Annotated in this window: 241 protein-coding genes, 3 tRNA genes and 3 pseudogenes (1 of these 247 cut by a window edge); 136 read left to right on the top strand and 111 right to left on the bottom strand. The window is 72.9% G+C overall.

Going from position 1 to position 222354, the window contains the following annotated elements:
- A protein-coding gene (locus V6U82_RS07550; protein ID WP_420901027.1) for an ABC transporter ATP-binding protein crosses the window boundary here: on the top strand, nt 1-689 show its 3' portion. The gene continues 1267 nt to the left of window position 1, outside the view; the window shows 689 of its 1956 coding nt (coding positions 1268-1956); its start codon lies beyond the left edge, outside the window; the stop codon is at nt 687-689.
- 70 nt (nt 690-759) lie between these two features.
- Here V6U82_RS07550 and thrS read toward each other — a convergent pair whose 3' ends face one another.
- The 5 genes from thrS to V6U82_RS07525 all read right to left on the bottom strand — a co-directional run bounded on the left by thrS (nt 760) and on the right by V6U82_RS07525 (nt 5706).
- On the bottom strand, nt 760-1974 hold the full coding sequence (thrS, locus tag V6U82_RS07545) for a threonine--tRNA ligase (RefSeq protein WP_334460058.1): 1215 nt from the start codon (nt 1972-1974) through the stop codon (nt 760-762).
- 658 nt (nt 1975-2632) lie between these two features.
- Complete coding sequence (locus tag V6U82_RS07540; RefSeq protein WP_334460056.1) at nt 2633-3097, bottom strand: type II toxin-antitoxin system VapC family toxin; 465 nt, start codon at nt 3095-3097, stop codon at nt 2633-2635.
- A complete protein-coding gene (locus V6U82_RS07535; protein ID WP_334460053.1) occupies nt 3084-3911 on the bottom strand; it encodes a hypothetical protein in 828 nt (275 codons plus the stop codon). Before V6U82_RS07535 ends, V6U82_RS07540 begins: the two co-directional genes overlap by 14 nt.
- Before the next feature lie 107 nt (nt 3912-4018).
- Nucleotides 4019-5245, bottom strand: coding sequence for a tyrosine-type recombinase/integrase (locus V6U82_RS07530; protein ID WP_334460051.1), 1227 nt, complete (start codon nt 5243-5245; stop codon nt 4019-4021).
- Between the two features lie 17 nt (nt 5246-5262).
- Nucleotides 5263-5706, bottom strand: coding sequence for a hypothetical protein (locus tag V6U82_RS07525; protein WP_334460049.1), 444 nt, complete (start codon nt 5704-5706; stop codon nt 5263-5265).
- A 219-nt stretch (nt 5707-5925) separates the two neighbouring features.
- Here V6U82_RS07525 and V6U82_RS07520 point away from each other — a divergent pair, with 219 nt between their 5' ends.
- From V6U82_RS07520 to V6U82_RS07285, 48 genes are all read left to right on the top strand, one after another.
- Nucleotides 5926-6228 (top strand): hypothetical protein, encoded by a 303-nt coding sequence (locus V6U82_RS07520; protein WP_152748242.1) that lies wholly within the window; start codon nt 5926-5928, stop codon nt 6226-6228.
- 1 nt (nt 6229) lies between these two features.
- Nucleotides 6230-6436 carry a helix-turn-helix transcriptional regulator gene (locus tag V6U82_RS07515; RefSeq protein ID WP_334460048.1) on the top strand — a complete coding sequence of 69 codons (207 nt, stop codon included), beginning with the start codon at nt 6230-6232 and terminating at the stop codon, nt 6434-6436.
- Between the two features lie 191 nt (nt 6437-6627).
- On the top strand, nt 6628-7020 hold the full coding sequence (locus tag V6U82_RS07510) for a hypothetical protein (RefSeq protein ID WP_334460047.1): 393 nt from the start codon (nt 6628-6630) through the stop codon (nt 7018-7020).
- The gene (locus V6U82_RS07505; protein WP_334460046.1) at nt 7017-7454 is read left to right on the top strand and encodes a hypothetical protein; all 438 of its coding nucleotides are present in this window, start codon (nt 7017-7019) and stop codon (nt 7452-7454) included. The genes V6U82_RS07510 and V6U82_RS07505 overlap by 4 nt, the downstream gene beginning before the upstream one ends.
- A complete protein-coding gene (locus V6U82_RS07500; RefSeq protein ID WP_334460043.1) occupies nt 7454-7747 on the top strand; it encodes a hypothetical protein in 294 nt (97 codons plus the stop codon). The genes V6U82_RS07505 and V6U82_RS07500 overlap by 1 nt, the downstream gene beginning before the upstream one ends.
- A complete protein-coding gene (locus V6U82_RS07495) occupies nt 7744-8385 on the top strand; it encodes a sigma-70 family RNA polymerase sigma factor (protein WP_442933426.1) in 642 nt (213 codons plus the stop codon). Before V6U82_RS07500 ends, V6U82_RS07495 begins: the two co-directional genes overlap by 4 nt.
- Nucleotides 8382-8846: a hypothetical protein gene (locus V6U82_RS07490; RefSeq protein WP_334460041.1), complete on the top strand. Its 465-nt coding sequence runs from the start codon at nt 8382-8384 to the stop codon at nt 8844-8846. Before V6U82_RS07495 ends, V6U82_RS07490 begins: the two co-directional genes overlap by 4 nt.
- The gene (locus V6U82_RS07485; RefSeq protein WP_334460039.1) at nt 8839-9048 is read left to right on the top strand and encodes a DUF6011 domain-containing protein; all 210 of its coding nucleotides are present in this window, start codon (nt 8839-8841) and stop codon (nt 9046-9048) included. Before V6U82_RS07490 ends, V6U82_RS07485 begins: the two co-directional genes overlap by 8 nt.
- A complete protein-coding gene (locus V6U82_RS07480; protein ID WP_334460038.1) occupies nt 9045-9293 on the top strand; it encodes a hypothetical protein in 249 nt (82 codons plus the stop codon). Before V6U82_RS07485 ends, V6U82_RS07480 begins: the two co-directional genes overlap by 4 nt.
- Nucleotides 9294-9298: 5 nt before the next feature.
- Nucleotides 9299-9697, top strand: a complete 399-nt coding sequence (locus V6U82_RS07475; protein ID WP_334460037.1) for a DUF6085 family protein — start codon at nt 9299-9301, stop codon at nt 9695-9697.
- Nucleotides 9690-10235 carry a hypothetical protein gene (locus V6U82_RS07470; RefSeq protein WP_334460036.1) on the top strand — a complete coding sequence of 182 codons (546 nt, stop codon included), beginning with the start codon at nt 9690-9692 and terminating at the stop codon, nt 10233-10235. Before V6U82_RS07475 ends, V6U82_RS07470 begins: the two co-directional genes overlap by 8 nt.
- The gene (locus V6U82_RS07465; RefSeq protein WP_334460034.1) at nt 10232-11539 is read left to right on the top strand and encodes a helix-turn-helix domain-containing protein; all 1308 of its coding nucleotides are present in this window, start codon (nt 10232-10234) and stop codon (nt 11537-11539) included. The genes V6U82_RS07470 and V6U82_RS07465 overlap by 4 nt, the downstream gene beginning before the upstream one ends.
- Nucleotides 11532-12440 carry a hypothetical protein gene (locus tag V6U82_RS07460; protein ID WP_334460032.1) on the top strand — a complete coding sequence of 303 codons (909 nt, stop codon included), beginning with the start codon at nt 11532-11534 and terminating at the stop codon, nt 12438-12440. The genes V6U82_RS07465 and V6U82_RS07460 overlap by 8 nt, the downstream gene beginning before the upstream one ends.
- A complete protein-coding gene (locus tag V6U82_RS07455; protein WP_334460030.1) occupies nt 12437-12634 on the top strand; it encodes a hypothetical protein in 198 nt (65 codons plus the stop codon). Before V6U82_RS07460 ends, V6U82_RS07455 begins: the two co-directional genes overlap by 4 nt.
- Nucleotides 12631-12813: a hypothetical protein gene (locus tag V6U82_RS07450; protein ID WP_334460028.1), complete on the top strand. Its 183-nt coding sequence runs from the start codon at nt 12631-12633 to the stop codon at nt 12811-12813. Before V6U82_RS07455 ends, V6U82_RS07450 begins: the two co-directional genes overlap by 4 nt.
- Nucleotides 12814-12837: 24 nt before the next feature.
- Nucleotides 12838-13155 carry a hypothetical protein gene (locus tag V6U82_RS07445; protein ID WP_334460026.1) on the top strand — a complete coding sequence of 106 codons (318 nt, stop codon included), beginning with the start codon at nt 12838-12840 and terminating at the stop codon, nt 13153-13155.
- Nucleotides 13155-13580, top strand: coding sequence for a hypothetical protein (locus tag V6U82_RS07440; RefSeq protein WP_334460024.1), 426 nt, complete (start codon nt 13155-13157; stop codon nt 13578-13580). Before V6U82_RS07445 ends, V6U82_RS07440 begins: the two co-directional genes overlap by 1 nt.
- Nucleotides 13573-13941, top strand: coding sequence for a hypothetical protein (locus V6U82_RS07435; RefSeq protein ID WP_334460022.1), 369 nt, complete (start codon nt 13573-13575; stop codon nt 13939-13941). Before V6U82_RS07440 ends, V6U82_RS07435 begins: the two co-directional genes overlap by 8 nt.
- A gap of 114 nt (nt 13942-14055) precedes the next feature.
- Nucleotides 14056-15282, top strand: a complete 1227-nt coding sequence (locus tag V6U82_RS07430; RefSeq protein ID WP_334460019.1) for an HNH endonuclease — start codon at nt 14056-14058, stop codon at nt 15280-15282.
- Nucleotides 15275-15553, top strand: a complete 279-nt coding sequence (locus V6U82_RS07425; RefSeq protein ID WP_334460017.1) for a hypothetical protein — start codon at nt 15275-15277, stop codon at nt 15551-15553. The genes V6U82_RS07430 and V6U82_RS07425 overlap by 8 nt, the downstream gene beginning before the upstream one ends.
- Nucleotides 15550-16263 (top strand): DUF7341 domain-containing protein, encoded by a 714-nt coding sequence (locus tag V6U82_RS07420; RefSeq protein ID WP_334460015.1) that lies wholly within the window; start codon nt 15550-15552, stop codon nt 16261-16263. The genes V6U82_RS07425 and V6U82_RS07420 overlap by 4 nt, the downstream gene beginning before the upstream one ends.
- A complete protein-coding gene (locus tag V6U82_RS07415) occupies nt 16260-16586 on the top strand; it encodes a hypothetical protein (RefSeq protein WP_334460013.1) in 327 nt (108 codons plus the stop codon). Before V6U82_RS07420 ends, V6U82_RS07415 begins: the two co-directional genes overlap by 4 nt.
- A gap of 597 nt (nt 16587-17183) precedes the next feature.
- Nucleotides 17184-17519: a hypothetical protein gene (locus V6U82_RS07410; RefSeq protein ID WP_334460011.1), complete on the top strand. Its 336-nt coding sequence runs from the start codon at nt 17184-17186 to the stop codon at nt 17517-17519.
- 57 nt (nt 17520-17576) lie between these two features.
- Complete coding sequence (locus tag V6U82_RS07405) at nt 17577-18065, top strand: phage terminase small subunit P27 family (RefSeq protein ID WP_334460008.1); 489 nt, start codon at nt 17577-17579, stop codon at nt 18063-18065.
- Nucleotides 18034-19851 carry a terminase large subunit gene (locus V6U82_RS07400; protein WP_334460006.1) on the top strand — a complete coding sequence of 606 codons (1818 nt, stop codon included), beginning with the start codon at nt 18034-18036 and terminating at the stop codon, nt 19849-19851. The genes V6U82_RS07405 and V6U82_RS07400 overlap by 32 nt, the downstream gene beginning before the upstream one ends.
- Before the next feature lie 16 nt (nt 19852-19867).
- Entirely contained in the window at nt 19868-20152 is a 285-nt protein-coding gene (locus V6U82_RS07395) for a hypothetical protein (protein ID WP_334460003.1), read from the top strand.
- Between the two features lie 2 nt (nt 20153-20154).
- Nucleotides 20155-21459 carry a phage portal protein gene (locus V6U82_RS07390; RefSeq protein WP_334460001.1) on the top strand — a complete coding sequence of 435 codons (1305 nt, stop codon included), beginning with the start codon at nt 20155-20157 and terminating at the stop codon, nt 21457-21459.
- Complete coding sequence (locus tag V6U82_RS07385) at nt 21456-21593, top strand: hypothetical protein (protein WP_334459998.1); 138 nt, start codon at nt 21456-21458, stop codon at nt 21591-21593. The genes V6U82_RS07390 and V6U82_RS07385 overlap by 4 nt, the downstream gene beginning before the upstream one ends.
- On the top strand, nt 21590-22282 hold the full coding sequence (locus V6U82_RS07380; protein WP_334459996.1) for a hypothetical protein: 693 nt from the start codon (nt 21590-21592) through the stop codon (nt 22280-22282). Before V6U82_RS07385 ends, V6U82_RS07380 begins: the two co-directional genes overlap by 4 nt.
- Before the next feature lie 104 nt (nt 22283-22386).
- Nucleotides 22387-23643: a phage major capsid protein gene (locus V6U82_RS07375; RefSeq protein ID WP_334459993.1), complete on the top strand. Its 1257-nt coding sequence runs from the start codon at nt 22387-22389 to the stop codon at nt 23641-23643.
- Complete coding sequence (locus V6U82_RS07370) at nt 23643-23945, top strand: hypothetical protein (protein WP_030270624.1); 303 nt, start codon at nt 23643-23645, stop codon at nt 23943-23945. The genes V6U82_RS07375 and V6U82_RS07370 overlap by 1 nt, the downstream gene beginning before the upstream one ends.
- A gap of 21 nt (nt 23946-23966) precedes the next feature.
- Entirely contained in the window at nt 23967-24374 is a 408-nt protein-coding gene (locus V6U82_RS07365) for a hypothetical protein (protein WP_030270622.1), read from the top strand.
- Nucleotides 24375-24460: 86 nt separating this feature from the next.
- Nucleotides 24461-24760, top strand: a complete 300-nt coding sequence (locus V6U82_RS07360) for a hypothetical protein (RefSeq protein ID WP_334459989.1) — start codon at nt 24461-24463, stop codon at nt 24758-24760.
- Between the two features lie 8 nt (nt 24761-24768).
- On the top strand, nt 24769-25167 hold the full coding sequence (locus V6U82_RS07355) for a hypothetical protein (protein ID WP_334459986.1): 399 nt from the start codon (nt 24769-24771) through the stop codon (nt 25165-25167).
- Between the two features lie 16 nt (nt 25168-25183).
- Nucleotides 25184-26041 (top strand): hypothetical protein, encoded by an 858-nt coding sequence (locus tag V6U82_RS07350; protein WP_334459984.1) that lies wholly within the window; start codon nt 25184-25186, stop codon nt 26039-26041.
- The gene (locus V6U82_RS07345; RefSeq protein WP_334459982.1) at nt 26038-26889 is read left to right on the top strand and encodes a hypothetical protein; all 852 of its coding nucleotides are present in this window, start codon (nt 26038-26040) and stop codon (nt 26887-26889) included. The genes V6U82_RS07350 and V6U82_RS07345 overlap by 4 nt, the downstream gene beginning before the upstream one ends.
- Nucleotides 26890-26900: 11 nt before the next feature.
- Nucleotides 26901-27269: a hypothetical protein gene (locus V6U82_RS07340; RefSeq protein ID WP_334459979.1), complete on the top strand. Its 369-nt coding sequence runs from the start codon at nt 26901-26903 to the stop codon at nt 27267-27269.
- A 3-nt stretch (nt 27270-27272) separates the two neighbouring features.
- A complete protein-coding gene (locus tag V6U82_RS07335) occupies nt 27273-27692 on the top strand; it encodes a hypothetical protein (RefSeq protein WP_030270605.1) in 420 nt (139 codons plus the stop codon).
- Between the two features lie 3 nt (nt 27693-27695).
- The gene (locus V6U82_RS07330) at nt 27696-28448 is read left to right on the top strand and encodes a hypothetical protein (protein ID WP_334459976.1); all 753 of its coding nucleotides are present in this window, start codon (nt 27696-27698) and stop codon (nt 28446-28448) included.
- 27 nt (nt 28449-28475) lie between these two features.
- Nucleotides 28476-28886 (top strand): phage tail tube protein, encoded by a 411-nt coding sequence (locus V6U82_RS07325; protein ID WP_030270601.1) that lies wholly within the window; start codon nt 28476-28478, stop codon nt 28884-28886.
- A gap of 2 nt (nt 28887-28888) precedes the next feature.
- Nucleotides 28889-29383 carry a hypothetical protein gene (locus V6U82_RS07320; RefSeq protein ID WP_187690005.1) on the top strand — a complete coding sequence of 165 codons (495 nt, stop codon included), beginning with the start codon at nt 28889-28891 and terminating at the stop codon, nt 29381-29383.
- The gene (locus V6U82_RS07315) at nt 29384-29809 is read left to right on the top strand and encodes a hypothetical protein (protein WP_334459974.1); all 426 of its coding nucleotides are present in this window, start codon (nt 29384-29386) and stop codon (nt 29807-29809) included.
- 134 nt (nt 29810-29943) lie between these two features.
- Nucleotides 29944-32586, top strand: coding sequence for a hypothetical protein (locus V6U82_RS07310; RefSeq protein WP_334459973.1), 2643 nt, complete (start codon nt 29944-29946; stop codon nt 32584-32586).
- Complete coding sequence (locus V6U82_RS07305) at nt 32586-35951, top strand: hypothetical protein (RefSeq protein WP_334459972.1); 3366 nt, start codon at nt 32586-32588, stop codon at nt 35949-35951. Before V6U82_RS07310 ends, V6U82_RS07305 begins: the two co-directional genes overlap by 1 nt.
- A gap of 147 nt (nt 35952-36098) precedes the next feature.
- Nucleotides 36099-36455: a hypothetical protein gene (locus V6U82_RS07300; RefSeq protein ID WP_030270592.1), complete on the top strand. Its 357-nt coding sequence runs from the start codon at nt 36099-36101 to the stop codon at nt 36453-36455.
- Nucleotides 36455-38110: a hypothetical protein gene (locus V6U82_RS07295; protein WP_334459970.1), complete on the top strand. Its 1656-nt coding sequence runs from the start codon at nt 36455-36457 to the stop codon at nt 38108-38110. The genes V6U82_RS07300 and V6U82_RS07295 overlap by 1 nt, the downstream gene beginning before the upstream one ends.
- Nucleotides 38111-38151: 41 nt before the next feature.
- Entirely contained in the window at nt 38152-38406 is a 255-nt protein-coding gene (locus V6U82_RS07290) for a hypothetical protein (RefSeq protein ID WP_198039654.1), read from the top strand.
- Nucleotides 38407-38441: 35 nt separating this feature from the next.
- Nucleotides 38442-38663: a hypothetical protein gene (locus tag V6U82_RS07285; protein WP_334459969.1), complete on the top strand. Its 222-nt coding sequence runs from the start codon at nt 38442-38444 to the stop codon at nt 38661-38663.
- A gap of 141 nt (nt 38664-38804) precedes the next feature.
- Here the strand turns inward: V6U82_RS07285 and V6U82_RS07280 are convergent, their stop codons facing one another.
- The gene (locus V6U82_RS07280; protein ID WP_157551468.1) at nt 38805-38978 is read right to left on the bottom strand and encodes a hypothetical protein; all 174 of its coding nucleotides are present in this window, start codon (nt 38976-38978) and stop codon (nt 38805-38807) included.
- 127 nt (nt 38979-39105) lie between these two features.
- Nucleotides 39106-39324, bottom strand: coding sequence for a hypothetical protein (locus V6U82_RS07275; RefSeq protein ID WP_030270579.1), 219 nt, complete (start codon nt 39322-39324; stop codon nt 39106-39108).
- Nucleotides 39325-39405: 81 nt separating this feature from the next.
- On the opposite strand from V6U82_RS07275, the gene V6U82_RS07270 reads away from it, so the two are divergent.
- Complete coding sequence (locus V6U82_RS07270) at nt 39406-39690, top strand: hypothetical protein (RefSeq protein WP_030270577.1); 285 nt, start codon at nt 39406-39408, stop codon at nt 39688-39690.
- 199 nt (nt 39691-39889) lie between these two features.
- Here the strand turns inward: V6U82_RS07270 and V6U82_RS07265 are convergent, their stop codons facing one another.
- Genes V6U82_RS07265 through V6U82_RS07255 form a run of 3 tightly spaced genes read right to left on the bottom strand, consistent with a single transcriptional unit; the run spans nt 39890 to nt 41030 of the window.
- Entirely contained in the window at nt 39890-40309 is a 420-nt protein-coding gene (locus tag V6U82_RS07265; RefSeq protein ID WP_030270575.1) for a hypothetical protein, read from the bottom strand.
- 5 nt (nt 40310-40314) lie between these two features.
- A complete protein-coding gene (locus V6U82_RS07260; RefSeq protein WP_198039653.1) occupies nt 40315-40719 on the bottom strand; it encodes a hypothetical protein in 405 nt (134 codons plus the stop codon).
- Nucleotides 40707-41030: a hypothetical protein gene (locus V6U82_RS07255; protein ID WP_084588803.1), complete on the bottom strand. Its 324-nt coding sequence runs from the start codon at nt 41028-41030 to the stop codon at nt 40707-40709. The genes V6U82_RS07260 and V6U82_RS07255 overlap by 13 nt, the downstream gene beginning before the upstream one ends.
- Nucleotides 41031-41158: 128 nt before the next feature.
- On the opposite strand from V6U82_RS07255, the gene V6U82_RS07250 reads away from it, so the two are divergent.
- The 5 genes from V6U82_RS07250 to V6U82_RS07230 all read left to right on the top strand — a co-directional run bounded on the left by V6U82_RS07250 (nt 41159) and on the right by V6U82_RS07230 (nt 44808).
- The gene (locus V6U82_RS07250) at nt 41159-41911 is read left to right on the top strand and encodes a GntR family transcriptional regulator (RefSeq protein WP_030270565.1); all 753 of its coding nucleotides are present in this window, start codon (nt 41159-41161) and stop codon (nt 41909-41911) included.
- Nucleotides 41912-42018: 107 nt separating this feature from the next.
- Nucleotides 42019-42429: a winged helix-turn-helix domain-containing protein gene (locus V6U82_RS07245; RefSeq protein WP_030270563.1), complete on the top strand. Its 411-nt coding sequence runs from the start codon at nt 42019-42021 to the stop codon at nt 42427-42429.
- A 318-nt stretch (nt 42430-42747) separates the two neighbouring features.
- Complete coding sequence (locus V6U82_RS07240; RefSeq protein WP_030270561.1) at nt 42748-43047, top strand: hypothetical protein; 300 nt, start codon at nt 42748-42750, stop codon at nt 43045-43047.
- Nucleotides 43048-43434: 387 nt separating this feature from the next.
- Nucleotides 43435-44058: a DedA family protein gene (locus tag V6U82_RS07235; RefSeq protein WP_128136732.1), complete on the top strand. Its 624-nt coding sequence runs from the start codon at nt 43435-43437 to the stop codon at nt 44056-44058.
- A 96-nt stretch (nt 44059-44154) separates the two neighbouring features.
- Nucleotides 44155-44808 carry a DUF998 domain-containing protein gene (locus tag V6U82_RS07230; RefSeq protein WP_334459963.1) on the top strand — a complete coding sequence of 218 codons (654 nt, stop codon included), beginning with the start codon at nt 44155-44157 and terminating at the stop codon, nt 44806-44808.
- Nucleotides 44809-44834: 26 nt separating this feature from the next.
- Here the strand turns inward: V6U82_RS07230 and V6U82_RS07225 are convergent, their stop codons facing one another.
- Entirely contained in the window at nt 44835-46238 is a 1404-nt protein-coding gene (locus tag V6U82_RS07225) for an NAD(P)H-quinone dehydrogenase (RefSeq protein ID WP_334459962.1), read from the bottom strand.
- A 165-nt stretch (nt 46239-46403) separates the two neighbouring features.
- On the opposite strand from V6U82_RS07225, the gene V6U82_RS07220 reads away from it, so the two are divergent.
- Nucleotides 46404-46859, top strand: a complete 456-nt coding sequence (locus V6U82_RS07220; RefSeq protein WP_013284020.1) for a gamma-glutamylcyclotransferase — start codon at nt 46404-46406, stop codon at nt 46857-46859.
- 74 nt (nt 46860-46933) lie between these two features.
- Here the strand turns inward: V6U82_RS07220 and V6U82_RS07215 are convergent, their stop codons facing one another.
- The 4 genes from V6U82_RS07215 to V6U82_RS07200 are packed head-to-tail and all read right to left on the bottom strand — an operon-like array spanning nt 46934 to nt 50281.
- The gene (locus V6U82_RS07215) at nt 46934-47896 is read right to left on the bottom strand and encodes a GNAT family N-acetyltransferase (RefSeq protein WP_334459961.1); all 963 of its coding nucleotides are present in this window, start codon (nt 47894-47896) and stop codon (nt 46934-46936) included.
- A 42-nt stretch (nt 47897-47938) separates the two neighbouring features.
- Nucleotides 47939-48679, bottom strand: coding sequence for an SCO6745 family protein (locus V6U82_RS07210; protein WP_334459960.1), 741 nt, complete (start codon nt 48677-48679; stop codon nt 47939-47941).
- 43 nt (nt 48680-48722) lie between these two features.
- A complete protein-coding gene (locus V6U82_RS07205) occupies nt 48723-49649 on the bottom strand; it encodes a hypothetical protein (RefSeq protein ID WP_334459958.1) in 927 nt (308 codons plus the stop codon).
- A gap of 2 nt (nt 49650-49651) precedes the next feature.
- Nucleotides 49652-50281, bottom strand: coding sequence for an MBL fold metallo-hydrolase (locus tag V6U82_RS07200; RefSeq protein WP_334459956.1), 630 nt, complete (start codon nt 50279-50281; stop codon nt 49652-49654).
- Nucleotides 50282-50405: 124 nt separating this feature from the next.
- Between V6U82_RS07200 and V6U82_RS07195 the strand changes: the two genes are divergently transcribed.
- Nucleotides 50406-51404: a DUF4349 domain-containing protein gene (locus tag V6U82_RS07195; RefSeq protein ID WP_334459954.1), complete on the top strand. Its 999-nt coding sequence runs from the start codon at nt 50406-50408 to the stop codon at nt 51402-51404.
- Here the strand turns inward: V6U82_RS07195 and V6U82_RS07190 are convergent.
- Entirely contained in the window at nt 51361-52620 is a 1260-nt protein-coding gene (locus tag V6U82_RS07190; protein WP_334459953.1) for an amidohydrolase, read from the bottom strand. The two genes, V6U82_RS07195 and V6U82_RS07190, sit on opposite strands and share 44 nt — an antisense overlap.
- 472 nt (nt 52621-53092) lie before the next feature.
- Nucleotides 53093-54676, bottom strand: a complete 1584-nt coding sequence (locus V6U82_RS07185) for an acyl-CoA mutase large subunit family protein (RefSeq protein WP_128138622.1) — start codon at nt 54674-54676, stop codon at nt 53093-53095.
- 203 nt (nt 54677-54879) lie between these two features.
- Here V6U82_RS07185 and V6U82_RS07180 point away from each other — a divergent pair, with 203 nt between their 5' ends.
- Together V6U82_RS07180 and V6U82_RS07175 are read left to right on the top strand one after the other, a co-directional pair.
- The gene (locus V6U82_RS07180) at nt 54880-56892 is read left to right on the top strand and encodes a serine/threonine-protein kinase (protein ID WP_334459952.1); all 2013 of its coding nucleotides are present in this window, start codon (nt 54880-54882) and stop codon (nt 56890-56892) included.
- A 49-nt stretch (nt 56893-56941) separates the two neighbouring features.
- Nucleotides 56942-58606: a phospho-sugar mutase gene (locus tag V6U82_RS07175; protein ID WP_334459951.1), complete on the top strand. Its 1665-nt coding sequence runs from the start codon at nt 56942-56944 to the stop codon at nt 58604-58606.
- A gap of 55 nt (nt 58607-58661) precedes the next feature.
- On the opposite strand, the gene V6U82_RS07170 is transcribed toward V6U82_RS07175, so the two are convergent.
- Together V6U82_RS07170 and upp are read right to left on the bottom strand one after the other, a co-directional pair.
- Entirely contained in the window at nt 58662-59348 is a 687-nt protein-coding gene (locus V6U82_RS07170; protein ID WP_120571671.1) for a GOLPH3/VPS74 family protein, read from the bottom strand.
- A gap of 168 nt (nt 59349-59516) precedes the next feature.
- Nucleotides 59517-60149, bottom strand: a complete 633-nt coding sequence (upp, locus tag V6U82_RS07165; RefSeq protein ID WP_091415454.1) for a uracil phosphoribosyltransferase — start codon at nt 60147-60149, stop codon at nt 59517-59519.
- 136 nt (nt 60150-60285) lie between these two features.
- On the opposite strand from upp, the gene deoC reads away from it, so the two are divergent.
- The 10 genes from deoC to V6U82_RS07115 all read left to right on the top strand — a co-directional run bounded on the left by deoC (nt 60286) and on the right by V6U82_RS07115 (nt 71621).
- Nucleotides 60286-61245 (top strand): deoxyribose-phosphate aldolase, encoded by a 960-nt coding sequence (gene deoC, locus V6U82_RS07160; RefSeq protein WP_334459949.1) that lies wholly within the window; start codon nt 60286-60288, stop codon nt 61243-61245.
- Nucleotides 61246-61250: 5 nt separating this feature from the next.
- Nucleotides 61251-62681 carry an aldehyde dehydrogenase family protein gene (locus V6U82_RS07155; protein ID WP_334459948.1) on the top strand — a complete coding sequence of 477 codons (1431 nt, stop codon included), beginning with the start codon at nt 61251-61253 and terminating at the stop codon, nt 62679-62681.
- Nucleotides 62674-63498 (top strand): aldehyde dehydrogenase family protein, encoded by an 825-nt coding sequence (locus tag V6U82_RS07150; protein ID WP_334459946.1) that lies wholly within the window; start codon nt 62674-62676, stop codon nt 63496-63498. Before V6U82_RS07155 ends, V6U82_RS07150 begins: the two co-directional genes overlap by 8 nt.
- Before the next feature lie 55 nt (nt 63499-63553).
- Complete coding sequence (locus tag V6U82_RS07145; protein ID WP_128137681.1) at nt 63554-64000, top strand: BlaI/MecI/CopY family transcriptional regulator; 447 nt, start codon at nt 63554-63556, stop codon at nt 63998-64000.
- Nucleotides 64001-64010: 10 nt separating this feature from the next.
- Nucleotides 64011-64916 carry a M56 family metallopeptidase gene (locus V6U82_RS07140; RefSeq protein WP_128137680.1) on the top strand — a complete coding sequence of 302 codons (906 nt, stop codon included), beginning with the start codon at nt 64011-64013 and terminating at the stop codon, nt 64914-64916.
- Nucleotides 64917-65018: 102 nt separating this feature from the next.
- A complete protein-coding gene (locus V6U82_RS07135; RefSeq protein ID WP_128137679.1) occupies nt 65019-66266 on the top strand; it encodes a cytochrome ubiquinol oxidase subunit I in 1248 nt (415 codons plus the stop codon).
- A gap of 11 nt (nt 66267-66277) precedes the next feature.
- Nucleotides 66278-67285: a cytochrome d ubiquinol oxidase subunit II gene (locus V6U82_RS07130; protein ID WP_334459944.1), complete on the top strand. Its 1008-nt coding sequence runs from the start codon at nt 66278-66280 to the stop codon at nt 67283-67285.
- Complete coding sequence (gene cydD, locus V6U82_RS07125; protein WP_334459943.1) at nt 67282-68964, top strand: thiol reductant ABC exporter subunit CydD; 1683 nt, start codon at nt 67282-67284, stop codon at nt 68962-68964. Before V6U82_RS07130 ends, cydD begins: the two co-directional genes overlap by 4 nt.
- A gap of 72 nt (nt 68965-69036) precedes the next feature.
- Nucleotides 69037-70875 (top strand): thiol reductant ABC exporter subunit CydC, encoded by a 1839-nt coding sequence (gene cydC / locus V6U82_RS07120; protein WP_442933425.1) that lies wholly within the window; start codon nt 69037-69039, stop codon nt 70873-70875.
- A 62-nt stretch (nt 70876-70937) separates the two neighbouring features.
- Nucleotides 70938-71621, top strand: a complete 684-nt coding sequence (locus V6U82_RS07115; RefSeq protein ID WP_334459942.1) for a permease prefix domain 1-containing protein — start codon at nt 70938-70940, stop codon at nt 71619-71621.
- Nucleotides 71622-71665: 44 nt separating this feature from the next.
- On the opposite strand, the gene V6U82_RS07110 is transcribed toward V6U82_RS07115, so the two are convergent.
- Nucleotides 71666-72007, bottom strand: a complete 342-nt coding sequence (locus tag V6U82_RS07110; protein WP_128138958.1) for a PadR family transcriptional regulator — start codon at nt 72005-72007, stop codon at nt 71666-71668.
- A gap of 145 nt (nt 72008-72152) precedes the next feature.
- Here V6U82_RS07110 and V6U82_RS07105 point away from each other — a divergent pair, with 145 nt between their 5' ends.
- The 3 genes from V6U82_RS07105 (at nt 72153) to V6U82_RS07095 (ending at nt 76891) form a co-directional block, all read left to right on the top strand.
- Nucleotides 72153-73103, top strand: coding sequence for a DNA primase (locus tag V6U82_RS07105; RefSeq protein WP_334459941.1), 951 nt, complete (start codon nt 72153-72155; stop codon nt 73101-73103).
- Nucleotides 73104-73143: 40 nt separating this feature from the next.
- Nucleotides 73144-75549 carry a transposase gene (locus V6U82_RS07100; RefSeq protein WP_334459940.1) on the top strand — a complete coding sequence of 802 codons (2406 nt, stop codon included), beginning with the start codon at nt 73144-73146 and terminating at the stop codon, nt 75547-75549.
- 121 nt (nt 75550-75670) lie between these two features.
- A complete protein-coding gene (locus V6U82_RS07095; protein ID WP_334459939.1) occupies nt 75671-76891 on the top strand; it encodes an ABC transporter substrate-binding protein in 1221 nt (406 codons plus the stop codon).
- Between the two features lie 124 nt (nt 76892-77015).
- Here the strand turns inward: V6U82_RS07095 and V6U82_RS07090 are convergent, their stop codons facing one another.
- The 4 genes from V6U82_RS07090 to V6U82_RS07075 all read right to left on the bottom strand — a co-directional run bounded on the left by V6U82_RS07090 (nt 77016) and on the right by V6U82_RS07075 (nt 82140).
- A complete protein-coding gene (locus V6U82_RS07090) occupies nt 77016-77609 on the bottom strand; it encodes a GTP-binding protein (RefSeq protein WP_030501201.1) in 594 nt (197 codons plus the stop codon).
- A gap of 1 nt (nt 77610) precedes the next feature.
- On the bottom strand, nt 77611-77985 hold the full coding sequence (locus V6U82_RS07085; RefSeq protein ID WP_073827018.1) for a DUF742 domain-containing protein: 375 nt from the start codon (nt 77983-77985) through the stop codon (nt 77611-77613).
- 100 nt (nt 77986-78085) lie between these two features.
- Entirely contained in the window at nt 78086-78490 is a 405-nt protein-coding gene (locus tag V6U82_RS07080) for a roadblock/LC7 domain-containing protein (RefSeq protein WP_013283992.1), read from the bottom strand.
- Entirely contained in the window at nt 78487-82140 is a 3654-nt protein-coding gene (locus tag V6U82_RS07075) for a nitrate- and nitrite sensing domain-containing protein (RefSeq protein WP_334459932.1), read from the bottom strand. The genes V6U82_RS07080 and V6U82_RS07075 overlap by 4 nt, the downstream gene beginning before the upstream one ends.
- 532 nt (nt 82141-82672) lie before the next feature.
- Between V6U82_RS07075 and V6U82_RS07070 the strand changes: the two genes are divergently transcribed.
- A complete protein-coding gene (locus tag V6U82_RS07070; RefSeq protein WP_334459929.1) occupies nt 82673-82939 on the top strand; it encodes a hypothetical protein in 267 nt (88 codons plus the stop codon).
- On the opposite strand, the gene V6U82_RS07065 is transcribed toward V6U82_RS07070, so the two are convergent.
- The 4 genes from V6U82_RS07065 to yczE are packed head-to-tail and all read right to left on the bottom strand — an operon-like array spanning nt 82940 to nt 85660.
- Complete coding sequence (locus V6U82_RS07065) at nt 82940-84016, bottom strand: adenosine deaminase (protein WP_128139094.1); 1077 nt, start codon at nt 84014-84016, stop codon at nt 82940-82942. It lies immediately after the preceding gene.
- A 50-nt stretch (nt 84017-84066) separates the two neighbouring features.
- Nucleotides 84067-84480 (bottom strand): PPOX class F420-dependent oxidoreductase, encoded by a 414-nt coding sequence (locus V6U82_RS07060; protein ID WP_013473968.1) that lies wholly within the window; start codon nt 84478-84480, stop codon nt 84067-84069.
- Complete coding sequence (locus V6U82_RS07055; protein ID WP_123109771.1) at nt 84477-85046, bottom strand: NADPH-dependent FMN reductase; 570 nt, start codon at nt 85044-85046, stop codon at nt 84477-84479. The genes V6U82_RS07060 and V6U82_RS07055 overlap by 4 nt, the downstream gene beginning before the upstream one ends.
- Nucleotides 85034-85660 (bottom strand): membrane protein YczE, encoded by a 627-nt coding sequence (gene yczE / locus V6U82_RS07050; protein WP_334459926.1) that lies wholly within the window; start codon nt 85658-85660, stop codon nt 85034-85036. The genes V6U82_RS07055 and yczE overlap by 13 nt, the downstream gene beginning before the upstream one ends.
- Before the next feature lie 57 nt (nt 85661-85717).
- Between yczE and V6U82_RS07045 the strand changes: the two genes are divergently transcribed.
- Nucleotides 85718-86203 carry a MarR family winged helix-turn-helix transcriptional regulator gene (locus tag V6U82_RS07045; protein WP_334459925.1) on the top strand — a complete coding sequence of 162 codons (486 nt, stop codon included), beginning with the start codon at nt 85718-85720 and terminating at the stop codon, nt 86201-86203.
- Nucleotides 86204-86206: 3 nt separating this feature from the next.
- Nucleotides 86207-87058 carry a putative RNA methyltransferase gene (locus V6U82_RS07040; RefSeq protein WP_334459924.1) on the top strand — a complete coding sequence of 284 codons (852 nt, stop codon included), beginning with the start codon at nt 86207-86209 and terminating at the stop codon, nt 87056-87058.
- Nucleotides 87059-87063: 5 nt separating this feature from the next.
- Here the strand turns inward: V6U82_RS07040 and V6U82_RS07035 are convergent, their stop codons facing one another.
- From V6U82_RS07035 to V6U82_RS06980, 12 genes are all read right to left on the bottom strand, one after another.
- Nucleotides 87064-87744, bottom strand: coding sequence for a DUF4272 domain-containing protein (locus V6U82_RS07035; protein WP_334459923.1), 681 nt, complete (start codon nt 87742-87744; stop codon nt 87064-87066).
- A gap of 101 nt (nt 87745-87845) precedes the next feature.
- Nucleotides 87846-89126 (bottom strand): thymidine phosphorylase, encoded by a 1281-nt coding sequence (locus V6U82_RS07030; protein WP_334459921.1) that lies wholly within the window; start codon nt 89124-89126, stop codon nt 87846-87848.
- A 159-nt stretch (nt 89127-89285) separates the two neighbouring features.
- Nucleotides 89286-89987: a cytidine deaminase gene (locus tag V6U82_RS07025; RefSeq protein WP_334460314.1), complete on the bottom strand. Its 702-nt coding sequence runs from the start codon at nt 89985-89987 to the stop codon at nt 89286-89288.
- Nucleotides 89988-90092: 105 nt separating this feature from the next.
- Nucleotides 90093-91373 carry an ABC transporter permease gene (locus tag V6U82_RS07020; RefSeq protein ID WP_128136721.1) on the bottom strand — a complete coding sequence of 427 codons (1281 nt, stop codon included), beginning with the start codon at nt 91371-91373 and terminating at the stop codon, nt 90093-90095.
- 2 nt (nt 91374-91375) lie between these two features.
- Complete coding sequence (locus tag V6U82_RS07015; protein WP_435121695.1) at nt 91376-92563, bottom strand: ABC transporter permease; 1188 nt, start codon at nt 92561-92563, stop codon at nt 91376-91378.
- Between the two features lie 173 nt (nt 92564-92736).
- Nucleotides 92737-94392 (bottom strand): ABC transporter ATP-binding protein, encoded by a 1656-nt coding sequence (locus tag V6U82_RS07010; RefSeq protein WP_334459919.1) that lies wholly within the window; start codon nt 94390-94392, stop codon nt 92737-92739.
- A 122-nt stretch (nt 94393-94514) separates the two neighbouring features.
- Nucleotides 94515-95585, bottom strand: coding sequence for a BMP family lipoprotein (locus V6U82_RS07005; protein ID WP_334460312.1), 1071 nt, complete (start codon nt 95583-95585; stop codon nt 94515-94517).
- A gap of 276 nt (nt 95586-95861) precedes the next feature.
- Complete coding sequence (locus V6U82_RS07000) at nt 95862-96203, bottom strand: hypothetical protein (RefSeq protein WP_128136717.1); 342 nt, start codon at nt 96201-96203, stop codon at nt 95862-95864.
- Nucleotides 96204-96371: 168 nt separating this feature from the next.
- Nucleotides 96372-98183, bottom strand: a complete 1812-nt coding sequence (locus V6U82_RS06995) for a glycoside hydrolase family 13 protein (RefSeq protein ID WP_334459918.1) — start codon at nt 98181-98183, stop codon at nt 96372-96374.
- Between the two features lie 143 nt (nt 98184-98326).
- Nucleotides 98327-99226 carry a sugar ABC transporter permease gene (locus V6U82_RS06990; RefSeq protein ID WP_128136715.1) on the bottom strand — a complete coding sequence of 300 codons (900 nt, stop codon included), beginning with the start codon at nt 99224-99226 and terminating at the stop codon, nt 98327-98329.
- Entirely contained in the window at nt 99223-100866 is a 1644-nt protein-coding gene (locus tag V6U82_RS06985) for an ABC transporter permease subunit (RefSeq protein ID WP_334459917.1), read from the bottom strand. The genes V6U82_RS06990 and V6U82_RS06985 overlap by 4 nt, the downstream gene beginning before the upstream one ends.
- On the bottom strand, nt 100866-102119 hold the full coding sequence (locus V6U82_RS06980) for a sugar ABC transporter substrate-binding protein (protein ID WP_334459916.1): 1254 nt from the start codon (nt 102117-102119) through the stop codon (nt 100866-100868). Before V6U82_RS06980 ends, V6U82_RS06985 begins: the two co-directional genes overlap by 1 nt.
- 200 nt (nt 102120-102319) lie before the next feature.
- Here V6U82_RS06980 and V6U82_RS06975 point away from each other — a divergent pair, with 200 nt between their 5' ends.
- Nucleotides 102320-103405, top strand: coding sequence for a LacI family DNA-binding transcriptional regulator (locus V6U82_RS06975; RefSeq protein ID WP_334459915.1), 1086 nt, complete (start codon nt 102320-102322; stop codon nt 103403-103405).
- A 531-nt stretch (nt 103406-103936) separates the two neighbouring features.
- Nucleotides 103937-105571, top strand: coding sequence for a glycoside hydrolase family 13 protein (locus tag V6U82_RS06970; RefSeq protein ID WP_334459914.1), 1635 nt, complete (start codon nt 103937-103939; stop codon nt 105569-105571).
- Between the two features lie 153 nt (nt 105572-105724).
- Here the strand turns inward: V6U82_RS06970 and V6U82_RS06965 are convergent, their stop codons facing one another.
- From V6U82_RS06965 to V6U82_RS06940, 6 genes are all read right to left on the bottom strand, one after another.
- Complete coding sequence (locus V6U82_RS06965; protein WP_181726644.1) at nt 105725-106168, bottom strand: hypothetical protein; 444 nt, start codon at nt 106166-106168, stop codon at nt 105725-105727.
- A 73-nt stretch (nt 106169-106241) separates the two neighbouring features.
- On the bottom strand, nt 106242-106616 hold the full coding sequence (locus V6U82_RS06960; protein ID WP_120571706.1) for a GntR family transcriptional regulator: 375 nt from the start codon (nt 106614-106616) through the stop codon (nt 106242-106244).
- A complete protein-coding gene (locus tag V6U82_RS06955) occupies nt 106613-107554 on the bottom strand; it encodes a YhjD/YihY/BrkB family envelope integrity protein (RefSeq protein ID WP_128137889.1) in 942 nt (313 codons plus the stop codon). The genes V6U82_RS06960 and V6U82_RS06955 overlap by 4 nt, the downstream gene beginning before the upstream one ends.
- A gap of 56 nt (nt 107555-107610) precedes the next feature.
- On the bottom strand, nt 107611-108198 hold the full coding sequence (locus V6U82_RS06950; RefSeq protein WP_128137888.1) for a 2'-5' RNA ligase family protein: 588 nt from the start codon (nt 108196-108198) through the stop codon (nt 107611-107613).
- 22 nt (nt 108199-108220) lie between these two features.
- On the bottom strand, nt 108221-109246 hold the full coding sequence (gene trpS, locus V6U82_RS06945; RefSeq protein WP_334459913.1) for a tryptophan--tRNA ligase: 1026 nt from the start codon (nt 109244-109246) through the stop codon (nt 108221-108223).
- Between the two features lie 33 nt (nt 109247-109279).
- Nucleotides 109280-110296, bottom strand: coding sequence for a hemolysin family protein (locus V6U82_RS06940; protein ID WP_181726643.1), 1017 nt, complete (start codon nt 110294-110296; stop codon nt 109280-109282).
- 177 nt (nt 110297-110473) lie between these two features.
- Here V6U82_RS06940 and galE point away from each other — a divergent pair, with 177 nt between their 5' ends.
- Complete coding sequence (gene galE / locus V6U82_RS06935; protein ID WP_128137886.1) at nt 110474-111460, top strand: UDP-glucose 4-epimerase GalE; 987 nt, start codon at nt 110474-110476, stop codon at nt 111458-111460.
- Nucleotides 111457-112611, top strand: a complete 1155-nt coding sequence (galK, locus tag V6U82_RS06930) for a galactokinase (RefSeq protein ID WP_334459912.1) — start codon at nt 111457-111459, stop codon at nt 112609-112611. Before galE ends, galK begins: the two co-directional genes overlap by 4 nt.
- Before the next feature lie 48 nt (nt 112612-112659).
- On the opposite strand, the gene V6U82_RS06925 is transcribed toward galK, so the two are convergent.
- The 9 genes and pseudogenes from V6U82_RS06925 to V6U82_RS06885 form a co-directional block, all read right to left on the bottom strand.
- Nucleotides 112660-113961 (bottom strand): sulfate adenylyltransferase subunit 1, encoded by a 1302-nt coding sequence (locus V6U82_RS06925; protein WP_334459911.1) that lies wholly within the window; start codon nt 113959-113961, stop codon nt 112660-112662.
- Nucleotides 113961-114872 carry a sulfate adenylyltransferase subunit CysD gene (gene cysD / locus V6U82_RS06920; protein WP_334459910.1) on the bottom strand — a complete coding sequence of 304 codons (912 nt, stop codon included), beginning with the start codon at nt 114870-114872 and terminating at the stop codon, nt 113961-113963. The genes V6U82_RS06925 and cysD overlap by 1 nt, the downstream gene beginning before the upstream one ends.
- Before the next feature lie 79 nt (nt 114873-114951).
- The gene (locus tag V6U82_RS06915; protein WP_334459909.1) at nt 114952-115785 is read right to left on the bottom strand and encodes an inositol monophosphatase family protein; all 834 of its coding nucleotides are present in this window, start codon (nt 115783-115785) and stop codon (nt 114952-114954) included.
- A 65-nt stretch (nt 115786-115850) separates the two neighbouring features.
- On the bottom strand, nt 115851-116441 hold the full coding sequence (gene pth / locus V6U82_RS06910; protein WP_116503868.1) for an aminoacyl-tRNA hydrolase: 591 nt from the start codon (nt 116439-116441) through the stop codon (nt 115851-115853).
- A 100-nt stretch (nt 116442-116541) separates the two neighbouring features.
- Complete coding sequence (locus V6U82_RS06905; protein ID WP_128137008.1) at nt 116542-117237, bottom strand: 50S ribosomal protein L25/general stress protein Ctc; 696 nt, start codon at nt 117235-117237, stop codon at nt 116542-116544.
- 286 nt (nt 117238-117523) lie between these two features.
- A complete protein-coding gene (locus tag V6U82_RS06900; RefSeq protein WP_013283956.1) occupies nt 117524-118504 on the bottom strand; it encodes a ribose-phosphate diphosphokinase in 981 nt (326 codons plus the stop codon).
- 56 nt (nt 118505-118560) lie between these two features.
- Nucleotides 118561-120084, bottom strand: a pseudogene (gene glmU / locus V6U82_RS06895) (bifunctional UDP-N-acetylglucosamine diphosphorylase/glucosamine-1-phosphate N-acetyltransferase GlmU); the annotation flags it as partial.
- Between the two features lie 116 nt (nt 120085-120200).
- Nucleotides 120201-120272: transfer RNA gene (locus tag V6U82_RS06890), tRNA-Gln, on the bottom strand.
- A 15-nt stretch (nt 120273-120287) separates the two neighbouring features.
- Entirely contained in the window at nt 120288-121148 is an 861-nt protein-coding gene (locus tag V6U82_RS06885; protein WP_334459906.1) for a helix-turn-helix domain-containing protein, read from the bottom strand.
- Nucleotides 121149-121220: 72 nt separating this feature from the next.
- Between V6U82_RS06885 and V6U82_RS06880 the strand changes: the two genes are divergently transcribed.
- The gene (locus V6U82_RS06880; RefSeq protein WP_334459905.1) at nt 121221-121889 is read left to right on the top strand and encodes a TetR/AcrR family transcriptional regulator; all 669 of its coding nucleotides are present in this window, start codon (nt 121221-121223) and stop codon (nt 121887-121889) included.
- 45 nt (nt 121890-121934) lie between these two features.
- Here the strand turns inward: V6U82_RS06880 and V6U82_RS06875 are convergent, their stop codons facing one another.
- From V6U82_RS06875 to V6U82_RS06850, 6 genes are all read right to left on the bottom strand, one after another.
- A complete protein-coding gene (locus V6U82_RS06875) occupies nt 121935-122402 on the bottom strand; it encodes a DUF4383 domain-containing protein (protein ID WP_128137011.1) in 468 nt (155 codons plus the stop codon).
- Between the two features lie 120 nt (nt 122403-122522).
- Nucleotides 122523-122978, bottom strand: coding sequence for a DUF4383 domain-containing protein (locus V6U82_RS06870; protein ID WP_128137012.1), 456 nt, complete (start codon nt 122976-122978; stop codon nt 122523-122525).
- Nucleotides 122979-123075: 97 nt separating this feature from the next.
- On the bottom strand, nt 123076-124875 hold the full coding sequence (locus V6U82_RS06865) for an ABC-F family ATP-binding cassette domain-containing protein (RefSeq protein WP_334459904.1): 1800 nt from the start codon (nt 124873-124875) through the stop codon (nt 123076-123078).
- Between the two features lie 65 nt (nt 124876-124940).
- A complete protein-coding gene (locus V6U82_RS06860; RefSeq protein ID WP_334459903.1) occupies nt 124941-125894 on the bottom strand; it encodes a 4-(cytidine 5'-diphospho)-2-C-methyl-D-erythritol kinase in 954 nt (317 codons plus the stop codon).
- A gap of 86 nt (nt 125895-125980) precedes the next feature.
- Nucleotides 125981-126850 (bottom strand): 16S rRNA (adenine(1518)-N(6)/adenine(1519)-N(6))-dimethyltransferase RsmA, encoded by an 870-nt coding sequence (gene rsmA, locus V6U82_RS06855; RefSeq protein WP_121686217.1) that lies wholly within the window; start codon nt 126848-126850, stop codon nt 125981-125983.
- Between the two features lie 13 nt (nt 126851-126863).
- Entirely contained in the window at nt 126864-127766 is a 903-nt protein-coding gene (locus V6U82_RS06850) for a TatD family hydrolase (RefSeq protein ID WP_128139120.1), read from the bottom strand.
- Between the two features lie 81 nt (nt 127767-127847).
- On the opposite strand from V6U82_RS06850, the gene V6U82_RS06845 reads away from it, so the two are divergent.
- Together V6U82_RS06845 and V6U82_RS06840 are read left to right on the top strand one after the other, a co-directional pair.
- The gene (locus V6U82_RS06845; RefSeq protein WP_334459901.1) at nt 127848-129092 is read left to right on the top strand and encodes a hypothetical protein; all 1245 of its coding nucleotides are present in this window, start codon (nt 127848-127850) and stop codon (nt 129090-129092) included.
- A 61-nt stretch (nt 129093-129153) separates the two neighbouring features.
- The gene (locus tag V6U82_RS06840; RefSeq protein WP_334459900.1) at nt 129154-130005 is read left to right on the top strand and encodes an alpha/beta fold hydrolase; all 852 of its coding nucleotides are present in this window, start codon (nt 129154-129156) and stop codon (nt 130003-130005) included.
- 58 nt (nt 130006-130063) lie between these two features.
- On the opposite strand, the gene metG is transcribed toward V6U82_RS06840, so the two are convergent.
- On the bottom strand, nt 130064-131866 hold the full coding sequence (gene metG, locus V6U82_RS06835) for a methionine--tRNA ligase (protein WP_334459898.1): 1803 nt from the start codon (nt 131864-131866) through the stop codon (nt 130064-130066).
- Between the two features lie 127 nt (nt 131867-131993).
- Here metG and V6U82_RS06830 point away from each other — a divergent pair, with 127 nt between their 5' ends.
- Nucleotides 131994-132824, top strand: coding sequence for a hypothetical protein (locus V6U82_RS06830; protein ID WP_334459897.1), 831 nt, complete (start codon nt 131994-131996; stop codon nt 132822-132824).
- A 12-nt stretch (nt 132825-132836) separates the two neighbouring features.
- On the opposite strand, the gene rsmI is transcribed toward V6U82_RS06830, so the two are convergent.
- Complete coding sequence (rsmI, locus tag V6U82_RS06825) at nt 132837-133676, bottom strand: 16S rRNA (cytidine(1402)-2'-O)-methyltransferase (RefSeq protein ID WP_435121692.1); 840 nt, start codon at nt 133674-133676, stop codon at nt 132837-132839.
- 92 nt (nt 133677-133768) lie between these two features.
- Here rsmI and V6U82_RS06820 point away from each other — a divergent pair, with 92 nt between their 5' ends.
- From V6U82_RS06820 to V6U82_RS06810, 3 genes are all read left to right on the top strand, one after another.
- Nucleotides 133769-135439, top strand: a complete 1671-nt coding sequence (locus tag V6U82_RS06820; RefSeq protein ID WP_334459895.1) for a dolichyl-phosphate-mannose--protein mannosyltransferase — start codon at nt 133769-133771, stop codon at nt 135437-135439.
- Between the two features lie 305 nt (nt 135440-135744).
- Nucleotides 135745-137037, top strand: a complete 1293-nt coding sequence (locus V6U82_RS06815; protein WP_128138406.1) for a VWA domain-containing protein — start codon at nt 135745-135747, stop codon at nt 137035-137037.
- A gap of 2 nt (nt 137038-137039) precedes the next feature.
- Complete coding sequence (locus V6U82_RS06810; RefSeq protein WP_334460311.1) at nt 137040-137813, top strand: peptidase; 774 nt, start codon at nt 137040-137042, stop codon at nt 137811-137813.
- Nucleotides 137814-137865: 52 nt separating this feature from the next.
- Here the strand turns inward: V6U82_RS06810 and V6U82_RS06805 are convergent, their stop codons facing one another.
- A complete protein-coding gene (locus V6U82_RS06805) occupies nt 137866-138141 on the bottom strand; it encodes a hypothetical protein (RefSeq protein WP_334459894.1) in 276 nt (91 codons plus the stop codon).
- A 127-nt stretch (nt 138142-138268) separates the two neighbouring features.
- Here V6U82_RS06805 and V6U82_RS06800 point away from each other — a divergent pair, with 127 nt between their 5' ends.
- The 5 genes from V6U82_RS06800 (at nt 138269) to V6U82_RS06780 (ending at nt 142062) form a co-directional block, all read left to right on the top strand.
- Entirely contained in the window at nt 138269-138925 is a 657-nt protein-coding gene (locus tag V6U82_RS06800) for a 4'-phosphopantetheinyl transferase family protein (RefSeq protein ID WP_334459893.1), read from the top strand.
- A 75-nt stretch (nt 138926-139000) separates the two neighbouring features.
- Nucleotides 139001-140200 carry a hypothetical protein gene (locus tag V6U82_RS06795; protein ID WP_334459892.1) on the top strand — a complete coding sequence of 400 codons (1200 nt, stop codon included), beginning with the start codon at nt 139001-139003 and terminating at the stop codon, nt 140198-140200.
- A gap of 128 nt (nt 140201-140328) precedes the next feature.
- Nucleotides 140329-141045 (top strand): bleomycin resistance protein, encoded by a 717-nt coding sequence (locus V6U82_RS06790; protein ID WP_334459890.1) that lies wholly within the window; start codon nt 140329-140331, stop codon nt 141043-141045.
- A 245-nt stretch (nt 141046-141290) separates the two neighbouring features.
- Entirely contained in the window at nt 141291-141482 is a 192-nt protein-coding gene (locus V6U82_RS06785) for a general stress protein CsbD (RefSeq protein WP_120571734.1), read from the top strand.
- A gap of 115 nt (nt 141483-141597) precedes the next feature.
- Nucleotides 141598-142062 (top strand): hypothetical protein, encoded by a 465-nt coding sequence (locus V6U82_RS06780; RefSeq protein WP_334459887.1) that lies wholly within the window; start codon nt 141598-141600, stop codon nt 142060-142062.
- A 6-nt stretch (nt 142063-142068) separates the two neighbouring features.
- Here V6U82_RS06780 and V6U82_RS06775 read toward each other — a convergent pair whose 3' ends face one another.
- The 3 genes from V6U82_RS06775 to V6U82_RS06765 form a co-directional block, all read right to left on the bottom strand.
- Nucleotides 142069-142932, bottom strand: a complete 864-nt coding sequence (locus V6U82_RS06775) for an alpha/beta fold hydrolase (protein ID WP_334459886.1) — start codon at nt 142930-142932, stop codon at nt 142069-142071.
- Between the two features lie 110 nt (nt 142933-143042).
- Nucleotides 143043-145163, bottom strand: coding sequence for a cellulase family glycosylhydrolase (locus V6U82_RS06770; protein WP_334459884.1), 2121 nt, complete (start codon nt 145161-145163; stop codon nt 143043-143045).
- 121 nt (nt 145164-145284) lie between these two features.
- Nucleotides 145285-146295, bottom strand: a complete 1011-nt coding sequence (locus V6U82_RS06765) for a saccharopine dehydrogenase family protein (protein WP_334459882.1) — start codon at nt 146293-146295, stop codon at nt 145285-145287.
- 94 nt (nt 146296-146389) lie between these two features.
- Between V6U82_RS06765 and V6U82_RS06760 the strand changes: the two genes are divergently transcribed.
- The 3 genes from V6U82_RS06760 to rox are packed head-to-tail and all read left to right on the top strand — an operon-like array spanning nt 146390 to nt 149153.
- A complete protein-coding gene (locus V6U82_RS06760) occupies nt 146390-147328 on the top strand; it encodes a helix-turn-helix domain-containing protein (protein WP_334459880.1) in 939 nt (312 codons plus the stop codon).
- Nucleotides 147329-147380: 52 nt separating this feature from the next.
- On the top strand, nt 147381-147704 hold the full coding sequence (locus tag V6U82_RS06755; RefSeq protein WP_128137798.1) for a hypothetical protein: 324 nt from the start codon (nt 147381-147383) through the stop codon (nt 147702-147704).
- 21 nt (nt 147705-147725) lie between these two features.
- A complete protein-coding gene (gene rox, locus V6U82_RS06750) occupies nt 147726-149153 on the top strand; it encodes a rifampin monooxygenase (RefSeq protein WP_334459878.1) in 1428 nt (475 codons plus the stop codon).
- 25 nt (nt 149154-149178) lie between these two features.
- Here rox and V6U82_RS06745 read toward each other — a convergent pair whose 3' ends face one another.
- On the bottom strand, nt 149179-149724 hold the full coding sequence (locus V6U82_RS06745; RefSeq protein WP_334459876.1) for a hypothetical protein: 546 nt from the start codon (nt 149722-149724) through the stop codon (nt 149179-149181).
- Between the two features lie 411 nt (nt 149725-150135).
- Here V6U82_RS06745 and V6U82_RS06740 point away from each other — a divergent pair, with 411 nt between their 5' ends.
- The 5 genes from V6U82_RS06740 (at nt 150136) to V6U82_RS06720 (ending at nt 152804) form a co-directional block, all read left to right on the top strand.
- Nucleotides 150136-150483: an ArsR/SmtB family transcription factor gene (locus V6U82_RS06740; RefSeq protein WP_334459875.1), complete on the top strand. Its 348-nt coding sequence runs from the start codon at nt 150136-150138 to the stop codon at nt 150481-150483.
- Nucleotides 150480-150959 carry an SRPBCC family protein gene (locus V6U82_RS06735; protein WP_334459874.1) on the top strand — a complete coding sequence of 160 codons (480 nt, stop codon included), beginning with the start codon at nt 150480-150482 and terminating at the stop codon, nt 150957-150959. The genes V6U82_RS06740 and V6U82_RS06735 overlap by 4 nt, the downstream gene beginning before the upstream one ends.
- A 56-nt stretch (nt 150960-151015) precedes the next feature.
- Nucleotides 151016-151798: a methyltransferase domain-containing protein gene (locus V6U82_RS06730; protein WP_334459873.1), complete on the top strand. Its 783-nt coding sequence runs from the start codon at nt 151016-151018 to the stop codon at nt 151796-151798.
- Nucleotides 151799-151823: 25 nt separating this feature from the next.
- Entirely contained in the window at nt 151824-152003 is a 180-nt protein-coding gene (locus tag V6U82_RS06725; RefSeq protein ID WP_258545052.1) for a DUF6461 domain-containing protein, read from the top strand.
- Between the two features lie 105 nt (nt 152004-152108).
- On the top strand, nt 152109-152804 hold the full coding sequence (locus V6U82_RS06720) for a proteasome protein (RefSeq protein WP_128137791.1): 696 nt from the start codon (nt 152109-152111) through the stop codon (nt 152802-152804).
- A gap of 120 nt (nt 152805-152924) precedes the next feature.
- Here V6U82_RS06720 and V6U82_RS06715 read toward each other — a convergent pair.
- The 6 genes from V6U82_RS06715 to V6U82_RS06690 form a co-directional block, all read right to left on the bottom strand.
- Nucleotides 152925-152998, bottom strand: a tRNA-Ala gene (locus V6U82_RS06715).
- A gap of 199 nt (nt 152999-153197) precedes the next feature.
- Nucleotides 153198-153980, bottom strand: a complete 783-nt coding sequence (gene sepX / locus V6U82_RS06710) for a divisome protein SepX/GlpR (protein WP_334459872.1) — start codon at nt 153978-153980, stop codon at nt 153198-153200.
- Between the two features lie 170 nt (nt 153981-154150).
- On the bottom strand, nt 154151-154792 hold the full coding sequence (locus V6U82_RS06705) for a GNAT family N-acetyltransferase (RefSeq protein ID WP_128138207.1): 642 nt from the start codon (nt 154790-154792) through the stop codon (nt 154151-154153).
- A gap of 108 nt (nt 154793-154900) precedes the next feature.
- On the bottom strand, nt 154901-156214 hold the full coding sequence (locus V6U82_RS06700) for a molybdopterin molybdotransferase MoeA (RefSeq protein WP_334459871.1): 1314 nt from the start codon (nt 156212-156214) through the stop codon (nt 154901-154903).
- The gene (locus V6U82_RS06695; protein ID WP_120571750.1) at nt 156211-157200 is read right to left on the bottom strand and encodes a UTP--glucose-1-phosphate uridylyltransferase; all 990 of its coding nucleotides are present in this window, start codon (nt 157198-157200) and stop codon (nt 156211-156213) included. The genes V6U82_RS06700 and V6U82_RS06695 overlap by 4 nt, the downstream gene beginning before the upstream one ends.
- Before the next feature lie 9 nt (nt 157201-157209).
- Nucleotides 157210-159399, bottom strand: coding sequence for a sensor domain-containing diguanylate cyclase (locus tag V6U82_RS06690; RefSeq protein ID WP_334459870.1), 2190 nt, complete (start codon nt 159397-159399; stop codon nt 157210-157212).
- Between the two features lie 82 nt (nt 159400-159481).
- Here V6U82_RS06690 and V6U82_RS06685 point away from each other — a divergent pair, with 82 nt between their 5' ends.
- On the top strand, nt 159482-160129 hold the full coding sequence (locus V6U82_RS06685; RefSeq protein ID WP_128139205.1) for a 5-formyltetrahydrofolate cyclo-ligase: 648 nt from the start codon (nt 159482-159484) through the stop codon (nt 160127-160129).
- Between the two features lie 27 nt (nt 160130-160156).
- A pseudogene (locus V6U82_RS06680) lies at nt 160157-160285 on the top strand (FmdB family zinc ribbon protein); the annotation flags it as partial.
- Nucleotides 160286-160347: 62 nt separating this feature from the next.
- On the opposite strand, the gene V6U82_RS06675 reads toward V6U82_RS06680, so the two are convergent.
- The gene (locus tag V6U82_RS06675; protein ID WP_334460334.1) at nt 160348-160557 is read right to left on the bottom strand and encodes a hypothetical protein; all 210 of its coding nucleotides are present in this window, start codon (nt 160555-160557) and stop codon (nt 160348-160350) included.
- Nucleotides 160558-160822: 265 nt separating this feature from the next.
- Between V6U82_RS06675 and V6U82_RS06670 the strand changes: the two genes are divergently transcribed.
- Nucleotides 160823-161299, top strand: coding sequence for a flagellar biosynthesis protein FlgA (locus V6U82_RS06670; RefSeq protein ID WP_334459868.1), 477 nt, complete (start codon nt 160823-160825; stop codon nt 161297-161299).
- Nucleotides 161300-161313: 14 nt separating this feature from the next.
- On the opposite strand, the gene V6U82_RS06665 is transcribed toward V6U82_RS06670, so the two are convergent.
- Entirely contained in the window at nt 161314-161490 is a 177-nt protein-coding gene (locus V6U82_RS06665) for a hypothetical protein (protein WP_174361685.1), read from the bottom strand.
- Nucleotides 161491-161667: 177 nt separating this feature from the next.
- Between V6U82_RS06665 and V6U82_RS06660 the strand changes: the two genes are divergently transcribed.
- Complete coding sequence (locus V6U82_RS06660; RefSeq protein WP_334459867.1) at nt 161668-162360, top strand: hypothetical protein; 693 nt, start codon at nt 161668-161670, stop codon at nt 162358-162360.
- Nucleotide 162361: 1 nt separating this feature from the next.
- Here V6U82_RS06660 and V6U82_RS06655 read toward each other — a convergent pair whose 3' ends face one another.
- A complete protein-coding gene (locus V6U82_RS06655; protein ID WP_128138229.1) occupies nt 162362-162844 on the bottom strand; it encodes a DUF2231 domain-containing protein in 483 nt (160 codons plus the stop codon).
- Nucleotides 162845-163005: 161 nt separating this feature from the next.
- On the opposite strand from V6U82_RS06655, the gene V6U82_RS06650 reads away from it, so the two are divergent.
- Both V6U82_RS06650 and V6U82_RS06645 read left to right on the top strand, forming a co-directional pair.
- Nucleotides 163006-163434: a Fur family transcriptional regulator gene (locus V6U82_RS06650; RefSeq protein ID WP_030501115.1), complete on the top strand. Its 429-nt coding sequence runs from the start codon at nt 163006-163008 to the stop codon at nt 163432-163434.
- 94 nt (nt 163435-163528) lie between these two features.
- Entirely contained in the window at nt 163529-164380 is an 852-nt protein-coding gene (locus tag V6U82_RS06645) for an oxygenase MpaB family protein (RefSeq protein ID WP_334459864.1), read from the top strand.
- A 13-nt stretch (nt 164381-164393) separates the two neighbouring features.
- On the opposite strand, the gene V6U82_RS06640 is transcribed toward V6U82_RS06645, so the two are convergent.
- The 11 genes from V6U82_RS06640 to V6U82_RS06590 form a co-directional block, all read right to left on the bottom strand.
- On the bottom strand, nt 164394-165227 hold the full coding sequence (locus V6U82_RS06640) for a RecB family exonuclease (RefSeq protein WP_258545188.1): 834 nt from the start codon (nt 165225-165227) through the stop codon (nt 164394-164396).
- 129 nt (nt 165228-165356) lie between these two features.
- Nucleotides 165357-165971 (bottom strand): MarC family protein, encoded by a 615-nt coding sequence (locus V6U82_RS06635; RefSeq protein ID WP_120571759.1) that lies wholly within the window; start codon nt 165969-165971, stop codon nt 165357-165359.
- Between the two features lie 31 nt (nt 165972-166002).
- Complete coding sequence (locus V6U82_RS06630; RefSeq protein ID WP_334459861.1) at nt 166003-166869, bottom strand: PHP domain-containing protein; 867 nt, start codon at nt 166867-166869, stop codon at nt 166003-166005.
- Nucleotides 166870-166879: 10 nt separating this feature from the next.
- Nucleotides 166880-168097: a hypothetical protein gene (locus V6U82_RS06625; RefSeq protein ID WP_334459859.1), complete on the bottom strand. Its 1218-nt coding sequence runs from the start codon at nt 168095-168097 to the stop codon at nt 166880-166882.
- 56 nt (nt 168098-168153) lie between these two features.
- Nucleotides 168154-168855 carry a SigE family RNA polymerase sigma factor gene (locus tag V6U82_RS06620; protein WP_334459858.1) on the bottom strand — a complete coding sequence of 234 codons (702 nt, stop codon included), beginning with the start codon at nt 168853-168855 and terminating at the stop codon, nt 168154-168156.
- Between the two features lie 93 nt (nt 168856-168948).
- Entirely contained in the window at nt 168949-169800 is an 852-nt protein-coding gene (locus tag V6U82_RS06615) for a PH domain-containing protein (protein ID WP_128138837.1), read from the bottom strand.
- A gap of 6 nt (nt 169801-169806) precedes the next feature.
- Nucleotides 169807-169965, bottom strand: a complete 159-nt coding sequence (locus tag V6U82_RS06610) for a hypothetical protein (protein WP_013283898.1) — start codon at nt 169963-169965, stop codon at nt 169807-169809.
- Between the two features lie 118 nt (nt 169966-170083).
- Complete coding sequence (locus V6U82_RS06605; protein WP_334459856.1) at nt 170084-170770, bottom strand: DUF6758 family protein; 687 nt, start codon at nt 170768-170770, stop codon at nt 170084-170086.
- A 103-nt stretch (nt 170771-170873) separates the two neighbouring features.
- Entirely contained in the window at nt 170874-171497 is a 624-nt protein-coding gene (locus V6U82_RS06600; protein ID WP_334459854.1) for a TrmH family RNA methyltransferase, read from the bottom strand.
- A gap of 35 nt (nt 171498-171532) precedes the next feature.
- Nucleotides 171533-172024, bottom strand: coding sequence for a hypothetical protein (locus V6U82_RS06595; RefSeq protein ID WP_334459853.1), 492 nt, complete (start codon nt 172022-172024; stop codon nt 171533-171535).
- A gap of 95 nt (nt 172025-172119) precedes the next feature.
- Nucleotides 172120-172635 (bottom strand): MaoC family dehydratase, encoded by a 516-nt coding sequence (locus V6U82_RS06590; protein WP_013283894.1) that lies wholly within the window; start codon nt 172633-172635, stop codon nt 172120-172122.
- 547 nt (nt 172636-173182) lie between these two features.
- On the opposite strand from V6U82_RS06590, the gene trxA reads away from it, so the two are divergent.
- From trxA to V6U82_RS06575, 3 genes and pseudogenes are all read left to right on the top strand, one after another.
- On the top strand, nt 173183-173545 hold the full coding sequence (trxA, locus tag V6U82_RS06585; RefSeq protein WP_013283893.1) for a thioredoxin: 363 nt from the start codon (nt 173183-173185) through the stop codon (nt 173543-173545).
- 183 nt (nt 173546-173728) lie between these two features.
- Complete coding sequence (locus V6U82_RS06580) at nt 173729-174169, top strand: hypothetical protein (RefSeq protein ID WP_128138894.1); 441 nt, start codon at nt 173729-173731, stop codon at nt 174167-174169.
- Nucleotides 174166-175053: pseudogene (locus tag V6U82_RS06575) on the top strand (MFS transporter permease). Before V6U82_RS06580 ends, V6U82_RS06575 begins: the two are co-directional and overlap by 4 nt.
- Before the next feature lie 15 nt (nt 175054-175068).
- Here V6U82_RS06575 and V6U82_RS06570 read toward each other — a convergent pair.
- Nucleotides 175069-175488, bottom strand: a complete 420-nt coding sequence (locus tag V6U82_RS06570; protein WP_334459852.1) for a thiol-disulfide oxidoreductase DCC family protein — start codon at nt 175486-175488, stop codon at nt 175069-175071.
- 83 nt (nt 175489-175571) lie between these two features.
- Between V6U82_RS06570 and V6U82_RS06565 the strand changes: the two genes are divergently transcribed.
- On the top strand, nt 175572-177626 hold the full coding sequence (locus V6U82_RS06565; RefSeq protein ID WP_442933424.1) for an intein-containing Rv2578c family radical SAM protein: 2055 nt from the start codon (nt 175572-175574) through the stop codon (nt 177624-177626).
- Between the two features lie 40 nt (nt 177627-177666).
- Nucleotides 177667-178074, top strand: coding sequence for a CoA-binding protein (locus V6U82_RS06560; RefSeq protein ID WP_128136861.1), 408 nt, complete (start codon nt 177667-177669; stop codon nt 178072-178074).
- Here the strand turns inward: V6U82_RS06560 and V6U82_RS06555 are convergent.
- Nucleotides 178031-178687, bottom strand: coding sequence for a TetR/AcrR family transcriptional regulator (locus tag V6U82_RS06555; protein ID WP_128136860.1), 657 nt, complete (start codon nt 178685-178687; stop codon nt 178031-178033). The two genes, V6U82_RS06560 and V6U82_RS06555, sit on opposite strands and share 44 nt — an antisense overlap.
- A gap of 87 nt (nt 178688-178774) precedes the next feature.
- On the opposite strand from V6U82_RS06555, the gene V6U82_RS06550 reads away from it, so the two are divergent.
- Nucleotides 178775-179428 carry a hypothetical protein gene (locus tag V6U82_RS06550; RefSeq protein WP_334459850.1) on the top strand — a complete coding sequence of 218 codons (654 nt, stop codon included), beginning with the start codon at nt 178775-178777 and terminating at the stop codon, nt 179426-179428.
- 9 nt (nt 179429-179437) lie between these two features.
- On the opposite strand, the gene V6U82_RS06545 is transcribed toward V6U82_RS06550, so the two are convergent.
- Nucleotides 179438-180634: an acyl-CoA dehydrogenase family protein gene (locus V6U82_RS06545; RefSeq protein WP_334459849.1), complete on the bottom strand. Its 1197-nt coding sequence runs from the start codon at nt 180632-180634 to the stop codon at nt 179438-179440.
- A 172-nt stretch (nt 180635-180806) separates the two neighbouring features.
- Here V6U82_RS06545 and V6U82_RS06540 point away from each other — a divergent pair, with 172 nt between their 5' ends.
- Nucleotides 180807-181208, top strand: coding sequence for a DUF4190 domain-containing protein (locus V6U82_RS06540; protein WP_128136858.1), 402 nt, complete (start codon nt 180807-180809; stop codon nt 181206-181208).
- Nucleotides 181209-181211: 3 nt separating this feature from the next.
- Here the strand turns inward: V6U82_RS06540 and V6U82_RS06535 are convergent, their stop codons facing one another.
- Nucleotides 181212-182102 (bottom strand): SDR family NAD(P)-dependent oxidoreductase, encoded by an 891-nt coding sequence (locus tag V6U82_RS06535; RefSeq protein ID WP_128136857.1) that lies wholly within the window; start codon nt 182100-182102, stop codon nt 181212-181214.
- Nucleotides 182103-182218: 116 nt separating this feature from the next.
- Between V6U82_RS06535 and V6U82_RS06530 the strand changes: the two genes are divergently transcribed.
- Complete coding sequence (locus V6U82_RS06530) at nt 182219-182752, top strand: DUF4190 domain-containing protein (RefSeq protein WP_334459848.1); 534 nt, start codon at nt 182219-182221, stop codon at nt 182750-182752.
- Between the two features lie 43 nt (nt 182753-182795).
- On the opposite strand, the gene V6U82_RS06525 is transcribed toward V6U82_RS06530, so the two are convergent.
- Nucleotides 182796-183752 (bottom strand): HpcH/HpaI aldolase/citrate lyase family protein, encoded by a 957-nt coding sequence (locus V6U82_RS06525; protein WP_128136855.1) that lies wholly within the window; start codon nt 183750-183752, stop codon nt 182796-182798.
- Between the two features lie 124 nt (nt 183753-183876).
- Between V6U82_RS06525 and V6U82_RS06520 the strand changes: the two genes are divergently transcribed.
- The 3 genes from V6U82_RS06520 to V6U82_RS06510 all read left to right on the top strand — a co-directional run bounded on the left by V6U82_RS06520 (nt 183877) and on the right by V6U82_RS06510 (nt 185736).
- Nucleotides 183877-184701: an SDR family NAD(P)-dependent oxidoreductase gene (locus V6U82_RS06520; protein ID WP_252452347.1), complete on the top strand. Its 825-nt coding sequence runs from the start codon at nt 183877-183879 to the stop codon at nt 184699-184701.
- An 18-nt stretch (nt 184702-184719) separates the two neighbouring features.
- Nucleotides 184720-185007, top strand: coding sequence for a hypothetical protein (locus V6U82_RS06515; RefSeq protein ID WP_128136853.1), 288 nt, complete (start codon nt 184720-184722; stop codon nt 185005-185007).
- Nucleotides 185008-185091: 84 nt separating this feature from the next.
- Entirely contained in the window at nt 185092-185736 is a 645-nt protein-coding gene (locus tag V6U82_RS06510; RefSeq protein ID WP_334459843.1) for a hypothetical protein, read from the top strand.
- A 3-nt stretch (nt 185737-185739) separates the two neighbouring features.
- Here the strand turns inward: V6U82_RS06510 and V6U82_RS06505 are convergent, their stop codons facing one another.
- Together V6U82_RS06505 and V6U82_RS06500 are read right to left on the bottom strand one after the other, a co-directional pair.
- Nucleotides 185740-187875, bottom strand: a complete 2136-nt coding sequence (locus V6U82_RS06505) for an APC family permease (protein ID WP_334459840.1) — start codon at nt 187873-187875, stop codon at nt 185740-185742.
- Between the two features lie 119 nt (nt 187876-187994).
- Entirely contained in the window at nt 187995-188951 is a 957-nt protein-coding gene (locus tag V6U82_RS06500; protein WP_334459838.1) for a DMT family transporter, read from the bottom strand.
- Nucleotides 188952-189059: 108 nt separating this feature from the next.
- On the opposite strand from V6U82_RS06500, the gene V6U82_RS06495 reads away from it, so the two are divergent.
- Nucleotides 189060-189755, top strand: coding sequence for an HAD family hydrolase (locus V6U82_RS06495; RefSeq protein WP_435122638.1), 696 nt, complete (start codon nt 189060-189062; stop codon nt 189753-189755).
- Nucleotides 189756-189776: 21 nt separating this feature from the next.
- Here the strand turns inward: V6U82_RS06495 and V6U82_RS06490 are convergent, their stop codons facing one another.
- Nucleotides 189777-190310, bottom strand: a complete 534-nt coding sequence (locus V6U82_RS06490) for a hypothetical protein (RefSeq protein ID WP_334459837.1) — start codon at nt 190308-190310, stop codon at nt 189777-189779.
- 190 nt (nt 190311-190500) lie between these two features.
- The gene (locus V6U82_RS06485; RefSeq protein ID WP_128139028.1) at nt 190501-191370 is read right to left on the bottom strand and encodes a PhzF family phenazine biosynthesis protein; all 870 of its coding nucleotides are present in this window, start codon (nt 191368-191370) and stop codon (nt 190501-190503) included.
- Between the two features lie 33 nt (nt 191371-191403).
- On the opposite strand from V6U82_RS06485, the gene V6U82_RS06480 reads away from it, so the two are divergent.
- The 3 genes from V6U82_RS06480 to V6U82_RS06470 all read left to right on the top strand — a co-directional run bounded on the left by V6U82_RS06480 (nt 191404) and on the right by V6U82_RS06470 (nt 194514).
- Nucleotides 191404-192690, top strand: coding sequence for a magnesium transporter MgtE N-terminal domain-containing protein (locus V6U82_RS06480; RefSeq protein WP_334459836.1), 1287 nt, complete (start codon nt 191404-191406; stop codon nt 192688-192690).
- Nucleotides 192683-193291, top strand: a complete 609-nt coding sequence (locus tag V6U82_RS06475) for a DUF1003 domain-containing protein (RefSeq protein WP_334459834.1) — start codon at nt 192683-192685, stop codon at nt 193289-193291. The genes V6U82_RS06480 and V6U82_RS06475 overlap by 8 nt, the downstream gene beginning before the upstream one ends.
- A 74-nt stretch (nt 193292-193365) precedes the next feature.
- Entirely contained in the window at nt 193366-194514 is a 1149-nt protein-coding gene (locus V6U82_RS06470) for an Mrp/NBP35 family ATP-binding protein (protein WP_334459831.1), read from the top strand.
- Nucleotides 194515-194676: 162 nt separating this feature from the next.
- Here V6U82_RS06470 and V6U82_RS06465 read toward each other — a convergent pair whose 3' ends face one another.
- Both V6U82_RS06465 and V6U82_RS06460 read right to left on the bottom strand, forming a co-directional pair.
- A complete protein-coding gene (locus V6U82_RS06465) occupies nt 194677-195093 on the bottom strand; it encodes a preprotein translocase subunit TatB (protein ID WP_252452359.1) in 417 nt (138 codons plus the stop codon).
- Nucleotides 195094-195165: 72 nt separating this feature from the next.
- A complete protein-coding gene (locus tag V6U82_RS06460) occupies nt 195166-196470 on the bottom strand; it encodes a S1C family serine protease (protein WP_181726605.1) in 1305 nt (434 codons plus the stop codon).
- 290 nt (nt 196471-196760) lie between these two features.
- Here V6U82_RS06460 and V6U82_RS06455 point away from each other — a divergent pair, with 290 nt between their 5' ends.
- The gene (locus V6U82_RS06455) at nt 196761-197333 is read left to right on the top strand and encodes an O-methyltransferase (protein WP_018788951.1); all 573 of its coding nucleotides are present in this window, start codon (nt 196761-196763) and stop codon (nt 197331-197333) included.
- Between the two features lie 10 nt (nt 197334-197343).
- Here the strand turns inward: V6U82_RS06455 and V6U82_RS06450 are convergent, their stop codons facing one another.
- Nucleotides 197344-198840 (bottom strand): leucyl aminopeptidase family protein, encoded by a 1497-nt coding sequence (locus V6U82_RS06450; protein WP_334459827.1) that lies wholly within the window; start codon nt 198838-198840, stop codon nt 197344-197346.
- Between the two features lie 145 nt (nt 198841-198985).
- Nucleotides 198986-199153, bottom strand: a complete 168-nt coding sequence (locus V6U82_RS06445) for a DUF3117 domain-containing protein (protein WP_013283866.1) — start codon at nt 199151-199153, stop codon at nt 198986-198988.
- A gap of 190 nt (nt 199154-199343) precedes the next feature.
- On the opposite strand from V6U82_RS06445, the gene V6U82_RS06440 reads away from it, so the two are divergent.
- The gene (locus tag V6U82_RS06440; RefSeq protein ID WP_018788949.1) at nt 199344-200162 is read left to right on the top strand and encodes a PaaX family transcriptional regulator; all 819 of its coding nucleotides are present in this window, start codon (nt 199344-199346) and stop codon (nt 200160-200162) included.
- 3 nt (nt 200163-200165) lie between these two features.
- A complete protein-coding gene (locus V6U82_RS06435) occupies nt 200166-200957 on the top strand; it encodes an enoyl-CoA hydratase/isomerase family protein (RefSeq protein WP_128137500.1) in 792 nt (263 codons plus the stop codon).
- 22 nt (nt 200958-200979) lie between these two features.
- Here the strand turns inward: V6U82_RS06435 and V6U82_RS06430 are convergent, their stop codons facing one another.
- Genes V6U82_RS06430 through V6U82_RS06415 form a run of 4 tightly spaced genes read right to left on the bottom strand, consistent with a single transcriptional unit; the run spans nt 200980 to nt 203424 of the window.
- Complete coding sequence (locus tag V6U82_RS06430) at nt 200980-201603, bottom strand: hypothetical protein (protein ID WP_013283863.1); 624 nt, start codon at nt 201601-201603, stop codon at nt 200980-200982.
- Nucleotides 201604-201639: 36 nt separating this feature from the next.
- On the bottom strand, nt 201640-202224 hold the full coding sequence (locus V6U82_RS06425; RefSeq protein WP_334459818.1) for a DNA-3-methyladenine glycosylase I: 585 nt from the start codon (nt 202222-202224) through the stop codon (nt 201640-201642).
- Between the two features lie 37 nt (nt 202225-202261).
- Nucleotides 202262-202762 (bottom strand): SRPBCC family protein, encoded by a 501-nt coding sequence (locus V6U82_RS06420; protein WP_128137497.1) that lies wholly within the window; start codon nt 202760-202762, stop codon nt 202262-202264.
- Nucleotides 202759-203424 (bottom strand): DivIVA domain-containing protein, encoded by a 666-nt coding sequence (locus V6U82_RS06415; RefSeq protein WP_334459817.1) that lies wholly within the window; start codon nt 203422-203424, stop codon nt 202759-202761. Before V6U82_RS06415 ends, V6U82_RS06420 begins: the two co-directional genes overlap by 4 nt.
- Nucleotides 203425-203576: 152 nt before the next feature.
- Between V6U82_RS06415 and folP the strand changes: the two genes are divergently transcribed.
- Nucleotides 203577-204446 carry a dihydropteroate synthase gene (gene folP, locus V6U82_RS06410; protein ID WP_128137496.1) on the top strand — a complete coding sequence of 290 codons (870 nt, stop codon included), beginning with the start codon at nt 203577-203579 and terminating at the stop codon, nt 204444-204446.
- 17 nt (nt 204447-204463) lie between these two features.
- On the opposite strand, the gene V6U82_RS06405 is transcribed toward folP, so the two are convergent.
- Complete coding sequence (locus V6U82_RS06405) at nt 204464-204841, bottom strand: NADH-quinone oxidoreductase subunit A (RefSeq protein ID WP_030273665.1); 378 nt, start codon at nt 204839-204841, stop codon at nt 204464-204466.
- Nucleotides 204842-204965: 124 nt separating this feature from the next.
- On the opposite strand from V6U82_RS06405, the gene V6U82_RS06400 reads away from it, so the two are divergent.
- The 3 genes from V6U82_RS06400 (at nt 204966) to V6U82_RS06390 (ending at nt 209449) form a co-directional block, all read left to right on the top strand.
- Complete coding sequence (locus tag V6U82_RS06400) at nt 204966-206378, top strand: hypothetical protein (RefSeq protein WP_334459814.1); 1413 nt, start codon at nt 204966-204968, stop codon at nt 206376-206378.
- A 196-nt stretch (nt 206379-206574) separates the two neighbouring features.
- Nucleotides 206575-208422, top strand: a complete 1848-nt coding sequence (locus V6U82_RS06395; RefSeq protein ID WP_334459812.1) for a 2-oxoacid:acceptor oxidoreductase subunit alpha — start codon at nt 206575-206577, stop codon at nt 208420-208422.
- Nucleotides 208415-209449 carry a 2-oxoacid:ferredoxin oxidoreductase subunit beta gene (locus V6U82_RS06390; RefSeq protein ID WP_334459810.1) on the top strand — a complete coding sequence of 345 codons (1035 nt, stop codon included), beginning with the start codon at nt 208415-208417 and terminating at the stop codon, nt 209447-209449. Before V6U82_RS06395 ends, V6U82_RS06390 begins: the two co-directional genes overlap by 8 nt.
- Before the next feature lie 15 nt (nt 209450-209464).
- On the opposite strand, the gene V6U82_RS06385 is transcribed toward V6U82_RS06390, so the two are convergent.
- Complete coding sequence (locus tag V6U82_RS06385) at nt 209465-210166, bottom strand: FMN-dependent NADH-azoreductase (protein WP_334459809.1); 702 nt, start codon at nt 210164-210166, stop codon at nt 209465-209467.
- An 86-nt stretch (nt 210167-210252) separates the two neighbouring features.
- Here V6U82_RS06385 and V6U82_RS06380 point away from each other — a divergent pair, with 86 nt between their 5' ends.
- Nucleotides 210253-210735 (top strand): MarR family winged helix-turn-helix transcriptional regulator, encoded by a 483-nt coding sequence (locus V6U82_RS06380; protein WP_334459808.1) that lies wholly within the window; start codon nt 210253-210255, stop codon nt 210733-210735.
- 25 nt (nt 210736-210760) lie between these two features.
- Here the strand turns inward: V6U82_RS06380 and V6U82_RS06375 are convergent, their stop codons facing one another.
- Nucleotides 210761-211774 (bottom strand): potassium channel family protein, encoded by a 1014-nt coding sequence (locus V6U82_RS06375; RefSeq protein WP_334459807.1) that lies wholly within the window; start codon nt 211772-211774, stop codon nt 210761-210763.
- Nucleotides 211775-211945: 171 nt separating this feature from the next.
- On the opposite strand from V6U82_RS06375, the gene V6U82_RS06370 reads away from it, so the two are divergent.
- The 3 genes from V6U82_RS06370 to V6U82_RS06360 all read left to right on the top strand — a co-directional run bounded on the left by V6U82_RS06370 (nt 211946) and on the right by V6U82_RS06360 (nt 214592).
- The gene (locus V6U82_RS06370; protein WP_334459806.1) at nt 211946-213130 is read left to right on the top strand and encodes a hypothetical protein; all 1185 of its coding nucleotides are present in this window, start codon (nt 211946-211948) and stop codon (nt 213128-213130) included.
- 104 nt (nt 213131-213234) lie between these two features.
- On the top strand, nt 213235-213876 hold the full coding sequence (locus tag V6U82_RS06365; RefSeq protein WP_334459805.1) for a helix-turn-helix domain-containing protein: 642 nt from the start codon (nt 213235-213237) through the stop codon (nt 213874-213876).
- A gap of 125 nt (nt 213877-214001) precedes the next feature.
- Nucleotides 214002-214592, top strand: a complete 591-nt coding sequence (locus tag V6U82_RS06360; RefSeq protein WP_013283850.1) for an ATP-dependent Clp protease proteolytic subunit — start codon at nt 214002-214004, stop codon at nt 214590-214592.
- 47 nt (nt 214593-214639) lie between these two features.
- Here V6U82_RS06360 and V6U82_RS06355 read toward each other — a convergent pair whose 3' ends face one another.
- Together V6U82_RS06355 and V6U82_RS06350 are read right to left on the bottom strand one after the other, a co-directional pair.
- Nucleotides 214640-216427, bottom strand: a complete 1788-nt coding sequence (locus V6U82_RS06355) for an adenylyl cyclase (RefSeq protein WP_334459803.1) — start codon at nt 216425-216427, stop codon at nt 214640-214642.
- Nucleotides 216428-216547: 120 nt separating this feature from the next.
- Entirely contained in the window at nt 216548-217324 is a 777-nt protein-coding gene (locus V6U82_RS06350; RefSeq protein ID WP_334459802.1) for an HAD-IIB family hydrolase, read from the bottom strand.
- A gap of 202 nt (nt 217325-217526) precedes the next feature.
- On the opposite strand from V6U82_RS06350, the gene V6U82_RS06345 reads away from it, so the two are divergent.
- The 3 genes from V6U82_RS06345 (at nt 217527) to V6U82_RS06335 (ending at nt 218851) form a co-directional block, all read left to right on the top strand.
- Nucleotides 217527-217652 (top strand): hypothetical protein, encoded by a 126-nt coding sequence (locus V6U82_RS06345; protein WP_334459800.1) that lies wholly within the window; start codon nt 217527-217529, stop codon nt 217650-217652.
- Between the two features lie 288 nt (nt 217653-217940).
- Complete coding sequence (locus V6U82_RS06340) at nt 217941-218114, top strand: hypothetical protein (protein ID WP_334459799.1); 174 nt, start codon at nt 217941-217943, stop codon at nt 218112-218114.
- Between the two features lie 74 nt (nt 218115-218188).
- Complete coding sequence (locus V6U82_RS06335; protein WP_334459798.1) at nt 218189-218851, top strand: DUF6882 domain-containing protein; 663 nt, start codon at nt 218189-218191, stop codon at nt 218849-218851.
- Nucleotides 218852-218859: 8 nt separating this feature from the next.
- Here V6U82_RS06335 and V6U82_RS06330 read toward each other — a convergent pair.
- Nucleotides 218860-218935: transfer RNA gene (locus V6U82_RS06330), tRNA-Arg, on the bottom strand.
- 394 nt (nt 218936-219329) lie between these two features.
- On the opposite strand from V6U82_RS06330, the gene V6U82_RS06325 reads away from it, so the two are divergent.
- Both V6U82_RS06325 and V6U82_RS06320 read left to right on the top strand, forming a co-directional pair.
- The gene (locus V6U82_RS06325; RefSeq protein WP_046569661.1) at nt 219330-220835 is read left to right on the top strand and encodes a helix-turn-helix transcriptional regulator; all 1506 of its coding nucleotides are present in this window, start codon (nt 219330-219332) and stop codon (nt 220833-220835) included.
- Nucleotides 220832-221713: a PfkB family carbohydrate kinase gene (locus tag V6U82_RS06320; RefSeq protein ID WP_051611164.1), complete on the top strand. Its 882-nt coding sequence runs from the start codon at nt 220832-220834 to the stop codon at nt 221711-221713. Before V6U82_RS06325 ends, V6U82_RS06320 begins: the two co-directional genes overlap by 4 nt.
- The last annotated feature ends 641 nt before the right edge of the window (nt 221714-222354 follow it).

Raw genomic sequence — 222354 nt, 5'->3', positions numbered from 1 at the left:
GCAAGACCACGCTGGTGAACCTGGTCATGCGGTTCTACGAGCTGGACGCCGGGCGGATCACGCTGGACGGCGTGGACATCTCCACGATGCGCCGCGACGACCTGCGCGGGCGGATCGGCATGGTGCTCCAGGACACCTGGCTGTTCGGCGGGACCATCCGGGACAACATCGCCTACGGCCGGCCGGACGCCACCGAGGAGGAGATCCTCGCCGCCGCCCGGGCGACGTTCGTGGACCGGTTCGTCCGCAGCCTGCCGGACGGCTACGACACGGTGATCGACGAGGAGGGCAGCAACGTCAGCGCCGGGGAGAAGCAGCTCATCACCATCGCCCGGGCGTTCCTGGCCGAGCCGTCGCTGCTGATCCTGGACGAGGCGACCAGCTCGGTGGACACCCGGACCGAGGTGCTGCTCCAGCGCGCCATGGCGGCGCTGCGCTCGGACCGGACGAGCTTCGTCATCGCGCACCGGCTGTCCACCATCCGTGACGCCGACCTGATCCTGATGATGGAGCAGGGCCGGATCGTGGAGCAGGGCACCCACGAGCAGCTCGTCGCCGCCGGTGGCGCGTACGCCCGGCTCTACCGGGCGCAGTTCAGCGGCGCGGTGATCGAAGACGAGGTGCCGGCACCCGCTCCGGCCGGCCCGCCGGGAATGCGTGCCGGCGCCGGCACGCCGGTCGGGAACTGACATGGACCCGGCCACAGGTCCGACACCGGGCCCCGTCCGGGTGCCTCACCGGCACCCGGACGGGCCGGGGTCAGGCCGGGAGCAGCCCCGCCGACCGGCTCGCGACCACCGCGCCGACCAGGCCCAGCGCCTGCTCGGCGGGCATCGGGTCGAGCACCCGGCCGTCGCGCAGGCGCAGCGAGACCGACCCGTCGGCCGCCTCCCGGGGGCCGAGAACCCCGGTGTACGGGACGCGGCGGCGGGACGCGTCCCGGATCCGCGCGCCGAGCGAACCGGCGTGGTCCACCTCGGCCCGCAGCCCGGCCGCCTCGGCCCGTCGGGCCAGCCCGACAGCCGCGCCGGCCTGCGCCGCGTCCACCGGGAGCAGCAGCAACTGCACCGGGGCGTACCAGGCGGGGAAGGCACCCTCGTGCACCTCGATCAGGTACGCGAACAGCCGCTCCATGCTGCCGACGAGGCTCCGGTGCACCATCACCGGCCGTTTCCGGCGGCCGTCCGAGTCGGTGTACGACAGGTCGAACCGCTCCGGCTTGTCGAAGTCGAGCTGGACGGTGGAGATGGTCGACTCCCGGCCGGCCGCGTCCACGATCTGAATGTCGATCTTCGGGCCGTAGAACGCGGCCTCGCCGGGCGCCTCGACGACGTCCACCCCGTCGAGCGCGGCGCGGAGCAGTTCCTCGGCGCGTGCCCAGCCGGCGTCGTCGCCCACGTACCGATGGTCCGGCCCGCGCAGCGACAACCGGAACCCGGCGGGACGGACGCCGAGCGCGGCGTGCGCCTCGCCGATCAGCCGCAGGATCTCGCGGACCTCGTCGCCGACCTGCTCCAACGCGCAGAAGTTGTGCGCGTCGTTCAGCGAGATGGCGCGCACCCGGGACAGTCCGCCGAGCACACCGGAGCGCTCCGCCCGGTACATCCCGCCCAGTTCGGCGATGCGCAGCGGCAGTTCCCGGTAGGAGCGGCCGCGGGCGCGGAACACCAGCGCGTGGTGCGGGCAGAGCGCCGGGCGCAGCACGAACTCGTCGTCGGCGCTCAGCCGCATCGGCGGGAACATGTCGTCGGCGAAGTAGCCCAGGTGCCCGGACAGCTCGAACAGCTCCCGCTTGCCCAGCGGCGGCGAGTAGACGTGCCGGTAGCCGGCCCGGCGCTCCAGTTCCCGGACGTACTCCTCGACGGCGTGCCGGGCGGCGGCGCCGGCCGGCAGCCAGATCGGGAGTCCGGCGCCCGCGAGCGGGTCGGAGACGAAAAGCTCCAGCTCCCGGCCGAGCCTGCGGTGGTCGATCATGTCGCTCTCCTTGATCGGGTACGACCCGGAGGCGAGCAGGCCCGGAACGCCGCGAGGCCCCGGAGCGGATCGCCCCGGGGCCTCGTCGACGGAAACGTCAGTGCGGCACGCCGGGAACACCCGGCGTCGTGGTCACTACCGCGCTGCGCACGCCCGAACGATAGGCACGCGGACATCGACGGCGCATCTGAGTTTCGGAGAGTGGGTGCGGGTCGCCGGCACGGGACCTGCCGGCGAGGAGCCGGTCATCAGCACCATCTACCTGCGGCGACACGCCGCCAAGATCGTTGGGAACACGGCGGGTACAACTTGGAACAGATCCGCCGGTCGGCACCGAGCGCCGTCGCTCGTCCGTGAGTACGCCGAGGGCATGTGGTGGGGCTTCTGCAACCCCGGCCAGGCCGTGCGCGAGGCGTGGTTCGACTGGCGCCGCTCGCAGGGCCCGCGCCCTCCTGTCGTCGAGCCGACGCCGCCAACGGCGAGCACTCCCGGCAGCGCTCGCGCCAGGGTTCTCGACGCGGCCAGGCGGGCGCACGACAGTATCTGCGCGTGCGACCCGAAGTACGTGATGTCGTGCCCGAGCATGGCGAGGGCGATCCTGGCGCTCGGCCCTCGGCCGAGCTGAACCGGGGGGAGCAGGCTCGGGCGGGCGGCGGGCTCAGTTCGAGTCGAAAAGGTCCGGGCCGCCATGCTTGTAGGGCTTGTCCACCCAGACACCCTCTACGTTGGTGCCGCACGGGAAGTCGCCGTCGAAGGTCATGAACGCATCGGCCCCGCCCACCACTGCTGAGGCAAGGTGGATGGCGTCTGCTGGCTTCAACTGGTAACGCCAGGTCAGATCCCGGGCCTTGAGCGCGACTGTCCGGTCGAACTCAACGAGGAGCAGGCGCGGGTTGTCGATGAGCCGCCGAACATAGTTCTCCCGGCTGACGTCGAAGGCCGCAGACCGTTCGGCTCCGCGGACCTCGACCAGGATCAGCGGTGACGTCAGGATCGTCACTTGCCCGGCGTCGGCGATCCGCAGGAGGTCAGCGACCGGCTCGAAGCCCTTGGTGCCGTTCAGGACGTAGAGGAAGGCGCAGGAGTCAAGGTAGACGGTCTCGGGGGTGTTAGGCCGACCCACGTAGGCCCTCCAGGTAGGTGACAGGGTCTTGACCGCCGGTCAGGTCCGGGAACGCGCCAGCCAGCTCGACCAGTGGCTCCGTAGCCTCTGGGAGGGGCTCGATGCTGGAGGCCCGCAGCAGCAGGATCTGTCCCGCGTCGTTGCGTCGAATCCGTCCACGAACGGTCACGTCTTTGCCGAGTGCGTCCCGCGCGACGTCGACGAGGTCGTCGCTGGGCAGGTCTACCTGGATACGGCGTCCGCCGCGCTTGGCCCAGAGGCCTGCGTACGGCTTCTTGTGGACGCTCATGCTGTCGATGCGCCCGGTCACCGAGCCGATCGACTCGCGGCGGATCTGGAGCGCGCGCGTGAGGTGCACGGATGAGCGCCGCGTTACGAGGATCGTCTTCTTCGGCAGGCCATCGACGATGAGCGAGAGTCGCATGCCGGACTGCTCGGTCACACCGAAGTGCCGGGTGAGCGCTCGGGCCTTGCGCGCCGCGGTGACACTCCAGCCGTCCGGGACGATCTCCTCCTCTTCCGCCTGGAGGAAGCCGTCGACGGCACGAACGGGCACTTCATCCATTGCGTCGAAGGATCCGCCCGGGCGGGGTTCGAGCGGCGCAAGCGCGGCCCGGATGCTGCCGAGGCCGAGGTCGGAGAAGGTCCAGCGGCTTCGCGGGGCGGGTCGCCGGCGGCCGGCGGCGTCCTCGATTCGCTCGCCTGCTTCAAGCTCAGCGAGGAGGTCGAGGAGGCCTTCGAGCCGCAGCAGCGCACTGCGCGCGTCGACTGCGGCGTGGCCGCTGTCGAGCGTCACTTGCAGTTCGGTCCCCACGACCGCAGCGTCGCATATTCGAAACAGCGATGCACGCCCGAGTGGGCAAACACGCATTATGGCGCAAAACGCGAGATTGACATTCGAGGTATATCGGATTCAGTTCTTTAGCCCATAGATCTGCGTTGGCCGGCCGGTCGCTTGAGCGCGGCGTCGACGAGCGTCCGCACCTGCTCGGTCGCCTCGGGCCATAGCCCGGCGTAGGTGTTGAGCGTGATGGTCGGGTTGGCGTGCCCGAGCGCGAGCTGCACGGTGGTGACGCTCGCGCCGGCGGCGATCAGCAGGGTGGCGAAGTAGTGCCGTAGGGCGTGCATGGTGTAGTCCTCGGGCAGCCCGGCCGCCGCCACGGCGCGCCGCCACGGCTTGCTGAAGCTGCCGCGGTGGATCGGCTTCCCGCCGGCGTTCAGGAAGACGAGCTTCGCCAGCCGGGTGCGTGGGCGGCGCGGGTCGGTGAGGTCGTCGACCTCCACCTCCCGGATCGGGTACCGCTTCAGGTGCTCGGCGAGCGCCTCGGCGGTGACGTCGGGCAGGTCCAGGTCCCGGACGCTGGTCGACGTCTTCGGCGGCGCGAGGAACGGCTTGCGCCCTGAGACCACCTTGAGCTGCTGCACGACGTGGATGCGCCGGCGCAGGAAGTCGACGTGCTCCAGCTCCAGGCCCCAGATCTCGCCCTGCCGCAGGCCCGTGCCGGCGGCGACGTACACCTGCGCGCGGTAGTGCCCGCCCTGCGCGTACGGCCGGCCGGCCGGGGCGAAGCCGTCGGCCAGGGCGTGGACCTCGTCGGTGGTGGCGATGTACCGCTTGGCGACGACCAGCTCGGGCAGGGTGATGCCCTGGCATGGCGAGTGGCCGATGACCCGGTCGAGGACGGCGGCGCGGAACATGCCGGCCAGGTAGGCGTAGACCGGGTGCAGAGACGACGGCTCCAGCACCTTGGCGCGGTCGAGCACCCACGCCTGGACGTGGCTGCGGCGGGCCTGCGCGATCGCCATCCGGCCGAGCGGGGTGGGCGCGATGTGCAGCCGGTGTGCCCACTCGGTCTTGATCTCGGTGGAGTCGGCGTGCAGCTGGAGCTTGCGCCACTCGGCGAAGTAGTTCGCGACGGTGACCTTGCCGGCGGTCGGGTCGATGTAGACGCCGCGGCTGACGTCGGCGCGCATCCGGGCGTCGTGCGCGTCTGCGTCGGCCTTGCGCTCGAACAGCAGCGCCTTGGGCCGGCCCTCGTCGTCGATGTAGCGGACGCGCCAGCGCTTGCCGCGGCCGTACCGGGCCGAGCGCAGGCGCTCGTCATTGGGGCCGCGCTTGGTGAGGTACCAGAGGTCGTCGACGGGCACGCCGCTCCCCCGTTCGGTCAGGTGGTCCGCGCGACCCGGCGAGCCATTGCCAGCAGCCGCTCGGCGAACGAGGCCCGCTCGTCGACGTGCTGCTGCTGGAGCCGGCGGATCTCACCGACCAGGTCGGCCTTCACATCCTCGGGCAGATCCGAGGCCATGATCATGCGGATCGACTCTTCGTCCTCGGCGGGCAGATCGCTTGGGGCAGCCACGCCCAGATCGTCGTGGCTATAGAAGCCGACGTCGATGAGCAGCTGCGTCGTATTCAGGTCGAAGACCTTGGCCACCTCGCGGACGCTTTCCTCGCTGACGTCGACCTCTTGGTCCAGCCAGCGACGGACGGTCTTGATGTCGACGCCGACGTCGCGGGCGAACTGTGCCTTGTTGCGGCGCGGGATGGTGTCGAGCGCGGCATTGACGATGCCGGCCCATGCCGCACGGTCGACTCCTCCTCGGCGCATAGAAGCACGATACCGGACACGTATGCCCTTAGAAATGGGCGGACGTGTCCGGGCGTGCGCGCCCGCTTTCACTCCTGGGCTCTCCGGCCGGGTGATCGTCATGCGTCGATGACTGGACATGTGGGGAACAGTAGCGGGGCACGCATGCCCTGTAAATGGCGCGAACGAATTCTGCCGGTGCACTGGACAGGGCATGCATGCCCTGTTTAGAGTGCCCTCATGAGTCAGGACATGGATGCCACGGAGCAGGGCGCGCAAGCCGCGATCCGGCTGCGGGAAGAGCAGTTCGACGCCATGACAAGCCTGCTCGGTTACGGCAACGACACCACCCGCGCCAAGCTGATCGGCGTCTGGCCGAAGACCGTGCGCCGTGCTCGCGAGGGCATCATCGGCGAGCGGTTCATGGCCCAGACCGTGGCGGCGCTGGGTCAGCACGCCGACCGGCTGGCCGAGTACAACCTGCGTCCGACCCTGAACGACCTCTTCGAGGTCGTCTCGGCGCGCGCCGACCAGGCGGCCTGAGATGCCGAAGACGACCGCGCCCCGCCGTGAGCGCATGGCGTCGGTGACCGAGGTCGCGGAGTACCTCGGCATCAACCCGCAGACGCTCTACAACTGGCGGGCCAAGGGCGTCGGTCCGAAGAGCTGCAAGGTCGGCGGCCGGGTCAAGTACCGCCTGGCGGACGTCGACGCCTGGCTGGAGTCCGGCGCTCGCGGTGATGCCGCATGACCGGGGTGTCGCTCGCCGCGGGCACCAAGCCAGGCCCGGCCCGGCCGGCCGACACTCGGCCGCCGGCCAAACCGGCTCAGCCCGCCAAGCCCGCCAAGCCCAAGCGCAACGAAGGGGTCACGCCCGCTGGAACGGCCGTGACCCCGGAATCCCGTACCCGCACCAACCCACTCAGGAAGGAACTGGTCGAGATGTCCAACGTACAGCCCGCGCCCGAGGTGGCGCAGCTCCCGCACGTCGACCGCGCTATGGCCGACGCCGCCGGGCAGGACGCCGTGCTCCGGATCGCCCGCGCCGGGATCCTCCGGGCGATCAGCCGCGAGTGCTACGCCGTGGACCAGGCCGCGCTGCCCGCGCCCGAGACGGTGACGGTCCACGGCGACAACCGGGTGTCGCTGCTGTTCGACACGGCCGCCGAGGTGATCGCCTGGGCGGAGCGGCACGGCAACGCCGGCGACGTCCGGGAGACCCACCAGGACGGCCCGGAGGGCCGCCGGTGGCACTTCACCGCGGCCCGGATCGCGTGGCGCGGTTTCAACGTGTCGCTGGGCGCCGCCGAGCGCACCTCGGCGGTGGCGGCATGACGGCGGCGGAGCGTCCGACGTACGTGCCGGGCGACCTGGTGGCGATCGCCATCCGCCAGGCAACGGTTCTGCAAGTCGGTCAGTCCGGCAACTGGATCCGCGTCTCGGGCGACGACGGGGCCCAGTACGAGATCCCGCTGCACCACCAGGACGTGACCGTCGAGCGGGTGGCGCCGGCGGAATGGCCGCCGGTCCTCGGTGACCTGTGGCGCGACTCCGGCGCCGACCTGTGGTTCGCGACGCTGAAGGCCGCCCGGGTCGGCGACGACGGCCGCGTCTTCGAGAGCGCCCGGCTGGTGATGGCACCGGCGCGGGAGACGCCGCACCTCTACCGCGAGCAGCGCATCGCCCCGGACAAGCTGCTCAGCCAGTACGGCCCGCTGGAGCTGGTCCACCGGGAGCCGCAGCCCGACGACGCGGACGGCGACGAGTGATGGCCGCCGAGATCCTGGCGGGCATCGCCACGGGCATCCGCGAGGCCGCGGGTGAGGTCGCCGGCCTGGCGCTGATCACCGCCGTCGTGGCCGCGCTCGCCTGGTACGGCCGCCGGCAGGAGGTCCGCCGCGCGGCCGAGCGCCGTGCTCGGGCGGAGGCCCGGCGGCGGCCGCCGGCGCTGGACCCGGCCGAGCTGCCCGACGCGGTGGACTTGTGGCCGGACGCCAACGACGACCACGAGATGTTCCGGCTCAACCGGTGGGACGTGCTGCTGCCGGCGGGTGTGTGGTGACCGCGCCGACGCTGGCGCGGGTGCCGGCCCAGCCGGGCCCGCCGCGCGCCGAGCAGGATCCGGAGGCCACGTGGCACCTGGTGACCGCGGCGCAGGCCGGTGACCGGGAAGCGTTCGGGCATCTCTACGCCCGCTACCGCGACGTCGTCTTCCGCTTCATCTACTTCCGCAGCGGCAACCGGTTGTTCGCCGAGGACCTCACGTCCGAGACGTTCATCCGGGCGCTGCGCCGGATCGAGACCGTGCAGTGGCAGGGCCGCGACATCGGCGCGTGGTTCGTCACGATCGCCCGCAACATCGTGGCCGACCACTACAAGTCCGGCCGCTACCGGCGGGAGTACATCACCGCCGACGTGCACGACCCCGATTCCGGCATGGACCGCTACGACCGCAGCCTCGAAGGGGATCCGGCCGGGGCCACGGTCGCGCACCTCGTCAACGTGGAGCTGCTCACCGCCGTCAAGACCCTGACGGTCGAGCAGCAGGACGTGATCGTCCTGCGGTTCCTCCACGGCCTCTCCGTCGCCGAGACCGCCGCCGCGGTCGGCAAGAACGAGGGCGCCGTCAAGGCCATCACGTACCGGGCCTGCCGCACCCTCGCGCGGCTGCTGCCCGCCGACCTCCGGGAGACCTCGTGATCGACCTGACCATCACCGCCGGGACCATCGTCGCCGTCTTGGCCGCCGGCCTCATCGTCGGCGCGATCCTGGCCAGCCTCGCCCACCGCAGCCGCCAGCTCGACGACGACGAGCGCCACGGCCGCGCCTTCCGCGCCCTGATCGCGCTCGCCCGGGAGTGCGCTGACCCGGTCCACCTCGCCCGGCTGATGCGCGACGCCGGACAGATCTGGGACAACGTCCGCCCCGACGGTCTCGCCCTGGAGGTAACCGCTGCGCCGCCGCTCACCCCGGCGTACGCGCACCGGCTGCTCGACGCCTACGCCACCGGCGACCCGCTCGACTTCTCCGGCTGCTGGGTGCCCCCGGACATCCAGGGCCGCGTCCGGGCGATCGTCGCCGGCGCCAGCGAGACCACCGCCCGCATCCCCCGCCCCGCCGGCGACGACCGGCTGGCCCGGACGAGGACCACCGATGGGTGAGCCCCCGCGCTGCTCCGAGTGCGGGCGCCGCCTCCGCACGGCAGCCAGCCGCGCCCGGGGCATCGGCCCGGTCTGCGAGGCGAAGATCCGCCCGCCGCAGCCCGCGCCGGCCACGCTGCCCGGCCTGTCCGGGCAGCGTGGTCCGGCTGGCCAGGACGGCCCGGACCTGCTCGACACCGACGACGAGGACGGTCCGCAGTGAGCGCCGCGAAGATCACCCCGGCGCCGCGGCCCTGCCCGACGTTCGATCCGGACCCGGACCTCGGCGCCGACTGGCGCGGCAAGGAGATCTGCCGCAACTGCCGCCGCCCGGGCACGGCGGACGACGCGGCCCACCGCCCGCCGCCGCCCCCGCCCGTCCCGCAGCCCCGCATCTCGCCCGCGCTCGCCGCGGCCGCTCAGGCCCGCGACGCCGCGATCCTCGGCGAGCACGACCCGGAGGAGTGATACCGGTGAGCGACGAAACCCCGACCCCCGTCGACCCGGCCCGCGTCCGCGCGGTCCTTACCGTGATGGGCTGGCCCGACGACAGCAAGCTACGGCGCGCAGCCTTCCCGGGGCCGCGCTTCTACTGGGAGTTGGCCGAGGAGATCATCCGGGCGGCCGACGCGGCCAGCTCGGAGACGCACGTCATCGAGATCCGGGCCGACGGCTGGACCATCCAGCACCCGCTGTCGTGCCGGCCGGACCTGTTCAACTGCCCGGTGAACCGGGTGGGCGAGGCCGAGATGGCCTCGCTCGACTGCCCGCCGGCCCCGCCCGGCCGCTACGAGTGCGGCATCAACGACCTCGGCGACCGGTTCCTGCTCGGCGACCGCGTCGACCAGGAGGAGGTGCGTACCGATGGGTGAGCGCCTGACCGACGACGAGTGGCGCGCGGCGACCGCCAGCCGGCCCGGCTACGCCACGTACCCGGACGGCCGGCCGGGCCAGCGCGAGCGCCTCGGCCAGCTGCCGCCACTGCGGCGGCCCCTGCCGGTGTGTTCGCACGGCTACGTGGCGCTGGTAAACCGCAACGCCGTGATCGTGCACCCGGACGGCGTGCAGTGCCACAACCCGAGGCCCTGGCGCAGCACCAGCACCAGCACCGAGGCCGCCGCGGAGCAGCCCGCGCCGGCCGCGCTCCCCACGGTCGAGCGCGTCGTCGAGGTGCTCGACGCCCGGCCACCGACCACGGCCGCCGCACCGCCGCCGGCCACGCTGGCCGCGCTGCCGCCCGCTCCGGTGTTCGATTTCCAGCCGAAGCGGGTCGCCCACCGCCGGTGGTGGCAGCCCAGATGGCATTGGGCCGTCATCGCCGCGGACAACGGCGTGCGCCACGGCTACGCGTGGACCGAGGCCGGCGCGCGCCGCCGCACGGCACGGGCGGCCCGGAGGGCAGCGCGGTGACCGTCGACGAGCTGACCGAGCGGTCCACCGAGCCGGCCGCCCGCGAGCGCGCGGAGCGGATCCGCGCCGGGATCCACAACTACCTGGAGACCCTCGCCGAGATCGCTCTTGCCTGGGAGCGCCGCGACTGGCAGGTCCTCGGGTACGCGGACTGGCAGGCGTACGTCGACGGCGAGTTCGGCGCCGAGCGGCTGCGCCTGCCGGTCGAGCATCGGCAGCGTGCCGTCGCGGAGCTGCGCCTGGCGGGCATGGCCCAGCGGGCGATCGGCACGGTCCTCGGCGTCGACCAGTCGACCGTGCAGCGGGACCTGGCCCGAGGTGATGCATCTGCATCACCTGCCGTGGTGCGCGGCGCGGACGGCAAGGCGTACGCGCCGACCCGGCCGACGCCCGCCGCGCCGCCGCCCGCGGCCGGTCCGGAGCCCGGCGAGCGGGTGTGGGTCGCGGCCGCGCGTAAGGGCATCGCCGCCCATGCGATCAAGTCGTCGATGTTGACCCGGTGCAGCCGGGCGACCCGGACCGGGCTGACGCTGGCCGCCGAGCAGGCGGCCGACCGCTGGCAGGCGACCTGGTGCCCGATCTGCTGGCCGCAGGAGGAGACCACCCGTTTCGCGGCGGGTGAACCGGTCCACGCGGGGCCGGCCGACGAGACCCACGACCCCCGGGCCTCGCGGGAAGCCGGGGCGGAGCGTCGCGACTCCGCCCCGGCAAGCGCCACCGAGACGGCCGCCGGCGACAGGTTCCCGCCGGCGGATGGAGCGGCTGAGACCGACGGTGATACCAGGAGCGTCGCCGTCAGTGAGTCCGCTCCAGCTCCCGCCCCGCCGGCCGCTTCCCTGGCCGGTGGGGCGGGGGTAACCCCCGTCGACGAGCCGCGGCTGACCGTCGACCAGATCGGACGGCTCCGCGCCGCGTTCGACTGGGCCCGCGCCGGCCTGGCCCGGCACCCGAAGTTCGGCAACGCGCCGAGCCGCGGTGTGCCCCGGGTGCTCGGCCGCGAGTACCTCGGCGAGACCGCTCCCCGCGCACCGCGCGGATCCAGCGGCTCGGCCGACCAGGTAGAGCACGTCGAGATCGATTGGAACGACGACGGAGAGATCAGCCTGTCCTACCGCTCCGACCGGTACGTCATCGCCGACACGTCGATGTGGGTTCCCGGCGTCGACGAGGCCCTAGACGTGCTCTGCGCGCTCGGCATCCTCCCGGCCCGGCTCTCCCGCCAGTACGCCGCCGGCGTCCAGGACGGCCTGCGCCGCGGCGCGGCGATCGACGGCGCGCTCATCGAGGAGGACGAGGATGCCTGACCTGCCTATGTACGAGCGCTGGCGGGACGTGCCGGACGGCCTCTACACCAAGACGCAGCTGGCGGACCTGGACCTGCCCCGCCAGCCCGGAGGGCCGGTGGCCGCGCACGTGGTGATCCGGGACTGGCGGGACAGGAAGACCACGGTGCCGCTGTACGCGTGGCAGGAGTCCGTGCCGTCGCCGGCGAGCCTGGCGCAGCTGGAGGCAGCCCGCCGCCGCGGCGGCGCCGGCCGGGTGTGCGACGGGTGCGGGGCCCGGCCGGACCGGCCGACGATCGCCGGTGACGGCGACCGTCACTGGTGCCCTGCCTGCGCCCGGATCCAGCGGCTGCGCTCGGCCGTAGCGGCTGCGGCGGCTGGCCGGATCGACGCCGTGCTGTGGGCCGCCGACCTGCTCGCCCCAGACGCGCCGCCGGCGGTCGTGGTGCGCGTCCGGCAGATCACCCGGCCGCCGAGCCCGGCCGGCCGCCGCAACCCGGAGCCGATCGCCGCGCGCGTTGACGCGGTCGACACCACCGGCACCCGCCTGGTCGACGCCACGCTCCGCCTCGCCGGCCCGCGCGTGCGCGCGGTCCCGGACGACGCGGTGGACCCGGCCGGGCTCGCCGGACCGATGCGGCGGCTGCTGACCGAGCCGGTGATCGTCACCTGGTCCGGCGGCGAGATCGACTCGCTGTGGCGGCTCTACGACGTCGACCGGCCTCGGCTCTGGCCGCCCGCGTACATCGGCGGGAATCCCGACGCCCTGTGGCGACGGGCGACCTGCTGGCGAGGGGAGGTCGACGTCGACGATCCACGACTGGAGCTGCGCAGCGCGCTCGACCCGGGCAACGCGGAGCGGACACTGCTGATGCTGCGCCGCATGGCCGCCACCGACCTGACCGCAACAGCCAGCCCATGACCGCCCCGCTGCTCGCCCGTCGCGGTACGTGGCTGGTGGCCAGCGCCGCGCTGGGCCGCCCGGTCACCGCCGCCGAGAACCCGCACATCTGCGGGACCACGGTGTGGGAGACCTGGTCGGGTCAGCCATACCGCTACGCGAAGCGCGACTGCCCGGCCTGCCCGCCACGCGCCCCGACCGGCGGCCCGCGGTGACCCGCGACGAGCTGCTCGACGAGCTGCTGGTGGAGCGGTACGGGCCGCGCCAACTGCCACCGGTCGTCCCGGAGCCGCTCGTCCGGCCCGGCGTCGACCTGGCCACCCCGCCGTCCCCGCCGCGCCGCCGCGGGCACCTGGTGGTGCTCGACGGCGGCACCACCACCAACGCCGCCTGACCTCGCACGAACGGAGACACCCTGATGGAGATCACCCTGGACACCGACCAGGTGCAGCTACTGGTCGCCGTCGAGCAGAACCGCGTCCACATGGACCCCCGCTACACCCGGCCGGACTTCGAGCGGGACCCCGGCCCGCCCGTCGCCCTGAAGCGGGCCACGCAGCGCCTCCAGCCGCTCAAGCGCATGCGCCTCGTGCAGTTGGCCGACGAGAGCGAGACCGACGAGGGCGAGGCCGACCGATACGGCGTGCGCCTCTACCAGCTGACCGAGCGCGGCGAGCAGGTCCTAGCCCAGGTCCGCGACATGGAGGCCACCGCCCGCGCCGAGGCAGGTGCCTGATGGCCTCGCTCTCGCCCACCTACGGCGTGCTGGCCGAAGTGCTCGCCGAGCGAGGGCGGCAGGACGCTAAGTGGGGCCAGCAGAACCACCCCGACGCGGATCCCGACATCCTTCGCCGGCTCACGGACGGGCCTGGCGAGTGGTGGGGCGAGCCGACAGAGGTAGCGCGGCGACTCTCTGACTTCTACGAGATTCCGGTGGCCTCCCGCGCTCGCTACAACTGCCAGCACGAGGCAGGCCACCGCGGACCCACCTGGGTCGGCATCGCCATCGAGGAGATGGCCGAGGTCTTGGAGGCCACCACCAGCGACCCGGCCACGTTGCGCGCCGAGTGGGTGCAGCTCGCCGCGGTGGCGGTCGCCGCGGTGGAGGCCATCGACCGGCGGATGGAGAACGACGCCGCCGAGGAGGACAGCCGTGGCTGACTGCTACTCGATGCGGCTGGAGGTGCGCGACTGCGACTCGGGTCTGCTGCTCTCGGTCGATGTTCGGACGATCGAGTCGCGCGCAGAGTTCGACGCGGCCGCGGCCGCGATCGCGGACCGGCTGAAGCTCCGGCAGCTGGTGTCGAAACCCGTCCAGCAGCCGTGGGAGATCCGTGCGGCGGCGACCGGCGGCGGCCCGTGCTCGCGCTGCCAGCGGCCGTTCTACACCCACGTCTGCCTCGGCTGCTCACCCGACTACCAGACACCCGGACCCGGCTGCGTCAACTGCCGTAACACCGGCATGGACCAGACGCCCTGCTTGCCACCGAAGCAGCCGCGGCCTCCTGACGATCCGGTGTAGCGGCGCGTCTGCCGTTCCGCCGTCTGCTCAACCTCGGCGCGGCCACCCAGCGCGGTGGCCGCGCCGAGTGCTACCGGGAGAACCATAGATGTTGATCACTAAGGCGGTGGCTGGGTGACCTGGCTCAAGTCCAGCGACACGTCCGGGATGAACCCGCGCGTGCTGGCCCCGCTGGCCTGGCAACGCGGCCCCGACGACGACCTGGACGGCTGGGACCTGCGCCTGCCCGCCATCGCCGGCCTCGCCTGGCTCTGCGCCACCTACTCCGCCGCCCAGGAAACCGACTACGTGGTGCCCGACGCCACGGTCGCCCTCTACGGCGGCCCGCAGTGGCAGCACCTCGCCCGGTGGGTCGAGCGCGCCGGCATCTGGACCCGCGTCGACGGCGGCTGGCTGCTCGCCGACGACTCCGAGCACCTGTTCCACATCCGACTCAAGGCCGAGATCGCCTGGGAGCGCCAACGCAAGAACGACAACGGCAACCCGATCCTGACCGTCCCGGTCCGGCTCCGCGACGGTGACGCCTGCCGCTACTGCGGCCGCATCGTCAACTGGGACGCCCGCACCGGCGGGCTCGCCGGCACCTACGACCATCGCCACCCCGGCCAGGCCGCCCGCGGCCCCGACGACCTGGTGGTCTGCTGCAACCAGTGCAACGGCCGCCGCGGCCAGGACCCCCAGCCCAACCGCTGGCACACCCTGCCCGCACCCACCAGCCCCTACTACGGCAAGACCACCGTGGAGCACCTCGCCAACCACGGCCACCAGGTGCCCCTGAGTACCGGACCGCGGCCCCCGGTACCGCCCGGCGGCCCCCGCATCGACGCGCGACCCGACGACCAGCCGGACCCCGCGCCCACCCCGACCAGGCGACCCGGCAGCCAGCCGGACCACGCCACCGGCGACCCGGCACCCGGCCGGACCACGCCCACCCGCACCCACCGGGCGGCAGCCAGCCGCCCGGCACCCAGCGCGACCCCGGCCCCGGGACACCGCGCTCGCACCACCAGCGCGACCCCGGCGCCACCGCCGGGACACCGCGCTACCCGCGCGACCCCGGCCGCCGACCCGGGACACCGCGCACCGCGCGACGGCACCACCGCCACACCGCGCAAGCAAGATCAACACCCCCGGCCGGACCCCGGCCGGAAACCGGCCGGATCGTCAGGACCCAAGCCTCCAACGGCTAGGGCCCCGGGTCGGGTCGGGACGGGACGGGTCGGGTCGGGCGCTCCCGACCCCTCCCTCCCGACCAACCGCAAACGGGGACGACGGGCCCGCCGCGCACGACCCGGCCCCCCGCCCACTCCACCGCGACCCGAGGACCACCACCATGGCTGAACCACATCTGGACCACCCTGGAGAGATCCACTGGTTCGAGGGCGAGGGCCCCGCCCCGATCGTCGGCCCCTGTCCTCACACCGACTGCCGGCACCTCGGGCAGGGCGTCATCGCCTGGGGGCCGTCCCTCGACCGGTACGAGCTGGTGGAGTGCGGCATCCGGACGGACACCACCGGCTGCGCCGCCACGTGCCGAGCCTGGGTCGACGGGCACGGCCGTGTCCAGACCGACTGGCTCCAGGTCGCCGCCCCTGAAGGCGAAGCCGGATGACCCGCCACCTGGTCGTCGCCGAGATCGCCGGCTACGCCCACGAGCTGGCCGACACCTACCGCACCCAGACCCCCGCCTACACGAAGACCCGGGGCGGCCGGATCAAGCTCACCGGCGTCCACTCCACCGAGCAGGACGGGCTGCTCGTCCAGCTCGCCGAGGCGGCCGCGTACGGCATCACCTCACCCGACGACGTCCACGGCGCCCGCCCGGTCCCGCAGTCCCGGCCACCCGGCACCTGGGAGGCCCTCGCGCTGCACTCCACGATCAGCACCGACGCGGCCCGGTGGACGGCCAACCTGGAGCTCGCCCACCGCGACACCGTCCAGGCCACCGTCCGGCAGCTCGCCGCGGCGGCCGCCGAGCCCCGCGTCCTGGACGACACCGTGGCGGCCGCGCTCGCCGGGGCGATGCGACGGTGGCACGTCCGGGCGCAGGCCCTCATCGGATGGATCACCGAGCCGTACCGGCCGCGGGCGACGTGCCCGGTGCTGACGTGCGGCCGGCGGGACACCCTGCGCGTCAACGTCGCCCGGAAGGCGGCGTACTGCGCCGGCTGCCTGTCGATCTGGGACGACAGCGACGGCAGCATCCGCGTGCTCGCGCAGCACATCGAGGCGCAGACCAACAGCCGGGCCGTCCAGGCCGAGCGGGTTCGGTCCGGGTACGCCGGCCGAGGCGGCGCGTGGTCGGTACGAGAGGGCGAATGACCACCCAGCAGCTCGCGCTCGACGTCTTCGCCGCCGCGCGCATCCTCGGCGTACGCCACACCCTCAGTCCGGGGCAGCACCAGCGCGGCTGGATCACTCTGCCACGCTACCTCGCTGACTTCACGCCGCCCGGCACGGTCATTCCCGCCTGGCTGTGCTGCATCTGCGGCGGCGTCGAGATCAACAGCTACGGCGTCGAGCGCAGCCACGGCTGCTGCGACCCGAGCACCGTCAACATGCCCTGCGCCCGCCGCGACCGCTGGCCCGGCTGGACCCGCGACTTCGACCCGCACTGGACGCTCCACCATCCCGAGCGGCGATGACCCGCCCGGTCTGGCCGCAGCAACGAGTGATCTACGGCGCGCGTCCGCGAGCCGCTTGCGCAAATGTCCGATTCCGATGCATGATCGCGGTGCAGGATTCTGTCCTGCGCCACGATCTACCGTTTGCGCGTACGGCGCATGACAGTGCCGGGCACCAGCCCGGCCCGGCGAACGCCCCGGCCTTCCGTCCGGGGCGTTCGTCGTGTGCGGGGGTGAGTGGATGCCGACCCGGGCGCCGAGGCGGTGCACGACCACGGGCTGCCGGGGCAGGCCCGGTGATGACGGCGGGAAGTGCCCGGGCTGCCGGGCCCGGCTGGCTCGGGCCGCGGATCAGCGTCGGGGCAGCCCGTCCGATCGGGGCTACGACCAGCAGCACCGCGACGTCTTCCGCACGGCCGTGCTGGCCCGCGATCCGGTCTGCGTGTTGTGCGAGGCGCGGCCGAGTGTGGTGGCTGACCACTGGCCGTTGAGCCGCCGGGAGCTGGTGGTGCGGGGGCTGGACGCGAACGATCCGGATCGGGGTCGTGGGTTGTGCCAGCCCTGCGATCGGGTGGACAAGGCGAAGCGTCAGCCGGGCGGCTGGAACAGGAGGCGACCATGACTCATCCGCTGGTGCCGGCCGAGCAGTCGATCACGATGCTGCCGTGCTCGGGCCTGGTGGTTCAGCCTGGTGACAGCCTCGTGATCGGACTGGCGGGCAACCCGTCCAACGAGGTGGCGCACCAGGCGAGGAAACAGCTGGAGGCGCAGCTGCCCGGCGTCACGGTGGTGCTGGTGGCGAACGTCGCGACGATGGCGGTCTACACACCGCCCGTGCCCCTGCTCGCGGACGACTGGGTCGGCGAGCCGGGCATCCGTTCGGTCAGTGTCGATGCCCCGGTGGGAGGGGCGGGTCGAATCTCTGCTGGTGAAGGCCCGTCTACCCCGCGCTGAGGTGCCTTTTCACGCTGACGAGTTTCGACATTCGCCGTATCCGGGGAGGTGTCCACAGTGGGTAGTCGTGGTCCGAAGCCGGCGCCGACCGCGCTGAAGCTGGTCCGGGGCACCCGGGCCGACCGGGTGAACACCGACGAGCCGGTGCCGTCGCCGGCGGCGCGGGAGATCGAGCCGCCGGCGTGGCTGGGCGACGAGGCGGTGGCGATCTGGGAGGAGTACGCCCCGGACCTGATCCGGAAGGGCGTGCTGACGGCCTGGGACGTGGAGGCGTTCGCGGTGACGTGCGACGCCGCCGCGCGCCGACGCAAGGCCGCCGCGGCGCTCGCCACCGAGGGCGAGGTCGTGCAGCTGCCGGTGTTCGACAAGAACGGCAAGCAGACCGGCCACCGGGTCACCCGGAACCCGTGGACGGTGGTGCTCGGCCAGGCCGACCGGCAGCTGCAGAGCTGGGCGGCGCGGTTCGGGCTGACGCCATCGGACCGGGCGCAGCTGACGGGTGGGGATGGCCGGCGTGACCCGCACGAGGACCTCCTCACCGGCTAGCGCGCCGCGGTCGCGGTCGCGGGCCCGACCGGGTCCGGTCGACGATCCGATCCCGGATCACGACAAGCGGTGGCGGCCGCGTGACCGCAAGGGCCCGGTCTGCGCGTACACGTTCCGGGACACCAGCTGCGCGAAGAAGGGTGCCCACTACTGCCAGCCGCGGGCGGACCGTGCGGTGGCGTTCCCGGCCGAGCTGCTGCGCCACATCAAGGGCCCGTACCGGCGCAAGCCGTTCGTGCTGCGGACCTGGCAGGAACACGAGATCATCCGGCCGCTGTTCGGCGAGGTGATCTGGTCGACGGAGTGGCAGCGGTACGTGCGCCGCTACCGGCGGGCGTTCATCATCGTCGGCCGCAAGAACGGCAAGAGCGAGATCGCCGCGGCCATCCAGCTGCTGCTGTTCGTCGGCGACGACGAGGAAGCCGCCGAGGTCTACAACGCGGCCAAGGACACCAAGCAGGCCGAGAAGGTGTTCGGTCCGGCGCTGCGGATGGTGCAACTGTCCCCGGTGCTGGCGCGGCGCCTGAAGTACTACAAGAACGAACGCCGGCTGGTCGACGAGAAGTCCGGGTCGATCTACGAGGTCATCACCTCCGACGCGAAGGGCGAGCTGGGCCACAACCCGCACGGCTTCAACCTGGACGAGGTGCTGTCGCAGCCGGACGGGTCGCTGTGGGAAGCGATGGACACCGCCGACGGCGCCCGCGAGCAGGAACTGCTGTTCGCCACCTCCACGGAGACCGACGAGCCCCACTCGTTCGGTGCGTCGCTGATCGACGAGGCGGAGAAGGTCCAGGAGGACCCGCGCCGCGCGCCGCACGTGTTCACCTTCATCCGCAAGGCCCCGGCCACCGCGCAGGAGCTGGCGCGGCTGCACCGCGTCTTCAAGGGCCACCCGCACCTGCCGGTATCGACCGATCCGTGGGACGAGCGGAACTGGAAGTGGGCCAACCCGGCCCTGGATCAGTTCAAGAGCCGGGAGGCGCTGCGCCGGCACGCGCTGGCGGCGAAGACGAACGCCGCGAAGGAGAAGGCGTTCCGCCAGTTCCAGCTCAACCAGCGCGTCCAGCAGCTGTATCGGTACATCCCGCTGGACCTGTGGGACGCCAACGCGGGCGAGCTGGCGGCCAACCCGGCGTGGCGTGACGGGCAGCTGGCCGGCCGCAAGTGCTGGGCCGGTCTGGACCTGTCGAGCAAGCTGGACCTGACGGCGTGGGCGTTGCTGTTCGACGACGGGTCGATCCGGTGGCGGTTCTGGGTGCCCGAGGCGGTGGTGCCGGCTCTGTCGGAGCACACCGACGGGGCGTTCCAGCAGTGGTGCGACGCCGGGTGGATCACGGTGACCGAGGGCAACGTCATCGACTACACGTCGATCTACGACGGGATCGAGGACGACCACGCTCAGTTCGCGATCGCCGATGTCACCTACGACAAGTGGTCAGGTGAGCCGGTGCGGCAGGAGATTGTGGAGCGCACCGGTCTGGAGTGCTACGAGTCGTCGACCACCTACGACCGGATGACCGGACCGATGACGGAGTTCACCCGGGCGCTGCACGCCCGGGAGTACGCGCACGGCGGCAACCCGGTGGCCCGGTGGATGGCCGAGCACCTGAAGGGCAAGAGCCCGGCCGACGATCCGGACCGGGTACGGCCGGTGAAGCCGGACCGCCGCAAGGAGCACGTGCGTATCGACGGCATGCCGGCGCTGTTCTTCGCCATCGACGGGCAGATGCGCGGCGGTGAGGACGACGTCCTGGACTACCGCGGCCTGGCCACGGTCGGCTGACCCCTGGGAGGGATCTGTGAGCGAGGAAACCACGACCGAGGCCGTCCCGGCCGGCCGGGACGGCCTGGTGGCCACCGCGGCCCGGTCCGCCGGCGCCCGGGTCGCCGCCGGCGTCGACCGGGTCGACCTGGTGGTGCTGGCCGGGCTGGTGCTGCTCGGCGTGGGCCTGGCCCTGTGGTGGTCGCTGGGGGTGGCGCTGTCGGTCGTCGGCGCGCTGGTGTTCGTCGTCGGGATCGCCGCGGCGCTGCCCGCGGCCGCCGCCGGTGAGCCGGACGCGCAGCGGCGTGGGGCCGGGAGCTGACCGTGGGTTTCTTCCGCTCGGTGCTGTCGCAGCGGGCGTCCTCCACCGGCGCGTCCGGGGTGGCCACCCCGGAGAAGTGGGTGGAGGAGTGGTTCACCGGCGGCTCGTCGACGGCGTCCGGGCCGTGGGTGTCGGAGGACACGGCGCTGCACTACAGCCCGTTCTTCGCCGGGGTGAACGCGATCGCCACCGACGTCGGGAAGCTGCCGCTGCCGCTGTACGAGCGCCTGGATCGGGGCAAGCGGCGGGCCCGGGAGCACCGGGTCTACCGGGTGCTGCACGACCAGCCCAACCCGATCATGCCGCCGGTCGTGTTCAAACGGACGCTCCAGGGGCACGCGCTGACGTGGGGCACCGGGTACGCGCACGTGCTGCGCAACGGTCGCGGTGAGGTCACCGAGGTGTGGCCGATCCGCCCGGACCGGATCACCCCGGAGGTCACGCGCACCGGCCCGGGGAAGCTGAAGGTCACCTACCGGTACGCCGACGACGTCAACGGCATCTACACCCGGCTGTTCCCCGACGAGGTCCTGCCGATCGGCGGGCTCGGCTACGACGGCATCCGCGGCTACAGCGTGGTGAAGCTGGCCCGGCAGTCCATCGGGATGGGCCTGGCCACCGAGCAGTTCGGCAACTCGTTCTTCTCCAACGGCGCCCGCCCGGGCGGTGTGCTGAAGACGGCGAAGAAGATGTCGCCGGAGGGCCACAAGCGACTCCAGGCCGACTGGGAGAACCTGCACCGCGGCCTGGACCGCGCCCAGCGGGTCGCGATCCTCGAAGAGGGCCTGGAGTGGCAGGACATCGGCATCCCGCCGGAGGATGCCCAGTTCCTGGAGACCCGAAAGCTTCAGGTCAACGAGATGTGCCGGTGGCTGCGCCTGCCCCCGCACAAGATCGGTGACCTGGAGCGGGCCACCTTCAGCAACATCGAGTGGCAGTCGCTGGAGTACCTCCAGGACACCCTGCTCGGCTGGCTGGTGACCTGGGAGCAGTACACGAACATGCGGCTGCTCACCGAGCGGGAACGGCCGCGGTTCTTCGCCGAGCACATCGTCGACGCGATCACCCGCGGCGACCTGAAGTCCCGCTACGAGGCGTACGCGATCGGCCGGAACTGGGGCTGGCTGTCCGGCGACGACATCCGCGAGCGGGAGAACGAAAACCCGCTGCCCGACGGCCGGGGTGAGACGTACCTGGTGCCGCTGAACATGCAGCCGGCCCCGGCCCCGAACGACCCGCCGCAGCCGGGGCGGGCCTGCCCGGTGCACCCGGGCTGCACCTGCAACGCGACGGAGCACACCACGTGAGCGACGAGCAGCCCACCCACGACCAGGACCGCGACGACGACGTGCGCGGCCGCCGCCAGAGCCGGCCGCGGGCGGACCGGCAGCAGCCGGCCGCGCCCCGCGACCGCCAGGCACGACCGGAGGTGAACCGTTGAAGCAGATGGCCTTCCACCGGGCGTTCATGGTCCGCGACACCACCGCGGATCCGGACGGCCCGCTGCGGTTCATCGGCGCGACCGAGGGCGAGAAGGGCGACGGCATCTCGCTGAAGATGGACGGCGCCCGCCTCGACCGGTACCGCGCGAACCCCGTCTTCGGCTACGGCCACCGCTACTGGGGGCGGGACTCCCTGCCGATCGGCCGCTCGGTCAAGACCGAGGTCGACGACAAGAAGCGGCTGATGTTCGACATCGAGTTCGACCGCAAGGACGACTTCGCGGTCACCGTCGAACGCAAGTACCGCGACGGGTTCCTCAACGCCGTGTCGATCGGCTTCTCGGTCGTCGAGTGGGAGGACCCGAAGACCCAGGACTACTGGAGCGGCGGCGTCGCCGTGGACTGGGAGCTGTACGAGCTGTCGTCGGTGCCGCTGCCGATGGACGCCAACGCGGTGGTCGAGTCCGGCCGCGCCGGTCCCCTGGCCGTCGACGAGCAGCTGCTCGACAGCGTCCGCGGTCTGCTGCACCGGCTCGACGCCGACAGCATCGCCGCGCTGCGGCAGCTGCTCGACCGCACCGGCCAGCCCGCCCCGGCCGACCCCGCTCCGCCAGCGCCGGCCGCCGAGAGCAGCGGCCGCGCCCTGGACACCGTCCGCCGCCGCCTCCAGATGGCCGGCGCGCTGTAGACCGCCGGCGACGGCGGGGTCCGGGAAGCCCTCCGCCGTCGCCGGCCTGCACCACCTCCGCCCCTGCCGGGCGGCAGTCACCACACCCGAGAAAGGACCACGGCGTGGACATCAACGCCAAGCGGCAGGAGCGCGCGGGCCTCGCGAAGCAGGCCCGTGACATCCTCACCGCCGCGGAGAACGACGGCGGCCGGAACCTGACCGCCGAGGAGTCGTCCAAGTTCGACCGGCTCATGGAGCAGGTCGACGGCTGCGACGCCCAGATCGAGCGCGAGGAGAAGCTGCGCGCGAAGGAGCGGCGCATCGACGACGAGCCCGGCGACCAGCCCGGCCGCAGCGACGACGACCGCAACGGCGGGGAGCGTAACGGCCCCGACGGCAGCGGCGACGCGCAGATGCGCGCCTTCCGCCAGTACCTGATCGGCGGCCGCGCGTCGCTGTCGCCGGAGCAGTCCCGCACGCTGATCGCCGGTTCGGACCCGGAGGGCGGCTACCTGGTCGCCCCGCAGCAGTTCGTCACCGAGCTGGTCCAGGCCGTCGACGACGCCGTGCAGCTGCGCGGCCTGGCCACCGTGCACCGGCTCACCGAGGCCGCCAGCCTCGGCATCCCGACGCTGGACACCGACATGAACGACGCCGAGTGGACCAGCGAAGTCGGCACCGGCAGCCAGGACGACGCGCTGCGCCTGGGCAAGCGGGAGCTGACCCCCAACCCCCTGGCGAAGCGGACCAAGATCTCCCGCAAGCTGCTGCGGCTGACCGCGAACCGGGCGGAGAACCTGGTGCGCGAGCGGCTGGCCTACAAGTTCGCCGTCTCCGAGGAGAAGGCGTACATGGTCGGTGACGGCAACAAGAAGCCCCTGGGTGTGTTCACGGCGAGCAGCGCCGGCATCCCCACCTCCCGAGACGTGGAGATCGGTACCGGTGGCGCCATCCCTACCGCGGCGGGCAGCTTCACAGTCGCGGATCAGCTGATCGACGCGAAGTACGCGCTGAAGGCCGCCTACTGGCGGCGGGCCCGGTGGCTCTACCACCGCGACCTGGTCAAGACGATCCGCAAGCTGAAGACCACCGACGGGCAGTACATCTGGAAGGCCGGCCTGTCCGACCAGCCGGACACGATCCTCGAGGTCCCCTACGTGGTGTCGGAGTACGCCCCGAACACCATCACCGCCAACGGCTACGTCGGCATGATCGCCGACTTCAGCTTCTACCACATCGCCGACGCCCTGAACCTGGAGATCCAGCGCCTGGTGGAGCTGTACGCCGAGGCCAACCAGGTCGGGTTCATCGGCCGCCGCGAGGTCGACGGCATGCCGGTTCTGGCCGAGGCGTTCGTGCGCCTCAAGGTCAAGGCCTGATGCTGCCGTTCACGTCGCTGTCCCAGGCTACGACCGCCCCGGCGGTGGGCGTAGCCCGGGACCTCGAAGCCTCGCTCGGCAACCACACGATGCTCCTGACCGTGACCGGGTCACCGACGTCGTGGCAGGTCGCGCTGGAAGGTTCCCACGACGGACAAACGTGGTTCTTCCTGAACGCCGGCGGCAGCTCGTCCGGGCCCCTCGTTCACGCAACCCAGGTGGTCCGGCACATCCGGGCCAGACTCAGCTCCCTGACCGGCGGCGAATCACCATCGGTCAGCGCCACGATCGCCAGCGTTTAGGCGAGGAAGGAAAACGAGATCATGCGCAGTGACCTGAAGAACGACGTCGCCCTGGCGCAGTCGCTGAAGGCGACCAACCAGGCCGACCCGGCTGTCCCGGTCAACGGCAGCGGGGTGGACCTGGCCGGGTACGACGCGGCGGTGGTGTGCATCGACGCGGGCGCCATCACCGGCGCCGGAGCGTCGCTGACCTTCGAGGTGCAGCACTCCGACGACAACGCGGCGTTCACCGCTGTCCCGGCCGCCGACCTGGACGGTACGGCCCCGGTCGTGACGTCGGCGAACCACAACCAGGTCTTCAAGATCGGCTACCGGGGCATCAAGCGGTACCTGCGGGTGTCCATCACGGCGAAGGCCGGCACCACGCCGACGATGGCCTGCGCCGCGGCGGTCGTGCGCGGCAAGCCGCGCGTGCGCCCGGCGGCCTGACCGCCTGGCGGATCCACTACACAACGCTGACCGGAAGGCCCGGCCGATCACCGGCCGGGCCTTCCACGCGAAAGGGGAACACCGGTATGCGGATCACGATGAAGACCCTCTACGCCACCCCGGAGCGGTCGATCGCCGCCGGCGAGACCGCCGAGGTGCCGGACAAGGAGGCCAAGGATCTGATCGCCAAGGGCTACGCGGTGCCCGAGGGCGACGACGAGGCCGATGGGAAGGCGCCGGGCAAGGCGCCCGCCCGAGGCCGCGGCCGCGCGAAGCCGCCCGCGGGCGGCAAGAACGACGGCGGCACCGGCAATCCGGACGGCCAGGGAGACGGCGACGGCCAGGGAGACGGCGGCGCTGGCGACGACGCCGGCGGCGGTAAGTAGCCATGGCGGTGCGGCTGCCCGCGGCCTCGCGTAACGCCGCCGTCGACGCCGTCTGTGGGCGGCTCAACGGCGGCACCGTCGAGATCCGCACCGGGGTGCAGCCGGCCACCGCCGCTGACGCCGCGACCGGGACGTTGCTGGCCACGTTCACCATCAACAACCCGGCGTTCGATGCCGCAGCGAACGGCGCAGCGGCGCTGGTGGTGACTCCGCAGCTCCAGGCGGCGGGGGCGGCCGCCGGTGACGCGGGCTGGTGGCGTGCCAAGACGTCCGGCGGCGCCACGGTGATGGACGGGTCGTGCTCGGCGACGGGTGGCGGCGGTGACCTGACCCTGAACACCGTGGCGGTCAGCGTCGGGCTGGCGCTGCGGTTGACGGGCGGCACCGTGTCCATGCCCGCAGGCTGACCGGGCGAGCATCCTGGTGGCGGCCGTCGTCGTGGGTGCAGCCTCGGGTAACACCGGTGCCGGCACCGTCAGTACCCCGATCGCCACGGCGTTCCACGCTGACTGGCAGCCCGGCGACCGCGCGCTGCTGTTCGGGCACCCGTCCGGCGCGGCGCTGGCCCTGACCTCCTCGGCGGGCTGGTCGGCTCCGGCCGGCCCGTCGTGGCCGGTTTCTGAGGGCAGCAACTCGCGGCTCTACGCGTGGACGCGAGAACTTCAGAGCGGCGACGCTCCGCCGACCCTGACCCCGTCCGGCGCGATCACCTGCGCGTGGACGATGGTTGTGCTGCGCGGCGTCGGCGGCATCGCCCAGGTCGCAGTCAGCTCGGCGGCCGGCAGTCCGCTGACCTTGCCGACGCTGCCGGGCGTCGCCGCCGGCGCGGCGCTCGTGGCTGCCGCTCACTGCCGGGTCGCCTCCAGCACCATCCCGACCGTCATCACGCTGCCGGGCGCGTACACGAAGCCCGTCGACCACGCGACCAGCCGGCCCACGGCCAACGCGAACATCCGCGCGGCCGCCGGCCACCAGGTGGCCGCCGCGTCTGGCTCGTACGGCGGTGACCTGGTCACCTCGGATGTGACCGGGTCGATGCTGGCGCTGCTGGTCGAGCTGCCGGCCCTCGGCACCGACGCCGCGCTCACCGCGACGCTGCCCGCGCTCACCGGCCAGATCGCCGCGGCCGCCGCCGACGACGCCGCTTTCACCGCCGCGCTGCCCGCGCTGGGGGCGCGCTGGTGGGGGCAGGCCGGGTCGTCGTCGGGCGCCGCTGCCCGCATCGTCACGGACACCACGGGCGGGCGACTCACCACGGACTCTGCCGGGAGGTGGATGTGACCAGCCGCGATGTGGGTGACCGGATTGACCTGCGGCACCGGGTCCGCGACGCCGACGGTGCACTGACCGACGCGACCGTGACCGTCGTCGTGACCCGGCCCGACGGCACGCTGCTGTCTCCGGCTCCGGCCGTGTCCCGGGCCTCCCTCGGCGTGTACGACGCGTCGTTCCTGGCTGACTCGGCCGGGCAGTGGGCGTGGACGTGGACGGCGACGGGCCTCGTCGATGACGTCACGCACGGCAGTGTCGATGTCGGTGACCCGGCTCCGCCCACGTACATTCCGCTGTCCCTGCTCAAGGAGAGCTTGGGGATCACGCCCACCGACGCCACGCGGGACGTGCTGCTGGGGCAGAAGCTGGCCGCGGCGTGCCGCAGCATCGACGACCACTGTGGCCGCTTTTTCTACCGCGGCCGTACGGTCATCACCCGCAGCATGCCCACGGCGGGCCGGCTGCTCGACGACAACAACCCCGACGGGCTGCTGCTGCTAGTCGACGACATCGCCGACACCACCGGCCTGGTGGTACAGGTGCGCACCAGCCGCACCGGTGCCTGGACCACCTTCACCGACTTCGAGCCGGAGGAGCCGGTCCGGCCGGGGTGGCCCGTGACCGGGCTGCGCGGCAACTGGACCAGCCGCAGCCGGGTGCGGATCACCGCCCGGCCCGGGTGGCCGGCGGTGCCGGACACGGTCGCCGAGGCGGCGCTGCTCCAGGCGAGCCGGCTCAACAAGCGCAAGGACACCCCCGAGGGGGTGTTCGGGTCCGCCGACTGGGGCGGGGCCGTGCGCATGGCCCGCGTCGACCCGGACGTGGCCACCCTGCTCGTCCCGTTCACCCTGCGCTGAGGAGCCGCCACGTGAGCACAGACACCGATCCGATCCTGGCCGCGCTCGCTCGTCAGCGCGACGAGCACGCGGCCGCCGGACAGCTGGCCGAGGTGCACCGCGTCGACCAGCAGATCATCGCGGTGCAGACCCTGGCCCGGCTCGACGCCGACCGCGCCGCCGCCGAGCAGGCCGGCGACGCGGACGCGGTCGCCGCGATCGACGCGCAGGGCCGTTTCTGGGCCCGCCAGGTCGACCTGGCGGCCCTCGCGGAGGCCGCGGCCGCCGGCGAGCACGGCGGGACAGACGCCCGCCGCCGTGCTCCGCTGGCCACCCCGCCCGCCGAGGAAGAGGACAGCCCGCAGCTCCCGGGCGGCGCGGCGAAGCGCAAGGGCAGCTGACCGGTGGACTTCGCCGCGGTCTCCGAGCGCCTCGCGGACACCGGCAGGAAGGTGCCGGGGATCCTGCGCGCGGATCCGTTCGTGCCGGACTCGGTCGAGCCGCCGCACCTGTACGTGGGTGAGTGGGTCATCAACTACGACCAGAGCTTCGGCGGCCTGGTCGACGCCGAGGTGCTGGTGCGGCTGCTGGTCTCCCGCGCCGACGACCGATCCGGCCAGGCCCGGCTCCAGCAGTTCATGCGTCCCGCCGGGCCGGCCAGCGTCAAGGCCGCGCTGGAAGCCGAGCCGACCCTCGGCGGGCAGATCCACGACCTGCACGTGCGCCGATTCCAAGGGCACCGGCTCTACCGGGTCGGCGACGTCACCTTCTACGGCGGTGAGTGGCCGGTGCGGGTCATCGGGTTCGACAGCGGAGAGGGGTAGGCCGTGGCGGAGATCCTGAAGAACGTCCGGCTGTTCAACGGCGGCGTCGACCTGACCGGCCGCGCCAACAAGGTGGAGCCGCAGGCCGAGGCCGAGGAACGCGACGTGACCACGTTCGGCTCCTACGACCCCGCCACGGACAAGGTGTGGAAAGAGGTCATGGCCGGCACGAAGTCGGCGAAGCTGACCGCTTCCGGGTTCTGGGAGGCCGGTGACCCGTCGAAGGTCGACGACGCGCTGTGGGCCGCGCTCGGTGGCGTCGGCGCGTGGACGGCGTGCCCGCGCGGCGCCGCCGTCGGTGACACCGCCTACGTGATGGCCGCGATGCAGGGCCAGTATCAGCTGCTCGGCGGGCAGGGCGAGGTCGCGCCGTGGTCGGCGGCCTGGTCGTCGACGTCGCCGCTGGCGCGCGGGGTGCTGCTGCACCCGCCGGGCCTGGCCCGCACCGCGACCGGGACCGGCGCGTCGGTGCTGCACGTGGCGGTGCCTGCCGGCGGCGAGCTGGTCGCCGCGCTGCACGTCCTGTCCGTCGCCGGCACTGGCTCACCGTCCCTGGCAGTGAAGATCCAATCCGACGACGCGACCGGTTTCCCGTCCCCGACTGAGCGGGTCGCGTTCACCACCGCGACCGCGGTCGGTGGGGAGGCCCGCCGGGTGGCCGGCGCGAGCACCGACACGTACTACCGGGCCAGCTGGACGATCACCGGCACCGGCCCGTCGTTCCTGTTCGTCGTCTCGCTCGGCGTCTCGGCCTGAGCATCACCACCACGAAGGAGATACGCCATGCCGCTCATGGTGCTCAAGGCCGCGTACCTGGCCGTCAACGGTGTCGACCGCTCCGCCAACACCTCCAAGTGCGAGGTCACCGCGGAGGTCGAGGAGAAGGACGTGACCACGTTCGCGTCTCAGGGCTGGAAGGAGGTCCTCGGCGGCCTGGCCTCCGGCGGCGTCGCGGTCACCTTCAAGAACGACGTCGCCGCGTCGGCGCTCGACAGCGCGATGTGGGCGCTGTTCGGCCAGGTCGTGACCTTCGAGGCCCGGGCGACCAACGCGGTGGTGGGTACCTCGAACCCGAAGTACACCGGCAACATCCTGATCAAGAACTGGACGCCGATCTCCGGCTCGCCGGGCGACGTCAACGAGGCGTCGTACACGTTCCCGTCCTCCGGCCCGATCAGCCGGGCGACGGCCTGACGATGGACCACGTCGTCGTCGAACCCGACCACCGGTCGTTCGCGCGGGTGGCCCGGGCGCTCGACGACGAGGCCGGCGGCGAGGAATGGCGTACCGAGCTGGCCGCCGAACTGCACGCGGTGCTGGAGCCCGGGGTGGCCGCGGTACGCGGCGCGCTGATGGGCATGGCCACCGGTGGCCTGGACGACGGCCACGAGCCGCTACGCGCCGCGGTCGCCGCCGGCGTCGAGTCGCAGGTACGCGTGGACGGCCGCCGCGCCGGTGTCCGGATCCGCGCCCGGAAGATCATGCTGCGCAACTTCGCGAACGCGCCGAAGCGGCTGAACAGCCGCCGGGGCTGGCGGCACCCGGTGTTCGGCGACACCGAGACGTGGGTGACGCAGATCGGGCAGCCGGGCTGGTTCGACGACCCCCTGCGGCGCCTGCACGCCCGGCTGCACGCGGCGGCCGCCCGGGCGCTGGACAACCGTGCACGACGAATCGCGAGGAGAGGCTGAATGTTCCTGGTGTACCGGCCGGAGGACGGCGAGGAGCAGCGGTGGGAGTACCGGCCCGGCCGGCTGCGGGTGATGGAGATGGAGGCCATCGAGAAGCACACCGGCCTGGCGTACGCCACGGACTTCAAGGCGCAGCTGCTCAAGGGCCAGACCAGCGCCAGGCGGGCGCTGCTGTGGACGATGCTGCGCCGCCAGCATCCGACGCTGAAGTACGCCGACGTCGACTTCTTCGACGACGAGCTGCTGCTGGAGCGCACCAAGAGCGAGATCGAGGCCGAGATCGCCGAGGTGGAGAAGCTGCCCGACGGTGACCTGTCGCCCGAGGACCGGCTGCTGACCCTGGCGGTGCTGCGCCAGCAGCTGGCCGACGCCCCGGACGACCCGGGAAAAGCACCCTCGCCGAGCGACGCCACGCCTACGCCCTGAGCATCGCGTCGCTGCTGCACATCCCCCCGTCCGAGCAGGACCGGCTGACCGTCGACCAGTTCCTCGCCGCGTGCGACCAGGTCGACCAGGCGCAAGCCGAGCTGGCCAAGCAGAAGTAGGGAGGTGACCTCGCCGTGTCGGATACCAGCCTGGTGTTCAACACCGTCGGCCGCGACCGCGGCGTCAGCCAGCTGCTGACCCGCACGGCGGGGCAGGTGCGTGCGGCGAACCTCGCCTCGGCGGCGTCCACGGTCGTGCTCGGCGGGGCGATGGCGTCGGCCGGCGCGCACGCGATCGCGCTTGCCTCGTCGGCGGCTGGCGCGGCCGGGGCGATCTGGCTGATGCCGGCGGCGATCGCCGGCACCATCGCCGCTGTCGGCGCGGCCCGCGCCGTCACCTTCGGGCTGGCCGACGCGTGGAAGGCGACCGGCCAGGCCGCCACGGGCGGCGGCGGGTCGGCCGCAGGCGCGGGCCGCCGAGTCGCTCAGGCCCAGCGGGAGGTGAAAACCGCAACCGACGCCCTGGCCGACGCCCAGCGGGCTGCGCTGGCCGCGCAGGCAGCCGTGACCCGGGCCCGGCAGGAGGAAGCCGAACGCCTGGACGACCTGTCGCGCAGCGTCCGTGAGGCCCGCCTTGACGAGGAAGACGCAATCGCCGGGGTCGCCGACGCGGAGCGGGATCTGATCCGGGCTCGGCAGGGCGGGGTGCCGGAGGAGATCGCCAAGGCCGAACGCGCCTACGAGCGGGCGAAGTTGGCCGTGGAGCAGGTCAAGGACCGGGTCGAGGACCTGGCTGCTGAACAGGAGGACGGCGCCCGCAAGGGCGTCGAGGGCAGCGACGCGGTGCAGGCTGCGCTGGAGCGCCAGCGTGACGCACAGCGGCAGGTGGAGCAGGCCGCGCAGCGCCTCGCTGACGCGCAGGAGGCGGTGCGGGAGTCCAGCGCCGGCGCCGCGTCGGGCGGCATCGACCCGGCCGCCGAGGCGCTCGCGAGGCTGTCGCCGGCGGGCCGCGCCGTGATCCTGACGCTGCGGGCGCTCGCGCCGGCGTGGGCTGGCGCGGCGCGGGCCGGCCAGCAGGCGACCTTCCGCAACGTGGCCGGTGACCTGCGGGATCTCTCCGGCATCTACCTGCCCCGGGTGACCGGCTGGCTGGGGCGGATGGGCGGCAGCTTCAACCTGGCCATCCGGCAGTCGGGGGGGCTGCTGCGCACCAGCGCCGGCGTGCGCGACGTCGACCGGCTGCTCGACAACACCGCGAAGACCACCGACCGGCTGGCCCGGGCGGTGCGGCCGGTGGTCAACGGGCTGCTCCAGTGGGTGGCTGTCGGCTCCAATTTCCTGCCCGGGCTCGCCGGGAACGTCGGCACGATCGCTACTCGCTTCGAGCAGTGGTCGATCAACGCGCGCCGTTCCGGCGATGCCCAGCGGTGGATCTCCACCGGGCTGACGGCGCTGCGGCAGTTCGGTGCGCTGGCGTGGAACGTGGTGATGTCGGTCAAGGCGGTGCTCGGCGCCGGCGACAACGGCGGCGGCACCCTGGACGCGCTGGTGGCCGGGTCGGCGGCGATGCGGCAGTGGCTGGAGTCCGCCGAGGGTCAGGAACGCGTCGGGCAGGTTCTGTCGACGCTGCGGTCGATCCTGACCGGTCTCGGGCAGGTCATCCCGGTGGTCGCCGCGCACGGCGACGAGTTCAACGACGGCCTGAACGTCACCGGCCAGGTCGTGTCCTTCGCCGCGAGCCACCTGGACACCCTGGCCAAGTTGCTGCCGGTCATCGCCGCCGGCTACGTGATCTCGAAGACGGCGCAGACCGCGGCGAACATTGCCGCGGTGGTGGCCCTGCCCATCCGGGTAGCTGAGGTGGCCGCGAACTGGGGCATGCGCGCTGCCCTCCAGGCGCAGACGCAGGCGCTGATCGCGAACACCGCGGTGCACCGCGGCGCGACGGCGGCGGCTGCGGCTGAGACTGCGGCGACCAACGGCGGGATCCTGGCCCGGGCCCGCGCCGTGGTGGGCATGGCGGCGCAGCGGGTGGCGATGGTGGCGACCAGGGCGGCGACGCTGACGTGGGCGGCTGCGCAGTGGGTGCTTAACGCGGCGATGACCGCCAACCCGATCGGTCTGATCGTGCTCGCGGTCATCGCGCTGATCGGGATCATCGTGCTGATCGCCACCAAGACGACGTGGTTTCAGACCGCGTGGCGGGTCTCCTGGGGCGCGGTCAAGGCGGCGGCGGCCGCGGTCGGCGACTGGTTCGTCAACACCCTGTGGAGGAAGTGGATCCTGGGCGCGTACAACGGGATCGTCTCCGGCGGCGCCCGGTTCCTGAACTGGTACCTGTCCCTGCCGGGGCGGCTTGGGCGCGGCCTGGCCAACGTCGGCCGGATCATCCTCGCGCCGTTCCGGTGGGGCTTCAACCAGATCGCCTCGTTCTGGAACCGCACCGTCGGCCGGCTGTCGTTCCGGGCCCCGTCGTGGATCCCGGGCGGCATCGGCGGGATGGGCTGGAGCATGCCGACCCTGCCGATGCTGGCCCGCGGCGGCAACATCACCCGCGGCGGCGCGGCGATCGTCGGTGACGGCGGAGAGCCGGAGATCGTGGATCTGCCCACCGGCGCCCGGGTCACCCCGCTGTCGCAGGCCGGCGGCGGGGGTGTGACCACGCTGCGGCTGGAGTCTGACGGCACCCCGATGGCCGACTTCCTGGTGGAGATGCTGCGCGCCGCGGTGAAGGTGCGCGGCGGCAACGTGCAGGTCGTGCTCGGAAGGAGCGGCTGATGGCGTTCCCGGCGAGCCCCCTCGGTCTCACCACCGAGCTGCACCTCGGCCCGTCTCTCGGCTGGGTCGACGTCACTCCCGACGTGCGTGTCGGATCCGCCAGCTCCGGCGGCGGGGTGTCGATCAGCCGGGGCCGCCCGAACGAGGGCAGCGAGGTCGAGGTGGCCCGCTGCGGCCTGGTCCTGAACCACCGCGACGGCAAGTATTCGGGCCGGAACCCGGGCAGCCCGTACTACGGGCTGCTGGGCCGCAACACCCCGATCCGGGTCCGTGTCGCCGAAGCCGGCCCGGGCGGGGCGCTGGCTGTCGACGGGCGGCGCGGCGCCGGCGCTGCCGCTCAGGGCGCCGCCGTCACCGGCCCGCACACCTCACTCAACGGCACCGGTGATCTGGACGTGCGGGTGTGGCTGCGGCTGCCGCAGTGGACCGACCACACCCGCGCGTTCATCGCCGGGAAAGACGACGCCTGGGCATTCGCGGTCGGCGACGCCGGGAACCTGGAGTTCTACTGGGTCAACGGGTCCAGCGTGCTGACCGGAAGCAACTCCGGGCAGTTCCGGCCGGCGCCGCTGCCGGACGGGTCGCTGGCGTTGCGGGTGACCCTGACCGTGGCGACCGGCGTGCGGACGTTCTACACCGCACCCACGATCGCCGGGCCTTGGACGCAGCTGAGCCAGGGCACGTTCGGCGCCACCAGCGTCAAGGCCGGGCCGTACGGCGTCGAGGTCGGCCGGGTGTCGTCGTTCGGCGCGTGGGGCATGAACGGCGAGCTGTACGGCTTCGAGCTGCGCCACAGCGGCGTTCTGGTCGCCTCCCCGGACTTCACCACCCTGCGGGCCGGGGACACCCAGCTCGTTGATGCTCAGGGCCGCACGTGGACCTGGTCCGGTGGGGCCATACCCATCGACCGCGGCGCCCGCTTCCACGGTGAGGTGAGCGCGTGGCCGCCCCGCTGGGACGTGTCCGGCAAGGACCGCTGGGTGCCCGTCGAGGCGGCCGGCGTGACCCGCCGCATGTCGCAGGGCAACTCCCCGGTCATCTCGCCGCTGCGGCGGACGCTGACCGCAGCCAATCCGGCCGCGTACCTGCCGCTGGAGGACGGCGAGAACGCGACCCGGCCGACCAGCGCCGCCGCCGGCATCGGCGCGGGCAGCTCCTACAAGGTGACCTTCGGGGTCACGAGCGGGCGGCTCGGCGGGACAGTGGCTGCGGCCCAGATGACCGACTTCACGTCGTTCATCAGCTCGCCCGTCGTCGCCCGGCCCGGGTCGTCGACCTGGTCGCTGATGCTGTTCATGAAGCTGCCGTCGCAGCCCAGCGGCGGCGACGTCACCTACCTGCGGCTGCACACGAGCGGCGGCACCGTCGCCCGGTGGGATTTGCAGGCGTCCTCGGGCGGCTTCCGGTTCGTCGGGTACAGCCGCACGGGCGCGGTCGTCGACGACGAGGGCATCCTCAACGGCGGGGTGCTGCTGACGAGCTGGTTGCTGATGTACGTCGAGTTTTCCCAGGTCGGCGGGAACGTGTCCTGGCGGCCGTACTGGACGAACGCCGGCAACAGCTTCTACGCGTCGCCCGGCTCGCCGTTCACCTACGCGGGCACCTTCGGGTATCCGACCAAGGTCGAGGTCGTCGGCTCTGCCTACCTTCAGGACGGCCTGGTCTCCCACCTGGCCGTCGCCGACCAGCGGCTGTTCCTCGCCGAAAACCTGGCCCAGGTGTCCACCGGCTACGCGGGCGAGACCGCCGGTAACCGGATCATCCGCCTCGCCGCGGAGGAAGGCGTCCCCGTGACCGTGTGGGGCTACCCGCACGACACGGAGGTCATGGGGCCGCAGCCCATCGCGCCGCTGCTCGACGTGCTGAGGGATGCGGCCAAGGCCGACGGCGGCATCCTCACCGACGCCCGCAGCCACCTGGGCCTCACCTACCGGACCCGGGCGAGCCTCTACAACCGGCCGGCGGTGCCGCTCGACTACGCTGCCGGGCACATCAGCCCGCCGTTCGACCCGGTCGACGACGACGACGCGACCCGCAACGACATCACGGTCAGCCGCCCCGACGGCGGATCCGCGCGGGCCGTGCAGACCACCGGGCCGCTGTCGACCGCGAACCCGCCCGCCGGGGTCGGCACCTACGACACGTCGGACACCGTCAACGTCGCCACCGACGACCAGCTCCCCGATCAGGCGGGCTGGCGGCTGTGGCTCGGCACCGTCGACGAGGCCCGCTATCCGCGCATCCGGGTAGACCTCGCCGCGCAGGCGCTGGCATCCGATCCGGCTCTGACGCAGGCGGTGGCGCGGGTCGACGCCGGCGACGCCCTGTCGCTGACGACCCTCCCGCCGTGGCTGCCGCCCGGTCCGGTCAAGGTGCTGGCGCAGGGGTACGCCGAACAGCTCGACGTCTACGACTGGACGATCACCTACAACGCGTCTCCCGGCTCGCCGTGGGACGTGGCGGTGGTCGACGGCGCGGCCCGCGTCCCGGCCGACGGCAGCACCACCCTCGGCCTGGCGGCCGGGAACATGTCGATGCTGCTCGCGTCCACCGACGAGAACGGCCCGTGGACCGAGGACGCCGCCGATTTCCCGCTGAGCCTGCGGGTCGGCGCCGAACAGGTCGCCGCCTCGGCGATCGGCCCCGCCGCGGCGGACACGTTCACCCGCACCGTGTCGAACGGCTGGGGCGCGGCTGACACCGGGCAGGCGTGGACCGTGTCCGGCGGCGCGACGTCGGACTACAGCACCAGCGGCACCGTCGGCCGGATCTCCAACGGCACCGTCAACGTGCTCCGGTACGCCCTGGTCGACCTCGGCACCACCGACCCGACGCTGCTGGTGGAGATCACGAACCCGCTCGCCGGGCCGACCGGCGCGCCGGTGACGCACTGGGTGCTGTTCCGGGCGGCGGACACCAGCAACTACTACTGCGCGCGGCTGGACATCAAGGTCGGCGGCGGCGTCGACCTGGTCCTGCTGAAGCGTGTCGGCGGTGCCCTGTCCGGCAGCCTCGCGTCGGCGGCCGGCATCGGCACCCACGCGGCCGGCGCGACGTGGCGGGTGGCCGTGTTCGCCCGTGGCTCGCTGCTGCGCGCGAAGGCGTGGCGGACGACCGTCGCGGAACCGGGCTGGCAGGTCGAGGCGACCGACGGCGATCTGACGTCGGGCACCCTCGGCGGCCTGGCGACCCGCCTGGAGTCCGGCAACACCAACACGCTCCCGGTCGTGGTGTCGGTGGACAACGTCCGGCTGATCAGCCCGCAGCGGGTGACCCTGTCCGCCCGCGCCGTCAACGGCGTGACCCGGACCTGGCCCGCCGGCACCGAAGTCGACGTGTGGCAGCCCGCGGTGCTGTCGCTGTGAGAGAGGGGACCTGACGTGCCCATCACCGTGCGGTCGGGCATGCGGTTGACCCCGGCCCGGCTCAACGACCCTGCCCGCGGCCAAGCGTTCTCGCCGACGGCGCAGACGGGTGTCTCAGCGGAGGCAGTGTCCCTAACCGTCACGAACATGGTCTTCAAAGGCGGGTGGGCGTACCGGGCATACCTGAGGGGCCTGCTCTACGCGTCCGCCGCCGGCGTGCTTGCCCACTTCCGGCTGCGGCAGACCGGGCTGAGCGGCACCGACTACGGCGAATACGGCCGCGTCGAGGCGAAGGGGTCAACGGTCGGCACCTCGGTGATGGTGTCCGGCACCGTCGTGTTGACCCGCTCCGCGGCCTCCGACCTGACCACCGACGTGGCGCTGACGGTCGCGGCGTCCACCGGCACGGTCAACGTGCACGCCTCGGCGGCCTCGCCCCGATACCTGTCCATCGAACCGATCGGCCCGGCGTCGGAGTACCTCGGGCTGGGAGTGGATGTCTGATGACGCTGATCGGCTGGTGCCCGGGCGGCCGGAAGGTCGCCGACATGCTGGATACTTACCGGGGCACCGGGGTAGCCCGGATCTTCGTCGGCCGGGGCGATCCGCTGCCGGCGTGGGACAGTCTGGTACTTGGGCCGCTGGTCGCCGCCAGCGTGCCCGTGCACCTGTCGTACAAGACCAACCCGGTGCCGGACGTCGTGGCCTGGTCCAGGCGGAAGCCGCCCGGACTCCGGCTGTTCCTCACCGAGGACCACGAACCGGAGCAGGGCCCTGAGTCCGGCGACCCGACCCTCGACGAGTTCCACGCCGCCTGGGGCACGCTGGTGCCGGCGTTCGACGCCCACCCGATGCGGGACGAGATCTGGCTCGGGCCGGTGTTCACGCGCTACTGGTGGCAGAAAGTGGCCGGTGACCGCCGCCGGTGGCTGCCGAAGGTGCCGGTGGATTTCGTGGGCTGGGACGTCTACTCCGACGTCGGCTACCGCACCCCCGACGACCTGCTCACCATCCCCCGCGCGGTGGCCGCCGAGACCGGCGTGCCGTACCTGGTTGCTGAGTTGGGCGCGAAAGCCGGCCCGGGCCGGGCGGCATGGATGCGCGCGATGGTCGAGGCCATCGCGGCGGACGGCGCGCTGACCTGCTGCTGGTTCCACAAGGACGAGTGGGACCTGAGCAGCAGCCCAGACCGGACGACCTGGCAGACGATCATCCTGGAGGAGGCGCCGGTGACTACCACCGCTCCGAAGAACCTGCTCGACGCCCGCCGGCTGCTGCTGAACCACCTCGACATCCACCCCGGCAAGGTCGTTGCGGCCGACCTGGACCCGGCGGAGGTCGGCATCGTCGGCGACCCGGCCCACCGCGGCGGCTACCACTGCGGCTCCGACCGGGTCGTCCCCCGGGACTACTCGGTGATCGAGTCGGCCCGGGACCGGGCCGGCCTGGCGAAGTGGGCGTGCGCGCTCGACGTCGGCGAGTTCTCGGTCCGCTCCGGCGGCACGACCCACAACCTGCGGACCTTCTCGGCCTGGCTGGTCGCGCAGTGCAAGGCCGGGACCGCCGACACCCGGGACATCCGCGAGGTCATCTACTCGACCGACGGCAAGACCGTCCGCCGGTGGGACCGTCTCGGGAAGCGCACCACCGGCGACAGCAGCCACCGGTGGCACACGCACATCTCCTACTTCCGGGACGCCATCAAGGCGGGCCGGGACCAGACCGCGCTGATGCGCCGCTACCTGACGCACATCGGCCTCATCAAGCCGCCGGCACCGCCGCCGGCCCCGACCCCCGTGGAGGACGACATGGAGCAGACCGACAAGCTGACCGGCCGCACCGACAACGCGAACCGCACCGTCGGCGCGGTGCTCGCCGATTTGGCGAACCTGCGTAACTGGCTCCTGTCGCCGGTGGGCGCGCAGGACGGCTACACCGCGCCCGCTCCCGGGTCGCCGCTGGCGCTGCTGCTCTCGATGGCGGCCGGCTTCCCGGCGGCCACCGACGGGATCCGCGAGCGCCTCGACCAGGTCGCCGCCGAGGTGGCGGACAAGGTCCTCGCCGGGCTGCCCGACGGCGACACCGGCCCGGTCAGCCGGGCGGAGCTGGTCGCCGCGATCCGCGAGGTCCTCGCCGGTCTCGCCGTCCCGGCGTCGTGACGTTGCAGACGTGGGCCGCCGCCGGGGTCATCCTCGGCGTCGTGCTCACCGCGCTGACGCTCGCCGCGGTGATAGGTCGGCCGCTGCGCCGGCTGGCCCGGCAGAACGACGAGTTCCGGGAGGACTGGTACGGGGTGCCGGCTCGGCCCGGGCGTGCCGCGGTACCGGGTGTGCCGGAGCGCCTGGCGCTGATCGAAAAGGAGCTCAAGCCGAACTCCGGGTCGACGCTGCGCGATGCGATCGGTCGCGTGGAGACCCGGCTGGAAGACCACATCCGATCCCACGGAGGAGCATGATGGACCGCCGTCCCCGCCCTGTCCTGATCATCACGATGACGCTGGCCGCTCTCACTGCCGTGACCGGGTTCGCCGGCCTGGCCGATCTGCTACCCGCCACGGCCATCCTGTGGCTGCTGCTCGTCCAGGCCGTCGCGGTCGCCGTCGCCGGCGTGTACCTCCAGTCGGTGGTGACGCCGCTGGCGGACCCGCGTGACGACGCTGGCCGTCGGCTGGCTGCGGTCCGGCCCGGCGACCGGCGCGAGCTCAGCGACTGAACCTGCTCGAAGACGAAGCGCCCCCGCTCGGCTGCGGCCGGGTGGGGGCGCTTTCGTGTGTCCGGTCCCCCGGAGAAGTTGACCTTGCAAGAGGGCGGCGGAGGACCGGCTGGGGCCCGGTTTCCCGGGCCCCTCCCTTGCTCAGCTGATCGGGTCGTAGCCGAGGCGGGCCACCACCTGCTCGTACCGGCGGACCGTGTTCCGGTAGCCCATCCCGTCTGGGGTCATCGTCTTGAGCTGGTTGGCCAGGCGGCGGGCCTCGGCGAGGTCGCGGGCGTCGGCGTCGGTGGCGCTGGCCTGGATCGTGGTCTGCATCTCGGTCTCCCTCTCGCTCTCTGTACCTAAATTCTACAGTGCCCTAGCATTCCGCGCAATAGGGTGGCCTAGAATTTCCCGGCGGAGGGCGACCCGCACCCTCGCCCGCCGCCGGCCCGCCGATTGCTCAGTAGAGGTAGCCCCAGGCGCGCTCCGCTGCCGCCTTGCAGGCCGGGTGGGCGACCTCGCCGGTCTCGGCGCAGATCGCGTGGACCTCGCCGGGGGCGATCTGGCCCAGACAGCCGGTGCACTGGCTGGCGGTCTCGCAGTCGGGGCAGGCGTGGCTGGCCTTGTGCGCCTCGGCGTCGCAGAACTTCTTGCTGCTGTGCCAGGTGAAGCTCGCCATCTCGGTGCCCCTCTCGCTGTCTGTGCCTAAATTCTATAGCGCCCTAGCATTATCCGCAATAGGGTAGTGTAGAATTTTGGCATGGACACGCTTCGCGCTCTGGCCGACCAGCTCGCCGCCGCGTCGGCGGCCGCCGACCCTCTGGACCGCTACCAGGATCTTCACGCTCTCGCCCCGGCGCTGAAGGCTGCGCTCGCCGCTGAGATGGACGCGGCCATCGCCGAGGCCCGCGACGCGCTGCCCGAGGACCAGGTCGCCGACCGCGCCGGCGTGACGGTTCACGAGGTGCGTCGTCGGGTCACCGCGCACCGCAAGCGCACGGGTCCGCCTCGGCGGCCCGGGCGCCCGGGGAAGTCGGCCGAGTAGCGCGCGTACGCGAAGCGCCCCGCCTGGCTGCGGCCGGGCGGGGCGCTCTGCTGCTGCCGGGTCTCGTCACCGTGCGTTGGGTGGCGCATACTGTGGGGCGTGACTACCACTGGCTGGCGGCTGAACCCGCCCGAGTCCTACCGCCGCGCCACTGTGCGGCAGCGGATCCGGCTCGCCCTGGCCCGGTTCGCCCGCGCCATCACCGCGAGGTCGTGAGCTTGCACTGCACAGTCCCGGCCGCCCGGTCCCGGACCCGGGTGGTGCCGTCGGTGATCTCGCAGGACAGCGGGTCCGTGCGGTGCCCGGTGGCCGTGATCGTGATGGTGATCCGCAGCCCGGAGGTGTAGTCGAGGGTCTGCCGGTACGCGCCGCCGGCGACCGACTTGCGGGTGTAGTCGCCCCGGTCGTCGCCGGCCTTCGCCGCGCGGACCACGACGGAGTATGGGCCGTCGCCGCTGGCGTTGATGACGGCGGTCATCTTCCGCTTCGGGTCGACCTGCCGGTCGGCGGGGTCGCGGTCGCTGCGGGTGCCCTCGCCGTCGCAGGCGAGTCCGACGACGAGCAGGGCGACGGCGGCCGCGACCTTGACGGCGCGGCGGGGGTGACGAGAATCGAGCATGATGATCAGGCCTCCTTGGTGGTCTGGTCGAGGCCCCGGCCGGCGCTGCGATCGCCGCGTCCGGGGCCGCCCCTGTGCGGGGGCGGGCTGGTGGGCGTCCGCCGGGGCGGTACGCGGGTGGCCGGCGGCCGCGGCTGTCCGCTGGCGGGCCGGGCGGCGCGCCGGGTGGCCGGGCTGGACAGGACCTCCACGCCGGCGGTGACGTCGATGTAGAGCTCGCGCTTGGCGGTGGCGTCACCCGCCGCGTTGAGGACGTAGCCGGTCACCCAGGCGCTGCCCTCGTAGGTCGGGCGGGGGTCGACGGAGACGACCCGGATGGTGAGCGCGCGGTCGCCGCCGTACTGGACGCCGGCGGCGCGGCCGATGCGCAGCACGGTGCCCGCGGTCCAGGTCTTGGCTACTGGGTCCACGAGATGAACCGCTCGTTCAGCTCGTGCGCCGGGGTGGCGGTCAGTTTGGCCGCGGCAGCGAAGAGCAGCTGCCCGACGTAGATGGCGAGATCGGCGCGGTCCGGGCCGTACGCCTCGGCCAGGATGGTGCGCGCCGGCGAGCATGGCCAGGCGGCGCCGCCGCAGGCCGGGCAGGTCCAGGCGGGCTGCTCGGGTACGTGGGCGCCGCCGAGCAGCTGGGGCAGGGCTTCGAGGCTGCGGGCGATGGTGCGCGGACTCATCAGGTCGCGGTCCGCCTGGGCGCGGTGGCGGCGGGCGAGCCATTCCGTCATCGTGCGCCTCCCCTCGGTCATGATTTGCGTACGCAAAACGCTGTGCTACCGAGTGTGAGGAGGATCTGCTGGCCCGTCAAGGATTTGCGTACGCATACTGGTGGCGTGATCGGACGAAGGGAGGATCCATGACCGGGTATCGGGAGATCGCCGCGCAGCTGCGCGCGGCGATCGAGTCCGGGCAGTACCCGCCGGGCAGCCAGCTGCCGACCGAGCACGACCTGGCCGCGCAGCACGGGGTGTCCCGGGAGACGGTGCGCCGCGCCCTGGCCACGCTGAAGGCGGCCGGCTTGCTGACGTCGGCCACCAAGCAGGGCACGACGGTGGCGCGGCCACCGGTGCGGCTGGAGCTGGCGCACTACGCCGGGTCCGCCGACCCGGCGCGGCCGGGCCGGGAGCTGGGCCCGTGGGAGACCGCGTGCGCCGAGCAGGGCGTGGCCGGCCGCGCGGAGGTGGTCGACGTCGCGGTGGTGCCGGCGTCGCCGGCGGTAGCCGCTCGGTTCGGGGCCGCGGCCGGGACGCCGCTGGTCCGGCGGACCCGGCGGATGTACGCCGGTGACGACCTGGCCCAGCTCCAGGAGTCGTACGTGCTCGAGGAAATCGCGGCGGGTACGCCGCTGGCCGGTGAGGGCAAGCTCGTCGGCGGTCTGTACGCGGCGATGGCAGCCGTTGGCGTTGACCTGGCCGACGCCACCGAGGAGGTCGCGGCACGGCTGCCCACGGCGGCCGAGCAGGACGCGCTCGGGCTGCCGGACGCGGCATGGGTGCTGGAGACCTGGCGGGCGACCCGCGACCGGGACGGCCACGTCGTCGAGGTGCTGCACAGCGTCTCGGACGCGCGTCGGGTGGCGCGCGTGTACGGAGCGCTGCCCATCGGCTGATCCGCGCGCTGATCCGACCCCCCTCTGCCGGCCCCGTGTGGCCGGCTTACTCATGCTCACGTGCCCACGTGTGGACGTGAGGATGACGCGCCATAGCGTGACCGTCCATGATCGACCCTGCGTCGGGTGTGCCCGCGTGGCGCCAGCTCGCCGACGATCTGCGGCGGCGGGTCGTCACCGGCGAGTGGCGGCCGGGCACGCGCCTGCCGTCGGAGACCCGACTCATGCAGGAGACCGGCGCCGGCCGGACCACCGTCCGCCGGGCGATCGCCGCGCTCCGCGCCGAGGGCGTGGTGGAGGTGCTGCACGGCTGGGGCACTCGCGTGCCGGAGCGGCGGGAGCCCGAGAGCGTTCAGGCGGGACCGGGCTCGGTGATCACGACCCGGATGCCGACGCCACAGGAACGCGCGACGTTCCGGGTGCCCGACGGCGTGCCGATGCTCGTGGTGACCGGCCCTGACGGGCTGGCGGACGCTTATCCGGGTGACCGCGTCCGGGTCGAGGTGCAGTGGCCATAGCACCCCGGCTTCCGATATAGGCTCTTTACGCGATTTTGCAAGTCTCGCCACAAAGAATTGATGAGGCGACAAGCTGCATTGATGGGCACCTTAGTGATCGCTCACGCTCGGTGCATGGTGCTGGGATGCTGACAAGCTGTCAGCTACAGATCGTGTCCCCGGTAGCATCGATACCCGGCGCTGTCCAGACCCCCGTAGGGCCGACAGCCGCCGCTCATCTGATCGGGGGTACCGCGCTCCGGCAGGCCGGGTGTTTGATCAGTCTCCTTAACTCTTCATTAAGCAAAATTTTGCGTGGGGGAAATGAGGGGATCCTGGATGCCGATCAAGGGATTAGTCGCCGGCGTTCTGGTCGCGTGGATGCTGGTGGCAACCGTGGGAGCGCGATACCTCAGCGACCGCGCTTTTGTGCTCGCCGTCAGCGCCGTAATGGTGGTCACGCTTCAGGTGGCCCAGCGGCCGGCGGTGCTGCTGGAGGTGCTGCGCCTGGGCGAGTGGATCGGGTGGCGCCGCGCGCAGGCGTCTCGTCGTAGCCTCGTGGACTCCCCGACCGTTGACCTGAGTCAGTACCGTCAGCAGCGGCAGCAAGATCGACGGGTACACCACGGGTACAACTGAGGCCGGTAAACAAGGGTAGAACCGAGTAAAGTCCGGTAGGTGAAAGTCCAGCTCAGACCGCAGATCACGCGGTGAGTCGAGGCCATGAAGAGGCGGGTCGCCGGCACGGGACCTGCCGGCGACCCGCGGCGGCCCGGTCGTCAGGAACGGGGGACCCGACGACTCCGGTGCCGCGTCCGATAAACGGTACGCCGGGAATCGACGATGCGCCGCCCCGCCCCGGCGCGTGCGCCCCGGTGACCCGTCACTCGCGGGCGGGCCGCCTCGTTCCACATCTACGGCCTGCCGGTGTCGGCTGTCACCGTGCGGCGGGGCCGGAGGTGGTGACGCCGGACACGACGTCAGGCTCGATCCGGTCGAACGGAGAACCCCGGCGAGGTGGCGGTCGTGGCCGAACTCATCTCTGACGTCGCGTCGCCCATGTGGGCGTACGCGCTGCTGCTGATCCTGCTGATCGCCGACGCCTTCGTCCCGGTGGTGCCGACCCAGCTCTTGATGATCACCAGCGGGGCGCTGACCGTGTACGGCGGGCTCAGCCTGCCGCTGACCATCGCGGTCGGCGCGGCCGGTGTGTTCATCGGTGACCTGGCCTGCTATTTGATCGGACGCAGCACGCCGACCCGCCGCGCGGCACGCGCCACGCCACCCGGACGGGCCCGCCGGGCGGTCACCCGGGTCACCCGTGGACTGCGCGAACCGGGACCGCTGGTGATCCTGCTCTGCCGTTTCGTGCCCGGCGGCCGGATGGCGGCCTGCTTCTCGGCCGGGCGCAGCCGCTACCCGTACCGCCTGTTCCTGCCCTACGAGGCGGCGGCGGCGCTCGCCTGGTCCAGCTACGGCACGCTCGTCGGCCACCTGGGCGGTACGGCGCTGACCCACTCGGCGTGGCGGCTGCTGCTGATCGGCGGCGTGGCCGCGGCCGGGTTCGCGCTGGCCGGGTGGGCGATGACCTGGATCAGCAGCACCCGGCAGACCCGCCCCAAGGCCACCGCCGACTCCACCGGCAGTTGACCCTGTTCTCCGGGGACCGGTAGGGGACGACCCGGGGACCGAAGTGGGTGGTGGTCCCGGATCCGTCTGGGGCGGTTGCGGCGACAGGCTGGCCGTATGCCTGGAACGCGGAGAAGCGGCCTGCTGGCCCTCGGCGGGATCGTCCTGGCGGCGGTGCTCGCGGTGATCGGTCACCTCGAGGTGAGCAACGACCTGGATCCCTGGTCGCTGACCGTCAGCGACTTCGCCGTCTCGGACCGGGGCGGCGTCATCGACACCGCGATGGCGGTGCTCGCGGCGGCCAGCCTCGTGCTGCTGCCGGCGCTGCGCCGGGCCGGTGCGGGTCCGGTGCCGCTCGCGCTGCTGACCGCCTGGTCGGCCGGGTTGCTGGCCGCCGCCGTGGTGCCCACGAACGAGCCGGGTACGCCCATGGACACCGCCGCGTACGTGCACCGGTACGCCTCGGTGCTGTCGTTCCTGGCCCTGCCGGTCGCCGGCTGGCTGCTGGCCCGCCACCCGGTTGCCGGAGCCGCCGCCTGGCTGCGCGGCCTGACCGCAGCCAGCCTGGTGCTCGCCGGCGCGATGATCTGGTCCGCCTACCTCGGCGACCGGGCCCTGCTGGGCCTGATCGAGCGCCTGCTCATCCTCACGGAGACAGCACTCCTCATCACCCTCGCCTTGCACCTCGTCCTGACCAGAGTCGTCGATCATGGAGTGGTGGCCCCGCACAGACCGGGCATACCGGTCGGATCGGGGGCCGCAACTCCATGATCGACGAAAGAAGGTGCGCGACCCGACTACTCCAGTTCGTGGAGCATGAGCTGGCGGGCGGCCTCGGTGATGGAGCCGGACAGGCTCGGGTAGATGGTGATGGTGTGGGCCAGCTCGTTGACGGTGAGGTTGTTCTCCACCGCCATCGTGATCGGCAGGATCAGCTCGCTGGCCTTCGGCGCCACCACCACGCCACCGATCACCTGACCGCTCGCCGGCCGGCAGAACAGCTTGACGAAGCCGTCGGCCAGGTCGTCCATCTTCGCCCGGGCGTTGCCGGACAGCGGCAGCATGACCTGACGGGCCGGGGTCTTGCCGGCGTCCACCTCGTCCTGGGAGACGCCGACGGTGGCCAGCTCCGGGTCGGTGAAGACGTTCGCCGCGACGGTACGCAGCCGCAGCGGCCGGACCGCCTCACCCAGCGCGTGCCACATGGCGATCCGGCCCTGCATGGCGGCGACACTCGCAAGCGGCAGCACGCCGGTGCAGTCGCCCGCCGCGTAGATGCCGGGCACATTGGTACGGGAGACCCGGTCCACCGTCACGTAACCGCCCCGGGCCAGCTCCACGCCGTACTCGGCCAGGCCCAGGTCGGCGGTGTTCGGGATCGAGCCGACAGCGATCAGCGCGTGCGAGCCGGTGACCTGCCGGCCGTCGGAGAGCACCACCTCCACCCCGTCGCCGACACGGCGGACCGCCTCGGCGCGGGAGTTGTTCAGGATGCTCATGCCCCGGTTGCGGAACACCCGTTCGATCGCCATCGCGGCGTCGGCGTCCTCGTGCGGCATGACCCGGTCCCGGCTGGACACGAGCGTGACCTTGACACCCATGGCGAGGTACGCGCTGGCGAACTCGGCGCCGGTCACGCCGGAGCCGACCACGATCAGGTGCTCGGGAAGCTCGGGCAGGTCGTACACCTGGCGCCAGGTCAGGATGCGCTCGCCGTCCGGTACGGCGGTGGGCAACTGGCGGGGGGTCGCGCCGGTCGCGACGAGCACCGTCGACGCGGCGATGGAGTACTCCTCGCCGCCGTCGGCCGGGGTGACGATCACCCGGTGGGTGTGGCCGAGCGTGTCCTCGCCGAGCCGGGCCGTGCCGGCGACGAACTCGACCCCGGCCTTGACCAGCTTGGTGTGGATGTCGGCGGACTGGGCCAGCGCGAGCCGCTTGACCCGCTCGTGCACCGCCCGGGCGTCGACGGTGACCGCCTCCAGGCCGTCCGAGTGCACCCCGAACTCCTCGGTGTCCCGGTAGCCGGTGACCACCTCGGAGCTGGCGATGAACGTCTTGGAGGGCACGCAGTCGGAGAGCACGCAGGCGCCGCCGGCACCCTCCGCCTCGACCACCGTGACATCGGCGTCCAACTGCGCGGCGACCAGAGCCGCCTCGTACCCGGCCGGCCCGCCGCCGATGATCACGATCTGGCTCACGGAGCCGTCCCTTCGTTCGCGACTGCGGGGCTCCGCTCCGCTGCACTCCTCGCGCTCACGGAGCCGTCCCTTCGTCTGTGCTCACAGTGACTTTCTTCTCCCCGTCGGGTTCGACACGCACTGTCGTATTCTCCCCCACCCGCCAGCCGGGCTATCGTCGTCGCCGTGCGTCTCTACGCTGCTTACGGCTCGAACCTGGACCCCGCCCGCATGCGCGCCTACTGCCCGCACTCGCCGATGGTGGGCACCGGCTGGCTTGAGGGGTGGCGGCTCACCTTCGCCGGCGAGGACGTCATCGGGTGGGAGGGCTCGGTCAGCACCGTCGTCGAGTCCCCCGGTGACCGGGTGTTCGTGGCGCTCTACGACATCCACCCGTACGACGCCGCGCAGCTCGACGAGATCGAGGGCGTGACCGCTGAGACGTACCGCAGGCTGACCGTCCGCGTCTCGACGCTCGACGGCGACGTGACCGCGTGGGTCTACGTGTTCGACGGGTACGAGGGCGGGCTGCCCACGGCGTGGTACCTCTCGGAGATCGCCAACGCCGCGGAGAAGGCGGGCGCGCCGGACGACTACGTCACCGAGCTGCGGTCCCGCCCCACCGGCACCGCGTCCGCGTAGCGCGTCTCCCACACCCACAGTGTGCGCCGCGCGGCCTGCCGGTCGCTCGTCGACCCCGGTTCGGGGGTGCCGGGTCACACCCGCGAGGCGGGCACGCTCCGCTCGTACATGTCGGTCCAGCGCTCCTCCACCAGCCCGACGGAGCGGTAGAGCGTGACCGGCGCGGTCGGGTTGGCCAGGTCGACGCCGAGCCCGGCTCCGGCGCGGCCCTTCGCCGCGTAGACCGCGAAGGCCCGGCGCAGCAGCGCCGCACCCACCCCGCGACGCCGGTACGCGGGCAGCACCGACAGCGTCCGCACCCACCCGAGGTCCTGGTCGAGCGCCTGGTCGGAGGACTGGAGCGCACCGGCCGGCTCGCCGTCGACCTCGGCCAGGAACCACTCGTCCCAGACCTTGCCGTACGACGGCAGCAGGTCCCGCCACTGCTCGAAGTCGAGCGGGTCGTGGTCGGGGGTGTCCCGGAACGCGGTGTCGTAGATCCGGTGGAACAGCCGCAGGTCGCTCTCGTCGTCGGCGCGCAGCGGCCGCACGGTCACCCCGGGCGGGGGCGCCGGCTCGGCGGGCAGCCCGGCCAGCGAGCGGCTCATCCGGATGTAGCGCTTGATCCGGGTGAACCCGGCCTCGGTCAGCTCACCGGCCCAGCGGGTCTCCGGCGCGTACACGCCGGTGCGGGCGGTCAGCGCGGGCAGGCCCCGCTCGGCGGCCCGTTCGGCGACCCGCTCCAGCAGCCGCGCCAGCAGCGGCGCGCGCAGGTCGGCGCCGCGGTCGGGGTCGACGAGGACGTCCACCCACTCCCGGCCCACGCCGCTCGGGTTGGCCAGGATCGACCAGGCCACCGCCGTACCGTCCGGGTCGGTGACCAGCCAGGAGTCGCGGGCCGGGTCGACGTACGGCGCGGTCAGCGCGGACCGCACGTCCTCGTCGTCGAAGTCGGGGTAGCCCACGGCGAACGTGTCGGCGGCGTGCACCACCGCCAGGATCGCGGGCACGTCGTCGAGGGTCGGGCGGCGGGCCGACCAGCCGGCGGGGAGCGTCACGGGCCAGATCCTGGCAGCCCGACCGGCCGTGTCGCCTCCCATTTATCCGCCGCGGGCGCGCTGCCTCGCGGCGCCGAGCAGACCCAGCAGCTCAGCGCCCTCGGCGGTGCTCAACGCGCGGAACGCCGCCGACGCCAGCCGGTCGGTCACCGCCTCGGCCCACAGCCGGCGCCGCACCAGCGGCCCCACCGGCGGGTACGGGGGCACCCAGCCGCACGCGGCCGCACCCGTCTCGCCCTCCGGCCCGGCCAGCACCGCCTCCAGCGGCGTCAGCCCGGCCGCGCGCACCGCCAGCAGGTACGCCCCGGCGAAGTGCTCACGCAGCAGCAGCATGCCCACAGCCGCCCGCGCACCGGGCGACGGATCGGGCACCGGCATGGCCCGCCAGGCGGCGAACAGCGGCATGCCGCTGCCGTCCGCCGCGTCGACCGCCCGGCCCAGCAGCGCGGCGAGCCGCGACGACTCGGCGCCGTCGCCCAGCCGGGCGGTGCCCCACCGGCAGCACTCGGCCAGGTTGGCGGCGGCCACCTCCAGCGGCGGGACGGTCCGAGCGGCGGCGTCCCAGCCGTCCGTGACCGCCTCCGGTGCGATGAAGCCGAGCGCCGCGGCGACCGTCTCGGCGCGGACGTCACCGAGCGCCCCGGCCCGGCCGGTGATGTAGAAGGCCCATCCGGAGATGCCGAGCAGCCGCGCCCGGCGCAGCGTGGACGGGCAGCGGGCGAACGCCTCCCCGAGTTCGAGCACGAGCGGTTTGCAGGCGGCGGCGAGTTGTTCCGGGGTCATCGGCCGCCCGTCGCCGTCACTCCACCGTTGCCGTTCATCACGCTCAGTCTGCCGCGTGGTCACCGGTGTCGGCATCCCCCTCTTCGGCGTCGAGCGCCTCCAACACGGCCTCCACCTCACCGGCCCGGCGCCGGGCCGCGGTGACCGCCCGTTCCGCGCCCCGGCGGGCCAGCCGGGCCCGGCTCAGCTCCTGCTCGGCCACGGCCCGGCGACGTTCCAACTCGGCCAGTTCCGTCTCGATCCGGTCCAGCGTCGCGGCGCCGTCCCGCTCGGCCGCGTCGGCCGTCGCCAGCTCCTTCTCGGCCCGGTCCAGGTCCGCGCGGGCCCGGGTCAGCTCCCGGGTCGCGGTCCGCCGCCGCCCGGCCCGTTCGGCCCGCGCCGCCCGCTCGTCGCGGGCCCGGCGCGCGTCGGCCCGCTCGGCCGCCCGATCCGGTACGACCGGCTTCTCCTCGCCCCCTGTCACGAGCCGGAGCTGGGGGCGGGGCACCTCGCCGAACCCGGCGTAGTGGCTGGCCCGCAGCAGGCGTCCGGCGCGTACCTGCTCGGCCACCTCGGTGTCGGACAGCGCGGCGTTGAGTGTCGCCTCCACCTCGCCCAGCGGCAGCTTCCCGGCCGGAGGCGCGGCGGGCTCGGCGGCGGCGAGCCGGCGTACCTCCGACACCAGCGCGCCCACGACGGCACGCCGCTGCGCGGAGAGTTCGCGGAGCTTGCCGCCGCGCAGGTCGCGCTGCGCGGCGCGCAGCGACTCGGCGAGCTGGGTGAGGTCGGCGACCAGCTCGGGCCGGCGGATCGCCAGCAGGTTGACCAGCCAGGCCGCCACGGTGGGGCGGCGCAGCTTGCCGATCTGCCGGGCGGTACGCGGGTCGCCGGACTGCCGCGCCTGCGCGACGGCGGCGTCCCGGGCCGCGACGAACCGGTCCGGCGGCGTGGCGTAGAGCTGCCGGATCACCTCCGCGGGCACCTCGGCCATGGTCAGGCGTCGATCCGGGTGCCCGGCTCCAGACGGCGGTAGTCGGTCTTGGACATCGCCGTGTACTGCCGGTCCAGCACGCCGAGGCCGTTGTCGTTGAGCAGCCCGTCGTGCAGCGCGTACGCCCGGCGCGGCGCGACCGCGCGGATGAAGTCGACCACCTCGGAGAACTTCGACCAGGGCGCGTGGATCGGGGCGAACAGCGTGTCCACCTGCACGTCGTCGGGCACGAACAACGCGTCGCCCGGGTGGTACACCACGTCGGCGAAGAGGTAGCCGACGTTCTGGATCACCGGGATGTCCGGGTGGATGACCGCGTGCTGCCCGCCGTACGCCCGCACCGGCACCCCGGCGACGGTGAACGACTGTCCGGGCTCGACCGTCACCAGCGCCTCGGCGGCGTCGCCGAGCACGCCGGCCAGCGATGCCGGGCCGTGCACCGGCACCGGCCGCCGCTCCAGCGCCCGGGTCAGCGTGCCGACGTCCACATGGTCCGGGTGTTCGTGGGTGATCAGCACCGCGTCGGCCCCGTCCAGCGCCGCCGGATCGCTGAAGACACCCGGGTCGACGACGAGCACCGCACCGTCGTGCTCCAGCCGGAGACAGGAGTGGGCGTACTTGGTCACCTGCATCGTGACTCCTCGATTATCGAATCGTGATGTCCTCAGCGCAGTCTGCCGGAACCGGCGCGACCACGCGTCACGTCCGAGGTATCGGTCCCGGTGCGCGGGGCCGCCGACGATCGGAGTACGGGGTATGGGTGGACGACGACGACTCCGGGGCGTGGCCCTGGTGGCTGTGGGTCTCGCAGCGGCGCTGAGTGTGGGCGCGTGCGGCGCGGGCGGGGACAGTGGCAGCGACTCGGCCGCGCCGGCTGCCGACGGGGGCGCGGGGCGTGAGCAGGCCGCCGAGGGCGGTGCGGACGGCGGTGGCGCGGACCGCGACCAGGCCGCTCCCGGCGGCACCGGCGGCGCGGACCTGCGGGTCGACCAGAGGTCCATCATCTACACCGGAACCATGCAGGTCCGGGTGGACGATGTGGAGGCCGCCGCGCGGGAGGCGACCACCGCTGTGACAGCGGCCGGCGGGTTCGTCGGCGCGGACCGCCGGTCGAGCCGGGCCGCCGAGGCGCGGGCGGCGCTGACGCTGCGGGTGCCGGCGGACCGGTTCACCTCGGTGATCGACCAGCTCGCCGGCCTCGGCCGGCAGGAGCGCCGGGAGATCCGCACCGAGGATGTCACCGAGCAGGTGGTGGACCTGGACGCCCGGATCGCCACCCAGCGGGCGCGGGTGGAGAGCGCCCGCAAGCTGCTCGCGCGGGCCACCTCGGTGGACGAGTTGGTGCGGCTGGAGAACGAGGTGGGCACCCGGCAGGCGGACCTGGCCTCGCTGGAGGCCCGCAAGCGCCGGCTCGCGGACCTGACCTCGCTCTCCACCATCACCGTGACGTTCCTCGGTCAGGACGCCAGCACCGCCGAGGAGGAGGCCGACCTGGGCTTCCTGGCCGGGCTGGGCGGCGGCTGGACGGCGTTCCTGGCCTCGGCCCGGGTCCTGCTCACAGTGCTCGGCGCGGTGCTGCCCTTCGCGGTCGTGATCGGCGTACCGCTGTGGTTGCTGCTCCTGTGGCGGCGCCGGGTGCGGGCCCGGCGGACGCCGCCGCCCGGCCCGAACCCGGGGGCGCCGATGCCGCCGGGGCCGCCCGGCGGTCCGGTCAGCGCGCCGCCGCCAGTGCCCGCAGCGCGGTCTGGACCATGAGGCGTACGCCGGCCTCGATGGCGCGCTCGTCCACGTCGAACGACGCCCGGTGCAGGTCCACGTTGGGCCCGCTGCGGCCGACGCCGAGGCGGGCGAGTGCGCCCGGCACGTGCTCCAGGTACCAGGAGAAGTCCTCGCCGCCCATGCTCTGCGGCGTCTCGGCGATGCCGTCGGGGCCGAGCGCCGCCGCGGTGGCCGCGGTGAGCACGCCGATGGCCCGGGCGTCGTTGGTCACCGGGGGCCGGCCACGCAGGTATTCCAGGTCGACAGTGGCGCCGGTGGGTGCGAGCACGTCCCGCACCACCTGAGCCACGATCTTGGGCGCCTGGTCCCAGGTGTCGCGGTCCATCACCCGCAGGGTGCCGGCCGCGCACGCCTCGGACGGGATGACGTTGTAACGGGTGCCGGCCGAGGCGTGGCCGAACACCAGCAGCAGCCCGCTGTTGGCCGGCACCCGGCGGCTGATCAGCGTCGGCACCTCGGTCACCAGGCGGCCGAGCGCGTCCACCAGGTCGACGGTCAGGTGCGGGCGGGCGGTGTGCCCGCCCGGCCCGGTGAGCCGGACGGTGACGTTGTCGGCGGCGGCGGTGATCGGGCCGACCCGCAGGCCGACCTTGCCCACCGGCAGGTTCGGGTCGCAGTGCAGCGCGAAGATCTGCACCACGTCGTCCAGGCCGCCGGCCTCGATGACCTCCAGCGAGCCGCAGGGCAGGATCTCCTCGGCGGGCTGGAAGATCAGCCGGACCCGGCCGTCGAGGCGGCCCGTGTCGGCGAGCTGGGCCAGCAGCATGCCGACGCCGAGCATCACCGACGTGTGCACGTCGTGGCCGCAGGCGTGGCAGACGCCCTCCACCGTCGAGCGGTACGGCACGTCCTTCGAGTCGCTCAGCGGCAGCGCGTCGATGTCGGCGCGGAGCGCGATCACCGGGCCGTCCGGGCGTCCGTCGATGTCGCAGACGACGCCGTTGCCCTTGGGCAGCAGGCGCGGCTTGAGACCGGCGAGGGACAGCTCGCGGTGTACCAGCGCGGCCGTCTCGAACTCCTCGCCGGACAACTCCGGGTGGGAGTGGATGTGACGGCGCGTTTCGATGAGGCCGGGTACGCGCAGCGCGAGCAGATGGTCGAGCTCGAAGGGCAGGGGCTGGTAACCGGTCGGCGCCTCGGGCCGGGACGACGACAGCAGGCCGCCGGAAGGCAGCGTCAACGCACTCGTCACGTCGAATTCTCGATCACTAGAAGTGGATGGATCTTCGGGTCGGACAGCAGACAGCCTAGACCTCCGGCGGTGACGCTGCGCAACATCTTTCGCGTAGCGGTCGGACCGCGCAGCGTCACGAATCCCCTGGTGAGAGGGCTCGAATATCTGCGGGACAGCAGGTAGATCGCGGTCGAACGCCGTCATCCGCCTCCCACCTCCTACAACGCGTAACCGTTTCAACGGCCACAAATACCGACCCGTCGTTCCGAATTGTCGCATTAGTCGCGGCAATTAACTGCCGCTCCGACAATTGCACGACAACCGTCGGCTGTCGGAAGACTCCCGACGGTGACACGAGCGCCCGACCGCCGACCGCACAGGCTGTCCGTCCCGTTCACCCGATCCGGTTACCCGAATCGCCGAATCGCACACGCGAAGGCGGCCCGCGCCGCACACCGAGGGTGCACGGCGGGGCCGCCTGGGGACGGGGTCAGAACCGGTCGCTGGGCCGGTAGATCCCCCACACCTCGCGCAGCGTCCCGCAGACCTCGCCGACCGTGGCGCGGGCGCGCAGCGCCTCCTTCATCGGGTAGAGCACGTTGGCGTCCCCCTCGGCGGCGGCACGCAGCTCGGCCAGAGCCCGCTCGACCGCGCCCGAGTCCCGCTCGGCACGCAGCCGGGCCAGCCGCTCCCCCTGCGCCGCCTCGATCGCCGGGTCCACCCGCAGCGGCTCGTACGGCTCCTCCTCGTCGATCTGGAACCGGTTGAGCCCGACCACCACCCGCTCACCCGAGTCGATCTCCTGGGCGATCCGGTACGCGGACTGCTCGATCTCCCGCTTCTGGAACCCGGCCTCGATCGCGTCCACCGCCGAACCGTGGTCGAAGACCCGGTCCATCAGCTCGGTGGCGGCCGTCTCCACCTCGGCGGTCATCGCCTCCACCACGTACGACCCGGCGAACGGGTCGACGGTGGCGGTCAGGTCCGTCTCGTACGCCAGCACCTGCTGGGTCCGCAGCGCCAGCCGGGCCGCCTTCTCGGTGGGCAGCGCGATGGCCTCGTCGAAGCTGTTGGTGTGCAGCGACTGGGTGCCGCCGAGCACCGCGCCGAGGCCCTGCACCGCCACCCGGACCAGGTTCACCTCCGGCTGCTGGGCGGTGAGCTGCACGCCCGCGGTCTGGGTGTGGAAGCGCAGCATCATCGACTTCGGGTTCTTCGCGCCGAACTCGTCGCGCATCAGCCGGGCCCAGATGCGCCGGGCCGCGCGGAACTTGGCGACCTCCTCCAGCAGCGTGGTGCGGGCCACGAAGAAGAACGACAGCCGGGGCGCGAAGTCGTCCACGGCCAGCCCGGCCGCGAGCGCCGCGCGGACGTACTCCACGCCGTTGGCGAGCGTGAACGCGACCTCCTGCGCGGGCGACGCGCCGGCCTCGGCCATGTGGTAGCCGGAGATGGAGATGGTGTTCCACTTCGGCACCTCCGCCCGGCAGTAGGCGAAGGTGTCGGCGACCAGCCGCAGCGAGGGCTTCGGCGGGAAGATGTACGTCCCGCGGGCGATGTACTCCTTGAGGATGTCGTTCTGGATCGTGCCGTTCAGGGCCGCGCCGGGCACGCCGTTCTCCTCGGCCACGAGCTGGTAGAGCAGCAGCAGCACCGAGCCGGGCGCGTTGATGGTCATCGACGTGGAGACCTTGTCCAGCGGGATGCCGCCGAACAGCGTGCGCATGTCCTCGATGGAGTCGATGGCGACACCGACCTTGCCCACCTCGCCGTGCGCGATCGGGTCGTCCGAGTCGTACCCCATCTGGGTCGGCAGGTCGAACGCGACGGACAGGCCCATGGTGCCGGCGCGCAGCAGCTGGTGGTAGCGCGCGTTGCTCTCGGTCGCGGTGCCGAACCCGGCGTACTGTCGCATGGTCCAGGGCCGGGACGTGTACATCGTCGGGTAGACCCCGCGGGTGTACGGGAACTCGCCCGGCTCGCCCAGCCGGGCGTCCAGGTCCGCCGGAAGGTCTGCCGCCGTGTAGACGCCCTGGATCGGGAAACCCGACTCGCTTGACCGCGCATCGCTCATTACCGGATGGTAGGACGCGCAGACCGCCAGGCGGGTGAGGGATACCGCACACCTCACGGCGGCGACCCACCGGAGGTGAGCGGCCGACCACATACCGTCGAGTAGGCAAACGCCCGCCGCGTCGGGTTTCGCATCGGGCGTCGGAACCAGCAAGATAGGGGGGTTGTGTCCCAGCCCCCTCGATATCCCCCGGTGGCTTTTCTGTGACTCAGATTCCGACGTGGAGCGGCGGACCGGCCAGTCCCCCCACTGGACGCGCGGCGCCCGGCACCACCATCGGTGGTCGCTACTCGCTGCGCTCCCCCGTGGGCAACGGAGGCATGGGCACGGTCTGGCGGGCCACAGACACGTTGCTGCGCCGTGATGTGGCGGTCAAGGAGGTCGTCCTGCCGCCGGGGCTCGCCCCGAGCGACCGTGACGCGCTCTACGAACGGACGCTGCGGGAGGCCCGTGCCGCCGCCGCGATCCAGCACCCGGCAGTGGTGCAGGTCTACGACGTGGTCACCGAAGGTGGGCGCCCGTGGATCGTGATGGAGCTGCTGGACGCCCGCAGCCTGGCCGACATGGTGATCGAGGACGGGCCGGTCGCACCGCGCGCCGTCGCCAAGATCGGGATCGCGCTGCTCGGCGCGCTGGAGGTGGCGCACGCCATCGGCGTGCTGCACCGCGACGTCAAGCCGGCCAACGTGCTGATCTGCACCGACGGCCGCTGCGTGCTCACCGACTTCGGCGTCGCCCGGATGCCCACCGACGTGCAGCTCACCACGCCCGGCATGGTGCTCGGCTCGCCGCACTTCATCTCCCCCGAGCGGGCCATGGGCCAGGAGTTCGGGCCGCCGAGCGACCTGTTCTCGCTCGGCGTGACGCTCTACACGGCGGTCGAGGGCCGGCCCCCGTTCGACAAGGGCGACCCGATCGAGACCATGCACGCCGTGGTCGAGGACCCGCCCGCCACGCCGCAGCGCAGCGGCCCGCTGACCGGCGTGCTGATGGGGCTGCTGGAGAAGGACCCGGCCCGCCGGATGGACGTGCACCGCGCCCGGGCCAACCTGCGCGAGCTGCTCGCCGGGCCACTGACCAGCACCGCCACCGCCGTCAACTCGGTCACCGACCCGTACGCGGTGGTGCCGGTGCCGCGCCCGACCACGCCGCCGGCGATCGCGGCGGAGCCGAAGCCGAGCGGGCAGATCGGCGGCCGGGCGATGATCGGCCCCGACGAGTCGCTCACCGACCGCCTCGCCGCGCTGCGCCGCGGCGAGCGGCCCCAGGCCGAGAAGGCCGCGGCGGGTGCCGCCGCGCTCGACGAGACCAGCGCCGACGCGCTGGCCGGCCCGCTGCACACCCCGACCGGAGCGATGTCCGGGCCGGGCACGCCGGAGGCCACCCAGCGCATCTCGCCGGACGCCACGGTCCGGCTCGGCCAGGGCGCCGGAGCGGACGCGACCCAGGCGGTGCCGACCGCTTACGGCCGCACGGTCGACGCCACCCAGCCGGTGTACGGCGGCAACCAGTGGTCGGTTCCCGGCACCGGCCAGGCGTGGACCACCCCGGCCACCGCACCGGCCGCCGCCGGTGGTGGCGGCGGCGCGCTCGGCAGCGCCAAGGGCCTGCTCGGCCGGGTGAAGGCGTGGCCGCGCAAGGTCCAGCTCGCCGCCGCCGGTGGCCTCGCCGTGGTGCTGCTGGTGAGCGTGATCGCGCTGACCAGCGGCGGCGACGACGCTCCCCCGCCGATCGTGGGCACGCTGCCGTCGAACTCGGCCGCCGCCTCGCCGGTGGAGATGCAGGAGCAGACCGTCAAGGGCATCACCGTCCAGGTCCCGAAGGGCTGGGACCGCAAGACCGGTGGCGTCTTCGTCGACTACGTCGACCCGCAGGACGAGAGCCGCAAGGTGCGGCTGCTGGCCGAGAACTGGGGCGGTACGTCGGTCAGCTGGGCCGAGTTCGCCTCCCGCAACCTCCGCGACAAGAGCAAGTCGTGCGCCAAGCCCTACGAACAGCTCGCGATGACCGAGACGACGCTGGCCGGAAAGCCGGCTGCCGAGTTCGAGTACACCTGCGGCGAGGGCGACGAGAAGCGGCACGGCGTGTGGCGGGGCGTGGTCCAGGGCGGCAAGGTCTACTCGTTCTACCTCTCCTCCAGCGACGCCACCTTCGCCGAGAGCAAGCCGATCTTCGACGCGATGGCCGGCTCGTTCCAGCTCACGGCGGCCAACTGAGTCGAGGCCGACGGCCGGTGGTGATCCGCCGCCGTGCTTTCATGAGGCAATGGCGGCGGAAACCACTGACCTTGACGACCTTCGCGTACGAGCCGAGCGCTGGCTCGCCGACGACCCGGACCCGGTCGGCCGCGACGAGCTGCGCGCGGTCCTCGACGGGCTGCCCGGCACGGCGGCCGACCTGGCCGACCGGTTCGCCGGTCCGCTGACCTTCGGCACCGCCGGGCTGCGCGGCCCGCTGCGGGCCGGGCCGAACGGCATGAACCTCGCCGTGGTCACCCAGGCCGCCGCCGGGCTGGTCGGCTGGCTCGCCGCCCAGGGCGGCGAGGGCCCGCTGGTGATCGGGTACGACGCCCGGCACGGCTCCCGTGCGTTCGCCGAGCGCACCGCTCAGGTGGCCACCGGTGCGGGCCGTCCGGCGCTGCTGCTGCCCCGGCCGCTGCCCACGCCCGTGCTGGCGTTCGCGGTCCGGCAGCTCGGCGCGGTCGCCGGGGTGATGGTCACCGCCAGCCACAACCCGCCGCAGGACAACGGCTACAAGGTCTACCTGGGCGCGCAGCTCGGCGGTGACCTGGGCGCGGGCGCGCAGATCGTGCCGCCCGCCGACGCCGGCATCGAGGCGGCCATCCGGGCGGTCGGCCCGCTCGCGGCGGTGCCGCTCGGCCCGGCCGGTCAGGTGCTCGGCGACGACCTGGTGACCGCGTACGTCGAGCAGGCCGCCGCCGTGGTGGACCCGGCCGGACCACGGGACCTGAAGGTGGCGTACACGCCGCTGCACGGGGTGGGCGCCGCGGTGCTGACCGCCGCGTTCGCCCGCGCCGGTTTCGGCGTGCCGGGCGTGGTGCCCGAGCAGGCCGAGCCGGACCCGGCGTTCCCGACCGTCAGCTTCCCCAACCCGGAGGAGCCGGGCGCGGTGGACCTGCTGGTCGCGCTCGCCGACCGCACCGGCGCGGACCTGGCCATCGCCAACGACCCGGACGCGGACCGCTGCGCCGTGGCGGTACGCGACGCCGGGTCCTGGCGGATGCTGCGCGGTGACGAGGTGGGCGCGCTGCTCGCCGACCACCTGATGCGGCGCGGCGTGACCGGCCTGTACGCCACCACGATCGTGTCGTCGGCGCTGCTGCGGGCGATGGCGGCGGCCCGGGGCCTGCCCTACGACGAGACGCTCACCGGGTTCAAGTGGATCGTCCGGGCCGGCGGGGGCCGGGAGCCGCTGGTGTACGGCTACGAGGAGGCGCTGGGCTACTGCGTCGCGCCGGGTCACGTCCGCGACAAGGACGGCATCACCGCGGCGCTGACGGTCGCCGAGCTGGCCGCCGGTCTCAAGGCCGAGGGCCGTACGCTCCTCGACCGGCTGGACGAGCTCGCCGCCGAGTTCGGCGTGCACCACACCGAGCAGCTCTCGGTCCGGGTGGAGGACCTGCGGGTGATCGCCGACTCGATGGCCCGGATCCGGGCGGCCACCCCGACCGCGCTGCTCGGGCAGCCGGTGACCGAGGCGTCCGACCTGCTGCCCGACGCGGACGTGGTGATCCTGCGCACCGGCGCGGCCCGGGTGGTGATCCGGCCGTCCGGCACCGAGCCGAAGCTCAAGGCGTACCTGGAGGTGGTGGAGCCGGTGGGCGGCGGCGACGTGCCCGCGGCCCGGCAGCGCGCGCGGGCCGCCGTGGCCGAGCTGCGCAACGAGATCGCCGCCGCCCTGGGGCTCTGACGGCCCGGTGCGTCCGTCGTCGCTCCGGCGGCGACGGACGCACCGGTCAACGGCCTCAGCTCGCGGCGGGCCGCTTGCCGAGGGCGGCGTCCACGGCCTGGCCCAGCGCGGCGATGACCAGGCTGATCGACGGGCGAACCACGCTGTCGTCCAGGCTGACGGTGCCGGAGAACCCGGCGCCGGCGGCGATCTCCTCCAGGCGCCGGCCGGCGTCCTCGGCGGCCGGGCCGGTCAGCCCCAGCGCGGGTTCCATCCGCAGCACCGCGACGAGCGTGGCCAGCGCGGCGGTCCGCTCGTCCGGGAGCTGTCCGCTGGTCAGCGCGTCGGCCAGCCGCTGCCGGATGTCCGCCTCGACCGAGGCGTCGGCCACCGGGTAGCGGTGCACGTGGATGAAGCCCAGCTCGGTCTCGTCCACGTCCCGCACCACGCCCCGGCCGCAGAGGTCGGACAGGATCCGGTCGCGCAGCCCGTGCCGCAGCCGCTGCACCCACGACGACGGCGTGTGCGGGGTGTCCGCGGCGATCTTGGCGAGGACGGCGTCCGCGATCGGCTCGCCGGTCGGGGCCGGGTCGACCACCGCCAGGTTCCCGTCCGCGTACGCGACCCGTCCGGCCAGGGCCAGCTCGACCAGCACGGCGGCGGCCATGCCCAGGTCGAGGCTGATCCGCGGCATGGTGGCCTTGCCGGTTTCGTCGTCATACGCGAGGAGCAGCAGCTCCTCGGCGAGCGCAACACCAGTCATGGCCCGGAACGCTAGCGCCTCCCCGCACCCCCGCGCATCGACTCGCCGGGGCCGCCCGATTCACGCCGAGAGGCCCCTTGCCTCGCGGGAAGGGGCCTCTCCACCGATCGCCGGATCGTCCGGGCGCCGGGGTCGCCGGATCGGAACCGGAGTCCCGGGACGGCCGGGTCAGAAGCGGGGCATGCCGCCGAACTGGCGGTCACCGGCGTCCCCCAGACCGGGGACGATGAACTTCGAGTCGTTGAGGCCCTCGTCGATCGAGGCGGTGACCAGGCGCAGCGGCAGCCCGGAGCGCTCCAGCCGCTCGATGCCGACCGGGGCGGCCAGCACGCACAGCACCGTGATGTCGGTGCAGCCACGGTCGGCGAGCAGCCGGCAGCAGTGCTCCAGCGAGCCGCCGGTGGCGAGCATCGGGTCGAGCACCAGCACCGGCAGGCCGGCGAGGTCGCGCGGCAGCGACTCCATGTACGCGCGGGGCTCGTACGTCTCCTCGTCCCGGGCCAGGCCGACGAAGCCCATCGACGACTCGGGCAGCAGGCCGAGCGCGGCGTCGGCCATGCCGAGACCAGCCCGCAGCACCGGCACCAGCAGCGGCGGGTTCGCCAGCCGGGTGCCCTCGGTGGCGGTGACCGGGGTCTGGATCGAGTACTTCTCGACCGGGAAGGAGCGCGCGGCCTCGTACACCAGCATGGTGGTGAGTTCGCGCAGCGCGGCCCGGAACGACGACGAGTCGGTCCGGGCGTCCCGCATGGCGGTCAGCCGCGTCTGGGCGAGCGGATGGTCAATGACGGTTACGTCCACGATCGCTCAACCTACCGTCCGACGGTCGGGTACAGGGCGGGTGCGGTACGACCAGCGACACCGCTCACGTATGACGCTCACGACCGGTCCGTCGTGAGCAAGATCACTCGACTCGCGGGTGCGTACTATTCGGGGCATGACGGCGACAACGACGTCGGCCCGGTCGGACCTCACCGAGCTGGGACGATCCGAGACCGCTCTGCGGACCTTCCTGCACGGCCTGCCCGGCGTGGACCAGGTCGGCGCGGAGCAGCGGGCGGCGCAACTCGGCACCCGCTCCATCAAGACCACTGCCAAGGCCGAGGCGATCGACCTGGCGATCCGGATGGTCGACCTGACCACCCTCGAAGGGGCGGACACCCCGGGCAAGGTGCGGGCGCTGGCGGCCAAGGCGCTGCGCCCCGACCCGGCCGACCCGAGCTGCCCGCACGTCGGCGCCGTCTGCGTCTACCCGTCGATGGTCCCGTACGTGGCCGAGGTGCTGCGCGGCAGCGGCGTGCACCTGGCCAGCGTGGCGACCGCGTTCCCGTCCGGCCAGGCGCCGCTGGAGATCAAGCTCGCCGACGTGCGGGCGGCGGTCGAGGCGGGCGCGGACGAGATCGACATGGTGATCAACCGAGGCGCGTTCCTGGCCGGGCGCTACTCCGAGGTCTACGACGAGATCGTGGCCACCAAGAAGGCGTGCGGGGACGCCCACCTCAAGGTGATCCTGGAGACGGGCGAGCTGGCCACGTACGACAACGTGCGGCGTGCCTCCTGGCTCGCCATGCTCGCCGGCGGCGACTTCATCAAGACCTCCACCGGCAAGGTCCCGGTCGCGGCCACCCTGCCGGTGACGCTGGTGATGCTGGAGGCGGTCCGCGACTTCCGCGCCGCCACCGGGCGTCAGGTCGGCGTCAAGCCGGCCGGTGGCATCAAGACCACCAAGGACGCCATCAAGTACCTGGTCATGGTCAACGAGACGGTCGGCGCGGACTGGCTGAGCCCGGACTGGTTCCGGTTCGGCGCGTCGAGCCTGCTCAACGACCTGCTCATGCAGCGCACCAAGCTGACGACCGGCGTCTACGCCGGCCCCGACTACTTCACCCTGGACTGAACGCGATGTTCGAATACGCTCCCGCCCCCGAGTCCCGCTCGGTGGTGGACATCAAGCCCTCGTACGGGCTCTTCGTCGACGGCGCGTTCGTCGACCCGGCCTCCGGCGGCAGCTTCAAGTCGGTGAACCCGGCCTCCGAGGAGGTGCTGGCCGAGATCGCCGAGGCGGGCACCGACGACGTGGACCGCGCGGTCCGCGCCGCCCGGAGCGCGTACGAGAAGGTCTGGGGTCCGATGCCGGGCCGGGACCGGGCCAAGTACCTGTTCCGGATCGCCCGGATCATCCAGGAGCGCTCGCGCGAGCTGGCGGTGCTGGAGTCGCTGGACAACGGCAAGCCGATCAAGGAGTCCCGCGACGTCGACCTGCCGCTGGTCGCCGCGCACTTCTTCTACTACGCGGGCTGGGCGGACAAGCTGGAGCACGCCGGGTTCGGCCGGAGGCCGAAGCCTCTCGGCGTGGCCGCGCAGGTCATCCCGTGGAACTTCCCGCTGCTCATGCTGGCCTGGAAGATCGCCCCGGCGCTCGCCGCCGGCAACACCGTGGTGCTCAAGCCGGCCGAGACCACCCCGCTGACCGCGCTGCTGTTCGCCGAGATCTGCCAGCAGGCCGACCTGCCCGCCGGCGTGGTGAACATCGTCACCGGCGCCGGTGACACCGGCCGGGCGCTGGTCGAGCACCCGGGCGTGGACAAGGTCGCGTTCACCGGCTCCACCGAGGTCGGCCGGGCCATCGCCCGCTCGGTAGCCGGCACCCGCAAGAAGCTCACGCTGGAACTGGGCGGCAAGGCCGCGAACATCGTCTTCGACGACGCCCCGATCGACCAGGCGGTCGAGGGCATCGTCAACGGCATCTTCTTCAACCAGGGCCACGTCTGCTGCGCCGGTTCCCGGCTGCTGGTCCAGGAGTCGGTGGCCGACCGGGTGCTGGAGTCGCTCAAGCGCCGGATGGCCCAGCTCCGGGTCGGCGACCCGCTGGACAAGAACACCGACATCGGCGCGATCAACTCGGCCGCGCAGCTCGCCCGCATCCGGGAGCTGTCCGACGCCGGGTCCGCCGAGGGCGCGGAGCGCTGGTCGCCGCCGTGCGAGCTGCCCGAGCGCGGCTTCTGGTTCGCGCCGACCATCTTCACCGGCGTCACCCAGGCGCACCGGATCGCCCGCGAGGAGATCTTCGGCCCGGTGCTGTCCGTGCTCACGTTCCGCACCCCGGCGGAGGCCGTTGAGAAGGCCAACAACACGCCGTACGGGCTGTCGGCCGGGATCTGGACCGACAAGGGTTCCCGGATCCTGTGGCTGGCCGACCGGCTGCGCGCGGGCGTGGTGTGGGCCAACACGTTCAACAAGTTCGACCCGACCTCGCCGTTCGGCGGCTACAAGGAGTCGGGCTACGGTCGCGAGGGCGGCCGGCACGGGCTGGAGGGGTACCTCAATGTCTGAGCGGGTCGCGGTACGCAAGACGTACAAGCTCTTCATCGGCGGGAAGTTCCCGCGCAGCGAGTCGGGACGGTCGTATCTCGTGCAATCCGCGAACGTGTCTCTTGCCTCCCGGAAGGACGCGCGGGACGCGGTCGTGGCCGCCCGCGCCGCGGTGAAGGGCTGGGCCGGGGCGACCGCGTACAACAGGGGTCAGATCCTCTACCGGGTCGCCGAGATGCTGGAGGGCCGGCGCGAGCAGTTCGTGGCCCTTGGCGTCCCGGCCGACGAGGTGGACGCGGCGATCGACCGCTGGGTCTGGTACGCGGGCTGGTCCGACAAGATCGCCCAGGTGTACGGCGGCGCGAACCCGGTGGCCGGCCCGTACTTCAACCTGTCCGCGCCGGAGCCGACCGGCGTGGTGGCGGTGGTGGCCCCCGAGGAGCCCGCGCTCCTCGGCCTGGTCAGCGTGATCGCCCCGGCGATCGTCACCGGCAACACGGTGGTGGTGGCCGCCTCCCCGGCGGCGCCGCTGGCCGCGGTGACGCTGGCCGAGGTGCTCGCGACCTCCGACCTGCCCGGCGGGGTGGTCAACATCCTCACCGGCCGGCTGACCGAGACCGTGCCGGCGCTCGCCGCGCACATGGACGTCAACGCGATCGACCTGACCGGCGTCGCCGACGCCGAGCTGGCCGCCGACCTGGAGATCAAGGCCGCGGAGAACCTCAAGCGGGTGCTGCGGCCGGCTCCGGCCGACCACGACTGGTACGCCGACCCCGGCATCACCCGGATGACCACGCTGCTGGAGACCAAGACGGTCTGGCACCCGAAGGGCGTCTGAGCCGGGTGGTCCCCGGGGGTCGGGAGGGATCTACTACCGGGGGTAGGATTGACGGGTGACTCGGCTGGGGGACCTTGAGCGTGCGGTGATGGACGTGCTGTGGGACGCGGCGCCCGCCTCGTCGGGCGGCGTGACGGTGCGCGAGGTCGCCGACGCCCTGGACGGCCGCGAACTCGCCTACACCACTGTGATGACAGTGCTCGACCGGCTCGCCGGCAAGGGCATGGTGCAGCGCGAGCGGGAAGGGCGCGCCTGGCGTTACCGCCCGGCCGCCACCCGCGAGGCGCACATCGCCCAGCTCATGCTCGAAGCCCTCGACCTCGGCGGCAGCCGGGACGCCGCACTCGTGCGCTTCGCCCGCTCGGTGACCGGCACGGAGGCGGAGGTGCTCCGCGCCGCGCTCGGCGCCGAGGCCGGGGCGACGGTCGAGGACGGACCGACCGGCCGGGTCGAGAACCCCCGGTCCGGTCGGCCGGCGCTCGACGAGGCGACGGACCGGTAGGGCGGCTGCCGTGGCGTACGCCCTGCACTTCGCCGCGATCATCCTGGCCTGCTGGCTGACCGCGCAGGTCCTCGCCGCCGCGCGCTGGACCTGGCGGGCGCCCCGGGTGGCGATCATCTGCTGGCAGGCGGTCGGGCTGGCGCTCGGCCTGTCGGCCATGGGGCTGCCGATGGCGCTGGGGCTCGACGCGTACGACCGGGCGACCGGGTACGCGCTGCTGGCCCTGGCCGACGACCTGGCCCACGGCACGCTTCCGGCCGGGGTGGGCGCGGTGCACCTCAGCCTGGTCGGCGTCGGTATCGGCATCGGCGCGGTGCTGCTCACCACGACGGTACGCAGCCTGCACGGCGCGGTCCGCGCCCAGCGCCGGCACCGGGAGCTGCTGCATCTGGTGGCCCGGCGTGACCCCACCGTGCCCGGCGCGCTGGTGCTCGACCACCCGAGCGCGGCGGCCTACTGCCTGCCCGGGGTGCGTCCCCGGGTGGTGGTGAGCGCGGGCACGCTCGACCTGCTCGACCCGGCCGAGCTGGCGGCGGTGCTCACCCACGAGCGGGCGCACGCCCAGGAGCGGCACGACCTGGTGCTGCTGCCGTTCACCGCGCTGTGCCGGGCACTGCCCTGGTTCCAGTGGGTGCGGGACGCGCACGCGCGGGTGGCGCTGCTGGTCGAGATGCGCGCCGACGACAAGGCCCGGGAGCTGCACGCGGACGCGCCGCTGGCCGGTGCGCTGCGCCGGTTCGCCGCCGCCGGGCACCGGGTCCAGCCGGCCGGCACGCTCGGACTCGGCGACCGCGACCTCGACGTACGGGTGCAGCGGCTGCTCGTCGCGGACCGCCCCCCGCGGGTGCTCGGCGCGATGGCGCTGGCTGTCGCCGGCACGCTCGTCTCCCTGCCGTTCGCCCTGTTCCTGAGCTGACCTGCCCCCTACGGGACTTCTCCGGGTTCGCGCGTCCGTATAGGTAGCGAGGCTACGTGTAGGTTGGCTACGACAAGAGAGCCAACCCATGGGAGGACGACAGTGGACCCGCTGCTCCTCGCCCGCCTCCAGTTCGCCACCACCACCTCGATCCACTTCCTGTTCGTGGCGGTCACGCTCGGCCTGGTCACGCTGCTGGTCGGGCTGCAGACGGCCGGCTACCTGACCGGCAAGCCGGTGTACGAGCGGCTGACCCGGTTCTGGGGCCAGCTCTACGTGATCAACTACGTGCTCGGCATCGCCACCGGCATCGTGATGGAGTTCCAGTTCGGGCTGAACTGGAGCGGGCTGTCGCGGTACGTCGGAAACGTGTTCGGCGCGCCGCTGGCCATCGAGACGCTCGTGGCGTTCTTCCTGGAGTCCACGTTCCTCGGCATGTGGATCTTCGGGTGGCACCGGCTGCGTCGCGGCGTACACCTGGCGCTGCTCTGGGGCGTGGCGATCACCGCGTACGCCTCGGCGTTCTGGATCATGGTGGCGAACGCCTGGCTCCAGAACCCGGTCGGGTACGAGGTCCGCGACGGCGTCGCCCACCTCACCGACTTCGGCGCGCTGCTCACCAACCCCACGTTCGGCATGGCGTTCGGCCACGTCGTCTCGGCCGGCCTGGTCACCGGCGGCCTGCTGATGGCCGCGGTGAGCGCCTGGCACCTGCTCCGGCGCACCCCCGACTACGTGCTGTTCCGCACCTCGCTGCGGCTCGGCCTGGTCACCGCGGCACTCTCGGTCAGCCTGCTCCAGGGCTTCGGCTTCGCCCAGTTCGGCCCGGTCGGGCAACTCCAGCCGACCAAGTTCGGCGGCGGGCCGGACCGGGACGCGCTCGTCGCGGACTGGACCGCGCGGTTCGGTCCCGGTGACTGGGAACCACCGGTGCTCTCCGACGTCGGCCTCGGTTTCATGATCCTGATCGGCTTCACGCTCGGCGCCCTCTGGCTCCTGCTGCCGCTGCTCTGGCGCGACTGGATCATCCGGCTGAAGGCGCCGCTCTGGCTGATCCTGCTCGGCCTGCCGCTGCCCTTCGTGGCGATGCTGCTCGGCTGGATCGCCCGCGAGGTCGGCCGCCAGCCCTGGGCCGCGTACGGGCTGCTGCCCACCGCGCAGGCCGTCTCACCGGTCTCCCCCGGGCTGATGCTCACCTCGCTGATCGGGTTCAGCCTGCTGCTCGGCGCGCTCGCGGTGACCAACTGGGTGCTGCTGGCCCGGCACGCCGCCCGCGGCGCGCACGACCCCGCGCTCGGCCGACCGCCCGCGCCCGACACCGACGCCCACCACCAGCCTGTGTTCGTCTGAGGGAGCCCGCCGTGGAACTCGCCTGGTACGCCCTGCTCGGCCTCTTCTTCGCCACCTACCTCGTGCTCGGCGGCTACGACTACGGCGTCGGCCTGCTGCTGGCCCGGCGCGGCCCGGCACCGGGCAGCCGGGCCACGCTCACCGCGCTCGGGCCGTTCTTCCTCGGCAACGAGGTCTGGCTGGTGGCAGCCGTCGGCATCCTGTTCGGCGCGTTCCCCCGGCTGGAGGGCGAACTGCTCTCCGGCTTCTACCCGGCGGTGCTCGCTGCGCTGGCCGGGGTGGTGCTGGTGACGGCCGGGGTGCAGTTGCGCAGCCGCCCGGCCTCCGCCAAAGCCCGCGCCCGCTGGGACCGGGTGGTGGTCGTCGGCTGCGTGCTCGCCGCGCTGGGCTGGGGCGCGCTGCTCGCCGGGCTGCTCCAGGGCGTGCCGTTGAGCGCGGACGGCCACGTGGTCGGTGTCGGTCATCTCGCCACCCCGTTCGTCGCCGCCGCCGGGCTGTCGCTGCTCGCGCTGGTAGCGGTGCACGGTGCGACGTTCCTCACGCTCCGGCTGCCCACCGCCGAGTCCCCGGCGCTCGCCCGGCTGGCGAGCGGCCTGGTGCCCGCCGCGCTCGTCGCCGTCGCCTCGGCCACCGTCCTGGGCCTGCTCTCCGATCGGGTACGCGCCGCGGTGGCGCGCCCGGCCGTGGCCGTACTCCTGCCGTTGGCGCTCGTGGCGGCGCTGCTGACGGCCCGCGCGGCGCTGCGCCGGGGCCGGGCCGGGGCGGCCTTCGCGGCGACCGCGACGGCGCTGGCGCTGCCCGTGCCGCTGGTCGGAGCCGCGCTCTGGCCCCGGATCCTGGTCTCCACCGCCGACCCGGCGGCGTCGCTGACAGTGGCCGAGGCGGCCGCCAGCCGCCCGACGCTGGTCCTGTTGGGATGGCTCGCGTTACCGCTCCTGCCGGCCCTACTAGGCTTTCAGGCGATGTGCTGGTGGGTTTTCCGGGGACGGATCGACGGCAGGGCACCGGTGTACTGGTGAACCGCCGCCCGTTCGACCCGCGTCTGCTGCGTCGGGTCCCCGCGGCCCGGCGCGACCTCGCCGTGCTCGCGGTGCTGGGCGGGCTCACCGCGCTGCTGGTGATCGCCCAGGCCACCGCGCTGGCGACACTGCTGGCCACGGCCTTCGACGGCCGGCTGCACCGGCCGGCGCTCGCCGGGTTCGTGGCCGCGGTCGCCGGGCGGGCGCTGGTCAACTGGGCGCAGGGCACCGTCGCGGCGCGGGCCGCCGCGACGGTCAAGGCGGCGCTGCGCGCCGACCTGCTCGGCGCGGTCGGCCGGCACGGCCCCACCTGGGTCGCCGGTCAGCGGGCCGGGCAGCTCGCCACCCTGGCCGGGCGCGGACTGGACGCGCTCGACCCCTACTTCACCGGCTACCTGCCGCAGCTCGTGCTGAGCGTCACCGTGCCGGTGGCGGTGCTGGCCCGGATCGTGTTCGCCGACTGGAGCTCGGCGCTGATCATCGCGCTCACCATCCCGCTCATCCCCATCTTCGGCGCGCTGCTCGGCTGGCAGGCGCAGGCCGCCACCGAACGGCAGTGGCGCCGGCTGTCGCTGCTCGGCGGGCACTTCCTCGACATGGTGGCCGGGCTGCCCACGCTGCGCGCGTTCGGCCGGTCCAAGGGACAGGTCGACGTGGTACGCCGGATGGCCGACGGCCACCGCCAGGCCACCATGAAGACGCTGCGGATCGCGTTCCTGTCCGCGCTGGTGCTGGAACTGGTCGCCACGCTCTCCGTCGCGCTGGTCGCGGTGCCGGTCGGCATCCGGCTGCTCGGCGGCGGCATCACGCTCTCCACCGCGCTGCTGGTGCTGCTGCTCACCCCGGAGGCGTACCTGCCGCTGCGCGCCGCGGGCAGCCGGTTCCACGCCAGCATGGAAGGGCTCACCGCGCTGGACGAGGCGCTCACGCTCTCCGCGACCGACGCGCCCGCCACCACCGCCGGGCCCAGCCGTCCGGCACCGGACGGCCGGGGCGAGATCCGCTTCGAGGGCGTCACCGTCGCGTACGACCGGACCACCGCGCTGCGCGACGTCACGCTGACCATCCGGCCCGGCGACCGGGTGGCGATCATCGGGCCCAGCGGCGCGGGCAAGAGCACGCTGCTCAACCTGCTGCTCGGCTTCGTCGCACCGACCTCGGGCCGGGTCACCGTCGACGGGGTGGACCTGACCGGGGTCGACCTCGACGCCTGGCGGCGCGAGCTGGCCTGGGTGCCGCAGCGGGCGCACCTGTTCGCCGGGTCGCTCGCCGACAACATCCGCCTCGGCGCACCGGACACCCCGGACGACGTGCTCGCCGCGGCGGTCACCGGCGCCGCGCTGGACGAGGTGGTCGACGCCCTGCCCGACGGGCTGGACACCTCCCTCGGCGAGCGCGGCCACGGCCTGTCCAGTGGGCAGCGACAGCGGGTCGCGCTGGCTCGCGCGTTCCTCCGGGACGCCCCGATCGTGCTGCTCGACGAGCCGACCGCGCGGCTGGACAGCGCCAGCGAGGCGGTGGTGCTGGACGCGACCCGGCGGCTGGTCGCCGGACGTACCGCGCTGCTCGTCGCGCACCGGCCCGCGCTGCTCGCCGACGCCGACCGGATCCTGCGCGTCGAGGACGGCCGGGTCACCGAGCTGCACGCGACCGCCACCGGACCGGGAGTGGCCCGATGAAGCCCGCCTTCCCCGCCCGACCGGTGGTGTCCCGATGAGCCCCGCCTTCCCCGCCCGCCCGGCGGTGGCCCGGTGACCGCCGGCGACGGCGTGACGCCGGTGGGCCGCGAACCGGCCGGGCCGACCGGGGTTCCGGTGGCGCCCTCCGGCGCGCCGGAACCGCCCGCGCCTGCCCGCCCCGGCGCCGAGCGGGCGGTGCTGCGACTGGCCCGCCCGTACCTGAGCCGGCTGCTCGGCGCAGGACTGCTCGCCGCCGCGACCGAGTTCGCCGGCCTGGCGCTGATGGCCACCGCCACCTGGCTGCTGATGAGCGCCGCCGGCCGGCCTCCGCTGGACCGGCTGACGGTGGCCATCGTCGCGGTCCGGGCGCTGGCGGTCAGCCGGGGCGTGTTCCGGTACACCGAACGGCTCGCCGGGCACGACGCCGTCCTCCGCATGATCACCGACGTGCGGGCCCGCGTCTTCGCCACGCTCGCCGCCCGCCGCGAGACCGGCCGGCGTACCGGGGACGCGCTGAGCCGCCTGGTCTCCGACGTGGAGGCCGCCCAGGACCTGCTCCTGCGCGTCCTCGTGCCCGGCGCGGCGGCGGCCCTGGTCAGCGTGCTCGCGGCCGGCGTCGCCGCGCTGATCTCACCACCGGCCGCCGGTGTGCTCGCGATCGGCCTGCTCGTGGCCGGCGTGGCGCTGCCCGCGCTCGCCACCCGGATCACCCGCCGCGCCGCCGACGAGGTGGCCCCGCTGCGCGGCGCGCTCGCCGTGGACGCGGTCGACCTCACCCACGGCGCCGCCGACCTGGCCGCGTTCGGGGCGACCGGCGCCGCGCTCGCCGCCGCCGACGAGCGGGCCGGACGGCTGGCCCGGCTGGAACGCCGGCTCGCCGCGACCGGCTTCGCGGTGGACGCGCTCGGCGTCCTCGTCGGTGGCCTCACCGCCGCCGCGGTGGTGGTCGTGGCACTGCGGGCCGAGGTCGGCGGCGTGCTCGTCGGCGTCCTCGCGGTCGGCTCGCTCGCCGCCGTGGAGGTGGCGCTCGCGCTCGTCGCGGCGGCCCGCCAGCGCACCCAGCTCCGGACCGGGCTGGCCCGCGTCGCCGACCTGCTCACCGAGCCCGCGACGGCGACGTCCCAGGCCGCGCCGGAGCCCGGGACCGACGGCCACGACGTGCGGTTCTCCGACGTGACGGTCCGGTACCGGGCGGGTGCCGCCCTCGCCCTGGCCGGGTTCGACCTCGGCCTGCCGGCCGGCCGCCGGGTGGCGGTGGTGGGGCCGAGCGGCGCCGGCAAGAGCACGCTCGCCGCGGTGCTCACCGGCGCGGTACGCCCCGACACCGGCCGGGTCACGGTCGGCGGCGTGCCGGTGTCCGACATCCCGGCCGAGCACCTGCCCCGGGTGGTCGGCGGCCTGCTCGCCGAGGCGTACGTCTTCCACGCCACGGTCAAGGAGAACCTGCTCCTCGGCCGTCCGGACGCCACCGAGGCGGACCTGGCCACCGCGACCCGGGCGGCCGGCCTGCTCGACTGGGTACGCGAGCAGCCCGACGGCTGGGACACGGTGGTCGGCGAGCAGGGCGGGCAGCTCTCCGGCGGGCAGCGGCAGCGGCTCGCGCTGGCCCGGGCGCTGCTGGCCGCCCCGCCGGTGCTGGTGCTCGACGAGCCGACCGAGGGGCTCGACCCGGCGGCCGCCGACGCGGTGCTGGACTCCGCGCTCGCCGCCGTCCCGGCCGGGCACTCGGTGCTGCTGATCAGCCACCGGCTCAGCGGTCTGGCCGGGCTGGACGAGATCGTGGTGCTCGAAGGTGGCCGGGTTGTTCAGCGCGGCCGGCACGACGAGCTGGTGGCACGCCCCGGCTGGTACCGGGAGCAGTGGCTGCGCCAGGAGGCGGCCGAGCGCGGCTACCTGGCGATCACGCCCTGACGCCCGGCCGCTCGGGGTTTTCCCTGACGCGGGTGTCGCCCGTCGGTGGCAGGCTTGGCCGCATGCGGGTGCATGAGGAGGCAATGGTCGACCGCCGGCTGCACGAACTGTCCACGCGGTTGCACGGGCCGAACCGGCTCAAGGCCGACCTGCTGGCCGAGGCGCGGCACGCGCTGGAGGACGCCGTCGAGGCGTACCGGGACGGGGGCCTGCCGCGCGCGGAGGCGCAGCGGCGGGCGGTCGCCGAGTTCGGCAGCGACGCTCAGCTCGTGCCGGGTTTCCAGGCCGAGCTGGCCGTCGGCGCGCTGCGCGGGCTGGCGCTGCGCACGCTCGTGGTGGCGGTGGTGCTCATCGCCGCCGGTGACCTGACCTGGCAGGGGTCGAGCTGGAGCGGCGGTCCGCCGCCGCCGCAGAGCTACCTGCTGCTGTCCGCCTCGCTGAACGGCATCTGGGGCGTGGTCGCCGCGTTGGCGCTGGTCGCGCTGCTGGTCGGCCCGCTCGCCGCCCGGTGGGGATCACCGCGGCTCGTCCGCTCGGCGCGACTGATCGGTTTCGGTCTGACCGGCGGCCTGCTGCTCGGCGCGGTCGCCGGGGGCGCGCTGTTCGGCTGGTCGATCGGGCTGTGGGACGCCGCGCTCACCTGGCCTCCCCTGATCATCGGGATGGTGGTGGTCTCGGCGGCCTGGTTCGCCCTGGCCCGGGCGGCCCGCTGCTGGGTGCTCGCCGACCGCCGGCTGGCCGGCTAGAACGACTGGGCTCGGGCCGGCGCCCGCGCGACCGGCCGCCGCGGTCAGGCCGGTGCGGTGGGCGGCTCGTCCGCGCCGAGGAACCGCCCGACGGTGGCGCTGAACTCAAGCCAGCCGGCCCGCTCCCCCGCCAGCGCCCGGCCGCCGGCATCGGTCAGCTCGTAGGTGCGGCGCTCCCGGCCGTTCACCGTGCTCCAGGTGCTCGCCACCAGCCCGGCCCGCTCCAACCGGCGCAGTGCCGGATAGATGGTGCCGGTGGGCAGATCCAGCGTGCCGCCGCTGCGGGCACGCAACGCCTCGATGATCGCGTAGCCGTGCAGCGCGCCCCGTTCCAGCACGGCGAGCAGCAGCGCGTCCAGGTGTCCGTGCAGCGCCTGCGCCTTCATGCGTAGCAACGCTACTTGTCGCGCCGCCACGGCGCCAAGGGGTGCGACTCCCGGTCGGAACCGTCGCCCACTAGGGTATGTGCGCAGAGTCACTCGGCGGCGCGACGCCGCCGGGTGGGCAACCCGAACGCACACGGAGGTCAGCGTGGCCCGCCAGTCGCCCCAACGGCCCGACGCCGACGAGCCCGAGCTCGACGACACCGACGCCGCCGCCGCGGCCGACGAGGTCGAGGAGGACCGCCCGCCGGCCGACCGCGCGCTCTGGGACGAGGTGCGGATCGACCCGGTGGAGATCGCCCTGCCCGCCGGCACCGGCTTCACGCTGCGGGCGTACCGGCAGGCGCGCGAGCTGACCCCGACCGACGTCGCCGAGCGCGACCAGGACGACCCGTTCCTGGCCCGCCGCCAGGTCGTCGAGACCGAGGAGGACGAGGAGGTGGTGATCCTCGACGAGGAGTTCGCCGCCCTCTCCGCCGAGGAGGACGACGAGGACGAGGAGAAGGACGCCAAGTCCCGCCGCAAGGGCAAGGCCGGCGCCTCGGACGACGAGAAGGCCGAAGCCGACGAGGACGAGGCCGAGGACGACGAGGACGAGGACGAGGCCGGCGACGAGGAGGTGCCGGTCTTCCTCACCCACAAGGGCCGGCTCCTGCTGTTCAAGACCCCGGAGTCATTGGTCACTTTCATCCGTTCCGGTGCGCCCAACGATCTGTCCCAGCTGGACAGTTGGAATGAACTGTCCGAACGGCTGGAGCCGGCCGACATCGCCCCGCTGGACGAGGACACGTACGAGCTCGACCTGGTGGTGGAGAACCTGCGCGGCGGCCACGACGCATGGGACCACGAGCTGCTCATCGAAGCCGGTGAGATCGCCCGTGACCTGGCGTACGCCCTGCGGCTACCCGCCGTGCTGGACATGCTCTCCGCCGGCTCCAGCCTGGACGACCTGGACGAGGCGCTGCGCGCTTCCGTCAACGGTGGCGTCGGTGGTTTCCTGGGTCGTCGCCGGCTGAAGAAAATCGGGGCACAAACCGCAAGTTTGGGTTGGCGCACCATTGTCGGCAAGATCTCTGCGGTTGTGGACTGGCGCGACTGACCCGGAGCGGGGAGCATCAGTCTCTGGCAGAGAAAGACCTGTGTCCCGGGAGGAGGACGACGCCGTGGCGCTCGTGCGCGTGTACTGCGGTCTGGCCTCGGCAGATCCGGCCGACCGAACGGCTTCGGCCGGAACGACGCTGACGTCCGCTGTGGTCGACGACGCAGGCCGTCTGCTGCACGTCTGCGAGATCGGTGACGATCCCGCAGGTTACGCCCGGCTGGTCGCGCTGCTGGTGGAACGGTCCGGCGGTCCGAGCGGCGCGGCCATCGCCGCGGACAGCGACGACCACATCGTCACCTCGCTGCTCAGCGCCGCCGGCCGGCCGCTGGCGATCGCGGACGACGACTCGGTCGACGACTTCGCCGAGCGCTTCGCCGACGACGACTCCCTGGAGGAGATGAACTCCCCGCCCGCCGAGCGCCGCGCGGTCGGGCTGGCCCGCGCGCTCCAGGCCGGCGCGCTCTCCGCGGTGACCCTCCCGGCGCCGCGTGAACTCGCCGGATACACGCAGGTCCTGGCCGCGCACGCGGCGCTCGCGAGCGGCCGGCACTCCGCCGCGGTGACGCTGCGCGAGGTGCTCCGCGAGCTCTACCCGGCCGCGCTGCGGGCCTACCCGGATCCTGCCGACCGGGTCGCCCTGGCGGTCCTCGACGCGCTGCCCGAGCCCGGGATGCTCACCGGTCCCGCGGGCCGTGGTGGCCGGGACGGCGCGCTGGCCGCCGACGCGGTCGTCGCGCAGCTGACGGGCGAGGGCGTGGCCGACGCCGACGACGTTTCCGACGCGGTGACCGCGTTGCGTGTCGCCATCTCCGAGACGCCCCGGCGGGCCACCGTCAACCGCACGCTCACTGCGGCCGTCGCCGAGACCGTGCGCCAGGCCGTCGCCTCGGTCCGGACCTGCGACGCCGGCTGCGACGCGCTCGTCGGCGCGCTCGCCGAACGCACCGCTCCCGCCCCCGCGACCGGCCGCCGGGCCGCCGCCCGACGGGGAGAGCAGGTCGACGAGCTGACGCCGGCGTCGGCGGCCGAGCTGCGTCCGGTGCGCTCGATCCCACCGGAGCCGATCGCCGAGCCCCACCTCGGTCGTCCCGAACCGGCCGGCGCACCCGAGCCGGCCGGCCGCCGGGGTCGTCCCGAGCCGGTCCCCGGTGGGCGGCGCAGCCGCCCGGAGCCGGTGTCCGGTCCGGCCGCCACGACGACGCCCCGGCCGCTCGGCCCGCCACCGGTCGCACCCGCGCCGGTGACGCCGCCGCCGGTCGCCCCGGCCCCGGTCACGCCCGTCGCTCCGGCGGCCGCGCTGGGCCGGCCGTCCTCGGCTCCACCGGCGCGGCCCGAGCCGACCGGCGCGCCGCTGCCGTCGCGGGTGGACGGTCCCACCAACCGGCCGATCTCCGCGCCGCCCCCGCCGCCACCCGGGATCACGCCGATCGCCCCGTCCCCGCGCGGCGCCGTGCCGCCGGCCGAGGCCGGCGAGCCGTTCCGCCCGACGCTCACCACCGCGGCGATCAACAAGGCGCGGGCCGAGCGGCAGCGCACCGTCATCCCGCCCCGGCCCAAGACGAACCAGAACCCCGAACCGCCGACCGGTGGGTTCAGCGCCACCGACCTGAGCATCCCGGTGCCGGCCCCGCGTCCGCCCGCGCCGGAGGCGCCGCCGGGCTCCCGGGCGAACTGGCCGCTGGTGAACAACGAGGACGACACCGCGCGGGAGCGGGAGGGCACCACCTACTCGTACGGGCGGGGCGTGGACGCGCCGAGCGACCCCGGCCGGGTCACGCCGCCGTGGCTCGCCGACGACCTGCCGCAGGAGCCGCCGATGCTGCGGCTGGTGGAGCCGCCGCCGCTGGCGGACCGCGCGCTGCGCGACGAGATGAGCCGGTCGGCCGATCCCGGCCTGGACACGCCGCCGCTGCGGCTGGTCGACCAGGGCGACCCGGGCCGCGTCCCGCTTCCCGCCGCGCCCGAACGGCGTCCCGCCCCGAAGGAGCACCGGCCGCCGCCGGTCTCCGACGAGGGTGACGGCGACCTGCTGATCTTCGCGCAGGCCAAGTCCGCCTGGTTCGTCGGGCACGGCGACGAGGCCGACCTGGAGTGGTCGACCACGGCCGACACCGGCTGGCAGGCGGCCGAGCAGGCGGCCCGTCCGGCCGTCGGCGCGGAGACCAAGGCCGGGCTGCCGAAGCGCGTGCCGCAGGCCAATCTGGTGCCGGGCTCCCCGCTGCGCGAGGAGCGTCCGCTGCGGATCGTCCGGAACGCGGCGAGCCTCGCCGAGAACACCACCGGATACTTCCGGGGCTGGCGCCGCGGCCAGGAGATCGGCGGCTTCGCCGTGGGCGGCCGTCCGGGCCGTGAGGCGGCCGGCGGCTGGGACTTCACCCGCGACACCGGTGACCGCGACGACGACCGGGAGTACGAGTACCGCTCGGCGGGCTACCGCTCCTGACCGGGCCCGCCGGGGTGTTCCATCCCACACCGGGACGATTTGACGCTGGGCTGGACCGGCCGGGAACATACCCGGCGGACCAGCGGCGGCGCCTGTTCGCCGGGGTGGGAAGGCGATTCCATTGGCGACACCGGCGTTCGACTCCACTGTGCTCACCCGGCGGGGCGTCCTCGCCGCCGCTGCCGGGAGCCTGCTGCTCGCCGGTTGCGCGCCGCAGGGCCAGCGGCCGGACGACGGCCCGTCCAGCAGCGCGCCGAGTGACCAGGACCTGATCGTCGGCGCGAGTCTGGAGCTCACCGGCGCCGGGTCGCTGCTCGGCGTCGCCCAGCGGCAGGCCCTGCAGCTCACCGCCGACTCGCTGAACCGCACCGGCCTACCGGTCGGGAACCTGGTCCGGTCGGTCCGGCTCCAGATCCTGGACAACGGCAGCAATCCCGAGGTCGCCGCCCGCCACGCCGCCGACCTCACCCGGGCCGGCGCGCAGGCGCTCATCGGCGGCTTGCTCGGCGAGACCTCGACGGCCCTCGCGGCGGCCGCCCAGCGGGTCAAGACGCCCTTCCTGTCGCTCGGGTACGGTGACCGCATCGTGCTGCCGCTGGAGGAGCGCACGTTCACCTACAAGCTCACCCCGGACGCCATCGACATGGCGCGTCGTCTGGTGGAGCTGTTCGAGTCCAAGAAGATCCGGCGGGTGTCGGTGCTCGCCGCCGACGGCCTGCACGGCGACTCGGGTGTGCGGGCGATGCGGGAGGCGCTCGCCGACAGCAGCACCGACCTGGCCCGCACGGTACGCCTGCCGGCGACCGGCCGGCGCTTCCGTGCCGCCGCCGAGCGCGTCGCCGGCAGCCAGCGCGACGGCGTGGTGGTCTGGGGTACCGCACCCGACTCCGGCGTCGCGGCGCGGGAACTGCGCTCCGCCGGCCACCGCGGCCCGATCTTCTTCGACGCCGGCGCGGTCGCCGACGACACCGTCCAGGGGGCGAACGCCGCCGCCGTGGAGGGCGCGTACGCGGTGCACCCGGCCTGCCTGGACGTCTCCGCGGCCACCGCCACCACGACGGCGCAGCTGGCCCGCCGGGACTTCGTCAACCGCTACACGCAGCGCCACGGCGTCAGCCCGGACTTCGCCCCGTACGCCTCGGACGCGCTCCAGCTCCTCGCCACGTCGGCGCGGATGGCGACGAGCCTGGACCGGGGCCGGCTGCGGGCCCTCCTCCAGGCGCAGACGGTCGAGGGCATCGCCGGCGGGTACGCGTTCCGCGCCGACCGGCACGGCGGCATGGAGCCCGACTCGCTCGCCGTGTACCAGGTGTTCCGCGGCACGTGGACCCGGTACGCCTGACTCCGAAGCGCGCCCGGTGGCCGTCCCGCGTGGACGGTCACCGAGCGGTCGCGTACCGTGTCCGACCCCGGACGGCAGGAAGCGCCCGGTGGCCCTGGGGCCGCCGGGCGCTTCCGCGCGTCGGTCAGGCGGGCGCGACGGCCCGCGAGCGCCGCATGGTGAGCACGTACTCGACCAGCGAGATCAGCACGTGCTTCGTGGACTCCCGGTTACGGGCGTCGCACGGCACCACCGGCACGTCGCGGGAGATCGCCAGCGCGTCCCGGACGTCCTGCGGATCGTGGTACTGCATGCCGTCGAAGCAGTTGATGGCCACCAGGTACGGCAGCCGCCGGTGCTCGAAGAAGTCGATGGCGGCGAAGCAGTCGGCGAGCCGCCGGGTGTCGACGAGCACCACCGCGCCGATCGCACCCCGGACCAACTCGTCCCACATGAACCAGAACCGCGTCTGACCCGGCGTACCGAACAGGTACAGGATCAGATCCCGGTCGATCGAGATACGACCGAAGTCCATCGCCACCGTGGTCGTCGTCTTGCCCGGCACCTGCCGGGTGTCGTCGACGCCGACACCGGCGGAGGTCATGATCGCCTCGGTGGTCAGCGGCGTGATCTCGGAGACCGAGCCGACCAGCGTCGTCTTGCCGACGCCGAACCCACCGGCGATAACGATCTTCGCCGACGTCACTCGGCCGCTCGGGGCCGGCGGCCGGTGCGACATGTCAGAGCCTGCGAAGTCCACTCAGCACCCTCTCCAGCAGTTCAGTGCCCACCGCGTCGTCGGAGTCGTCCAAAATGGTCGGCTCGTGGACCGCGACCAGGCCGTCCGTCGCCATGTCGGCGATGAGCACCCGGGCCACGCCGAGCGGAAGCTGCATCCGCGCCGCGATCTCGGCGAGCGACTGCACACGTCCGTCACACAACGCGGCGATGTACTGGTGTTCACGACCGTGGCCACCATTGCCAGTGGCAACCGCTCGGCCGCGCACCGTCGTCTCGACGAGTGCCTCCAGGGCGATGTCGAGCCGGGGACGGGTACGACCGCGGGTAACGGCGTACGGCCGGACCAACGCGCCGGTCGGCTCGTCACGATCCATGTCGCCGCTCACCTCCCTCGTACCCGGCACCGGCTCGCCCCGGTGGCATCCGTCGCTGTCGTAGTTGTTCCCGCACCTGACCCACCGGCCAGCGCGTCATTCAGCCCATCATCCCCACAGCCGTGCGCGGCTGCGGCGTCAGGGCATCGCCCACCCGGTCCACGAGCAGGGCCATCTCGTACCCGACCTGACCCACGTCGCAGCTCCGCGCCGCCAGCACCGCGAACGACGAACCGTCCGAGATGGACATCAGGAACAGGAAACCGTTGTCCATCTCGACGACTGTCTGCAACACCGCCCCGCCCTCGAAGCAGCGGGCCGCGCCCTGGGTGAGGCTGACCAGACCGGACGCGATCGCGGCGAGCTGGTCGGCACGGTCCCGCGGAAGGTCACGGGACGAGGCGAGAAGCAGGCCGTCGGCCGAGACCGCGACCGCGTGCGCCACACCGGGCACCCGGTCGGCGAAGTTGGCGAGCAGCCATCCGAGATCCTGCGTAGTAGTCATCCTTGTTGCTCCTTCTGCCCGCTCCCGGCCACCGGGCCTGAGTCAGACTGCGAGGACTGCTGCCCGCCCGGAGTGCCCTCCGGGCCGGTCGTGTTGCTGTCGGTGTTACGCCCGCGCTGCACGCCCCGATGGTAGGCCGAGAGCAGGCCCCGGACCCCTTCCGGTGTACGCCGCTGCACGGACGCGGAAGGCTTCTCGATGCTGCCCGGCACGAGCTGCGCCATCGGCGTCCGCTTCGGCAGCCCCTTCTGGGTGGTCTCCGCGACCGGCACCTCGGTGGCCGCCGAGGCGGCACGCCAGCCGTCGTCGGCCGCGGTCTGCCACGGGGAGGAGCCCTGCGGCGACGCGGCCGGCTGCCGGGTGGGCAACCCGCCGGTGTACGCGGGACGGGTGTTCCCGTTCGCCGCGCCGTTGTCACGCGGTGCTCCGCCGGCCGCCGGAGTGTGTGCCATCGGTGTGTTACCTGTCGTTGCGGGTGTCGTCTGCGGCACGGGCCGGCCGGCCGTGTCCACCTTGGCGAACTGCTGGGTGGCGGCGCCACCGTTAGTCGTCGCGGCCGGTGCCGCCGACTCCTCGTTGGGCCCGGGCCGGCGGGTACGGAACCACGCCGACTCCAGCTCCCGGAAGATCGGCAGCTCCATCGTCTCGTCCGCGTACCGCTGGCGGTTGCCCGGCTGCTGCAGCGTGGCCGGCCGCGACACCGGCGCCGCCGGGGTGGCGGGCCGGGCCTCGGACGGCCGGCTCGCGGCCGGAGCGGCGGACGGCTGGCCGGCCGTCGGCTGCGGGGTGGCCGGCATCTCCGTGCGCGGCACCCGGGGCAGCTCGGTGGTCATGTCCATGCCGCTCGCCGGCCGTTCCGGCGCCGCCGGAGCGGGCGTCGGCGCGACCGGGGGCCAGACCGGCGGGGCGCTGACACCTGGCGCGGACATCGGGCGCGCCTGCGGCTGGTTCGCCGGCGGCGCGGAGGCCGGGTGACCGGCGGCGGGCTGTCCGGAGACCGGGGCGCCCGACGCGGGGTGCCCGGAGACCGGCGCGGCCGAGACCGGACGGTAGGGCAGCGGGTCGCCGGAGACCGGAGCCGCGGAGACCGGGCGGCCCGAGAACGGGTCGCCGGAGACCGGGGCGGCCGAGACCGGGCGGTACGGCAGCGGATTGCCGGAGACCGGTGCGCCGGAGACCGGGGGCAGCGGCGGCGCCGAGACCGGCGGGACCGGCGGCGCGGAGACCGGCGGCGGGCTGTAGGGCCGCGCCTCCGGGCTGCTCGGCAGCTGGCGCGGGATCGCCGGCTGCTGGCCGCTGGTGCCCGGGTCGTCCTCGCCCGGGTTGCGCCGCTGCGGCAGCGGCTCGAATCCCTGGCCGTTCGAGGTCCGGGAGCCGAAACCGCCGTCCCCACCGGACGGGTTGGCGCCGGTCAGGTCGGACCAGGCCGGCATGGCCCGGCCGCCACCGGCGTTCGCCGGGGTGCCGGAGCCGTTGCGCGGCGCCGGGTCGAAGGCGCGTCCGCCGAGCGTGACCTGGTTGCCCGAGGAACCCGGGTGCGGCGCCGGCGGCAGGCCAGGCGGGTTGTTGTTGCCGAACGCGGCCAGGGCGCCGAAGGCGGGCGTCGGTCCGCTCTGCTGCTGGGTTGCGGGCGGCAGGGCCGGCGCGCCCGGAGCACGGCCGGCGAGGGCGCGCGGCACCAGGACCGAGGTGGGCAGCGTCACGTCGGCGACGGTGCCCCGATCGGCGCCCGGTCGCAGCTCGACCCGGACACCGTGCCGGGCGGCCAGCCGCGCGACCACGACCAGGCCCATCATCCGGGAGACCGCGACGTCCACCTGCGGCGGCGTGGCCAGCCGCTCGTTGAGGTCACGGAGCTGCTCCTGGCTGATGCCGATGCCGCGGTCCTCCACGTAGAGGGAGGCGCGGTCGCCGACCCGCCGGGCCTCCACCATGACCTGGGAGTCCGGCGGGGAGAAGGCGGTGGCGTTGTCGAACAGCTCGGCGACCAGGTGCACCAGGTCGTTGACCGCGTGGGCGGCGACCTCGATGTCCCGGTCGATCACGCCGAACTCGATCCGGGTGTAGTGCTCGACCTCGGACTGGGCGGCGCGGAGCACGTCGATCAGGGCGGCGGGCTCGCGTTGCACACGGGTGGAGTCCGCGCCGGCGAGGACCAGCAGGTTCTCGTCGTTGCGGCGCATCCGGGTGGCCAGGTGGTCGAGCTGGAACAGCTCGGCCAGGCGGTCCGGGTCCTCCTCGCCGCGCTCCAGCCGGTCGAGGTGGCCGATCAGCCGGTCGACCAGGATCTGCGAGCGGCGGGCCAGGTTGACGAACATGGTCGCGACCGACGCCCGCAGGGCGGCCTGCTCGGCGGCGGTCCGGACGGCCTCCAGGTGGACGGCGTTGAACGCCTCGGTCACCTGGCCGAACTCGTCCTTGCTGCGCACCGGCAGCGGCTCGGCGATCTGGTTGGCCAGTTGCACCGGGGAGAGCTGGCCGGTCACCTGCGGGTCGCGCAGCCGGGCGACCGCCTGCGGCAGGCCGTACTGGGCCACCGCCAGGGCGCCCTGGCGCAGGTCGCGCAGCGAGCGGGCCATCGAGCGGGCCACCAGGTACGCGAACAGGATGGCCAGCAGCAGCATGGTGAGCAGCAGGCCGGTCTCCAGGAACACCTGGCGCTGGGTGTCCGAGCGCAGCGCGTCGGCCTGCCGGACCACGTTGCCGTCGAGCCGGGCCTCCACGGTCCGGATCAGCTCGGCGTTGGCGACCATGGTCTGGTCCCACTGGTCCGACCCGAACGGGGCGTTCTCCATCGAGCCGCTGTTGTTGCCCGAGATGAAACTGGTGAAGCGGTCGGCCTTGCGCAGGTCGGGCCCGGAGACGGTCTGCTCGTAGAACAGCTTGTCGGGCTCGGTGGCGACGGCCTGGAAGGTCGCCAGCGACTGCGACTGGCCGGTTCCGCTGGCGATGAACTGCTCGCGCAGCGCGGCGGTGTACTGGTTCTGGGTGAGCGCCTGGTGGACGACGACCCGGCGCTGGGTCAGGTATTCCTTCTGCCGGGCCACGGCGGCCGCCGCGCGCATCCGGTCGCTCAGGTCGTTGTCGCCGGCGAGCTGGGTGGCCGAGTCGCGGATCGCCAGCAGGTCCTCGATCAGCTGCCGGTACGCCTGGTCGGCGTCGTTGATCTTGAGCTTGCCGTTCAGTACCTGGCTGCGGGTCGCCGGAAGGTCCTTGAGCTGGGTGTCGATCGTGTCCAGCAGCCCGACGAAGTTGCGGGGCAGGTCGTCGATCTCGCCACGCTGCCGCAGGTAGGACGACTTCCTCTGGTCCACCCGCTGGTTGGCGCGGTTGTAACCCTCCTGGTACTGCGCCCGGGTCTGGAACTCCTTCGCGCCGAGGAAGAGCACGGCACCGACCCGCTCGTCCTGCACGCTGTCGACCAGGTCACCCGAGTAGCCGATCAGATTGGCCAGATCCCCCGCCCGGTTGGCATTGTTGAGCGTCTCCAGGTGGTCGACCAGACCACTGGTGCCCACCACAACCGTGGCGATGGTCGGCACGATCATGATCAGACCGAGCTTGGACCAGATCGGCATGTCGCGCAGCCGACTCATCGGCCGGCGCAGCCGCGACAGGAAGGAGCCCGCCGTCGTTGGCCGTTTGCTCACGTCACCGCCCTCGCATTACCGCGCCCCGCGCCACCCTGAGGGCAACGCCGAGCGACCGACCCGGCGGGTCGGACCTCCGAGATTCCATCACGCCGCTCCGCAAAGAGAAAGACCAGGTTGTCCCTCACCGGAGGTGTGATGAGATGTTGATGCAATTTGATAGCAATCCGTCTGGCCGGAGTCACTGAAGGTAATGGAACACCCGCACCGCGTCGTCTTGCTCGCCGGCCCCTCCGGGTCGGGAAAGTCATACATAGCCCAGCGAACCGGACTTCCGGTGCTCTGCCTGGACGACTTCTACAAGGACGGCGATGACCCTACGTGTCCGCGTCGAAACGGACGGGTGGATTGGGAGTCCCCCTTGTCCTGGGATGCGGACACGGCGGTGCAAACAATCGCCCGACTGGCTCGTGAGGGCAAGGCCGAAGTGCCGGTTTATGCGATCGGCGCAGACCGTCGGGTAGCCACCCGGCCATTCGATGTCGACGGATCGCCAATCTTCGTCGCCGAGGGGATCTTCGCGGCCGAGATCGTGGCCGAATGCCGGCGGCTCGGGCTGCTCGCCGGGGCGTACGCGCTGCGCCGCCCGCGCGGGGCGACGTTCCTGCGCCGCCTCGCCCGGGATCTCGCCGAGCAGCGCAAGGCGCCCCGGGTGCTCCTCCGGCGCGGGGTCACGCTGCTGCGCGCCGAGCCGGCCGTGCTGCGCCGGCAGACCGGGCTGGGCGCCGAGGCGGCCCGGGCCGGTCAGGTGCTGCGCGGGGTGGCCGCGCTGCTCTCCGGCCACCCCCGCCAGTCGTGATCAGCCGATCAGTTCGGCGTACGCCGGCTTGATCACCTCGTCGATGATCCGCAGCCGCTCGTCGAACGGGATGAACGCGCTCTTCATCGCGTTGATCGTGAACCACTGGAGTTCCTTCCAGCCGTAGCCGAAGGCCTCCACCAGCAGCGCCATCTCCCGCGACATCGAGGTGCCGCTCATCAGCCGGTTGTCGGTGTTCACCGTCACCCGGAACCGCAGGTCGCGCAGCAGCCCGATCGGGTGGTCGGCGATCGAGGCCGCGGCACCGGTCTGCACGTTCGACGACGGGCACAGCTCCAGCGGGATGCGCTTGTCGCGCACGTACGCGGCCAGCCGGCCCAGCACCGGCGGGTTGCCCGGGGTGATGTCGTCGACGATGCGTACGCCGTGGCCGAGCCGGTCGGCGCCGCACCACTGGATCGCCTGCCAGATGGACGGCAGGCCGAACGCCTCACCGGCGTGGATGGTGAAGTGGAAGTTCTCCCGCTGGAGGTACTCGAACGCGTCCAGGTGCCGGGTGGGCGGGAAGCCCGCCTCGGCGCCGGCGATGTCGAAGCCGACCACCCCGGTGTCGCGGTGCCGTACGGCGAGCTCGGCGATCTCCTGCGAGCGGGCCGCGTGCCGCATCGCGGTCAGCAGCGTGCCGATCCGGATCGGGGTGCCCGCCTCGGCGGCCAGCGCGCTGCCCTCCCGGAACCCGGTGACCACCGCGTCGACCACCTCGTCCAGGGTCAGGTTCTGCTCCAGGTGCTGCTCCGGGGCGAACCGCACCTCGGCGTAGACCACACCGTCGGCGGCCAGGTCCAGCGCGCACTCGCGGGCGACCCGGCGCAACGCGGTGGCGGTCTGCATGACCGCCACCGTGTGCGCGAACGTCTCCAGGTAGCGCTCCAGCGAGCCGGAGTTCGCCGCCTCGGTGAACCAGACGCCGAGGGCCGCGGGGTCGGTGGTGGGCAGTTCGTGGCCGACCTCGGCGGCCAGCTCGACGATCGTCGCGGGCCGCAGGCCGCCGTCGAGGTGATCGTGCAGCAGCGCCTTCGGGACCTTGACGATGTCCTCGTACGAGATTGCGACCATGCTCAGACCCTAGTCACCCCCGGTACGGGCGCGGCGGTGGACCGGGCGGGTCAGGGCCGCCAGCCGTACACCCGCTCCACCGCGAGCCGCAGCACCACCCGCCCGTCGGCCACCATGGCGGCCCGGTAGTCGGCCCAGTCCGGGTGCTCGCCGCGGATCCGCCGGTACACCTCGACCAGCTCGTCGACCGTGGCGTCGTCGGTGGCGGCGGCCGGCGGGGTGAGCGTCACGGTTCCCTCGGCGACCGCGTACGCCCCGCCGTCGGCGGTGGTCACGTGGAAGCTGGCCCGGGGGTCGCGGCGCAGGTTGCGCACCTTGGCCCGGTCACCGGTGGTGGAGCAGCGGATCAGGCCCGGCTCGGCCAGGTAGTCGAGGTTGGACAGCTGAGGGCGTCCGTCCCGGCGCAGCGTGACGAGCACACCGCGCCCGCGCTCGCCGAACAGCTCCCAGAGCCGGGCGCTCATGCCGCAACCCGCAGCGGCGCGAGCGCGACGGCCAGCCGGGCGAGCTGGTCGAGCATGAGCGCGGCGGCCTCCTCCCGGCCCGGGTCGGGTCGCAGCTCGCCCGACTCGTCCAGCGCCTGTCGCAGGAAGACCACCACCTGGTCGTTGACCGGGGTCATGTTCAGCGTGGTCACCACCTGCTTGATCATCTGCACCGCGCGCAGGCCGCCGGAGGTCATGCCGTAGCTGACGAAGCCCACCGGCTTGTGCTGCCACTCGTGGTAGAGGTAGTCGATCGCGTTCTTCAGCGGCGCGCTGAAGCCGTAGTTGTACTCCGGCATCACCAGGACGAAGGCGTCTCCGGCGTCGATCTCGGCGCTCCAGGCGCGGGTGTGCTCGTGCAGGTAGACCCGCTCGGACGGGTGGTGCGGCTCGTCGTGGAAGGGCAACCCGATCTCGGCCAGGTCGAGGAGGCGTACCTCGTCGAAGCCGGCGTGGCGGACGGCGGCCGCGGTGAACCAGTCACCGATGCGACGGCCGACCCGGCCGGGGCGGGTGCTGGCGACGACGACGTTCAGGCGGGGCATGGTGAGGTCACTCCTGTCGGGGCGGCGGCCGGGGCCGGCGTGGTGAGTCGGGGAACGAACCAGGCGACGATCGGCCCGATGCCGATCGCGTAGAGCAGGGTGCCGGGGCCGACGGCACCGCCGAGCAGCCAGCCGGCCGCCAGCACCGTCACCTCTATCCCGGTGCGGGCCGGGCCGAGCGGCAGGCCGCGGGCGGCCAGGCCGGTCATCAGCCCGTCCCGCGGGCCGGGGCCGAGCCGGGCGCCGAGGTAGAGCGCGGTGGCGAGGCCGTTGAGCAGGACGCCCGCGACCAGCAGGCCGATCCGGCCGGCGAGCGGGTCGACCGGCGGCAGCAGGGCCAGCGTCGCGTCGAGGGCCAGGCCGACGAGCGCGACGTTCGCCACGGTGCCGACGCCCGGGCGCTGCCGCAGCGGGATCCACAGCAGCAGCACCAGCAGCGCCACGCCGTTGACCAGCAGGCCCATCGGCAGGCCGGTGCGGTCGGCGAGGCCCTGGTGCAGCACGTCCCAGGACGCGAGCCCGAGGTCGGCGCGGACCATCAGCGCCACGCTGACGCCGAACAAGGCCAGGCCGGTGAACAGCCGCACCAGCCGGGACGGCAGTTTGGTTGACATGTCATCAACCTAGACCGCAACTTGGTGACATGTCAACAACACCGGTACGATCGGCGCATGGACGAACCGCGCTGGCTGGACGAGCAGGAGAACCGCGCGTGGCGCGGCTACCGCCGCATGCGCCGCCTGCTCGACCTGGAACTGGCCCGGGAACTGATGCAGGACGCCGGTCTCTCCGAGCCGGACTACGACGTCCTGAGCGACCTGTCCGAGACCCCTGAACAACGACTCAGGCTCAGCGAACTCGCCAACCGGATGCTCTGGTCCCGCAGCCGCCTGTCCCACCACATCTCCCGGATGCAGCAACGCGGCCTGGTCACCCGCGAGGAGTGCGCCACCGACGGCCGCGGCTCGGTCGTCGTCCTCACCCCGGCCGGGCGTCAGGCCGTCGAGGCCGCCGCGCCGGGCCACGTGGCTGCCGTGCGCCGGCACCTGATCGACCGGCTCACCCCGGCCGAGGTGGCCGCGCTCGGCACGCTCAGCCAACGGGTGATCGACCACCTCACCGGCCGCCCCACCGGCCACCCGGAAGCGGAGGGCTGAGCCGTGGACGATCGCGTCCTCGCCCGGCTGCGCTGCCCGGTCTGCGCCGAACCGCTCACCGGGACCACCGCCGGCACCGCCCGCGCGCTGCGCTGTCCGCGCGGGCACAGCTTCGACATCGCCCGGCAGGGATACGTGAACCTGCTCGCCGGCCGCGCCCCGCACACCGGGGACAACGCCGAGATGGTCGCCGCCCGCGCTGGCTTCCTCGCCGCCGGCCACTTCGACACAGTCGCCGCCGCGCTCGCCGGCACAGCGGTACGCGTCGCGGGCTCCGACCCGTACCCCCTGGTGGTCGATGCCGGCGCCGGGACCGGGCACTACCTCGCGGCGGTGCTGGCGGCGCTGCCGGACGCCGCCGGCCTGGCCCTCGACGTCTCCAAGCCGGCGCTGCGCCGCGCGGCCCGGGCGCACTCGCGGGCCGCCGCCGCGCTGGCCGACACGTGGCAGCGGCTGCCGCTGGCCGACCGGTCCACCGCCGTGCTGCTGAACGTGTTCGCGCCGCGCAACGGCCCCGAGTTCCACCGGGTGCTCGACCCCGGCGGCGCGCTGCTGGTGGTCACCCCGGCCGCCGAGCACCTCACCGAACTCGTCGACGCGCTGGACCTGCTGCGGGTGGACCCGGACAAGGCCGACCGGGTCGCCGGCAGCCTCGGCGGCCACTTCGCCGAGGAGTCCGCGACCGGGCACCGGGCCCGGCTCGCGCTCACCCGCGCCGAGGTGACCACGCTCGTCGGAATGGGACCGAGCGCCTGGCACACCGACCCGCAACGGCTCGCCGCGCGCATCGCCGCGCTGCCCGAGCCGGTGCCGGTCACGCTCTCGGTCCGGCTCGGCGTGCACCGCCCGCGCTGACCCGCTCAGGTGGAGAGGTCGACCTCTTCCCAGCCCGGCGGCTCGTCGTGGTACGGCCCGCGCAGCACCACCGCCCACTCCAGCGCCCACCGGCGCTGCCCGATCGCGTTCGCGTCCACCAGCCCGGGCAGCGCGCGGCCGGCCTTCTCGGTCTCCAGGTACGCCCAGTCCAGGCAGTAGTGCAGGTCGAGCAGGGCCGCGGCGTCACCGGGATGCTGCGGAGCGGCCAGGATCCGGGCCCGCCACTGGCCGAACATCTCCCCCGCGACCAGGTTCGGCATGCGCTCGACCAGCCGCTCGTCCACCGGCACCGTCGGGTCCAGCTCCTTGGCCAGTCCGAGCACCCAGGCCAGCGAGAACAGGGCGTCGTGGTGCAGCACGAACGACCTGTGGTCGCCCCGGCCGCCCATCACGAACTGCCACTCCGGCGGCGTGACCGAGTCGACCAGGTGCGACTCCAGCAGCCAGCCCGTCGCCGCCTGCGCGGGCATCCCGAAGCAGCGGGCCAGGATCACGTGCAGCACCGCGATCCGGGCCTCGATCTCCGGGGTCGGACGCAGTTCGATCTCGTCGCCCGGCTCCCACACCAGCGGGAACTGCGGCGGCGGCAGCGGAAGACCCAGCCGGGACAACTCGTCCAGGCTCGCCTCCCGGACGGCCCGGGGATCGGGAGCGGGTACGCGCACGGTCAAGCCCCTGTCTGCTCACCTCGGCTCGTCGCCGGCCGATCCCCCCTGGCCTGGGAGGATAGCGGCTCCGGCCGGGCCGGCACCATGGCCGGTCCCGGTCAGCCGATCCGCTCGACGACGAGAGGCGCCGTGTCCGGCGCGTCCGGCGCGACGCGTACCGCCCGGCGTGCCTCGGCCAGCGCGGCCGGGATCCGCTCGGCGTGCTCGGCCCGCAGCTCGAACAGCGGGTCACCGGCGCGCACCCGGTCGCCGGGACGCCGGTGCAGCACCACGCCGGCCGGGATGCTCACCGGGTCCTCCTTGCGGGCCCGGCCCGCGCCGAGCCGCCACGCGGCCACCCCGATCGCGTACGCGTCGACCTCGGCGACCCACCCGTCCTCGGTCGCGGTGACCACCTCGACCTCGTTCGCGACGGGCATCGGGGCGTCCGGGTCACCGCCCTGCGCCCGGATCATCGTGCGCCAGGAGTCCATCGCCCGGCCGTCCCGCAGCGCCGCGGCCGGGTCGGCGTCCGGCAGGCCGGCCGCGTCGAGCATCTCCCGGGCCAGCGCCAGCGTCAGCTCCACCACGTCGGCCGGACCGCCACCGGCCAGCACCTCCACCGACTCGGTCACCTCGACCGCGTTGCCCACGGCCAGGCCGAGCGGGGTGGACATGTCGGTGAGCAGGGCGACAGTCCGTACACCGTGCGCGCCGCCCAGCTCGACCATGGTGCGGGCCAGCTCGCGGGCGTCGTCGACGTTCTTCATGAACGCGCCGGAGCCGACCTTCACGTCGAGCACCAGCGCGCCGGTCCCCTCGGCGATCTTCTTGCTCATGATCGAGCTGGCGATCAGCGGGATCGCCTCGACGGTGCCGGTGACGTCGCGCAGCGCGTACAGCTTGCGGTCGGCCGGGGCGAGCCCGTCGCCGGCCGCGCAGATCACCGCGCCCACGTCGCGGAGCTGGGCGATGAACTCGTCGTTGGTGAGCGCCGCACGCCAGCCCGGGATCGACTCCAGCTTGTCCAGCGTGCCGCCGGTGTGGCCCAGGCCCCGGCCGGACAGCTGCGGCACCGCCGCGCCGCACGCGGCCACCAGCGGGGTCAGCGGCAGGGTGATCTTGTCACCGACGCCGCCGGTGGAGTGCTTGTCCACAGTCGGCCGGGAAACCGGCGACAGGTCGAGCCGCTCGCCGCTGGCGATCATGGCGGCGGTCCACCGGGCGATCTCCGGCCCGGTCATGCCGCGCAGCAGGATCGCCATGGCCAGCGCCGACATCTGCTCGTCGGCGACCAGACCCTTGGTGTACGCGTCGACCACCCAGTCGATCTGCCCGTCGCTCAGCACACCCCCGTCCCGCTTCGCCCGGATGACGTCAACCGCCGTAAAAGCACTCACCTTTGAGTTCCCATCAATAGATCAACAATCGCCGCGGATCGCACTCTTTCCGCGGACGGTGACCAGGTCCGGCCTGGGCCGACCGTGACCGGCGGAGGGATCAAGCCTGACCGCCCGGAGCCGGGCACGGTCGGCCCAGGCCCCAACCGCAACCCGGGATCAACCCCAACGAACCGGAATCTCCGAAGGAGGCTCACCCTCACCAGCCCAGAAGATCGTCCCCGAAGCGTCCACCACCACCACGCGCGGCGTCCGAGCCAGCCCCCACTCGATCGCCCCGGCCGGGTCGTCCCAGGTCGAACCCTCCTCCAGCACGCCGGTCTCGGCGTCCGTGGTGTCACCGGACGACCGCTCCCAGTACGTCGTCCAGACCTGCTGCCCGGCGGACAGGTCGGGGTGCACGAACACGGTGCCCCGGCCCCGCCAGGCGGCCAGCCGGTCCGGCACGACCGGCACCGGATGCTCGCCGGTCACCGCCTCGATGTCTGCCACGTCGAAGGCGTGCGGCAGCAGCTCCGCCATCCGCAGCGGGCCGCCCTTCGCCTCGACCAGGCACTCCGGGCCGCCCTGCTCCCAGAGCAGCTGCCGGCACCGGCCGCACGGCATCAGCGGCTCACCGGTGGCGTCGACGCAGGACAGCGCCACGATCCGGCCCCCGCCGGTCGCGTGCAGCTGCGAGACCACGCCGCACTCGGCGCAGAGCGTGACGCCGTACCCGGCGTTCTCCACGTTGCAGCCGACGACGACCCTGCCGTCGTCGACGAGCGCGGCGGCACCCACCGGGAACTTCGAGTACGGCACGTAGGCGTGCCGCATCACGTCGGTGGCGGCGGTGCGCAGCCGCTCCCAGTCGATCTCCATCACGACCCCCATTCTGCCCAATTCACGCCCGATCGGTCGCGAGCGCGGCCGGAGACGACGATGCCCGGCGGGTCGCCCCGCCGGGCACGGTGTCGCCGCGGGCGGTCAGCCCTTGATGTACGGCTTGCCGTCGGCGGCCGGCGCCCGGACCTTGCCGACCAGCCCGGCCACGGCCAGGATCGTCGCCAGGTACGGCAGCATCGCCAGGAACTGGCTCGGGATGCTGCTGCCGATCGCGCCCAGGTAGGTGGCGAGCTGGTCGGCGAAGCCGAAGAACAGCGCCGCGAGCAGCGCGCCGGTCGGGCTCCACCGGCCGAAGATCAGCGCGGCCAGGGCGATGAAGCCCTTACCGCCGATCATGTTCTTGGTGAACGAGTAGAGCGCCAGCGTGTACGAGGCGCCGCCGACGCCGGCCACCAGACCGGCCAGGATCACGTTGCGGTAGCGCAGCCGCAGCACCTTCACGCCCAGCGTGTCCGCGGCGGTCGGGTGCTCACCCACCGAACGGGTCCGCAGGCCCCACCGGGTGCGGAACAGCGCCAGGTGGATGACCAGCACCAGCAGCAGGCCGAGGTAGAGGAAGATGTTGCCCCGGAACAGCGCCGGACCGAGCAACGGGATGTCGGACAGCAGCGGGATCTCCCAGTTGCCGAACCGGGGCGCGCTGTTGTACTTCGCCGCGTCGGTCTGCATCAGCCGCTCGTAGAGGAAGCCGGTGATGCCGACCGCGAGCAGGTTGAGCACGATGCCCATGACCACCTGGTCGACCAGGTAGCGGATGGAGAACACGGCCAGCAGGAACGAGATGAACGCGCCGCCGATGGCGGCGGCGACCAGGCCCACCCAGACGCTGCCGGACATGCTGCCGAACAGCGCGCCGGAGAAGGCGCCCATCAGGAGCTGGCCCTCGATCGCCACGTTCACCACGCCGGAACGCTCGCAGAGCACACCGGCGAGCGCACCGAAGATCAGCGGCAGGGCCAGGATGAACGTGCCGCGGACGACGTTCACCAGCGGCATGAAGTTGCGCCCCTCGGGCGCGGCCGAGACCTGCCAGCACAGGAAGCTCAGCACGAAGGCGACCAGCCCGGCGCCGAGCAGCAGCGTGAACCAGCGCTTCGGCACACCGGCCAGCAGCGCGCCCCCGGCCGCGGCGGTGATCAGCCCGAACAGGATCGCGCCGACCGTACCGTTGATCTCCAGGGCGGCCCCGCCCTCGGTCTCGCTGAGCGTGAACCGCGCGTGCTGGTCGGTCGCGAGCGCGCCGAACAGCACCGCCGCGAGCACGCCGAGCGCCAGCAGGACCGCGCCGACCTTCCGGTTACGGGTCCAGAAACCCTCGTCGACCGCGGTAACGGCGACCTCGGGGACAGCGGTGGTGGACATGCTCACCAGCCCTTCGCGAGGCTCGTCTGCAACCGGGCGGCGCGGGCCGCCCGGAGCTGGAAGATCGTCTTCACCAGGGCAGGCGCGGCGATGAAGATGACGATGAGCGCCTGGAGCACGGTGACCAGTTCCAGCGAGATGCCGGAGTACGACTGCATCCGGTTGCCACCGGCCTGGAGCGCGCCGAACAGCAGCGCCGCCAGCAGCACGCCCCACGGCTTCACGCGCCCGAGCAGCGCGACCAGGATGCCGTCGAAGCCGATCTGCGCGATCACCAGCGGGGTCAGCGCGGTCGCGGTGGTGCCGAGCACCATGGTCGAGCCGCCCAGACCGGCCAGCATGCCCGCGAACACCATCACCAGCACGTACGTCTTGGTCACGCTGATGCCGGCCGTCCGGGCCGCGTCCGGGTTCGCGCCCACGGCCCGCAGCTCGAAGCCGAGCGTGGAGCGGTTGAGCAGCCAGGCGATGAACCAGGTGGCCGCCACCGCGAGCAGGATCCCGGCGTGCACCCGCAGATCGTCGCCGAGCAGCCGGGGCAGCTGCGCGGAGGAGTCGACCGGCTTGCTGATCGCGTCCGCCCGGTTCGGGTTCTGCACCCCGTTCTGGACGATGATCCAGGACAGGAAGTAGACCGCCACGTAGTTGAGCATGATCGTGTTGATCACCTCGTGCGCGCCGGCCCGTGCCTTGAGGATGCCGGGGATGAAGCCCCAGAGCGCGCCGCCCAGCGCACCGGCGATCAGCGCCACCAGCAGGTGCACGACGGGCGGCAGCGGCAGCGCGAAGCCGGCCACGGCGGCCAGGATGACGGCGATCGTCGCCTGGCCCTGGGCGCCGATGTTGAACAGGCCGCCACGGAAGGCGAGCGCCACCGACAGGCCGGTGAAGACCAGCGGTGCGGCGTAGGTGAGCGTCTCCGAGATCGGGCTCAGGGCGGCGGTGAAGCCGACCGCGTCCGGGTCGAAGATCGCGCCCTTGAACAGGTTCGCGTACGCCTCGCTGACCACCGTCCAGCTGGCGTTCAGCGCGTCGGCGGGACGGGCGGTGATGTAGCCGTAGGTGGCGAGCACCTCCGGGTCGGACACGATGATCAGCACCGCGCCGACCACCATGGCGAGCAGCACCGCGAGCACTGTCACGGTGAACGTGTTGGCCGCCCAGAGGTTGTCCAGGAACATCCGGCCCATGCTCGGGCGGGCATCCCCGGCCGGGGCCGGCTTCGTCGCGGTCGCGGTGGCGGGCACCGTCTGCTCGGTGTCACCGGCCGGCTGCGTCGGCGTCGCCCGGGCCTCGCTCAGCGACTCCTGCGCCTCGGTCGCCGGCTCCTTGTCCGGCGAGCCCGAGACGGGGTTCGGGTTGGTCATGCCTCGTCCTCGTTGCCAGGGCCGTCCTCGGTCGCGGTGGCGACGTCCGGGGTGGCGGCGTCCGGGGTGATGCCGGCCATCAGCAGGCCGATCTCCTCGCGCGGGGTGTCCGGGCCGACGATGCCGATGATCCGCCCGCGGTACATGACCGCGATCCGGTCGGCCAGGCCGATCACCTCGTCCAGTTCGCTGGAGACCACCATGACCGCGGTGCCGATGTCCCGCTCGCGGATGACCCGGCTGTGGATGAACTCGATCGAGCCGACGTCCACGCCCCGGGTGGGCTGGGCGGCGATGAAGAGCTTCAGCGGCCGGGACAGCTCCCGGGCCACGATGACCTTCTGCTGGTTGCCGCCGGAGAGCGTGCCGACCGCCGCGTCGGCCGACGAGGTACGGACGTCGAACTGCTCGATCCGCTCCCGCGCCGACTTGGCGATGGCGTCGGGCTTCAGCGACAGGCCCTTGCCGAACGGCGGCCGGTCGTAGATGTCCAGCACCAGGTTCTCCGCCACGGAGAACTCCTTGACCAGGCCGTCCACGCTGCGGTCCTCCGGCACGTAGCCGACGCCGGCGCGGAGCACCTTCTTGGTCGACCAGCCGTGCGTCGGCTCGCCGTCGAGGCTGATCGTGCCGGCGAGCACCGGGCGCAGGCCCATGATCGCCTCGATCAGCTCGGTCTGGCCGTTGCCCTGCACGCCCGCCACGCCGAGCACCTCGCCGGCGTGCACGGTCAGGTCGACGCCGTCGACCGCGCGTACCTGCCGGTCGTCGTCCACGACCAGGCCGGAGACCTCCAGGACCGGCTTGCCGGGGGTGGCCGGCTGCTTGTCCACGGTCAGCCGGACGCTGCGGCCCACCATCAGCGCGGCCAGTTCGTCCCGGCTGGCGCTCGGCTCGGCGGTGCCGACGGTCTTCCCGCGCCGGATCACCGTGATCCGGTCGGCGATCGCCTTCACCTCGCCCAGCTTGTGGGTGATGAACACGATCGACTTGCCGGCGGCCTTGAGCGACCGCATGACGGTGAGCAGTTCCTCGGTCTCCTGCGGCGTGAGCACGGCCGTGGGCTCGTCGAGGATCAGCAGGTCGACGTCGCGGGTGAGGGCCTTGACGATCTCCACCCGCTGCTGGATGCCGACCGGCAGGTCCTCGATCACCGCGTCCGGGTCGACCCGCAGGTTGTACCGCTCGGAGACCTCGGCGACCTCGCGCCGGGCCCGCCGCCGGTCGAGGATGCCGGCGAAGGGCCCCTTGACCTGCTCGGCGCCGAGCATCACGTTCTCGGCCACGGTGAAGACCGGCACCAGCATGAAGTGCTGGTGCACCATCCCGATTCCGGCGGCGATCGCGTCCGACGGGCCCTTCAGCTTCAGCGGCTTGCCGTCCACCAGGATCTCGCCCTCGTCCGGCTGGTAGAGGCCGTAGAGCACGTTCATCAGGGTCGACTTGCCGGCGCCGTTCTCGCCGAGCAGGGCGTGGATCTCTCCAGGCTCCACCGTCAGGTCGATGTGGTCGTTGGCGACCAGATCACCGAACCGTTTGGTGATGCCGCGCAGTTCGAGTCTCAGCGCAACCTCCTGGAGTGCGAGCGATGGTGCAGCGTAGCGACCTGCCGCGCCGCCACCACGCCGGGTGGGGATGTTCGGGGGATTCAAGCTGATCGGCCGCCCCGGCGCCGGGGGTACCTTCCCCGTTGCGCCGGGACGGCCGGATCGTCAAACCTGGTGCCCGCCGGCCCCCGCTGCCGATGATGGCACCGCGGCGGCCGGCGGAACTGTCACTTGGTCGGCTGGGCCTTCGAGGTGACCGTGATGGTGCCGGCGGCGATGTCCGCCTTGATCTTGTCGACCTCGGCCTTCAGGTCCGCCGGGACCTTGCTGTCGAAGTCGTGGTACGGGGCGATCGAGACGCCGGTGTTGGCCAGCGTGCCCACGAAGCCCGGGGTGGACTGCAGCTTCTCGCCACCGGCGGCCTTCAGCACGGCCTCCTTGACGGCCTCCGGGATGTTCTTGACGACAGTGGTCAGGATCGCCGAGCAGTCCGGGGTGCTCTCGCAGCCGTCGATGTCCACCCAGACGACCGAGTACTTGCCGCCCGAGGCCTTGGCAGCGGAGGTGGTGCCGAGGCCGGCGCCACCGGCGACCGGCATCACGACGTCGGCGCCCTGCGCGACGAGCGCGTCGGAGACCTTCTTGCCCTCGTCCTGCTTCTCGAACGAGTTCGCGAAGGAGCCCTTCTGGGCGGCCTTGTCCCAGCCCAGGACCTGGACGTTCTTGCTCTTGGTCTTGTTGTAGTACGCCACGCCGTCGGCGAAGCCGTCCATGAAGATGGTGACCGGCGGGATCGGCAGGCCGCCGTAGGCGCCGACCTTGCCGGTCTTGCTCATCCCGGCGGCCAGGTAGCCGGCCTGGAACGCGGCCTGCGCGGTGTCGAACTGCATCGGGTAGACGTTCGAGACACCCGGGTTGGCGTCGACGATGCCGAACTGCTGGTTCGGGTTCTTCTCAGCCGCGGCCTTGGTGGCGTCCGACATCAGGCCACCGACGGCCAGGATGAAGTCGCACTTCTGGTTGACGAACCCGGTCAGGTTGACCTCGTAGTCCGCCTCGGCCTTCGACTGGACGTTCTTAATGTCGATCTTGTCGTTCTCCTTCTGCGCCTCCTGGAGGCCCTTCCAGGCCGAGGCGTTGAAGGACTTGTCGTCGATGCCGCCGACGTCGGTCACCATGCAGGCGCTGAACTTCTTGCCACCGTCGCCGCCGGCGTTGTTGTCGTCGTCCGGAGCCTCACCACACGCGGCAGCGCCCAGCACGAGTCCACCCGCCATGATGGCGGAGGCGATCCGCATCCCACGCACAGAGCGCAAGACGTCTCCTTCCCCTTGCACACCGCGTCGTGCGCGGCGTGCAGCCCTTCGCCGGCCTGCGGTGTGCCGCCGGCGTCCCACGTTACGGACGGGAGCGTACGCCCGCGCCCACCCACCGGCCGACAATCGTGCACGACTGTTGAGCGTCCGTTACCCCGGTGTAACCCTTGCGTGGGGCACGTCACTTATCCGGCCGGTAGGCGTGCGCGGTGGTGTCGCGAACGTCCGTTTTCCCGAGCTTCCCCGACTTGCGGCGAACTAACGCCAGAACACCGCGACGGCCGCGTTGACCAGCGTCAACCCGACGATCGCGAGGAAGTGGCCACGGTTGACGGTCTCCCGCTTACGCGAGAAGAAGACCATGACGAAGATGAGCAGCGCGAGCACCAACTTGGTAACAAGTTTCGCCGGGGCCGGCTCGTCCCCGTCCCGCAGCGGAGCGGACAGCCCGATGCCGGTCAGGACCTGAATGATCGCGCCCCAGAGCATGGCCGCGTTGATCCGCAGCCGGCCGGTGACGTACTGGGCGATCCCACCGCCGAGCAACAGCGCGAAACCGATCAGATGGACGTAGAGAAGAATCAGTCGAAGAGCTTCCACGCGCCCCATCCTCCCCCATCAACGACGCAACGTAGTAGTCACCCCGCCGACCTGCCGTCATACCGTGACCCCCGCCCCCGCGATCTTGCAGTTACCGCCCCGGCAAGCGCGACAAAAGCCGCGCGACGCGGGCCGGAACCGCAAGATCGACGAGGCGGGGGGACGGGATCAGCGCAGGCGCCAGACCTGGAACGTCGGGCCGTCGGCGGGGAGGAGCACCACGCCCTCGGCGTCGGGGTGGAGGGCGGGGGCGTTGCCGTAGACGTTGTCGGCGGCGCGCAGGCCGGTCAGGCGGACCGGGGAACCCGCGGCGCGTCTCGCCAGCACCAGAACCGTCGACGTGGGCGCCTCGCGCAGGAAGACGAGCGTCTCCGCATCCGCGTGCACCCAGCGCAGGCCGCCGTGGCGCAGCGCCGGCTCGTCGCGGCGCAGCGTCAGCAACGACCGGTACGCGTCGAAGGTACGCCGGTCCCAACTCTCCGGCCGGTGCCACGGCATCGGCGTACGCGAGCCCTCCCCGTTCGTACCGGTCAGGCCCAGCTCGTCCCCGGCGAAGACCACTGGCGTGCCGGGCATGGTGGCGAGCAGTCCGGCCGCCACCTCCTGCCGGGATGCGTCGCCGACAACGGTGCGGATCCGGGCCGAGTCGTGCGAGCCGAGCAGCTGCCACGAGTGCGTGTACGACCGCCAGGACACCAGCGACCGGTAGGTGTTCATGGTGGCGAGCACCGCGCTCGCGTCGCGCCGCCGTACCCCGCCCGGGGTGCCGAGGAAGTTCGGCACCGGGTCGTCGCCGTGGCGCAGCCAGGACCAGACCGGGTCGGTGAAGCCGACGTAGTTCATCGTCCCGTGCCAGCCGTCGCGGTCCAGGTCACCGGTGTGGTCGTGGCCGTGCTCGGCGAGCAGCAGTCCGTCCGGGCGGGTTTCGGCCACCACCTCGCGCAGCAGCCGTGCCACCTCGTGGGTGTACGCGTCCGCGCCGCGCCGCCCGGTCATGTTCGCCACGTCGACCCGCCAGCCGTCCAGCCCGTACGGCGGGCGCAGCCAGCGGCGCAGCAGCGAGTCCTCGGCGGTGGCGAACCGGCGGCGCAGCTCGGCGCTGCCCCAGTTCAGCTTCGGCAGCGACTTCACCCCGTTCCACGACTCGTAGTCCGAGCCGGGCAGGTCGAAGTAGTACAGCTCGCGTTCCGGCGCGTTCACGTCGGAGACGGCGGCGGTGAACCAGTCGTGGGCGTCGCCGGTGTGGTTGCTGGTGATGTCGCCGAGCAGACGCCAGCCCCGGGCGTGCACCGCGTCGGCGAGCCGGGCCAGCGCCGCGTCGCCGCCGAGCAGCGGGTCGACCGTGTCGAAGCTCGACGCGTCGTACCTGTGGTTGGAGCGCGCCGGGAAGACCGGCGTGAGGTAGACGGTGTTGACGCCGAGCCGGTCCAGGTGGTCCAGGTGCTCGGTGACGCCGTCGAGGTCGCCGCCGTAGAACTGGCGGGGCGTCTCCGGGCCGCGGCCGACGACCGGGGTGTCCCAGTCGCACGGGATGGCCCAGTCCGGCACGGTCCGGCCGTCGGCGGCGGCCGAGCGGGCGAACCGGTCCGGGAAGATCTGGTAGATCACGGCGTCGCGGGCCCAGGCCGGCGGCGGGGCGTAGCTGACCAGCTTGAAGTCGCCGTTGTCCGGCACGTCGTGGCCGGCCAGGCCGGCGGCGTTCAGCCAGCGGGCGCCGCGCTCGCCGTCGAGCAGGAAGCGGTAGTTGCTGACCGGGTTGCGGACCTCGACGTCGGCCCGCCACCACACGTCGCCGCCGTCGGTGCGGTCGATCCGCGCCTCGGCGAAGCGCGGCTCGCCGTCGCCGGTGGTGCGCACGTGCACCTGCGAGACGCCGGATCCGGCCGGTACCCGGACGAAGACCGGCACGGTCTGCCCGAGCGCGGGCTCCTGCTCCGGGACGTAGGTGGCGGAGCCGTCGTGGTGCGGCTGAAGGGACATGGTGCTGCCTTTCGCGTCGTACCGACAGGGAGAGGGGCGGGCACCCGCCGCGGTCGGTCTCACCCGACCGCGGCGGTCCGCCCTTCAAACCGCTCCGGTGTACGCCGACACGACGCCCTTGCCGCAGCGTGAGCCGAGGAGGCTCAGCCCTTGACCGCTCCGGAGGTGAGTCCGGAGACGATGTAGCGCTGGAGCAGCTGGAACACCAGCACCGTCGGGATCGCGGTGAGCAGCGTGCCCGCCGCGAACATCCCGAAGTTGTTGTTGCGCTCGCCCGCGACCAGGCCGAACATGCCGACCGCGAGGGTCTTCGACTCGGGTTCGGTGAGGAACACGTTGGCGATGATGAACTCGTTGATCGACCCGATGAACGCGAGCAGGCCGGTCACCGCCAGGATCGGCGCCACCAGCGGCAGCATGATCCGGAAGAAGACCTGCACGTGCGACGCGCCGTCCATGGTCGCCGACTCGTCCAGCTCCTTCGGCAGCGTGTCGAAGAAGCCCTTCATCAGCCAGGTGTTCGCGCCGAGCGCGCCACCCATGTAGAGCAGGAACAGGCCCCACGGGGTGTTGAATCCGATCGCCGGGTAGAGGTCGGTGAGCGTGGTGAAGATCAGGAAGATCGCCACGATCGCCAGGAACTGCGGGAACATCTGGATCAGCAGCAGCGCGAGCAGGCCGACCCGCCGCCCGGCGAAGCGCATCCGGGAGAACGCGTACGCCGCCAGCGACGACAGGAAGATCGACGCGAAGCTGGCCACGCCCGCGAGCAGCAGCGAGTTGAGGAACCAGTGGCCGAACGCCGTCTTGTCGAACAGGTTCGTGAAGTTCTCCAGCGACGCGCCGGTCGGCAGCAGCTCGGTGGAGGAGAGCGTGCCGAGCGGGTTGAACGCCGCCGAGATCACGAACAGGATCGGGAAGATGCTGAACGCCACCGCCAGCAGTCCGACCAGGTGCCGCCAGCCCACCTGCGCGAACCAGCGGCCGCGCGAGCGACGGGCCGGCCTGCGGGTGGTCGTGGGCGTCTCCGCGATGGTGGTCACGAGTACACCTCCTCCTGCTTGCGGGTCCGCCGGAAGCTGATCGCCGACACCGTCGCCACGATCGCGAAGATGAAGATCGAGACGGTGGCGGCGAGGCCGAACTCGGCGCCCTGTGCACCGAACGCGAGCCGGTACGTGTAGGTGATCAGCAGGTCGGTGGCGCCGTTCGTCGGGTTGTCCGGCGCGAACGGGCCGCCCTCGGTGGTGAACAGGATCGCGTTGACGTTGTTGAAGTTGTACGCGAACGACGCGATCAGCAGCGGCGAGAGCGCCACCAGCAGCAGCGGCAGGGTGACCGCCCGGAACGACTGCCAGGGCGACGCGCCGTCGACCGAGGTCGCCTCGGTCAGCTCCCGCGGGATGGCCTGCAACGCGCCGGTGGCGACCAGGAACATGTACGGGTAGCCGAGCCACAGCTGCACCAGCAGCACCGCGATCCGCGCCGACCAGTTGCCGCCGAACCAGTCGACGTTCAGCCCGAACAGGTCGTTGAGAAGGCCGAAGTCGGTGTTGAACATGTCCCGCCAGATCAGCAGCATGGCGAACGACGGCATGGCGTACGGCAGGATCAGCACCATCCGGTAGAGGTTGGTGCCGCGCATCCGGGGTGAGTGCAGCGCGAGCGCGATGGCCATGCCGAGCAGGAACGTCAGCCCGGTGGAGCCGATCGCGAACGCGAAGTTCCAGGCCAGCGTGCCGAAGAACGGCCCGGAGATGTTGCGGTCGGTGAGCACCGTGGCGAAGTTCTTCAGCCCGACGTCGACCTTCCAGCCCTGGGCGAGGCGCTCGCCGTCGGCGGCGACGAAGGAGCCGGACTCCTCGTCGGCGGTCCACGTCTTGCCGGTCTCGCTGTCCTTGACGCAGTCGCACGCGGCGTCGTACGCCCGGATCGCCTTGCCCTCGTACGCGCGGGTCAGGCCGTTGGAGCGGATGGCGCCCTCGTCGGTCGGCACGACGAGCGCGGTGACCGCGTCGCTGCGGCTGCTGGCCTGCCCGATGTTCAGCAGGGTGTAGCCGTCCGCGGAGGTGATCTTGCCGCTGAGGCTGCTCACCTCGACGTCGGCGGCGTCGAGCTTGCGTAGCCCGTCCGCGTCCCCGGCGAAGACCTCCTTGGTCTTCGGGTCGCTGAGCAGGAAGGTCAGGGAGCCGGTCGCCGGGTCGCCCTTGGTGGCGATGGTGAGGTTGTACTCGGTCGAGCCGGGCACCTGCTTCACCGAGGCGGTCTGCACGGCGACGATCGCGTCGTCCTTGCTGCCGCGGTGGCCGTCGCCGAAGTTCGTGAACGCGGTGCTCGCGGTGTAGAGCACCGGGAAGACCTGGAACGCGATCAGGAAGAGCGTGCCGGGGACCAGGTACTTGGCCGGGATGTGCCGGCGGCTCAGGTAGAGGTAGAACAGGCCGGCGGTGGTGACCGCCAGGACGCCCAGCGCGATCCAGTGTTCGGCCTCGATGAGCGGGAAGGCCGCCCAGATCGCGATCCCGGCCACCAGGCCGAGCAGGACCACCTTGACGACGAGGCCGGTCGCGGTGATCGGCGCGTGTTGCCGCGCGGTACGGGACGTGCGCGGGAGCCCACGGCGTACGGGCTCCCGGCCCGGGGCCTGCGGTGCAGACCCCGGGCCGGACAGCGGCGCGCTCATTACTTGATCTGACCCTGGATGGTCTTGCCGGCGGCCGTGATCGTCTTGGCCGGGTCGGCGCCGCCGATGATGGCGGCCTCCGCCTTGCCGAACGGGTCCCAGATCGCGGCCATGGCCGGGATCGCCGGGAGCACCTGGCCGTTCTTGCCGGCCTCGGAGAACTTGGCCAGGTCCGCGTCCTCGCCCTTGACCTGGTCGAAGGCGGCGGTCAGCGCCGGCGGGCGCGGCTCGGCCTTGTACAGCGCGACGGCCAGCTCGGGCTTGGTCACGTAGTTGGTGACGAACTCCTGGGCCAGGGCCTTGTTCTTGCCCTTGGCGGCCACGTAGAACGCCTGGACGCCCACGAACGGCTGGGCCTCCTTGCCACCGGCGAAGCCGGGGACCGGGGAGATGTCGTACGCGATGTTGGCCTTCTTGGCGTCGGCCACGGCCCACGGGCCGGAGACCAGGAACGCGCACTTCTTGCCGGTGAAGGTGGCGATGGAGTTCTCGCCGGTGATGGAGCGCTTCAGCGCACCCTCGCCCTTCTCACCCAGCTTGGCGATCTTCTGGAAGGCAGCGATCGACTCCGGCTTGCCCACGCCCAGGTCCTTCGGGTCGTAGTCGCCGTTCGCCGCGGTGCCGAACAGGTAGCCGCCGCCCGAGGTGTAGAGCGGGTAGATGTGGTACGCGTCGCCGTTCTGGCCGGACTGGAGGCACAGGATCTCGCTGGCCTTCTTCTCGGCCTTGAGCTTCTTGCCGGTGGCGACCAGGTCCTCGATCGTCTTGGGCGCCTCGGGGGCCAGCTCGGTGTTGCGGATCAGCGCGACGTTCTCGGTGGCGTAGGGCACGCCGTAGAGCTGGCCGTTGAACGTGACGGCCTTGATGGCGGTCTCGTTGAAGCCGGCCTTCTGCTCGGCCGGGAGCTGCACCGGGTCGATGGCGCCGTTCTGGACCAGGTTGCCGATCCAGTCGTGCGCGCCGACCACGACGTCCGGGCCGCTGCCCTGCTGAGAGGCGGTGACGAAGTTGGTCTGCAGGTCCTTGGAGACGGCCTGGACCTCGACGGTCACGCCGTTCTCCTTGCCGAACTCCTCGGCGAACGGCTTGAGGGCGGCCGTGCGCTTGTCGTCGGCCCAGATGACCAGCTTGCCGCCGGTCGCCTTGGCGGACTCGCCGGCGGCCGGCTTGTCGTCGCTGCCGCTGTCACCACAGCCGGAGGCGGCGAGCGCCAGGCCGAGGACGGCGACCACACCCGCGGTACGGATGCGCATCGGTACTCCTGTCGTCATGGCGGCCCGCCGGGGGAAGGGCGGCCCGCCAGTGGAAAACCTCTGAAAGTTCTTGCTGACCGGCGCCGAGTTGCTGCGCCGCTGCTCTCGCATGTTGCGGGGACGTTAGCAAGAGGTTGCAGAGAATGGAAGGGCTTGCAGAAGTGTACGCAAGACTTTGCCGTTGGGCTAAAGTGCCGCACATGCGCGCTCGACTGTCCGACATCGCCCAACAGGCTGAAGTCAGCGAGGCCACGGTGTCGCGGGTGCTCAACGACCGCCCCGGCGTGGCCCCCGAAACCCGCCAGGCCGTCCTCACCGCCCTCGATGTGCTCGGCTACGAACGCCCCGCCCGGCTGCGCAAGCGCAGCGCCGGGCTGGTCGGCCTGGTCGTGCCGGAGCTGGACAACCCGATCTTCCCGGCCTTCGCCCAGATCATCGAGTCCGCGCTCGCCCCCACCGGCTACACGCCGGTGCTCTGCACGCAGACCCCGGGCGGCGTCCGCGAGGACGAGTACGTGGAGATGCTGCTGGACCGTCAGGTCTCCGGCATCGTCTTCGTCTCCGGCCTGCACGCCGACACCGCCGCGGACCACGACCGCTACCGCACGCTGCTGGCCCGGCCGCTGCCGATCGTCATGATCAACGGGTACGCGCCGGGCATCCCCGCGCCGTTCGTCTCCTGCGACGACCGGGAGTCCGCCGAACTGGCGGTCGCCCACCTGGTCGCGCTCGGGCACCGCCGGATCGGCCTGATCACCGGCCCGGACCGGTTCGTGCCGGTGCAGCGAAAGGTCGCCGGCTACAAGGCCGCGATGGGGCGCCTGACCGACATCACCTCCGACGAGCTGACCGAGCTGACGGAGTTGTCCCTGTTCGGCGTCGAGGGCGGCGAGGCGGCCGCCGGCCGGCTCATCGAGCGCGGCGTCACCGGGCTGGTCTGCGGCTCGGACCTGATGGCGCTGGGCGCGATCCGTGCCGCCCGGCAGCGCGGACTGTCGGTGCCCGGCGACATCTCCGTGGTCGGGTACGACGACTCCCCGCTCATGGCGTTCACCGACCCGCCGCTGACCACGGTGCGCCAGCCGGTCGCCGCCATGGCGGTGGCCGCGGTGCGGGCCCTGGTCGACGAGATCAACGGCCACCCCTCCCCGAACTCCGAGTACCTGTTCCGCCCCGAGCTGGTGGTACGCGGCTCGACAGCGGTGGCGAAGCCCGCGACTCCCCCCAGCCGCCAGCGCCCCGCCACCCCTTCCTCCCCCACCCCGTCCCTCCCCATCCCCGCCTGACCCCCGCCGCGCCCCCTCTCCCCCCGGGCCCCCTCCCGGGTTGATCAAGGAGTTCGCGTCCAGTTCGATCTCCCTCCCGAACACAAACTCCTTGATCACCGCCCCGGTCCAGCCGCCCTTCGACGCGTCGATCATGAAGTTGACGGCGACAAACAGGACGGCAAAGGCCGCCAACCTCATGATCACGCGAGCCACCCCGGGCGGGCCGCTCCGCGCGCACCCCTCCGGCCCTCTCCCCGTTGATCAAGGAGTTTGTGTCCGGGGTGATCTCCAATCAGGACATAAACTCCTTGATCAACGCCTGCGGGGCGGGGCGGGGCGAGGGCGGCAGGACAGGGCCGGATCGGGGGCGGCGATCGGAGGGGCGGCGGGGTGGGTGTCCCGGGATTCGGGAGAGGGTTTCGGGACCGGGGTGGGTGATGGCTGCCATTTCTTGCGCAAGGAATGCTTGACTCTTGCAGTGCGATGGCGGCATTCTGCTCAGACACCCTGCGCCGCACCAGAAGCCGCCACAGAACGGGATCGCCAGCGATGACCTCCGCCCCCCGCACCGCCCCACCCACCGCCGACGACGACTGGTGGCGGTCCGCTGTCGTCTACCAGGTGTACGTCCGCAGCTTCGCCGACGCGAACTCCGACGGTGTGGGTGACCTCCAGGGCATCCGGCAGCGCCTGCCGTACCTGCGGGACCTCGGCGTGGACGCGCTCTGGCTGACGCCGTTCTACACCTCACCGCAGGTCGACGCCGGTTACGACGTGGCCGACTACCGCGACGTCGACCCGCTGTTCGGGAACCTGACCGACTTCGACGAGATGATCACCGACGCGCACACGCTCGGCCTGCGGATCATCGTCGACATGGTGCCGAACCACACCTCCAGCGCGCACCCGTGGTTCGCCGCCGCGCTCGCCGCCGGGCCGGGCTCGCCGGAGCGCGAGCGCTACCTGTTCGCCGACGGCAAGGGCGAGCAGGGTGAGCTGCCGCCGAACGACTGGGAGAGCATCTTCGGCGGCCCGGCGTGGACGCGCGTGGTCGACGGCCAGTGGTACCTGCACCTGTTCGATCCGGCGCAGCCCGACCTGAACTGGCGCCACCCGGAGGTGCGGGCCGAGTTCGAGGACGTGCTGCGCTTCTGGCTCGACCGGGGCGTGGACGGCTTCCGGATCGACGTGGCGCACGGGATGATCAAAGCCGAGGGCCTGCCGGACGTCGGCTTCAACTCGATGACCACCGGCCAGCGCCAGTCCGAGCTGCTGGGCAAGGGCCGGCTGCCGTACTTCGACCAGGACGAGGTGCACGACATCTACCGCGCCTGGCGGCCGATCCTGGACAGCTACCCGGGCGGCCGGATGGCGGTCGCCGAGGCGTGGGCCGAGACGCCGCAGCGGCTGGCCCGCTACATCGGCCCGGACGAGCTGCACCAGGCGTTCAGCTTCGACTTCCTGGACGCCACCTGGTCGGCCGACTCGTTCCGCAAGGTGATCGACACGGCGCTGGCCGAGTCCACGATCGTGGGCGCGCCGACCACCTGGGTGCTCTCCAACCACGACCGGCAGCGGCACGTCACCCGGTACGGCGACGGCGAGGTCGGTCTGCGCCGCGCCCGCGCCGCCGCGCTGCTGATGTTCGCGCTGCCCGGCTGCGCGTACGTCTACCAGGGCGAGGAACTGGGCCTGCCGGAGGTGCTGGACCTCCCCGACGAGCTGCGTCAGGACCCCGCCTTCCGGCGCACCGGGGAGAGCCGGGACGGCTGCCGGGTGCCGATCCCGTGGAGCGGCGAGCTGCCCCCGTACGGCTTCGGGCCGGACGGCAGCGAGCTGAGCTGGCTGCCGGCGCCGGCGACCTGGCGGGCGCTGTCGGTGGCCGCCCAGACCGGGGTGCCCGGCTCGACGCTGGAGCTGTACCGGACCGCGCTGCGCGTCCGGCACGAGCACCCGGCGCTGGCCGGCCTGGACGGCATCACCTGGCTGGAGACCGAGCCCGGCGTCCTGGCGTTCCGCCGCAGCGCCGGGGACGCCGAGGTGACCTGCGTGGTGAACATCAGCGGCGCCGACGTGACGGTGAGCGGCCACGGCCGCCCGCTCGTCGCCAGCGCCGGGCTCACCGAGCGGGGCGACGGGTACGTCCTGCCGGTGGACGCGGCTGCGTGGTTCGAACGGCGCTGAGCCGGGTAACCCGCCAACGACCTGGCCGTCCGTTGTGCCCCGCGCCGACGGGCGGCTGGGCTGCCGACCCCTTGTGGTGGGGGGTGAGGTGGCCCCGGCCCCTCGGGAGTGCGCTCCCGGGGGGCCGGCGTCCATCGGGGAGCGAGCGCGTCCTCAGCCGCCCTTGGCGGTGAGCAGCGCGGCGATCCGGGCGAACCCGGCCCGGATCTCCTCCCGGTCGGGCGCCTTGGCCGGCTCGGGCTCCGGCTCGCGTTCGGCGGCCAGTTCCAGCTCCTCGTCGATGACGTCCTCGAAGTCGCCGTAGAGGTCCGCCTGGTCGACCTGCGCCGCCTCGTCCTCGGCGGCGATCTGCGCGGCCGCGATCTCGCCGCGGATCTCCTCGGGCGTGAGCGCCGGCAGCAGCGGCTCCACCACCGCCATCAACTGCTCGTCGGCCACCACCGCCTCGGCCAGCGCCAGCGCGTGCGGTCGCTCGTACGGGCCGCAGACCACCGGCTCCCAGTCGTCCTCGGCGCCGAGCGGGCCGAACGTGATGATCCACGGCAGGCTCCGGATCGGCGAGTCGTCCGGCAGGTCCAGTGTCACGAGTGCGCCCACCGGCCCATCATGGTCGTCGCGCGTCGGCCCGGGGAACGCAATCATCGGACTCTCCCCGCTTCGGGGACCACGCTCAGCCACGCGTACCGGCGTCCAGCGCCGCACGGACCAGGGCGACCGCCCGCTCCGGCGGGACGCCCAGGCGACGCGCCTGCTCGGCGTACTCGGCGGCGGCCCGGTGCAGCCGGTCGGTGGCGTCGTCCCGGCCGGGGGCGACCACCGTGCCGTGCCGGCCACGCGTCTCGACCAGCCCGGCGCCCTCCAGCTCCCGGTACGCCCGCGCCACGGTGTTCACCGCCAGCCCCAGGTCGGCGGCGAGCTGCCGCACCGCCGGAAGCCGGGTGCCCACCGGCAGCCGCCCGTCGCCGATGCGCGCGGCGAACTGCGCCCGCACCTGCTCGTACGGCGGCACCGCCGACTCGGCGTCGATCCGGATCCGCGCGCTCATCCCGCTCCCCCCGGTGTTCCCGGCTCGGTCTCCTCGTCGAGCACGTCCGCCTCCACGTCCACCTCCCGCGCACCGCCCTCGGCCAGGTCCACCACGCGGCCGTACCGGCTGGTGGCGGCGAGCGCGGCGCCGAAGAGCACGAGCTGGTTGAGCAGGTAGAGGTAGAGCAGCAGGCCCACGGCGGTGGCGACCACCGTGTACGCGGGGTTCCGCTCGGTGCGTACCACGTAGTAGCGCCCCACCGTGTTGAGCAGGGTGATCCCGACGGCGACGGCGAGCACCGCCGGGCGCAGCCGGCGCCGGCTCATCCGCAGCCGGGGCACTGCGAGCAGCAGCGCGGCGGCGAGCACGGCGTTGACGAGCACGCTCAGCACCGCGCTGACCGTGGTCAGGCCCACCGAGCCGGTGCTGCGCAGCAGGAAGCGCAGCAGCGACTCCAGCGCGTCCACGGCGGCGACCGAGACGAACAGCAGCACGAAGACCGCGACCAGCACGCCCAGGTCGACCAGCCGCCGCACCACCAGGTTGCCGGGCTGCTGGTTGAAGCCGTACATCAGCCGCTGCGAGGAGCGGATCGCCTCCACCCAGCCGATGCCGGTGAAGACCAGGATGACCAGGCCGACCACGCCGACGGTGCCGCTGCTCTCGGCGATCTGCGCCGGGTCGAGGAAGGGCAGGTTCTCCTCCAGGAACTGGGCCGCGCCGCGGCTGACCTCCTCGTTGTCCCGCAGCACCGCACCGAAGATCCAGTACGCGACGAGCGCGAGCGCGAACACGGCGAAGAAGCCGTAGTACGCGATGGCGGCGGCGAGCCGCCCGGCGAGCAGGTCGGCGTAGAGCGTCCCGGCCCGCCAGACGTGGTCGAAGACCGACGAGCGGCCCCGGGCCGCGTCGATGCGGCGCCCCACCGCCGCCTCGATCCGGCCGAAGACGTTCACCCCGTCATCCTCGCCGATCTCCGCCCGTGGCGGAGGGGCCCCGGCCGGTCGGATGTTCAGCTCCGGCCGCCGAGCCGGAAGTCGCGGCGGGGCTGCCACCGGGTCGCCCCGCTGTGCGAGAACAGCGTGAACGCGTCCACCTGGAACAACGCGGAGAAGTCGGCCAGGTCCTCGTACGCCTTGTCGAGCACCTCGGGCGGCACGTCCTGCGCCACGGTGACGTGCGGGTGGTACGGGAAGCGCAGCTCGCGCCGCAGCTCGGGGGCCGAGTTGATCGCGGCGGCCAGCAGTTCGCACTCGCTGATCCCGGCCGCCACCGCCACGAACACCACCTGGGTGACCGGGCGGAACGTGCCGGTGCCGCGCAGATGCAGCGTGAACGGCAGATGCGCGGCGGCGACCCGGTCCAGGTGGTCCTCGACGGCGGGCAGCGCGCGTACCGGGATCTCGGTGGGGCCGAGGAGGGTGACGTGCGCGGGGACGGCGAGCGGGTCGCCGGCCTCGACCCGGCGGCGGGTGAGCATCCCGCCCCAGGGCTCGGGGACGTCGACCGCGATCCCGATCTGGATCGTGTCCGCGCCGCCCGGCGCCGTGTCACTGCCCGCCACGTCGCGCGCCACCCCTCCGGCCACCGGCTGCGTCACCCGTTCCCGCCCGTCCGGGCCGTTACTCGAACCGCACCGGCGGGAAGAAGCCGACCCGCTCGTACGCGTCCCGCAGCGTCCCGGCGGCCACCGCCCGGGCCTTCTCCGCGCCCCGCACGAGCAGCTTGTCGAGCTGCGCCGGGTCGTTCAGGTAGGCGTTCGTGCGTTCCTGGATCGGCGTGACGAACTCCCGCACCACCTCGGCGAGGTCCTTCTTCAGGTCGCCGTAGCCCTTGCCGTCGTACGCGGCGACCAGGTCGTCGATGCTCCGGCCGGAGAGCGCGGAGTAGATCGTCAGCAGGTTGGTGATGCCCGGCTTGCCCTCGGCGTCGAAGACGATCTCGCGGCCGGTGTCGGTGACCGCCGAGCGGATCTTCTTGGCCGAACGGGCCGGGTCCTCCAGCAGGTCGATGATGCCGGCCGGGGAGGACGACGACTTCGACATCTTGGCCGTCGGATCCTGCAGGTCGGTGATCTTCGCGGTGTCCTTCACGATGTGCGGGGAGGGCACGGTGAAGGTGCGGCCGAACAGCGAGTTGAACCGCTGCGCCAGGTCGCGGGAGAGCTCCAGGTGCTGCCGCTGGTCCTCGCCGACCGGCACCGCGTTCGCCTGGTAGAGCAGGATGTCGGCGGCCTGGAGGATCGGGTACGTGAACAGACCGACGCTGGCCCGCTCGCTGCCCTGCTTCTGCGACTTGTCCTTGAACTGGGTCATCCGGCCGGCCTCGCCGAAGCCGGTGATGCAGCCGAGCACCCAGGCCAGTTGCGAGTGCTCGGGCACCTGCGACTGCACGAACAGCGTGCTGCGCTCCGGGTCCAGGCCGAGCGCGAACAGCTGCGCGGCGGCCACCCGGCTGCGGCGCTTGAGCACCAACGGGTCGTGCCCCGCGGTGATCGCGTGCAGGTCGACGACGCAGTAGTAGGCGTCGTGGCTGTCCTGCAACGCCACCCAGTGCCGCAGCGCGCCCAGGTAGTTGCCGAGGTGGAACGAGTCGGCCGTCGGCTGGATGCCGGAGAAGACGCGCGGGCGGGCGGGTACGTCGGACATGGCGGCAATTCTGTCAGCAAGCCCCGGCGTCCGTCATGACGGGCCGGTGGATCGGGCGGGTACGGGCGGAAGCGGACCGTTCACCTCACGTCGGGGCTCGGGCAGCCGTGCGGCGGAGACCGCCAGGCGGGACACGCGCCGGCCGTCGAGTGTGAGCACCCGCAGCAGCCAGCCCGCCGGATCGGCGGGAACCGATCCGCCGGCCGGGTCGACGGCCACCGGCACCTCGTCGCCGGCCACCGGCAGCCGGCCCAGGGCGGCCATCACGAACCCGCCCACCGTTTCGTACGGCCCGGCGGGCAGCGGCACGCCGGTGCGCTCGGCGAAGTCGGTCAGGTTGAGCCGGCCGTCGACGACGGCGGGCAGGCCGGCGGGTTCCGGTTCGAGCGGGCCGTGCTCGTCGTCCCGGATCTCCCCGACCAGTTCCTCGACGAGGTCCTCGCAGGTGACGATGCCGGCGGTGCCGCCGTACTCGTCGACGACGACGGCCAGGTGGTGGCCCTCCCGGCGCATCTCGGTGAGCGCCGCCAGCACGCGTTTGCTGTCCGGCAGGCGCTTGACCTCCCGGATCAGGTCGCCGACCAGCAGCGGCCGGTCCGCCTCCGGCCGCAGCAGCACGTCCCGCAGATGCACCATGCCGACCACGTCGTCGTGGGTGCCGTCGACCACCGGGTAGCGGGTGTGCGGGTCGGCCCGGACCAGCCGCTGGGCCTGCGCCAGCGGGAGCGCCGCGCTGAGGAAGACCACCTCGGTGCGGGGCACCATCACCTCGCGGACGAGCCGGGCGCCGGCGACCAGCACCTCGTCGATGATCCGCCGTTCGTCCGGGTCGAGCAGCGTGTTCGCCGCGACCAGGTCCCGCAGCTCGGCCTCGCTGATCCGTTCCCGGCCGGCGGTGGGGCTGGCCCCGAGCAGGGCGGTGACCAGGCGGGTGGCGCCGTCGGCGCCGCGCACCACGAGACGGGCCACGGTACGGGCCAGCGGGCCGGGTTCGCGTCGGGGCCGCCCCGACGGTTTCCGCCGGGGCCCGGGACCACCACCCTCCCGCATGAGAAGGATGGTAGACAGCGGCCACCGCACGCTCGGCCTGATGTGCGAATCTGTTCAATCGTGAAGGATTATGATGGAATAGAGGCAGGCTCAACTCGACAGCCGTGACACAGCCCCCGGCCGTAGGGTGATCACGGGACGGCCGCCGCGGGACGCGGCCCAGGCAGGAGGACCGACGTGAAACTGCTCGTCACCGGCGGCGCCGGCTACATCGGCAGCGTGGTGACCCGGATGCTGCTCGACCACGGCCACCAGGTGACCGTGCTGGACGACCTGCGCACCGGTCACCGGGAGGCCCTCGCCCCCGACGCCACCCACGTCGAGCTGCCCGTGCACGAGGCCGCCCGGGTGCTCACCCCCGACGCCGGGTTCGACGGCGTGCTGCACTTCGCCGCCCTGATCGCCGCCGGCGAGTCGATGATCCGCCCCGAGCTGTACTGGCACACCAACACGGTCGGCTCGATCGCGCTCATCGACGCGGTCCGCGCCGCCCGGGTGCCGCGGATGGTCTTCTCCTCCACCGCCGCCGTCTACGGCAACCCCACCGAGCTGCCCATCCCGGAAACCGCCGTCAAGGCCCCCACCAGCACCTACGGCGCCACCAAGCTGGCCGTCGACATGGCGCTCACCTCCGAGGCGATCGCACACGACCTGGCCGCCGTCTCGCTGCGCTACTTCAACGTCGCCGGGGCGTACCTGCGCGACGGGCTGGCCATCGGCGAGCGGCACGACCCGGAGACCCACCTCATCCCGATCGCGCTCGACGTGGCCGCCGGGCGGCGGGAGAAGCTCCAGCTCTTCGGCGACGACTACCCCACAGTCGACGGCACCTGCGTACGCGACTACATCCACGTCGAGGACCTGGCCCGCGCCCACCTGCTCGCGCTGGACGCGGCCACCCCGGGCCGGCACCGGATCTACAACCTCGGCAACGGCAACGGCTTCACCAACCGCCAGGTGGTCGACGTGGTCCGCGAGGTCACCGGGCACCCGGTGCCGGTCGAGGTGGCCCCCCGCCGCGAGGGCGACCCGGCCGAACTGGTCGCGTCCTCCGCGCTGGCCCGCGACGAGCTGGGCTGGGCGCCGGCCAAGCCGACCCTGCACGACATGGTCGGCGACGCCTGGGCGTTCTACCGGGAACACGTCACGGGTCAGCCCTCATGAACGTCGCCGACCGCGCCGCGGCCGGCTTCCGGCAGCGGTACGGCGCCGAGCCGGCGGGCCGCTGGGCGGCTCCCGGGCGGGTCAACCTGATCGGCGAGCACACCGACTACAACGACGGCTTCGTGCTGCCCTTCGCGCTGCCGCTGCGTACCGTGGTCGCCGCCGCGCCCGCCCGAGACGGACACTGGACCGTCTGGTCGGAGCTGGACGACGAGCCGGTCGATTTCGGCCCGGCCGACGCCGACGAGCCCGGCCGGGTCGACGGCTGGGCCGCCTACGTGGCCGGAGTGGTGTGGGCGCTGCGCGCCGACGGCCACGACGTCCCGGGCGCGCGGCTCGCCGTCGCCTCCGACGTGCCGGTCGGCTCCGGGCTCTCCTCGTCGGCCGCGATCGAGTCGGCCGTGCTGGCCGCCCTGGTCGACCTCGGCGGGCTCGACCTGCCCACCGGACGGTGGCCCCGGCTCGCCCAGCGGGCCGAGAACGACTACGTCGGCGCGCCCACCGGGATCATGGACCAGTCCGCCGTGATCCGCGGCCGGGCCGGGCACGCCCTGTTCCTCGACTGCCGCACCGAGGAGGTCGAGCAGATCCCGTTCGACCTCGACGGCGCCGGGCTGGCCGTGCTGGTGATCGACAGCCGGGCGCCGCACCGGCACGCGGACGGCGAGTACGCGGCCCGCCGCAAGAGCTGTGAGCGGGCCGCGGCGACGCTCGGCGTGACCGCGCTGCGCGACGTCGACGTGGCCGACCTCGACGCCGCGCTGGCCCGCCTCGACGACGACGAGACCCGCCGCCGGGTGCGGCACGTGGTGACCGAGAACCAGCGGGTACTCGACACCGTCGCGCTGCTGCGCGCCGGCCGGGTCCGCGACACCGGTCCGCTGCTGACCGCCTCGCACGCCTCCATGCGCGACGACTTCGAGATCACCGTGCCGGAGATCGACACCGCGGTCGAGGCGGCGCTGGCCGCCGGGGCGTACGGCGCGCGGATGACCGGCGGCGGCTTCGGCGGCTGCGTGCTCGCCCTGGTCGACGCCGGCTCCGCCGACGCGGTGGCCGCCGCCGTCACCGACGCGTACGCCCGGAACGGCTTCACCGCCCCCGGCACGCTCACCGTCCTGCCGGCCGGCGGCGTCACCCGCCTGGACTGAACGCGAAAGGCCCCCGGCGCAGCGCCGGGGGCCTTCTCGTCACATGCGTCAGCCGGCCTCGACGATCATGCCGGCGCCGACCGTACGGTTCGTCGACTCGTCGATGATCACGAAGCCGCCCGTGGTGCGGTTGCGGCGGTACTCGTCGGCCAGCAGCGGAACCGTGGTCCGCAGCCGGACCCGGCCGATCTCGTTGAGCTTCAGCTCGGCGGCCGTCTCGTCGCGGTGCAGCGAGTTGATGTCCAGCCGGTAGTGCAGCCCGCGCACGATCGCCCGCGCCGATCGGGTCGTGTGCTTGATCGCGTACTTGCCGCCGACCTGCAACGGCCGGGTCTCGTCCATCCAGCAGACCATCGCCTCGATGTCCTGCACGGCCATCGGGGCGTTGTTCGGCCGGCAGATCATGTCGCCGCGGGAGATGTCCAGCTCGTCGGTCAGCCGGACCGTCACCGACATCGGCGGGAACGCCTCGTCCACCGGGCCGTCCGCCGTCTCCACCGCCGCGATCCGGCTGGTGAACCCGGACGGCAGCACCATCACCTCGTCGCCCGGCTTGAGCACGCCCGAGGCCACCTGACCGGCGTAACCCCGGTAGTCGGTGACCGTGGTGGACTGCGGCCGGATCACGTACTGCACCGGGAACCGCACGTCGACCAGGTTGCGGTCCGAGGCGATGTGCACCCGCTCCAGGTGGTGCAGCAGCGACGGGCCCTCGTACCAGGGCATGTTCTCCGAGCGGGTGACGATGTTGTCGCCCTGGAGCGCGGAGACCGGCACCACAGTCAGGTCCGGTACGTCGAGCTTCGCGGCGAACGCGGTGAACTCGTCCGCGATCCGCTCGTAGACCTCCTGCGACCAGTCCACCAGGTCCATCTTGTTGACGCACAGGACCAGGTGCGGCACCCGCAGCAGCGAGCAGAGGAACGCGTGCCGGCGGGACTGCTCCACCAGGCCCTTGCGCGCGTCCACCAGGATCAGCGCCAGGTCGGCGGTGGAGGCGCCGGTGACCATGTTCCGGGTGTACTGGATGTGCCCCGGGGTGTCGGCGATGATGAACTTCCGCCGCGGCGTGGCGAAATAGCGGTACGCCACGTCGATGGTGATGCCCTGCTCCCGCTCGGCGCGCAGGCCGTCGGTGAGCAGCGCCAGGTTCGTGTACTCGTCGCCCCGGGCCGCGCTGACCGCCTCGACGGCGGCGAGCTGGTCGCTGAACAGCGACTTCGTGTCGTAGAGCAGACGGCCGATCAACGTCGACTTGCCGTCGTCGACGCTGCCCGCGGTGGCGAACCGCAGCAGGTCCATCGGCCGCGCGGTGTCGCTCTCGGCCGGGGCCAGGGTCTCGACGCTCATCAGAAGTAGCCCTCTCGCTTGCGGTCCTCCATGGCGGCCTCGCTGACCCGGTCGTCACCGCGGGTCGCGCCGCGCTCGGTGATCCGCGTGGCGGCCACCTCCTCGATCACCTTCTCCACCGTGTCGGCGTCCGAACGGACCGCCGCGGTGCAGGAGGCGTCGCCCACGGTCCGGTACCGCACCTGGGCCTTGAACGGCTGCTCACCGGCGCGCGCCCGGAAGAACTCGTTGACCGCGTAGAACATGCCGTCGCGCTCGATCACCTCGCGCTCGTGCGCGTAGTAGATCGACGGCAGCGGGATCCGCTCCCGCGCGATGTAGTGCCAGACGTCCAGCTCGGTCCAGTTCGACAGCGGGAACACCCGGATCGACTCACCCGGGTGGTGCCGGCCGTTGTAGAGCGCCCACAGCTCCGGACGCTGGTTCTTCGGATCCCACTGGCCGAACTCGTCGCGGAAGCTGAACACCCGCTCCTTGGCCCGCGCCTTCTCCTCGTCGCGCCGCGCGCCGCCGAACAGCGCGTCGAAGCGGTGCTTCTCCACCGCCTCCAGCAGCACCGGCGTCTGGATCCGGTTGCGCATGCCGTCGGCCGACTCGCGGACCAGGCCCTTGTTCAGCGCCTCCGGCACGCTCGCCACGATGAGCTGCAGGCCCAGCTCGGCCACCCGCTGATCGCGGTAGTCGAGCACCTCGGGGAAGTTGTGCCCGGTGTCCACATGCATCACCGGGAAGGGGATGTTGGCCGGCGCGAACGCCTTCTGGGCCAACCGGAGCATCACGATCGAGTCCTTGCCGCCGGAGAACAGCAGCACCGGCCGTTCCATCTCGGCGACGACCTCACGCATCACGAAGATGCTCTCCGCCTCGAGCGCGTCGAGGTGCGACACCTGGTACGCGGCGGGGGACGTCATGACACGAACTCGATTCGCTCGGATCCGTACATCGGATTCCAGACCTTTCAGGTCGGACTCGTGAAGAAGAACGCTCAGGTTACCCGGAATGCCGCTGCAACGCTGCAAGCAACCGACTCGCGAGATCCTTGCGGCAGACCAGCAGATCCGGTAGGCGCGGGTCGGCCCCGTTGTATTTCAGCGCAGAACCGTCGATCCGGGAAGCGTGCAGACCGGTGGCCGTCGCCACAGCGACCGGAGCGGCCGAATCCCACTCGTACTGACCGCCCGCGTGGATGTACGCGTCGACCTCACCGGTCACCACGGCGGCGATCTTCGCGCCCGCCGAGCCCATCGGAACCAGATGAGCGCCGACGTCCTCTGCCAGGTCGGTCAGGAAAACCGGCGGACGGCTACGGCTGGCCGCCAACCGGATGACCCGCGCGCCGCCCCCGGTGGCCGCCTCCACGGTCATCGGCGGGTACGCCGACGGGTGGTCCGTGCCGAGCACCCGGTGCTGGGCCGGCAGGGCCACCGCGCCCGCCACCAGACCGTGCGGCGTCGACGCGTTGCGCGACCAGAGCGCCACGTGCACCGCCCAGTCCGCGCGCCCCTCCTCCGCGTACTCCCGGGTGCCGTCCAGCGGGTCGACGATCCAGACCCGGTCCGCGGTCAGGCGCGGCAACGCCTCGTCGGTCACCTCCGCCGTCCAGGCCAGCCGCGAACCCTCGTCCTCCTCCGACAGCACCGCGTCCGCCGGCCGCCACTTCGCCAGCTCGGTCCGGATCAGGTCGTGCGAGACCTTGTCACCGGCCGACCGGAGCGCGCCCGCGTCGGCGAAGCCCATCTCCGCGCGCAGGGCCGTCAGCGCCTGACCGGCCCGGGACGCCAGCCACCGGGCGAACCCGCCGTCGATCATCGGAGGACTACCCATGATGCTCCCGTCACCCGCCTTCGCTCCCGCCGCCCGAGGCTACCGGCCGGGCTCCGCCCCGCCGGTCAACCCCCGTGGTAGAGGTTCTGCGTCGGCTCCACGCCCTTGAGAACCACCGACTCCACCACGTCCGCCGCGCGGTCCACCAGGAACTCCAGCTCCTTGCGCTCCGCGGAGGAGAAATCCGAGAGTACGTAGTCAGCCGGATCCTGCCGGCCCGGCGGCCGGCCGATGCCGAACCGCACCCGTACGTAGTCCTTGGTGCCGAGCGACTTCGACATCGAGCGCAGGCCGTTGTGCCCGCCCTCGCCGCCGCCGCACTTCACCCGCACCTGCCCGTACGGAATGTCCAGCTCGTCGTGCACCGCGATCACGTGCGCCGGCGGGATCTTGTGGAACTGCGCCAGCCCCGCCACCGGACCACCGGAGAGGTTCATGTACGTCAACGGCTTCAGCAGCACCAGCTTCGGACCGCCGAAACCCAGCCGCCCCTCGGCGGCCTCGGCCATCGCGCGCTTGTGCCGCCCGAACTTCGCGCCCACCCGGGCCGCCAGCAGGTCCGCCACCATGAACCCGACGTTGTGCCGGTTGTTCGCGTACTCCCGGCCGGGGTTGCCCAGGCCGACCACCAGCCACGGCCCCGCCTCGTCCGTCACCCGACGCCCCTTCCCGCTCGCTCGCCCGACCAGCCGTCCCGATACGCCGACAGGCGCCCCCGGGAACCGGGGACGCCTGTCGCACAGCCTTGCGGACCGGTCAGGCCTCGGTCTTCGCCTCGGCCGGGGCCTCCTCGCCCTCGGCGGCCGGAGCGCCCTCGGCACCCTCGGCGGTCTCCTCGCCGACCTCGGCCTCGGCCTCCTCGGTGGCCTCCTCGACCTCGGGGAGGGTGGCCTCGAGCTGCTCGGCGGTCGGAGCGGCGGTCACCGAGGCGACAGCGGTCTCCTCGTCGGTGGCCAGCTCGACGCCGGACGGCAGCTCGACGTCACCGGCGGTGATCGTGGTGCCCGGCTCGGCGCCCTCGATCGACGCCTCCAGGTGGTCCGGCACCTTGGTCGCGTCGGCGGTCACCGACAGCGTGTCGTGGTCGTGCACGATCAGGGTGTCCTTCGCGGCCTCACCGGTCAGCTGGACCGGGACCTCGACGGTGACCTTCTCGCCGCGGCGGACCAGCAGCAGGTCCACGTGCTCGAAGGTGTCCTTGATCGGGTCACGCTGGATCGCCTTCGGCAGCGCCAGCACCTGCGTGCCGTCGCTGACCTCGATCGCGAAGAGCTGGTTCGCGCCACCCTTGCGGATCGCGGCGGCGAACTCCCGCGCCGGGAGCGCGATGTGCTTGGGCTTCTCGCCGTGGCCGTACAGCACGGCGGGCACCTTGCCGGCCCGGCGGGTACGACGGGCACCACCCTTGCCGAACTCGGTACGGGGCTCGGCGCTGATCTTTACCTCGGACACGGGGAAACTCCTGATGCTTCGCTGCGGCGGCTTGTCGTCTGGCGGTGCTGGGGCGAGGGGCTCGCTGGGGCTAGGGTCATGAACGACCGCCCGGAGCACCGCGTCGATGACGGCGCCTCCGTGCGGTGCTTGTCAGCAGCCCGCCGGGCACCCTCGCCGTGGCAACCGCACCAGTCTACCCGAGGGAATTCCCGGCTCTCCGGCAGTCCCCCATATCACCGGCGGGGCGGTTCCGCAGGGCATCGGCCCGGTCGCCGGAGACTCCCCGGCGACCGGACCGGCGCGCTCAGCTCAGGCCACCGAACAGGGTGGTCACCGACCCGTCGTCGAAGACCTCCCGGATCGCCCGCGCCAGCAGCGGGGCGATCGACAGCACGGTCAGCTTGTCCAGCTGCTTCTCCGACGGCAGCGGCAGCGTGTTCGTCACGACGACCTCGCTGATCGGGCTGTTCTTCAGCCGCTCCGTCGCCGGGTCGGACAGCAGCGCGTGGGTCGAGGCGACCACGATCTCCGCCGCGCCCTGCTCCTTGAGGATGTCCGCCGCCTTGGTGATCGTGCCACCGGTGTCGATCATGTCGTCCACGATCAGGCACACCCGGCCCTCGACCTCACCGACCACCCGGTTCGCCACCACCTGGTTCGGCTTGAGCGGATCGCGGGTCTTGTGGATGAACGCCAGCGGGCAGCCGCCCAGCCGATCGGTCCAGCGCTCGGCCACGCGCACCCGGCCCGAGTCCGGCGCGACCACAGTCATCGGCCGGCCCGCGTACTTGTGCTCCACGTACTCGGCCAGCACGTCCATCGCGAACAGGTGGTCCACCGGGCCGTCGAAGAAACCCTGGATCTGCGCGGTGTGCAGGTCCACGGTCAGGATCCGGTTCGCGCCGGCGGTCTTCAGCAGATCGGCGATCAGGCGTGCCGAGATCGGCTCCCGGCCGCGGTGCTTCTTGTCCTGCCGCGAGTACGGGTAGAACGGCAGCACCACTGTGATCCGCTTGGCCGAGCCGCGCTTCAGCGCGTCGACCATGATCAGGGTCTCCATGACCCAGGTGTTCACGCCGTGCGTCACGGACTGCACCACGAAGGCGTCCGAACCACGGACCGAGTCCTTGTACCGTACGAAGATCTCGCCGTTGGCGAAGTCGTACGCGTCGGCCGGCGTCGGCGCGACGCCGAGCACCTCACCGATCTCCTTGGCCAGCTCCGGAAAACCCCTCCCGGAGAAGAGCATCAGGCTCTTGCGGTTTTCGGCGACGATGCTGCCCATGGGCCCGTCTGCTCCCGTATGTCGGTGGTACCCGGCGGCGGTGGGGCCGGGGACTGTTCGGTTGCAGTATGCCCCCGGTTCAGCGATCCACCCACGGCCCGGCGATCGCCGTGGAGTCAGTCACCTTCGCTTGCGGCGCCGCCCGTGTCCGACGCACCCTCACCGGCCCGCCGCGCCGCCTCCGCGGCATCCGTACCGGACCGCTTGCGCAGCACCCAGCCCTCCACGTTGCGCTGCTGACCGCGCGCCACCGCCATCGCGCCCGGCGGCACGTCCCCGGTGATCACCGAACCCGCAGCGGTGTACGCGCCGTCGCCCACCCGCACCGGCGCCACGAACATGTTGTCCGCTCCGGTACGGGCGTGACTGCCGATGGTCGTGTGGTGCTTGCGTACCCCGTCGTAGTTGACGAAGACGGTCGCCGCGCCGATGTTGCTGTGCTCGCCGATCGTCGCGTCGCCCACGTACGACAGGTGCGGCACCTTCGACCCGTCACCGATCGACGCCTTCTTGGTCTCCACGAACGTGCCGACCTTCGCCTTGCGGCCCAGCCGCGACTCCGGCCGCAGGTACGCATACGGGCCGACGCTCGCCTGCGGGCCCACCTCGGCGCCGAGCGCGTGGCTGCGCACGATGCTCGCGCCAGCGCCCACCAGGGTGTCGACGAGCGTGGTGTCCGGGCCGACGAGCGCGCCCTCGCCGACCGTCGTGGCGCCCTGGAGCTGGGTGTTCTGGTCGATCACCGCGTCCCGCTCGACGGTCACGGTCACGTCGATCCAGGTGGTGTGCGGGTCGAGGATGCTGACCCCGGTCCGCATCCAGCCCTCGTTCACCCGGTCCCGCAGCAGCCGGCGCAGCGCGGCCAGCTCGACCCGGTCGTTGCAGCCGAGCGTCTCCACGTGGTCGGCGGCGCAGTGCACAGCCACCGGCTCCCCCGCGTCGCGCAGCAGCGCGAAGACGTCGGTCAGGTACTCCTCGCCCTGGTCGTTGTCGGTGGAGAGCTTGCCCAGCGCCTCCCGCAGCCGGGCCGCGTCGAACGCGTAGATGCCCGCGTTGATCTCCCGCAGCGCGCGCTGCTGGGGCGTGGCGTCGCGCTCCTCGACGATCTGCTCCAGCTGACCCTGCACGTCCCGCACGATCCGGCCCAGGCCGGTCGGGTCGGGCACCTCGGCGGCGAGCACGGTCGCCGCGGCGGCGGCGTCCTCGTGCGCCTCGACGAGCGCCTGGACCGTCTCCGGCCGCAGCAGCGGCACGTCCCCGTTGATCACCACGACGGTGCCGGTGGCGTCCGGCACCGCGTCCAGCGCGATGCGGACCGCGTGCCCGGTGCCGAGCTGGCGCTCCTGGAGCACGGGCGTGGCGCCGGGGGCGACCTCGGACAGGTGCTCCCGGACCTGGTCGGCGCCGTGGCCGACCACGACCACGGTGCGGTCCGCGCCCAGCGGACCGGCCGCGGCGAGGACGTGACCGAGCAGGGTACGGCCGAGCAGCGGGTGCAGCACCTTGGGCAGGGACGACTTCATCCGCTTGCCCTCACCGGCGGCGAGCACGACAACGGTGCGGAGGTGGGGCTGGGACACGACGTGGCTCCCGTCGGGACGGCGACAGTCTCGCGGTCATGCTAACCACGCGGCTCGCCACAATTCGCATCCGGCCGCACAAACGCCGTTCGCCCGGGAGCGATCCGACGAATGAGCTGGGGTGCCTGGATTCGAACCAGGAGCTCAAGGCTCCAAAGGCCTGCGGGTTGCCGTTACCCCACACCCCATTGCCATGTCAAGACCTACGGAACGGCATCTTTCCCTTGCGCCTCGTCCGCGATCCGGAACAGCTCGGCGATCATACCTTCGATCCGCCAGTAGAGCTCGCGGCTGCGGGGCACAGTGATCACGAGGCAGCCGTGATAGGTGTCGCCGGTGTTCCGCCGTACCGTCGTCGGGTTGTGCCGCTTGAGCACCGTGCGGCGAAACCTCTCCGCAGGCAGTCGCAGCCGCCCCACCCACCAGCGCACAGCGGCCTCGGCGTCCGCCGACTCGTGGATGCTCACGCGATAGGTCGGCACAGTCCGGTCCACGCCGCAGACCTCCAGGAACCGGAGGAAGAGTGCCAGCAACCCCGGATCGGTGTTGACGAACTGGATCGTCACCGCCCGGCGCCAGGGCTTGGACTTGGCTCCCTCACACCAGTAGATCGCCGCGCCCAGCATCAGCAGATCCCGCTCACCGAGACCACCGACCACACCGGCGGCGCGGCCGTGCTCCGCGGCCTGCTCCGCGTCGCGCGTCTCCCGGTACGCGCTCCAGCGCGCCTCCGTCATCGCCTTCGAGTGCTCGCGGCGCCGCTGCGCGGTCGCGTCGTCCGGGACCAGCGGCAGGTGTCGCACCCACTGGTACGCGGTCGACTTCGCCACCCCGAGCTGCGCCGCGATCTGGTTGACCGACCGGCCCGCCGCCCGCAGCCGCAGGGCCTCGGCGCGAGTGTCGTCCCGGGCGCGCGGCCGGCAGGTCCACTCCGGCGGCGGGATGCCGCGCAGCAGCGCGTACACCCGGTCGCGGCCGATGCCCAGGCGAGCCCGGATCTCGGCGACGGAGAGCTGCTCGTCCACGCGCAGGCGCCGCGCCTCGGCGGCGAGGGGGTCGGTCACCGGCGCAGATTAGAACACCCGTACGACAGCGCCCGGTCTGACCGCGAGCGTCGCGCCTGGCAGGATGGACGGGTGACCGACGTTTCCGGCAGCGAACGCGCCCGTCGGCGGCCCGCGCCGGCGGCGAAGCCCTCCCGGGTGCGGATGTCCGCGACCCAGCGGCGCGAGCAGTTGATCTCCATCGCCCGGCAGATCTTCGCCGAGCGCGGCTTCGACGCGACCTCGATCGAGGAGGTGGCGGCGCGCGCCAAGGTCTCCAAGCCGGTGGTCTACGAGCACTTCGGCGGCAAGGAGGGGCTCTACGCGGTGGTGGTGGACCGGGAGGTCCGCGCCCTGCTGGACCGGATCACCACGGCCCTGACCGCGGGCAATCCGCGGGAGTTGCTGGAGCAGGCCGCGCTGACGCTGCTGACCTACATCGAGGAGGAGACCAGCGGGTTCCGGGTGCTGGTCCGGGAGTCTCCGCTGATGTCGGCGACGGGCAACTTCAGCAGCGTGATGAACGACGTGGCGCACCAGGTGGAGCACATCCTGGCGGGGGAGTTCTCCATCCGGGGGTACGACCCGAAGCTGGCGGAGCTGTACTCCCAGGCACTGGTGGGCATGGTGGCGCTGACCGGCCGCTGGTGGCTGGAGGTGCGCAAGCCGCGCAAGGAGACGGTGGCGGCGCACCTGGTGAACCTGGCCTGGAACGGGTTGTCGCACCTGGAGTCGAAGCCGGGCCCGATCCCCCGGGGCTGACGCCGCTCAGCGCAACGGCCGCCTCAGCGCACGACGACAACCGGTTCAGCGCTCGCCGATGGGATGGTAGCGGCGCTGCCGTTCCTCCTCTTCGTGCTCGGGGGTGCCGACCTTGTCGTACAGGCCGGTGGCGAGCAGGACCAGCCCGAACAGCAGCGACACGATGACCGTCGACATCGAGAAGTTGAGGAAGTTCGCCGAGGTCTGGAGCACCGACATCATCAGGATGCCGGTGACCAGGAAGACCGCCCCGGCGGTGAGGTTCATGTAGTGGCCGAGGTTGTCGCGGCGGGACGCGCCGACCAGCAGGATCGCGCCGAACACCACCGAGACCAGCGAGAAGGCCAGGTTGGTGCGCAGGCCGAGCGCCCAGTCGCCGTCCCGGCCGAACAGTCCTTCGCCCCAGGTCTGGAAGACGCCGAAGACGCCGAAGACCAGGATGTAGAGGCCGATGAGCCCGGACAGCACCCGGTAGAGCGGCCGCGCGGGGTGGTTCACCGGGAAGTGCGCCATGATGCCCTGCCCTCCAGCCATGTGACTGATTCGGGGCAATTGTCGCCCGGGGCGTCCGCTCGCGTCCGGAAAACACCGAAGGCCCGGCGCAGCGCGCCGGGCCTTCGGTTCGAGACGGGATCAGAGCACCAGGCGGGCCTTCTGCCAGGCCTCGTGCTCGTCGTCGGTGCCGACCTTGCCGTACATGCCGACCATCAGGAGCACCAGGGACAGGGTCAGGACCACGACGTCGGTCATGATCGAGAAGTTGAAGATGTTGGCGTCGGTCTGCAGGAACGCCAGCGCGGCCAGGCCGATCACCATCAGCGTGTAGGCCAGCCACTGGTTGATCGCCACGTCGAGGTTGCGGCCGATCGCGGTGCCGACCAGGATCACGACGCCGACCAGCACCGACAGCAGCGAGAACGCCATGTTGGTGCCCTGGCCGAGGACCTTGGTGTCGTCCTGGGCGAGGAAGTCGTTACCGGCGCTGGCGATGATGCCGAGGCCGCCGAAGACGACGAAGTACAGACCAACGAGCCCGCCGATCGCCCGGTAGATCGGCCGCGCGGGGTGGTTGACGGGGGTGTGGGCCATCTCTGCGTCTCCAAAAGACCGTTCGGACGAGGGTTCCACCGGTGATTGTCCCGTACGCCGGTCAGTGACGCCGCACACCCCCCACCCCGGCGGCAGGTCAGCCGGCCGGAAGCTCCTCGGCGAGAGCCAGCCAGGTCTCCTCGGTGCGGTCCCGCTCGGCCCGTACCTCCTTGAGCTGGGCGTCCAGCTCGGCGACCCGGGCGTAGTCGGTGGCGTTCGCGGCGAGCTGCTCGTGCAGGCCCGCCTCCTTCTGTTCCAGCTTGGCGATCTGCCGTTCCAGCCGGTTGAGTTCCTTCTTCGCGACGCGTACCTCGGCGGCGGACATGCCCTCGCGCGCCGGCGCCGCGGTGGCCGGGGTGAGGTCGGCGGGCGCCGGGCCGCCGGTCGCGGCGGCGCGCGCCAGGTACTCGTCGACGCCGCCGGGCAGGTGCACCAGCCGGCCGTCACCGAACATGCCGTACGCGACGTCGGTGACCCGCTCGATCAGGTAGCGGTCGTGGCTGGCCACCACGATCGTGCCGGGCCACGAGTCGAGCAGGTCCTCCAGCGCGGCGAGCGTGTCGGTGTCCAGGTCGTTCGTGGGCTCGTCGAGCAGCAGCACGTTGGGTTCCCCGGCGAGCAGCCGCAGCATCTGCAGGCGGCGGCGCTCGCCGCCGGACAGGTCGCTCACCGGCGTCCAGAGCCGCCTGTCGTCGAAGCCGAAGATCTCGGCGAGCTGGGAGGCGCTGATCTCCCGGTCGCCGAACTGCACGCGCCGGGCCACCTCCTCGACGGCTTCCAGCACCCGCAGGTGGCCGGGGAGTTCGGCGAGTTCCTGGGACAGGAACGCCGGCCGGACGGTCTGCCCGGCGGCGAAGCGCCCGCCGTCGGGGCCGGTCACCCCGGCGAGCATCCGCAGCAGCGTGGTCTTGCCGGCGCCGTTGCGGCCGAGGATCGCGACCCGGTCGCCGGGGCCGACCTGCCAGGTGGTGTCGTGCAGGATCTCCTTCGGGCCGGCGTGCAGCCGGACGTGTTCGAGGTCGTACACCTGCTTGCCGAGCCGGGCGGTGGCGAGCCGTTGCAGCGACATGGTGTCGCGGGGTTCCGGCACGTCGGCGATGAGCGCGTTCGCCGCGTCGATGCGGAACTTGGGCTTGGAGGTGCGTGCCGGCGCGCCCCGGCGCAGCCAGGCGATCTCCTTGCGGAGCAGGTTCTGCCGGCGGGCCTCGGTGGCGGCGGCGACGCGTTGCCGCTCGACGCGGGCCAGCGTCCAGGCGGCGAAGCCGCCCTCGTACGCCCGGACGGTCTGGTCGGCGACCTCCCAGGTGGTGGTGCAGACGGCGTCGAGGAACCAGCGGTCGTGGGTGACCACGACGAGCGCGCCCTTGCGGGTGACGAGATGCCGGGCGAGCCAGTCGACGCCGCCGACGTCGAGGTGGTTGGTGGGCTCGTCGAGGACGAGCAGGTCGGCGTCGCGGACCAGCAGCGCGGCGAGCGCGACGCGGCGGCGTTCCCCGCCGGACATCGGGCCGACCGGGGTGTCCAGGCCGAGGTGGGGCATGCCGAGGCCGTCGAGGATGGCGCGTACGCCCGCGTCGCCGGCCCACTCGTGCTCGGCGCCCATGCTCTCGCCGAGCCAGGCGGTGCCGAGCACGACGTCCCGCACGGTGAGGTCGGGGGCGAGGTCGAGGCGCTGCGGCAGCCAGGCCACCCGCAGGTCGCGGCGGTGGGTGACGCGGCCGTCGTCGGGTTCCTCGGTGCGGGTGAGCAGGCGCAGCAGCGTCGACTTGCCGGCGCCGTTGAGGCCGACCACACCGACCCGGTCGGCGTCGTCGAGGCCGAGCGAGACGTCGGTGAGCAGCGGCCCCGCGGCGCCGTACCCCTTGGACACCCGGTCCAGGTTGACGATGTTGGCCACTGACCCACCCTTCACGACTCAGGCGTCCCGGGGGCCCGGGACGCCTGAGTCAAGGGTACGGGGCGTCAGACGACGCGGGCGCCGGCGACCGGGCCGTGCGCGACGCGGGCCTCCCGGCACACCCCGGCGGCGGTGATCTCGGCGGCGATCCGGACCGCGTCGGCCTCGCCGGTGGCGAGGAAGACGCAGGTGGGACCGGAGCCGGAGACGATGCCGGCGAGCGCGCCGGCCGCCTCGCCGGCCTTGAGCGTCTCGGCCAGCGACGGGCGCATGGTCAGCGCGGCGTCCTGGAGGTCGTTGCCGAGCGTGGCGGCGAGCACCCGCGGGTCGCGCTGGCGCAGCGCGGCGAGCAGCGCGTCGGTGCTGCCCAGCGGCGTGCCGGCGGTTCCGGCGTCGCGCAGCCGGTCCAGTTCCCGGTACGCGGCCGGGGTGGACAGGCCGCCGTCGGCGATCGCCACCACCCAGTGCCAGGAGGTGGGGCGGGCCAGCACGGGGCTGACCGCCTCGCCCCGGCCGGTGCCGAGCGCGGTGCCGCCGTGGATGAGGAACGGCACGTCGGAGCCGAGGTCGGCGGCGATGCCGGCCAGTTCGTCGCGGGACAGTCCGGTGCCCCACAGCGTGTCGCAGGCCACGAGCGCGGCGGCGGCGTCGGCGCTGCCGCCGGCGAGCCCGCCGGCGAGCGGGATCTGCTTGCGCAGGTGCAGCCGGGCGTGCGGGGCGACGCCCGCGTAGCCGGCGAGCGCGTGCGCGGCGCGCAGCGCCAGGTTGGTGTCGTCCAGTGCCAGCTCTCCGGCGCCCTCGCCCTCCATGGTGAGGGTGAGCGTGTCGCCGCGGCGGGCGGTCAGCTCGTCGTAGATGGAGATCGCGTGGTAGACGGTGTTGAGCTCGTGGTAGCCGTCACGCCGCAGCGGTCCGACACCGAGGTGCAGGTTGACCTTGGCGGGCACCCGCACCTTGACCGGGCCGCCGGCGCCGCGCCGCTGCCCGTCCTCGTCCTCCGGTCGCCATGCCTCGGTCACCGGGCGGACTCCACCGGGCGTGGGCGGATGTCGAACGGCTTCGGCACGGTCAGCTCCTCGGCGGGGGGTCGGGCAACGGCGCCAGCCTACTGCTCGCCGCCGGGGCCGTCCGGGGCCGACGCGGCGATGGCGGCGAACTGCTCGACGGTGAGCGATTCGCCCCGCGCGCCCGGATCCACACCGGCGGCGGTGAGCGCGGCGGCGGCCCGGTCCGCGCCGCCGGCCCAGCCGGCCAGGGCGGCGCGCAGCGTCTTGCGGCGCTGCGCGAACGCGGCGTCGACGACCGCGAAGACGGCCTGCCGGGGTACGTCCGGCCGGGGCGGTTCGCGCCGGGTGAACGCGACCAGCCCGGAGTCGACGTTGGGCACCGGCCAGAACACGTTCGGCGGGACCTTGCCGGCGGCGCGGGAGCGGGCGTACCAGGCGAGCTTGACCGACGGGATGCCGTACACCTTGGAGCCGGGACCGGCGACGAGCCGGTCGGCGACCTCCTTCTGCACCATCACCAGGCCGTGGCGCAGCGTGGGCAGTTCGGCGAGCAGGTGCAGCACGACCGGCACGGCGACGTTGTAGGGCAGGTTCGCCACCAGCGCGGTCGGCGCCGGGCCGGCCAGGTCGGCGGCGGTGACCCGCAGCGCGTCGGCCGGGTGGACGGTGAGCCGCTCGGCGGCCGTACCGGCGAAGCGGGCGGCGGTCTCCGGCAGCGCGGCGGCGAGCGCCGGGTCGAGTTCCACCGCGTGCACGTGCGCGGCGACCGGGAGCAGGGCGAGCGTGAGCGAGCCGAGCCCGGGGCCGACCTCCAGCGCCACGTCGTCCGGGGTGAGCCCGGCGGTGGTGACGATCCGGCGCACGGTGTTCGGGTCGTGCACGAAGTTCTGGCCGAGCTTCTTGGTCGGCGTGACGCCGAGGCGCGCGGCGAGTTCCCGGATCTCCGCCGGGCCGAGGAGTCCGGTCACGCCGGGCATCCTCTCACCACGGCCCGAACGCGCGGTCGCCGGTCGCGGAGATGGTGGCGCAGAGTTCGTCCAGGTCGGTGCCGGTGGTCTCGGCGAGGAAGCGGACCGTCAGCGGGATCAGGTACGACGCGTTGGGCCGTCCCCGGTACGGCATCGGGGTGAGGTAGGGCGCGTCGGTCTCGACGAGGATCTGCGCGGGCGGGGTGACGGCGGCGGCCTCGCGCAGCGCGGCGGCACTGCCGAACGTGACGGTGCCGGCGAAGCTGAGCAGGAACCCGCGCCGGACGCACTCGCGGGCGAAGTCGGCGTCGCCGGAGAAGCAGTGCATGACCACGGTGTCCGGGGCGCCCTCGTCGTCGACGATGCGCAGCACGTCGGCGTGCGCGTCCCGGTCGTGGATGACGAGCGCCTTGCCGTGCCGCTTCGCGATGGCGATGTGCGCCCGGAAGCTCTCCTCCTGCGCCGCCCGCCCCTCGTCGCCGGTACGGAAGAAGTCCATGCCGGTCTCGCCGACGCCCCGGACGCGGTCCCGCCCGGCGAGCGTCTCGATCTCGCGCAGCGCCTCGTCCAGGTCGGCCAGCCGGGGCGCCTCGTTCGGGTGCAGCGCGACAGTGGCGAGCACCGGGGCGTACCGGTCGGCCACGTCGGCGCTCCACCGGGACGAGTCGACGTCCACGCCGACCTGGACGAGCCGGTCCACGCCGGCCCGGGCGGCGACGTCGATCGCGGCGGCCACCGGGTCGTCGCCGGGGGCGCCGCCGGGAGGCGTGCCGAACTCGCCGACGGTGATGTCGAGGTGGGTGTGGCTGTCCAGCACGGGTACGGGCAGCGGCTCGGGGGCGGGCGGGAACTCCCCGGCCCGGCGGGCGGCGCGCTGCTTGCGGGTCTCGGTCTGCTCGGTCATCGCGGCCAGCATCACACACCGGCCCGGTACGGCGTTCCCGGACCGCCACCGGCTGTTCACGTGCCCCACATCTGGCGGGCTTAGCGTCCCGGAGTGACCGTCACCGACCAGGCCGGCGGGCCCGCCTCCGACCGGGCCGGGTTGCGCGTGACGTACGGCGGCCGGGTGCACCCGGCCGAGGAGATCGCCCGGGGCGCGGCGTACGAGTTGTTCAGTGCCGACGAGGCGCCCGGGTTCGAGTGGTGTCCCCGGCCCGGCAGCGGCTATCCGTGGCGCCGGTTCGTGCACGCGACCGAGGTGGACGCGGTGCACGGGGGCGCCGGGTCGGCCGACGACACGGACGCGCCGCTGCTGATGCCGGTGCACCGGGACCGGGGCTGGGCGTACGTGCACCAGCTCAGCCAGCAGCCGGGTGCGGCTGCCGATCCGACGCTCGCCGCGGTGCGGGCGTCGGCGGTGATCCGGCCCGGCACCCGGATGGTGAAGGTGCTCTCCGCCCGGCAGCTCGCCGGCTACGTGCGGGGCGTGCTGCCGCACGGCTTCTGCTATCGGGAGCACGACGTGGCGCACCTGCGGACACCGGCCGGGATGGCGGTGCTGCGCGGCGACTCGGAGGGCGGCGACGTGGCGTACGCGCTGCGCTGGCGGGCCGCCGACCCGGCCGACTACGACGCGCCGGTGGGCCCGGCGCACCGGGGGCTCACGGCGTTGCCGCCCCGGGACCGGCTGGGGCCGCCGGTGCTGGGCACCGGGTTCGTGCCGAGCAACGGGCAGCTCGTACCGGAGTTCGTCAGCCGGGAGTTCGCCGACCTGCCGATGCCGGCGAACGCCACGCTGCTGGCCTACCCGGCCGAGGGGGTGGAGGTGGTGCTCTACACCTACCAGGCCGAGCAGCGGGGCTGGCTGCGCCTGGCCGGGCCGCAGTGGCGGCACCTGCTCGCCGCGGTGCCCGGTCTGGCCGCCGACCAGGAGTACGTGCCGACCGGTGACGCGCCGTGCTCCACCCGGCTCGTCGGCACGTACGCCGGTTCGGAGTACGAGGCGGTGGCCGACCAGCCGGGCGGGTTCCGGGTGCTGGCGATGACCCGGGCGGCCCGGTACCCGGTGGACGCGGCGGCCCGGCGGGTGCGCACGGCGGCGTGGCGCGGGGTGCCGTGCCTGGTGCTGCGGGAGGAGGGCGGCTGGCTGCGGTTGCGGCTGCGCCGCCCGGATCCGGACGCGGTGGCCGCGACCGGCGCGCAGTGTCTGGAACGCGGCGTGTACGAGGTCTGGGCGCCCGGCGGCGAGCTGACCGACGACCGGGTGGTGGACCTGCCCTATCCGGCCCGCCACGAATAGACGGGGGCAGGTCGGGAAGGCGTGGGGGGTCCGAGAAACCCGCGCGAGAGGGAACCCCGACATGCCTTTCGTCACCGTCGGTACGGAGAACTCCGCACCCATCGACCTGTACTACGAGGATCACGGTTCCGGTCAGCCGATCGTGCTGATCCACGGTTTCCCGTTCAACGGGGCGACCTGGGAGAAGATGAGCGGTCCGCTGCTGAACGCCGGATACCGGGTGATCACGTACGACCGGCGAGGGTTCGGCAACTCCGCGCAGCCGGCAACGGGCTACGACTACGACACGTTCGCCGCCGACCTGGACGTGCTGATGACCGAGCTGGACCTGCGCAACGCGATCCTGGTCGGGCACTCCATGGGCACCGGTGAGGTGACCCGCTACCTGGGCGCGTACGGTTCGGACCGGGTGGACCGGGCGGTCCTGATGGCCCCGTTGGCGCCGTACCTGCTGAAGGCGCCCGACGACCCGGAGGGCGTCGACAAGAGCATGTTCGAGGGGTTCCAGAAGGCGATCATCCAGGACCGGTTCGCCTACCTGACCCAGTTCTGCGACGCGTTCTTCAACGCCAGCGAGAACCGGGGGAAGCTGGTCAGCGACGAGGCGTACCACGCGCACTGGCAGATCGGCGCGCAGGCGTCGGCCAAGGGCACCCACGACTCGGTGGACGCCTGGCAGACCGACTTCCGCGGTGACCTGCCGAACATCGACGTGCCGGTGCTGATCATCCAGGGCGACAAGGACAACGTGCTGCCGTACCCGGTGACGGGCCAGCGGCTGGTGAACATGCTGTCCGACGCCAAGCTGGTCACGCTGAAGGGTGCGCCGCACGGCACGCCGTGGACCCATCCCACCGAGGTCAACAAGGCCATCATGGAGTTCATCGGCAAGCCGAGCATGGCGACCGCCTGACCGGGCGGACGACCGCGGCCCCGGGGATTTCCCCGGGGCCGCGGTCACGCGTGCGTGCTCAGCCGGCCAGGCGGGCCAGCTCCTCCTCGACGACGGACGGGTCGAGCTTGCGGAACACCGGCTTCGGCGCCGCGAGCGGCCGGCCCACCTCCAGGGGTACGGACTCCCAGCGCGCCCCGACCGTGTAGTCACCGGTCAGCACCGGGTACGACGGCCCGCCGTCGAGGTCGTCGACCTCCTCGATCACCGGCATCGGCGCGTGCACGCCGGTGCCGCCGAGCAGCTCGTGGATCTTCTGCGCGGAGTGCGGCAGGAACGGGGTGAGCAGCGTGTTGGCGTCGCTGACCACCTGGAGCGCGACGTGCAGGATGGTGCCCATGCGGGGCTTGTCGTCCTCGCCCTTGAGCTTCCACGGCGCCTGCTCGGAGAGGTACTTGTTGGCCTCGGCGACGACCTTCATGGCCTCGCCGATGGCCTGCTTCTGCCGGTGCCGGGCGATCAGGTCGCCGACGGTGGCGAAGCCGGCCTTCGCGGTGTCCAGCAGCGCCTGGTCGGCCTCGGTGAGCCCGGCCGGGTCGACCGGCGGGATCGCGCCGAAGTTTTTCGCCGCCATCGACACGGACCGGTTGACCAGGTTGCCCCAGCCGGCGACCAGTTCGTCGTTGTTGCGGCGCAGGAACTCCGCCCAGGTGAAGTCGGTGTCGTTGCTCTCCGGCCCGGCCACCGCGATGAAGTAGCGCAGCGCGTCGGCGTCGTAGCGCTCCAGGAAGTCCCGGACGTAGATGACCACCTTGCGGGAGGACGAGAACTTCCGGCCCTCCATGGTCAGGTACTCGCTGGACACGACCTCGGTGGGCAGGTTGAGCCGGCCCAGCTCGCCCGGCTCGCCGTCGCGGGCACCCTCGCCGGAGTAGCCGCCGAGCAGCGCCGGCCAGATCACCGAGTGGAAGACGATGTTGTCCTTGCCCATGAAGTAGTAGGAGCGGGCGTCCTTCCCCTCGGCGTCGGCGGACCACCACCTGCGCCACGCCTCCGGGTCGCCGGTGCGGCGGGCCCACTCGATGGACGCCGACAGGTAGCCGATGACCGCGTCGAACCAGACGTAGATCCGCTTGTCCGGACGGTCGCGCCAGTCGTCGAGCGGGATCGGCACGCCCCACTCCAGGTCGCGGGTGATGGCCCGGGGCTGGAGGTCGTCGAGCAGGTTGCGGGAGAACCGCAGCACGTTGGGGCGCCAGCCCTCGCGGGTGTCCAGCCACTGCCGCAACGCGTCGGCCAGGGCCGGCAGGTCGAGGAAGAAGTGCTCGGTCTCGACGAACTCCGGCGTCTCCCCGTTGATCTTCGACTTGGGGTCGATCAGGTCGATCGGGTCGAGCTGGTTGCCGCAGTTGTCGCACTGGTCGCCGCGCGCGCTGTCGTAGCCGCAGATCGGGCAGGTGCCCTCGATGTAGCGGTCGGGCAGCGTCCGGCCGGTGGACGGGGAGATCGCCCCGGTGGTGACCTTCGGGACGATGTAGCCGTTGCGGTACAGGCCGGTGAACAGCTCCTGCACCACCGCGTAGTGGTTGCGCGTGGTGGTGCGGGTGAACAGGTCGTACGACAGGCCCAGCGCCCGCAGGTCCTCGGCGATCACCCGGTTGTAGCGGTCGGCCAGCTCGCGCGGGGTGACCCCCTCGGCGTCAGCCTGCACCTGGATCGGGGTGCCGTGTTCGTCGGTGCCGGAGACCATGAGCACGTCGTGACCGGCCATCCGCATGTACCGGGAGAAGACGTCGGAGGGAACGCCGAATCCGGATACGTGGCCGATGTGGCGCGGGCCGTTGGCGTAGGGCCAGGCGACCGCGGCGAGAACGTGACTCATGAGCAGCAAGCCTAGTGATTGCCGTGGGCGCGCCGCGAACCAATGGGGTGTGCGCTCCGACCGTACGTCCGATTTGTCGCCGACACGCGGCGTGAGCTGCCCGACAAGCCAGACGTACCGGTGTGAAATGAACATCGTGACCAGCAGACCAGCGGCGCCCGAGCCGTCGGCGGCCGCCACCCGGCGGGCGGCGCGGCCCACGCCGCCCGGCGGGCCCGTCGCCCCGCAGCCACGGCTCGACCCGGCGGACCCGCCGGTGGAGGTGGAGCCGACCACCGGCGCGCCGGTGGACGCGGTGCCGAACCGGGTGCCGGTACGCCAGCCGCGCTGGCAGCGCGAGGCCGCGCCGTCCGGCGGCTGGGCGCCGATCGAGGAGGTGCACTGGGACGGCACGCCGCTGCGTGACGAGCCCCGCCCACGTCCCGGCCGCCCGCCCGCGCGGCGGGAACGCGCCCGCCCGGTCACGCCGCCGAGCCCGCCCGCCGGGCTGGCCGTGCTGCTGACGTTGAGCCTGCTCGCCGCGTTCTTCGCCTGGGTGAGCGCCGGGCCGTTCTGGCTGGCCGTGGGGCACTCGACCGGCGGCACCGTGATGATCACGCAGTGCGCGGGCGGCGGGCTCACCCAGCGCTGCCGGGGCATCTTCTCCGCCGACGGCGACCGGTTCCAGGCCCACGGGGTACGGGTCAGCGGCGTACCGGCCGGGCGCACCGACACCGGCAGTTCGCTGCGCGCGCGGATGACCGGGCCGGACGGGTCCACCGCCTACGCGGACACCGGCGCCGGACGGCACCTGCGCTGGCTGCTGGGGCTGGCCCTGGTGGCCGGCTGCGCCGCCGGGATCGCCAGGTGGACCGGGGCGACCCGGCTCGCCGACGAACGGCAGCGGCGCTGGGCGGTCGGCCTGGCGCTGGCCGGGCCGGCGTTGATCACTCTGGGTTTCCTGGCCGCCGCCTGGTAGGTGCCCGGCGCCTCAGCTGTGCACGACCGCGTACACCTCGCGCCGCCGCAGCCCGTACGCGGTGGCGACCTCGGTGATCGCGTCCCGGCGGGACAGCCCGGCCGCCTCGCGCTCGGCCACCGCGGCGCGCAACGTCTCGTCGTCCGGCCGGACCGCCGGCGTGGCCGGGGCACCGGCCACGACGAGCGTGATCTCGCCCCGGGGGTCGCCCTCGGCGGCCCACTCGGCCAGCTCGCCGAGCGGCCGGCGGACGACCTCCTCGTAGGTCTTGGTCAGCTCCCGGCAGAGCGCGGCTGGACGATCGTTGCCGAACGCCTCGGCCAGGTCGGCGAGCGCACCGGCGATGCGGTGCGGCGCCTCGAAGAACACCAGCGTGCGCTCCTCGGCGGCGAGCGCGCGCAGCCGGGAGCGGCGGGCGCCGGGGGTACGGGGCAGGAAGCCCTCGAAGCAGAACCGGTCGCAGGGCAGCCCGGACAGCGCCAGCGCGGTGGTCACAGCGCTCGGCCCGGGCGCCGCGGTGACCGGCACCCCGGCGTCCAGCGCGGCCCGGACCAGCCGGTACCCGGGGTCGGAGACGCTGGGCATGCCGCCGTCGGTGACCAGCGCGACCGTGTAGCCGGCGGCGAGCACCTCGGCCAGTTCGGGGGTACGCCGCTCCTCGTTGCCCTCGAAGTACGAGACGATCCGGCCCGGCACCGTCACGTCCAGGTCGCGGGCCAGCCGGGTGAGCCGCCGGGTGTCCTCGGCGGCGACCACGTCGGCGGCGGCCAGCACCTCGCGGAACCGGGCGGACGCGTCGGCCGGGTTGCCGAGCGGCGCACCGAGCAGTACGAGCCGCCCGACCTCGGACATTTCCCCCACGGCGTGTGCTCCTTCATCGAAGGTCGTACCAATTTCGGAGACGACAGACGCCACCGGGCACCCTCGCAGCCTACGATCGCCGGGTGACGAGTGCGTCGACAGCACAGAGCGCCAACCCGGACCCTTCCACCACCGACCGGGGCGACGGCGCCGGGCCCGGCCTTGCCGCCGCCGTGCGGCGCCGGCTCGCCACCGTCGACGACCGCATCGGCCGGGGTCAGGCGTGGCTGGCGACAGCCGTGGTGGTGGCGATCGCGGCGATCCTGCGTTTCGTGGGGCTCGGTTTCCCGCCCGGGAAGATCTTCGACGAGACCTACTACGCCAAGGACGCGTACGGGCTGATCGACCGCGGCTTCGAGTGGAACTACAAGGACAACGGCCCCTCGTACGTGGTGCATCCACCGCTGGGCAAGTGGATGATCGGCATCGGCGAGTGGGCCTTCGGCTACCAGGACGCCGACAGCGGCGTCTCGGTGCCGGGCCACCTGATGACCACCTCGCCGGAGTTCGGCTGGCGGTTCGGCGCGGCGGTGGCCGGCACGCTGTCGGTGCTGCTGCTGGTCCGTATCGGGCGGCGGATGTTCCGCTCCACGGTGCTCGGCTGCGCGGCCGGCCTGCTGCTCGCGCTCGACGGCTACCACCTGGTGCTGTCCCGCACGGCCATCCTCGACATCTTCCTGCTGCTGTTCGTGCTCGCCGCGTTCGGCGCGCTGGTGCTCGACCGGGACGCCCGGCGGCGGCGCTGGGCCCGGGCGCTGGAGGCCGGGCTCGACCCGACGCAGCCGGGCCGGGCCGGACGGCCGTCGTCGGGCTGGCGGGACTGGCCGTGGTGGCGGCTGGCGGCCGGTGTGCTGCTCGGCTGCGCCTGCTCGGTGAAGTGGAGCGCGGTCTACTTCGTGCCGGCGTTCGCGTTGCTGGTGCTGCTCTGGGAGGTGGGCGTCCGCCGCTCGTCCGGGGTACGCCGGCCGTGGCGCGACGCCGTGCTCGACGAGCTGCCGTGGCTGCTCGCCGCGGGCGTGCTGATGCTGGTGACCTACGTCGCGACCTGGTCGGGCTGGCTGCTCGGGCAGGACGGCTACTACCGCCTGGCGGAGCGCTACCCGAACAACCCGGAGCTGAGCGACACCCCGTTCGTCGGGGCGCTGATCAACCTGTGGGAGTACCACAAGGCCGCGTACGGCTTCCACACCCAGCTCGACGACCCGCACAAGTACCAGTCCTGGCCCTGGCAGTGGCTGCTGCTCGGCCGCCCGGTGGCGTTCCACTGGTCCGGGGACGGCAGTTGCGGCGCGCCGAGCTGCGCCTCGGAGGTGCTGCTGCTGGGCACGCCGCTGCTGTGGTGGTCGTTCCTGCCGGCGATCGCCGCGACCGCCTGGCTCGGCCTGGCCCGGCGCGACTGGCGGGCGGGCGCGATCCTGCTCAGCGTCGCCGCCGGCCTGCTGCCCTGGTTCTGGTTCGCCCTCGACGGCCGGACGATGTTCTCCTTCTACGCCGCCCCGGCGGTGCCGTTCCTGGTGCTCGCGGTGGTCTACGTGCTCGGCGCGATCGCCACCCCGGCGCCGGTGACGAACACGGCCGCGCCACCGGACCCGCAACAGGTCCACGACCGCCGGCTGGTGGGCGGGATCATCGCGGGCGCGTACGTGTTGCTCGTGGCGCTCTGTTTCGCGTACTTCTACCCGATCTTCGTGGGCCGGGTGCTGCCGTACGCGGACTGGTCGGCGCGGATGTGGCTGGACGGCCGCTGGATCTGAGGCGGGGCGCCGGGCACTGCGCGGCGCCGGGCACAAAGAAGCGCGCCCCGATCGCCTGCCACGGGGGAAGCGGGCGATTGGGGCGCGCAAGACAGAGCTTAACCACACTCCGGCAACCGCACAACGGGTGCGGGCCGGTCAGATTTCCGACGAGTGCACCACCGGCCGAAAGGTTTACATGGTGCAGCTAACGGTGGGTCGCGGCGCGCGACCATGACGGGTCGGGCGGATGCCGGAAAGATGCCCCCGCCGGGCACCTCCGACCCGGATGATCTTCCAAAGTGGATCTCACTACACTTCGCCCGGTGATCAACAAGAGACGATCGACGGCCGTCCTCATCGGACTGCTGACGGCGGCCGCGATGATCGGGCCGAGCCCCGCCGGGGCCGACGACGAGACCACCGAGCCCGTCGCCGAACCACCGAAGGTCGAGCTGGTCCTCGACGTCAGCGGATCGATGCGGGCCCGCGACATCGACGGGCGCAGCCGGATCTCCGTCGCCCAGCAGGCGTTCAACGAGGTGGTCGACGCCCTGCCGGACGAGACACAGCTCGGCATCCGGGTGCTCGGCGCCACCTACCGGGGCAAGGACAAGAAGCAGGGCTGCCTGGACACCCAGCAGATCGTGCCGGTCGGCCCGGTGGACCGCACCCAGGCCAAGGCCGCCGTCGCCGGGCTGCGCCCGACCGGCTTCACACCGGTCGGGCTGGCGCTGCGCTCCGCCGCGCAGGACCTGGGCACCGGCAGCACCGCCCGCCGGATCGTGCTGATCACCGACGGTGAGGACACCTGCGCGCCGCCCGACCCGTGCGAGGTGGCCCGCGAGCTGGCCGCCCAGGGCACCCGCCTGGTGGTCGACACGCTCGGCCTGGCGCCGGACGAGAAGGTACGCAAGCAGTTGCTCTGCATCGCCGGCGCGACCGGTGGCACCTACACCGCCGCGCAGAGCGCCGACGAGCTGACCGGCCGGATCAAGCAGCTCGTCGACCGCGCCCGGGACACGTACACCGCCGCCCCCGCGGTGGTCGGCGGCGGCACGGCCTGCGAGGGCGCGCCGCTGCTCGCCCCCGGCGTCTACAGCGACCGGGAGGCGTTCTCCGAGCACCGCTGGTACCGGGTGCCGGTGCGTCCCGGGCAGGAGCTGCGCGCCTCGGTGAGCGTCGCGCTGGACCGGCCGGTCAACCCGGACTACGGCGTGCTGCTGCGCGCCACCGCGCCGGACGGGCGGGAACTGGTCCGGGGCGTCGACGCCGGCAGCGGTCGTACCGACGTGGTCTCCGCCGGGCTGCGCTGGTCGGCCGCCGAAGAGGAGGAGGACGGCCCGGGCGCCGAGCCGACGCCGGGCACGGAGCAGGCCGTACGGACCGTCTGCCTCGTGGTCAGCAACTCGTTCGCGGCCAAGCCCGGCACCCAGGCCCGTCCCGGCATGCCGGTCGAGCTGACAGTCGACGTGGTGGCCGCCTCCCCCGCCCCGGACGGGCCGGACCTCGGCCGCGGCTGGGTGCTGCTGCTCCTGCTCACGATCGCCGGACTGCTCACCGGACTGCTCGCCGGACTACTCACCCGCTGGTGGGTGCACACGTGGAGGACGAACTGAGCATGCGTACGCTGATCCGCGCCGCGGCGGCGACCACCGCCGCCGGACTCGCCCTCACCCCGGCGGCGGCCCTGGCCGCGCCCAGCCCGTCACCGGGCGCGACCACGGTGACCAAGGCCGGCACCTCGTTCCTCACCGCCACGACGGTCACCGCCGGTCAGCCGGTGCAGGTGGGCGCGTCGACCGGCGACCACCTGTACTGGTCGTTCCGCGCGGACGCCGGGCAGGTGCACGAGGTCACCGCCACCGTCACGTTCCCGAAGTCGCGCAGCGGCGCGTCCACCTGGACCGTCGACGTCTTCGACGGGCTGCGCCGGCGGCAGGCGTGCACAGCGGGCGCGCAGAACCCCACCGCCGACGCGTCGGCGACGAGCGTCGCCCTGGGCTGCACGCTGCGGCGGGTACGGCCGTGGGCCGAGCCCTGGTCGGGCGACCCGCTGCCCGGCACCTACTACATCCGGCTCTCCGTCACCGACCTGCCCGAGCCCGACCTCGGTCTGCCGATCGACGTGGAGATGCTCGTCGGCGCGACCGACGAGGGCGGCGCGTCCGGCGACGACGGCGAACTGGCCGCGCCGCTGGTGCCGAACACCAGGGCGGGCACCGTGCTCAGCGCCGAACCGACGCCCGAGCCGGTGGCCGACGAGGAGGTCGACCTGACCGGCTGGCTCCCCGAGGCCGGATCACGCTGGGTGTGGACCACTGTGGGCGGCGTGCTCGCCGCCGTGGCCGGCGTGGTCGGCTTCGGGCTCACCCGGCGCCCCCGCCGCCCCTGAGGACCGCAGCCGGTGGCCGCCGCGAACCCGACGCGGCGGCCACCGGACGCGCTCACGCCTCGGCGGTACGCGGGCCGCGCGGCACCCAGCCGATGAACCGGTCCTGGAGCGCGGTGACCGGCACGGAGCGCAGATCCTGCGTGGCCGCGGCGAGGCAGGACCCGAGATAGACGCTCAACGACGCCCGGTCCACCTGGTACTCGTGCAACAGGTGATGACGTTTCGTCGTGCAGGGCCAGTCGTCACCGCACGAGCCGCAGGTCCAGTCGGGGATCACCGGCACGTGCTCGCCGGCGGCACTCCCGGAAACCTCCGCGCCAGGCGTCATCGGCCGCTCCTTCCGAATCGGGAATGGGTGGTGATGGACCGGTTGCCTCCCCGCAACGTTCCTTCAGCGCAGCGGCACGCCCAAGCGTTACGGTACGTTCACCGCGTGTCCCCGTCATCCACCTCTCGTGCGTGATCTGCTTCCGGCCGAGGTCGCCGTGGCGGTGGCCGGCCCGGCCGACTGGGCCGGTGACCTGCTCCCGGCCGAGCTGGCCGCCCTGGGTGAGCGCGCGGTGCCCGGCCGCCGCCGCGACTTCACCGCCGGGCGCGTCTGCGCCCGCCGGGCGCTCGGCGCGCTCGGCCTGCCCGTCACGCCGGTGCCGGCCGGCGCCGACCGGGCCCCGATCTGGCCGCCCGGCGTGGTCGGCGCGATCACCCACACCCGCGACTACTGCGCGGCAGCAGCCGCCCGCGTCACCGACGTGCGCGCCGTCGGTATCGACGCCGAGCGCCACCGGCCGCTCTCCCCGGGGGTACGCCGGAAGGTGTGCCGCCCCGACGAGGAGGCGGACCTGGCCCGGCTGCCGTCCGGCACGCCCTGGCCGACCGTGTTGTTCAGCGCGAAGGAGACCGTCTACAAGGTCTGGCACCCGCTGGTCGGAACGTGGCTGGGCTTCGCCGACGCGCGCGTCGTGCTCGACCCGGACGCGGGCACCTTCCACGCCGAGATCGCGCCGGCCCGGATCGCCGCCGCCCCGGTGCCCGATCCGCCGTCAGCGGTGACCGGACGGTTCGCCGTGGACGACGACCTGGTCCGCACCGCGGCCGTCCTGCCACATCGATGAGGCACTGCCGGGCGGGTTGTGCCCGGCTTGTACCGTCGTTCCGACTGAAAATTCCGAAGGCGCCCAAGGAGTACGGTGAGCCACCCTCAGCCTCCGTCCGGGTCACCGGACCCGAACCAGCAGCCGCAGGAACCGCCGACGCAGGCGTTCCCCACCGCCCCGATGCCGCCGGTGCCGGGCAGCCCGTACGCGCCGCCGCCCGCTCCGACCTCGGGTGCGCCCTACCCGCCGCCTTCGGACGCGCCGCAGCCGCCCGTCTCCGGCGCGCCGCCGGTCTCCGGTCCGCCGCAGCCGCCGACCTCCGGGGCGCCCTATCCGCCGCAGCCGGGTCCGGGCGAGCAGTACCCGCCCGCGCCCGCTCCCACCACGGCGTTCCCGCCGGCGCCGCCCACCTCCGGCGCGCCCTACCCGCCGCCGGGCAGCGAGTACCAGCCCTCGGCCGGGGCGTACCAGCCGCCGGGGTCCGAGTACCAGCCACCGGGTGCGGCTTACCCGCCTCCGGGGTCCGAGTACCAGCCCCCGGGTGCCGCGTACCAGCCGCCGGGCAGTGAGTACCAGCCCTCGGGCGGGGCGTACCCGCCGCCGGGTGGGTACCCGCCGCCGGGTGGTGGCGGGTATCCGCCGCCGCCCGGAGCGCCGTTCGGGCCGCCGGCGAAGAAGTCGAACAAGAACGTGTGGATCACGGTCGGCGTCATCGCGGTGATCCTGCTGCTGCTGTGCTGCGGTGGCGGCATCTTCGCCATCTACAGCGGCGCGAAGAAGACCCAGGAGGCGATCGACTCGCTGCCCACGCCCGGCGTCACCTACGGCCAGCCCACAGGTGACACCCCGACGGGCGCTCCCACCGGCACGCCGCGGCCGGGCAACACCGACGACAAGACGTTCAACATGCCGGCCGGCGACAAGCTGGTCGTCAACGACGACAGCGGCACCATCGAGATCACCGTCGGCAACTTCCGGACGAAGAACGCCGCGTGCAGCGAGGTCATGCCCGGCCCGAAGAACGGCATGTTCCTGATCGCCGACGTGACCGCCGAGATCACCAAGGGCACCGGCTCGATCAACCCGTTCTACTTCACCTGGGTCGCCGCGGACGGCACCGAGGAGAGCGGCATCGGCGGCGCCTTCTCCGGTTGCGGCAAGCTCATGACCTCGGGCAACAACCTGCCCGAGGGTTCCAAGCGCAGCGGGCAGCTCATCTTCGACGTGAAGGACCAGAACGGCGTCGTCGAATACAAGCACCGCTTCCGTTCCGCCGGGTCCTGGAAGCCCTGACCTCACGCGACACCCCGCGCGGGGGCCGGTCCACAGCGGACCGGCCCCCGTGTCCGTTCGGGTGACGCCGGCAGCCGGTCGGACATTTCCATGTGCGCGTGCCGGCCCTCGGTCGCCAGGCTCGGAGCATGGCGAACGAGACGACCATCCCCCTGCTGCCGTGCCGCTCCCTGGACGACGTGGCGCCCTTCTACCAGGCCCTCGGCTTCGAGGTCACGTACCGGCAGGAGCGCCCCAACCCGTACCTGACGCTGCGGCGGGAGGATCTCCATCTGCACTTCTTCGGAATGCCGCAGTTCGATCCCGCCGACTCGTACGGCTCCTGCCTGGTGGTGGTGGACGACCTGGTCGACATCCACCGGGCCTTCGCCGACGGGATGCGTGCCACGTACGGAAAGCTGCTCGTCTCCGGCGTACCCCGGATGACCCGGCCCCGGCCCCGCGGCAACCAGGAGGGCCACTTCGGGTTCAGCATCGTCGACCCCGGCGGCAACTGGATCCGGTTCGTCGGACGGGCCATCCCGGCGGAGACCGACGACCGGGGCGGGCTGGCCCGCACGCTGCGCAACGCGGTGGTGCAGGCCGACTCGCGCGGCAATCCCCGGCAGGCCGCGCGGATCCTCGACGGCGCGCTGGCCCGCCGGGAGGCCGCCGACGACCCGGCCGTCCAGGTGGAGGCACTGGTCTACCGGGCGGAGCTGGCGCTGCAACTCGGCGAGCCGGAGTCCGCGCGGGAGCTGGTGCGGCAGGCCCGCTCGATCCCGCTGGACGACGAGTCGCGCGACGCGCTGGCCGATACGCTGCGGCACGCCGAGGATCTGACCGCGACCATGCCGCCCGCATAGCCGCCCGACGCGGCCGGTTCAGTCGCGGCGCGCGGCGGGCTCGGGTCGAAGCAGCGCAGCCGGCCCGGTCGCGGCAGCACAGCCGGCTCGGGTCGAAGCAGCGCAGCCGGCCCGAGCCGAGGCGGCGCGGCGGCCCGGGTCGCGCGGCGGAGCCGGGCCGGTGGCGGCGGTTTGCCGGCCGGGTCAGCGGGGACGCGACGCGGCAGGCGGCGAGCGCCGCCACGCGACGATCCCGGGGAGGCGGCATGAGCGTCGAGCGCGCGAAGAACGACCTGGAGGACCTGGCCGGTCCGGCCCGGGCGCGGCTCGGTGATCTGAACCAGGACGAACACGCCGAAGCGGACCGGGTACGCGAACAGGACGAGATCCGGGGCAAGCGCCCCGGCGAGCACATCCAGGCGGACGCCCGCGACGCCGACGACAACTTCTCCGCCTGACCCTGCCCGCCTGAGATCTTGGTAGCAAACGGCCCTCATAGGGGCCGACATCTTCCAAGATCTCCCCGGACCGGCGTGGAAGGGCGGTGTCGGGGGTGGTTCCTATCCTGGGGCGATGGTTCTCACCGACGTCACCGGCTCCTGGACAGGCACCAACGGCTTCCGGCTGATGCCCGCCGATCCACTCGCCGAGTCACCGGCCGCGCTCACTGTCGCCACTGCTGCCGGTGGGCACCTGACCACCGTGTCGTACTCGTGGGACCACCCCGACGACGGCCCGCAGGACGGCCTGCTGGTGGTCGCCGCGGGCGACCGGCCGGGCTCGCTCGTCGCCTGGTGGGGCGACTCGTGGCACCAGCAGCCGACGCCGATGACGCTCACCGGCACGGCGGGCGGGGCGTCGACGGTCGAGCTGACCGCCGGGTACGGCGGCGGCTGGGAGTGGCGAATCGTCCTCGACACCGCCGACCCGGCCCTCCTGCGGCTACGGATGGAGAACGTCGTCCCCGCGGACCAGGCCGGGCCCGGCACACCGGCCGGGCCCTACCCCGCGATGCTCACCGAGGTGCGCCGGGCCTGAACCCGATCAGGCGTCCAGGATCTCCCGCAGCCGGCGTGCGAACGCCTCCGGCTGCCCGGCGTGGCCCATCTCCTCGCCGAGGAACCCGCCGTGGTGGCTCGGGAAGACCACGGGCTGTCCGCCGAGCAGCTCGGCGGTGGCCACCGACGTCCGCGCGGTGAGCGTGTCCGCCGACTCCTCGCCCACCGCGATCAGCACGCGGGTCGGTGCCGCGCGCAGCGCGTCGGCGTCCGGCCGGTAGACGGTGACCGCCGCGGACCGGTCGGAGAGCAGCGGGTCGTCCCGGCTGCCGTCGTCCTCGGCCGGCATCCCGAACGCGGCGGGGTCCGGCGCGGGCTGCGCGAAGTAGTCGTCGGTGAACTCGCCCCGCCACGACGTCAGGACGATGAAGGCCGCCATCCCGGCGCCCCAGCCGTTCCTCTGGTACGCCTCCTGGCAGGCGGCCATGGCCCGGCCGGCCGCCTCGGCGTCGGGGAGCAGCGCGGTCAGCGGCGGCTCGTGCGCCACCAGCGTCGTCACCACGTCCGGGTACGCGGCCACCAGGGCGAGCGCTGTCACCGCGCCGCCGCTGCTGGCGAACATGTCGACCGGGCCCACGCCGAGGGCGTCGACGATGTCGCGTACGTCCCGGGCCTGCACCTCGGGCAGCGAGTCGTTCCGGCCGTCCTTGCGGACACTGCGGCCGAGCCCGCGCGGGTCGTACGTGATGACGGTGCGGTCCGGGAAGTACGACGCGAGCGTGGTGAAGCCGTCGGCGCACATCGGCTGGCCGATCATGAACAGGGGGCGGTGCCCGCCCTCGGCCGCCGTGGGGGCGTGGACGTCGTAGACAAGGTCGACCTCGGGCGTCTGGAGAGTGAGCGTCTTCATGCCTCTGTCGACCGGCGCCGGCCGGGAGAATCATCGGTGCTGCGGAAACTCGTGCCGGGCGCGGCTCGCGGCGGTGTCGGCGCCCACCGCCGCGAGCCGTGCCGTCGCGGTCAGCTCACCGTGCCGGTGACGGTGCTGCCGGACTTGGTCACGTAGTAGGTCAGCTTCGTGCCGCTCCAGAAGTGGAACGTGAGCGTGACCCGCTGGCCGTCGTTGACCTCGGCGAAGAACTCCGGCTTCAGCGCGATCGTGTTGCCGGTGTAGTTCGGCGCGAACGTCACGTCGAACTCCTTGTACGAGGTCCAGTTGTGCGGGCCGGCGTTGCTGCCGTCGGCGTACTTCGCCTCCATCGTGGCGAGTTGGTCGCCGCGGAACTGTGCCGGGAGCGTGAACGCGGCGGTGGTGCCGGTCGCGTTGGAGAGCACCGGAGGGTCGTACGTGATGATGCTGATCCGCCACGGCACGCCGGCGGAGAAGCGGGCCTGGAGGTTGGCGTTCACCCCGTACGCGCGGGAGCCGACGAGCCGGGTCAGCGCCGACGCGGTGAGCGTCAGAGTGCTGCCGGAGACCGTGTAGTCGGTGCCGTTGACCAGGTCGGTGGTGCCCTGGCGCAGCCCCTGGAACGTGGTGCCGTTCAGGTTGAGCGTCAGGCTCCTGGCGGTGATCGAGCCGGTACGCGGCACGTACACCTGGTCGCTGGACGCGGTGCCGGAGCGGGTGGTCCAGCTCGACTTGATCTGCGCGAACAGCTCGGGGTCCTTCCAGACGAAGGACGTCCGGTCGAAGTGCTGGCCGTTGTCCCAGAGCTGGGTGGTCAGCTTGCGGCTGCGCGCGTAGTGGCCGAGGAACTCGAAGAACTTGAGCTTCTCGCCCTGCTCGATGGTGCCGGTGTGGCGGTCGAAGCCGAGCAGGCCGTACTCGCCGATGATCACCGGGATGTTGCGGGTGACGAAGGCGTTGTAGACGCGGTCGAACTGGTCGGTCAGGTCCTGCTGCACGGTGGCGTCGAACTTGGTGCCGCCGGCGACGTTCACGCTGAACGGCCAGTATCCGTAGAAGTGGACGGTGGCGATCAGGTTCGGGTCGTCGAGCGTGTTGAACGTGCTGACCAGCTCGTCCACCCGGGCCTGCTCGGCGGAGGTGTGCAGGGTCGGCAGGACGAGAAGCCGGGTGGCGTTGTTTCCGCCGGACTGGCGGACGATGCGGTGGAACGACGTGTTCAGCTCGTTGAGCAGCGTGGCGTTCTGCGCGTCGCCGGAGCTGCCGGTGAACTGGGGCTCGTTGACGCTCTCGAAGGTGAGCTTCGGCGAGGAGTCCTTGAACGCGGCGGCGATCTGGGTCCAGAGCGCGTTGTAGCGGTTCAGCACGCCTACGCGGTCGGTGGGCATCGTGTTGATCCACTGCCACGAGTCGTGGTGGATGTTGAGCACCACGTAGAAGCCGTCGGCGAGCGCCCAGCCGACCACCTCGCGTACCCGGTTCAGCCAGGCAGCGTCGATCGTGTAGTTCGGCGCGGCGCCGTGGTGGTTGCTCCAGGTCACCGGGATGCGGATGCTGTTGAAGCCCTGCGCCCGGACGTTGTCGAGCAGCGCCTCGGTGACCCGCGGGTTGCCCCACGCGGTCTCGTCCGCGCCGACCGCGTCGAAGGAGTTGCCCAGGTTCCAGCCGGGCTGCATGGCGGCGACCGCGGCCATGGCGTTGCCGGCCGGCGGTGGGGTCGTGGGCGGTGGTGTGGTGGGCGGCGGGGTGGTCGGGGGCGGCGTGGTCGGCGGGGGCGTGGTGGTCGGCGGCGGGGTGGTCCCGCCGACGCCGCCGGTGCAGGCCACGCCGTTGAGCGAGAACGCGGTGGGCGCGGTGTTCGCTCCGGACCAGGAGCCGTTGAAGCCGAACGAGACGCTGCCGTTGGTGGCGATGGCGCCGTTGTAGCCGACGTTCGTGGCGGTGACGTCGGCGCCGGAGGAGGTGACCGTGGCGCTCCACGCCTGGGTTACCCGCTGGCCGGACGGGAACGTCCAGCGCAGGTTCCAGCCGTTCATCGGGTCACCGAGGTTGGTCACGTCGACGTTCGCGGTGAAACCGCCGGGCCACTGGCTGGCGGTCGTGTAGGTGACGCGGCAGCCGGCCGCCGCCTGGGCGTTCGTCGCCATCACGGCGGTGCCGGTCACGAGCGCGGCGGCGGTCGCGGCGACCAGGCCGACCCGCAATCGGGCGGTACGGGGAGAGCGGAACATGGTGGTTCCTTCGTGGTGGGGTGGGCGCGTGGACGGGGAAGGCGGGGCGCGCACCCGCCCAGCGCGAGAGTAAGTTTGGATTCCAAACATTGTCAATCGGCAGACGTGGATGCGGGCGGCGTCAGGCGGCCGTTGGCGTCTCGACAGTGAGGTGCGCCGACAGTGCGCCCAGGAAATCGGGCACGTCGAAGATCCGGCCGGCCGAGGCGACACCGGTCGCCCGCGTCCGCCCGGTCAGGATCCGGTGGACCGCCTCGACCGCCAGCGGCGCGCTGATCGCGTAGATGTCCTGCCCGTGGGCCACCACCCGCCGCCGCACGTCACCCGCGCGCACCACCACGTCGACTGTGAACGTCTGCGCGGACCGGCCACGCTCGTCCACAGCGGCCGGGGCGTCCCCCGCGGCCAGATCCCCCGCCGCGTTCACGGTCATGTACGTGCACACCTCCGGGATGTCCAGGTGGCTCGGCACCGTCACCACGTCGGCCATGGTGAACTCGCCGAGCACCGGCCGGACACCGAGCGGCGCCGGGAACTCCCAGTCCAGCCGGGGCAGGTCGCCGTCGGCGTACACCAGGCGCCCGTCGGTGAAGCGAACCCGCCGGCCGTCGCGGCGCTCGCGCGAGACGACGCCGGAGGCGACCGTCCCGGCCGTCGGGTGCCAGCTGCTCAGCCCGTACGCGACGTGTGCCTCGTCGGCCGCCGTCCAGTCCCCCATCGCGGCGGTGACCAGCAGGTCGCCGAGCCCGCCGAAGAACGCCATGGCCGGCACCACCGCGACCCCGGCGGCCTCGGCACGCTCGGCGTAGTGCGCGAACGTGTCCCGGTTCGCCTCGATCTCGGCCGCCACGTCGACGTAGGGGATCCCGGCCCGCACCGCGGCCTCGATCAGCGGGCCGGCGGTCGAGGCGAACGGCCCGGCGCAGTTGACCACAGCCGCCACCCCGGCCAGCGCCTCGTCCAGCGAGGCCGGGTCGTCGACCGACACCACCCGGTGCTCCACCCCCGGGAACGCCGCCGCCAGCTTCCCCGCGTCGCGCCCGAGCGGCAGCGGCTCGTAGCCCCGCTCCCGCAGCTCCGCCACCACGAACCGCCCGGTGTGCCCGTACGCCCCGAACACCGCCACCTGCATGACGCTCTCCCTCGAAGATCGACTGGAATGATCCTCGCCGGGATCCGGGGGCCGAGCCAGTGGCGCGAACGCCAATGCCCGTACAGTTTCGGACATGACTCTGATCGCGCTCGCCGCCACCGACGGCATGCTGCACTTCGAGCTGGCGGCGGCCTGCGAGATCTTCGTCCGCGACCCGACCGGCCTGGCCGACCCCTGGTACGACCTGGTGGTCTGCGGCCCCGGCCCGGTCGGCGTCGGCCGGTTCGCGGTCACGCCCGACCACGGCCTGGACCACCTCGCCCGCGCCCACACGGTGATCGTCCCGGCGATCGAGGACACCGACGCCGAGCCGCCCGCCGATCTGGTCGACGCCGTCCGCGCCGCGCACCAGGCGGGCGCCCGGATGGTCTCGTTCTGCACCGGCGCGTTCGTGCTCGCCGCCGCCGGCATCCTCGACGGGTTGCGCGCCACCACCCACTGGGCGCACACCGGCGTGCTCGCCGCCCGCTACCCGCGCGTCCAGGTCGACCCGGACGTGCTCTACGTGGACAACGGCGACGTGCTCGCCTCCGCCGGCAAGGCCGCCGCGATCGACCTCTGCCTGCACCTGATCCGCCGCGACCACGGCTCGACGGTCGCCAACGCCGTCGCCCGCCGCCTGGTGGTGCCGCCGCACCGCGCGGGCGGCCAGGCCCAGTACGTCACCACACCCGTCCCGGCCCGCGAGGACCACCCGCTCGCCGCGCTGCTCCCCTGGGCGATGGAGCGGCTGGACCGCCCGCTCACCGTCGCCGACCTCGCCCGCCAGGCGACCATGAGCACCCGCAACCTGGTGCGGCACTTCACCGCCGCGACCGGCGCCACGCCGTCGCAGTGGCTGGCCACGCAGCGCATCCGGCGGGCACAGGAGCTGCTGGAGAACACCGACGACAGCATCGACGCCGTCGCCGAGGCAGCAGGCATGGGTACGGCGACGACGCTGCGCCGGCACTTCCAGCGCACCGTCGGCGTACCGCCGGACACCTACCGCCGCACGTTCCGCCGCGGCTGACCGGATTGCCCGGCGGTTGTAGCGTCGGCCACCCGACCACCGGGAGCACACCATGGCGGAGCAGGTACGGGTGCCCGACGACGGCGCCGGCGGCAGCGAGTTCTTCCGCTTCGCGCACACCTACAACGGCTACGAATTGCGGGGCGGCCTCGACCCGCTCACCGCCGTCGCGCAGACGGTACGGGAGCGGTGGGAGCGGACCGGCGACCTCGGCGACGACGTGGACGAGTTGCGCGCCTGCCTGTTCTTCGAGGCCCGCGCCTTCCGTCACGGAGGCTATGGTCGATTCGACCAGCAGCCGATCGTCGCTGCGCTCGTGGCACGCATCCGCTCCCTGTCCGGCGGTGCCGTGCCGCCCAAGGGGACGGTCGCCTGACACTCGGCACGGGGGAAAGTCTTGTTCGACGTGATCGTGGTCGGCGGTGGGCCGACCGGCATGATGCTGGCGAGCGAGCTGCGCCTTCGGGGCGTCGGCGTGCTCGTGCTGGAGCGGGACGCCGAGCCGCCGCCGTACGTGCGCTCGCTCGGCCTGCACGTCCGCAGCATCGAGGTGATGGACCAGCGCGGGCTGCTGGAGCGGTTCCTGGAACTCGGCGGCACGCACCCGATCCGGGGCTTCTTCGCCGGCATCGACAAGCCCCCGCCCGCCGACCTGGACACCGCCCACCCGTACGTCCTCGGCATCCCGCAGACGCTCACCGACCGGCTGCTCGCCGAGCACGCCGCCGAGGTCGGTGCCGAGATCCGGCGCGGCCGCGCGGTTACCGGGCTGGAGCAGGACGACGACGGTGTGACGGTCCACCTCGACGGCGAGCCCTCGAAGCCGTTGCGGGCGCGGTTCGTCGTCGGCTGCGACGGTGGGCGCAGCACCGTCCGGAAGCTGCTCGGCGTCGGATTCCCCGGCGAGCCGTCGACTGTCGACACGCTGCTGGGCGAGATGGAGGTGACCGCCTCCGCGGACGAGATCACCACGATCATGACCGAGGTACGCCGCACCGAGAAGCGGTTCGGGCTCGGGCCGTCCGGCAGGCCCGGCGTGTTCCGGGTGGTCGTACCGGCGGCCGACGTGACCTCGGTGCCGCCGACGCTCGACGACTTCAAGCGGCAACTTCACGCGTACGCGGGCACCGACTTCGGCGTGCACTCGCCCCGCTGGCTGTCCCGGTTCGGCGACGCGACCCGCCTGGCCGAGCACTACCGGGCCGGGCGGGTCTTCCTGGCCGGCGATGCCGCGCACGTCCACCCGCCGCTGGGCGGGCAGGGGCTCAACCTCGGCATCCAGGACGCGTTCAACCTGGGCTGGAAGCTGGCGGCGGCAGTGAACGGGTGGGCGCCGGACGATCTGCTCGACACCTACGAGTCCGAGCGGCGCCCGGTCGCGGCTGACGTGTTGACGAACACCCGCGCACAGATGCTGCTGACCGGCAACGAGCCCGGCCCGCAGGCGGTACGGCAGGTGCTGACGCAGCTCATGGACTTCGACGAGGTCAACCGCTTCCTGATCGAGAAGGTCACGGCGATCGGCGTCCGGTACGACGTCGGTGAGGGGCACGCCCTGCTCGGGCGGCGGCTGCGCGACGTACCGCTGCCGCAGGGACGCCTGTACGAGCTGATGCGTACCGGCGGGGGGTTGTTGCTGGACGGGACCGGGAGGCTGTCGGTGGACGGCTGGGCCGACCGGGTCGGGCTCGTCGCCGGCACCGGCGACGAGCTGGACGTGCCTGCGGTGCTGTTGCGGCCGGACGGGCACGTGGTCTGGACCGGCGACGACCAGCGGGCGCTGGAGGGCGCGCTGACCAGGTGGTTCGGCGCCGCGACGCGGTGAACTGCCGCCGATCGCCCGAGGGCGTTCAGGGTCCGGTCGCCTGGTAGCTGCGGAGCGCGGCTTCGGCGAGCCGGGTGAGGTGGTCGTCGCCGCCGGGCTCGTTGCCCTGCTCATGAACGACCACCAGGGTGGTGCCGATCCGGACGAGGATGCTGTCCCATTCCAGCGTGATCGACCCGGAAGTCGCGCTGGAGTCGACGCGCATGCTCTCGTCGCCCAGCCGCGGCCCCGGCACCACCGCGAAACGGTAGCTGCCTCCGTCCCGGCCCGGTGAGGCGACGGTGGGACACCGGCCGATGAACGTCCGCAGGTCCGCCATCGCGCCTCGGGCGCCGTCGTCGGCGTACGTCCTGAGCACTTCGCTCGCCACCCACGGGTAGTCGGGGCCCTCGGCGGAGCTGACTGTGGCAGCGGCCATCGCCGACGGAGTACCGGTCAGCCGCTTCGCCGACAACAGCGGAATCATGTCCGCACAGGGCACCTCGGGGCCGGGGCGCTGCCGGCCCGCATCCGGGGCCATGACCGTCGCGACATCCACGGTGAACCCCGGTGGCAGCGCCTCAGTGGTCACCAGCCGCGCCGACAACGACGCGGAGTAGCCGGCGCCGCCCGCCGAACGATCCGCTGGACCTGCGGTCGAGGGTCCGCACGCCGCCACCACGCAGACCGCGCCCGCCGCGCCCAACCACCGCAGCACCATCCTGAGCACCGGGCAGACTCCGCCTCTCGTGGGGACGCGTCAGGCTACCAACGGACGTGACTCCACCCCCGGGTGCGGCCGGCGCGCGCCCCGGCGGTGTTTCGCTCGTGCCTGCGGGCTTTCACCGGCCACTGTGCGGCGAGTGCGACGGAGGGCCGCGATCACCGCACCGGCTTCAACTTCGGTGGCGGTGGCTGCGGGTACGGATTCCGCTGCCGGTCGTGCTCGACGGCGGCGTTCCTGTGGCAACAGTGACCCGCTTTTCCGGCTTGACGAACGCCAATGGTAAGCCGTAGCTTACCGTTCGTGGGCACTTACCGAACTGAGGACGGGTGGGACGCCCTGGGCGACCCGACGCGGCGGGCGATCATCGCGTGTCTCGCGGAGCAGCCGCGGGCGGTCGGCGAACTGGCCGCGGTGCTGCCGGTCAGCCGACCGGCGGTGTCGCAGCATCTGCGGGTGCTGAAGGACGCCGGCCTCGTGACGGACCGCACGGCGGGCACGAAGCGTGTCTACCGGCTCAATCCCGCCGGCGTGGCCGCCCTACGAGATCAGCTCGACACCTACTGGAGCCGCGCGTTGGACGGCTTCAAGGACGTCGCCGAGCAACCTGACGAGGAGGAATCATGAGTGGAACGGATGCGGTGGTGCGGCGGCAGATCGTGGTCGACGCGCCGGTCGAGCGGGCTTTCGCAGTGTTCACGGAGCGGTTCGGCGACTTCAAGCCGAAGGAACACAACCTGCTGTCGTCGCCGATCGCGGAGACGGTGTTCGAGCCGAAGGTCGGTGGGCACATCTACGACCGCGCCGAGGACGGCAGTGAGTGCGCCTGGGCGCGGATCCTCGTCTTCGAGCCGCCGGACCGGCTCGTCTTCAGCTGGGACATCAGCCCGGCATGGCAGCTCGAACAGGATCTGGAGAACGCCAGCGAGGTCGAGGTCCGGTTCGTCGCCGAGACACCGCAGCGGACCCGGGTCGAGTTGGAGCACCGCAATTTGGACCGGCACGGTCCGGGCTGGGAGTCGGTTCGTGACGGCGTCGGCCACGACGAGGGCTGGCCGCTGTACCTGAACCGCTACGCCGACCTGTTCACCGAGGCGAGATAGCGCAGACCCTGCGCCGTTGCCGCAAGAGCCGACGGCGGCGCAATAGGCTCCGGATCGTGCACGGATTCACCGACGTCGACCGGCAGTCAGACCCGGAATCGTGGGTCGGCGTGCTCGATCGCCTCGCCGACGAGCCCTTCTACCAGGCGTATCAGCATCGGGTCCGGGAGCTGCTCCATCCGGTGCCCGGCCGGCGCTACGTCGAGGTCGGTGCGGGCACCGGGGCGAGCGCGGTCCGCCTCCGAGACGAACACGACGCCGGAGTGGTCGCCGTGGACCGCGCCGCGACCATGGCTGCCACCATGCAGGCGCGCGGCTTGACGCAATGCGCCGTCGCCGACGCCCACCGGCTGCCGTTCCTCGACGACTCCTTCGACGGCGCCTGGTCCGACCGCACCGTGCAACACCTCGCCGATCCCCGTGCTGCGATCGGGGAACTCGTCAGGGTCGTCCGGCCGGGTGGCCGCATCGTCCTCGCGGACCCCGACTACGACACGCAGGTGCTCGACATCGCCGACCAGGATCTGGCGCGACGTGTGCTGCGGTTCCGGGCGGACGTCCTCCTCCGCAACGGCACCCTGGCCCACCAGCATGCCGGCATTCTCGCCACGTTCGGCCTGGCCGACGTCACCGTCGAGCCCCGAACGCTGCTGGTTCGCGACCCGGCTGCCGCCGACAACGTTCTGGGCCTGCGCAGCTGGGCCGCCACAGCGGCTCAGCGCGGCGTACTCGAACCCGGCGAAGCTCGCTCGTTCGAAGACCAGTTCGACGAGGCCGTCGACGCGGGCCGGTTCACCTACGCGGTCACGTTCTTCCTCACCGCGGCCACCGTCACCTGAGGCGGACGCCGGCCGCGGCAGCCTGGTGGAGGCGATGCGGCAGGCCGGTTTCGACCTCAGCGAGGACGACGACGCCGACTTCTCGGTCCATACCGAGGCGGCGTTCGCCCTCGCCGAGCACCTCACCGGGGTCCGACTGGCTCCGGAGCTTCTCGGGTCGGCGACGTACGTGTGCGGCACCGCCCCGATACCTCGGAAGCCCTGACCCGGCTCCGCCGGGCAGTGAGCGGGCCGACACCTGTCGGGGTGTAGGCAGGCGGGGCGTCGGGTACCTCGCGCCCAACCCCGCACCCCTGCCCAGGAGGACCCTATGACCGTCGTACTCGCCGTTGTCTGCAAAGACGGGGTGGTGATCGGCGCGGACTCCCAGATCACCGAGAGCGGCCGCGGTCTGAGCTTCCCCGCCCAGAAGCTGCACCCGCTGGGCGACTGCGCCGCCTGGGGCGGCAGCGGCGCGCGGGGAGTACTCAACGACCTGCGCCCTCTTCTCCAGGACTCGGCCACCGCCATCCTCGAAGCACCGGACATCGGCGACGAGCTGCAGGAGCGCGTCCTGCCCGTCTTCAAGAAGCACTACGAGAACTACATCCCGGACGTACCCGGCGAGGGCAGCGGCGGCGGGGTGTCGGCGTACCTGCTCGCGGCCGGCTACAGCCAGGGCGGACCGTGGATCGTGGAGATCAACCCCAACGGGCTCATCGGCCGCTACGAGGACGTGGGCTTCCACGCCATCGGCTCGGGCGCGCCCATGGCCCAGCAGGCCGGTGCGCTGCTGTCCCACTTCCGGATGACCACGCGCACCGTCGAGTACGGCGTGGTGGGCGTGGTGCGGGTGCTGGAGGCGCTGGAGCGGACCTCGCCGTCGGTCGGCGGGCCGTTCAGCGTCGCCTGCATCCGTGAGGAGGGCGCCCACCACCTCGACGAAAAGGAGATCGCCAAGGCGCTGAAGGACGCCAAGCGCTGGCGCGACCTCGAACAGGAAGCGCTCGACCGGCTGTTCGACTGACGCCGGTGGGTGATCGGCGACGACCGGCACGGTGGCGGCCCGTGGCGGTCCTCCACCGTGCCATCCGTGCGAGATCGAAAAAGGCCGTCTCCGACTGGCGGAAACGGCCTTTGAACTGGGTGGAGCTGAGGGGATTTGAACCCCTGACCCCCTCGATGCGAACGAGGTGCGCTACCGGTCTGCGCCACAGCCCCTCCGCCGGCGAACCAGCGTCGGTCCCACCCAGCTTTCACCGGGTGGGCCGGCGACAAGGCTAACAGGTCGCGCCCCCACGACGCGAACCGCCCCACCGCCCCCGTAGATCTTGGAAGAAAGCGGCCCCCGGAGGGGCCCGATTCTTCCAAGATCGCCCGCGCCGGGCGGAGCCCGGCGTCGGCGAGGCGGGCGAGGGGGTCAGGCGCCTCGGCCGGACTGGTAGGGGCGTCCGCGCAGGCCGCCCGCCCGCCGGTAGGACACCGAACCGCCACTCGCGGCCGGCGGCAGGTCTGCGGGACGGTCCAGCCCCATCGCCGTACGCCGGACCGCCTCGCGCTGGGCGGCCAGCCGGCGCTGCGCCTCCCGGCGGGCCGCCGCGCGCCGGGCCTGCTCGCGGCGCACCTCGGCCTGCCGGGCGGCCAGCCAGGACGCCTCGCGGGCGTCCGCGCGCCGCCGCCGACGCTCGGCCAGGGCGCGCTGCCGCAGGTGTACGACGTACGCCACGAGCAGTGTGCCGGTGACCGAGACGCTGATCCAGAACCCGGGTCCGACGAGCACCACGCCACCCAGCTCGACCAGGTTGAGCAGCAGCAGTGCGGCCAGCACCCGCCGCCGACGGTAGATCGCCGGGGTGTGCCGCCGCCGCGGCGGGTGCCGTCGGCGGGACTGGGCCGGCACCGCGGAGACGGGCCGGAGCCGCCCCGAGCGACGACGCAGCGGCGGCGCGGAGACCGGACGGGCGAGACTGCCCGTGTCGGCATCTTCACTGAGGGTCACGACGAGGGAACGCGGCGGATGCAGCGGTCGCCGCCCGGGCACGGTGCGCCGCCGACGCCGGCGCTGGAGCACCCGCGCCGTCGACTGCGCCCGCTCCGCCACCAGCCGCTCGGTGGCGTCGTACCGGCGGACCAGCGCCGGAGCGAGGGCGAGCAGACCGGCGGCGGCGAGGACGGCGAGGAGCACCGACGTGGGCACCCTCACCCCTCCCGTCACCAAAGTTCTCCGGCGAGCGTCACACCGCCGCAACTTCTTCCGTCGACCGTCGTTTACGGCGCACTTCGTGCGGGCGGGCAGCGCTTGCCACAGCTTGCAGTTACTTGAGGTTACGGGCCGCCGACCCGGTTCACAGTGCGCCGCGCCGGGCGTTCGCCTCAGCGGCGGTTGTCACGTACGCGGTGCCACCGCGCCAGCAGTCCGCCCTCGGCGACCACTTCCTCGCCGGTCATCGCGTATCCGATGTGGTCGCGCCACGCGCCGTCGATGTGCATGTAGCGCACGTGATAGGCCTCCTCGCGGAAGCCGAGTTTCTCCACCACCCGCCGGGAAGGCGTGTTCTCCGGCCGGATGTTCACCTCGATCCGGTGCAGGCCGCCCGGCCCGAACGCGTGGTCCACGGCGAGCGCCACAGCGGTCGGGATCACGCCGCGACCGGCCACCCTGGAGTCCACCCAGTAACCGACGTACCCGGAACAGAACGCCCGCCGCACGATGCTGCCGATGTTGACGTGACCGACCAGCCGCTCCTGCCCGTTCTCGCGCAGGCAGACCGCGAACGGCATCCCCTCACCGGTACGCGCGGACTTGCGCTGGTCGGCGTGGACCAGGCGGAACGCGGCGGGCGAGTTCGTCTCGTACCAGCCGCCGGGCACATGGGACTCCCACGGCGCCAGCCACTCCCGGTTCGCGCGCCGGATCTCCGACCAGGCGGTGGCGTCCGATCGCCGGTACGGCCGGAGCACCACCGGACCGTCCACCAGCACCGCCGGCCACCCCGGCGCCCGCCGGAACCTCACCGAGCCGGCCCTTCGCTCGCGACTGCGGGGCTCGCAAGCTCACTCCTCGCGCTCACCGAGCTTGCCTTTCGCTCGCGACTGCGGGGCTCGCAAGCTCACTCCTCGCGCTCACCGGCGCCGGTCCAGCAGGAGCACATCCACGGTGGACCCGGCAGCCGCGGTGGTGACCCGCTCGCCGAGCACCAGCAGGCCGTTCGCCTCGGCCAGGCCGGAGAGCGTGTACGGACCACCGGCCAGCGGCTGCACCGTGTACCCGCCTCCGCGCCGCTCGGCCACGTGCGCGGGCCGGAACTCGCGCAGCCCCACTGGGGACGAGACCGTCTCCAGCAGGTGCGCGCGGACGCTCGGCCGGAACACCGGCTCGGCCCCGGCCAGCAGCTGGATGGCCGGGCGGGCCAGCACCTCGAAGCCGATCAGCGCCGCGCCGGGCTCACCGGGAAGACACACCACCGGCACCTCCTCGGCGCCGACCGTACCGAACCCGAGGGCCGTTCCGGGATAGAGGGCCACCTCTGTGAAGGTGACCGGTCCGGCCCGGCCGCCGTCGCGGCGGGACAGGATGCGGCGGACCATGTCACCGGGGCCGGTGCCGGTGCCGCCGGTCGTGATGATCAGGTCGGCACGCAGCGTCTGGTCCTCCAGCAGGCCGCGCAGCGCCTCCGGGTCGTCGTCGCAGATCCCCACCCGGTACGCGAGCGCGCCCGCCTCCGCCGCCGCCGCGGTCAGCGCGTGCGAGTTGGTGTCCACCACCTGCCCGGGCTGGCTGCCCCGGCCCACGTCCACCAGTTCGTCGCCGGTGGCCACGATGACCACCCGCGGGCTGGGCCGCACCACGACGTGCCCGATGCCGGTGGCGGCGAACACCGCGACCAGGGCCGGGGACACGTACGCGCCGGCGCGGGCCAGCAGCGTGCCGGCGACGAGTTCCTCCCCCGCGCGGCGCAGGCCGTACCCCCGTTTGGGGGCGCGGAAGATCTCGACGGCGGCCATGCCCTGGTCGGTCCACTCCACCGGGACGACCACGTCCGCGCCGATCGGCAGCGGCGCGCCGGCCGCCACCGAGAAGCAGGAGCCGGGGGTGAGCCGGACCGGCCGCCAGCTCGCCGCGCCCAGGTCACCCACCACGTTGAGGCGGATGCTGCGGCCGCCGGGCATACCGGAGGGGGCCGGGACGTAGCCCGGCCCCCGACTCCCACCGGAGATGTCCTCCCAGCGCGCGGCGTACCCGTCCACCGCCGCCTGGTCGAAGGCGGGGTACGAGTGCGGGGCGACCACGTCCTCGGCGAGCACGTTGCCGTACGCCTGGGTCAGGTCGAGGTCGAGTGGAGGCAGCGCGCGTAACCTGCGCAGCACACTGCCCAGGTAGTCGGCGAGCGGCGTCAACTCGTTCGCGGCCGCCTCGGCGTCGGCCGTCGCGGTCATGTATCGGCACCGCCGGACGCGTCGCGGATGCCGTTGAGGACGGCGGCGGTGACCGTCTCGTCGCCGTTGTTGACGAACTCGGTCAGCCACTTGCGGAACTCGGCGCCCAGATCCTCCCGCTCGGCGGCGATCTGCACCACGGTCTGGAGGTAGCCCAGCGGCATGCCGGTGTCGTAGCGGGTGCCCCGGTAGACGATGGCGTGCACCGGCACCCCCTCGGTACGCAGCAGCTCCATCGCGTCGGTCAGCTGGATCTCGCCGCCGCTGCCCGGCTGGGTACGCCGGATCGCGTCGAAGATCTTCCCGGGGAGCACGTACCGGCCGAGGACGGCGAGGTTGCTGGGGGCGTCCTCCGGGCTGGGCTTCTCCACCATGCCGGTGACCTTGACGACCTCGGCGATGTCGGCGTACTCCGACTCGGCGGGCTCGACCGACGCGATGCCGTAGCGGCTGGTCTCGGCCGGGTCGACCTCGAAGAACGCGAGCACGACGCCCCCGGTGCGGGCCTGGAGTTCCAGCATGGCCGGCAGCAGCGGCTCGGACGGCTTGACGAACTCGTCGCCGAGCAGCACCGCGAAGGGCGCGTCGCCGACGTGCGACTCGGCGTACCCGACGGCGTGGCCGAGACCGAGCTGTTCCGGCTGGCGGACCGTGTAGATCGCGGCCAGTTCCTCGGTGCGCTTGACCTCGGCCAGCAGCTCCGGCTTCTTGGCGAGCCGTTCCTCCAGGTCCGGCCGGCGGTCGAAGTGGTCCACCATCGAGGTCTTGCCGCGACCGGTGATCAGCAGGATGTCGTCGATGCCGGCCTGCGCGGCCTCCTCGACGATGTACTGCAGCACCGGCCGGTCGACGACCGGCAGCAGTTCCTTGGGAACCGCCTTGGTGGCCGGCAGGAACCGGGTGGCCAGGCCGGCGGCCGGGATCACGGCCTTGACCGCGCGGGAGCGGCCGGGGGCCGCTGAGGGGTTCGCTGAGTGCTCCGACATGTCGCGAGACTATCGGCCACGGCTCTGCCGCGGCGGGTGAGGACCGGAAGACGCGCCGCCCTGGACGGTGCCCGCCGGGTCCGCCGCGCCGGCCCGGGGCAGCCCGTCCGGCGGGCCGGCACCGGCGGCCACCACCGGGATCTCCTGGGTGGGCACCGGATCGGGCGCCGGGGCGAGCCGGTAGCCGTCGCGTCCGGCGGCCTTCGCCGCGTACAACGCGTCGTCGGCGGCGTCGAGCACCTGCTGGCCGCCGGCGGCGTGGTCCGGGTAGACGGCGATGCCGATGGAGACGGTCACCGGCACCCGCACCGGCTCGTCGCCGTTCCCCTCGACCGCCACCGGCTGGTCGCGTACCACCGCGCCGAGCCGCTCGGCGACGATCGTGGCACCCCGGGCGTCGGTCTCCGGCAGCAGCACCACGAACTCCTCGCCGCCCTGCCGGAATGCCAGGTCCACCTCGCGGATCACGCCGCGTACCCGGCGGGCGAACTCGACCAGCACGGCGTCCCCGGCGGCGTGCCCCCAGGTGTCGTTGACGTTCTTGAACCGGTCCAGGTCGAGCGCGAGGACGCTGAGCATCCGGCCGAACCGGTTCGCCCGCTCCACCTCGCGGCGGATCGACTCGCGCAGGTAGCGGTAGTTCCACAGCCCGGTCAGCGGGTCGGTGAGGGAGAGCCGCTGCGCCTCCTCGTGCACCCGGACGTTCTCCACGGCGACCGCGGCGTGCCCGGCGAACGTCCGCAGCGTGACCACGTCGTCGTCGTGGAACTCGTGCCCGCCGAGCCGGTCGTAGAGCACGAGCACGCCGAGCGCAGCACAGGCCGAGCCGGGCGGGTCGCCGTCGGCGGGCGGGTGGCCGGGCCGGTCCGGGCCGCGCGGCTCGGCGGCGCCGGGGGTGGCGAACGGCACCGCCACGTACGTCTCGCAGGACGGCTCCCCGGTCGGCATGTCCGGCGGCGCCCACCGCCCGCGCACCGGCTCGCCGGTGGCGGCCACCGCGCCGAGCACTCCGGCGCCGACCGGCACCCGCAGCGTCGCCGGGTCGGCCGGGTCGCCCGTCGGCCAGCGCCCGGTCAGCCCTTCCACGCACCGCCCGACGAGGACGCCGTCGCCGTCGACGAGCAGCACCGCGCCGGCCCGGGCGCCGGTGGCGGCGATCGCGCTGTCCAGGATCACCCGCAGGATGCGTTGCAGGTCGTGCGTGCTGGCGAGCGTGTCGCCGAGCACCGCGAGGTGGTTGCGGAGCTGGTCGCGGCTGCTGGTCAGCGCCGTCACGTAGGTACCGGTCTCCCGGGTCATCCGGTTGAACGCGCTGGCCAGCCGCCCGATCTCGTCGCGGCTGCGCACCGGCACCCGTGCGCTCAGGTCGCCGCGCGCCACTCGGTCCACCGCGCCCGCCAGCTCACCGAGCGGCCGGGTGGTCACCCGGGCCAGCCGCCAGGCCGCGAGCACTGCGAGCAGGGCGGCGAGCGCGACGGCGGCGATCAGCGCCCCGTACAGGCCGGGCGCACGTTCCCCCGGCACCGACAGCACCAGCGGCAGCGGCTGACCGGGAGACGGACCGACCCGCCGCACGTACCGGCCGTCACCGGTGCCGGTCACCCGGTTCCCGTCCGCCTTGCCGGCGGCGGCCAGCACCGCTGCGCGTACCCCCTGGTCCTCGGTCGTGTGGGTGATGCCGCCGGGGTCGTCGAGGAGGGTGACCCCGACGCCGGTCACGGCGGCGAGCCGCGCCACGAAGGCCCGGTCGACGGGCTGGGCGGCGGCGACCGCGCCCAGGTCGGTGCCGGCCGGGTCGCGGAGCCCGACCCGGGCGGAGAGCGCCCCGACTCCGGTGGCGGGCGCGTCGGCGCAGTCCTGCCAGCGCCCGGCCGGCCCGCCCGCCGTGGCGTAGGTGGTGCGGCCGGCGGCGTCGGCCATCCGCACGGCGGCGGCCAGGCCCCGGGCGACCACCTGGTCGGCCGCGCGCGACCGGGCGGCCGGCTCACCGACCAGGGCGACCGCGTCGGCCGCCGCGCGTAGTTGCTGGCAGAGCGCGTCGATCGAGGTACGGACGCCGGCCGCGGCCAGACCGAGCCGCTCGGTGGCACGGCTGTGGTCGACGGCGCTGAGCGTGGCCCCGACGAAGAACGCGCCGAGCAGGACGGGGCCGAGGACCACCGCGAGGAAAGCCGCCGTCAACCGCCCGCGTAGCGTCAATCTTCCCCCCGGAAGTTCCGCTCCCTTGGTGCGATGCTGACACAGAGCGACCATTAGGCAAGCGTTGCGTCAGGAGTGTTGCGTGCCGGAATTTTCGGATGAAGCGCACGATGCGAAGCGGGAGATGCGCATCGCGCTACTCGCCGCGCGCCGGTCGCTGTCCGCGGCCGACCGCGCGGTGGCTGCGGCCGCCGTCCAGGCCGAGCTGGTGACGTTGGTACGCCGGCTGCGGCCGGCCAGGATGAGCGCGTACGTGCCGGTCGCCTCCGAGCCCGGCGGGGACGACCTGCCGGACGTGCTGCGCGCCGCGCTGCCGCCCGACGCCGAGTTGCTGCTGCCGGTGCTCCGCGACGACCTGGACCTGGACTGGGCCCCGTACACCGGCCCGGAGTCGTTGCGCGCCGCCGGCCGGGGCCTGCGCGAGCCGACCGCGCCGCCCCGGGGGCGTACCGCAGTGGCCGGAGCCGCCCTGGTCGTGGTGCCGGCGGTCGCGGTGGACCGCCGGGGCGTGCGGCTGGGCCGGGGCGGCGGCTCGTACGACCGCGCGCTGGCCCGGGTGCCCGCAACCGTGCCGACGGTGGCACTGTTGCACGACGGCGAGCTGGTGGAGGCGGTGCCCGCCCTGCCGCACGACCGTCCGGTGCACTGCGTGATCACTCCGGCGGACGGGCTGGTGGCGGTCCCGGGTGTGGGCCCGGGCGCTTCCGCTGGACGAACCCGGGGGTCATGACGCACCATTGGCACTCGAAGACCACGAGTGCCAACAGGCCGTGCCGAAGATCCGGAGGAGAACGTGCCCACGTACCAGTACGCCTGCACCGCGTGCGGCCACCAGCTCGAGGCGGTGCAGTCCTTCTCGGACGACCCGCTGACCGAGTGCCCGGCGTGTGAGGGGCGGCTGCGAAAGCTCTTCAACTCGGTGGGCATCGTGTTCAAGGGCTCCGGCTTCTACCGCACGGACTCCCGTTCGTCCGGCTCCGACAACGGCACCGCGACCACGAGCAAGCCGGCCAAGTCCGAGTCGTCCTCGTCGTCGTCGGACTCCTCGTCCTCGTCGTCCTCCTCGTCCGGGTCGTCCTCCTCGTCCGGTTCCGGGTCGGGGTCGACGGCGAGCAAGGCGCCGGCGGCGTCCAGCTCGTCCTGACTCAGCTTCCTCACGCGTCACGTGGCCGTCCCCGCTCGGGGGCGGCCACGTTCCGCTGTCGCCGCCCGATCGAGGAGAGCCACGTGCCGGTTGCCGGTTGCGGAGCGCAGGTAGCGGTCTGCCGTTCCTCGCCGGCCCGTTCTTCACCGCGGCGTCCCCGCACGGATCGGTTGTCCACAGGGCGGCGGGTTATCCACAGGCGCGTGCCGCGGGGCGGCGACCGGCTTCGGGGCGGGCCTAGCCTGCGGTCGGACGGTTGACCGGCGGCGGGAGGCAGCGGTGACGGATGGCGAGGCGACGTTGCGTCCGGTCCGCTGGCGCGGGCTGCCCCGGCGCCGGGCGCTGCTGCGGGTGACACTCGTCGCGGTGTTGCTGGGGCTGGCCGCCGCGGTGCTCCAGGCGCCGCCGTCCTGCCCGCCACCCCGCGTCCTGCCGGCCGCCCCGGCGACGGCGTCGCCGTCCGGCGGCATCCGCGCCCTGCCGGCCGGTGCGGTGGGCGTGCCGATCCGGCTGGCCGAGCCGGCCGCGCTCGCGGTGCTGCGCCCGGGTGCACGGGTCGACCTGCTCGTCGTGCCGGCCGGCGGTTCGCCCGACCCGACGCTGCTGGCTCCGCGCGCGTTGGTGCTCGACGTGGTCGGCGCCACCGGAGCGGTCGACGGCTCCTCGGCGCTCTACCTGGCGCTGCCGCCGGAGCAGGCCCGGCGGGCGGTCGGGCTGCCGGAGGGCAGCCGCTTCGCCGTGGTGGTACGAGGCTGACGTGAGCTGAGCGGTCAGCCCCAGTGCGGGGGGCGCTCGGCGAGCAGCCAGTCGTCGTTGCCGCCGGGGCGCTCGCCCCAGCCACGGTCGGTGTCGTCGCTGGTCTGCTCGGGCAGCACCACGAAGTCGTCGCTGAGGTCGACCACGCGGTCGTCGTCGTCGCGCGGTGTCCGGATGGCGGGGTCGGTCACGAGCAGCAACGATACCGCCGAACGGGCCGCCGGGCTCGATCCCGGGGACCGGCCGGATCGTCCCCGGAACGGCCGTACCGGGCCGGAACGCCACCCACCGGGCGCGAAGGGCCGGGATGGCGGTGATCGACGCGTCGGGCGGCCGACCGGCCGGGGGCGTTGGTAGCGTCGGTCGGCGTGACGACGCCGAGCGGTGGCAGCCCTGACGACGAGACCTGGCGACGCCCGGAGCAACCGGCCACGGCCGGGGAGAACGCCTCCACGGCGGTCACCGAGGGCGGCGCGGGCACCCACCCGGCCGATCCCGGCATCCGGCCCGGTGGTGTCGCTGACGCCGACGGGGATCATGCCCCGGACCGCGCCGACGAGCCGGTCGGGACCGCCGGGCAGCCCGCCCCGAGCACCCCGGCGGCAGACCCGGCCGTCACCGGCAGGATCGGCACCGCCGGAGCCTCCACCGGCTCCGCCGGAACAGCGGAGACGCCGGAGGTGACCGGAGCGGCGGACACGCCGGAGGCGGCCGGGAACGCCAGCCCGTGGTCACGCGAGGCGGCCACCGAGAGCCCGTGGGCCCGGCCGGAGGCGGCCGGCGGCTGGACGGTGGCCGGCGGCGCGTGGCCGGGCCCGCCCGGCCGTGGCACGCCTCCCTCGGGGTACGCGGGACCGCCGCCGAGCACGCCCCCGCCGCCCGGCTGGCGGCCACCGGTACACGTGCAGCCGTCACCACCCCGCCGGCTCCCGCCGCAGGACATGGCCGCGATGGACCAGGCGGAGCAGCGCGCGCAGCGGCTCACCTACGGCATCGGGGCGGCCGTCGCCGTGGTGCTGGTGCTGCTCACCTGCCTGCTGTGCTCGCGGGTGCTGTTCTGAGTCAGACGACGCCGTCCCAGACCATCTTGGCGCCGCTGTCCCCGGTCCAGTAGACGTACACGATCGCGAAGACCGCGAGCACCGCCACCACGACGGTGAGCACCACGGGGAGCCAGCGGGGCAGGTTCCGGCCCGCGACGAGGCGGCTGGTCGACAGCACGAGCAGCAGCGCGGCGACGCCGAGCCCGAGCGCGAACCAGAACAGCGTGTCGCCGTACTCGGCGTGCTCGCTGATCTGCTGGAGCCGGTCCGGCGGGTAACCCTTCGCGCGCAGGGCCTCCTCCAGCTCCTCGCCGGATTCGGTCGCCACCCAGGCGACGATCGGGGTGACCACGGCCAGCGCCGCGACCGCCCAGTCGAGGCGGTGCCGCCAGCGGGGCAGCACCCCGTATCCGACGGCGAGCAGTGCCAGCAGCGGCACCAGCACCACCGCCGCGTGGATGACGAGCACATGGACCGGCAGACCGTTGATTTCCCTGAACACCGACACCTCCGGCGAGTGGGTGGTTTGGCGCGCTCAGCGTACGGCGTGACGCCGCCTTCCTCGATACACGCGCGGGCGGCGGTGCCGGTTCACCTGTGGCCCCGGCCACGGGTGAACGACGCTCGCTTGTCGGCCCGCCTGCCCCGTGCTGTCATGGATCCATGTCCACAGGTGAGGAGCTGCTCCGGTCGAGGGGCCTACGGGTCACCCGGCCGCGTCTCGCCGTGCTGGACGTGCTCTCCGCCGGCGGTCACCTGGAGGTCGACGAGATCACCCGGCGGGTCCGCCAGCGGATCGACTCGGTCTCCACCCAGGCCGTCTACGACGTGCTCGGCGCCCTGTCCCGGGCCGGGCTGTCCCGCCGGATCGAGCCGGCCGGCAGTCCCGCGCGGTACGAGGCCCGGGTCGGCGACAACCACCACCACGTGGTGTGCCGGGGCTGCGGTGAGATCGCCGACGTGGACTGCGCGGTCGGCAGCGCCCCCTGCCTGGACCCGAACGTGGCGCACGGCTTCGAGCTGGACGAGGCGGAAGTGACCTTCTGGGGCCTCTGCCCGGCCTGCCAGTCCCGCCGCTCCGCCGACGACTGACGGCCGCACGAGGACGGCCGCACGCGGACGGCCGTGCCGTCGGCGGACCGCCGCACCGAGGACGGCCGACGAAGGCACGTGGCACTCTTGATCGGTGGACACCGAAGACCTCGGCCTCTTCGGTCCGGGATCGGTCACGTGGAAGGTGCACGAGGAACCGGTCCTGATCGTCGCCGGCCTGCGCTCGCTCTACCTCCAGGCGCTGCATCCGCGCGCGATGGCCGGCGTCGCGCAGAACAGCAACTACCGCACCGACGCCTGGGGGCGGCTGGTCCGCACGGCGACGTACGTGGCGACGACGATCTACGGCACGACGGCCGAGGCGGAGGCGGCCGGGCGACGGCTGCGTACGCGGCACGCCCGGATGCGCGCCACCGACCCGTTCACCGGTGAGGAGTTCCGCGTCGACGATCCGGAGCTGCTGCGCTGGGTGCACGTGACCGAGGTCGAGTCGTTCGTGAGCACCGCCCGGCGGGCCGGGCTGGCGCTCACCGACGACGAGGTGGACGGCTACTACACCGAGCAGCGCCGGTCGGCGGCCCTGGTCGGGCTGGACCCGCACGACGTACCGGGGACCGCCGCCGAGGTGGCCGACTACTACCGGGACGTACGCCCGCAGTTGCGGATGACCCGGGAGGCGGCCGAGACCGCGTTGTTCCTGACCGCGCCGCCGATCCCGTGGAAGCTCAGCCTGCCGGCGCGGGTCGGGCTGAACCTGGGGCCGCCGCGCTGGGCGTACTTCGGGATCGCCGCCACCGCGCTCGGGATGCTGCCGCCCTGGGCGTTGCGGCTCTACGGTGGGCTGGGCCTGCCCACCACCGCCCTGTCGGCGGACCTGAGCGCGCGGGCGCTTCGGCTGGCGCTGGCCGCGGTGCCCCGGCGCTACCGGGAGGGTCCGTTGCAGCAGGCCGCCAAGGAACGCGCCGCCCGCCTGACCGCGGCGTGACGGCGCCGCGCACTCATTCCGGGTCGGCGAAACGCTCGACCGCGGACCAGGGCTCCTTGCCCGGGGTCTGCGCGCCGGTCGGGCACGTACGCCGGTAGTCGCACCAGCCGCACCGCGGACCCGGCTCGGTGGGGAACGCCGTGTCGGGGTCGGTGCCGTCGGCGACCGCGCGCTCGGCGGCCATGATGTCGCGGGCGGTGTCCTCCGCGCGGGTGAGCTGCCGGTGCAGGGACTCCGGCGTGTGCTCGTGGGCGGCGACTGTGCCGGTGGGCAGGTGGTGCAGCTCGACCCGGCGGCACGGCTTGCGGAACACCCGCTCGGCCGCGTACGCGTAGAGCGCGAGCGCCTGCGAACCGCGCGCGTCGTCGGCGTCGAGGCCGGTGCGGCCGGTCTTGTAGTCGACGATGACCAGCTCGGGCCGCCCGTCCGGGCCGGGACGCGAGTCGATCCGGTCGGTGCGGCCGTTGAAGGCGAGCACTGCGGTTTTCACCGCGACGACCCGTTCCACGCCGACCGGCTCGTCGGCCGGGTCGAGGCCCGCCACGTAGCTCTCCAGCCAGGTCAGCGCCCGCCGGAAGGCGTCGCGCTCCTGCTCGTCGTCGCGGTAGCCCTCGCGGACCCAGGTGCCCTTGAGCAGCGTGCCGAGCGCCTCGGGGCGGCGGCGGTCGGGGACCAGCGCGTACCAGTTCTTCAGCGCGGTGTGGACGCTCGCGCCGAGCGAGTTGTGCGCCCACGGCGGGCCCTTCGGCGGCGCGGGCCGGTCGACGTAGGCGTAGCGGTAGCGGCGGGGGCAGTCCGCGTACGCGCCGAGTTTGCTCGGGGTGCAGACGAACAGGCGTTCCGGCATGCCCTCGAAGCCGAGCTGCTCGGGCTGCTCGGCGCGGGGTCGGGGAGCCCGGGAGCCGGTGGGGCCGGCTGCTGACGGTCGTCGCACCCCTGAGATCCTGCCACCCCGGTACGACAGCGGACGAAGCGCTCAGGCGTTGTTGAGGTACTGGGTCACGAACGCGGCGATCGCGTCGGCGATGAGCTGCACGGCGATGGCGGCCAGCAGCAGGCCGGCGATCCGGGTCAGCACCTCGATGCCGCCGGGGCGGAGCACCTTGACGATCCCGCCGGAGAAGCGCAGCACCACCCAGACCGTGACCATCACCGCGACGATGGCCAGCGCGATGGCCAGGTAGTCGACGGGACCGCCGGCCTGCTGCACGAACAGCATGGTGGCCACGATGGCGCCCGGCCCGGCCAGCAACGGGGTGCCGAGCGGCACCAGCGCGATGTTCGAGGTGACCTGCTGGCTCGGGTCGTCCGCCTTGCCGGTCAGCAGCTCCAGCGCGACGAGGATCAGCAGCAGGCCGCCCGCCGCCTGGAGGGCGGGCAGGTCGACGTGCAGGTACGCCAGGATCGTCTGCCCCGCCACCGCGAAGATCACGATGACCCCGAGCGCCAGCGCCACGGCCTGCCAGGCGGCCCGGTTCCGGTCGCGCGCGGGCAGCGGCCCGGTCAGCGCGAGGAAGATGGGCATCATTCCGGGCGGGTCGACGATCACCAGCAGGGTCACGAAGACCTCGCCGAAGAGCTTGAGATCCACGCGGACACGGTAGCCGTGCCGCCGGAGCGCTTCAGCTCGAAGCGACAGGGGTCACCCCGCGGGCCAGCGCGACGATCCGCTCGTACGCCTCGGGCCCGGTGGTGTGCGCGCCGAGCCGGACGGTCTTGTGCGTGCCGTGGAAGTCGGACGATCCGGTGACCAGCAGTCCCAGGTCGGCGGCGAGCGCGCGGACGTGCTCCCGCTCGGCCGGGTCGTGGTCCTCGTGGTCGGCTTCCAGCCCGGCCAGGCCGGCCGCCGCCAGGTCCGCGATCAGCTCGTCCGGCACGATCCGGCCGCGCCGGCTGGCCTTCGGATGGGCGAAGACGGGCACGCCACCGGCCGCCCGCACCAGCGCCACCGCCTGGAACACCTCGATGTCGTCCTTCGGCAGCCGGTACCGCTCGCCGAGCCAGTCCGGCCCGAACGCCTCGGTGGTGGTGGCGACCAGGCCGGCCCGGATCAGCGCCTGCGCGATGTGCGGGCGGCCGACGGTGCCGCCGCCCGCGCCGGCCAGGATCTCCGTCCAGCTCACCGGGATGCCGTCGGCCTGGAGCAGCCGGACGATGCGCTCGCCGCGTTCCTCCCGGGCTCGCCGGACCCGGGCCAGCTCCGCGGCCAGGCGCGGCTCGGCCGGGTCGAACAGGTAGGCGAGGAGATGCAGCGGGATCGCCGGTTCGGCGCCGAACCAGCGGCAGGAGATCTCCGCGCCGCGGATCAGGGTGAGGCCCGGCGGCAGGGCGGCGACGGCGGGCGCCCAGCCCGCGGTGGTGTCGTGGTCGGTGAGTGCCACCACGTCGAGCCCCGCGTCGGCGGCGGCCCGGACCAGTTCGGCGGGCGTCAGGGTGCCGTCGCTGGCGGTGGAGTGGGTGTGCAGGTCGATGCGGGCGGGGACGCTCACCCGCCCGACGCTACGCCCCGTCGGGCACGGTGGGGACGTCGGCCACCACCACCGGGTGGTCCTCCGGCGCCAGCCCCTCGACCTTCGAGGCCGTGGGCCGGTCACCGGCCAGCACCCGCTCGGGCTTGACCCGGACCAGCCCGCCGCTCGCGTCCACGTGCAGCGCCACGCCACCCCGGGTCCAGGCCACGCCGGCGGCCAGCACCGGGCCGGCCGGGTGGGTGACCGGCCTGGCCGGGTCGGCCAGGTCGACCAGGAGGGCGGTGCGCGACGTGCCGTTCGCGAGCAGCCACCGGCCGTCGGAGGAGACGGCGCCGAGTCCGTCGGTGGCCAGCTTCAGACCGCATCCGGTACGCACCGGGGCGAGGTCCCGGGCGGGGTCGAGCAGGGCCAGGCACGGCTGCTGGTCCCGGCCGGCGGCGACCAGGGCGACCACCCTTCCGTCGGGCCGGGTGCCGTAGACCGCGCGTACGTCCGGGTTCACCGGGCCGGGCTGCCCGCCCAGCGCGCGGTCCCAGACGCTCATCCCGCCGTCGCCGGGCTGCCGGATCAGCACGGAGTCGCCGGCGAAGCCGACCGGCACGGCGCCGTCCGGCGCGACGGTCCGGACCGGCGCGATGAGCTGGCCGGCGACCACACCGGCGGCGATCACGTCCGTGCCGTCCCGCCAGGCCACCTGGCGGCCGTCCGCGGAGACCGCCACCGCGTCCGCGGCGGCGAGCATGACCTGCGGCGCGGCGCCACCGACCGGCACCCACCAGAGGGTACGGCCGGCGACGGTGGCCGCCGAGGTGAGCAGCCAGCCCTCCTGGTCGTGGATCCGCTGCGCCCGTTCGACGCCGCTCACACCGGTCAGTTGCCGCCGTTCGCCGCCGCTGGTGTCCAGCCGGTCACCGACGAGCAGGTCGAGCTCGGCGCGGACCGGCCCGAAGCGGGTGATCGAGGACGGCCCGGAGGTCTCCGGGGACGGGAAGAGGACGGGCGGGTCGCCGAGCACCACGGTGGGCGTGCCGCCGTCGCCGCCCGACGCGCTGAACTGGGCCACCCCGGTGGTGACGAACACGGTGGCGACCCCGGCCAGGGCCAGGCCGGTGAGCGTACGCCGCCGGCCCGTGCGCCGCGCCCGGCGCAGGATCTCCCCGGCCGGGTCGACGGGCAGCGGGCGGGACGTCGCGACGCGGCGGGTCAGGGTCTCCCGCAGCGCCCGCTCCAGCTCGTCGTCGCTCACGGGGAATGGACGCTCCGGGCTGCCCGTCCGGTTGTCACCGTGCTGCCGGGTGCCGCTCATCGGCTCTCCGCCGGGATCGGGACGGCGGGGCGGACCGGAGTCGCGGGTGGGACCGGTCGCGGCACCCGGGCGGCGGGCCGTCGCGCCGGGGTACGCGCCGGCTCGGCGCTCCGGGCCGGCGGGACCGACCGGCCGGCCGCGGACGGGGCGGACGGGGTCGCCGCGGGCGCGTCGGCCGGTGCGGGCAGGCTCAGGGCCGCCTCGGAGCCGAGCCGGCGGCGCAGCGTGTTCAGCGCCCGGGAGGTCTGGCTCTTGACCGTGCCCGGGGAAATCTCCAGCAGCGCGGCGGTCTGTGCCTCGGACATGTCCTCGTAGAAGCGCAGCACCAGCACCGCCCGCTGCCGGGCCGGCAGCGCCTGGAGGTGCCGCCAGAGCGCGTCCCGGTCGAGTTGCTGCTCGATCTCGTCGACACCGGCGCGCTCCGGCAGCACCTCGGTGGGGCGCTCGCCGTGCCAGCGGCGCCGCCACCAACTGGTGGACGTGTTGACCATGACGCGGCGGGCGTACGGCTCGATGGCGTCGATCCCGCCGAGCCGCTTCCAGGCGAGGTAGGTCTTGGTCAGCGCGGTCTGGAGCAGGTCCTCGGCGGTGGCCCAGTCACCGGCGAGCAGGTACGCGGTACGCAGCAGCGCGCCGGACCGGGCCGCGACGAATTCGCGGAACTCCTCCTCCAGCGGATCTCTGCTCACCACGCTCATCTCCCCCCGTCCTGCCTGGCAGAATGCCACGGCCGGGCCGGTCGGGTCGATGGCGGAAGGTGTGCAGTTCATCCGATGTTCGGACGAAAAGTTTCAGGCTCCGTCGTCGGCCTTCGCCTCGTCGGCCTCCTTGCCCAGCCGCGCCTCGACCGCCTGCGGCTCGTACATCTCCTCGACCACACGCAGGTAGAGCTCGTTCGGGTTGGGCAGGTTCTTGATCACCCGGAGCGCCTGTTCCTGACCGGCGGACTCCAGCACGAACGTGCCGTAGTTGAGGGCGCGGCCGGTCGGGCTCTGCTCGTACTTCATGTCGGTGACCCGGGTGAGCGGCATCATCGCGACCTGCCGGGTGATGATCCCGTTGACCACCATCACCCGCTTGTTGGTCAGGATGAACCGGTCGTACCACCAGTCGGCGACCTTCCACGCGACCCAGCCCATCACGGCGAACCAGAGCAGCACGGCGACTGTGGTCAACGCGCCGACGTCCCGCCCGGCGAGGAAGCCGGAGAGGTAGCCGAGCACGAACGTGGCCGCAACGCCGACGATGATCGGGGTGGTCAGGTGGATCCAGTGCCGCTTCCACTCGCCCCGGTAGCGCTCGGTGGGGAAGAGGTAACGCGCCACGAGCGAGCTGGGCTCGTCCTCCAGCGGCAGCACCCGGCGGGGTGCCATGCCGGAGGCGTCGGACCGCAGCCCGGCCAGCTCGTCCTCCGAGATCGGCTGGTCCGGGAAGCCGTCCGGGTCACGTGCCCAGGCCCGGCCGGACCGCCCCTCACCGGCGTACGCGCTGCCGTAGCCGGCGTCGTCCGCGTCCGCGTACGGGCCGGGGCCGTAACCGGCCGGGTCGTCCGGGTCGATCCGGGGAATCGGCTCGGTGTCGCGTTCCCGGCGTGCCCGGTCGGGGTCGTCCGGGTCGAAGGGTGGACCGGAGGGGCTTCCCATGGGCGGCTAGGCGACGAGGTTGGTGAAGAAGTCGCCGAAGCCCTGCGCGATGTCCATGATGCCGCCGCCGAGAGACTTGAAGACGTCGGCGGCGGAGTTGGGCCGGTACGCAACAAAGAAGATCAAGAATGCGATGCCGGCCCAGGTGAGGACCTTCTTGACCATAGCGGGCCATCCTCTCGCGCGGCGCCGGGTCCGTTTACCGCAGCGGCACCCAGAGTATCAGCATGGTGTCTTACCGTGAATATCTGCGTCCGCTCCCCGACTCGCCGTGGCGAGCCGGTCAGGCCCGCCCGTGCAGGTACGGAGACGGTGCGCCGTACACGAGTTCGGGCGGTGTCCACTCGGTGAGGTCGTGCAGCACGACTTCTTCCGCGAGGAGGTGACCCGCACTCGCCGGCCAGGCTATCGCATGGAGCCACATTCCCCGAGCCTCGCCGGCGTACGCGCTTCGATCCGTTTCGGAGCGGACGAGCCACAGTGGAGTCGGATGACCGCCCACCCGGATCTTCGCGTGCGGCAGCCGCTCGGGATGACCAGGGCCGGGATCGGTGAGCGCCTCCTCCACCTGCGGGCCGGGATCGGGGCCGGGCAGTCCCGCGAAGCGGGATCCGAGCCCGACGCCGGGTTCCTCGGCGACGAAGATCAGGTCGGCCGGCCCACCGTCCAGGGGGGCCGGTCCGGCGCAGGCGACCAGCGTGGCCCGTACGCCCGCGCGGTCGTCGCCCGCCCACGCCACGCCGGTGAGCGTCCAGCCCGGCGGGAGCGGCCACGGGCACCACAGCGGCATCCGGAGCCGGTCGGCCGGGTCGGGGTCGGCGGCCATCCGGTCCACCACGCTGGCAATGATCTCGGCGCTGATGTGCTCCGGAACGTGCAGCGGCGCGACCGGGCCGCAGCGTACGCACCGGTGCTCGGCGTGCATCAGGTCCGGCTCGCGCACCGGGCCCGCACATCTCGGACAACTCACCGCGACAGTCACACCCTCACCGTCGCCCCGGACCCGCCAGGCGTCAAGCGGGGCGGGCGGACGAGCGTGGGATTTCCGTCCGGTGGTGGACCCACGCGGCGTTTCAGTCCGGCGGCGGCCCGGCGTACGACCGGATCCATGCATGCATGGCGATGCCGCTGGCCACACCCGCGTTGATGGACCGGGTCGAGCCGTACTGGGCGATGGAGAACAGCGCGTCGCAGGCCGACCGGGCCACCGCCGACAGCCCCGGCCCTTCCTGGCCGAACAGGAGCACGCAGCGGCGCGGCAGCACCGCCGTCTCCATCGGCCGGGAGCCGGGCAGGTTGTCGATCCCGACCACGGGCAGCCGTTCGTCGCGCGCCCAGGCGACGAACTCCTCGATCGTCGGGTGGTGCCGGACGTGCTGGTAGCGGTCGGTCACCATGGCGCCCCGCCGGTTCCACCGCCGCCGTCCGACGACGTGCACCTCGGCGGCGAGGAAGGCGTTGGCGTTGCGGACCACGGTGCCGATGTTGAAGTCGTGCTGCCAGTTCTCGATCGCCACGTGGAAGTCGTGCCGGCGCCGGTCCAGGTCGGCCACCACGGCCTCGCGCCGCCAGTAGCGGTAGCGGTCCACCACGTTGCGCCGGTCCCCGGTCGCGAGCAGCTCCGGGTCGTAGCGCGGGTCGTCCGGCGGGTCACCGGGCCACGGCCCCACACCCACGTCGAGCTGGTCGTCGGTCACGGTCTGCAGAGGGTACGGCCCGGCGGCGTCACCGGTCAGCGCAGGTCGAGCGCGCCGCCCAGCCGGTCGAGGAAACGTGTGTCGGCGGGGCTCGGCGTGGTGTGCCCGGCCCGGCACACCCGGGCGGCGACCGACTCCACCCACTGCCGGTACGCCGCCGAGTCGGCCGGGTCGGCCCGGCGGTGCAGCACCCGTACCGCGGCCCGGGCGGCGGCCAGCAGGTCGACCAGGTCGGTCAGGCGCTCGTCCCGCTCGGTGGCCCCGTCGTGGCGGGCGTAGATCGCGGCCACCACGGCGCGGACGAGATCGCTGTCGAAGGCCCGGCCGGCGGCCACCGCGTCCAGGCCGGCCAGACCGGCGGCGACGCCGCGCGGCGGGCGCCCGGGCCCGGGTGAGGCGGCGGCGACGAGGACGCGGCCCGGCAGGTCGGTCAGCAGGTCCCACTCCGCCGCAGAGTAGGCGGCGGTGGTGAGCGGTGCGGCGCGGCGACCGGCGGAAGGCGGCTCTCCGGCTACGGAGTGGCTCATGGGCACCTCCAGCCCGAGCATAAGCCCCCGGACGAGGTCCGGGCCCCGTCCCCGCCGAACGGAGAACGAGGCCCGGCGGCCGTACGGACGCCTGGTCAGCGCGGCTCGGGGAAGCTGGGACGCTCCGGGTCGACGCCGTCCGGGACGGCGGCGGCCGCGTACTCCTTCTTGGGGACCATGACCTTGCGGCGGAACACGCAGACGAGCGTGCCGTCCTGGTTGTAACCGCGGGTCTCGACCGCGACCACGCCGCGGTCGGGCTTCGAGGCCGACTCCCGCTTGTCCAGCACCGTCGTCTCGCCGTAGATGGTGTCGCCGTGGAACGTCGGCGCGACGTGCCGCAGCGACTCGATCTCCAGGTTGGCGATCGCCTTGCCGCTGACGTCCGGTACGGACATGCCCAGCAGCAGCGAGTAGATGTAGTTGCCGACCACCACGTTGCGCTTGAACTGCGAGGCGGACTCGGCGTAGTGCGCGTCCATGTGCAGCGGGTGGTGGTTCATGGTGAGCAGGCAGAAGAGGTGGTCGTCGTACTCGGTGACCGTCTTGCCCGGCCAGTGCCGGTAGACCGCGCCGACCTCGAACTCCTCGTAGTAGCGGCCGAACTGCATCCTTGTCCCCTTCACGGGCGGCGATGGAGTTCGGCACAGCATGCCTTATCGCTTGTTAAGGCGAGGGGCGGGGCACTCGCCCGGCGGAAATGTCACACCGGGGGCCACCGGGGTCCGGACGCAATGAGCGGCGGGGCCCTCCCCGGCACCCGCCGCCCACGCTCTGATGCGAAGAATTCTGCCGTACGAACACCCGGCGCGGACAGAGACGGAGGTCACATTTATCTTTTCGTAACACTACTAAAAGTAACCGACAGGCGGTCGGTAAGCGATCTCCGCAGGCCGGATAGATGCTCGTCAAGCCCGAAGTTACCGATACGTAGCGGCAACAGAGCGTGATCTCCTTGGAAACGCTCCCATCACGTCCCGTCACGCAAGTGCGGCATGCATTTGCGTTCCGCACGGCCGGGCCGGACAGATGGTGTTCGATGTGCCCAGGGTCACCGTCCGGGCGCTCAGCGTTTCGTCACCCGCACGACGGGAATTCGGACGGACTGACCCTGGTTCCACCGGACGTACGACAATCCGCGGTGATCGGAGAGAGCAAATGGCAACGGTTGAGCTGACCACGGCCAACTTTGACGAGGTGACCGGGCGCGACGGGATCGTCCTGCTCGACTTCTGGGCGGACTGGTGCGGCCCGTGCAAGCGCTTCGCCCCGGTCTACGAGCGCTCCTCGGAGAAGCACCCGGACATCGCCTTCGGCAAGGTCGACACCGAGGCGCAGCAGGAGCTGGCGGCGAAGTTCAACATCAGCTCCATCCCCACGATCATGGCGATCCGTGACGGCGTGATCGTCTTCGCCCAGCCGGGCGCGCTGCCGGAGTCGGCGCTGGAGAACCTCATCGAGCAGGTCCAGGCGCTGGACATGGACGACGTCCGCAAGAAGCTGGCCGAGCACAACCACTGACGTTCCACACGCCGCCGGCCGGTGCCCACCTCGGGCACCGGCCGGCGGCGTCTTCGCACTCCCGACCGGCAGGTTCGCATTCCTGACCGGCAGGTTCGCATTCCTGACCGGCAGGACGGACAGCCAGGAATGGCCGAGAGAGGGACCGTTTCGGACGCTTCACTCCCGTAACGTCACGAGACGATGGAGACCTTGACCGCCCGGGGGCGCGCGGTCCGGCTGGGCGCCACAGCGCTCGGCCTGGCGCTGTTGATCTTCGGCACCGTGCGTGGCACCGACGACGACTTCCCGTTCGGGCCGTTCCGGATGTACTCCACCTCCGACCCGCCGAACGCGCCCGCACCGGACACCCGCGTCGAGGGCGTCGACCGCACCGGGGCGGTGGTGCCGCTCGGCCAGGAGGCCACCGGCATCCGCCGGGCCGAGATCGAGGGGCAGCAGGACCGGTACGCCGCCGACCCGAGCCTGCTGCGGACCGTCGCCGATGCGTACGCCGAACGCCACCCGGGCGCACCGGAACTGGTGGAGGTACGGATCGTGGTGCGCTGGTTCGGCATCCAGGGCGGCCGCCCGACCGGCGAGTGGACCGACGAGACAGCCGTACGCTGGGAGACCGGCGGATGACCGCCTGGCTGACCGAGGCGGTTCCGCGCGGCCGGATCGCCGCCTTCCGCACCCTGGTCTACCTCTTCGTCGCCGCCGATCTGGTCGTCTTCACCCCCTGGGTGCGCACCCGGGTCGACGTTCCCGGCGACCTCTACCAGCCGCTGCTCGTCGGCCGGCTGCTCCCGCTGCCCACCCCCACCCCGGCCCTGGTCGGCGTGGTGTTCTGGACGCTGCTGGTCACCGCGCTGCTCGCCGCCACCGGCCGGGCGCACCGGCTGCTCGGCTGGACGGTCTTCGCGCTGTACTTCGAGTGGATGGTCGTGGCGATGAGCTACGGCAAGGTCGACCACGACCGGTTCGCGCTCCTGGTCGCGCTCGCGGTGCTGCCCACCGCCGGCCGTGCCCGGCACGGCGACCCGATCCGTACCGAGGCGGGCGGCTGGGCGCTGCGGGTCACCCAGATCTCGGTCATCTGCACGTACTTCCTCGCCGCCTGAGCCAAGTTCCGCTTCGGCGGGTGGGACTGGGCGAACGGCTCGGTGCTGGCCCGGGCGATCATCAGGCGCGGCACCGACCTCGCCGACCTGATCGCGCAGGTGCCGCACCTGCTGATCGTGGCGCAGTTCGGCATCCTCGCGTTCGAACTGCTCAGCCCGCTGGTGTTCGTGCTGCCGGCCCGGTGGCGGACGATGACCGTCGGCTTCTTCTACTCGTTCCACCTGGTGACCATCGCGACGATCACCATCTCGTTCGCGCCGCACCTGGTGGCGATGACCAGTTTCCTGGCGCTGGAGAAGGTCCGCCCGGTGGTGTTCGTCAGGCGCCTGCTCGGCCGCCCGCCGCCGACGCCTCCCGCCGACGGGGTGCCTGCGCTCGACCAGCCCGCGACGGCGACCGCCTGAGCGCGGGTATGCGACTCACGCGGTCGGCCCCGGCCGCCCGGCCGGACCGTACAGCCGCTCCCGGGCCTCCTGCGGCAGCGCGCAGGCGGCCGTGCCACCCGGCATCCGGTGCCGGTTGCGGGCCACCCAGCGGTACGCGGGCCAGGCGGCCGCGCGGACCGGCGGGAGGCGCAGCCCGGCCCCGGCGAACCGCCAGAGCGGCCCGCTGTCGCCGAGCAGCCGGGCGATGGCGTCCGGCCCGGCGGCCCGGGAGCCGTCGGCGCCCACCCACTGGACCGCCTCCTCGCACTCGGCCTCCGTCAGACCCAGCGCCGCCAGGTCGGCGAACTGCCACGGCACCACGCGGGCGCCGGTCGGGACACGACGCTCGATGAACTGCGCGCAACTGGTGCAGAAGGCGCAGTCGCCGTCGTAGACGAAGGTCGACGTCTCCATGCCCCCCATCCTGCACCGCCCCGGGACACGGCGGCGCGCGGTGTCCGGAGCATCACTTGCACTTTGTTCGTACACATGTTCGAATGAGATCCATGCGCTGGGACAACCTCTCCGCTCCCCCGGACGAGGGGACTCCCGATCGGGCGGCGCCGGCGGCTCCACCCCTGCCGCTGGCGCTGCCCGGCGCCGTCACCCGCACGTTCGACACGCCGGACTTCGCCGGCATGACCTTCTACGAGGTCCAGGCCAAGTCGATCATCAACCGGGTGCCCGGCGAGTCGCGCGTGCCGTTCGAGTGGACGATCAACCCCTACCGAGGCTGCTCGCACGCCTGCGTCTACTGCCTGGGCGGCGACACACCGATCCTGATGGCCGACGGCCGCACCAAGGCGATCAGCGAGCTGGAGCCCGGCGACCGCATCTACGGCACCCGGCGGCGCGGCGCCTACCGCCACTACGTCGTCACCACGGTGCTCGACAAGTGGTCCACAGTGAAGCGGGCCTACCGGGTCACCCTGGCCGACGGCACCACGCTCGTCGCCAGCGGCGACCACCGGTTCCTGACCGAACGCGGCTGGAAGCACGTCACCGGCACCATGCGCGGCGGCGGACGCCGTCCCCACCTGACCACCCGCAACCGCCTGCTCGGCACCGGCCGGTTCGCGGTGGCGCCGAAGCGCTCGGCCGACTACCGCCGCGGTTACCTGCACGCCCTGGTCCGCGACGACGGTCCCTCCGGTCACCGGCGCGACACCCGGTTCCGCCTGGCCACCGCCGAGGCCGAGGCGCTGGACCGGGCCGAGCGCTACCTGACCGACGCGGGGGTCACCGTCGAGCGGGCCACCATCGCCCGGGTCGGCCGCCGGGCGACGACCACTGTGGTACGCACAGCCGACCCGGCCGAGGCCGTCACCGGGCTGTTCGAGCCACCCGCCGAGACGACGGACGACTGGGCGCTGGGCTATCTGGCCGGCATGTTCGACGCCGTCGGCACCTGCCATCGGGGCGTGTTCCGGATCAGCGTCGCCGACGACGAGAGCCGCGCCCGCGCCGCCGGCGCGCTGGAGCGGTTCGACTTCCGGTGGGCTCTCGACGTGCCGGGTGCCCCGGGTGCGGCGTGTCAGCTCAGGCTGACCGGCGGGCTGCCGGAGCGGCTGCGCTTCTTCCACCTCACCGACCCGGCCGTCACCGCCCGGCGCTCGATCGAGGGCATGGCGCTCAAGTGCGCTGCGCGACTCCAGGTGACAGCCGTCGAGGATCTCGGCCTCGACCTTCCGCTGTGGGACATCACCACCGGCACCGGCGACTTCATCGCCAACGGCGTGGTCAGCCACAACTGCTTCGCCCGCAACACCCACACCTATCTCGACCTGGACCCGGGCGCCGACTTCGACCGCAAGGTGATCGTCAAGGTCAACGCGGGCGAGCTGGTCCGCCGTGAGCTGGCCGCCCCACGCTGGCGCGGCGCGCACGTCGCCATGGGCACCAACGTGGACTGTTACCAGCGGGCCGAGGGCCGCTACCGCCTGATGCCGCCGATCATCGAGGCGCTGCGGGACTTCGCGAACCCCTTCTCCATCCTGACCAAGGGCACCCTGCTGCTGCGCGACCTGCCCCTGTTGCGCCAGGCGGCCGAGGTGACCCGGGTCGGGTTGTCGTACTCGGTGGGATTCGTCGACGAGGTGCTCTGGCGGGCGGCCGAGCCCGGTACGCCGAGCCCGCGCCGCCGGCTGGACGCGGTCCGCCGGCTCACCGACGCCGGTTTCTCCGTCGGCGTGCTGATGGCGCCGATCCTGCCCGGCCTCAGCGACGACGAGGAGTCGATCGATGCCACGGTCGCGGCCGTCGCCGCCTCCGGGGCGGCGAGCGTGACGCCGCTGCCGCTGCACCTGCGGCCCGGCGCCCGGGAGTGGTACGCCCGCTGGCTGGCCCGCGAATTCCCCCACCTGGTGCCCCGCTACCGGCAGCTCTACCAGGCCGGCTCGTACGCGCCGCAGGCGTACCAGCGGGAGGTGACCGCCCGGGTGCGGATGGCGGCCCGCCGGCACGGGCTGCACCGAGGCGAGACCGGCGACAACAGGCGGCTGCCGGAGACCCCGCCGCCCGCCCCGGCCGCCGAGCAGCTCTCCCTGCTCTAGCGACCGGGGAAACCCGCACCGGCGGGGCTAGTCTCGGGGAATGCGTTCCGCTCAGCAGATCCTCGCCGACTCCGCCGTGATCGCCGTCGTGGGCGCCTCCCGTGATCCGGGCAAGGCCGCGCACCGCGTACCGCTGGAGATGCAGCGGCACGGCTGGCGGATCATCCCGGTCAACCCGACAGTGGACGAGTTGTTCGGCGAGAAGGCGTACCCGACGCTCGCCGACATTCCGCACCCGGTCGACCTGGTCGACGTGTTCCGCCCGGCCCGCGACGCGGTCGACGTGGTCCGGCAGGCGGTGGCGATCGGCGCCCCGGCGGTGTGGTTGCAGCTCGGTATCTTCTCGGACGAGGCGCGCCGGATCGCCGAGGAGGGCGGCCTCGACTACGTCGAGAACCGGTGCCTCATCGTCGAGCGGGCCGCCGCCGGTCTGACCCGTCGCGGCTGACGGCGCCGGGCGGCGGTTCGGGCCCGAAGATCAGGTCGAGCTGGGCGTCGAGCGCGGCCAACGCGGTCTCCGGGGGATAGTGACCGCCGAGCACGTAGATGCCGAGACCTTCCATCACGGCGAGCAGCGCGACCGCGGCCCGTTCCGGGTCCACCCGGCCGTCCGCGACGAGCGGTGAGCCGGCGGCGATCTGCCCGGCCACGAAGGCCAGCAGCGCGGCCGTCTCGTCGTGCAGCGCGGCGGCCACGGCCGGCCGGACGGCGGTGTACGCGAGGAAGGCCAGCGCCACCCGCCCGTCCGCCCGCCTGTCCTCGTCCAGCGGCAGCAGCTCGGCCAGCATGGCCCGCAGCAGCGCCCGGGGTGCCGGCGTCGCGCCGAGCGGCTCGAGCGCCCTCCGGATCCGGGCCTCGTTGCGCTCGCGCACCACGGCGAGCGCGAAGACCATCATCTCGTCCCGGGTGCGGAAGTAGTGCTGCACCATCCCGGGGCTGACCTCGGCCGCCGCGGCCACGTGGCGCAGGCTGACCGCTTCCAGCCCCTGCTCGGCCGCGACCCGCATCAACGCGTCGGCGATCAGCGCGCGACGCTCCCGGTGATCGACCCGCTTCGGCATGCCCCCATGGTTTCACAATACGACTGCATTGACATGTCGCCGGCACGCGTTTTACATTGCAGTTGTATTGAAAAAAGGGGGTGCGCGATGGGACGGGCCATCCGGCTGGCACGGCGTGCGGTGGCGTACGAGTGGGGCATGTGGCGCAGCCTCACCCGGTGGATCCTGCGCCGCCCGTATCCGGTCGCACCGGGCGCGGCGACGTACGCCTACGTCGGCGGCGTGCAGCCGATCCTGCTGGCCTTCATCGCCCTGTCCACGATCGAGATCCCGGTCCTCGACGTGATCCTGCGGCACACGGTCGACCAGCCGGCCGTTCGGCACGCGGCGATCGCGCTCGGCCTCTGGGGTGTGCTGTGGATGATCGGGCTGCTGGCCAGCCTCCGGATCCATCCGCACGTCGTCGACGAGGCCGGCCTGCGGGTGCGCAACGGCGTCTCGGTCGACGTCACGATCCCGTGGCACGCGGTCGCCCGGGTGGCGGTCCGCCGCCGGTCGCTGCCGTCCAGCCGGGCCGTCCAGTACGACGCGGACGACCCGGCGGTGCTCAACCTCGGCGTCGGCAGCCAGACGGCGGTCGACGTGGTGCTGCGCGAGCCGCTGTCGGTGCGGCTGCCGAAGGGGCCGAGCGAGCCGGTGCGGGAGATCCGGCTGTACGCCGACGACCCGACGGCGCTGGTCGAGCACGCGCGGCGGCACCTGGCCGCCGCCGAGCAGGCCGCGCGCCGGCCCGAGCGGTGAGCAGGGCCCCTACTGCTTGTACTGCTTGAGCAGGCCGCGCGAGATGATCGTCTTCTGGATCTCCGAGGTGCCCTCGCCGATCAGCAGGAACGGCGCCTCGCGCATCAGGCGCTCGATCTCGTACTCCTTGGAGTAGCCGTAGCCGCCGTGGATCCGGAACGCCTCCTGGACCACCTCGGCGCAGTACTCGGACGCGAGCAGCTTCGCCATGCCCGCCTCGACGTCGTTGCGCTGGCCGGCGTCCTTGAGCCGGGCGGCGTTGACCATGAGAGCGTGCGCCGCCTCGATCTTCGTACCCATTTCGGCGAGCTTGAACGCGACGGCCTGGTGCTTGGCGAGCGGCTGGCCGAAGGTGTGGCGCTGCTGGGCGTACGCGACCGCCAGCTCGAACGCCCGGATCGAGATGCCGCAGGCGCGGGCCGCGACGTTGACGCGGCCGACCTCGATGCCGTCCATCATCTGGTAGAAGCCGCGGCCGACCTTCTCCTCGCCGCCGAGCACGGCGGAGCCGGGCACCGTGACGCCGTCGAGCACCATCTCGGTGGTCTCGACGCCCTTGTAGCCCATCTTGTCGATCTTGCCGGGGATGGTCAGGCCGGGCGCGGTCTCGCCGAAGCCGGGCTCCTTCTCCAGCAGGAAGGTGCTCATGTTGCCGTAGACCGAGTCGGCCCCGGTGTCGGTCTTGACCAGGGTGGCGACCACCGAGGAGTACGCCCCGTTGGTCAGCCACATCTTCTGGCCGTTGAGGACGTAGTTCTCGCCGTCCCGGACGGCCTTCGACTTGATCGCCGAGACGTCCGAGCCGCACTCCGGCTCCGACATCGAGAACGCGCCGCGTACCTCTCCGGTGGCCATCCGGGGAAGCAGCCGGGCCTTCTGGTCCGCCGAGCCGTGCTGCGAGATCAGGTACGCCACGATGAAGTGGGTGTTGACGATGCCGGAGATCGACATCCAGCCCCGGGACAGCTCCTCGACCACGAGCGCGTAGGTCAGCAGGGACTCGCCCAGGCCGCCGTACTCCTCATCGATGGTGAGGCCGAACAGCCCCATCTCGCGCATGCCGTCGAGGATGTCGCTCGGGTACTCGTCGGCGTGCTCCAGCCGCTGCGCGTGCGGGATGATCTCCTTGTCGGCGAACTCCCGGACGGTTTCCAGGATCGACCGCTGCACGTCGGTCAGTCCGGGTGTCTGGGCGAGTCGGGCCATCTCAGCCTCCGGGGTCGGCGCCTTACTCATGGGTAACTGAACGCTCGGTCAGTATCGGTCCCGGGACCGGCCGCGCCAAGGTGACCAGTCCACACAACCGCTGTGAAAAGGTTCACCGCTGCGGGTAGCGTCCGCAAGAGAGAGGGCCGTCGACCTGGGGGAAGGGGCGTCCGTGAGTGACGAGCAGCCACCGTCGCCGTACGAGCCGCCGTCGCACGGTCAGCCGTACGGGCAACCGCAGTACGGCCAGCAGCACCCGCAGTGGGGCCAGCAACCCCCGTACGCCCCGCAGCCGCCCTACGGCCAGTACGGGCCACCCGGCCAGGGACCACGCCCCGGCGGCACGAACGTGCTCGCCATCCTGTCGCTCGTCTTCGCGTTCGTCTTCGCGCCCGCCGGCATCGTCTGCGGCCACCTGGCGAAGCGGCAGATCCGGCAGACCGGCGAGGACGGCGACCAGCTCGCCACCTGGGGGCTGGTCCTCAGCTACATCTTCACCGCGATCGGCGTACTGGTCTGCTGCGGCTGGATCGGGCTGGCGATCTGGGCCAACTCCGACAACAGCACCTACTGACGCTCAGCGGAACTGCGCCTCCCGGACGCTGTTGCCGCCGTCGACCACGAGCATCTGCCCGGTGATGTACGACGCGGCGGGCGAGCAGAGGAACGCGATCGCCGCCGCCACCTCGTCCGGCGTGCCCGGACGCCCGACCGGCGTACCCAGCCCCTGCTTGATCTCGGCCATGGTGGACGCGGCGGTGTGGATGATGCCCGGCGCCACCGCGTTCACGGTCACCCCGTCGGCGATCATCTCCATCGCCAGCGCCCGGGTCAGCCCGACCACACCGGCCTTGGCCGCCGCGTAGGCCGCCTCGGTGGGCAGCGCGTTGACCGGCCCGGCGGTGGCGGCCAGGTTGACGATCCGGCCCCAGCCCCGCTCGGCCATGCCGCCGATGAACGCGCGGCTGCACAGGAACGCGGTGGTCAGGTTGCGGTCGATCTCGCCGCGCCACTCGTCGTACGTCAGCTGGGCCACCGGCCGCAGCACCTCCGGGCTGGCCCGGCTGGCCAGGCCCGCGTTGTTCACCAGCACCTCGACGTCGCCGAGCTGCTCGGCGACCGCGTCGGCGAGCGCGCCCACCTCCGACTCGTCGGTGAGGTCGGCGACGAAACCGGTGACGCCAAGCTCGCCCGCACGTTCGTGGATGCGCCGGGTGGTGGACACGATCGCCACCCGGGCACCCAGGTCGGTCAGGCGGCGCGCGGTCGCGTACCCGATGCCGTCCGGGCTGCCCGCGCCGGTCACCAGCGCGACCCGGCCGTCCAGGCGCATGGTGGCCGGTTCCGGCAGCGGTGCCGGCCGTTCGGAGTCGGCGGTGCCGGCCGGCTCGCCGCCGCGCGGGCGCCGCACCGACCCCGGCCGGCTCATGTCCCGTCGCGACCGACCTCCACGCGCGTCAAGTGCCATGCCGAGGATCCTGCCCGGTGCCGACCCCACGGGCAACGCGGTGGCCGGAAAGGGGACGTCCGTGTCGCGCGCCGGGTGGCTACCCTGAGCGCGACAACGCACCTGGAGATGATCAGATGACCTATCCCCCACCGTCCGGTGGCTGGCAGGACCCCTTGGCGGCCGGGCCGCAGTCGAGCCCGCCGGCCGTGCCGAACCAGCCGGGCCCGGCCGACCCGTACGCGCCGGTCGCGGACCCGTACGCACCGGGCGCCGACCCGTATGCGGGAGCGAAGTCGCCCTATCCCCCGCCCGGCGGCGAGCAGTACGCGGCGCCGGTGCCGGGCTATCCGGGCGCGGGCGCCTACCCGCCGCCCGGCGCCTATCCCGGCTACGCGATGCCGGCGGCCCGCACGAACACGCTCGCCATCGTGGCGCTGGTGCTGTCGCTGGTCGGCTTCGCCTCGTGCGGCATCACCGCGCCGATCGGCGCGATCATGGGCCACGTCGCCCGCAAGCAAATCCGGGAGACCGGTGAAGATGGCGACGGCATGGCCCTGGCGGGCATCATCGTGGGCTGGATCATGACCGCCCTGATGCTCGCCGTGATCATCTTCTACATCGTGATGATCGTGATCGCGGTCGGCGCCAGCAGCACCAGCAGCTACTGACGCGATCGGGCCGCCCCCGACAAGGAGGCGGCCCGGCGCGCGGTCAGGACGCGGGCGGCGTGAACGAGGAGGTGCGGGACATGCCGGCGGCCCGGCCCTTCGCGGCGATCACCAGCGCCATCTTGCGGGACGCCTCGTCGATCATCTCGTCGCCGAGCATCACCGCGCCGAGCTTCCCGCCCGCCTCCGAGGTGTAGTAGTCGTACGCGTCGAGGATCAGCTCGGCGTGGTCGTAGTCGGCCTGCGCCGGGGAGTAGACCTCGTTCGCGGCGTCGATCTGGCCGGGGTGCAGCACCCACTTGCCGTCGAAGCCCAGCGCCGCCGAACGCTTCGCCACCTCGCGGAACGCGTCCACGTCCCGGATCTGGAGGAACGGGCCGTCGATGGCCTGCTTGTCGTGCATCCGCGCGGCCATCAGGATGCGCATCAGGATGTAGTGGTACGGGTCGCCCGGGTAGTCCGGGATCAGCGCGCCGACCACGAGCGACTTCATGTTGATCGAGGCCATGAAGTCGGCCGGGCCGAAGATGATCGTCTCGACCCGGGGCGAGGCGCCCGCGATGGCGTCCACGTTCACCAGCCCGGCCGCGTTCTCGATCTGCGCCTCGATGCCGATCCGGCCCACCTCCAGGCCGAGCGTCTTCTCGATCTGGGTGAGCAGCAGGTCCAGCCAGTGCACCTGCTCCGCGTTCTGCACCTTCGGCAGCATGATGCAGTCCAGGTTCGCCCCGGCGCCCTCGACCACCTCGATGACGTCCCGGTAGGTCCACGGCGTGGTCAGGTCGTTCACCCGGACCACCCGGGTCTTGCCGGCCCAGTCGCCCTCGTTCAGCGTCGCCACGATGTTCTTGCGCGCGTCCGGCTTGGCCAGCGGCGCGACCGCGTCCTCCAGGTCCAGGAAGACCTGGTCGGCGGGGAGGCCCTGGGCCTTGCCGAGCATTTTGACGCTGGAGCCGGGTACCGCCAGGCAGGATCGGCGGGGGCGACCGACAGCGGTCATGGATGCGCTCCTTCCAGCGTCCGGCGCAGGCGCCGGCGCAGCGGTGGATTTCGAGAACTTAACGATCCCAAAGGGCGTGGTGACGCCACGGTAACCTCGTGCCGTGACCGGGGTGAATGGACCTGTGGAAGATCTCACTGAGCGTCGGATCGTGGTGCTGACCGGGGCGAGCTCCGGCATCGGCCTGGCCGCCGCGGAGGAGCTGGCGCGCCGCGGTGACCAGGTGGTGCTGGTCGGCCGCGACCCGGCCCGGCTGCGCGCCGCGGGCGAGCGGGTCCGGGAGTGCTGCGGCGAGCAGCCGGAGCTGTTCCGCGCCGACTTCGCGGTGCTCGACGACGTACGCGGGCTCGCCGAACGGCTGCGCGAGCGGTACGACCGGATCGACGTGCTCGCCAACAACGCGGGCGCGATCGTGCTGGAACCGATCACCACGGTCGACGGTTTCGAGCTGAGCATGCAGGCCAACCACCTCGCCCCGTTCCTGCTCAGCAACCTGCTACGAGACCGGATCCGGCGGATGGTGGTCACCGGCTCGGACGCGCACCGCAGCGGCGTGCTCGACCCGGACGACCTCAACTCCGCGCTGCGCTCGTACCGGCCGTTCCGCGCGTACGGCACCAGCAAGCAGGCGAACATCCTGTTCACCGCCGAGGCGGCCCGGCGCTGGCCGGAGGTGCCGGCGCACGTGTTCCACCCCGGCGTGGTGCGCACCCGCTTCGGCAACGAGAGCCGGATCGTGGCGCTGGGCATGCGGCTGCTGCCGTTCCGCAGCCCGGAGAAGGGTGCGGAGACGCTGGTGTGGCTGGCCTGCCAGGATCCGTCCCGGCTGACCGACGGCGGCTACTACGCCGACCGCAAGCCGCACCGGCCCCGCCCCAAGGCGGCCGACCCGGCGCTGGCCGCCCGGCTCTGGACGGCCAGCGCGAAAGCGGTCGGCATCGACGCCTGACGACACCCGGGGGGACACATGACCACGGAGCAAGAAGTCCTGCTGGTCGCGCTCGTCGACCTGAGCGCCGAGGTGGACGCCGGCCGGCGGTACGAGGACGCGGTGCTGGCGCTGCTCGGCCGGCACGACGGGCGGCTGGAACGCCGTCTGCGCACCGGGGACGGGGAGACCGAGGTGCACGTCATCCGGTTCGCCGCCCGCGCCGGGCTCGACGCGTTCCTGGTCGACCCGGACCGCGTCGCGCTGCGCGCCGAGCTGGGCGACGCCGCGCCCGCCACCCGCGTGCTGGAGGTACGCGACGTCTGACGCGTCCCTCTTCCCTCACTTCATCACGAAGGGTCACGAAGGACAAGACTTGATCTTGGAGCTGGCGAGGCGCAGGGTCGGGGCATGGACTTCGATCCCCTGGCCACCGCCCGGCGGGCGCTCTGGATCGGCGGCGCGCAGTGGGCCGGCAAGACGACACTCGCCGTCACGTTGGCACTGCGGTACGGGCTGACCGCGTACCTCTACGACCGTCACGACGCGCGTGGGCACGACGACCGGCGGATCGCCGGCCGGATCCGCCGAGGTGAGCCGCCGGACGGTCCGGACGCGGAGGCGACCTGGGTGACGACGGACCCGGAGCGGATGGCAGCCGAGACTCTCGCCGGGTTTCCGCGCCGCTTCGAGTGGGTGCTGGACGACCTGAGCGCGCTGGTGAGCGGCCGTCGGGTGGTCGCCGAGGGCTGGGGGCTGCGGCCCGAACTGGTCGCCCCGGTCGTCGAGTCGACCCGGCAGATGGTGGTGCTGGTGCCGACGCCGGAGTTCCGCGCGTACCAGTTGGAACGGCTGGCGCGGGCGACGGCCCGCCACCCCGGGGTGAGCGACCCGGAGCGGGCGTGGCGTCATCGGATCGCGCGCGACGAACTGGTCGCCGCCGACGCTGTCGCCGGCGCCCGGGCACTCGGGGTCCGCGTGATCGAGATCGACCACGGCCGGGACGCCGAGGCGGTCGCCGCGCTGGTCGCCGACCACTTCGCCGGATACCTCTGAGCGTCACCGCGACACGTGCACCGGGACGCTCGTGACCACCACGCCGGGCAGCGCGCGCAACGCGACCCGTAGCCGCTGCTCGGCGCGGCTGTGCAGCAGCCGGTACCGCCGCCGGCGCAGCACCACCTCCGGCACGATCACGGTGAGCGTCAGGTCCGGGCTCGCGGCGTGCAGTGCCTCCAGGTAGTGCGCCAGCGGCCCGATCACCGACCGGTACGGCGACACGATCGTCTCCAGCCGCAGATGGTCGCCCCAGGCCCGCCACTGCTCCCGGAACCGGTCCGCCTCGGCCTCCTCCGGCGCGAGGTGCACGGCGAGCGTCGGCCGCCCGAGTGACGTCGCGTACGCCAGCGCGCGCAGCGACGCCCGGTTCAGCCGGGCCACCGGCACGACCACCAGGTGGCGTACCTGCTGGGGCAGTTCGTCGCACTCGGCGGGCGGCGCGGACGGCGGCGGGTGCAACGCCAGCGCGCGGTGCAGCCGCGCGTAGTGCCCGTGGATCCGGCGGAACAGCAGCACCAGCAGCGGCACGGCGAGCACCACCACCCAGGCGCCCTCGGTGAACTTCGCGACCGCCGCGGTCAGCAGCACCAGCCCGGACAGCGCCGCGCCGACCGCGTTGACCGCGAGCCGCCGACGCCACCCCGCCCCCCGGCGGCGGCGCCAGTGCACCACCATCCCGGTCTGGGACAGCGTGAAGGCGAGGAACACGCCCACCGCGTAGAGCGGGATCAGCCGCTCGGTGTGCCCGCCGAACGCGACGAACACGACCGCTGCGGTCAGCGCCAGCGCCACCAGCCCGTTGCTGAACGCCAGCCGGTCGCCCATGTGCAGGAACCGGCGTGGCGCGTGCCCGTCCCGGGCCATGAAGAACAGCAGCCGGGGGAAGTCGTTGAAGGCCGTGTTCGCGGCCAGCAGCAGGATCAACGCGGTGGTGGCCTGGAGGATCGCGTACCAGGGCCCGCTCGGGAACGTCACCCGGCCGAGCTGGGACAGCAGCGTCTCGTCCGCCCGGGGCGCCAGGCCGTCGAGGTGGATCAGCCCGACCAGGCCGGCGAAGAGCGTGACCAGCATGGCGACCATCCAGCCGAGCGTGGTGCGGGCGTTGCGCCACTCGGTCGGGCGGAACACGGGCACCGCGTTCGACACCGCCTCGATGCCGGTCATCGACACCGCGCCGGAGGAGAAGGCCCGCAGCACCAGCAGCAGGCCCAGGCCCTCGGCGGCGGGCACCGAGGGCGGCGGCACCGGTGCGAAACCCCGCGCCGCGGCCTTCGCGTACCCGACCGCCAGCACCGCCACCAGCACCACCACGAACGCGTACGTGGGCAGCACGAAGATGTTCCCGGCGGTGCGTACGCCGCGCAGGTTCCCGGCGAGCAGCACGACGATCACCAGTACCCCGAGCGGCACCGCCCACGAGCTGAGCCCCGGCAGCGCCGAGGTGACCGCGTGCACCCCGGCCGCCACCGACACCGACACGGTCAGCACGTAGTCGAGCATCAGCCCGGCCGCGGCGGCCAGTCCCGCCGTACGCCCGAGGTTGTCCCCAGCGACGATGTAGGAGCCGGCGCCGTGCCGATAGGCCGGGATGGTCTGCCGGTAGGAGAGGCCGACCGCGACCATCAGCACCACCAGCACGGCGGCCAGCGGCAGGGCCAGCCCGAGCGCGGCGCTCCCGGCCAGCACCAGCACCACGAGCATCGCCTCCGGCCCGTACGCCACGGAGCTGAGCAGGTCCGAGGAGAGCACCGGCAGCGCGACCAGTTTGCGCATCCGCTCGTAGAGCACCGACGCGCTGGACAGCGGCGGCCCGAGCAGGGCCCGGCGGGCCCGGGCGGCGGCCCGGCCGGCCCGGTCGCCGGGCAGGTCGGCCGCTCCGGTGGCGACCAGCTCGTCCGGCTGCGCCACCGTGAACATGTCGATCGGTGCCAGCCTGCCGAACCGGGTCGGCGCCGGGTGGTGGTCGTGCCGCCCGAGCGTCGGGTCGACCGGCAGGTCGTCGGCGCGGCGCGGACCGTGCCAGCGCTCACCGATCCGGCCGAGCGCGGCCCGTTCCTCCTCGCCGAGCGGCGGGAACTCGGCCGAGGGCGTGACGACGGTGCCCGCCTCCGCCGCGTCGTCCCGGTCCGCCCCCATCTTGAGCACTTTCGTGCAAACCGGACGGCCCGGTGGCCGGAACGGCGCGACTTCGCCCCGACCGGCGCGGCGGCCCGCTCATGCTCGGCGGCCGCGCTCGTGCGCGAGGGCCGCGCCGATCAGTCGCCCAGCGGCGTCGGGTCGGCCGGGGCGGCGACCGGCGCGGCGCGACGACCGGCCCGCGCGCCGCCGAGCACCACCACCGCTACCCCGGCCAGCAGCAGCGCCAAGCCCGGCAGCGCCAGCGGCCGGGGCAACTGCCCCAGCCACACCCAGCCGATCAGCGCCGCGCCCGGCGCCTCCAGCAGGATCAGCACGCTGACGGTGGTCGCGGAGACCCGGTGCAGCGCGTAGTTGAACATCGAGTGGCCGAGCAGTTGGGCGCCCGCCACCAGGCCGAGGATCGCCAGCCAGGTCGCACCGTCGAAGCCGTGCAGGCGTACCCCGCCGACGAGGCACACCACGAGCAGGATCGCCGCGCAGACGCCGTAGCAGACGGTGGTGTAGGTGGTGGTGCTGATGCTGGCCCGGGCCCGCTCGCCGAACGCGGTGTAGACGGCCGCGAACAGGCCCCCGACCACCGCGAGCAGGTCACCGGCGAACGCGCGGCCGGAGACGCCGAAGTCGGCGCCGGTGGCGAGCACCGCGCCGAGCACCGCCACCGCGATGCCGGCCCACACCGCCGCCGGCAGCCGCCGCCCCTGCCCGCGGGCGATCAGCCCCTGCCACACCGGCTGCGTCGCGCCGAGCGCGGTCGCGGCCGCCACCGAGGTGAGCTGCGCGCTCGGCATCCAGGTGGCGAAGTGGGCGGCCAGGGCGACCCCGGAGAGTACGCAGTAGAGCCCCTCGCGCCGGCCCGGCCCGACGGTCAGCGCGCGGAGTTCGGCGCGCCGCCTGGTCACGGCGACCGGGCCGAGGACCGCCACCGACAACGCGGTACGCCAGAACGCCACCGCCAGCGCCGACGCGGCGGCGAACGCCACGAGCGGCGCCGAGGACGAGACCGAGGCGACGGCCAGGGCGAGCGCGCTCACCGTCAACGCGTCGAGCGGCGGGCGATGCGGAACGGTCGGCACGAACGGTAATCCTCACACGGACACCCGATCGACACGGAACGTCAGCGCTCCGTTACGATCATGCGCGTCCCGGCGATCCTCCCCCTCGACGTCCGGAGGCGTTCCCTCATGCCCAGGTTCCAGGCGGTGCTGTTCGACTTCTTCGGCACCCTGACCCACTGTGTGCGGCGCGGAGCCGCCCACCGCGCCACCGCCGACCTGCTCGGCTGCTCCGCCGAGGCCCTCGTGGAGGTGCTGAACAGCAGCTTCTACGAACGGGCGAGCGGCTCCTTCGGGAACGCCGAGTCGACGATGCGCTGGGTGTGCGCCCGGCTCGGCGTCCACCCGTCCGACGAGGCGGTACGTGACGCGGTCGCCACCCGGCACCGGGCCGTACGCGCCGGCACCCGGCTACGTGCCGAGGCGGTGCCGGTGCTGGCCGCGTTGCGCCACCGGGGCGTACGCACCGGGCTGGTCAGCGACTGCACGCACGAACTGCCGGCGTTCCTGCCGCAGCTCGCCGTCGCGCCGCTGCTCGACGTCCATGTCTTCTCGGTACGCCTGGGACTCTGCAAGCCGGACCCGGCGCTCTACCTGGCCGCGTGTCACCGGCTCGGCCAGGCCCCGGCCGACTGCCTCTACGTCGGGGACGGCGACAGCCAGGAACTCACCGGCGCGGAGCGGGCGGGACTGAGCGCGGTCCGGCTGGCCGCTCCGGATCTCGCCGACCACGTGGTCCTCAACGCCGACCACGGCTTCGACGGGCCGTCGCTCACCTCGCTGACGGACGTGCTCGACCTGCTCGACCCGGTCCCCGTCGCCTGACCCGGCCCGCCGGACGCGGCGTCAGCGGCGGCGGACGCGGTGCAGGCGGAACGGCTTGCGGACGGCCCGCACCACGGGGGCCGGGCGGGGCTGCTCGCTCAGCGAGCCGTCCGGGAGGTCGGCGCCGGTCACGGCGGTGCCGACGGGCGCGAGCCGGTTGAGCGCGCACCCCTGCGCCGCCCACCGCTGCACCAGCTCGGCGGCGGAGCCGGAGGCGTTGAGCCGCTTCGCCGCGACCAGCGGCGCGGCGGTGTCCCACTCCTCGGTGCCCGGTCGCAGCCGGGTCACCCGCGCCGGCCACGTGACGATCCGCCCGCCGTGGTCGCCGCGCAGCGTCACGTCGGCCGTGTCGCTGTCGGCCAGCCCGGGCGCGGTCTGCTCGCCGGGACCGGTGACCACGAGCAGGGTGCCCTCCAGCGGCAGGCACCACAGCGCGTAAGCCGGGCCGCCACCGGTGCTCACCCAGCACACCGCGGCCTTCTTCACCGCCTCGTCCACCAGGGGCGGCGTCACCCGCTCGTCCACCTCGTCACTCACCCCGCCATCCTCCCCCATCCCCACTCCGGAGCGCCCCACCCCACCCCGCCCCACCCCGCCCAGGCCCGCCCAGGCCCGCCCGCTGATCAAGGAGTTTGTGTCCGCGAACGTGCCACCGCACGACACAAACTCCTTGATCACCGGGCGAAGGGGCGGGGCGAGGGCGGGGCGAGGGCGGGGCGAAGGGCGGGGGGCAGGAGGGGGCGGGTCAGCCGATGAACGGGGGGACGGTGATCTCGCCTCGGGCCACCGGCATGACCTGGCCGGACACGGTCGCGCCCACCGCCAGCCCGCCCGATGCGGTCACCGTGCAGTCGAGCGTCGACGGCCGGTTGATCTCGATGCCCTGCCGGACCGTGTACGTGGAGCGTCCGTCGCCGGGGAGCAGGCCGCTGGCGACCAGCCACACGCCCAGTCCCAGGGCGGCCGAGCCGGTCGCCGGGTCCTCCGGTACGCCGAGTCCCGGCACGAAGACCCGGGCGTGCGCGGTTTGCGAACCGGGCTCCCAGGAGAAGAGGCTGACGTGCTCCACTCCGTACCGCTGCGCCGCCGTCGTGTTCAACCGTGCCCGGGCCACCGCGTCCGGGCGTACCGGAAGGTAGGGGAATTCGAGGCCGCACCCGGCGACCCGCGGTGGCGGGCCGACGTGGTCGGGACCGGTGAGGCCGACCATCTCCAGCAGCGGCTCCGGGTCGAGTTCCGGGCCGAGCGTGGGCGTGCCGCCAGTGAGCGTCGCGCCGGTCGCGGTCACCTCGATCGGCAGGACGCCGGCGCCGCACTCCTGGGTGACCCGGCCCGCGCCGAAGACGCCGCGCCGGCTCGCGGTCACCGCGGCGCCGACGCTCGGGTGCCCGGCGAACGGCAGCTCGTCGGCCGGGGTGAAGATCCGGGCCCGGTAGGTGGCGCCCACCTGAGTCGGCGGCAGCACGAAGACCGTCTCGGACAGGTTGAACTCCAGCGCGAGCGCCTGCATCTGCTCGGTGGCCAGCCCTTCCGCGCCGAACACCACGGCCAGCGGGTTGCCGGCGAACGGGCGGTCGGTGAAGACGTCCACGATCTCGTAGCCCAAGGTCGACATGTTGTTAGAGAGTAGGCCCTTAGGCTGGTGGCCGTGAGCACGCCGAACCGGGTCTACCTCGCTCGACTCGCCGGAGTCGCCGTTTTCGACCCGAACGGCGACCAGGTCGGCCGCGTCCGGGACGCGGTGGCCCGGATGCGCGCGATCCAGCGACCGCCGGAGGTGGTCGGGCTGGTCGCCGAGATGCCGATGCGGCGGCGCATCTTCCTGTCCATCAACCGGATCACCTCCATCGATCCGGACGCTGTGGTGCTCGGCAGCGGCACGCTCAACCTGCGCCGCTTCGAGAAGCGCCCGAACGAGCTGCTGGTGCTCCAGGAGCTGCTCGACCGCCGGGTCCAGCTCGACACCGGGCAGGCCGGCTCGGTGGTGGACGTGGCGATGGAGTGCAGCCGTGGCGGCGAGTGGGCGCTGAGCCGGGTCGCCGTGCGCGAGCACACCGGCCGGCTCACCCGCCGCGGCCACCTCCACCAGGTCGACTGGGACCGGGTCCGCGGCCTGGGCGCGGTCGGCGACAGCCGGGGTACGGCGAACCTGCTCGCCGTCCTGGAGGACATGCGCCCGGCCGACCTCGCCAACGCCCTCCAGGATCTGCCCGACGCCCGGCGCAACGAGGTGGCCGCCGCACTCGACGACGAACGCCTGGCCGACGTGCTCAGCGAGCTGCCCGAGCACGACCAGGTGGAGATCCTGGCCGCGCTGGACCGCCAGCGGGCGGCCGACGTGCTGGAGGAGATGGAGCCGGACGACGCGGCCGACCTGCTCAACGAGCTGCCGCCGCCGGAGCAGGACGTGCTGCTGGACCTGATGGAGCCGGACGAGGCCGACCCGGTACGCCAGTTGCTGCGCTACGCCTCCGGCACCGCCGGCAGCGTGATGACCTCGGAGCCGGTGATCCTTCCGCCGGACGCCACGGTGGCCGAGGCGCTGGCCCGGATCCGGGAGCCGCAGCTCTCGCCGGCAGTGGCCGCCCAGGTCTTCGTGACCCGTGCCCCGCTGACCACGCCCACCGGCCGCTACCTGGGTATGGTGCATTTCCAGCGGTTGCTCCGGGAACCTCCGGCCGATCTGCTCGGCGGCATCGTGGTCAACGACATCGACCCGTTGCGGACGTCTACGCCGCTGCCCGAGATCACCCGCCGGATGGCGACGTACGACATGGTCGGCATGCCGGTGGTGGACCGGAACAACCGCCTGGTCGGCGCGGTGACCGTGGACGACGTGCTCGACCACTCCCTGCCGCGGGACTGGCGGGACCGGGACGCGGCATCCCCCTCGTCCGCCACCCACGACGGCATCCTGGACGGCGACGATGAGTGATCAGCGACGGGGCGAGCGGCTGGACCAGCCGCGCACCCCGCGGAACCTGCGCCTGCGCCGGATCGACGCGGAGACGTTCGGCCGCTGGGCCGAGGGCATCGCCCGCGGCATGGGTACGGCGAACTTCCTCGTCTACATGACGCTGATCCTGGTGGCCTGGTTCCTGTGGAACACGCTGGCGCCGGCGGATCTGCGCTTCGACCCGTACACCTTCACGTTCCTGACCTTGATCTTGTCGCTGCAGGCGTCGTACGCGGCGCCGCTGATCCTGCTCGCGCAGAACCGGCAGGCGGACCGGGACCGGATCGCGCTGGACGAGGACCGGCGGCGGGCCACGCTCCAGAAGGCCGACACGGAGTACCTGGCGCGGGAGATCGCGGCGCTGCGGATCGCGATGGGTGACGTGGCGACCCGGGACTTCCTGCGCTCGGAGCTGACCCGGCTGGGTGAGGAGCTGGACGAGGCGGCCGAGCGGCGGCGCAAGCTGGAGCGGCGGCAGCAGGAGCGCGAGGGCCGGCGGACGGGCGGCGGCGAGCCGTTGGACGAGCCGCGGGACGAGCTGGACGGCGACTACGCTCGGGACGGTCGCTACGAGGGCTGACCGCGGCCATCGAATCGCTCACACCGCCCCCGCCAGCGGCGGTGGCGGATGACCCGCGACGTAGCATTGCGGGCATGTCAGCACCCGTCAGCACCGTCTCCGACGCGATTCAGGCCGCCCTGGCCACCGTCAACGACCCGGAGATCCGCCGGCCGATCACCGAACTCGGCATGGTCCAGTCCGCCGAGCGTGGCGAGGACGGCGTGGTCCGGGTGGAGCTGCTGCTCACCGTGGCCGGCTGCCCGCTGAAGGACAAGCTGCGCAGTGACATCACCGCCGCCGTGGGCGCGGTACCCGGCGTGAGCGGTGTCGAGATCATCTTCGGCGTGATGAGCCCGGAGCAGCGCCAGGAGCTCCAGTCGAAGCTGCGCGGCGGCGGCGCCACCGCCGAGCCGGTGATCCCGTTCGCCCAGCCGGGCTCGCGGACCCGGGTCTACGCGGTCGCCAGCGGCAAGGGCGGTGTCGGCAAGTCCAGCGTCACCGTCAACCTGGCCGCCGCGCTCGCCTCCCGTGGCCTGTCGGTGGGCGTGGTGGACGCGGACATCTACGGCCACTCGGTGCCCCGGATGCTCGGTGCGGACGGCGCGCCGACCCGCGTCGAGGACATGATCATGCCGCCGCAGTCGCACGGCGTGAAGGTCATCTCGATCGGCATGTTCACCCCCGGCAACGCCGCCGTGGTCTGGCGCGGGCCGATGCTGCACCGGGCGCTTCAGCAGTTCCTCGCCGACGTCTACTGGGGTGACCTGGACGTCCTCCTGCTCGACCTGCCGCCGGGCACCGGCGACATCGCGATCTCGGTGGCCCAGTTGCTCCCGAACGCGGAGATCCTGGTCGTCACCACGCCGCAGGCGGCCGCCGCCGAGGTGGCCGAGCGGGCCGGCGCGATCTCGTTGCAGACCCACCAGCGAGTGGTCGGCGTGATCGAGAACATGTCCTGGCTGGAGATGCCGGACGGCTCCCGGATGGAGGTCTTCGGGGCCGGCGGCGGCGCGGCGGTGGCCGAGTCGCTGACCCGCACGATCGGCGCGCAGGTGCCGGTGCTGGGGCAGATCCCGCTGGACACCCGGGTACGCGAGGGCGGCGACGCCGGTCAGCCGATCGTGCTGGCGCAGCCGGACGCCCCTGCGGCGAAGGCCCTGTTCCAGGTCGCCGATCGCCTGGCCGTCCGCCGCGAGTCGCTGCTCGGCAAGCCCCTGGGCCTCAAGCCGGCAGGCCGCTGACCACCCCCACCCTCCCCCGCACTCCCACCGCCCCTTCCCGCCCCAGGCGGGAGGGGGCGGTCCCCTTTCCGGGGTCGATCATGAGGTTGGCGGTCGCCGGAGCGGCGTGTCGCGCCGTCAACCTCATGATCGACGGCGAAAGCGACGGCGGAGGCGGGTGCGTCAGGTGGCGTCGTCGTAGGACGGGCGGGGGGCCGGCGGGGTGGGGGTTGGGGTGCTGGTGGCCACGCTGGGGGTGCGCAGGTCGGCGGCCTTCGCCACGTCCTTCAGCTCGTCGTGCACGCCCGTGACGTCCGAGCGCAGGTTGTCGTACATGCTCTGGAGCGGCTTGCGGATCGCCTGCTCGTCGTCCTCGCTCAGCAGGTGCTTGCGGATGAACGCCTTGGGGTGCAGATCCTCCAGCTGGATGTCGGTACCCAGCTCGCGGCTCAGGTCGCCGGTGGCGTTGCGCGCCATGTTGCGCAGGTTGCGGACCATCCGGAGGCCGTCGCTGATCACGTTCGGCAGCCGATCGCCGAAGATCAACAGCGCCAGGAGCAGCAGGACGCCGATCTCCCACCAGTTCAGGTTCTCGAACACCGCGGCCTCCTCGTCCGTGTCAGGGCAAGACTACGCACGTCAGGTGACCATCGGGGAGGGGGTGACCGGTCCTCACTTCGCATCCGCGGCGAGCGTCACCGACGCGTTCTGCCGCGACGACCCGCGCCGGTACTCGACTGTCACCACCGATCCGGGCGCGTACTTGCGCACCAGGGCCACCAGGTCGGTCGGATCGGTCATCGGATGGCCGTCCAGCCGCAGCACCACGTCCCCGGTACGCAGTCCGGCCGCCGCCGCCGGGCCGGCCGGCTCGACCGCGTTGAGGCGTACCCCGCCGCCGGTGGCGCCGGTGCCGCCCACCTGGGCGCCGATCACCGTACGCCGGGCCTTGCCGGTGCCGATGATGTCCTCGGTGATCCGCTTCGCCTGGTTGATCGGGATGGCGAACGCGAGGCCGATGTTGCCCGCCTCCTGCCCGTCGGCCACCAGCGACTTGATCGTCGAGTTCACCCCGACCACCCGACCGGCGCCGTCCACGAGCGGGCCGCCGGAGTTGCCGTGGTTGACAGCGGCGTCGGTCTGGATCGCCGCGTAGTAGCGGGTCGGCCCGCCCGGCTCGCCGGCCTGCATGGTCCGGTCCAGCGCGCTCACGATGCCGGCGGTGACGGTGTTGGCGAGCGACAACGGCGAACCGATGGCGAGCACCGGGTCACCGACGGCGAGCGCGTCGGAGTCGCCGAACTGCACCGGGGTCAGTCCGCTGCGCGAGACCTTGATCACGGCGAGGTCCGACTCCGGATCCTGCCCGACCACGCTGCCGGCGGCGGTGCTGCCGTCGTTGAACACGACAGTGGCCTTGCCGGTGCCGTCGGCGACCACGTGGTCGTTGGTGACGATGTGGCCCTCGGTGGTCACCACGAAGCCGGAGCCCTCGCTGGTGCCGCCGAGGCTGACCACCCGGATGGTGACCACGCTGGGCAGGACCCGCTCGGCCACGCCGGCCAACGACTCGGGCTTGCGCTGGGCCAGCGCCGGGGCCTGCCCGGTCTGCGCGCCGATCGTCGGCACGTCACCGCCGCGCAGGAAGGCGTACGTCAGGGCGCTGCCGAGTGAACCGGCCAGCAGCGCCGTGACCAGGGAGATCAGCACCACCTGGCGCAGCCCTGGCCGGGTCGGCAGGTCCGGGTCGGTGACCGGTTCCGGCTCCCCCGCCCCTGGTACCGGCGCCGCCGGGACCACCACGGCGGCGGGCGCGTACGGGTCGCGCCACGGGTCGGCCAGCGCGTCGGACCACCACGGCGACGTCGCCTGACCCGGGGCGTCCTGCGGCGGTCGTCCGGCCGCCGGCCCACCCGGTGCCGGCGATCCGCCGGGCCGCCGCCAGTCCCAGCCGTCGGTCACGTCGGTGCCTCCCACTCCGTCCCGCTGGCCCCGCGCCGGCGGCCGGCGGAGCCGGACGACAGTGACGCGCGGGACACATCCAGGATTACACGGATGGCGCGAACGGGGTCAGGGGTTGCCCTCCGTGAGCACTCGACGGCGGACTCGCGGCTGCGCCGGTACCGGCCCGCCTCTACGCTGACAGTGCATACCGCCCCTCGCACCAGTCCGCCCCTCGGAGGTGTCCCATCGCCACGGTCGCCGGTCACGGCAGTTCGACGGCCCAGGCGCTTCACTTCGCCGAGTCTTTCGTCACCGAGGATCTCGTGCTGCGCACGGCCCGCGCCCTGGCCCACGAGGTGGGGGTGGAGGCGGTCACGCCCGGGTCGGGCGCCGCGCTGCGGCTGCTCGCCGCCGCCGGCAACGCCCGGGCGGTGGTGGAGATCGGCACCGGCACCGGGGTGAGCGGCGTGTGGCTGCTGCGCGGCATGCGCCCCGACGGCGTGCTCACCACGATCGACGTCGAGGTCGAATACCAGCGCATCGCCCGGCGGCTGTTCCAGGAGGCGGGTTTTCCGTCGGGGCGTACCCGGATCATCACCGGCCGGGCCCTCGACGTGCTGCCGCGGCTCGCGGACGGCGCCTACGACCTGGTCTTCGTGGACGCGGTGTCGACCGGCTTCGCCGCGTACGTGGACGCGGCGCTGCGGCTGCTGCGACCCGGCGGCGTGCTCGCGCTCAACGGCGCGCTGGCGGCCGGCCGGATCGGCGACCCGGCCGCGCGGGACGTCGAGACGGTCACCGTGCGGGAGACGATCAAGGCGATCCGCGAGTCGGAGCACTGGGTACCCGCGCTGCTGCCGGTCGGCCACGGCCTGCTGGCCGCCGTGAAGGCCTGACCAGGCTGACTCAGCCCAGCGTGGCCAGCCAGCGCAGCAGCCCGCGCACACCCCAGCCGGTCGCGCCCTTGACCAGCTCGCCGTGGGTGTCGTCGGACCACGACGGCGCGGACATGTCCAGGTGCGCCCACCGGTCCCGCAGGTCGCCGGTGAACTCCCGCAGGAACAGCGCGGCGACCACCGAGCCGGCGCCCTGCGCCGGGGAGCTGTGCAGGTCGGCGATCTCGCTGGCCAGGTATTCGACGTAGTCGTCGGCGAGCGGCATCCGCCAGGCCCGCTCGCCCGCCGCCGTGATCGCGTCGAGCAGACCGGCCGCGAGCGCGTCGTTCTCGCTGTAGAGCGCGGCGTGCCGCTTGCCCAGGGCGACGGCGTTCGCGCCGGTGAGCGTCGCCAGGTCGACCAGCAGGTCGGGCTTCAGCTCGCTGACGGCGTACGCCAGCGCGTCGGCGAGCACGAGCCGGCCCTCGGCGTCGGAGTTGGTGCTCTCGCTCGTCAGCCCGCCGTAGTGCCGGATCACGTCGCCGGGGCGGAACGCCGAGCCGCTGACCATGTTCTCGGCGAGCGGGGCGAGCGTGGTGACCCGTACCGGCAGGCGCAGTTCGGCGGCGCCGAGCGTCGCCGCGATCACCGCGGCGGCACCGGCCATGTCCTTGCGCATCAGCTTCATGGCCGGCACCGGCTTGATCGAGATGCCGCCGGTGTCGAACGTGATGCCCTTGCCGACGAGCACCACGTGGGTACGCGCGCCCTCCGGCCGCCAGTCCAGCTCCACCAGGCGCGGGCCGGTCGCGGAGCCGCCGCCGACGGCCAGGAGACCACCGAAGCCCTCGGCCGCCAGTTCCTCCGGTCCGCGTACCCGCAGGTGCAGGTCGGGATGTCCGGACGCGGCCTCGGCCACCTGCGCGGCGAACCACTCCGGGTTCTTGGTGGACGAGGGCATGTTGGTCAGGTCCCGGGCGAGCCGGGTCGTCTCGGCGGTGGTCCGGGCGGCGTCGAGCGTGCCGGCCAGAGCGTCCGGGTCGTCGACGAGCACGGACACCTCGGCCAGGGCGGGCCGCTTGCCGGCCTCGGTGAGGCGGAAGCGGTACGAGCCGAGCAGCAGCCCCTCGGCGAGGCCACGCAGCGCCGCCGTCGACTCGGCGGGAAGCGCGATGGTGATCTGCGTCTCATCCTTCGCCGCGCGGGCGAGCGCCGCTCCGGCGGTGCGCCAGTCGCGCTCGTCGCCCTCGCCGACGCCCAGCAGCCACAGCCGCGCCGGGGAGCCACCGGGACGCAGGTGCTCGCGCACCTCGCCGGCCGCGCCGGTGAGCCGGGTGGCCGGCAGGAGGGCGGCAGCCTCGGCCCGGACGTCGTCGCCGGCCGGCACGCCGGTGGAGACCAGTTCCGCGGTGGCGGCCGAGGAGTCCGGCGAGGCCGGTGAGCCCGGCGAGTCCGGCCCTCCGGGACGGACGGGCAGGACGAGAGCGTCAGGCCCCGCGGGCCCACTCACCAGACGAATGACCAGCACGCTGGACCGTACCTCCGAAATGGGTTGAACGGGCACGTTTCACCACGCACCCGCAGAGGAAAGACCCTGAGCCACCGGTGTGCCCGGTGGCTCAGGGTAGGACGAACCGCCCGCGCGGCGGACGCCGCGCGGGACACTCCTCGAATCAGCCCGCGGCCGCCTTCAGCGCGTCACCGAGCGCGGTGGCCTCGTCGGGAGTCATCTCGACGACGAGCCGGCCACCACCCTCCAGCGGGACTCGCATGACGATGCCCCGGCCCTCCTTGGTGACTTCCAGCGGACCGTCGCCCGTCCGCGGCTTCATCGCCGCCATGTTGTCTCCCCTCAGACCTACACCAGGGTCGGTGAGTTGCCCCACAGCCACTTCGCCATCGCCATCCGCAACCGTCGCGGAAGGCTCGACCAACGATTTTCCCTGATGAACACCGCCGGACCCAAACCGAAGCAGCATTGATGTAACAGCATCTAGCTTATCTTGGATAGGCCTGTCACAATGTGCGGTCATGCAGGCACGGTCGGCACTCTTCGACCTGTACGGCGACCACCTCCGCGCCCGGGGTGGCCGCGCACCGGTCGCCGCCCTGGTCAAGCTGCTCGCCCCGCTCGGGATCGCCCCACCGGCGGTACGCACAGCGGTCTCCCGGATGGTCCGCCAGGGCTGGCTGGAACCGCTCCGGCTGGCGTCCGGACCGGGATATTCGATCACCCCGAAGGCGGCCCGTCGACTCGACGAGGCGGCGTCCCGGATCTACCGGACCGGGCGGCACAGCTGGGACGGGCGGTTCGATCTCCTGGTGCTCACCGCCCCCTCGTCCCGCCGGGACCGGCAGCGGCTCGCCGCGAACCTCGCCTTCCTCGGCTACGGCACCCTCGACGACTGCACCTGGGTGGCCACCCGCCCGGGTGAGGACGTCGACCTGCTGCTCGACGAGGCGGGCGTGCGCTACGAGCGGTTCACCGCCGCGCACGCGGCCGGCACACCGGGTGCGATGGGCGTGGTCCGCCGCGCCTGGGACCTGGCCGAGATCGGCCGGGCGTACGAGCGCTTCGTCGCCGAGCAGAAGCCGTTGCTCTCCGGCGTCACGGTGCGCAGCAGCGACGAGGACGCGTACGCGGCCCGGTTCCGGCTCGTGCACGCATGGCGTACGTTCCTGTTCCGGGATCCGCAACTGCCCCCGGCACTGCTGCCCGAGCGCTGGCCCGGCACCAGCGCGGCCAGTTTCTTCGACCGGCACGCGGCCCGGCTCCGGCCGGCCGCCGACCGGTACGTCGAGCAGTGCCTCGACGCCGGCAACCGCCTCGCCCGACAGAAGGGTCGTTAGAACGTGACCGAGCCGCTGCTCGTCGACCGCACCGACGCCGTCGTCACCCTGACGTTGAACCGCCCGACGGCGATGAACTCGCTCGACGTGGCGCTCAAGGAGGCGCTCCGGGACACGCTGGCCGAGCTGGAGACCGACCGGTCCTGCCGGGCGGTCGTGCTCGCCGGCGCGGGCGGCTCGTTCAGCGCCGGGCAGGACCTGCGCGAGCACGTGCAGACGCTGGAGACCTCCGACGCCGACCCGCTGGGCACGGTGCGGGCGCACTACAACCCGATCGCCGCCCGGCTGGCGAACCTGCCCAAGCCGGTAATCGCCGCGGTACGCGGGATGGCCGCCGGGGCCGGAGCCTCGCTGGCGTTCCTGGCCGACTTCCGCATCGGCGGCCCGAAGACCCGGTTCCTGATGGCGTTCGCCGGGGTGGGACTCGCCGCCGACACCGGCGCCTCCTGGACGCTGCCCCGGCTGGTCGGTCACGCCAAGGCCGTCGAGCTGCTGATGCTCGCCGAGCCGGTCGGCGCCGAGGAGGCCTGCCGGCTGGGCCTGCTGACCAAGCTGGTGGACGACGACGAGCAGGTGCTCCCCACCGCGCAGGATCTGGCCGCCCGGCTCGCCGCCGGCCCGACCGTGGCGTACGGGGCGATCAAGCGTCAGCTCTCCATCGCCGACGCGGGCACGCTCGCCGACGCGCTGGCCGCCGAGGCACAGGCACAGGCGATCTGCGGCGCCACCGCCGACCACCGGGCCGCCACGAAGGCGTTCGTCGCCAAGCAGAAGCCGGTCTTCGAGGGCCGCTGACCGCGCCGGTCGGACCCGGAGGTCAGTCGTCCTCCTCCGGATCCTGGTTGGCCTCGACGCCGAGCACGAACGCCTGCATGGCCAGCTCGTCGCCGTACGGCGAGACGAACGCGGGCAGCTCCCGCGGGCCCAGCTCCTGCACGTAGGACCAGAAGATCCGTACCGCCTCGGCGCGTGAGGCGGCCTCGATCGGCAGGTCCAGGCTGACCAGCCAGGTGCTGCGGGCGGGCGGCGGGCCGAGCCGGTCGGCCAGCGACCGCCAGCGGGCCGGGTCGAGCGCCACGACCGGGCCGTCCGGCGCGGGGCCGTCGACCGGCACCGGCTCGTCGAGCACCCGCCGGGTGTACGTGACCACGAGCGACCCGGCCACCGCGTCGGACTGCGGGTCGTCCGGGTCCTCCCGGGTCTCGGACGACGCGAGCGCGACCCGGCCGAGGGCGACCAGGCGCAGCGGCTCGTCGACGAGCACCGCCACCCGGTCTCCGGGGCGGGGGCGGGCCGCCTCGGACAGCCCGGTCAGCTCCAGCGCGTCGTGGTGCACCAGCCGCTCGGCCTCGAAGCGCTCGGCGGGCAGCAGCACCGCCCAGGCTCCGGTCGTGGTCGCACCGTCTGTCGTCCCGCTCGTACGCGGCTCGGTGTCGGTCATGCCCCAATCCCATCACGCCGGAGGTGGGGCGCTCCGTCACACCCCGGCCCGGTCACCGCTCACGTGGCAGTCGGCCAGGTGGTCGTCGACCATGCCGGTCGCCTGCATCAACGCGTAGGCGGTCGTGGGGCCGACGAACCGGAAACCCCGCTTCTTGAGCGCCTTGGCCATCGCGACCGACTCCGGGCTGGTGGCCGGCACCTCGGCGAAGGACCGGGGACGTGCCGGCCGGGGCGGCGGCGCGAAGGACCAGAGCAGCGCCGAGAGGCCCTCGGGCAGCTCCGACGCGGCCCGGGCGTTCGCGATCGCCGCCTCGATCTTGGCCCGGTTGCGGACGATCCCGGCGTCGGCCATCAGCCGCGTCACGTCGGCCTCGCCGTAGCGGGCCACCGAGTCGATCCGGAAGCCGGCGAAGGCGTCCCGGAACGCCTGCCGCTTACGCAGGATGGTCAGCCAGGACAGGCCGGACTGGAACGCCTCCAGCGTCAGCCGCTCGTAGAGCGCGTCGTCGCCGCGCAGCGGCCGGCCCCACTCCTCGTCGTGGTAGACGGCGTAGTCGGGGGTGCTCGCCCCCCACGCGCAGCGGGGCAGCCCGTCGGCGCCGGTCACCAGGTCAGTCACGGAGTCCACGGTAGGTCAGCCCACCGACAACCCCCGGTCAGGGCAGGCGGCCCTGCTCGACCAGCCGGGCGAACTTCTTCAGCGCCTGGGTGAGGCTGAACTTCGAGCCGGGCCAGAGCACCGGCCACGCCACCCGCCCGGCCGGCCCGCCCGGCAGGTGGAACCACTCGTGCCAGACCACCTGCGTACGGTCGCGGTCCATCGGGGTGCAGCGCAGCACGCCGGGGCCGCGCAGCAGCTTGCCGCAGTGCACCACGCCGACCTCGTACGGCGCGTCGACCCGGACCACCCGCATCTCGTCGCGGAGCACGGCCGGACCGAGCGCGGTGACCGCCTCGACCAGGCTGCCCTCGCCTCCGTCGCCCTCGACCACCCGGACCCGGGTCAGCGGGATCCAGTCCGACTGCCGCTCCCACGCGGTGAGCGCGGCGAACACCCGGTCGGCGGGGGCGTCGACGATCACCGTGGCGGTGACCTCGGCGGCACCCCGGCGGGACGCCTCGGTGAAGTCGTCGGCCGGCCGGTCGGCGCCGGTCACGCCGACTCCGAGCGGACGACCGAACCACGCTCCCGGTCGTCGTCGGCCGGCCCGGCCGCGATCCCGTTCCCCGGGGAGACGGTGTCCTCGGTCGCCGCGGCGGCGGGGGCCTCCGCCACGCCCGCCTCGGCCGGCGCGCGTCCCGGCTGCCCGCCGGCGTCGGTGCGGACCGGCTGCCCGTCGGTGACGGTCGGGACCGGCTGCCGGTCGGTGTCGGTCCGGGCCGGCTGCTCCGGCGCGGACAGGTCGATCACGACCGGCTCGGTGGACGGGTCGGACGCCTGCTCGGTCTCGGGGCGGGTCGCGGCGGCCTCCTCGCGCGCCCGGCGCAGGGCGTCGGCGTCCTCGGTACGCCCGTCCCGCAGGGCCGCGTTCTCCGCCTCCAGGACGCCGATCAGCTCGGTCTTGTAGCCGATGTCGTACGCCGCCCGGCGCAGTGCCGCGTCGACCTGGTTCATCCGGTAGCCGCGCAGCGCCGTGTCGAAGCGGACGTCGGACACGTCCGACTCGTCGAGCGGACGGCTGCCGGGCAGGGGCACGGCCCGCCCGTCCGGCTCGGCCGGGGTGAGGCCCGGATCCTTGCCGGAGACGAGCACCGTCACCCCGAACACCACAGCCGCGACGGTCAGCGCGACGACCAAGAGGAGCAGAACCTCACCCATGCACAGATCGTGGCATGCGGGCCGGGATCGGGCGAGCCCTCCGCGGCGTCCGGTCCGTAAATGCGTCCGGCGCACGGGACCGGCACGGGCGGCGCGGGCCGGACCGGATAGCGTCGGACCGGCCGGTGCGGTCCGGCGGCGAGGAGGCGGGCATGACCGGGGCGTTGCGGCTGGGCGGACGGACGTTCGGCCCCGGTGAGCTGGTGGTGATGGCGATCGTCAACCGCACCCCGGATTCGTTCTTCGACCGGGGCGCCACCTTCGCCCAGGACAGCGCGCTGCGCGCGGTGGAACGCGCGGTGGACGAGGGCGCCGAGATCATCGACATCGGCGGGGTGAAGGCCGGGCCGGGCGACGACGTCGACGTGACCGAGGAGATCCGGCGGACGGTGGACACCATCGCGGCGGTCCGGTCCGCCTTCCCCGACGTGGTCGTCTCCATCGACACCTGGCGTGCCGAGGTGGCCGTGGAGGCGGTCGCGGCCGGCGCGGACCTGCTCAACGACACCTGGTCGGGGGCGGACCCGGCGCTGGCCCGGGTCGCCGCGGCGACCGGCGCCGGGCTGGTCTGCTCGCACGCGGGCGGGCTCGCCCCGCGTACGCGGCCGCACCGGGCCGCCTTCGACGACGTGGTGGCCGACGTCATCGGCACCGTGACCGGGCTGGCCGAGCGCGCGGTCGGGCTGGGTGTGCGCCGGGACGGCATCCTGATCGACCCGGCGCACGACTTCGGCAAGAACACCCGGCACTCGCTGGAGATCACCCGGCGGCTGGCGGAGCTGACCGACACCGGCTGGCCGCTGCTGGTCGCCCTGTCGAACAAGGACTTCATCGGCGAGACGCTCGACCTGCCGGTGCCCGAGCGGCTGGAGGGGACGCTCGCCGCCACGGCGGTCTCGGCCTGGCTCGGCGCCCGGGTGTTCCGGGCCCACCAGGTGCGCGAGACCCGGCGGGTGCTGGACATGGTGGCGTCGATCCGGGGCGACCGGCCGCCGGCGGCGACCCGGCGCGGGCTCGCCTGACGGGTCGGTCCGACGCGTCAGGTCCAGCGCAGGACGCCGCGCCGCCAGGCGTAGAGGATGCCGAGCGCGACGATCGCCACGAAGACGCCCATCTCCACGACGGTGGTGGCGCCGAAGCCGGGCCGGTCGAAGACCAGCGCCCACGGGAACAGGAAGACCGCCTCGACCGCGAAGAGCACGTAGAGGTACGCGTAGACGTAGTAGCGGATCTGCATCTGGGCCCAGTCGCCGCCGACCGGGTCGAGCCCGCACTCGTACGAGGCCCGCTTGCCCCACGGCTCGGCCGGCCGGCTCGGACGTAACACCCGGTTCGCCGAGAACGCCGTCACGAAGAAGAGGACGGCGGCGAGCAGCAGCAGACCGAGCGTGGCGTACGAGCCGAGATATCCGGTCACGACCGGAGCGTACCGGTCCCGTCCAGATGTCCCGGACACGTTACGAATTCGTTTCCTCTCAGGACTAGTGCTAGATGGCAAGTATCACCGAATAATGGGATCTCGTTGATCGTCCGGAGGACAGATGCCCCGCCCCCGCGTTGCGCCCGCTCGGCGGGTCGCGCTCCGCCGTACCCTCGCGCTGCTGGCGCCCGCGCTCGTCGCGGCGCTGGTGGTGGTGGCGCCGGCCGGGGCCGTCGCACACCCGGGGCCGGCCGCCGCGCTCCAGGTGATCGAACCCGTGGAGCCGGGCGGCGATCCCGGAGGCGAGCCGACCGAGCCCGCCCCCACCGGCGAGCCGACGACGACCGCGCCGGCCCCGCCGCCCACCGCGCCGCCACCGCCTCCGACCACGCCCCCGCCGCCGGTCACCACCTCGCCGGCCCCGCCGCCGACGAGCGTGCCCGCCGAACCGGCGCCGACCACCGCCGCGCCGGCCACCACGGCACCGGCGCCCCCGCCGGTCGTGCCGCCGGTCAAGACCCCGCCGCCACCACCGGCCCAGCCGGCCGGCGGCCCTCTGGGGGTACGCGTGAACACCGAGGACGTGGTCCTCACGCCCGCCTACTGGAACGCCGACGCCACGGTGGCCACGCTGCGGGTGACGGTGACCAACACCGGCGGGCGGGCGGAGCGGATCAGCCTGGGCTACACGCTGCCGCCCGGGCTGACCGACGCGGGCACCCCGGGCTGCGAGCCGGCCGGCGGCGGCAACCACAGCTGCGTCGGGTGGGACGCGGAGCCGGGCGCCCGGTTCAGCACGACCATCCGGGTCCGGGTCGACGGCGACGCCTGGCGGACCATGCCGCTGGCCGGATCGGTCCAGGTCACCGCCGTCGCGCCCGGTGTGACCGGTGCGGCGTACGACGACGAGGGCTTCGCGGTGCTGTTCCCGCCCGGACCGCCGGTGCCCGGCATCTCGCTGCGCGCCGACGAGGTGCTGTTCGACATCAGCGGCGCGCCCAGCACGCTCACCGTCCGGCTCGGCAACACCGGCAGGGTCGACGCGGCCGGCCGGATCGAGGTGCTCCTGCCCGAAGGGGTGACCGCGGCCGGCACCGAGGGCGGCTGCGCCCCGGTCTCCCCCGACCGGACCCGCTGTGAACTGGGCGTACTGGCGGCCGGGCGGACCGCGACCGTACGGCTGACGCTCGCCGCCTCGGCGGAGGCCCAGCGGCGGGCGCCCCTGTCCGGCGCGGTGGTCGGCCGGCTCGACCCGCGCAGCGGGCGGGACCGGCAGGTGCAGATGAGCTTCCGGATCAGCGCGGCGGCGGCGGACACCGCCCCGCCCGGCGGGGCGCCGGCCCCGACCGGCTCGCAGGGCGTGCTCGTCGCCGCCGGCGAACGGGACGGGGACGGCACCTCGACCCGGCGGACGGCCGTCGCGTTGATCGCCGTGTCCGGTCTCCTGGTCGTGCTCGCACTGACGCTGGCGACCCGTTCGCTGCGCCGCCGCAGCGACATCACCGCACCGGACCGTCCGATCACCGACCGGTGATCATGGATATGTGGTGATCTGGGTTACGGGCCCAGGTACTAAACGCTGCAAAGCAGGGCATACAGCGGCCCGATCCAGTCCCATACGTCGGACCTCGACCAAGGTGGCCCTAACGTGGCGACGTAGGCTCTGACGTGAGAATCGGAGCGGGCCGGGCCGGCGAGGGCGACGGCGCTCAGTTAAGCGAGGTGCGGGTGTGACCAAGCAGATCCGTCAGCTGGACCGGGTGGTCATCCGGTTCGCCGGTGACTCCGGCGACGGCATGCAGCTCACCGGCGACCGGTTCACCTCGGAGACGGCGCAACTGGGCAACGACATCTCGACGTTGCCCAACTTCCCCGCCGAGATCCGCGCTCCCGCCGGCACCCTGCCCGGCGTGTCGAGCTTCCAGGTGCACTTCGCCGACTACGACATCCTGACGCCGGGTGACGCGCCGAACGTGCTGGTGGCGATGAACCCGGCCGCGTTGAAGGCCAACCTGGCCGACCTGCCGCGCGGGGCGGACATCATCGTCAACACCGACGAGTTCACGCGGCGCAACCTGGCCAAGGTCGGCTACGCGACCAGTCCGCTCGACGACGACTCGCTCGCCGGGTACGCGGTGCACCCGGTGGCGCTCACCTCGATGACGATCGGCGCGCTGGCCGAGCTCGACGTGTCCAAGAAGGACGCCGAGCGGGCCAAGAACATGTTCGCGCTCGGGCTGCTGAGCTGGATGTACTCCCGCCCGTACGAGTCCACGCTGCGCTTCCTGGAACGCAAGTTCGCGGCCCGCCCCGAGCTGGTGGCGGCGAACGTGGCCGCGTTCCGGGCCGGCTGGAACTTCGGCGAGACCACCGAGGACTTCTCCGTCCGGTACGAGGTCAAGCCGGCCAAGATGCTGCCGGGCACCTACCGGAACATCACCGGCAACGCGGCGCTGTCGCTGGGCCTGGTGGCCGCCGGGGTGCGTTCCGGGCTGCCGGTGTTCCTCGGCGCCTACCCGATCACGCCGGCCTCGGACATCCTGCACGAGCTGAGCAAGCACAAGAAGTTCGGCGTGGTCACCATGCAGGCCGAGGACGAGATCGCCGCGGTCGGCGCGGCGCTGGGCGCCTCGTACGGCGGCGCGCTCGGCATCACCACCACGAGCGGCCCGGGCGTGGCGCTGAAGAGCGAGACGATCTCCCTGGCGGTGGCGCTGGAGCTGCCGCTGGTCATCGTCGACGTGCAGCGGGCCGGGCCGTCCACCGGCATGCCCACGAAGACCGAGCAGGCCGACCTGAACATGGCCCTGTACGGCCGGCACGGCGAGGCACCGGTGGCGGTGATCGCGCCGAAGTCCCCGTCGGACTGCTTCCACGCGGCGCTGGAGGCGGCCCGGATCGCGCTCACCTACCGCACGCCGGTGATCCTGCTGTCGGACAACTACGTCGCCAACGGCTCCGAGCCGTGGCTGCTGCCGGACGTGGAGTCGCTGCCCGACCTGCGGGTCGAGTTCGCCACGCGGCCCAACGGCGAGGACGGCACCACCTTCCTTCCCTACCTGCGGGATCCGCAGACGCTGGCCCGCCCGTGGGCGGTGCCCGGCACGCCGGGCCTGGAGCACCGGATCGGTGGCCTGGAGAAGGCCGACAAGACCGGTGACATCTCGTACGACCCGGCCAACCACGACTTCATGGTGCGGACCCGGGCGGCCCGGATCGAGACCATCCCGGTGCCGGACGTCGAGGTGGAGGACCCGGACGGCGACGCCCGGGTGCTGGTGCTGGGCTGGGGCTCGACGTACGGGCCGATCGGCGCCGCCTGCCGTGGCCTGCGCCAGCGGGGGCTCTCGGTGGCCCAGGCCCACCTGCGGCACCTGGCCCCGATGCCGGCGAACCTCGGCGAGGTGCTGGGCCGCTACGACAAGGTGGTCGTGCCGGAGATGAACCTCGGCCAGCTCGCCCACGTGATCCGGGCGAAGTACCTGGTCGACGCGATCGGCTACAACCAGGTCCGCGGCCTGCCGTTCACCGCCGCCGAGCTGGAGACGATGCTGGAAGAGGTCCTGAAGAATGTCTGAGCCCGTCGCCCTCAAGCTCACCGCCAAGGACTTCAAGTCCGACCAGGAGGTGCGCTGGTGCCCCGGCTGCGGCGACTACGCCATCCTGGCGGCCGTGCAGGGCTTCATGCCGGAGCTGAACATCCCCCGGGAGAACATCGTCTTCGTCTCGGGCATCGGCTGTTCGTCGCGCTTCCCGTACTACATGAACACGTACGGCATGCACTCGATCCACGGCCGTGCCCCGGCGATCGCCACCGGCCTGTCGGTGTCCCGGCCGGACCTGTCGGTCTGGGTGGTCACCGGTGACGGCGACGCGCTCTCCATCGGCGGCAACCACCTGATCCACGCGCTGCGCCGCAACGTGAACCTGAAGATCCTGCTGTTCAACAACCGGATCTACGGGCTGACCAAGGGTCAGTACTCGCCGACCTCCGAGGTCGGCAAGATCACCAAGTCGACGCCGGTCGGCTCGGCGGACGCCCCGTTCAACCCGCTGTCGCTGGCGCTCGGCGCCGAGGCCACGTTCGTGGCCCGGACGATCGACTCGGACCGCAAGCACCTCCAGTCGGTGCTGCGGGCCGCCGCCCAGCACGAGGGTTCGGCGTTCGTGGAGATCTACCAGAACTGCAACATCTTCAACGACGGCGCGTTCGACCCGCTGAAGGAGCCGGCCACCCGGGACGACTTCCTGATCCGGCTGGAGCACGGGCAGCCGATCACGTTCGGCAAGGACGGGCAGTTCTGCGTCGTCCACCCGCCCGGTGGCTTCGGGCTGGAGGTCCGGGAGACCGCGAACACGCCGGCCGGGGAGATCGTCGTGCACGACGCGGGCGTGGCCGACCCGGCGTACGCCTTCGCGCTGTCCCGGCTGCCCGGCCTGGACCTGAGCAACACCCCGATCGGGGTGTTCCGGTCGGTGGACCGCCCCTCGTACGACAGCGTGGTGCAGGAGCAGGTCGCGGCCGCTAAGGCCACCGTCGACCAGACCCCGGAGCAGCAGCTCGCGGCGCTGCTCGGCAGCGGCGACACCTGGACGATCCTCTGATCCACCGCTGACCCGTCACACGAGAAGGGCGGGCCGTTCCGCGGGGGAACGGCCCGCCCTTCTCGTGTGACGGGGCCCGGTCAGGCGGCCGCCGAGGCGGGCACCCACAGCTCGTCGACGGCCCGCTCGGCCGCGGCGAGGCTCTGCTCGAACAGCGGGATCAGCTCGGCCATCGCCGGGTTGACCGGGGCCAGGGTGAGCTCGGCGCAGATGAACCGCGGCTCCAGCCCGGTCAGGGAGAGGCCGTGCGGCAGCCACGGCTCGGCGTGGTCCCAGCCCTCCCGCGGGGTGCCCGCCGCCGCGGCTGACCAGGACGACGAACTGGCGGTCGCCGAGCAGCCCGGCGTTCGTCACCGGGTCGTACGCGATGCCGGGGGCGATCAGGTGGTCGACCCAGGACTTCACGCTGCTGGGCGGGCCGTAGTTGTAGAGCGGGAGCCCGAGCAGGACGGTGTCGGCCTGCTTCACCTCGGCCACCACCTCCTGGGTCAGCTGCCAGGACGCCTGCTGTTCGGGGGTGTGCTGATCCGGCGGCACCATGCGCGCGAGACCGCTCGCGGCGTCCAGGTGCGGCAGCGGGCTCTGACCCAGGTCGCGGTAGGTGACGGTGCCGTCCGGGTGGGCGGCGCGCCAGGCGGCGGCGGCGCGGGCGGTGAGCCGCCGGCTGATCGACCGCTCCCCGGTGATGCTGGAGTCGATGTGCAGTAGGTGGGCCATTGGTGATTCCTCCTCCGACGATCGTTCGTGTAGGACCAACTATTTATAGCAGGCCGATGTTCCTCGGAGCGCGTAAACTGGGTCACATGTCCGCCGCACCGGTCGAGGAGTCCGAGCGCCGCTCCGGGCCCCTGCTCGACCATCTGGCCCGGCGGATGCGGCTGCGCTCGGAGTCGGTACTGGCCCCGCTGGGGCTGCGCCCCCGCCATCTGGTGGCGCTCACCGTGCTGCGCGACTCCGGCGGCATCAGCCAGCAGGCGCTGGCCGGCACGCTCCAGATCGACAGCACGAACGTGGTCGGTCTGCTCAACGACCTGGAGGCGGACGGCCTGGCCGAGCGCCGCCGCTCCCCGGAGGACCGCCGACGGCACGAGGTACGCCTCACCGACGCGGGCGCGAAGCGACTGCGCGAGGCCGAGTGCGCGCTCGCCGGGGCGGAGGAGGAGGTCCTCGGCGCGCTGGCTCCCGGCGAGCGGGACCTGCTCTACGACCTGCTGCGACGGGCCACCCAGGGCCGGGCGTCGACCTGCGGCGAAGTGGTCGCGGAAGGCGGCCCGGGCGCCTGCTGACGGCGGGCGGCCCGGCGGGGCCGGGTCAGAATGCGGAGGTGGCCTGCGGCCGGTCGTCCCGGACGTGGACGAGCATGTCGCCGGTCTCGATCACCGCGCCGGCACGGTCGTTGAGCGTGACCACCTTGCCCCGGCGGACCAGCGCGATGACGAGCGACTCCAGCTCACGCGGTGAGCGGCCCACCTCGTCGCGCTCGGCCGACCGCATGGCCAGCGCCATGCCCTGACCCGGGGTGAGCAGGTCCTCCACCACGTCGATCAGGGGCGGGGCCGAGGTGGACAGGCCGAGCAGCCGCCCGGCCGTGGCCGAGGAGACGATCACGTGGTGCGCGCCGCTCTGCTTGAGCAGCGGCGCGTTCTCCGCCTCCCGGACCGCCGCGATGATCCGCACCTGACCGGCGGTGAGCTGCCGGACCGTGAGCGCCACCAGCACCGAGGCGTCGTCGCTGTCGGTCGCGATGATGACCGACTTGGCGGTACGCACGTGCGCCTGCTCCAGCACCGACGAGCGGGTCGCCGAGCCCTCGATCGTCACCAGTCCGTTGGAGGTGGCCTGCCGCAGCGCCGGTCCGCTCCGCTCGACCACCACGATCTTGGACTTGTCCGTACCGTTCTCCAGCAGGGCGGAGACCGCGCTGCGGCCCTTGGTGCCGTAGCCGCAGATGATGACGTGGTCCTTCACGGTTCTCCTCCACCGCGACAGGCGACGGCCGGTGCGGTACTGCTCGGTCAGGACTTCCAGGGTGGTGCCGACCAGGATGATCAGGAACAGCACCCGGGCGGGGGTGATGAACAGGACGTTCGCCAGCCGCGCCGACGAACTGACCGGGGTGATGTCGCCGTACCCGGTGGTGGAGAGCGAGACCACCACGTAGTAGAAGCAGTCGAGCAGGCTCAGGCCGCTCTCGTCCACGTCGCGGTAGCCGTCGCGGTCCAGCCAGACCACCGCCACGGTGGCGAAGACCAGGCCGAGGGCGGCGAGCAGGCGCAGGCTCAGCGCGCTCAGCGGCCCCCGCCGTTGCGCGGGAAAATGGATCACCGTCGGTCCTGCTCCGCCACCTGCACGCCCTCAAGATAGCGGGTACGCCGTGAGCCGGCTGGCTGGGCCGGACGCCGGCCCCCGGCCGCGAGCGGTAAGGATTTCGTCAGATCCGTCGACGCGTCCGCGGGTGAGACTGATGGCTCACCGATCGTGACGAGGGGACGTCGGATGCGTACACGCATGGGATTGACCGCGCTGGCCGTGGTGCTCGGGATGGTCGTCTCCGGGGCGCCTCCCGCTGCGGCGGACCGGCCCGGGGACCGCCCGCCCGGAACGGCCCGGCCCACCCGGCCGAAGCCCACCGTCGTCCCCTCGCCGACCGTCTCCCCACGACCGACCGCCTCGCCGACGCCGACCGCCACCGCGACACCGACCGCCGTGCCGTCGCCCACCGGTACGCCGACCGCCACCACGCCTGCGCCGATGCCGACGGCGAGACGGACCGCCGAGCTGCTGCCGTCACTCGGCCGGAGCAGCTCGGCGTCGGACGTCAACAGCGCCGGGGTGGTCGTCGGGTCGGCGGAGGTGTCCAGCGGCTACTGGCACGCGGTGCGCTGGGTGGACGGGCGGATCGAGGACCTCGGGACGCTCGGCGGGCCGAACAGCCAGGCCCAGGCGATCGACGAGCGGGGCCGCATCGTGGGCACCGCCCAGGCGGCCGACGGCAGCAGCCATGCCGTGGCGTGGGTCGACGGGAAGATCCAGGATCTCGGCCTGACCGGTGGCATCTTCTCCATCGCGTACGACACGGCCGGCGACCGGGTGGTCGGCGTCTACCACGTCACCGACAGCTTCCCCGGGCGGCGGGCGTTCGTCCGGACCGGGAACACCGAGATCACGATCGACGCCCCGCCGGGTGCGAGCGCCCTCGCGGTGAACGAGGCCGGCACCGTCGCGGGTACCTACGGCTACAAGGACTGGAACGATCCTCCGTTCGTCAACCAGGCATTCGTCTGGCGCGACGGCGTCCTGCGGTCGCTGGGCACGCTGGGCGGACCCACGAGCGACGCGAACGGCATCAACGACCTCGGTCAGGTGGTCGGCACCAGCTGGACCGCTGACGGCCGGTTCGCCGCCTTCTTCTGGGACGGTACGACGATGCGCGAGCTGGCCACCGCTTCGGCCTCCCCGACGGCGCAGTCCGTGAACGACTCGGGCCTGGTGATCGGCAGCGACGGCACGGCGAGCCGGGCGATGATCTGGCCCTCGCCCACCGCGGCATCCCAGCTGCTGCCCCTGCCGGACGGCGCGGTGAGCAGCGTCGCGATCAACGTCAACGACGCCGGCCTGATCGCCGGTCAGGTGTTCTTCGCCTCGCCGAGCTGGCACTCCCGCGCGGTCGTCTGGCGTTGACCCACACCTGCCCGGTCGGCACCACGGGGGCCGACCGGGCAGGTGCCGGGCGCGTGGACGGGGCATGATGGGGACGTCAGGACGGTGACCGCGAGGAGGCCGGCATGTCGTTGCTGCGACGCGTGATCGGTGGGGTGCTCCGTCGCATCCGCCTGCGCCAGGGCCGCACGCTGCGCGAGGTCGCCCAGGCCGCCGGCGTCTCCCTGCCCTATCTCTCCGAGGTCGAACGCGGGCGTAAGGAGGCCTCCTCCGAGGTGCTGGCCGCGATCTGCCGCGCGCTCGGGATCCACCTCGCCGACCTGCTCGAAGAGGCCCGCGACGAGCTGCGCCGGGAGCGCCCGGCCCCGGTCGGCCCCGGTATCTCGGCGGCCCGGTTCGACCGGGTGCCGTCCGCCCGCACCGGGCCACAGCTGCGGGTCGGCCCGCCCCGGCTGTCCGTCACGCGCCGCCCGGCCGTGTCACCCCGGCCGCCCGTGACCCGCCGGCCCGCCGTCTCGCTCCGGCCGCACGTCGCACGCCGCCCGGTCACCGCCACGCCATTGCTCGGCGGCATGCTGCGGCCGGTGGACCTCGGGCCGGCGCCGCTCGGTCCGGCGTTCGACGCCGCCACGCCGATCGGGTTCGCCGGCGGCATCCGGATCTGGCCGGCTCCCTCCGCCCCGGCCGTCCGCCCTCGTCCGCGTACCTCCGTCACGCTGGCCCGGCGGCGGGCCCGCGCCGGCCGGCGGCGGCCGGTCTCCGCGTAGCTTCTGCCCAGGGCGAATCTGCCCCGGGCAGAAAGCCTGGGCCGCGCGGGTGCGCCCGGCGGACGCTGGAGACCGCCGGGTTCCCGGGCGGTCCCCCGCCCACCGGCGGTAGGAGGTGGGCGGCGATGGGTGGCATCTGGATGCTCGACGAGGGGCAGCCGGCGTTCGGCGACCGGGTCTTCGAACGGCTGCTGAAGGAGCGGATCATCTTCCTCGGCACCGAGGTCACCGACGCGTCGGCCAACCAGATCTGCGCGCAGATCCTGCTCCTCGCGGCCGAGGACGCCGAGCGCGACATCTTCCTCTACATCAACTCGCCGGGCGGCTCGGTGAGCGCCGGCATGGCCGTCTACGACACCATGCGGTACGTCAAGAACGACGTGGCGACGCTGGCGCTGGGGATGGCCGGGTCGATGGGGCAGTTCCTGCTCTGTGCCGGGGCCGCAGGGAAGCGGTTCGCGCTGCCGCACTCGCGGATCATGATGCACCAGCCCTCCGGCGGAATGGGCGGCACCGCCGCGGACATCACCATCCAGGCCGAGAACATGCTGCACGTGAAGCGCACCATGCAGGAGCTGATCGCCCAGCACAGCGGGCGGACGCTGGAGGAGATCCAGCGCGACTGGGACCGCGACCGCTGGTTCACCGCCGAGCAGGCCCGCGAGTACGGCCTCGTCGACCAGGTGCTCACCCGCGTCGACCAGCTCGCGGCGTGAGCGGGCGCGGCCCGGCCGGTCCCGCACCGGCCGGGCCGCCCTCGCGGTCAGGGGTAGCTGATCACCGTGCTGGTGCCGTACGAGCCGACGACCGGGGTGCCGATCTCGTTGATCGTGCGCTCGATGCCGCCGCTGCCGTCCAGGAACACGGTGATCGCGTCGTGGAACCGCACCCCGGCCCGGCGCGGCGCCTCGATCCCCCGGTCGCAGCGGATGTCCACGCCCTGGTTGAAGTACGAGTAGACGCCGAGCCCCCACGCCTCGTGCGTGCGGACGTGGTCGGCCACCTTGTACGAGGCCCAGCCGTTGCCGGTCGGGCTGCGCCAGGCCGCCTGGCTCGGCGGGTCGTAGGGCAGCTCGCTCTGGTAGAACACGGTCCGGCCGCGCTCGCCGTTCCAGATCGTCTGCCAGCGCTGGTAGTGCTCGACGAACAGCCCGTACGCGGTCACGTCGTCGCCGTTGACGATCACGCCGGTGGCGGCGGTGTTCACGGTCCAGCCGATCGTGCCGGCCCGGCCGTGGTCGCCGCGCCAGGCCCAGATGTTGTCGACGAGCGTGTGCCGGCTGTTGACCACCAGGCTGGTCACCGCCCGCCCGGCGTACGGGCCGCCGATGCGGAAGAAGACGTCCTGGAGCGAGATCGGGTTCGTGGCGTGCGACCGGTGGCAGTGCCGCGTGCCGACCTCGACCAGCACCGGCGACTCGACCGGCCCGGCGTCCACGAGCACCCCGGCGATGCGGACCCCGTCCACGTCCTCGATCCGCAGCGCCGCGTCCCCGCGGTCCGGCACGAGGCTGGGCATGCCGAGGCCGAGCACGACGGTGTCCGGACGCCGCACCCGCAGGGCCCGGTCCAGGTGGTAGACGCCGGGGGTGAGCAGCAGATGCCGGCCCCGGGCCAGTTCGGTGTTGATCCGCTTCGCCGAGTCGGTGGGCCGGGCGAGGAAGAACGCGGACAGCGGCAGCGACGGCACCGGCGCGCCGCCGGTGGCCCAGGTGGTGCCGGCGGTGTCGCGGCGCAGGCGCGGTACGGCCACCCGCCAGGCGCCCCGGGCGTCGACGAACAGGTACGGCTTCTCCCGGGTGACCGGGCTGGTCGGCAGCGTGGTGTACGGCGGGTCGGGGAAGCCCTGCGCGGGCGCGCCGATCACGCCGGAGAAGACCTGGTTCCACACGCCGTTGGTCCACTCGCCGCCGAGTTCGCTGTCCCGGGTGAGCCACTGCTGCTGGGAACCGTTGATGGTGATGCCGTCCACCTTGGAGTCGGCGATGTAGCCGCCGCTGGAGTAGCCGCCGTTGCCGGGTTCCAGCCACAGCACGCCCTTGACGTGCACCCTCCGCATCGGTGACGCCTGCGAGACGGCCCACTGGTTCGACCAGTCGGTCGGGGTGACCGCGAGGTTCTCCGCCGAGCGCCAGAAGTTGGTGAGCGCGGAGATGCCTGCGGGCGAGTTCGGGTCCGGCTGCCCGACCACCCGGACCGCGCCGTGGATCTCCACGTCGTCCGGGTGGGCGCCGAGACCGGCGACTGTCGTGTAGTAGCCGAGCCGGGCGTCCACCTCGTAGCGGCCGGGCTTGAACAGCACGGCGTACCTGTCGAAGCCCATCTCGTTGCGTTCCTGGGCGGTGAACAGCCGGTCCAGCGTGGACTGGATCTCCTCGACCGGCGTGCTCGGGTCGTACACGAAGACGTTGGGGCCGAAGTCGGGCTCGCGGGCGGGGCGCGCGGCCGGTGCCGCGGCCGCGGCGCCGGCCGGGAGGCCGAGGGCGGTGAGCGAGGCCGCGGAGGCGGTGAGCGTGAGGAAACGGCGGCGGGAGGGGTCGGGTGATCGCATCTGCCTGCCTGTTCGGTGATGGGACGGGAGAGCGCTCTCTCGGCTGTTCCTACCTCATCACCGTCGATACCGCCAGAGCCCGCCGGTTCCGGAACCGGCGGGCTCTGCTGCGGGCTGCGCTCAGGAACGCTCGGCGCGCTGCTTCACCAGGTCGTCGACGAGCTTCTCGACGTAGTCGGCGGTCTCCTCCCAGCGGGTGACCGCGACGCAGCGGATGCCCATCGCCTTGACCGGGTAGTCGTTGCCACCCACGTCCAGGCGGTCACCCACGAAAAGCACGTTGTCGATCTTCAGGTCCAGGTGTTCCAGCAGCTTCCGCATGCCGTACGCCTTGTCCACGCCCTTGCGGGTGACGTCGATCGAGGTCGAGCCGCCGCCACGCACCTCCAGGTCGGGCAGCTTCGCCGCGACCGCGTCCCGCAGCCGCCGCTTCTTGTCCCCGTCCGGATCCCAGCCGTACTTCTCGGCCGGCGGGGCGGACTGCCCCAGCGCGGAGAAGGTGATCTGGCTGCCCCGGTCCTCGATGATGTCGCCCCAGGTCTTCGCCTCCCACAGACCCAGCGCCTGCGCCGACTCGGTGAGCGCGGCGACGACACGGGCCTTGTCGGCCTCGGTCAGATCCTCCGCGTAGACCTGCCACCAGTCCCCGTCGGACCAGCGGTAGTAGCGGGTGCCGCAGGTCGGCATCAGGTGCAGCCGGTCGCGCTGCTCCTCGGTGAGGTCGAGGTGGGCGAGCACCTGCGACTGGAACTGCTCGAACCGGCCACCGGAGATGACCAGTACGTCCACCTCGGTGAGCAGGTGGCCGAGCAACTCCGCCATCCGACGATCGATCTGGGACTTGGAAATCGCCAGGGTGTCGTCGAGATCGAACGCCACCACTCGAAGATCGTTCACGAATACCTCATGTCGTCGCGGACAGGACAGGACCTGCCAGGGTACCGACGAGTCCTGGCGCCGGCCTGAGGGCCCGGCCGGGTGACGCGTCCCCTCGACGGAGGGTAACCCGGCGGGCCTCCGGGCGGCCCCCGCTTCCCGCCCTCCGCGCCGGCACTCCCCCGTTGACGGGATCGGTACGCACGTGGTGGAGAACCCGTCGATGTGGAGGGCCGCCGACGGCGACTGGCACCTCATGTACTCGGGCAACAACTGGGACAGCGCCCGCTACGCCACCGGTATCGCCGGCGTCCTGACCCGCCCGTCCACCGGCTTTCTCGTGTCGTAGTCGGCGTGCCTGCCGACACGACTGCTCACCATGCGCTTCGACATGGTCACGCTCGGTTGAACTGCTTCACGGAAAATTGCATTTGGCAAGAGCTGGCACCGAAATTTTCTCGATGCGATGCATCTGCTTGTCAGGTACCCGACAGTGAAATGCCCACTCTTGTGCTAGCTGTCCGCCGGGAGGATGCTCGAACCGTCGAACGGTGATGCGCCGCCTCACACAGAGGGCGGCGCCCGGCTGCCACCGGACGCCGCATTCGACTCCACCGCTGCAACGGAAGGAGTCACGTTGACTGTAATCCCTCACGGGTCAGACTTCGAGACACCAGAGGACGAGGACCAAACCGTTGCCGAGCCGACCGACCGGCACCGGCTCGTCCTGGCGTACATCAAGACGCTCAGTCCGATCATCGCCGCCGTCGTCGCCTGCATCGGGACGCTGGTGGCAGCGCTGGTCCGCTGACCCGCCGGCCCCGCGCTCCGGCTCCGGCCGGACGCGGGGCCGTCCCGTACCCGAAGGTCTGGCACACTGCGGCGATGCCGACGTTTGATCGACTCTTCGCCGAACATGTCGGCACCGGCCTGGCCCGCCAGATGGCGCTGGCCGACCTGCTCGGCGAGCGTGACTGGCAACTCGACCTGACCGACGGCACAGCGACGTTCGGGAACGACCTGCGGTACCACATCCAACTCCTCGGCACCGAGAGCCACGACGACGGCACCTGGCTGTGGGCCTGGGCCAACGAGGCCAGCAACCTCCCGCCGGCGTTACTGCATCTGGCCGGCTGGCTTCGCGAGTACGGGCACCGTCAAGGGGTCGCCGAACTCACCGAACCCACATTCCCGCTCCAACGCGCCGACGGCCACCGTCTCGCCCTGCTGGCATCCGGCCTGACCGGCCGCTGCTACTACCGCGGGCCGTACGACGGCGGCGCGGTCTTCTTCCACCTCGACGACGCCCCGCCACGGATCACCGCGCCGGTCCGGCCGGAGCGGGCGCTGACCGTCCTGACCCAGGTCCTCCAGTCCTTCCCGGTGGAACACCGCGTCGCCGTCGAGTCGTTCCTGCACCAGCAGGGGTGGCGGCTGGATCGGGCGCCGATGTCGGTGACGGCGCAGGATCGGGGCGGGTCGGTCCTGCGTGTCGACTTCGACGCGATGGGTCGGGTCAGCAACATGTCGGGAACGGTCAGCCCGTAGGCGGGATCTGGTGCCCCCGGCAGGATTCGAACCTGCGACACACGGTTTAGGAAACCGATGCTCTATCCCCTGAGCTACGAGGGCGCGAGTGCCCAGTCTAGCGGCCTGCCGGTTCACCCGGGGTGGCAGGGAGTGGCCCACGTTCACCCACGTCGTCGCCCTGGTCAGGGCCGACCGATGACCACACCCCGAGCACACGGACCCCGGCAGCGACCCGGCCCGTTGACCCGCCGTGGCATCCGGTGGCACCGGTTGCCCCACGGTGGCATCCGCTCTCGAGCACACACCGCGCACATCATCGAAGGTCCGGAGTCGGGTCTCGGGTCGCCCGCCGATAGACGTTGCTCGGCGCGGACAAGGACGTCGGCGCCGGGGTTGTTGAGGCGCTGGCCGGTTCTGGCGGAGATCGGTTACGGTAACGTCGCTTTGCGTCAATGCAGCCGTCGTGTCCGTATGGGGTTGTGAAGGGACGGGCGTCATGATCGATCCGCAGCGGGTAGACGATGCGAAGCGGGCACTGGGTGCAAGGCTTGCCGCCTGGCGCAACGTGCGTGGGCTGACCCAGTTGGCATTGGCGAGGCGGGTGCCGGTTTCCCGGACCACGATCGCGGGCGTCGAGCGCGGGCAGCAATGCCCGGACCGGATCTTCTGGCAGCGCTGTGAAGCGGCCCTAGCCGCTGGTGGAGAGTTGCTGGCCGACTACGACGACTATCGGCGCCTGAAGCAGCAGCTTGATCAGGAGAAAGTCGAAGCGGCACAACGCATGCGGTGGGGCGAAGTCGAGGACCGCTCACTACCGGCTGGCACTCACGGTGTCCCGGTGACGGATCCGGCACGGGAGTCGTTGCGCGACCTCGCCGCCACGGATCTGACGGCCGGTGGTCCGAACGGCCTGACGGCACCACTCGCGCGGGTCGCCGGTGCCGCGGTGGCAGGTGAGACGGACTTTCACGATGGTGACGCGGTTACGCTTGCGGTCATGTCCGATGGGCAGGCGATGTCATTGCGGGTAAGCCGGAGGGCTCTGCTGGAACTGGCCGCTGGCCTCACCGCCGTGCCGGTTGTCACCACCACAGGCGTTTCTCACCCACGGTCCGTCGACCCTGCCGTTGTCGATCACTTCGCGGAGCTTCGCGCGCTCCTCGTACAAGCGGACGACCTGCTGGGTGGCCTCACCATCCTGTCGACCGTCGAACAGCAGATCGCGCTGATCGCCGCCCTGCGTCGGCAGACACGTGGACAGCTTCGTAACCGGCTTCTCAGCACCGAGGCACGGTGGAGCGAGTTCGCGGGTTGGCTCAGCGACGATCTCGGCGACCGGGCCGCGGGCGACCGCTGGCTGGACCGCGCGGGAAGCATGGCGCAGGAAGCCGACGATCAGGAGTTCTGGGCGTACGTCCTGACCCGTAAGGCACAGCGGATGGTGGGAACCGGGGACGAGGACTGTGTCGTCGGGCTGGCCCGTGCCGCTTCCCGCCTGCCCGACACGCCCCCGCTCCTGCACGCCTTCGCCGCCATCCAGCAGGCGCACGGCAGCGCCATCGCGCAGGACGCCTCCGCTTTCCAGGCCGCGGTCGAGCGTGCCCACACACTCGTGGCGACCGCCAGGCCGCCGAGCGGGGGAAGCAGTGCCCTCGGTTCGTTCTGCACCCGGCCGTACCTTGCGGCGCAGGAGGGCGAGGGATGGCTCCGCCTCAACCAACCGCGTCGGGCCATCGACAGCTTCACCAACGCCGTCAACACGTGGCCCGACCGCTACCGACGCGAACGGGGCGTGTACCTCTCCCGCACGGCGCACGCCTACCTGGCGGCTTCGGAACCAGGCCAGGCCGCCACCGTCGCGGCTGAAGCGTTGACCACGGCTACCACGACGGGCTCGGTTCGGGTCCGCCGAAACGTCACCACCCTGGCCCGGCGACTCGAACCCTTCTCCAGCCAGCCGGAAGTGCGACAGCTCCTCGACCAGCTGGCCACCAGCGGATGAGTCACCAACTACCCGATCAGGTCCGTACGCCGCATGTCGCCTTCGTCGGCCGCGCCAACATCGACATCACCGTGCGGATCCCCCAACGGCCCGTCGCTGGCCGGACGACGTTCGCCTCGTCACCCGCGACGACCACACCGGGCGGCAAGAGCCTCAACCAGGCTTTGGCCGCACGACAAGCGGGCGTCCGCGCCAGCCTGATCACCAACGTCGGCGACGACGAATGGGGCGCCTCCCTGAGCCGAGCCCTCACCAACGCGGCCATCGACATGTCCTTCCTTCAAGTCGTGCCATCGGCTCCGACCGGTACCGCGATCATCGAGATCACCCCCGACGGCGAGAACTACATCGTCCTCGCACACTCCACAGAGACTGAGCTCGCCAGCGAGCATGTGCGCAACGCACTTCAGCAGCTACGAGCTCCGATCGTGGTAACCCAGCTCGATCTCCAGCCCGATGCCGTTGACGCCGTCTTCCGGCATCACCACGCAGAGACGCTCATCGGCAACCTCGTGCCACATCCCTCGCTCGGTCTGACCGCCCTGGCCCCACTCGACCTGTTCGTTTCGAACGAGGCCGAAGCGGCAGCGATACTGGGCCGCCACCATGCCAATCCGTCGATCGCAGCGCAGGAACTCCGCAAGCTGGGCCCACGAGCGGTGGTGGTGACCGCTGGCGCTCGCGGCGCCGCCTACAGCGATGCCGACCACACCGCACTCGTCCCCGCATCACACGTCAAGGCCATCAACACCAGCGGGGCCGGTGACGCCTTCCTCGGCACCCTCGCCGCACGACTCGCTCACAACGTGCCGCTACCCCACGCAGTCGCCAAAGGCGTCGCCGCCGCAACAACCTTCGTGCAGGTCGACAGACGCTAGGCGACTAGGTCGGGACGACGGTGACATCGCTGGCCTTCATGGTTGCCAGACGCCCGCACTGATCCGAGTCTCCACAAGATCGCGAGGGACGATCGGTTCGAACTCGAGTGCGTATCCGACAAGGCCTCTGGCAGCGGCATGCCTGGCACACCGACTGCGGTCAGCAGAACGGCCAGCCTCCCAGGGTCCTGCTCGAAGAGGATGTCGCTGAAGGCATCGAGGCTTCCGCTCGGGTTGCGTGACAGAGCAGCTGCGAGAACTCGTAGACGAAGCCGGCAAAGTCGACGAGCGACGCTCCGTCGATTACGAGCACGGGGGTTTACAACGATGCCGCAAGGGGTCTCGCCGGCAAGAGGGCCTCCAAGGCAGGATAATGCAGCGCTGCGCGCGGCCACGACTACAACGGACAGACGGAATGGACTTTCCCCAGCAGCCGTGTCGCCAATGGCCGCCGCCGCGAGATGGTCAGCCCTGCCTACTTTCTATACCCGGCGGTGACTGCTCCTGCTCTACCCGCGGGAAGAATTGGTGCCATTCAAGTCCAACATCTGCCCGAATGCGTTAAGAGCCGAGCGGCTAGTCACATCATTAGCAGGCGCTCGCATTCGCCATTCGGATACTTGATCAGCAGGCTTCGGCCA

The organism is Micromonospora sp. CPCC 205554, from assembly GCF_036902745.1.
In the GTDB taxonomy this organism is placed as follows: Bacteria; Actinomycetota; Actinomycetes; order Mycobacteriales; family Micromonosporaceae; genus Micromonospora; species Micromonospora tulbaghiae.
The sequence above is the reverse complement of the archived record's forward strand: the minus strand, read 5'-3'. Positions and strand labels throughout refer to the sequence as shown.

Excerpts from the sequence above, each read along its gene's own strand:
- thrS (WP_334460058.1), bottom strand. The coding sequence starts at position 1,974 with ATGATCGACCACCGCAGGCTCGGCCGGGAGCTGGAGCTTTTCGTCTCC.
- V6U82_RS07525 (WP_334460049.1), bottom strand. The coding sequence starts at position 5,706 with ATGCGCCGAGGAGGAGTCGACCGTGCGGCATGGGCCGGCATCGTCAAT.
- V6U82_RS07520 (WP_152748242.1), top strand. The coding sequence starts at position 5,926 with ATGAGTCAGGACATGGATGCCACGGAGCAGGGCGCGCAAGCCGCGATC.
- V6U82_RS07515 (WP_334460048.1), top strand. The coding sequence starts at position 6,230 with ATGCCGAAGACGACCGCGCCCCGCCGTGAGCGCATGGCGTCGGTGACC.
- V6U82_RS07510 (WP_334460047.1), top strand. The coding sequence starts at position 6,628 with ATGTCCAACGTACAGCCCGCGCCCGAGGTGGCGCAGCTCCCGCACGTC.
- V6U82_RS07505 (WP_334460046.1), top strand. The coding sequence starts at position 7,017 with ATGACGGCGGCGGAGCGTCCGACGTACGTGCCGGGCGACCTGGTGGCG.
- V6U82_RS07500 (WP_334460043.1), top strand. The coding sequence starts at position 7,454 with ATGGCCGCCGAGATCCTGGCGGGCATCGCCACGGGCATCCGCGAGGCC.
- V6U82_RS07485 (WP_334460039.1), top strand. The coding sequence starts at position 8,839 with ATGGGTGAGCCCCCGCGCTGCTCCGAGTGCGGGCGCCGCCTCCGCACG.
- V6U82_RS07470 (WP_334460036.1), top strand. The coding sequence starts at position 9,690 with ATGGGTGAGCGCCTGACCGACGACGAGTGGCGCGCGGCGACCGCCAGC.
- V6U82_RS07460 (WP_334460032.1), top strand. The coding sequence starts at position 11,532 with ATGCCTGACCTGCCTATGTACGAGCGCTGGCGGGACGTGCCGGACGGC.
- V6U82_RS07455 (WP_334460030.1), top strand. The coding sequence starts at position 12,437 with ATGACCGCCCCGCTGCTCGCCCGTCGCGGTACGTGGCTGGTGGCCAGC.
- V6U82_RS07445 (WP_334460026.1), top strand. The coding sequence starts at position 12,838 with ATGGAGATCACCCTGGACACCGACCAGGTGCAGCTACTGGTCGCCGTC.
- V6U82_RS07440 (WP_334460024.1), top strand. The coding sequence starts at position 13,155 with ATGGCCTCGCTCTCGCCCACCTACGGCGTGCTGGCCGAAGTGCTCGCC.
- V6U82_RS07425 (WP_334460017.1), top strand. The coding sequence starts at position 15,275 with ATGGCTGAACCACATCTGGACCACCCTGGAGAGATCCACTGGTTCGAG.
- V6U82_RS07420 (WP_334460015.1), top strand. The coding sequence starts at position 15,550 with ATGACCCGCCACCTGGTCGTCGCCGAGATCGCCGGCTACGCCCACGAG.
- V6U82_RS07415 (WP_334460013.1), top strand. The coding sequence starts at position 16,260 with ATGACCACCCAGCAGCTCGCGCTCGACGTCTTCGCCGCCGCGCGCATC.
- V6U82_RS07410 (WP_334460011.1), top strand. The coding sequence starts at position 17,184 with ATGACTCATCCGCTGGTGCCGGCCGAGCAGTCGATCACGATGCTGCCG.
- V6U82_RS07370 (WP_030270624.1), top strand. The coding sequence starts at position 23,643 with ATGCTGCCGTTCACGTCGCTGTCCCAGGCTACGACCGCCCCGGCGGTG.
- V6U82_RS07365 (WP_030270622.1), top strand. The coding sequence starts at position 23,967 with ATGCGCAGTGACCTGAAGAACGACGTCGCCCTGGCGCAGTCGCTGAAG.
- V6U82_RS07360 (WP_334459989.1), top strand. The coding sequence starts at position 24,461 with ATGCGGATCACGATGAAGACCCTCTACGCCACCCCGGAGCGGTCGATC.
- V6U82_RS07325 (WP_030270601.1), top strand. The coding sequence starts at position 28,476 with ATGCCGCTCATGGTGCTCAAGGCCGCGTACCTGGCCGTCAACGGTGTC.
- V6U82_RS07320 (WP_187690005.1), top strand. The coding sequence starts at position 28,889 with ATGGACCACGTCGTCGTCGAACCCGACCACCGGTCGTTCGCGCGGGTG.
- V6U82_RS07315 (WP_334459974.1), top strand. The coding sequence starts at position 29,384 with ATGTTCCTGGTGTACCGGCCGGAGGACGGCGAGGAGCAGCGGTGGGAG.
- V6U82_RS07305 (WP_334459972.1), top strand. The coding sequence starts at position 32,586 with ATGGCGTTCCCGGCGAGCCCCCTCGGTCTCACCACCGAGCTGCACCTC.
- V6U82_RS07300 (WP_030270592.1), top strand. The coding sequence starts at position 36,099 with ATGGTCTTCAAAGGCGGGTGGGCGTACCGGGCATACCTGAGGGGCCTG.
- V6U82_RS07295 (WP_334459970.1), top strand. The coding sequence starts at position 36,455 with ATGACGCTGATCGGCTGGTGCCCGGGCGGCCGGAAGGTCGCCGACATG.
- V6U82_RS07285 (WP_334459969.1), top strand. The coding sequence starts at position 38,442 with ATGACGCTGGCCGCTCTCACTGCCGTGACCGGGTTCGCCGGCCTGGCC.
- V6U82_RS07280 (WP_157551468.1), bottom strand. The coding sequence starts at position 38,978 with ATGCAGACCACGATCCAGGCCAGCGCCACCGACGCCGACGCCCGCGAC.
- V6U82_RS07275 (WP_030270579.1), bottom strand. The coding sequence starts at position 39,324 with ATGGCGAGCTTCACCTGGCACAGCAGCAAGAAGTTCTGCGACGCCGAG.
- V6U82_RS07270 (WP_030270577.1), top strand. The coding sequence starts at position 39,406 with ATGGACACGCTTCGCGCTCTGGCCGACCAGCTCGCCGCCGCGTCGGCG.
- V6U82_RS07265 (WP_030270575.1), bottom strand. The coding sequence starts at position 40,309 with ATGCTCGATTCTCGTCACCCCCGCCGCGCCGTCAAGGTCGCGGCCGCC.
- V6U82_RS07255 (WP_084588803.1), bottom strand. The coding sequence starts at position 41,030 with ATGACGGAATGGCTCGCCCGCCGCCACCGCGCCCAGGCGGACCGCGAC.
- V6U82_RS07250 (WP_030270565.1), top strand. The coding sequence starts at position 41,159 with ATGACCGGGTATCGGGAGATCGCCGCGCAGCTGCGCGCGGCGATCGAG.
- V6U82_RS07245 (WP_030270563.1), top strand. The coding sequence starts at position 42,019 with ATGATCGACCCTGCGTCGGGTGTGCCCGCGTGGCGCCAGCTCGCCGAC.
- V6U82_RS07240 (WP_030270561.1), top strand. The coding sequence starts at position 42,748 with ATGCCGATCAAGGGATTAGTCGCCGGCGTTCTGGTCGCGTGGATGCTG.
- V6U82_RS07230 (WP_334459963.1), top strand. The coding sequence starts at position 44,155 with ATGCCTGGAACGCGGAGAAGCGGCCTGCTGGCCCTCGGCGGGATCGTC.
- V6U82_RS07210 (WP_334459960.1), bottom strand. The coding sequence starts at position 48,679 with ATGACCCCGGAACAACTCGCCGCCGCCTGCAAACCGCTCGTGCTCGAA.
- V6U82_RS07205 (WP_334459958.1), bottom strand. The coding sequence starts at position 49,649 with ATGGCCGAGGTGCCCGCGGAGGTGATCCGGCAGCTCTACGCCACGCCG.
- V6U82_RS07200 (WP_334459956.1), bottom strand. The coding sequence starts at position 50,281 with ATGCAGGTGACCAAGTACGCCCACTCCTGTCTCCGGCTGGAGCACGAC.
- V6U82_RS07195 (WP_334459954.1), top strand. The coding sequence starts at position 50,406 with ATGGGTGGACGACGACGACTCCGGGGCGTGGCCCTGGTGGCTGTGGGT.
- V6U82_RS07185 (WP_128138622.1), bottom strand. The coding sequence starts at position 54,676 with ATGAGCGATGCGCGGTCAAGCGAGTCGGGTTTCCCGATCCAGGGCGTC.
- V6U82_RS07175 (WP_334459951.1), top strand. The coding sequence starts at position 56,942 with ATGGCGGCGGAAACCACTGACCTTGACGACCTTCGCGTACGAGCCGAG.
- V6U82_RS07170 (WP_120571671.1), bottom strand. The coding sequence starts at position 59,348 with ATGACTGGTGTTGCGCTCGCCGAGGAGCTGCTGCTCCTCGCGTATGAC.
- deoC (WP_334459949.1), top strand. The coding sequence starts at position 60,286 with ATGACGGCGACAACGACGTCGGCCCGGTCGGACCTCACCGAGCTGGGA.
- V6U82_RS07155 (WP_334459948.1), top strand. The coding sequence starts at position 61,251 with ATGTTCGAATACGCTCCCGCCCCCGAGTCCCGCTCGGTGGTGGACATC.
- V6U82_RS07150 (WP_334459946.1), top strand. The coding sequence starts at position 62,674 with ATGTCTGAGCGGGTCGCGGTACGCAAGACGTACAAGCTCTTCATCGGC.
- V6U82_RS07115 (WP_334459942.1), top strand. The coding sequence starts at position 70,938 with ATGCGGGTGCATGAGGAGGCAATGGTCGACCGCCGGCTGCACGAACTG.
- V6U82_RS07110 (WP_128138958.1), bottom strand. The coding sequence starts at position 72,007 with ATGAAGGCGCAGGCGCTGCACGGACACCTGGACGCGCTGCTGCTCGCC.
- V6U82_RS07090 (WP_030501201.1), bottom strand. The coding sequence starts at position 77,609 with ATGTCGCACCGGCCGCCGGCCCCGAGCGGCCGAGTGACGTCGGCGAAG.
- V6U82_RS07085 (WP_073827018.1), bottom strand. The coding sequence starts at position 77,985 with ATGGATCGTGACGAGCCGACCGGCGCGTTGGTCCGGCCGTACGCCGTT.
- V6U82_RS07080 (WP_013283992.1), bottom strand. The coding sequence starts at position 78,490 with ATGACTACTACGCAGGATCTCGGATGGCTGCTCGCCAACTTCGCCGAC.
- V6U82_RS07065 (WP_128139094.1), bottom strand. The coding sequence starts at position 84,016 with ATGGTCGCAATCTCGTACGAGGACATCGTCAAGGTCCCGAAGGCGCTG.
- V6U82_RS07060 (WP_013473968.1), bottom strand. The coding sequence starts at position 84,480 with ATGAGCGCCCGGCTCTGGGAGCTGTTCGGCGAGCGCGGGCGCGGTGTG.
- V6U82_RS07055 (WP_123109771.1), bottom strand. The coding sequence starts at position 85,046 with ATGCCCCGCCTGAACGTCGTCGTCGCCAGCACCCGCCCCGGCCGGGTC.
- yczE (WP_334459926.1), bottom strand. The coding sequence starts at position 85,660 with ATGTCAACCAAACTGCCGTCCCGGCTGGTGCGGCTGTTCACCGGCCTG.
- V6U82_RS07045 (WP_334459925.1), top strand. The coding sequence starts at position 85,718 with ATGGACGAACCGCGCTGGCTGGACGAGCAGGAGAACCGCGCGTGGCGC.
- V6U82_RS07025 (WP_334460314.1), bottom strand. The coding sequence starts at position 89,987 with ATGGAGATCGACTGGGAGCGGCTGCGCACCGCCGCCACCGACGTGATG.
- V6U82_RS07020 (WP_128136721.1), bottom strand. The coding sequence starts at position 91,373 with ATGTCCACCACCGCTGTCCCCGAGGTCGCCGTTACCGCGGTCGACGAG.
- V6U82_RS07015 (WP_435121695.1), bottom strand. The coding sequence starts at position 92,563 with ATGGGCCGGATGTTCCTGGACAACCTCTGGGCGGCCAACACGTTCACC.
- V6U82_RS07005 (WP_334460312.1), bottom strand. The coding sequence starts at position 95,585 with ATGCGGATCGCCTCCGCCATCATGGCGGGTGGACTCGTGCTGGGCGCT.
- V6U82_RS06995 (WP_334459918.1), bottom strand. The coding sequence starts at position 98,183 with ATGTCCCTTCAGCCGCACCACGACGGCTCCGCCACCTACGTCCCGGAG.
- V6U82_RS06985 (WP_334459917.1), bottom strand. The coding sequence starts at position 100,866 with ATGAGCGCGCCGCTGTCCGGCCCGGGGTCTGCACCGCAGGCCCCGGGC.
- V6U82_RS06980 (WP_334459916.1), bottom strand. The coding sequence starts at position 102,119 with ATGCGCATCCGTACCGCGGGTGTGGTCGCCGTCCTCGGCCTGGCGCTC.
- V6U82_RS06975 (WP_334459915.1), top strand. The coding sequence starts at position 102,320 with ATGCGCGCTCGACTGTCCGACATCGCCCAACAGGCTGAAGTCAGCGAG.
- V6U82_RS06970 (WP_334459914.1), top strand. The coding sequence starts at position 103,937 with ATGACCTCCGCCCCCCGCACCGCCCCACCCACCGCCGACGACGACTGG.
- V6U82_RS06960 (WP_120571706.1), bottom strand. The coding sequence starts at position 106,616 with ATGAGCGCGCGGATCCGGATCGACGCCGAGTCGGCGGTGCCGCCGTAC.
- trpS (WP_334459913.1), bottom strand. The coding sequence starts at position 109,246 with ATGTCCGACGTACCCGCCCGCCCGCGCGTCTTCTCCGGCATCCAGCCG.
- V6U82_RS06940 (WP_181726643.1), bottom strand. The coding sequence starts at position 110,296 with ATGCGGGAGGGTGGTGGTCCCGGGCCCCGGCGGAAACCGTCGGGGCGG.
- galK (WP_334459912.1), top strand. The coding sequence starts at position 111,457 with ATGAACGTCGCCGACCGCGCCGCGGCCGGCTTCCGGCAGCGGTACGGC.
- V6U82_RS06925 (WP_334459911.1), bottom strand. The coding sequence starts at position 113,961 with ATGAGCGTCGAGACCCTGGCCCCGGCCGAGAGCGACACCGCGCGGCCG.
- cysD (WP_334459910.1), bottom strand. The coding sequence starts at position 114,872 with ATGACGTCCCCCGCCGCGTACCAGGTGTCGCACCTCGACGCGCTCGAG.
- V6U82_RS06915 (WP_334459909.1), bottom strand. The coding sequence starts at position 115,785 with ATGGGTAGTCCTCCGATGATCGACGGCGGGTTCGCCCGGTGGCTGGCG.
- V6U82_RS06900 (WP_013283956.1), bottom strand. The coding sequence starts at position 118,504 with ATGGGCAGCATCGTCGCCGAAAACCGCAAGAGCCTGATGCTCTTCTCC.
- V6U82_RS06875 (WP_128137011.1), bottom strand. The coding sequence starts at position 122,402 with ATGGCGCACTTCCCGGTGAACCACCCCGCGCGGCCGCTCTACCGGGTG.
- V6U82_RS06870 (WP_128137012.1), bottom strand. The coding sequence starts at position 122,978 with ATGGCCCACACCCCCGTCAACCACCCCGCGCGGCCGATCTACCGGGCG.
- V6U82_RS06850 (WP_128139120.1), bottom strand. The coding sequence starts at position 127,766 with ATGCTGGCCGCGATGACCGAGCAGACCGAGACCCGCAAGCAGCGCGCC.
- V6U82_RS06840 (WP_334459900.1), top strand. The coding sequence starts at position 129,154 with ATGCCTTTCGTCACCGTCGGTACGGAGAACTCCGCACCCATCGACCTG.
- metG (WP_334459898.1), bottom strand. The coding sequence starts at position 131,866 with ATGAGTCACGTTCTCGCCGCGGTCGCCTGGCCCTACGCCAACGGCCCG.
- V6U82_RS06830 (WP_334459897.1), top strand. The coding sequence starts at position 131,994 with ATGAACATCGTGACCAGCAGACCAGCGGCGCCCGAGCCGTCGGCGGCC.
- rsmI (WP_435121692.1), bottom strand. The coding sequence starts at position 133,676 with ATGTCCGAGGTCGGGCGGCTCGTACTGCTCGGTGCGCCGCTCGGCAAC.
- V6U82_RS06810 (WP_334460311.1), top strand. The coding sequence starts at position 137,040 with ATGCGTACGCTGATCCGCGCCGCGGCGGCGACCACCGCCGCCGGACTC.
- V6U82_RS06805 (WP_334459894.1), bottom strand. The coding sequence starts at position 138,141 with ATGACGCCTGGCGCGGAGGTTTCCGGGAGTGCCGCCGGCGAGCACGTG.
- V6U82_RS06790 (WP_334459890.1), top strand. The coding sequence starts at position 140,329 with ATGGCGAACGAGACGACCATCCCCCTGCTGCCGTGCCGCTCCCTGGAC.
- V6U82_RS06785 (WP_120571734.1), top strand. The coding sequence starts at position 141,291 with ATGAGCGTCGAGCGCGCGAAGAACGACCTGGAGGACCTGGCCGGTCCG.
- V6U82_RS06780 (WP_334459887.1), top strand. The coding sequence starts at position 141,598 with ATGGTTCTCACCGACGTCACCGGCTCCTGGACAGGCACCAACGGCTTC.
- V6U82_RS06775 (WP_334459886.1), bottom strand. The coding sequence starts at position 142,932 with ATGAAGACGCTCACTCTCCAGACGCCCGAGGTCGACCTTGTCTACGAC.
- V6U82_RS06770 (WP_334459884.1), bottom strand. The coding sequence starts at position 145,163 with ATGTTCCGCTCTCCCCGTACCGCCCGATTGCGGGTCGGCCTGGTCGCC.
- V6U82_RS06765 (WP_334459882.1), bottom strand. The coding sequence starts at position 146,295 with ATGCAGGTGGCGGTGTTCGGGGCGTACGGGCACACCGGGCGGTTCGTG.
- V6U82_RS06760 (WP_334459880.1), top strand. The coding sequence starts at position 146,390 with ATGACTCTGATCGCGCTCGCCGCCACCGACGGCATGCTGCACTTCGAG.
- V6U82_RS06755 (WP_128137798.1), top strand. The coding sequence starts at position 147,381 with ATGGCGGAGCAGGTACGGGTGCCCGACGACGGCGCCGGCGGCAGCGAG.
- V6U82_RS06740 (WP_334459875.1), top strand. The coding sequence starts at position 150,136 with ATGGTAAGCCGTAGCTTACCGTTCGTGGGCACTTACCGAACTGAGGAC.
- V6U82_RS06735 (WP_334459874.1), top strand. The coding sequence starts at position 150,480 with ATGAGTGGAACGGATGCGGTGGTGCGGCGGCAGATCGTGGTCGACGCG.
- V6U82_RS06720 (WP_128137791.1), top strand. The coding sequence starts at position 152,109 with ATGACCGTCGTACTCGCCGTTGTCTGCAAAGACGGGGTGGTGATCGGC.
- V6U82_RS06700 (WP_334459871.1), bottom strand. The coding sequence starts at position 156,214 with ATGACCGCGACGGCCGACGCCGAGGCGGCCGCGAACGAGTTGACGCCG.
- V6U82_RS06695 (WP_120571750.1), bottom strand. The coding sequence starts at position 157,200 with ATGTCGGAGCACTCAGCGAACCCCTCAGCGGCCCCCGGCCGCTCCCGC.
- V6U82_RS06650 (WP_030501115.1), top strand. The coding sequence starts at position 163,006 with ATGTCCACAGGTGAGGAGCTGCTCCGGTCGAGGGGCCTACGGGTCACC.
- V6U82_RS06640 (WP_258545188.1), bottom strand. The coding sequence starts at position 165,227 with ATGCCGGAACGCCTGTTCGTCTGCACCCCGAGCAAACTCGGCGCGTAC.
- V6U82_RS06620 (WP_334459858.1), bottom strand. The coding sequence starts at position 168,855 with ATGAGCGTGGTGAGCAGAGATCCGCTGGAGGAGGAGTTCCGCGAATTC.
- V6U82_RS06615 (WP_128138837.1), bottom strand. The coding sequence starts at position 169,800 with ATGGGAAGCCCCTCCGGTCCACCCTTCGACCCGGACGACCCCGACCGG.
- V6U82_RS06610 (WP_013283898.1), bottom strand. The coding sequence starts at position 169,965 with ATGGTCAAGAAGGTCCTCACCTGGGCCGGCATCGCATTCTTGATCTTC.
- V6U82_RS06595 (WP_334459853.1), bottom strand. The coding sequence starts at position 172,024 with ATGAGCCACTCCGTAGCCGGAGAGCCGCCTTCCGCCGGTCGCCGCGCC.
- V6U82_RS06590 (WP_013283894.1), bottom strand. The coding sequence starts at position 172,635 with ATGCAGTTCGGCCGCTACTACGAGGAGTTCGAGGTCGGCGCGGTCTAC.
- trxA (WP_013283893.1), top strand. The coding sequence starts at position 173,183 with ATGGCAACGGTTGAGCTGACCACGGCCAACTTTGACGAGGTGACCGGG.
- V6U82_RS06580 (WP_128138894.1), top strand. The coding sequence starts at position 173,729 with ATGGAGACCTTGACCGCCCGGGGGCGCGCGGTCCGGCTGGGCGCCACA.
- V6U82_RS06570 (WP_334459852.1), bottom strand. The coding sequence starts at position 175,488 with ATGGAGACGTCGACCTTCGTCTACGACGGCGACTGCGCCTTCTGCACC.
- V6U82_RS06565 (WP_442933424.1), top strand. The coding sequence starts at position 175,572 with ATGAGATCCATGCGCTGGGACAACCTCTCCGCTCCCCCGGACGAGGGG.
- V6U82_RS06560 (WP_128136861.1), top strand. The coding sequence starts at position 177,667 with ATGCGTTCCGCTCAGCAGATCCTCGCCGACTCCGCCGTGATCGCCGTC.
- V6U82_RS06555 (WP_128136860.1), bottom strand. The coding sequence starts at position 178,687 with ATGCCGAAGCGGGTCGATCACCGGGAGCGTCGCGCGCTGATCGCCGAC.
- V6U82_RS06550 (WP_334459850.1), top strand. The coding sequence starts at position 178,775 with ATGGGACGGGCCATCCGGCTGGCACGGCGTGCGGTGGCGTACGAGTGG.
- V6U82_RS06545 (WP_334459849.1), bottom strand. The coding sequence starts at position 180,634 with ATGGCCCGACTCGCCCAGACACCCGGACTGACCGACGTGCAGCGGTCG.
- V6U82_RS06535 (WP_128136857.1), bottom strand. The coding sequence starts at position 182,102 with ATGGCACTTGACGCGCGTGGAGGTCGGTCGCGACGGGACATGAGCCGG.
- V6U82_RS06530 (WP_334459848.1), top strand. The coding sequence starts at position 182,219 with ATGACCTATCCCCCACCGTCCGGTGGCTGGCAGGACCCCTTGGCGGCC.
- V6U82_RS06525 (WP_128136855.1), bottom strand. The coding sequence starts at position 183,752 with ATGACCGCTGTCGGTCGCCCCCGCCGATCCTGCCTGGCGGTACCCGGC.
- V6U82_RS06515 (WP_128136853.1), top strand. The coding sequence starts at position 184,720 with ATGACCACGGAGCAAGAAGTCCTGCTGGTCGCGCTCGTCGACCTGAGC.
- V6U82_RS06510 (WP_334459843.1), top strand. The coding sequence starts at position 185,092 with ATGGACTTCGATCCCCTGGCCACCGCCCGGCGGGCGCTCTGGATCGGC.
- V6U82_RS06505 (WP_334459840.1), bottom strand. The coding sequence starts at position 187,875 with ATGGGGGCGGACCGGGACGACGCGGCGGAGGCGGGCACCGTCGTCACG.
- V6U82_RS06495 (WP_435122638.1), top strand. The coding sequence starts at position 189,060 with ATGCCCAGGTTCCAGGCGGTGCTGTTCGACTTCTTCGGCACCCTGACC.
- V6U82_RS06490 (WP_334459837.1), bottom strand. The coding sequence starts at position 190,310 with ATGGGGGAGGATGGCGGGGTGAGTGACGAGGTGGACGAGCGGGTGACG.
- V6U82_RS06485 (WP_128139028.1), bottom strand. The coding sequence starts at position 191,370 with ATGTCGACCTTGGGCTACGAGATCGTGGACGTCTTCACCGACCGCCCG.
- V6U82_RS06475 (WP_334459834.1), top strand. The coding sequence starts at position 192,683 with ATGAGTGATCAGCGACGGGGCGAGCGGCTGGACCAGCCGCGCACCCCG.
- V6U82_RS06470 (WP_334459831.1), top strand. The coding sequence starts at position 193,366 with ATGTCAGCACCCGTCAGCACCGTCTCCGACGCGATTCAGGCCGCCCTG.
- V6U82_RS06445 (WP_013283866.1), bottom strand. The coding sequence starts at position 199,153 with ATGGCGGCGATGAAGCCGCGGACGGGCGACGGTCCGCTGGAAGTCACC.
- V6U82_RS06440 (WP_018788949.1), top strand. The coding sequence starts at position 199,344 with ATGCAGGCACGGTCGGCACTCTTCGACCTGTACGGCGACCACCTCCGC.
- V6U82_RS06430 (WP_013283863.1), bottom strand. The coding sequence starts at position 201,603 with ATGACCGACACCGAGCCGCGTACGAGCGGGACGACAGACGGTGCGACC.
- V6U82_RS06415 (WP_334459817.1), bottom strand. The coding sequence starts at position 203,424 with ATGGGTGAGGTTCTGCTCCTCTTGGTCGTCGCGCTGACCGTCGCGGCT.
- folP (WP_128137496.1), top strand. The coding sequence starts at position 203,577 with ATGACCGGGGCGTTGCGGCTGGGCGGACGGACGTTCGGCCCCGGTGAG.
- V6U82_RS06400 (WP_334459814.1), top strand. The coding sequence starts at position 204,966 with ATGCCCCGCCCCCGCGTTGCGCCCGCTCGGCGGGTCGCGCTCCGCCGT.
- V6U82_RS06390 (WP_334459810.1), top strand. The coding sequence starts at position 208,415 with ATGTCTGAGCCCGTCGCCCTCAAGCTCACCGCCAAGGACTTCAAGTCC.
- V6U82_RS06385 (WP_334459809.1), bottom strand. The coding sequence starts at position 210,166 with ATGGCCCACCTACTGCACATCGACTCCAGCATCACCGGGGAGCGGTCG.
- V6U82_RS06380 (WP_334459808.1), top strand. The coding sequence starts at position 210,253 with ATGTCCGCCGCACCGGTCGAGGAGTCCGAGCGCCGCTCCGGGCCCCTG.
- V6U82_RS06370 (WP_334459806.1), top strand. The coding sequence starts at position 211,946 with ATGCGTACACGCATGGGATTGACCGCGCTGGCCGTGGTGCTCGGGATG.
- V6U82_RS06365 (WP_334459805.1), top strand. The coding sequence starts at position 213,235 with ATGTCGTTGCTGCGACGCGTGATCGGTGGGGTGCTCCGTCGCATCCGC.
- V6U82_RS06360 (WP_013283850.1), top strand. The coding sequence starts at position 214,002 with ATGGGTGGCATCTGGATGCTCGACGAGGGGCAGCCGGCGTTCGGCGAC.
- V6U82_RS06355 (WP_334459803.1), bottom strand. The coding sequence starts at position 216,427 with ATGCGATCACCCGACCCCTCCCGCCGCCGTTTCCTCACGCTCACCGCC.
- V6U82_RS06345 (WP_334459800.1), top strand. The coding sequence starts at position 217,527 with ATGTGGAGGGCCGCCGACGGCGACTGGCACCTCATGTACTCGGGCAAC.
- V6U82_RS06335 (WP_334459798.1), top strand. The coding sequence starts at position 218,189 with ATGCCGACGTTTGATCGACTCTTCGCCGAACATGTCGGCACCGGCCTG.
- V6U82_RS06325 (WP_046569661.1), top strand. The coding sequence starts at position 219,330 with ATGATCGATCCGCAGCGGGTAGACGATGCGAAGCGGGCACTGGGTGCA.
- V6U82_RS06320 (WP_051611164.1), top strand. The coding sequence starts at position 220,832 with ATGAGTCACCAACTACCCGATCAGGTCCGTACGCCGCATGTCGCCTTC.